Genomic DNA, 230686 nt, shown 5'->3' with positions numbered 1-230686 from the left:
CGAGATGGCGCAATTTCAGTTCGAGGATCGCTTCGGCCTGGGTTTCGCTGATGCCAAAGCGCGACATCAGGGCAGGCTTAGGTTCGTCCTCGGTACGAATGATCTCGATCACTTCGTCGATGTTGAGGAACGCCACCAGCAAACCTTCGAGGATATGCAGGCGCTTAAGCACTTTTTCCAGGCGATGGTTCAGACGACGGCGCACCGTATCGCGGCGGAAGGCCAGCCATTCGGTAAGGATCTCCAGCAGGTTTTTCACCGCCGGACGACCGTCCAGACCAATCATGTTCAGGTTGATGCGGTAGCTTTTTTCCAGATCGGTAGTGGCGAACAGGTGGTTCATCACCTGCTCCATGTCCACGCGGTTAGAACGCGGCACAATCACCAGACGGGTCGGGTTTTCGTGGTCCGATTCGTCGCGCAGGTCGTCCACCATCGGCAGCTTTTTATTGCGCATCTGGGAGGCGATCTGCTCCAGCACCTTCGCACCGGACACCTGGTGCGGCAGCGCGGTGATCACCACGGCACCATCCTCTTTATTCCACACCGCGCGCATGCGCACGGAGCCGCGACCGTTCTGGTAGATTTTGCGGATTTCCGCACGCGAGGTGATGATCTCGGCTTCGGTCGGATAGTCCGGCCCCTGCACGATATCCAGCAGATCGTCCAGCGAGGTTTTTGGCTGCTCAATCAGGGTGATGGCCGCTTTTGCCACTTCACGCAGGTTGTGCGGCGGAATGTCCGTCGCCATGCCCACGGCGATACCGGTCGTGCCGTTTAGCAGGATGTTCGGCAGACGCGCAGGCAGCATTTTCGGCTCCTGCATCGTACCGTCGAAGTTTGGCACCCAGTCGACCGTGCCCTGCCCCAGCTCGCCCAACAGCACTTCGGCATATTTAGACAAGCGAGATTCGGTATAACGCATTGCCGCGAAGGATTTCGGATCGTCCGGCGCCCCCCAGTTCCCCTGGCCATCCACCAGCGGATAGCGATAAGAGAACGGCTGGGCCATCAGCACCATCGCTTCATAGCAGGCGATGTCGCCGTGCGGATGGTATTTACCCAGCACGTCGCCGACGGTACGGGCGGATTTCTTGAACTTGGCGGTAGCGTTCAGCCCCAGTTCGGACATCGCATAGACGATGCGGCGCTGAACGGGCTTCAGGCCATCCCCGATAAACGGCAACGCCCTGTCCATGATGACGTACATGGAGTAGTTCAGGTAGGCATTTTCCGTGAATTCATGTAGCGCGAGGCGCTCTGCCATATCGCTCATTACGTGTGATTCCTCAACTCAGAAACCGATGGGTTTCAGGCAATATTGCCGCAGATACTACCTCATCTGGCGAGTTGAGTCACAAAGAAAAAGGGCCGCTCATGCGGCCCTTTCCGGGTTATTTGTTCAGCTTGATAACCTGCTTCACGTCGATTTCAAACTCGTTCCAGTCTTTATCGATTTTACCCTGGAGTTCGACTTTATCCTGGGGCGTCACCGTCACGCCGTTCCAGCGCTTGTGGTCGATCTCCACCACCACCGTGCCGCTTTCATCGCGGAAGGTGTAACGGTCATCGGACAGGCGCTCGGTAATGTTCCCGCGCAGCTTCACCCAGGCATCGTCCTTCAGGTCTTTCACTTTAGCCGCGGTGGTGAGGTTGGCGTTATTATCGACAAAGCCACCCTGCTGGGTTTGCGTCTGATTCTGTGTCGCAGATGGGCCAGAGAAGCCACCCTGTGCAGCAAAGACAGGGGCCGTGGTCATCATCATGATGGCAGCAATTGCAGCGAATTTTTTCATCTTTATCTCTCCCTTTAATGTCGTTTCACAATCCATTAAACAGGGTAAACCTTAACAACTTCTTAAGGGGAAAATTTATTTATTTTTACTGTACAGCAGGCGCTTGCAGAAGGTTTACTGACGGCATCAAGGAGGAAATATGCGCATTTTACTGGTAGAAGACGACAAGCTCATTGGCGACGGCATCAAAACGGGCTTAAGCAAAATGGGCTTTAACGTGGACTGGTTTACCGACGGGAAAACCGGGCAGGCGGCCCTGTACACCGCGCCGTATGATGCCGTGGTGCTTGATCTGACGCTGCCGGAAATCGACGGGCTTGAGATCCTGCGCGCCTGGCGCGAAAGCGGAAAGAGCGAACCGGTGCTGATCCTGACCGCGCGGGATGCGCTGAATCAGCGCGTCGAAGGGTTACGCCTGGGGGCGGATGATTACCTGTGTAAGCCGTTCGCGCTAATTGAAGTGGCGGCCCGCCTCGAAGCGCTGGTACGCCGCAGCCACGGTCAGGCGCGCAGCGAGTTGCGTCACGGCAAGGTCACGCTCGATCCGACAAGCCTTGTCGCCACGCTGGAGGGCGAACCGCTGGTGCTCAAACCCAAAGAGTTCGCCCTGCTGGAACTGCTGATGCGCAACGCGGGCCGCGTGCTGCCGCGCAAGGCCATCGAGGAGAAGCTCTACAACTGGGATGATGACGTCTCCAGCAACGCTGTCGAAGTCCACGTTCATCATTTACGCCGCAAGCTCGGCAGCGACTTTATCCGCACCGTGCACGGCATCGGTTATACCCTGGGTGACGCATGAAACTGACCCAACGCCTGAGCCTGAAGCTGCGCCTGACGCTCCTCTTTTTGCTGCTTTCCCTGGCGGCCTGGTTTGCCGCAAGCGTGGTGGCCTGGCACCAGACGACCGACAAGCTCGATAAACTGTTCGATACCCAGCAGATGCTGTTTGCCAAACGGCTGCTGACGATGGACGTGGACGAACTCCGCGCGCCGGAACGCATGCGCGAGGTGCCGAAAAAAGCCAAACACGGCCATCTTGACGACGATGCGCTGGCCTTCGCAATCTTAACCGCCGACGGCAGCATGGTGCTTAACGACGGCGAAAACGGGCGCGACATACCTTACCTCTACCGCCGGGACGGGTTTGATGACGGTCGGTTGCAGGATGACAACGACGAATGGCGTTTCCTGTGGCTGACTTCTCCGGACGGGAAATACCGCGTGGTGGTTGGCCAGGAGTGGGAGTACCGACAGGATATGGCGCTGGACGTGGTCAGCTCGCAGCTGACGCCGTGGCTGGTGGCGCTGCCCATAATGCTGCTGTTGCTGATTGTCCTGCTGAGCCGGGAACTGAAACCGCTGAAAAACCTGGCGCAGACCCTGCGCTCGCGCTCCCCGGATGCGACCGATACGCTGCCCACCCACGGCGTGCCGACGGAGGTTCGCCCCCTGCTTGATGCGCTTAACCATCTTTTCGCCCGTACGCAGGAGATGATGGCCCGCGAGCGTCGCTTCACCTCGGATGCCGCCCATGAGTTGCGCAGCCCGCTGGCCGCGCTGAAGGTGCAAACCGATGTGGCGCAGCTTTCCCTTGACGATCCCGGGGCGCAGTCTAAAGCGCTGGGGCAATTGCATGCAGGCATCGACCGCGCCTCCCGGCTGGTGGATCAGCTTCTCACCCTGTCGCGCCTGGATTCACTGGATAATCTTGATGACGTCGAACCCGTGATGATGGCTGATTTGCTGCAATCCGCGGTGCTGGATATCTGGCATCCGGCGCAGCAGGCGGGCATTGATGTTCGGCTCAACGTTAATGCGCCCGAGGTGATGCGTCACGGACAGCCGCTACTGCTGAGTCTGCTGGCGCGAAACCTGCTGGACAACGCCGTTCGTTACAGCCCGCGCGGCAGCGTGGTGGACGTGACGCTGAACACCCAAAGCTTTACCGTGCGCGACAACGGCCCGGGCATTTCAACCGATGCGCTGACGCGTCTCGGCGAGCGCTTTTATCGTCCACCGGGCCAGGACGCCACTGGCAGCGGTCTGGGGTTGTCTATCGTCATGCGTATCGCGGCGTTGCACGGGATGCGCGTCTCGCTGGGCAATGCGCCGGAAGGGGGCTTTGCAGTGACCGTCAGCTGGTAAGATTATTGCGCTGAGCGCAAAAGACTTTGCACATTTTGCTTATTTTTCCGCTCCGTCCTCGCGCGTAGAATACCCGGCATACTCTCATCATCGAGGACAAATAATGAGCAACATTCTGATTATCAACGGCGCGAAAGAATTTGCGCACTCTAAAGGCCAGCTCAATGACACCCTGACCGAGGTCGCGGATGGTTTCCTGCGCGACGCCGGACATGATGTTAAGGTCGTGCGCGCGGACAGCGATTACGACGTGAAGGCCGAAGTGCAGAACTTCCTGTGGGCCGACGTGGTGATCTGGCAGATGCCGGGCTGGTGGATGGGCGCACCGTGGACCGTGAAAAAATACATGGACGATGTGTTTACCGAAGGTCACGGTTCGCTGTATGCCAGCGACGGTCGTACCCGTTCAGATGCGTCTAAAAAATACGGTTCCGGCGGTCTGATTCAGGGCAAAAAATATATGCTCTCCCTGACCTGGAACGCGCCGCTGGAAGCCTTCACCGAGAACGATCAGTTCTTCGAAGGCGTGGGCGTAGACGGCGCGTATCTGCCGTTCCACAAGGCGAATCAGTTCCTGGGAATGGAGCCGCTGCCGACCTTTATCGTCAACGACGTAATTAAAATGCCGGACGTCCCACGCTATATCGCAGAATATCGCAAGCATCTCGCGGAAATTTTTGCTTAACTGGTAGCCTGGAATTAGAAGGAGTTAATTATGCTTACCGTTATTGCTGAAATCCGTACGCGTCCTGGCCAACATCACCGCCAGGCAGTACTGGATGAGTTCGCGAAGATCATCCCGACCGTACTGAAAGAAGAAGGCTGCCACGGCTACGCGCCGATGGTAGACGCCGCCACCAGCGCAAGCTTCCAGGCGACCGCGCCAGACTCCATCATCATGGTGGAGCAGTGGGAAACCGTCGCACACCTTGAAGCCCATTTGCAGACCGCGCATATGAAAGCGTGGAGCGACGCGGTGAAAGGGGACGTTCTGGAAACCCACATCCGTATTCTGGAGCAAGGGGTTTAAGTTCTGTGAAATTTGCCGGGTGGCACTACGTTTACCCGGCCTACAACTTTCCCCCGCAGGCCCGGTAAGCGTTAACGCCACCGGGCTTTTTTTATCACCTTACCGCTCAACTGCTATGCTTATTCTGACTTCATGTTTAACAGGAGGATGGAATGGGTCTTTTTAACTTCGTGAAAGAAGCAGGCGAAAAGCTTTGGGACAACCTGACCGATCATAAGGGTCAGAGCGACAAAATCACCGAGCACCTCAAGAAACTCAACATTCCCGGTTCCGATAAAGTTCAGGTTAACGTCACCGACGGCAAAGCCAGCGTAACGGGCGACGGGCTAACGCAGGAGCAGAAAGAAAAAATCCAGGTCGCCGTCGGCAACATCGCGGGCGTCAGCGAGGTGGAGAACAATATCACCGCGACAGACGCCAAAGATGAAGCAACCTACTATACGGTGAAATCCGGCGATACCCTGAGCGCCATCTCTAAAACCGTGTACGGCGATGCCAATCAGTACAACAAGATCTTTGAGGCGAACCGCCCGATGCTCTCCAGCCCGGATAAAATTTATCCCGGCCAGACGCTGCGTATTCCTAAGGCATAACGTCTGAGGCTATTGGTTCACGTCGCGCAGAGGAACAGCATGAAAATCGCTTGTCTTGGCTGGGGCTCGTTAATCTGGAAAAGCGGCGCGCTACCGGTAGCCGGTGAGTGGCAAACCGACGGGCCTTCTTTGCCCGTCGAGTTCTGCCGCGTCAGCGATGGCGGCGAACTGGCGACCGCCATCTGCATGAACGCGCCCGCCCTGCCTGTGCTTTGGGTATGGCTGAATGCCACTTCGCTGAGCGTGGCCACTCAGGCCCTGCGCGAGCGGGAGGCCATTCCTGACGATCGTTGCGATGGTATCGGCTCGCTGCTGATAGCCGGACGCAACGCGGGAGCGATCTCGACATGGGCGAGGGAGAGAGGAATTGAGGCGTTCATCTGGACCGGGCTTCCGCCGAGAAGCGCGTCGCAGGAAGGCAGGGTTCCTGCCGTGGACGAGGCCATCGCTTATCTCGACAGCCTCAGCGGACAGACCCGCAGCCATGCGCGGGACTATATTTGCCGCGTGCCTGCGCAGCTTGATACGCCCTACCGGCGCGCCATTAAAGAGGTGCTTGGGTGGTGATACCGCTGCCCGTTACCAGTACAGCTTCCAGCTCTGGGTGAAGCGCACCAGCGCCTCGACGTAGAAGTAATCGCCCCAGCTCGCGCACTCATCCACGCCTTTATTGCTCGCCAGGTGATACACCGAGTGCTTAAGCAGCCCGTTGCCCTTCTCTTCTTTGCCCATCAGATAGTGCTTTGTCAGCGTGGACATAATCCCTTTCGCCCATTCGAGGTAACGTTCGCGATCCGGATCTGTGACCGGCAGTTGTTTCACCAGCTCCAGCAGTCCACACACCGCAATTGCCGCCGAGGAAGAGTCACGCAGTGCGTCGGTGCCCACCAGCGCCAGATCCCAGTGGCAGACGTAGTCTTCCGGCAGGCGATTGAGGAAGTAGTTCGCCAGCCGTTTTGACAGGGCGATCATCGTTTCGTCGCCGGTATAGATATAGCTCAGCAGGAAACCGTAAATGCCCCACGCCTGCCCGCGCGACCAGCAGGAGTCGTCGGCGTAGCCCTGCTGGGTGTTGCCGTAGCGCGGTGCGCCGGTTGCCACATCCATATAGTAGGTGTGGAAGGTGGAGGCATCGTCACGAATGAGATACGTCGCCGCCTGCATGACGTGCGCTTTTGCGGCGTCGGCAAAGCGCGGATCGCCCGTCTGCTCCGTTGCCCAGTAGAGCAGCGGCAGGTTCATGTTGCAGTCGATGATCATTCGCCCGGCCTGCTCCGGATCGGAGAGATCGCCCCACGCCTGGATGATCTTCGCCTTCTCGTGGAAGCGTTCCAGCAGGGCTTCCGCCGCCAGCAGCGAGAAGCCGCGCGCCTCGCGGTTTCCGGTCAGCCGCCACGCGGCTACGCAGGAGAGCGTGTAAAGGAAGCCTAAATCGTGGGTGTTGGTGTCGTTGCGCCCGGCGATGCGCAGGCCAAACGAGCGCACGTGTTTTTCCGCCATCGCACGGAATTTTTCCTCGCCGCTCATCTCCCACGCCAGCCACAGCTGCCCGGTCCAGAAGCTGGTGGTCCACTCCACGTTGTCAGTCAGCGGATAAAAACCGTTCTGGCAGGTTTCCGCCGGGAATTTGTCGCCGAACTCCGTTAAATGACGGCTAATCAGGTCCAGAACGTGGCTGCGCGCCGAATTCAGTTCATCGCTGAATGCGCGGGAGTCAACGGGCGCAGCGATAACAGGCAGACGTTCTTCTTTGATACGACTTAACATATTTCGGTTCCTTCTTTGACGGCGTAATTTATCGTGTTGACGTTTCTGCTACGTTCAGCGCACGAGCCCCGCGCCATTTGCTCTGACAGGCGGATAACGTAAAAGCAGAAATAAGGGTAAAGGTCAGCGCCGTTGCGCCCATGATGATATAGGTGTGCTCAAAGCCAATACGGTCATACATATAGCCGGCAGGGGAAGAGACCACCACGTTGCCAACGTAGAGCATCGCCTGGTAGCCGAGTAAATACATGGTGGCATTGACGCGCTTGTCGAAATGCTCGGCGATATATTTAAATACCGACACCAGCAGGAGACAAATTTCCAGACCGTACAGCGGCTTAAGCACTGAAATTAACAGGTGTGAATCACACATGCCGGAAATAATCAGACGCGCCCCAACCACCAGCCCGACAATTAATAGCCCGCGTTTGGCGTCAATAAAGTTCACAAACAGCGGGATCACCATATACATGACGAACTCCATGCCCGACTGCACGGTCCCGAGATAACCGAATACCGCGTTGCCCTGGTGAATATCGTCGAAGAAGGTGACGAAATAGCGCGAGAACTGCTGCTCGGCGATAAACATCATCCACGCCACGCCCGCCACGTACAGGCAGAAGGCCCAGAATTTGCGGTTTCGCAGCAGGGCGTAAACGTCTGACGGGGCGATTTTCTCTTTCGTCAGCACCTCGCCTGCGTGAGCGGAGTTAGTGTTCACTTTCAGGCTCAGCAGGACAATCAGCATCACCACTGACGCCACGCTGCCGAGAATAAAGTTATACGCCGGTGAGAGGTTAAACAGCAGGCCGGAGAAGGATGACGCCACCGCCCAGCCGAGCGATCCCCACATACGGATCTGCCCGAACTCCATGCCGTTTAAGCGGCTAAAGCGGTCAGAATACGATTCGCACGCCGCCACACCCGCGTACCAGGCAAAGCTTAAATAGAGCGCGCCGATAATAATCCCCAGCAGGGTATTAGACATTAACAGCGGCTGGTAAACATAAATAAAGAATGGCGCCATCAGGGCCGACATGATCACCACAAAATAGAGCAGATATTTGCTCATGCCGATCTTATCGAGAATATAGCCGTAGATCGGCTTGAGAATAACGGAGAATATCCCGTTCACCGCAAAGACGGTTCCAATCACCGATCCGCTCAGGTTGGCTTTCTGACCGAGCCAGATCGCCAGCAGACCAATACTGGCAGACCAGGTAAAGAAATAGAGAAAGATAAAGCTGCTGATTTTGTAATATTCAGTTCTGTTGGTTGTCGATGTGCTTTTCATATCATCCTCGCCGGGGTGTAGGGCCAGATTTTTATAATGTGAACGACAGCTTACGTTCGCTTCCGGGTTCGCTAATGACGACCCGGCTATGGGTTATATTCAGCTGCGGCGTCGCCGCAGCGAGCTGTCTTCCGCCAGCCAGAACGGCGCAACAGAGCCAGCTTTCCCCTTGCGGGAGGTCAGCTTTTAACAGCGGAATGGAGGCGCACTCCGCAAACATAATGCTGCTGTTCGGCGGCGTGACGATGCTGTCTGGCTGGCGCTGAATGATCGGCGAAAGATCGACAATGACGCTGCTGCCGTTTTCAGCCAACAGATAACAACCGCGTTCGCGCACCCGGTGGGCGGTTTTCATCACCGCAAAGCCGCCCTCGACGGTTTGCAGAGTGCGCGTGCTGTTGATACGGTGCAGGCGCAGGTGCCACTCCCCGAACGGGATCTGCCAGGTCGCAATCTGCACGTCGCGCCACGGCGACCAGCGCGAGAAAATGTAATTTTCATCCACCCGAACCTCTTCGCACTCGCGACGACCGCGGAAATAGTCATCTCCGTCCGCCAGCAGCAGCATGGAATCGCAGGCGGCATGCTTCAGGCCAAAACGCCCGCGCTCAAGGGTGAATCCGAAGCGGCTGGAGTAGGCAAATTTGGTGTATTTCGCTTCGGTGTTGACGTAGTTGTTCAGCTCCAGCTGACCGGCGGTGAGCATGACGACGTGCTGCGAATCTTTCGAATGCATCAGGATCTGCTGCGCATGCGGAATCACATGTTTTTCAGCAAGCGCGGGCAGCGGCTGCTCGTCGGCCTGCCAGAACGGATGCGCCTCCGGCAGCGCCAGGATCAGATAGGTTTTCAGCGCCCAGTACGGTGAACCGGGGGAGTTGTAATCCTCGCACATCGCCAGGTTCGGATACGCAAACCCCAGGGTGAGAATGCCGTCGCGATCGACAATCGACTGCTGCTGCCACCAGCGCAGATGCCGCAGCACAATGCCTTTCACGATGCCCGGGGTGAAGACGTCCAGCTGGGAAAAAGCCACCGCGCTCCAGAAGGCAACCATGGCAAAGCGGTAGGTCAGGCTGCGGCCAAACGGCACCGAGGCGCCATCGGCGGCGGACCAGTAGATAAAGTCTTCCGCGAAGAGGCGCGAGCGCTCGCGCAGCACATTCGCCCTCGCCTCGTCGTCACTCAGGGTGGCGTAAATCAGGCCGTAGAAATGGAAAGCCATGGAGATGTAGTAATCTTTCGGGCGGCCGGGACCGTCGGAATACCAGCCGTCGCCGAGGTAGTAGGCGTCCATCAGCGCAAAGCGGTGGTCAATGGCGGCCTGATCGTACGGCAGGCCAGCGCGCTTAAAGCCTAGCTGAACCATAATGGCAAAATAGTTCCAGTTGCTGTCCGGCATCTGCGCGTCGGTGATTTGGTTGAGCCACGCGTGCAGGTTCATCACCTCGCGACCGGTAAAGTGCGCGGTGAGTTTATCTCCCAGCAGAGCGAGCCCCAGACCGTAGGCCGCCATCTCCACCAGACGCTGATCGTACGGGCCGGTTTCACCCCAGTAGCCGCTGCTTTGCGGGTCGGTACCAAGCTTAATGGCAGTAAGGTACTTCTCGCTGAACGGCGTGCTTTCGCCGGACGCCATCAGCGGAAACAGCCCCCACAGCGCGCGGGAAAGTCCCTCCATCTGCGCAATATCTGCTGTGTAATGGGCGCAGGTGTCGCCCAGCGGGAATCGTGAACGGTTCGCCGGAAATTGCGTGTCCAGCGCCTGTAAAAGTGCATTCAACGACGCCACTACCTCCTGGCGTGAAGACAACGGATTTGATTTTTCTTTGTTTGCCGCCCACATCGGTTCGCCCTCGTAATCAACTGCGGCAAAGCATAGTGAATCCGCAAGGTGCAGAAATGTTAGCCGTGTCACAGGCATGAACGATGAATAAACCTCCAGTTGAGAAAATTTAAAAAGGTGGTTTATAAAGACGATCAGACGGGAAAAAGTTGAGTTTTATTGCACTATGCACGACACGCCGACAACCGACCTTCTGGAACTGATCGCCCTGAACGATACCGTGGCCTCGTTCAGCCGCCTGTTTGCCAATACGGTGCGCTACCATCACTGGCATCAGTGTCTGGAGATCCTCTATGTGGAAGAGGGCTTTGGCGTGGCGATTGTCGATAATCGTCACTACACCATGCGCCCCGGACGACTGTTTTTCTTCCCGCCTTTTACGCTGCACAAGGTCATGGTGGACGAACAGGCGGAGGCAATTTACCGCCGCACCATTATTCATCTCGACCAGCACGCGGTGCTGAAGATCCTGCGGGATTTTCCCCAGACCCGGCAGCGCCTGGAGCGGCTGTCACGCCGTGGCGGCGAAGCGTGGGTCGCCGATTTAGCCCACTATCACCACCATATCGACCATCTGTTTAGCTGCTATAAACCGCCGATGAACGGCGAGAGCATCGCCAGCCTGCTGATCGGCCTGTTCGCGATGCTGCCCGACGATCGCGACGGCGAGCCGGGCAACAGCCAGGGGATCGCCAGCCAGGTCATGTTCTGGCTCGACGAGCATTATCAGGAGAAATTTCGTCTGGATGCGCTGGCCGCAGAGCTGGGTAAATCGCGTAGTTACGTATCGCGAAGATTCCATGCGGAAACAGGCGAAAAAATTCACGACTACCTGAACACGCTAAGGTTGCGTAAGGCGTGCGAGTGTTTACTCCACACTGATTCGAGCGTGCGTGACATTGCCGCACAGGCGGGATTTTCCGACGTGACGTGGTTTATCAGCGCGTTTAAAAAGGGGATTGGCGAGACGCCGTTGCAGTACCGGAAAAACCATTCATCGTGATGAGCTGCATTTCTTGTCCGGCGGCGCTACGCTTGCACGGGCCTACGGGTTAAGTAGGCCGGGTAAGGCGCAGCCGCCACCCGGCAAAAAGACAGCGTGTATCAGGCCTCTATATCCGCCATGTCGCCTTTCTCCTGTAGCCAGTTACGTCGATCTTCAGAACGTTTCTTGGCCAGCAGCATGTCCATCACGGCGTTAGTTTGCTGTTCATCTTCATCGCTGATGGTCAGCTGCACCAGACGGCGGGTATTCGGATCCAGCGTGGTTTCACGCAGCTGCATCGGGTTCATCTCACCCAGCCCCTTAAAGCGCTGAACGTTCGGTTTGCCCTTCTTGCGCTTAAGCTGTTCCAGCACGCCCGCTTTCTCTTCTTCCGTCAGTGCATAGTAAACTTCTTTGCCGAGGTCGATTCGGTACAGCGGCGGCAGCGCCACATGGACGTGACCGTTTTTCACCAGCGCGCGGAAATGCTTCACAAACAGCGCACAGAGCAGCGTGGCGATGTGCAGGCCATCGGAGTCCGCATCCGCGAGAATGCAGATCTTGCCGTAGCGCAGCTGGCTTAGATCGTCGCTGTCCGGATCGATGCCGATTGCAACCGAGATATCGTGTACTTCCTGCGAGGCCAGCACTTCATCAGACGAGACCTCCCAGGTGTTGAGGATCTTACCCTTGAGCGGCATGATCGCCTGATATTCACGATCGCGCGCCTGCTTGGCCGATCCGCCTGCCGAGTCTCCTTCCACCAGGAACAGCTCGGTGCGGTTGAGATCCTGCGCGGTACAGTCCGCCAGCTTGCCCGGCAGCGCGGGGCCGCTGGTCAGCTTTTTACGCACCACTTTCTTCGCCGCGCGCAGACGACGCTGGGCGCTGGAGATCGCCATTTCAGCCAGCATTTCTGCGGCCTGAACGTTCTGGTTCAGCCACAGGGTAAATGCATCTTTCACCACGCCGGAGACGAACGCCGCACACTGGCGTGACGACAGGCGCTCTTTAGTCTGACCGGCAAACTGTGGATCCTGCATCTTCACGGAGAGCACGTAGGCGCAGCGGTCCCAGATATCTTCCGCCGACAGCTTCACGCCGCGCGGCAGAATGTTGCGGTATTCGCAGAACTCGCGCATCGCATCCAGCAGCCCCTGACGCAGGCCGTTGACGTGGGTCCCGCCGAGCATAGTGGGGATCAGGTTAACGTAGCTTTCGGTCAGCAGCTCGCCGCCTTCCGGCAGCCATAGCAGCGCCCAGTCCACCGCTTCAGTATCGCCTTCGAAATTCCCGACGAACGGTTTTTCCGGCAGGGTTGGCAGGCCGTTAACCGCTTCGCACAGGTAGTCGTTCAGACCATCGGCGTAGCACCAGGTTTGTTCGGTATTATTAACGTGGTCTTTAAAGGTGATTTCCACGCCCGGGCACAGCACCGCTTTGGCTTTCAGCAGGTGCGTCAGGCGGGAAACAGAAAAGCGTGGGCTGTCGAAGAAGCTTTCGTCAGGCCAGAAGTGGACGCTGGTGCCGGTGTTGCGTTTACCGCACGTCCCGACGACCTGCAAATCCTGCACTTTTTCGCCGTTTTCAAACGCGATGTTATACACCTGGCCGTCGCGACGGACGTTCACTTCCACGCGCTTTGACAGGGCGTTAACCACGGAGATCCCCACGCCGTGCAAGCCGCCGGAGAACTGGTAGTTTTTGTTGGAGAACTTACCGCCCGCGTGCAGACGACAGAGGATCAGCTCAACGGCGGGAACACCCTCTTCCGGGTGGATATCTACCGGCATGCCGCGGCCGTCGTCGATGACTTCCAGCGACTGATCGGCGTGCAGGATAACGTCCACGCGTTTGGCATGGCCTGCCAGCGCTTCGTCCACACTGTTATCAATTACTTCCTGGCCCAGGTGGTTTGGGCGCGTCGTATCGGTGTACATCCCCGGGCGGCGGCGAACCGGCTCAAGCCCGGTGAGTACCTCAATGGCATCAGCGTTATAGGTTTGCGTCATGATTTAAGCTAGCAATTCGCATTGATTGTCAGTGGCTGTGCAGTCCAAGAAAATCGACAATCTGGGTGAAATGATCTTCAAAGCCCGTGAAAGCATGGTTACCGCCCTCTTCTACAGTCTGGCGGCAGGATGCGTAATACGCCACTGCCTGGCGGTAATCCAGCACTTCATCTCCCGTCTGTTGCAGCAGCCAGATAAGATCGGGCGCTTCAAGCGGGTCGACCTGCATAACTTTGAGATCGTAAATATGGCGTGACTCTAGCACATATTGTTGGCCGGTGTAGGGGTTCTCGTTTTCGCCAAGAAAGTCCCTTAACAGCTCAAATGGCCGGACCGCCGGGTTGACGACGACAGCGGGCAACATAAAGCACTGCGACAGCCAGGTGGCGTAGTAGCCGCCGAGCGACGACCCGACAACGCCAAACGATTCGCCGCCGTGTTCCAGCACGATCGATTCCAGCATCTCTGCCGCATCCGCCGGATAAGGGGGCAACTGCGGAATAATCATCTCCACGTGGGGATGATGCGCGCTCAGCCACTGGCGAAGCTGCGTCGCTTTCGCCGATCGCGGTGAGCTGTTAAACCCATGCAGATAGAGAAGCGTCGACATCAATAGCCTTCCGAAGCGGTATCCGGGCGGAATTGAGCCCCGGCCAGACGGCAAACTTCGGTGGTCAGCGTGCCATCGGCATGCAGCTCCAGCCAGCGCCAGCCCGGTGCGATGGTATCCAGCGTAAAGTTGGCGCAGTGCGGCTTAAACTGCACGCAGGTAGAGGGCGTCGCGAGCAGGCGGCGACCGTTCCAGTCGAGATCCTGTTCCTGGTGAATGTGCCCGCACAGCAAATTTTTCACGCGCGGGAATTTCGCCAGCACGCCGTCCAGCGCCGCAGAGTTGCGTAAGCTGTGCTGATCGAGCCAGCTACAGCCCGCCGGCAGCGGGTGATGATGCAGTAACAGCAACGTATTGCGATTCGGTTCGGCGGCCAGTTTTGTCTCCAGCCAGTCAAGCTGATAGTCGCTCAACTCACCGTGCGGAACGCCAAACACCTGACTGTCGAGGAGCAGAATTTGCCACTGGTCCCCCGCAAAGACACATTTTGCCGGTGAAATCCCCGCATCCTGAAGCGAACTGTACATCGCGGGCTGAAAATCGTGATTGCCCGGCAGCCAGACGCAAGGCACGCTAAAGCTCGCAATCCCTTCAGCAAAATGCTGATAGGCTGCGGAGGATTGATCCTGCGCCAGATCGCCCGTCGCGACGATCAGATCGCATGGCCGCTTTTCAGCATGGATCGCGTCAAGAACCGCCTGATAACTCTCCCAGGTGTTCACGCCCAGAAGCGTCTCATGCTTTTCGGCAAAAAGGTGGGTGTCGGTGATTTGTAATATCCTGACTGGCGCCCCACCAGCAACAGTCAGGTTCAACAGGCTTTCCAAATGGTGTCCTTAGGTAGGTTTATGACGCTAACAAACCGGAATCGCCATTGCTCCATGTGCTAAACAATATCTTAGCCAGTCGGCTAAAAACTGGTTAATTTGATGCTTTTCGTCGCGTTGATGCAACTTTTTATTCGGATAATCATACCGCGCTTTAAAGCGAAAGATCTGCTGGCTTGAACACACTTCAGCGACCATCGCGTCATGATAAAGACGTACCGTCATCGACGGCAGGCTCCAGTAGCTGATGCTCGGCGCCGTTTGCTCAATCTCCACCAGCGTAGTGTAGCGCGTTGATTCTGTTATCGTTAACCGATACTGCGCGTTGCTCACCTGATAGCTCACCGTTTCGCCGGGCGCGTCGTTTCGCGGCAGCAGGCGGCGCAGCTGGGCGAAATTGGTTTCGCACAGGCGCATCATTTCTGGGAAGTCAGGTGTATAACGCTTCATTTTTTCCACTCGTGTCGTAATGTCTGATAATGCAGCTGTAGCCATTGCAGAGCGATGACAGACGCTGCGTTGTCGATTTTCCCCTCTTCTACCCACTGGTAAGCCAGCTCCCGACTCACCACATGAACCCGAATATCTTCGTTTTCATCTGCCAGACCATGGATCCCTTCCGCTGTCGTGGCGTCCACTTCGCCCACCATAATAGATGAGCGTTCCGTTGTCCCACCCGGGCTTGCCAGGTAGCTCAACACCGGCTTCGTCCGGCCAACCACCAGGCCCGCCTCTTCCAGCGCCTCGCGGCGAGCGACGTCTTCGACCGACTCACCTTCTTCGATCATCCCGGCCACCATCTCCAGCAACCACGGCGTTTCGCTGGTATCATAAGCCGCAATACGCACCTGCTCGACCAGCACAACTTCGTCACGCACTGGGTCATAGGGTAGCAACACAGCCGCATGCCCGCGCTCAAAAATTTCGCGTTTGATTTCACCGCTCATCTCACCGTTAAACAGACGATGCCTGAAACGGTAAAGTTCCATTGAAAAAAAACCGCTATAAAGCGTTTCTCGTGCAATAATTTCTACATCGTTTTTGGCGAAGGTGACAGGCACGTTTTCTGGTTTTTGCATCGGTCGAGTCCTGGTAGCAATGGTGATGAAATTGTGAATTTCAAGGCTGTTTGGCTGCCGTTTGTATGGCTATATGGTAGATTGGAGCAAATTACCGCCAGATGGCACGTTACGCCAACCTTTTGGTGTGGATGATTCTGTTAGAATCGGCAATTATTTTTAATTAGATCAGCGCTAATACTGCTTCACAACAAGGAATGCAAATGAAGAAATTGCTCCCCATCCTTATCGGCCTGAGCCTGACGGGCTTCAGTGCAATGAGCCAGGCAGAGAACCTGTTACAGGTCTACCAGCAGGCACGTCTGGGCAACCCTGATTTACGTAAATCAGCGGCCGATCGTGATGCTGCGTTTGAAAAGATTAACGAAGCACGTAGTCCACTGCTGCCGCAGTTAGGCTTAGGTGCAGATTATACCTACACTAACGGTTTTCGCGATAATAACGGCATCGACTCGAATGCCACCAGCGCCTCTTTACAGCTTACACAGACCCTGTTCGACATGTCCAAATGGCGTGAACTGAGTTTGCAGGAAAAGAGCGCCGGCATTCAGGATGTCACCTATCAGACCGATCAGCAAACGCTGATCCTGAATACCGCGACCGCCTACTTCAACGTACTGAGCGCGATTGACGCCCTCTCCTACACCGAAGCGCAGAAACAGGCGATTTATCGTCAGTTAGATCAAACCACCCAGCGCTTCAACGTGGGCCTGGTCGCCATCACTGACGTACAGAACGCCCGTTCACAGTACGACACCGTACTGGCAAACGAAGTGACCGCACGTAACAACCTCGACAACGCGCTGGAAGCACTGCGTCAGGTCACCGGTAACTACTATCCTGAGCTGGCCTCTCTGAACGTGGACAGTTTCAAAACGGACAAACCGCAGGCGGTTAATGCTCTGCTGAAAGAAGCGGAAAATCGTAACCTGACCTTATTGCAGGCGCGCCTCAGCCAGGATCTGGCACGCGAGCAGATCCGCCTTGCACAGGATGGTCACCTGCCAACCCTGAGCCTGAGCGCCTCTACCGGCGTATCGGATACCAGCTACAGCGGGTCTAAAACGACGTCTCAGGCCTATGACGACAGCAACGTTGGCCAGAACAAAGTGGGCCTCAGCTTCTCTCTGCCGCTGTACCAGGGCGGGATGGTTAACTCTCAGGTTAAGCAGGCGCAGTACAACTTCGTAGGCGCGAGCGAGCAGCTTGAAAGCGCGCACCGCAACGTGGTCCAGACCGTGCGTTCTTCCTTCAACAACGTGAACGCGTCCATCAGCAGCATCAACGCCTATAAACAGGCCGTTGTCTCTGCGCAAAGCTCTCTGGACGCGATGGAAGCGGGTTACTCCGTCGGTACGCGTACTATCGTTGATGTGTTAGACGCAACGACCACGCTGTACAACGCGAAACAGCAGCTCTCCAGTGCGCGTTACCAGTACCTGATCAACCAGCTGAACATCAAGCAGGCACTGGGTACGCTGAACGAGCAGGATCTGCAAATGCTGAACAGCACGCTGGGCAAACCGGTTTCCACTTCGCCTGACAGCGTCGCGCCGGAAAATCCACAGCAGGATGCCGCCGTGGATAATTTCACCGCTAACAGCAGCACCCCGGTTGCACAGCCAGCGGCAGCGCGTAGCACCTCACCTGCCAGCAGCGGCACGAATCCGTTCCGCAATTAAGCGTGTCATCAGGCCCACTGCGGCCTGATGCCCTCACCTCAGCCCTCTCCCACAGGGAGAGGGAGCACATTAATCCCCCCCGAACGTAAGCCAACGTAAAGATCCCCCGGATTTCGCCCCTCTTCGCTTCATTTTCAACCACTCATCCTCTATCCTGAGCGTTATTACCACTGGGTCCTGGAAGACAAATATGAAACGGACAAAAACGATGAATCACGCGTCGTTCCGCAAAAGCTGGAACGCACGCCACCTGACACCTGTCGCGCTGGCGGTCACCGCCGTCTTTATGCTGGCAGGCTGTGAGCAAAACGACGAAACGGTTTCGCTGTATCAAAACGCCGACGACTGCGCGAGCGCAACCGGTAAAGCCGCTGAGTGTACGACGGCGTATAACAACGCCCTGAAAGAAGCGGAACGTACCGCGCCGAAATATGCCTCACGCGAAGACTGTGTAGCCGAATTCGGTGAAGGCCAGTGCCAGCAGGCACCTGCTCAGGCGGGTATGGCACCGGAAAACCAGGCGCAGGCACAGTCCAGCGGCAGCTTCTGGATGCCGCTGATGGCGGGTTATATGATGGGCCGTTTGATGAGCGGCGGTGCGGGCTACCAGCAGCAGCCGCTGTTTAGCTCCAAAAATCCGAACAGCCCGGCCTATGGGAAATACACCGATGCCACCGGCAAGGGTTACGGTGCTGCAACGCCTGGCCGTACGATGACCGTACCGAAAACCGCAATGGCGCCGAAACCAGCCACCACCAGCACCATTACCCGTGGCGGCTTCGGTGAGTCTGTTGCCAAACAAACCACCATGCAGCGTAGTGCGACCGGCTCCTCAACTCGCTCAATGGGCGGCTGATCATGGAACGAGTCAGTATTGCCGAGCGCCCGGACTGGCGCGAAAAAGCCATCGAATACGGTTTCAACTTTCACACCATGTACGGCGAGCCGTACTGGTGTGAAGATGCTTACTATAAGCTCACGCTTGCTCAGGTCGAAAAGCTTGAAGAAGTGACCGCAGAGCTGCACCAGATGTGCCTGAAGGTGGTTGAGAAAGTCATCGACAGCGATGAGCTGATGACCAAATTCCGCATTCCGAAGCACACCTGGAGCTTTGTTCGTCAGTCCTGGAAAACGAACCAGCCTTCGCTCTACTCTCGCCTCGATCTGGCATGGGATGGCGTGGGTGAACCGAAGCTTTTAGAAAATAACGCAGATACGCCAACCTCCCTGTACGAAGCCGCGTTCTTCCAGTGGATCTGGCTGGAAGATCAGGCGAATGCCGGAAACTTGCCGGAAGGCAGCGATCAGTTCAACAGCCTTCAGGAAAAGCTGATTGAACGTTTCGTCGAATTGCGTGAACAGCACGGTTTCAACCTGTTGCACCTCGCCTGCTGCCGCGATACCGAAGAAGACCGCGGTACGGTTCAGTATTTGCAGGACTGCGCAGCCGAAGCGGAAGTGGCGACGGAATTTCTCTATATCGAAGATATCGGTTTAGGTGAAAAAGGTCAGTTTACGGACATGCAGGATCAGGTGATCAGCAACCTGTTCAAGCTCTATCCGTGGGAATACATGCTGCGGGAAATGTTCTCTACCAAACTGGAAGACGCTGGCGTGCGCTGGCTGGAACCAGCCTGGAAGAGCATTATCTCCAATAAAGCCCTGCTGCCGATGCTGTGGGAGATGTTCCCGAATCACCCGAACCTGCTGCCTGCTTATTTTGCCGAAGATGATTTCCCACCGATGGAGAAATACGTCGTTAAGCCAATCTTCTCTCGTGAAGGGGCAAACGTCTCGATTATCGAAAACGGTAAAACGCTGGAAGCAGTTGAAGGGCCGTACGGTGAAGAAGGGATGATCGTCCAGGCGTTTTATCAACTGCCGAAGTTTGGCGACAGCTATACGCTGATCGGCAGTTGGCTTATTAACGATCAGCCTGCCGGGATTGGCATTCGCGAAGATCGCGCGCTGATTACGCAGGATCTGTCACGTTTCTACCCGCATATTTTCGTCGAGTAAGACTTGCCGGGTGGCGGCTTCACCTTACCCGGCCTACATGTCGAGCGTAGGCCCGGTAAGCGCAGCGTCACCGGGCATGTGTTTACCCCACCTGCACCGACAGCATACTCAAACTCCCCATCTCAATGCCGTCGACCGGGGTTGTAATAACCTCCTGACCGTCCCATGCGCCTAATACATACAGCAATGGCAAGAAGTGTTCCGGCGTCGGGTTAGAGAGCGAACCGCCATCGTGCTCCAGATAGTTCACCAAAGGGTGCCGTTCGACCGGCCCTTGCCAGGCCAGGTTGTCTTTTACATAGTCATTAAAGGCTGTTGCCCAGGGGTACGGCGTATTTTCACCGTGCCAGCGTACCGTACGCAGATTGTGTACCACGTTGCCACTGGCAATCAGCATGATGCCCTCATCACGAAGCGAAGCCAGCTTACGCCCCATCTCCATGTGCCAGGCAGCTGGTTTGGTGCTGTCGATACTCAGTTGTACCATCGGAATATCGGCATTCGGATACATTTTGATCAACACCCCCCATGAGCCATGGTCAAAGCCCCAGGCTTCTTTGTCCAGCGCAACCGGAACAGGGGCAAGCAGATCAACCAGCCGCTGCGCCAGCTCAGGGGAGCCCGGCGCAGGATAATGCGTGTCATACAGCGCCTGCGGAAAGCCGCCAAAATCATGAATCGTTTTTGGCGTTTCCATGGCCGTCACGCCGGTACCCCGGGTAAACCAGTGCGCAGAGACCACCACAATTGCCTTCGGACGCGGTAACGTCTCACCCAACTGACGCCAGGCGCGGGTATAGACGTTATCTTCCAGGACGTTCATTGGGCTGCCATGGCCTAAAAACAGTGCTGGCATACGAGAAGAAGACATGGTGATATCCTTAGAGGAGGTGTCAATGTGATAGGCCTACATTACGCGCATTCAGGTGAAGATGAACGCAGATAACCGTGAAGATCATCATCAGGAAATTTGAATGCCAGATATCGCTTAAGGAGAATGCATGTCAGTACCGTTGATTTTGACCATACTTGCGGGCGCCGCAACCTTTATCGGTGCGTTCCTCGGGGTACTCGGGCAAAAACCCTCTAATCGCCTGCTGGCCTTCTCGCTGGGTTTCGCCGCCGGGATCATGCTGCTTATCTCGCTGATGGAGATGCTGCCCGCCGCGCTTCACACCGAAGGGATGTCGCCTGTTCTGGGCTATGGCATGTTTATCATTGGCCTGCTGGGTTATTTTGCACTCGACCGTATTCTTCCTCACGCGCACCCGCAGGATTTAATGCAAAAAAGCGTTACCCCCGTTCCGGGAAATATCAAACGCACGGCCATTCTGCTGACGCTGGGTATCAGCCTGCATAACTTTCCGGAAGGTATCGCCACCTATGTCACGGCCAGCAGCAACCTGGAAATAGGTTTTGGTGTGGCGCTGGCCGTGGCTTTGCACAATATTCCTGAAGGACTTGCCGTTGCCGGGCCCGTTTATGCCGCCACGGGTTCAAAACGTACAGCTGTCTTTTGGGCAGGTATCTCCGGCATGGCTGAAATTCTCGGCGGCGTGCTGGCGTGGCTGATCCTCGGTAGCCTCGTATCCCCGGTTGTAATGGCTGCAATTATGGCTGCCGTGGCCGGGATTATGGTCGCGCTCTCTGTCGATGAGCTGATGCCGCTGGCAAAAGAGATCGATCCCAACAATAACCCAAGCTACGGCGTGCTGTGTGGAATGTCAGTGATGGGGATGAGCCTGGTTCTGCTGCAAACGGCAGGTATTGGCTAAGAATTAATGCCTCCGTTTTTATACGGAGGCTTTATATTATTCAAAAAAACAATTCTATATATTTTACCTATAATAACCCACAAAATATAAATATATTAAAAACCCGAAAAAAGAAGCCTCTTCAGATAGTCTGGAAATATTAATTAAAACCATCTAAAAATATATTTAAGTCACGTTAATCGCGTCTCCCCGCCCCAATCCGTATACTTTTCGAGTATTCTGAAATTAACATTCACATTACGAATCAATCTGAAAAAGGATATTTTCATGTATATGGGTAAAAAATTGCTGTTAGCGGCAGCTATGGCTGCCATTGTATCGGGTTCTGCGTTTGCTGATGATCAAGGCTCAGGCAAAATCAAATTCAAAGGCGTGGTTATTGACGCACCATGCAGCATCGCTCCAGACAGCGTTGATAAAGAAGTCGACCTGGGTGAAGTGACTACGGCCGTTATCAACGCCAACAAAAAATCCACGCCGGTTCCGGTCGATATCAATCTGGAAAACTGCCAGCTTGACGATCCGGCAGACGAAACCGACACGCCAATTACTAAAGTGGAAGTGACCTTTACCAGCGCAGCGACAGATGCGACGGATACCAGCCTGATGAGCAACACCTTTGCAAACGGTGCGCAGAACGTGGGCGTCCGTCTGCTGGATAACGCGGAAGGCAACATCACGCTTGGTCAGCCAAACGTGCTTGATCTGCTGGCGGGTTCAACCACCCAGACGCTGCATTTCAAAGCGGTTATGGAAGTCCCAACAGGTAAAACTGCGACGGCAGGCCAGGTTGAAGCCACGGCTAACTACGTCCTGATGTACAAATAATTCCGTTACGTCACGGTATCAGCCGACTGGCAATCCATGCCGGTCGGCACTCTTTATTTATTCGAGTAACAGGATGATGACATACAAAGTACAATGGATAATCATCATTGCGTCCCTGTTAATGACGATAGTTGCCTCTGCCACTGAATTTAATATAAACGCCATCGATAAAGATCAGCGCGGCAGCGTCGATTTATCACGTTTTAAAGATCAAATATCGGTTACTCCGGGAAGCTATTTCGTTACGGTTTCAGTTAATGATATTCCGCTGGCAAATGGCTGGCAGCTTCGCTGGCGAGAAATAAATAATGCAGTTCAGGTCTGTATTCCCCCCGCGCTGGCCGATACATTCGCATTGCAGGATGACGTTCGTCACGCTTTGCCGGAAAAAGAGGGATGCGTTGATTTCGCCGCCAGACCAGACATCAAATTTACTTTTGAGCAAGGCAGCCAGACCCTGAAAGTAACGATCCCCCAGGCGTGGCTGCAATACCGTGCGGTTGACTGGATGCCGCCATCCACCTGGGACAACGGCGTGCCAGGCGTACTGCTGGATTACAATCTTTTTGCCAGCCATTATCAGCCCAATAGCAGCGGCAGCAATGACAACGCCAATACCTATGGTACCGCCGGTGCGAACATGGGCGCGTGGCGCCTGCGAAGCGATTACCAGTACACGCGAAGCGATACTGAAGCAGGCTCAGAGCAGAATGGCGGTTTTTCACGCGTGTATATGTTCCGCCCTCTGCCCTCGATCGGTGCGAAACTGACGCTGGGTGAAACGGATTTCCAGTCCTCCATTTTTGACGCCTTCACCTACACCGGCGCATCGCTAATCAGCGATGAACGCATGCTGCCATGGTCGCTGCGCGGCTATGCCCCACAGATTACCGGAATAGCACAAACCAACGCCACCGTGACCGTAAGCCTTGCCGATCGCGTGATTTACCAGAGTAAAGTGCCACCAGGACCCTTTGTTATTCAGGATCTTAACCAGTCGGTTCAGGGCACGCTGGACGTCAAAGTCACGGAAGAAGACGGAAGCGTCAACACCTTTCAGGTCTCGGCTGAATCCGTGCCGTTTTTAACGCGCAAGGGCCAGGTGCGCTATAAGCTCGCGGCGGGTAAAGCGCGCCAGGGCGCCTCCCATGATGTTGAAGATAACGCCTTCATGAGCGGCGAATTTTCCTGGGGCATGCTGTCGCACACCTCTCTGTATGGCGGCACGCTGGCCGATGGCGACCGTTATCGTTCCGTCGCTGCCGGGATCGGCCAGAATATGGCCTGGCTGGGGGCGCTCTCTTTTGACGTCACGCAGGCTACCAGCCAGCTGCCACACCAGCGCAGCCAGACGGGTTACAGCTATCGCATTAACTACAGCAAGCGTTTCGATACCACCGGCAGTCAGCTTACGCTCGCCAGCTACCGCTACTCAGACCCACAGTTTTTGAGCTACGCCCGCTACCTGGATTATGACAACGGTGACCGCCAGTCGGAAAAACAAACCCTGAGCGTGACGGCAAGCCAGTACATTTCAGCGTTATCCCTTAACCTGTACGTCAATATGCTGCGTCAGACATGGTGGAATGATTCACCCTCCACGACCGGCAGCATCACGGCGGGCTACAACTTTGATATAGGTCGCTGGAAGAACCTTGGCGTAACCCTGTCCTGGAGTAAAACGCATTACGAGGAGGAAGACGAAAATGACGATACTCAGTTTTATCTCTCGCTCAGCGTACCGCTCGATCCCGATCATCGACTTAACTATGACCTGCGTAACAGCGACACGCTGAGCCATAACGTGTCGTGGTATGACACGTCGGATCGCAATAATACCTGGGGCGTTTCCGCAGGTACGGAGAGCGGGAAGCCAGATTCCGGCGCGCAGGTCAGCGGGAATTATCAGCATTATTCTGCGTACGGCGATCTCAATCTCTCCGGCAGCTATAAAGCTAACGAATATAACTCCCTCAGCGCGAGCTGGAGCGGTTCCTTCACCTCAACGGCGAAAGGCGCCGCGCTGCACCGGCGCAGTTACGGTAATGAACCCCGCGTAATGGTCAGCACCGACGGGGTAGGCCATATCCCGCTGAACATGTCGCGCGATGAAACTAACCGTTTTGGCATCGGCGTTTTACCGTCATTCTCCAGCTATTCCCCCTCTAGCGTGCAGGTCAATATGAACAACCTTCCGGATGGCGTAGACGTGGACAACCGCGTCGTGACCTCAACCTGGACTGAGGGGGCCATTGGTTATCGTCAGATTGCCACGCGCGCAGGTCAGGACGTAACAGGCGTTTTGCGGATGTCGTCAGGAACACCACCACTCGGGGCGATTGTTCGCCTGGATGAAAGCAATTTACAGGTTGGGATGGTGGCCGATGAAGGCCGCGTCTGGCTCGGCGCCGTTGAGCCAGAACAGCAGTTTCGCGTGACATGGGGCGACAACCAACAGTGTCGCTTCTCGTTACCTTCTCACTTAGAAAACAGTATGCAGTTGATACTGCCGTGCCAGTAAGAAATCATCATGAAATTAACGCCGATTAAAAGCCTGTGCCTGATGCTGATCAGCACAACATTTACCGCCCACGCGGCCATTAACCTGGACCGCACGCGCATTGTTTTTCCAGAAAGCGACAAGGCCAGCAGCCTGAAAGTGGACAACCAGAGCAAGGCGCTGCCTTATCTGGCGCTCTCCTGGATTGAAGATGAAAAGGGGCAAAAAGAAGATGTGCACTTTATGGCGCTTCCCCCCATTCAACGTATCGAAGCGGGCGCCTCGTCGCAGGTAAGAATTGTTAAACAAGCCGCTACCCGCCAGTTGCCAAAAGACAGGGAATCGCTGTTTTATTTCAACCTGCGTGAAGTACCGCCTAAAAGCACCAGCGCCAGCGAGGAGCGCAGCGTGATGCAGGTTGCCATGCAGAGCCGAATTAAGCTCTTCTGGCGTCCGGAAGCGATTCGCAAAAAATCTGGCGAACTGACTGAAATGCGTATGGAAATTACCGCCAACGCGAAAGGGCTCACGGTCCACAACCCTACGCCGTACTACATCACGCTGGCGTGGCTGAGCAAAAATGCCAAAACCATGCTGCCGGGTTTTGACAGTCTGATGATTGCGCCTTTCGCCACGGCAACCGCCTCTACCGGCGATTACCACGGTAGTTATTACAGCATCGGCTACATCGACGATTACGGCGCACTGAAAAAAGTCGACGTACAGTGCACCGGAACGGTGCTATGTAAGCTTAACGAACGGAAAATCGATAAAGATGCGAAAGCTCACTAGTTTCCTGCTTACATTGCTGCTTACAACGCTGCCTTTGAAAGAAGCGCTGGCGCTCAACTGCTATCTGGGTGGATCTGGCGGCCCCGTCGAGGAGACAAAAACGATCTCCCCTTTTGCCATACCCAGCAACGCTCAGGTTGGCCAAAAAATATGGGAGTCTGATGACATTAAAATTCCGGTGACGTGTGACAATAACGTCACAAGCGGTTTCAAGCCGGAAGATGTTTTTGCCTGGGTAAACCCTTATCCTGCCGCAACCGATCCCTATTATGAACTGGGCGTCACCTATGAAGGCATAGATTACGATGCCACAGGCCAGCCCAACGGCGTGGATACCCGCCAGTGCCTGGACAACGATAACATCACCATTTACACCCCGGATCAAATCCGCCAGATGGGTTGGGAGAATCGCATCTGCTCTGGCAATCCGGATGATATCCACATTACGCGCACGTTCGTCGCCCGTTTACGACTTTTCGTGAGAATTAAGGCTATGCCGCCACATGGCTATGTCAGCTCGCTCAGCGATTACATCGTTGTGCAGTTTGACGGTAAGGGCGGCGTTAATCAGATGGCCGATGCGAAGAACCTTAAGTATCACATCAACGGACTGCAAAACATTACGGTGCTTGATTGCGGGGCGACGTTTACCATTTACCCTGAGAATCAGGAGATCGACTTTGGCACCTTCAGCGCGCGCGACATCGTGAATCAGCAGACGCGTTTGCGCACGTTTTCAATACGAACCACCAAAGTGCAGGATGCCCAGTGCTCGGATGGATTTAAGATGGACTCGTCGTTTTACACAACCGAAACGCTCAGCGCAGACGACACGGCGGTACTGATAGGGAATGGGTTAAAACTGCGTATTCTTAACGGAACGGCCCCTTACACCTTCAACCAGTACAAGGAGTACGCCGATTTTACGGGCGATAAGATGAATGTTGAGCAAAACTACACAGCTGAACTTTCACGGGAAGAAGGAAAAGCGATTCAGTCCGGGCCGTTCGAAACCGTGGTACTGTTCAAAATTAACTACCACTAGAAACAAAAAAACCGGGTTTCCCCGGCTTTTTTACATCAGCATGTTCAGCTGGCTTTGCGCTCGTGCGCGCGGCGGTACTCAACCAGATCTTCAATCGTCACCACTGGCATATTGTGCAGACGCGCAAAGGTGATGCACTCCGGCGCACGCGCCATGGTGCCATCATCGTTGGTCAGTTCGCACAGCACGCCTGCGGGTTTGAAGCCAGCCAGCGTCACCAGATCGATGGTCGCTTCGGTATGACCACCACGGGTCAGCACGCCGCCCGGCTGCGCGCGCAGCGGGAAGACGTGACCAGGACGGTGCAGATCGGAAGGTTTCGCACCATCAGCAATCGCTGCACGCACGGTGGTCAGACGGTCAGCCGCCGACACACCGGTGGTTACGCCATGCGCTGCTTCAATGGTCACGGTGAAGCCAGTACCAAAGGCGCTGGTGTTGTTTTCAACCATCATCGGCAGATCAAGCTGCTGGCGACGGTCTTCGGTGATGCACAGGCATACGATGCCGCTACCGTGACGGATGGTCAGCGCCATCTGCTCAACGGTCATGTTCTCGGCGGCAAAAATCATGTCGCCTTCGTTTTCACGGTTTTCATCGTCAAGCACCATCACACCGCGGCCTTCGCGCAGGGCATCCAGTGCATGTTCAACACGTTGAGTTGAAGTGCCAAAAGAGGAAAGTAGCGTCTGATTCATGGTAAAAAAACCTCATTAACTTTATGGTTACCAGAATCAGGGCAGTCTTAGGAGCGCCGTGCAAGCGGCAAAAAAATAACGTGAGCGGGCTTTGCCCGACTGGATCGTTACTCTCTCCCATCCGGACTCTAACCGTCGGCCCCGGAATTACACCGGATCTGCTGACCTTTGAGAATTCACCCAAAGCGCTCGCGGGCTTTCAGCGTTAAGCTGATTTACCGCCGGTGGGGAATTTCGCCCCGCCCTGAGAATAAGCGAGATAACTATAACGCTATTGATTACCCTGGGCAATGCATAAGCTTCAAACAATTTTGTTTAACCCGCGGCATGACACGCTACAATAGGCACTAACACCTTTTCATCAAGGGAAACGACAATGATTGACCCAAAGAAAATTGAGCAGATCGCGCGTCAGGTTCATGAGTCCATGCCGAAAGGTATTCGTGAGTTTGGTGATGACGTTGAGAAGAAAATCCGCCAGACGTTGCAGGCACAGTTGGTTCGCCTTGATTTAGTCAGCCGCGAAGAGTTTGACGTGCAGACGCAGGTGCTGCTGCGCACCCGCGAGAAGCTGGCGCTGCTGGAACAACGTTTGACCGAGCTGGAAAACCGCAATGCGCCGGAAGAAGTGAAGCCAGCGCCAGCTATTCCACCGGTGGATGACCAGGCATAAGTGCGGCCTGATGCCCTCACCCCAGCCCTCTCCCACAGGGAGAGGGTGAAAAACGAACGGGCCAACAGGCCCGTTTTTTACTGACTGTCTTTCTGGATCTTCTTAATGATGTTGGTGGTTGAACACCCGTCCTCAAAGTTGAGCACCATTACTTCACCACCATTCGCCCAGACCTCTTCGCTACCTGCGATTTGCTCTGGTTTGTAATCACCGCCCTTCACCAGCAGGTCAGGCAAAATTCCGGCAATCAGGCGCTGCGGGGTGTCTTCTTCAAATGAGACCACCCAGTCCACCGCTTCCAGCGCGCCGAGCACTATCATGCGCTGCTCCAGCGGGTTAACCGGACGCGTTTCACCCTTCAGACGTTTGGTTGAGGCATCGCTGTTGACCGCCACAATCAGGCGGTCGCCCAGCTTGCGCGCATTCGCCAGATACGACACGTGGCCCGCATGCAGGATGTCGAACACGCCGTTCGTCATCACCACTTTTTCACCGCGTTTGCGCGCGGCGGCAACGGCCACTTTCAGCTCGTCTTCGGTCATGACGCCAAAGCCGGTATCCGCACGCCCACGCACCGCGTTTTCCAGCTCAATTGGCGAAACGGTGGAGGTCCCGAGTTTACCGACGACCACGCCCGCCGCGGCGTTCGCGAAGTAGCATGCTTCTTCCAGGGAGTTACCCGCCGCCAGCGTCGCCGCCAGCACGCCAATCACCGTATCACCGGCACCGGTCACGTCGTACACTTCCTGCGCCTGGGTTGGCATATGCAGCGGCGCCTTGCCCGGTTGCAGCAGCGTCATGCCCTGCTCGGAACGGGTCACCAGCAGCGCAGACAGCTCGAAATCAGCGATGATTTTCATGCCGCGCTCAACCAGCTCTTCTTCAGTTTTGCACTTGCCCGCCACCGCTTCGAACTCAGAGAGGTTGGGCGTCAGCAGGGTTGCGCCGCGATAGCGCTCGAAATCGGTGCCTTTCGGGTCGATCAGCACCGGAACGCTGGCTTTGCGCGCCAGCTGGATCATGGTCTGCACGCTCGCCAGCGCGCCTTTGGCATAATCAGACAGCACCAGCGCGCCAATATTGCCCAACGCCTGGTTAATGCGCTCGTGCAGCGGCTCGGGATCAACGCCTTCGAACCCTTCTTCAAAGTCGAGGCGGATTAGCTGCTGGTTACGCGACAGCACGCGAAGCTTGGTGATGGTTGGGTGGGTCGGAACAGAAACGAAGTCACACTTCACATTCACGTCCGCCAGCGACTTGCTCAGCGCACGCGCCGCATCGTCAATGCCGGTCAGGCCAACCAGACGCGAATGTGCGCCCAGAGAGGCTATGTTCATCGCCACGTTTGCCGCGCCACCGGGACGCTCTTCAATGGTGTCGACCTTTACCACCGGTACCGGTGCTTCCGGAGAGATGCGGCTGGTCGGCCCATACCAGTAGCGATCCAGCATCACATCACCGACTACCATAACTCCAGCACGTTCAAACTCTGGCAGTGTTACTTTCATTCCTGACTCCAGAAAGATTCACAATTTGCGCGCGATAATATCACACTTGTTTTGTTACGCACGGTTCCACTAGCCACTTCTGCCAGCTTGTAGTCACCTGCGCGCGTTCGTCGGCGAAACAGTCCAGCGCCACATGGCCCGGCTGTTCCTGTAATGCCAGATGGTGCAACTCATCACGCAGTGTGGTGTAGGCGCGGGTTAAGGCCTGCGCCTCCTGCTCATCCATAATGTCGTTCTGCGCCAGCAGTTCCAGTATGCGCACGTTATCCGACCAGCGGGTCAGCTTCGGTTTATCGTGCGCGTGCAGCAGCACCAGGTACTGAGTGATAAACTCAATATCGGTAATCCCGCCTTCATCGGCTTTGATATCAAAGCGATCGCGATGTTTGTTGCCAAGGTGCGCGCGCATCTTCTCCCGCATTTCCCGCACTTCGGTTTGCAGCGTACTGCCCTCGCGCGGGGTCGTCATGACCGCCTTGCGGATCGCATCGAACTGCGTTTTGAGCTGCGGATCGCCATACACCACGCGGGCGCGCACCAGCGCCTGATGCTCCCACGTCCAGGCTTCGTTCTTCTGATAGTCGGCGAAAGCCTCCGTCGAGGTGACCAGCATGCCTGCCGCGCCGGACGGGCGCAGACGCGCATCCACTTCATACAGAATGCCGGATGAGGTGCGGGTGCTGAACAGGTGCATAATGCGCTGGGCCAGACGCAGGTAGAACTGCCGTCCGTCAATCTCACGTTCGCCGTCGGTCATGACGTCTGCCGGACAGTCGTGGAGGAAAATCAGATCCAGATCGGAGCTGTAGCCCAGTTCCCAGCCGCCCAGCTTGCCGTACCCCACCACCGCAAAACCGCGGCCTTCACGGTCAGCAAGGTGCTTCGGCTGGCCGTAGCGGGCTACCATCTGCACCCACGCCTGATGGACAACCGCGTCGATGATCGCTTCCGCCAGCCAGGTTAAGTGATCGCTCACTTTCATTACCGGCAGGGTACCGGCGATATCTGCCGCCGCCACGCGCAGCATCTGTGCCTGCTTAAACTGACGCAGCGCCTCAAGCTGTTGCTCTTCGTCCTCTTCAGGTACGCGCAGCAGATACTGACGCAGCTCGTCGCGGTAGGCATCCGTCGCCGTCGGCTGATAGAGGGTATTCGGGTCGAGCAGTTCGTCCAGCAGCAGCGGATAACGCGCCAGCTTGTTCGCCACCATCGGCGAGGCGGCGCAGAGGGAAATCAGGTGCTTCAGCGCACCGGGAAACTCGCTTAACAGCTCAAGGTAAGTGGTACGCGTGACGATCCCACTCAGCAGCGGCATCATGCGCGACAGCGGCACCGGCGCATCGTCGCGGGAGCAGACATCGCTCAGCAGATGCGGCATCAGATGATCCAGCACCTGACGACCGCGTGGGCCAATGGCGCGTTTGTTTAGTTCGAGACGGAAATCAGCAATCAACGCCACCACGCGATGGCGGGCATCGTCGCTTAAGTGCGCCAGCACCGGCGTGGTGTCATCTTCCTGAAGCGCGTCCTGCCACAGTTCGCGCCAGTGCTCGGAGAGCGCATCGTCCTGCGATTCAGTTTCTTCGTCGCCGATCAGATCGTTAAAGATGCGGCGCACGCCCGCCATATGCGCTTCCAGCCGTTGCGTCAGCGCCGCCCAGTCATCCACCCGCATCCCCCAGGCCAGACGCGCCCGGTTCAGCTCATCGCCCGGCAACGTCTGGGTCTGTTCGTCGTTGATACTTTGCAGCAAATTTTCCAGACGACGCAGGAAGAGATAAGAGTCACGCAGCGTTTGCGCGTCGCCTTCCGGCAGCAGATGCAGCTGATCGATAGCGCTTAGCGTCGGCAGCAGCGAGCGGGATTGCAGAGAAGGTTCACGCCCGCCGCGTATCAGCTGGAAGACCTGGACGATAAATTCGATCTCACGAATACCGCCAGCACCGAGCTTGATGTTGTCTTTCAGGCCACGGCGACGCACCTCGCGGGCAATCATCCCTTTCATATTTCGCAGGGACTGGATCACGCTGAAGTCGATGTAGCGGCGGAACACGAACGGGCGCAGCATGGCGCGCAGCTCGTTGGCGTAGGCATCGTCGCTGTCGCCCATGATCCGCGCTTTGACCATCGCGTAACGCTCCCAGTCGCGACCCTGCTCCTGGTAGTAATCTTCCAGCGCGGCAAAGCTCAGCACCAGTGGCCCGCTGTCGCCAAACGGACGCAGGCGCATGTCCACGCGGTAAACAAAACCATCCTGCGTGGGCTGATCCAGCGCCTTAATCAGCCGCTGCCCCAGACGAGTAAAGAACTGGGCATTGTCCAGCTCGCGACGGCCGCCGCGCGTGGAGCCGTTCTCGGGCCAGGCAAAAATCAGATCGATGTCTGAGGAGAAGTTCAGCTCGCAGCCGCCCAGCTTGCCCATCCCCAGGATCAACAGTGGCTGAGGAACCCCTTCCTCGCTGCACGGCGTGCCCCACTCTTTACAGCAGGCGGCGTAGAGCCAGTCCCGCGCGGCGACGATCAGCGTCTGCGCCAGCTCGCTCAACTGCTGCAAGGTGCTCTCTTCACTCACCAGCTCCAGCGCCTGCGCCCAGGCAATGCGTACCATCACCCGGCGGCGGAACTGACGCAGAACGCGCATCAGCGTGGCTTCGTCTGCCACCTCTGCCAGCGCGGTTTGCAGCCAGCCAGCATAATGCCGCCACTCGTCAGCCTGCGGCGGCGCGCTTTCCAGCTCTGCCAGCCAGTCCGGGTTAGCGCTGACGCTCTCCTGCACAAAATCACTGAACGTGAGCACGCTTTTCGCCTGCTCGCTTAACGATGACGCGGGTAACGACTCAGGCAGGCGTTCGCAAACGGTCTGCCAGTGCTGCTGTAACTGCGAAGAAAGCGGCATATCAGGGGTTCCTTGCCAGAATTAACGTTTTCCGCTGTGCAGCCAGTACGGATCCTGCGAAATGGCCTCGTTGCGGAAATGCTCGATCTCAATCTGCTGACGGGTCTCGATGGCATGCTTAAGCCCCTGCCAGTTCTCCAGCCAGGCCTGCGCCTTCACGCCCTCATACGCACCCGACAGCAGCAACATGCTGTCGATGTTACGCGCCAGGCGGGGAAGCTGATCGCCATACTGGTCGCCCAGCGGATGCGCAAAGGTGGTTCTCAGTTCGGCCGCGTGACGGGAGAGGTGGATATCCGCAAAACGTTTGAAGTTTTCCGCAATTTTGGTCTGCCCTTTCGTATCGAGGAAGGTGCGCCAGCCGCGCGTCACCAGAAACTCGGTCAGCGCCAGTTTCGCGCTGGCGTTTTGCGGGCTGTAGATCGCCGTTTGTGCCGACACGTCGGAAAGCATCAGCGTTTCGGTTTGAGTGAGCAAATCACGTAAGTGAGTGCTGGCTTTACGCGGTACAATGCCGCCAAAGAGCGTCAGGGTATGACGTACCAGCCCCATAGCGGCCAGCACCTGTTTTTTGGCATTTTTCACGTTACGCGCCCACAGCTCCTCGTGGTACTGCCACTGAGAGAGCGCCAGCTCCAGCGCCGCTTCCATGCCCTGCTCAACGGAGGCTTTCGGCACAACGCGCAGAATCGGGGTTTCTCGCAGCACGCGCGGCGCATTCCCGGCGGCCAGGTGATAGCCGCGTGCCGCTTTACTCAGGCTGCCCTGACGCAGTCCAGGCTGGTTCACCAGCTTGCGCGCCAGCTTCAGCACATCGCTCGCGTCGCCTTCAAGCAGTTCGAGTTCCAATTCGCAGATCGGCTCCTGCTCTTCACCAGCCTTAATTTCACCCCGATCAAACGCGATCTCAATGCGGCTCTTGCCTTCCGTCACCAGCCATTTCTCGCGCCAGAAATCGGTGCTGAACAGCGGTTGCGCCTCTGCCGACAGCGTTGCGGGCAGCGTTCCTTCCGGCCACACTTCCGCCGGAAAACGATCCAGCTCAAGTTCTGGCTTACTGATGTCGATATTGTATTCCGGACGCTGGTGTAAACCGCCCACCACGCGACCGGCGATTTTCATCGTCATCTCGTAGCGCCCGTTCGCACCCCGGATGCGCAGGCCCATATCATGGTTGCGCAGCCAGTTGTCCGGCGTTTCGTAATAGATGTTGAGCAGCTGTACGGGTTCATGGTGCTCGCCGGACAGCGTATTCAGATGCTGGCGGAGCGCGTCAGCGCTGTCTTTTTCGACGATAAACTTTAATTCGATCTCTTGTGCCATAGCCTTGTACTTTTGCGTGCGTCACAGACGCGTCGATGAAGGCGAACTTCCTCGCCATTTGTTTGTCAGTACATAGTATTTTGCGCCAAATTGCCACGCAATGAGCAATTTGACGGGCGTAAAAGTTTAAAGCGGTGGAAATCATGACACAGATGATTCCGATTGATGATGAATCCTTTGCGTAGCGACACTGATACCACTACTATCGTTCCACTTTTTATGAAAATAACGACTGATATGCTTAAATTACGCCTGATTGGACTTACTTTACTCGCTTTTAGCGCCGCAACCGCGGTCCACGCTGAAGAGAAACGTTACGTTTCTGATGAACTGAATACCTGGGTACGCAGCGGCCCTGGAGACAATTATCGCCTCGTGGGTACGGTAAATGCCGGCGAGGAAGTGACTCTGCTGCAAACCAATGCAGACACCAATTACGGTCAGGTTCGTGACAGCTCTGGCCGCACCTCATGGATCCCGCTGAAAGAGCTGAGCACGGTGCCAAGCCTGCGCACCCGCGTGCCGGATCTGGAAAATCAGGTGAAAACCCTGACTGACAAGCTGAACAACATCGACGGCACCTGGAACCAGCGCACCGCAGAGATGCAGCAGAAAGTGGCGCAAAGCGACAGCGTGATCGCCGGTCTGAAAGATGAAAATCAGAAGCTGAAAAATGAGCTGATCGTCGCGCAGAAGAAAGTGAACGCCGCGAATCTACAGCTGGATGACAAACAACGCACCATCATCATGCAGTGGTTTATGTATGGCGGCGGAGTGCTGGGCGTCGGTCTGGTGCTGGGTCTGGTGCTTCCTCACCTTATCCCAAGCCGTAAACGTAAAGACCGCTGGATGAACTAACTCGTCTTCTCTGCCACACTTACGTATCATCTTGCGAAAAGAGAAAACGGGAGTGTTGGCGTGAAGAGTTATCTGGTCGGTGGTGCGGTACGTGATGCGTTATTAGGTCTGCCGGTCAAAGATAAAGACTGGGTCGTGGTCGGTGCCACGCCCGAAGCGATGATTGACGCGGGCTACCAGCAGGTAGGCCGCGATTTTCCTGTGTTCCTCCATCCGAAAAGCCGGGAAGAGTACGCCCTGGCGCGAACCGAACGGAAATCCGGTTCCGGTTATACCGGCTTCACCTGCTATGCCGCGCCGGATGTGACGCTGGAGCAGGACTTACTGCGCCGCGATCTCACCATTAATGCCCTGGCGCAGGACGAAAACGGCCATATTATCGACGTCTACGGCGGCCAGAACGATCTGCGCGACCGTCTTTTACGCCATATTTCCCCCGCCTTTTCTGAAGATCCGTTACGCGTACTGCGCGTGGCGCGTTTTGCCGCCCGTTATGCCCATCTCAGCTTCCGCATCGCCGACGAGACGATGGCGCTGATGACGGCCATGACCGACGCGGGCGAGCTGGAACACCTGACGCCAGAACGCGTCTGGAAAGAGACCGAAAACGCCCTGACTACCCGTAATCCGCAGATCTTTTTCCAGGTTCTGCGCGACTGCGGGGCGCTGAAAGTGCTGTTCCCGGAAATAGATGCGCTGTTTGGCGTGCCCGCCCCGGCGAAATGGCACCCTGAAATTGATACCGGCATTCACACCCTGATGACGCTGAGCATGGCCGCTATGCTCAGTCCTGAAGTGGACGTGCGCTTTTCCACTCTCTGCCATGACCTCGGCAAAGGGTTAACGCCAAAGGAATTGTGGCCACGCCATCACGGGCACGGTCCGGCTGGCGTAAAGCTGGTTGAAGGGCTTTGCCAGCGCCTGCGCGTGCCGAATGACATTCGCGATCTGGCAAAGCTGGTCGCCGAGTTCCACGACCTGATCCACACCTTCCCGATCCTGAAACCCGCCACCATCGTCAGGCTGTTCGATAACATCGACGCCTGGCGCAAGCCGCAGCGCGTGGAGCAAATTGCGCTGACCAGCGAAGCCGACGTGCGCGGCCGCACCGGGTTTGAAGCGTCCGATTATCCGCAGGGTCGTTTGCTGCGTGAGGCGTGGGACGTAGCGAAAGCGGTGCCAACGAAAGAGGTGGTGGAGGCAGGGTTTAAAGGCCCGGAGATCCGCGAAGAGCTGACGAAGCGGCGGATTGATGCGGTTGCGGCGTGGAAGGAAAAACGTTGCCCTCAGCCGAAAGACTGAGGGCGGTCGGTCATCAGAAGAAGACCACGTACACGGCAGCCGCGACGATAAAGCGGTAGATCGCGAACGGAATAAACGAAATACGCTTAATCAGTTGCAGGAAGGTTTTGATGGCGATCAGCGCCACAATGAAGGCGGTGATAAAGCCCACGGCGAACATCGGAATGTCACCCACGGTCAGGAAGCCGATGCTTTTGTAGAGATCCAGCGCGGTGGCGCCCATCATCATCGGCACCGCCAGCAGGAACGAGAACTCAGACGCCGCGTAACGGCTCACGCCCATCAGCATCCCGCCGGAAATGGTTGCCCCTGAACGGGAGAAGCCCGGCCACAGCGCCAGACACTGGAAGCAGCCAATCATAAACGCCTGACGATACGTCATATCGTCCAGACCTTCCGCACGCGGGGTTTTTGGCTTCAGCACTTCGGCGGCAATCAGCAGGAAGCCGCCGACAACCAGCGCGTACATCACGTTAATCGGGTTGAAGAGCGATTTAATGGTGTCGTGGAACACCAGCCCCAGCACCACTGCCGGGATCATCCCGAGCAGAATATGAATCAGCGTCAGACGCCCCTTGCCCTCTCCTTCACGCTGCGGCAAACGCCCGAAGTGGATGCCGATCAGACCAAACAGACGACGCCAGAACATCACAACCACCGCCAGGATAGAGCCCAGCTGAATCACCACCTCAAACGTCTTTGCGGTATCGCCTTCAAAGCCCAACAGATGGCCAACGATAATCATATGGCCCGTACTGGACACCGGCAAAAACTCCGTCAATCCTTCGACCACACCCAGTATTGCCGCCACCAGCAGCGAGTGCATATCGCTCATCTATAAACCCCTAAAAAGATATAAAAAAACGGTTGCCACAACGGCTACCGTGAAACATACAGCTCTAAGACCGATATAACCTAAAATGGTTTAGCTATTATGACGTTAAATCTTTCCTTTCAGATTTGTGCCACGCTCGATAATCACGCCCACGTTGGCGGCGCGCGCCACCGCGCCCGGCTTGCTTAGCTTAATGCGCACCCACGGGGAGTTAAATTTGCTCAGCAGCAGGTCTGCCACCTCTTCCGCCACGCGTTCTACCAGCGCAAATCGTTGCCCTTCCACATGGCCGATGACCGTTTCACTGATGTCGGCGTAGCTCAGACAATCATTCACATCATCGCTTTTCGCTGACTTGCGGTTATCCCAGCCCATTTCGATATCGAACACCAGTTTCTGCTCGATGGTCTGTTCCCAGTCGTAAACACCAATTGTGGTGATTACCGAAAGTTGCTCTATAAATACAATATCCATCACGACCTGCCTGCTTTTTGGCTAAACCGGATACCACTTCCGGCGAATTATGCGTATTATCCACAGATGCTGAGAATACAGATACATTTTCAAAACGGAACAGCGTTATGAGTGCAATCGCGCCTGGAATGATTATCCTCGCCTACCTTTGCGGCTCAATCTCCAGCGCCATTCTGGTCTGCCGCATCGCCGGGTTGCCTGACCCGCGTGAAAGTGGTTCCGGGAATCCGGGGGCGACCAATGTACTACGAATTGGCGGCAAGGGAGCAGCCGTAGCGGTTTTGATTTTTGACGTTCTGAAAGGAATGCTTCCCGTCTGGGGCGCGTATGCGCTCGGCGTCACACCCTTCTGGCTGGGGCTGATAGCCATCGCCGCCTGCGTCGGCCACATCTGGCCTGTTTTCTTTGGTTTTAAAGGCGGTAAAGGCGTGGCCACTGCGTTTGGCGCGATTGCGCCGATCGGCTGGGATCTCACCGGCGTGATGGCGGGCACCTGGCTGCTGACCATCCTGCTGAGCGGTTATTCGTCGCTGGGCGCCATCGTCAGCGCACTGATCGCCCCGTTCTATGTCTGGTGGTTTAAACCGCAGTTTACCTTCCCGGTGTCGATGCTCTCGTGTCTGATCCTGTTGCGCCATCACGACAACATTCAACGCCTGTGGCGTCGTCAGGAAACGAAGATCTGGACGAAGCTCAGACGTAAAAAGAAAGACGCTCAGTAAACCGTTCGTTATGCCTTATAACCAAATGTGATTTTTGTCACCTTCTGCCTGTGGTAACTGTTAGAGACACAACACAACCACACAAAAAGAAAATGGCAGAAATCACAGATTCAACTCCCCTTCCAGCGGCAGCAAACACCCCGGATGGCGATATCAAGTGGGTACGCAGCGCATCGGACGTTTCACGTCTCGTTAATGACGGCTCTCAGGGCCGGGCCAATGCCCGCATCGTGGTCGGTATCGCGCTCGGGGGAATTTTTCTCGATGCCTACGATCTCGGCGCGCTGGCATTCGGCATCAAAGACATCACCCGCGAATTTAACCTGACGCCCGCCGGTACCGGCATGGTGGCTTCAGCCATTACGTTTGGCGCGATTGTCGGGGCGCTGCTCGGCGGCTATCTTACGGATAAAATCGGGCGCTACCGCGTCTTTATGGCCGACATGGTGTTCTTTGTCGTTGCCGCTATCGCCTGTGCGCTGGCCCCGAACGAATATGTGCTGGCGGGCGCGCGCTTTGTGATGGGTCTAGGCGTTGGGATCGACCTTCCCGTCGCGATGGCGTTTCTCAGCGAGTTCGCCAGACTGAAAGGCCCGGGGAATAAAGCCTCCAGCGTCGCGATGTGGTGTCCCACCTGGTATGCGGCCATCAGCATCTCTTATCTTCTGGTGCTCTTCTTTTACGCCGTGCTGCCGGAAAGCCACAGCGACTGGCTCTGGCGTCTGATCCTTGGCTTTGGCGCGGTGCCCGCGCTGGTGATTATCGCCATCCGCAGCCGCTATATGAGCGAATCCCCGGTCTGGGCGGCGAATCAGGGCAATCTGAAGGAGGCGGCGTCTATCCTGCGGCAGTCTTACAACATTAATGCCCACGTACCGCAGGATGCGCTCGACCAGCCCGCGCCTGTTGTGAACAAGGCAAAATGGTCGAACTACCTGAACCTGTTCCGCGGTATCTATCTGCGGCGTACCACGCTCGCCACGCTGCTGTCGGTCGTCTCCTCGTTCGCCTATAACGCCGTAGCCTTTGGCCTGCCGGTGATCATCTCCAGCTTCTTTGTGCAGTCGATGCTGACCACCATTCTGATCTCGCTGGCGCTTAATCTGCTGTTCGCGTTTGTCGGCGGGCTGCTGGCGGTGCGCTATGTTCCGCGCTTCGGCGCATGGCGGATGTCACTGGCGGGTTATGCGTGCCAGCTGGCGGCGCTGCTCGGCCTGGCGCTGATTGGCCGCCCTGACGGGTCCACGGAAGGCGTGGTCGCCGTCGCGATGCTGGCGCTGTTCCTGTTTGGCCAGGGTTTTGGTCCGGGTGCGCACACCATGACGTTTGCCTCTCTGAGCTACCCGACCTCGCTGCGCGGCGTGGGTGTGGGGCTTAACCAGACGCTGATGCGCAGCAGTTCAACGCTATCACTGTTTCTGTTCCCGCTGCTGGTCGCCTCGCTGGATACCGCCGTGTTCTGGGTGATTGCGCTGGCGCCGTTTATCGGCCTGGCCTCGCTGCTGGCGATCCGCTGGGAGCCGTCGGGGTATGATGTGGATGCAGAGGATTATCGCTAGCCTTTCTTGCCGGGTGGCGCTGCGCTTACCCGGCCTACATTACTGAAACCGGCTCACATGAGCCGGTTTTTTTATCCATAAGCGACTCATATGACAGCCTTCATTTCCGCCAGGGCATACTGAAACGTATCCCGATAGTGCGGAAGTGGAAGCACCATGTTAGCAACTCAGGTCACTGATAATTCATACAAAGGCTGGCAGGCCTCGCTTGCCCTCCAGTTTTGTCATACCCCTGAGAAAACCCTCCTCCATTCCGCGCGTCACACCGGGCCACTTACCGTTCAGCGTCCGTTTTATCCCGAAGGGGAAACCTGCCACCTTTACCTGCTGCACCCGCCAGGTGGAATTGTGGGCGGGGATACGCTGGATATTTCCGTGCGGCTCGACGCCAAAAGCCATGCCCTCATCACCATGCCCGGCGCCAGCAAGTTCTATCGCAGCAGCGGCCCGCTGGCCTGCCTCAGTCAGCATTTTTACCTCGACGAAGAGGCCACGCTGGAGTGGCTGCCGCAGGACACCATTATTTTCCCCGGCGCTAACGCCGCGCTGCGTTCCGTCTTTCACCTGCACGCCACCAGCACGCTGCTGGCGTGGGAGCTGTACTGTCTGGGCCGTCCGGTGATAAACGAAACCTTCAGCCAAGGCACGCTGGAGAGCCGCCTTGAGGTGTGGGTGGATGGCGAGCCGCGTCTGATTGAGCGACTGCATCTCAGCGGTGGCGATCTGACGCCCGTCGCGGACCATCCGTGGGTCGGCACGCTGCTGTTCTATCCGGCCCGGGAAGCACATCTCGACACGGTGCGCGAGCGGCTCGCCCCGCTGGAAAACTTTGGCGGGGCGACGCTCACCGACGATCTGCTGTCGGTGCGTTTTCTCTCGCACGACAACCTGATTTGTCAGCGGGTGATGCGCGATATCTGGCAGTCGCTTCGCCCGCTTTTAACCCCCAAAACCGCCTGTTCGCCGCGCATCTGGCAGACATAAGAGAAACGCTATGGAACTGACTCCCAGAGAAAAAGACAAGCTGTTGCTGTTCACCGCCGCGCTGGTTGCCGAACGCCGCCTCGCGCGCGGGGTAAAGCTCAACTATCCGGAATCGGTCGCGCTGATCAGCGCCTTTATTATGGAAGGCGCGCGCGATGGCGAAACCGTCGCCTCGCTGATGGAAGCCGGCCGCCACGTCCTGACGCGCGATCAGGTGATGGAGGGCGTACCGGAGATGATCCCGGATATTCAGGTGGAAGCCACCTTCCCGGACGGATCCAAGCTCGTCACCGTCCACAACCCGATCGTGTAAGGAGCGCGTGATGATCCCAGGTGAATACCGGATCCAGTCCGGCAACATCGCTCTCAACGTCGGGCGCGAAACCCGAAGTGTGATAGTGGAAAACCACGGCGACAGGCCGATCCAGGTCGGATCGCACTACCACTTTTACGAGGTCAACCCGGCGCTGAAGTTCGATCGCGAGGCCACCCGAGGCTACCGGCTGAACATCCCGGCGGGCACCGCTGTGCGCTTCGAGCCCGGCCAGAAGCGGGAAGTGACGCTGGTGCAGGTGACGGGCGCACAGCGCATTTTCGGTTTTCGCGGCGAGATCATGGGCGAGGTGAAACATGGCTGAGATTTCACGCCAGGCGTATGCCGATATGTTCGGCCCCACGACCGGGGATAAAGTGCGGCTGGCCGACAGCGAACTGTGGATCGAAGTAGAAGACGATCTCACGATCTACGGAGAAGAGGTTAAATTCGGCGGCGGAAAAGTGATCCGCGACGGCATGGGACAGGGGCAGATGACCGCCGACGACTGCGTGGATCTGGTGCTCACCAACGCGCTGATCGTCGATCACTGGGGGATCGTGAAAGCGGATATCGGCGTAAAAAATGGGCGGATCTTCGCCGTCGGCAAAGCCGGAAACCCGGACATTCAGCCCGGCGTGACGATCCCGATTGGCGCAGCAACGGAAGTGATCGCCGCCGAAGGCAAGATTGTCACCGCTGGCGGGATCGACACCCATATCCACTGGATCTGTCCGCAGCAAGCGGAAGAGGCGCTGGTCTCCGGCGTCACCACCATGATCGGCGGCGGCACCGGGCCCGCGGCAGGCACAAACGCCACCACCTGCACGCCGGGGCCGTGGTATATCGCCCGCATGTTGCAGGCTGCCGATACGCTGCCGGTGAATATTGGCCTGCTGGGCAAAGGGAACGGTTCAAACCCGGACGCGCTGCGCGAGCAGATCGCGGCAGGTGCCATCGGGCTTAAGATCCACGAAGACTGGGGTGCGACGCCTGCGGCCATCAACTGCTCGCTGGAGGTCGCTGAAGAGATGGATATCCAGGTGGCGCTGCACAGCGACACGCTGAACGAGTCCGGTTTTGTCGAAGATACGCTGGCCGCCATCGCCGGGCGCACCATCCACACCTTCCACACCGAAGGGGCGGGCGGCGGCCATGCGCCAGATATCATCACCGCCTGCGCGCACCCGAATATTCTGCCCTCCTCCACCAACCCGACGCTGCCCTATACGGTCAACACCATCGACGAGCACCTGGACATGCTGATGGTTTGCCATCACCTCGACCCGGATATCGCCGAGGACGTGGCGTTTGCCGAATCCCGCATTCGCCGGGAGACCATCGCCGCCGAAGACGTGCTGCACGATATCGGCGCGTTCTCACTCACCTCGTCAGATTCACAGGCAATGGGCCGCGTGGGGGAAGTGATTATCCGCACCTGGCAGGTCGCGCACCGCATGAAGGTTCAGCGCGGCGCGCTGCCGGAAGAGACCGGCGATAACGACAACTTCCGGGTGAAGCGCTATGTCGCCAAATACACCATTAACCCGGCGCTGACCCACGGCATCGCCCATGAAGTGGGCTCGATTGAGGCGGGCAAGCTGGCGGACCTGGTGGTCTGGTCCCCGGCGTTCTTCGGCGTCAAGCCCGCCACCATCGTCAAAGGTGGGATGATCGCCTGCGCACCGATGGGCGATATCAACGCCTCGATCCCCACGCCGCAGCCGGTGCATTACCGCCCGATGTTTGGATCGCTGGGCGCCGCGCGCCACGCCACGCGGCTGACGTTTATCTCGCAGGCCGCCAGTGCGAACGGCATCCCGCAGCAGCTCAACTTGCAGAGCGCCACGGCGGTGGTGAAAGGCTGCCGGACGGTGAAAAAGGCGGACATGATCCACAACGCTCTGCAACCGAACATCACCGTCGACTCGCAAACCTACGAGGTGCGCGTCGACGGCGAACTGATTACCAGCGAACCGGCTGACGTTCTGCCGATGGCGCAACGCTATTTCCTGTTTTGAGGAGTGATGATGATTTATCTGACCCAACGCCTGGACCACGCACACCCGACTACCGCCAGCGTCACGCTGCCGATTGACGTGCGGGTGAAAAGCCGCGCCCGCGTGGCCCTGAACGACGGTCGCGAAGCCGGGCTGATGCTGCCGCGCGGTTTGCTGCTGCGCGGCGGCGATCTGCTGACCACCGACGACGGCAGCGAGGTGATCGAAGTGATCGCGGCCCCGGAGTCGGTTTCCGTGGTGCGCTGCGCCGATCCGTTCCTGCTCGCCCGCGCCTGTTACCACCTGGGCAACCGTCACGTGCCGCTGCAAATTATGCCCGGCGAGCTGCGCTACCACCACGACCACGTTCTTGACGACATGCTGCGTCAGTTCGGGCTGGAGGTGACCTTCGCCAGCCTGCCGTTTGAACCGGAAGCGGGGGCTTACACCAGCGATGCCCACAGCCATGGCCACTCCCACGCTCATTCACATTAAGGACTCATCATGCGCAAGTATTTACCGCTGTTTCTGCTGGCCTTTTCCGTTCCGGCGCTTGCCCATCCGGGCCACGGGACCGACAGCTTCCAGGCCGGATTTCTCCATCCGCTGACCGGGCTGGATCACCTGCTGATGCTGACGGGGGCTGGCGTGCTGTCCGCCCTGAGCGGCCGCAAGCTGCTGCTGCCGTTAGCAACGCTCGGCATGATGCTTGCTGGCGCCGTTGCGGGCAGCCTGCTCGGCGGTTTTAGCGGCATGGAGATGCTGATTATCGCCTCGCTGGCGGTCTGCGGCGTAATGATGTTTAAGACTGAAAATCGCCTGCTGCTGGCGGTGCCAGCCCTGGCGATGTTCCACGGCTGGGCGCACGGCGTGGAGATGTCCGGCCACAGCTTCTGGCTCTTCACCAGCGGGTTTATGTTAGCCAGCGCCACGGTGCTGTGCGCCAGCTTCGCGGCAGGGCTGCTGCTGCGCCGTCACGACGGCCTGCGTAAAACCTTCGGTGGCGGGCTGATCGTCTCTGCCCTGCTGGCGCTGATGAGCTGATGGAGCACGCCCGCCAGCGGCTGCGCCTGATGCAGCTCTCCAGCAGTAGCCTGCCGGTCGGATCGTTTACCTGGTCGCAGGGGCTGGAGTGGGCCGTTGAGGCCGGGTGGGTCACGGACGCTGAGGCCTTCAGGCGCTGGCAGATCCAGCAGATGGAGCAGAGCTTTTTCTGCGTCGACCTGCCGCTGTTTATCCGCCTTTATCGTGCCTGCGAGAAGCAGGACGTCGCGACAGCAAAACGCTGGACGGCATACCTGCTCGCCTGCCGGGAAACGCGCGAGCTGCGCGATGAAGAACGCAACCGTGGCGCGGCCTTTACGCGCCTGATTAAAAGCTGGGAACCCGCCTGCCCGGCAGAATGGCTGCCGCTGTTGACGCAGAGCCAGCTCTGCGGCATGGCGTGGCTCGGCGTGCGCTGGAGCATTAGCACGCGTGAGCTGGCGCTGAGCCTGGGCTACAGCTGGATTGAGAGCGCGGTGATGGCGGGCGTCAAGCTGGTGCCGTTTGGGCAGCAGGCCGCACAACAGCTGATTATCGACCTGAGCGACCATTTTGCCGCCGGGTTTGAACAGGCATTTTTACGTGGCGACGACGCGCTGGGGGCCGCTACGCCGCTGTCCGCCATCGCCTCCGCGCGCCACGAAACCCAATATTCACGACTATTCCGTTCCTGAGGAGTCAATATGGCTGATTACAAACATCCCCTGCGCGTGGGCGTGGGCGGCCCGGTAGGGTCGGGCAAAACCGCCCTGCTGGAAGCGCTCTGCAAGGCGATGCGCGATACCTATCACCTGGCGGTGGTGACTAACGATATCTACACCAAAGAGGATCAGCGCATCCTGACCGAGGCGGGTGCGCTGGAGCCAGAGCGCATCGTGGGCGTGGAAACGGGCGGCTGTCCGCACACCGCCATCCGCGAAGATGCTTCAATGAACCTGGCGGCGGTGGAAGCACTCAGCGAGAAGTTCGGCAATCTGGATCTGATCTTCGTCGAAAGCGGCGGGGATAACCTGAGCGCGACCTTTAGCCCGGAGCTGGCGGACCTCACCATCTACGTCATCGACGTGGCCGAAGGGGAAAAAATCCCGCGCAAGGGCGGGCCGGGGATCACCAAATCCGATTTTCTGGTGATTAACAAAACCGATCTCGCGCCGTACGTCGGCGCCTCGCTGGAGGTGATGGAGCGCGACACCAACCGCATGCGCGGCGAGCGTCCGTGGACCTTTACTAACCTGAAAGCGGGAGACGGTCTGGGAACGATCATTGCGTTTCTGGAAGAGAAAGGGATGCTGCGGGTGTAGTGCGGGTTATTGCCGGGTGGCGGCTTCGCCTGACCCGGCCTACGGTTTTGTAGGCCCGGTAAGCGCAGCGCCACCGGGCAAAAAAACTCACGCCTCCGGCAGCTCCGCCAGCGGCCAGCGCGGACGCACGGACACGCTCAGGTCAGCCGTGGCGCCAGCGTTCAGGCGCACCATCCCGGCGTAGGCGATCATCGCCCCGTTATCGGTACAAAATTCAGGACGCGCGTAGAACACTTCCCCACGACGCTTTTGCATCATCTCTGCAAGCTTCGCGCGCAGCGTACGGTTGGCGCTCACGCCGCCTGCCATCACCAGGCGCTTAAAGCCGGTCTGATCCAGCGCGCGTTTGCACTTGATCATCAGCGTATCCACCACCGCATCTTCGAACGCACGAGCGATGTCGGCACGCGTCTGCTCGCTGTCGTCGTTATTGCGGATGGTGTTCGCCGCGAAGGTTTTCAGACCGGAGAAGCTGAAATCCAGCCCCGGACGATCAGTCATCGGCCGTGGGAAGACAAAGCGCCCTTCCGTGCCCTGTGCGGCCATTTTCGAGAGCATCGGGCCGCCCGGGTAATCCAGCCCCAGCAGCTTGGCGGTTTTGTCGAAGGCTTCACCGGCTGCATCGTCAATTGACTCGCCCAGCAGTTCATACTTGCCAATACCCGTTACGCTGATCAGTTGGGTATGACCACCGGAAACCAGCAGCGCCACAAACGGGAACGCTGGCGGATTGTCTTCCAGCATCGGCGCCAGAAGGTGCCCTTCCATATGGTGAACCGGAATGGCCGGAACATCCCACGCGAAGGCCAGTGAACGCCCTACCGTTGCGCCGACCAGCAGCGCGCCGACCAGGCCCGGTCCTGCGGTATAGGCCACGGCATCAATATCTTTTGCACTCAACCCGGCCTCTTTCAGCGCCGCCTGGATCAGGGGAACCGTTTTACGCACGTGGTCACGAGAGGCCAGTTCAGGCACGACGCCGCCGTAGTCAGCGTGCAATTTCACCTGACTATACAGTTGGTTGGCCAGAAGCCCTTTTTCGTCGTCGTAAATCGCGATGCCGGTTTCATCGCAGGATGTTTCAATACCCAGTACACGCATGACTTGTTTTACCTCGTTTCAATACCGCGCAGTGTAGAGCCTGGGCGGATTGTTGTAAAACTTTGTTCGCCCCAGGAAGAAGCCTCGTGTATACTCCTCACCCTTATTAAAGTCCCTTTCAAAATCGCATCGGTGCTTTACAAAGCAGCAGCATTTGCAGTAAAATTCCGCACCATTTTGAAATAAGCTGGCGTTGATGCCAGCGGCAAACCGAATTTATTAAAGGTGAGAGTTACATGCCGGTAATTAAAGTACGTGAAAACGAGCCGTTCGACGTAGCACTGCGTCGCTTCAAACGTTCATGCGAGAAAGCAGGTGTTCTGGCTGAAGTTCGTCGTCGTGAGTTTTATGAAAAACCAACGACCGAACGTAAGCGCGCTAAAGCTTCCGCTGTGAAACGTCACGCGAAGAAACTGGCTCGCGAAAACGCACGCCGTACTCGTCTGTACTAATCTGTTGAGGGCCACAGCCCTCAATTGACAGACAGAGTTGTAGTCGTAAGGCCGTGCTTCCGGAAGGAATGCGCGGCTTGTTTTCGTTTATAAGTCGCTTAAATTTTTGGGGCATATGGCCGGAAGAATCCCACGCGTTTTCATCAATGACCTGCTTGCCAGAACCGACATCGTCGATCTCATCGACGCGCGGGTGAAGCTAAAAAAGCAGGGCAAGAACTACCATGCGTGCTGTCCGTTCCATAACGAAAAAACCCCCTCTTTCACCGTAAACGGTGAAAAGCAGTTCTACCATTGCTTCGGCTGTGGCGCACACGGTAATGCCGTTGATTTTTTGATGAACTACGACAAGCTCGAGTTCGTTGAAACCGTCGAAGAGCTGGCGGCGATGCATAACCTTGAAGTGCCGTATGAAGCGGGCAGTGGGCCAAGTCAGATCGAGCGCCATCAGCGGCAAACGCTGTACCAACTGATGGATGGCCTGAATTCGTTTTACCAACAGTCTCTTAAGCACTCTGCGGCTGAGCCTGCGCGTCAGTATCTGAACAAGCGCGGACTGAGCGACGATGTGATTGCGCGTTTCGCTATTGGTTACGCCCCGCCCGGCTGGGACAACGTGTTAAAGCGTTTTGGCGGCAATAGCGAAGATCGTAAATCCCTCATCGACGCAGGCATGCTGGTCACCAACGACCAGGGACGAAGCTACGACCGCTTCCGTGAACGGGTGATGTTCCCGATCCGCGACAAGCGTGGCCGGGTGATAGGTTTTGGTGGTCGCGTGCTGGGTGATGCCCTGCCGAAATACCTTAACTCCCCGGAAACCGATATTTTCCATAAGGGCCGCCAGCTTTACGGTCTTTATGAGGCACAGCAGGATAATGCGGAACCTCCGCGTCTTCTGGTCGTCGAAGGCTATATGGATGTTGTTGCGCTGGCGCAGTACGACATTAACTATGCCGTTGCGTCGCTGGGAACGTCCACCACGGCGGACCATATCCAGCTGCTGTTCCGCGTCACCAACAACGTGATTTGCTGTTACGACGGTGACCGCGCAGGACGCGACGCCGCCTGGCGAGCGCTGGAAACCGCGTTGCCGTATATGACCGACGGGCGTCAGTTACGCTTTATGTTCCTGCCCGACGGTGAAGACCCGGATACGCTGGTGCGTAAAGAGGGCAAAGCGGCGTTTGAAGCGCGGATGGAGCAGGCTCAGCCGCTCTCCACGTTTCTGTTTAACAGCCTGATGCCGCAGGTTGATTTGAGTACCCCTGACGGGCGCGCGCAGCTCAGCACGCTGGCGCTGCCGTTAATCAGCCAGGTGCCCGGCGAAACGCTGCGCATCTATCTGCGTCAGGAGTTAGGCAACAAGCTCGGCATTCTGGATGACAGCCAGCTTGAACGTTTAATGCCGAAACAGGCTGAAAACGGCACGGTACGCCCCGCGCCTCAGCTAAAACGCACAACCATGCGTATACTGATAGGGTTGCTGGTACAAAACCCCGAACTTGCTCCGCAAGTGCCGTCGCTGGCGGGTTTGAACCACGAAAAATTGCCCGGGCTTGGCTTATTTTCAGAATTGGTCAACACTTGTTTGTCTCAGCCAGGTCTGACCACCGGACAACTTTTAGAGCATTATCGCGGCACAAAAGAGGCCGCTACCCTTGAAAAACTGTCGATGTGGGACGATATAGCAGATAAGGATATCGCAGAAAAAACGTTCACCGACTCACTCAACCATATGTTTGATTCGATGCTTGAGTTGCGCCAGGAAGAGTTGATAGCTCGCGAGCGCACCCATGGCCTAAGCAGCGAAGAACGCCGGGAGCTCTGGATGATTAACCAGGAACTGGCGAAGAAATAAAAAATTTAACGGCTTAAGTGCCGAATATCGATCGGGAAGCCCCCGGCAGCCGCACTGAGAGGCAGCGGCAAAAATATAAGTACGCCCTCGCTTTAAAGGTTGGCAGCCCATCGCCGACACCAATCAAACGAATTAAGTGTGGATACCGTCTTATGGAGCAAAACCCGCAGTCACAGCTGAAACTTCTTGTCCAACGCGGTAAGGAGCAAGGCTATCTGACCTATGCCGAGGTCAATGACCATCTGCCGGAAGATATCGTCGATTCAGATCAGATCGAAGATATCATCCAAATGATCAATGACATGGGCATTCAGGTGATGGAAGAAGCACCGGATGCCGATGATCTGTTGCTGGCTGAAACCTCCAACAACACTGACGAAGATGCGGAAGAAGCTGCTGCACAGGTACTGTCCAGCGTGGAATCTGAAATCGGGCGTACCACTGACCCGGTCCGCATGTACATGCGCGAAATGGGTACCGTTGAACTGTTGACCCGCGAAGGCGAAATTGACATCGCAAAACGCATCGAAGACGGGATCAACCAGGTTCAGTGCTCTGTTGCCGAATACCCGGAAGCGATCACCTATCTGCTGGAGCAGTACGATCGCGTTGAAGCAGAAGAAGCGCGTCTGTCCGATCTGATCACTGGCTTTGTCGACCCGAACGCTGAAGAAGATATGGCGCCAACCGCCACTCACGTCGGTTCTGAGCTGTCTCAGGAAGAGATGGATGACGACGAAGACGAAGATGAAGAAGAAGACGACGACAGCAGCGATGACGACAACAGCATCGACCCTGAACTGGCGCGTGAGAAATTTGCCGAGCTGCGTACCCAGTACGAAGTGACGCGTGACACCATCAAAGCGAAAGGCCGCAGCCATGCCGCCGCTCAGGAAGAGATCCTGAAGCTGTCTGAAGTGTTCAAACAGTTCCGCCTGGTGCCAAAACAGTTCGACTACCTGGTGAACAGCATGCGCGTGATGATGGATCGCGTACGTACCCAGGAACGTATCATCATGAAGCTGTGCGTTGAACAGTGCAAAATGCCGAAGAAGAACTTCATCACCCTCTTCACCGGCAACGAAACCAGCGAAACCTGGTTCAACGCCGCTATCGCGATGAACAAGCCGTGGTCTGAAAAGCTGCACGACGTGAAAGAAGACGTACAGCGCGGCCTGCAAAAACTGCATCAGATTGAAGAAGAGACCGGCCTGACCATCGAGCAGGTGAAAGACATCAACCGTCGTATGTCCATCGGTGAAGCGAAAGCCCGCCGTGCGAAGAAAGAGATGGTTGAAGCGAACTTACGTCTGGTTATCTCTATCGCCAAGAAATACACCAACCGTGGCCTGCAATTCCTGGATCTGATTCAGGAAGGCAACATCGGTCTGATGAAAGCGGTAGATAAGTTTGAATACCGTCGTGGTTACAAGTTCTCAACCTATGCTACCTGGTGGATCCGTCAGGCGATCACCCGCTCTATCGCAGACCAGGCGCGCACCATCCGTATTCCGGTGCATATGATTGAGACCATCAACAAACTCAACCGTATCTCTCGCCAGATGTTGCAGGAGATGGGCCGCGAGCCGACGCCGGAAGAGCTGGCTGAACGCATGCTGATGCCGGAAGACAAGATCCGTAAAGTGCTGAAAATCGCTAAAGAGCCAATCTCCATGGAAACGCCAATCGGTGATGATGAAGATTCGCATCTGGGTGATTTCATCGAGGATACCACCCTCGAGCTGCCGCTGGACTCTGCCACCACCGAGAGCCTGCGTGCCGCTACGCACGACGTGCTGGCTGGCCTGACCGCCCGTGAAGCCAAAGTGCTGCGTATGCGTTTCGGTATCGACATGAACACCGACCACACGCTGGAAGAAGTGGGTAAACAGTTTGACGTGACCCGCGAACGTATCCGTCAGATCGAAGCGAAGGCGCTGCGTAAACTGCGCCATCCGAGCCGCTCTGAAGTGCTGCGTAGCTTCCTGGACGATTAATCGGTCCTGAAATGAAAAAGCTCCCAATCGGGAGCTTTTTTTTGTTTATTCCCTCTCCCTGTGGGAGAGGGTCAGGGTGAGGGCATCAGGCCGCAGAGGAGCTAAAGCCCCCTCACCACAAGCGCCTCATCAAGTTCCCGATACGCCTCCACCAGCTTGTCCAGCGTCGCCCTGTTCAGCCCACTCGGGTTCGGCAACACCCAAATCTGCGTTACGCCAATGGTAATGTTCTGCTTACCCCACTTCACACCGCGCTGGCTGAACGCCTGCTCGTAGGCCTGCTTGCCGAGGATCGCCAGCGCCGCGGGCTGATAGTCTTCAATTTTCGCGATCAGCTCACGCCCGCCAGCGCGCAGCTCATGCAGATTCACTTCGCTCGCCTGCACCGTGGGTCGCTCGACCAGCATGGTGATGCCACAGCGCGTATCCAGCAGCTGCTGCTCTTCTTCCGGCTTAAGCTGTTTGTCGGTAAATCCGGCCTGGTGGATCACCTTCCAGAAGCGATTTCCCGGATGAGCAAAGTGAAAACCGGTGTGCGCCGATGACTTGCCCGGATTAATACCGCAGAACACCACCCGCAGGCCAGGGGCCAGAATATCGTTGATCATCTCTACTCCTGTCTATGCATCTTAAGAGAAGTATAAAGGATTGATTATGCGTTGTTTATAAAAACAGCAGGCAGGTGTGAATGGCTGGATTGCTGAGGGGAGTTACTTTATAATTCACCGCCACGGCCCCTTAGCTCAGTGGTTAGAGCAGGCGACTCATAATCGCTTGGTCGCTGGTTCAAGTCCAGCAGGGGCCACCAAATTTTAGCTTTAGAATCATCCAGTTAAGCCACTCGATTGAGTGGCTTTTTTGTAAGTAATCCACCACACGTAGCCCGGCCTGCCGCTTCCCCTCACAAACCCTAAAAACTAAAGAAATCCCCCATCGCGCCGATCATCATCCGTGTGTATTATTTCCTGTAGCTTTTACAACAACTAACTTTAACTCAAATACTTAAGCGCCAGAGCGAAAGGCATCATGAGCACACCGATCAAACGGCTAGAAATCATTAAAAATGCCATTGAGCTGGAAGATGACGACATCATCCGGAGCCAGTTGAAACGTCTCAAAGAGGAAGCCTTTGACGATGAACTCCTGTCCATCGTCGCGGCGCTTGAGCAGAAAAACTATACCGCAGCCCTTCGCGCTATCACCGCCTGGCTGCAAAGCCAGCGCGCCGTTACCCCGTGGCGTGACCCGCAACTGGCGGCCAGCAAGCTGGAGCTAAAAGCCCTGGAAGAGCGTCTGCGCGATCTGATTGATCGTCGTAACGCCCGGGTACAGCAGCTTGATGAGTTCAACGATCTCTATTTCTCCCGCCTCGGGCCGTTGATGCAGCAGATCCTCGCCCTGCGTAAAACGCTGGCGGAGCTTAACCTGCGTCGTCAGCAGGCGGAGACGCGTCGTCGGGAAGAGGATTACCGCCGCTGCCAGAGCTATATGGCGCAGGCCGTAGAGGTTCTGACAACGCTCACCCGGCGCTGGCGAGATCTGCCTGCGGATTCCGTTCAGGCGGCAGAGGCGCGCAAGCATCTTCAGCAGCAAAGTAATCTGATTGCCAACCTGCTGGCCGAAGCGATGGAGCTGGAGACCGGTTTAACGCGCGAAGAAGAGCCGGCACGTCAGGCGCGCGATGAGGCCAACGAAGAGTACAAGAAGTATCGCGAACAGCATCATGATGCCGAAGTTCGCCTGCGTAAAGGCAAGGATCTCTCTGAAGAGGATCGGAACGAGCTGAAGCGGCTCTGGCGTCAGGCGAGCAAGTTATGCCACCCGGATCTGGTTGCCGATGATTTAAAAGAAGAAGCCAACAGGATGATGGTGCAACTCAACCAGGCCAAACAGCGCGGCGACGTGAAGGCCATTCGCTTGCTGGTCGCCCGTCTGCAACAAGGGTTTGAACCGATGATGGCGAGCGACAGGCTGAACGACCTGGAACGTATTCGTAAAAAGATGGCGCAGGTGCGTGAGCAAATCGACACCCTGGTGAACGAGCTGGCAGAGCTGGAGAAAGAAGAGTCCTGGCTGCTCGTCTCGTCGCTCAGCAATATGGAAGCCTACTTTGCCCAGCAGGAGAAAGCGCTGAAAGAGGTATGCGCCTCGCTCGAACATCAGGTGAGCGAAGCGCAGCTGGATCCCGCTGCCTGATTATTTGGCGTGCCAGTACGCGCTGGCACGCACCAGCTGCGGGTCAATTGCGTCGGTTTCAAACTGACGGCTCAGGCGTTTCACCACCTTCCCCTCCCCGGTGAGCCAGATAAAGTAATCCTCTTCCGGCACGTCCAGCGCGGCAAGATGGTCGGCCACCGCCTGCTCGTTGTGGCCGATAACCCAGGTGATGTTGAACCCGCTCAGGTGCGCCAGATAGTCCTGGTACGCCGCATCGCCCACGGTGACGATGGCGTGGATCGCCGGGCGAACAGGCAGTTTTGCGATGCCTTCTAAACGGCGGCGCAGCGCGGGCATGCCCGACTCGTCGCACACGTACAGCTGCCAGGCGTAATCTTCCGGCACCACCAGCGAACCACGCGGACCACCGATGGTCAGCTTGTCGCCCACCTTCGCCTCTACCGCCCAGTTGCTGGCAATGCCACCATCATGAACGAAGAAATCGAGCGCCAGCTCATGTTTTTCGTCATCGTACAGCGGGGTATAGTCACGCGCCTGCGGACGCACGCCGTCGCCCCAGTCGATGCCTTCATCAGTCACCACAGGCGGCACGAAAGTGGTGCCCGGTGCCGGGAAAAAGACTTTGGTATGGTCGTCAAAGCCGCGAGAGCTAAAGCCCTCCAGCGCCTCGCCGCCTAGCACAATGCGCTGAAATCCTGCACTGACTCGCTCAGTGCGCATCACGTTCAGCTCACGAAAACGCAGGTCATTGCGGACACGTTGAGGGTAACGGGTAGATGCCATGTTGATGCCCTTCTCAGGTGAATACGATATATCGGAATGAATTTTTAATGATAATGATTGCTATTAACTCAGAAATCAAGATTTTTTAGATTGCATCTGAATATATCTTAGATATAGTTTAGATATATCAAATTGAGGAAGAAACATGCGACACGAACACGACGGCGGCGGACGCCGGCCACGATTTTTTGGTCATGGCGATCTGCGGCTGGTGATCCTGGATATCCTGACCCGCAACGCGAGCCATGGTTATGAGCTGATCAAAGAGATCGAGAACCTGACACAGGGACATTACACGCCAAGCCCTGGCGTGATCTATCCGACTCTGGATTACTTGCAGGATCAGTCGCTTATCATCATTACCGAAGAAGAGAACGGCCGTAAGCGGATTGCGATTAACGCCGCCGGAGAACAGTGGCTGGAAGATAACCGGGAACAGCTGGAGCAGATCCAGACGCGTATCAAGGCGCGCTCCGTCGGTTTCCAGCTGCGCAAAAACCCGCAGATGAAGCGGGCGCTGGATAACTTCAAAGCGGTTCTGGATCTGAAGGTTAATCAGGGAGAGCTCAGCGACGCGCAGTTAAAACAGATTATCGGCGTGATTGACCGCGCGGCACTGGAGATCTCCCAGCTGGATTAAGCCAGCACGCCGTCGCTCACGCGGAACACGCGGACCAGCTCTTTCAGGTGCATGGCCTGTTCGTTAAGGGATGCCGCCGCCGCAACGGACTCCTCCACCAGCGCGGAGTTCTGCTGGGTGGTGGCGTCTATCAGGCCAATCGCGCTGTTGATCTGCGAGATGCCTTCCGTCTGTTCGTGGCTGGCCTGGCGAATCTCACGCAGGATGACGTCCATCTCTTCCACGTTGCCGACCATGCCGTTGATAAGCCCGCTGGCCTTCTCCACAAGGTTCATGCCGTCCTGCGTCTGGCTTGTGGAGCTTTCAATCAGCTGGCGGATCTCACTCGCGGATGTTGCACTTTTCTGCGCGAGCTGACGTACCTCGCCCGCCACCACCGCAAAGCCGCGACCATGCTCACCCGCGCGCGCCGCTTCGACCGCCGCGTTCAGCGCCAGAATATTAGTCTGGAAGGCAATGGCGTCGATCAGGTCGATAATGTCGGACATCCTGTTCGATGTTTCGTTGATCAGGCGCATCTTGCTGGTGACCTGCTTCATCATCTCGCCGTTGTTTTTGACCACGGCAGCCGCATCGGCAGACAGGTTCGTCGCTTCTCCGGTGTGGGACGCGGTGTTCTTCACCGTAGCGGTGATCTGCTCCATCGACGCGGCCGTCTGTTCAACGGAACTGGCCTGCTCCTCCGTGCGGGCAGCCAGATCCTGGTTGCCCGCGACAATCTGCGCGGCGGCGCTGGAGATGTTTTCCGATCCGGTTTGCACCTGCTGCACAATCTCCAGCAGGCGCGTTTTCATCTCCATCAGTGCGGTGAGTAGCAGTCCGGTTTCATCTTTACCGTGCGAGGTAATGCTGCCGGTGAGATCGCCATCGGCAATGGCCTCCGCAAAATTCACCGCGTCGTTCAGCGGGCGGGTAATGGATCGCACAATGAACCAGCCAGTCAGGCTGGCTGCCGCGACGCTAAAAAGCGTAATCAGGATCAGCAGGAGACGATTGGTGCGGAAATCACCTTCCACCTGCTCGCCCGCACTCTGCATTTCATGGTCCTGGATCGCAATCAACGCCTGCACTTTCGCTTTATAGGACTGTTGCAGGTTCAGGGTGTTGGTCATCATTTCGTTTATCGCGCCCGCACGGTCGTTATTCTGCACGGCCTGCAAAATGCGGTAGCGCGAGTCAAGATATTGCTGGCGCACGCCGTGGATATCGGCCAGCACCTGTTGGGATTTTTTATCCTTGAGAGCGTTGTCCAGCTCGCTCAGGATTGCGGCGATGCGCTCGCTGATCGCCTTCAGACGCTGCTCTGATTGCGCCGTGTACGTCCCCTGTTCGTCCAGCAGCATGAGCTGCTGCGTGCTGATAAATTCCTGGAAGTTGTCGATTAACTGGTTCGCTTTTACCGTCGTTGGATAATCGCTGGTAAGGATGGTTTGCATTCCATTGTTTGCCCGATTCAGGCTCATCAGAGACAAGCTTGCGCTGACGACCATCAGGACAATAAATAATCCAAACGCCAGAAATAATTTCGTGCCGATCTTTACGTCATGTATGAACATATTTACCCCATCGATGTGATTATTTCTCAGACGATCGCTGTTATCGACAGGAAACTCTCTAACTTTATGACTTTGATCGTTTTTTTATTTCACACTTTCAATAAATCCGGGGCGTAGCAATTAAAAATCGGGTGCTTTTTTTAGTTACTTAATATTTCATTAACAACATAACTTATTCTGAAAAACAAAAAAACCGTTTACCCCGGAGGAATAAACGGCTTTATCGAAGCATGCATTTCTTAATGCAGCACGGTAACCGCATCTTCAAGACGTCCGGCCCGGTGCTTAACCATCGCGGAAATCTGCGCGCTCTCTTCGACCAGGTCAGCATTTTTCTGCGTAATGCTGTCCAGTTCTGCCACGGCACGGGTCAGCTCTGTCAGGCCTGTCGCCTGCTCGGAGGTGGAGTGGCTGATCTGCGCGATAAGCTGCGTGACGTTTTTCACCTGCTCGACAATATCATCCATGGTACGTCCCGCGGCGTGGACCTGATCGGCGCCCGACTGCACTTTGCTGGCGCTGGCGTCGATCAGCTTACGAATATCGTTAGCTGCATTCGCGCTGCGGCTGGCAAGATGACGCACTTCGCCCGCCACCACCGCAAAGCCTTTCCCCTGCTCGCCCGCGCGTGCCGCCTCAACCGCGGCGTTCAGCGCCAGAATATTGGTCTGGAAGGCAATGTCATTGATAAGCGAGGTAATAGAGCCAATGCGCTGGGTACTGTCGGCTATGTCATCCATGGTTTTCACCACGGTCTGCATCACGGTGCCCCCCTGCGTGGCCGCGCTGCTGGCGGCCATCGACAGCTTGTCGACTTCGGCTGCGGTCTCAGAGTTACTCTGCACCGACGCCGCCATCTGGTTCATTGTTGCCACGGTCTGCTGCACGTTAGCCACGGTCTGGCGCGTGCGATCGTTGAGATCTTCATTGCCCTGCGCCAGCCTGTCGCTGCCGTCGCGCACGCTCACCACCTGGCTGGAGACGTCGTTGATCAGCCAGCGGCACATCAGCCCCAGCTGTCCGACGGCCCGCAGCGTCAGCCCCAGTTCATCGCTGCGGCTAAGATGCTGCACGCTGTTACGCTCTCCGGTAGCGACCCTGAGCGCCTGCCGTGCGACGTTTTCCACCGGGCGGACAATCTGTTGTTCAAACACCAGGGTGCCAAGCAGCATCACCACGGCTGCCGCCACCAGCGAAGCCCAGCCCGCAGCACTGGCAACCAGCGTTGCGGCCATCACCGCAAAAAGTACCGCCATTACGCTGCGCACGCGCCAGCGCAGCGGCATCGCCGGTAATTTGCCGAGCCAGCCTTTGCGCACCACCAGCCCTTTATGAATGCGTTTTTTGCTACGTCCTTCGTTGAGCGCCTTATAAAGCGGCTCCACTGCGGCGACCTCGTCCTCGGTGGCGCGGGTACGAATGGACATATAGCCCGTCATCTGGCCGTTACGCACCATCGGTACCGCATTGGCGCGTACCCAATAGTGATCGCCATTTTTACGTCGGTTTTTGACAATCCCGCTCCAGGGTTCGCCCTTTTGCAGCGTGTACCACATGTCGGCAAAAGCCGCTTTCGGCATATCCGGATGGCGCACAATGTTGTGCGGTTGCCCGAGCAGCTCCTGGAGCGTAAAGCCGCTCACTTGCACAAAGGTGTCGTTAGTGTGGGTCATGTAGCTGTGGAGGTCGGTGGTCGACATAAGCGTGGTGTCATCGTCCAGCGGATATTCATTCTGGGTGACATAGTCAGGAGAGGACATAGTGAGCATCCCTTGCAGGTTATTTGAATGTTAATTTTGTGGCTTATGTTTTTTCGGCGATAAAAAATTTATCTTTAGTTGTTAAATATGATTGAGATCGCAAATCTCGGTTAAACCGCACTTTTCGTGCGTTTTTCTAATTAATTGATTTAAAATACTTTCGAGACGAAACTACCTACAAAGCATGATCCCCCGGCGCACACTTAAGGCGCATTTCTGCCCTGGAGTAGTGCAATTGACGACACCCCATCCCCGGCTCGTTATCCCTTATCCCGTGCGGCGCGCAATGGCATGATTAAATATTGTGCAAATTTGATTTCACCTGGCGTTTATCCCGATTTTTGTTAAGGCATCTGAGGTGGCGTAATCCCTGCAATAATTAACTCAGTATCATGTGATACGCGATCCCCGGGAGCATATTTTGAACAGGTTACCTTCCAGCGCCTCGGCTCTTGCCTGTACCGCGCACGCACTGAATCTCATTGAAAAGCGAACGCTTGATCATGAGGAGATGAAACAACTTAACCGTGAGGTCATTGATTACTTTAAAGAGCATGTGAATCCTGGTTTTCTGGAGTATCGCAAATCTGTTACCGCCGGCGGGGATTACGGAGCCGTAGAGTGGCAAGCGGGCAGTCTGAATACGCTTGTCGACACCCAGGGACAGGAGTTTATCGATTGCCTGGGTGGTTTTGGTATTTTCAACGTGGGGCACCGTAATCCAGTTGTGGTTTCCGCCGTACAGAATCAACTTGCGAAACAACCTCTCCATAGCCAGGAACTGCTCGATCCGCTTCGCGCCATGCTCGCGAAAACGCTGGCAGCCTTAACGCCCGGCAAACTGAAATACAGCTTCTTCAGCAACAGCGGCACCGAATCGGTCGAAGCGGCGATTAAACTCGCCAAAGCGTACCAGTCGCCACGCGGGAAATTTACCTTTATCGCCACCAGCGGCGCGTTCCACGGGAAATCCCTGGGCGCGCTGTCGGCGACCGCTAAATCCACTTTCCGTAAACCGTTTATGCCGCTGCTGCCGGGCTTCCGCCACGTACCGTTCGGCGACATCAACGCCATGCGCACCATGCTCGGCGAATGCCGTAAAACCGGCGACGACGTGGCGGCGGTGATCCTGGAGCCGATTCAGGGTGAAGGCGGCGTGATCCTCCCGCCGCAGGGCTATCTGCCCGCCGTGCGTCAGCTGTGCGATGAGTTTGGCGCGCTGCTGATCCTCGACGAAGTGCAGACCGGGATGGGGCGCACCGGCAAGATGTTCGCCTGTGAGCATGAGAACGTTCAGCCGGATATTCTGTGCCTGGCAAAAGCGCTCGGCGGCGGCGTGATGCCGATTGGCGCAACGGTCGCCACTGAAGAGGTGTTCTCGGTGCTGTTCGACAATCCATTCCTGCATACCACCACCTTTGGCGGTAACCCGCTGGCCTGCGCGGCCGCGCTGGCGACCATCAACGTGCTGCTGGAGCAAAACCTGCCTGCGCAGGCGGAGCAGAAAGGCGACATGCTGCTGGACGGCTTCCGCCAGCTGGGCCGGGAATACCCGGATCTGGTACAGGATGCGCGCGGGAAAGGGATGCTGATGGCGATTGAGTTCGTTGATAACGAAACCGGTTATAGCTTCGCAAGCGAGATGTTCCGCCAGCGGGTACTGGTGGCGGGAACGCTTAACAACTCGAAAACCATCCGCATTGAACCACCGTTGACGCTCACCATTGAGCAGTGTGAGCAGGTGCTGAAGGCGGCGCGTAAGGCGCTGGCGGCGCTGCGGGTGAGTGTGGAAGAGGCGTAAAAAAAGCCGGGTGGCGCTACGCTTTCCCGGCCTACAACATACTGCATATGCAAGCCCGGTAAGCGTAGCGCCACCGGGCTGCTTTTTATCGGTGAAACTCTGCCACCGTCATGGTGAAGCGAAGCACGGTATCGCTTTCATTGGCATAGCCGTGCGCCGCTTCCGTTTTCGCCACCGCCGACGCGCCAGCATTAACCTGTGCCACCGTCTCGTCCACCGTCAGGGTTAATACGCCTTCGTTCACATGCAGCAGCTCAAACGTTCCCGCCGGATGTCCCGGAGAAGTGAACGTTTCTCCCGGATGCATCTCCCACTGCCACAGCTCAATCATATCCGGGCCTGCGGTGCCTGCCAGCAATCTGGCGTAACCGCCCTGTGCGCCCTGCCACAGAACCGGGATCGCCTCTTCCTGAATAATGTGTATCTGCGGCTCGCTGGAGACGTTAACGATATCTGCCACCGAGACGCCAAGCGCGGCGGCCAGTTTACACAGAATGGCAATGCTGGGGTTGGCAGCCCCTTTTTCGATCTCCACCAGCATGCCTTTGCTGACGCTGGCGCGGCGAGAAAGCTCGTCCAGCGACAGTTTTTTCTCTTTCCGCCAGCTGCGGATACGGTTCGCGACGGCCAGGCTTACCTGGGCAACATCGGCACCCGCATCGGTCATTATATTGACTTTATCAGTCATTGGTCACTACCATGGTATAAAACAGTCAATACAGGATTATTTATGTCTCTTGTAACACCGTCAATAGATTCGCGACTTGTCGGGATCGCGCCCGGCTTTCGGGCGCTGAGCATTCTGGTTGAAGCTGCCCCGATTACCCAACCGGAGGTTGCGCCCGCTGCGCTGGCGCAGGCCTGCCAGCAGATGCTCAATGATGATGTGCCCTGGGCAGAAAATCATCTCGCCGCCTGGGATGAGGTGTTTAAAGCCTTTGGTGCAAAACCCAAACGTACGCCCTGCTCGGCCTCGGCCCTGCGCAAGCGCGTGATGAGAGACGGTTCGCTGCCGCCGCTCGACCCGGTGGTGGATATCTATAATGCCATCAGTATCCGCTACGCTATTCCGGTAGGGGGAGAAAATCTGGCGGCTTACTCGGGAGCGCCGCGCCTGACGCTGGCCGACGGCAGTGAGCCGTTTGATACCGTCAAAGAGGGTGAGCCGGTAGTCGAAAATCCGGAGCCAGGCGAAGTTATCTGGCGTGACGATCTTGGCATCACCTGCCGCCGCTGGAACTGGCGACAGGGGATACGCACGCGTCTGGACAGCCAGGCGCAGTCCATGTGGTTTATTCTCGAAAGCCTGCCGTCGATGCCGCTGGCGGCATTACAGGAAGCTGGCGATGAGCTGGTGAGCAATCTGCAAAAGCTGATGCCGGGCGCGACGGCGCGTATTCAGTTGCTGGAGCTGGCGTGAACAACGCCTGGTGGCGCTGCGCTTACCCGGCCTACAAAATCAACACCCCCCGTACCCGTAGGCCCGGTAAGCGCAGCGCCACCAGGCAAAACCGCTACTCCGGCAACAATCCGACAAAGCTGCGTTTTTTGCGCGGCTCCGACATCAGCTCCTCCAGCTTATCCACGCACGCGAGATAGTGCGGGGTTTGCTTATGCGCCAGCACCGCCTCTTCGTCTTTATAGGCTTCGTAGATAAAGAACCGGGTTTTCACCCGCGGGTCCTGCAATACGTCGAAGCGCAGGTTGCCCGGCTCCTTGATCGCCCCCTCGTGGTTGGCGCGAAATACCTCCAGAAACTCGTCCACCCGCTCGGGCTTAATGTTGATCTCCACCAGCGTCACGTTCATTTTGCTTCTCCCTGTTTCTCTTCCTGCCAGAACTGGAACGCATCGCGGGCATTCCAGTTCTCGTGAACCACTTTCTTCACCGCCTTCAGCATGGCGAGCGGCGCGCTGGACTGGAAGATGTTGCGCCCCATGTCCACGCCGGACGCGCCCTGCTCAATCGCCCGCCAGCACATCTCCAGCGCCTCGTGCTCCGGCAGCTTTTTGCCCCCCGCGATAACGATCGGCACCGGGCAGCTGGCGGTCACTTTTTCAAAGCCCTCGTCCACATAGTAGGTTTTGACGAACTGCGCCCCCATTTCGGCGGCGATGCGGCTTGCCAGCGAAAAATACCGAGCGTCACGCGCCATCTCTTTCCCCACGCCCGTCACCGCCAGCGTCGGCATGCCGTAGCGCGCCCCTGCATCGACCAGCTTGATGATATTGTTGATCGACTGATGCTCAAACTCGCTTCCGATGTACACCTGCGCCGCCACCGCGCAGACGTTCAGGCGCAGCGCGTCTTCCATCGCCACCGCCACGCACTCGTTCGACAGTTCGCCCAGAATCGAGTTACCGCCGGAGGCGCGCAGCACCACCGGTTTGTTCGTCGCGGCAGGTACCTGGCTCCTGAGGATGCCGCGGGTACACATCAGCACGTCGGTTTCGCCAAACAGCGGCGCGATGGAGAGATCGATACGCTCAAGGCCGGTGGTCGGTCCCTGAAAGTAACCGTGGTCAAAGGCCAGCATCACCGTGCGGTTGCTCTGCGGGTTGAAAATGCGCGAAAGCCTCGACTGCATACCCCAGTCCAGCGAGCCGCAGCCCTTCAGGGTGTACGGCACATTCTGCTGCGGCGTACCGATGCCAAAATCCTTGCCGTCTTTGATGTCGTCTAAATCAGCCATTTGCTCCCCCGTCAGAAATCGTATTTGCTGATGTTCTCTTTGGTGAACACCACGCGCTCCGGCAGCAGCACGATGCCGTTGCCCTTCGCCTCATACTGGTAGCCCTGCACGCTGTTCGGCTCGACCTTCAGCGTCCCGATATTTTTCACGTCTACGCTGTCGCCGACGTTAAGATCGCCTTTTTTCAGCAAACGATCGGCGACATTGACCGCAATTTTGCCCTGTTGCACCACGTCCCACAGGCCGAAGGCCTTCACCGTGCCGCGCTCAACGTACGGGCGCATCACATTCGGCGTGCTGAAGCCGACAATCGCCACCCCTTCCCGCTTCAGGTTTTCTGCCGCCTGTGCCGCCGCCGGCAGGGCGTTGGCGTCCGGGGCGATGATCGCATCCAGATCCGGATAAGCCTTTAAGATCCCTTCGGCGGTTTGCAACGATTTGGTGGCGTCGTTATAGCCAAACTGGGTGGTGACGACCTGCCACTGAGGATGATCTTTCTCGATTTTGGCCTTCGCCTCTTTCACCCACTGGTTCTGGTCGGTGACGGTCGGGCTGGAGTAGAAGAACGCCACTTTCGCGTTCGGTTTGGTGACCTGCTTGCCCGCCATCTCCACCAGCAGGCCGCCCAGCTGTTCCGGCGTCCCCTGATTGATGTAGATGCTGCGGCACTCCGGTTTGGTGTCGGAATCCCAGGTCAGGACCTTGACGCCGCGCTGCATCGCGCGCTTCAGCGCCGGGCAGAGACCGTCCGGTGACACGGCAGAGACGATGATGGCGTTATAGCCCTGGTTAACGAAGTTATTGATGAGCTGCACCTGACCGGAGACGCTCGGCTCGGTCGGGCCGTCGTAGGTCACGTCCACGCCAAGATCTTTCCCCGCCTCTTTCGCGCCGTTGCCGCCGCTGGTGAAGAATCCCACGCCTACCAGTTTCGGGATAAAGGCAATGCGGTCCGCCGCCTGCGCCGAAGCGAAGCTGAGGGCCATTGCCAGGACGAGCAGTTTTGTTTTCATCTTACGCTCCGGATAGTTTTCTGAAGAGAGATCGCACCCATTCGCGGTGCAGACTCAGCGAACGCCCCATCACCACCACAACCAGCAGCGCCCCCGACAGCGCGCTCGACACCTGGTTGGGGATGCCGACCATCTGTAAACCCTGTTGCAGATACCCCACCAGCAGCGCCGCCAGCGCCGTACCGACAACAGAACCTGACCCGCCGTAGATATTGGCTCCGCCGAGCACGGCGGCGGTGAGCGCGGGCATCAGCAAATCGCGCCCCAGATCCGAACGCGCAGAGCCGAAATAGGAGACCATCACCAGCGCGGCAATCGCCGAGGCCACGCCCACCAGGCCGTACAGCGCGTAGGGCATGCCGTTCACCGGCAGCGCCGCATAGCGCGCCGCGCGCGGGTTCTGCCCAATCAAAAACAGGTGCCGACCAAAGCGCCCACGGTGGGTAATCAGCCAGAAGAAGGCGGTAATCACCGCGAACAGCACCAGCGGGATCGGCAGCCCCAGCACCGTGAGGTTAGCGAAGGCGGTAAAGCTGTCCGGGAAGCCGCCGATGCCCTCGTAGCCCGTCGCCCCCGCCATGCCGGAGAGCAGCAGCGCGCCGCCGCCGTAGAGGTAGAGCGTGCCGAGGGTAATGACCAACGGGCTGATGCCGGTGTAGTGGATCAGCGCCGCATTCACCAGCCCGCACAGCAGACCCAGCAGCAGCGTAAGCGGAACGGCGACCGCCATCGGCCACCCGGCCTGCATCATCACCCCCAGCGCAATCGCGCACAGGCCGATGGTCGAGCCGAGGGAGATGTCGATCCCGCCGCTGATGATCACCAGCGTAAGCGGCAGCGCCACGATGCCAATACAGATGAAATCGCTGGTGCTGAACAGCAGCATGTTGATATCAAGCATGCGCGGGTTGATGGCGCCGAAGAGCAGGATCTCCAGCACCAGTAAAATCAGCAGCGCGCTTTCCCAGTTAAGCCTCATTTACGCCACCTCTTTTTTGCGTTTGGGAAACGGGGTAACGTGCTTTCCCCCTTTGTTACCGGGCTGGAAACGGCTGTATTTCAGCGCCCGCTGATGCCGCGCCAGTGCCTGACGCAGACGCCCGTCGAGCACCAGCACGCCCAGCAGCACCAGCCCGGCGATAAAGTCGTTCCACCACGCCGGGAGCCTGAACAGCACCAGCACGGTATCGATTTGGGTGAGGAAGAACGCGCCGAGGAACGCACCGACCAGCGTGCCGGTGCCGCCCAGCAGCGAGATGCCCCCCAGCACGCAGGCAGCGATGGCTTTCATCTCCAGCCCGCTGCCGGTCTGGTTGGGCACAAAGCCTATCTGCGCGGCAAACACAATCCCGGCGCAGGCCGCCAGCATGCCGTTGAGGGTAAAGGCGATCATGCGGGTGCGGTTCACCGCCACGCCCAGCTGGCGCGCGGCGGCGAGGTTATCCCCCACGGCGTAAAAATCCCGCCCAAAGGCGGTGCGCGACAGCGTCCACGCGCCGGTGGCCGCGATAATCAACACCAGCATGCCGAGCGGCGAAATGCCGACGGCGGCAGGCTCAGAGAGGGATTTCAGCCCCGGCGGCAGCCCTTCTATCCACTTCCCGCCGGTCCAGAGCAGCATCGCCCCGCGATAAAGCCCCAGCGTGCCGAGGGTGGCGACAATCGCCGGAATGCGCAGGCCCACAACCAGAAAACCGTTGAACGCCCCGGCCAGCGCGCCGATCGACAGCGCGAAGAGAATGGAAACGGGCAGGCTGTAGCCGCTGTTAAGCGCCACGCCGACGGCAATGGCGGACAACCCGACCGTGGAGCCGACGGAGACGTCAATATTGCGGGTCAGCATCACCAGCGCCGCGCCGATAGCCAGCAGGATCAGGATCTGCGAGCTGGCGAAGATCATCCCCAGCGTCTGTAAGCTCAGGTACGACGGGTTCAGCGCCACCAGCACGGCGAACAGCGCCAGAATGGCGAGAAACGCGCTCAGCTCGCGGTTTTTCAGTAAGATCTTCATGATTGCCCTCCAAACGCCAGCGCCATCATCCGGTCGAGGCTGACGGCGTGGCGCGGCAGCTCGCCGCTGAGCACGCCCTGATGCATTACCAGCACCCGATCCGCGAGGCCGGGAAACTCATCGAGATCGCTTGAGATCATCAGCACCGCCACGTTCTGCGCCGCCACGCTTTTCAGCAGCTGATAAATATCGGCGCGCGCCGAGACGTCCACGCCGCGCGTCGGTTCATCGACGATCAGCAGCAGCGGGTTGGCCTCCAGACAGCGCGCCAGCAGCACCTTCTGCTGATTACCACCGGAGAGCGTGCGCACGGTTTGATCCGCATGGTTGAGCTTGATCCCCAGCGCCCGGTGATAGCGTTCCACTACCGCAGACTCCCGCTTTCGCTGCTGCCAGAGCGACGGCTCGTTCAGCGCCACGGTGTTCCAGCGGATCGGCGCGTCGAGAAACAGGCCGGACACCTGCCTGTCTTCCGGCAGATAGACCAGCCCTTTTTCCAGACGTGAACCCACCGGTTCGGTGGTGATCTCCTGGTTCTCCAGCCAGACGCGCCCCCCGCGAACCGGACGCAGGCCGTAGAGCGTTTCGGCAAACTCGGTGCGCCCGGAGCCTACCAGCCCGGCCAGGCCGACGATCTCCCCGGCGTAGATCTCAAGGCTGAGATCGATAAACCCTTCCCCGGTAAGATCCTCCACCCGCAGCACGGGAAAATCCTGCGCCTGGGTGCGGCGGTTGCCCGGCAGCGCCAGCCACAGCTTTTGCGTATCGCTCAGGGAGGTCTCCCGGCTTACCGGCGTCATGGCGGCGATCAGGGCGTTATCGTCAAACTGCGCGGTTTCGCCGCTGAGCACCACGGCGCCGTCGCGCATCACCGAGACGTGACTCGCCAGCTGCCGAATCTCCGGCAGCTTATGCGAGATAAAAACAATCCCGACGCCAAGATCCTGCAAGGCGCGGATCTGGCGAAACAGCCGTTCGGTTTCACCTGGCGTCAGCGAGGCCGTGGGTTCATCGAGGATCAGAATTCTGGCGTTGCGCATCAGCCCGCGCAGGATCTCCACCATCTGCTGGTCAGCCACCTCGAGGGTGCTGGCGGTGGCGTCGAGGTTAAGCTGGCATTGCAATTGCCGGAGTTTTTCCGCCAGACGTTTTTCCCGATCGCGCTCTCGCGGCAGACGAAACAGGATGTTTTCCCGCACCGTCAGGTTGGGAAACAGCAGCGGCTCCTGCGGCACCAGATAAATGCCTAACCTGTGCGCCTGAGCCGGGGTAAGCCGTGTAAAAGACTCACCCGCCACCGAAAGTTCACCGCTATCCGGGGTTTCTACCCCGGCGATGATCTTCATCAGCGTCGATTTTCCCGCGCCGTTACCGCCCATCAGCGCATGCACCTGCCCCGCAAGCAGCGTGAAATCAATGCCTTTTAAGACCGGTACGCCTGAAAACTGCTTGCTGATATCACGCGCGTCGAGAAGTGGTGTCATCATCGCTCCGCTATTGAACAAATGATTTTTAGATTTAATAATGTTCAAAAGCGTAGACGGTGAACTATATTTACAACCGTGCAGGGATCACAATTTTATCGATTGAGATTTAGATAAACCGGAATCGATCGAAATGATCTGTTTTGTCGCGTGGCTCACATTTTCACGTCGCGCCATCACGAACATATGATCTAAATTTTTATAAGAGTTCAATTATGAGCGATAAACGCACTGCGGAAGAAGGACGGTTTGCCGGGCTGGCACTGGCGGAAGAGGAGCTGGTGGCGCGCGTGGCCTGGTGCTACTACCACGACGGGCTGACCCAGAACGACATCGGCGAACGGCTCGGGCTGCCGCGATTAAAAATCTCCCGCCTGCTGGAGAAAGGCCGTCAGTCCGGGGTGATCCGCGTGCAGATCAACTCCCGCTACGAGGGCTGCCTGGCGCTGGAAACCGAGCTACAGCAGCGCTTTGGTCTGAAGCTGGTGCGCGTGATGCCTGCCCTGAATACCCCGCCGATGAACGTGCGGCTGGGCATTGGCGCGGCGCAGTCGCTGATGGGCGTGCTGGAGCCCGGCCAGCTGTTAGCGGTGGGGTTCGGTGAAACCACCATGAGCAGTCTGCAACACTTAAGCGGCTTTATCAGCTCGCAGCAGATCCGCCTGGTGACGCTTTCCGGCGGCGTCGGGCCGTATATGACCGGTATCGGCCAGCTGGATGCGGCCTGTAGCGTCAGCATGATCCCCGCCCCGCTTCGCGTGTCATCCGCTGAAGTCGCCGGGATCTTAAAGCGCGAAACCAGCGTGCGGGACGTGATCCTCGCCGCCACCGCGGCTGACGTGGCGGTGGTCGGGATTGGCTCGGTAAACCAGCGCCGCGACGCAACGATCCTGCGCTCCGGCTATATCAGCGAAGGTGAACAGCTGATGTACGCCCGCAAAGGCGCGGTCGGCGACATTCTCGGCTATTTCCTCAATGCCGAAGGGGAATGCGTCGAGGAGCTGGAGATCCACAAAGAATTACTGGGCGTCACGCTCGATGAACTGGCGCAGCTGCCCACCATTGTCGGCGTGGCCGGAGGGGAAGAGAAAGCCGATGCGATTTATGCCGCACTGAAAGGTCGCCGTATTAATGGCCTGGTGACGGAAGAGACGACAGCCCGCGCGGTGCTGGCTCTGGCCGGATAAGAGCAGCCCTGCGCTAACAGCGAGGCAAGCTCATGAGTTACCTTTTAGCGTTAGATGCAGGGACAGGCAGCGTTCGCGCCGTGATTTTCGATTTACAGGGCAACCAGATTGCCGTTGGCCAGGCCGAGTGGAAGCACCTGAGCGTGGAGAACGTGCCGGGGTCGATGGAGTTCGATCTCGACACCAACTGGCGGCTGGCCTGCCGGTGTATTCAGCAGGCGCTGGAGCGCGCACGGCTTAGCGCGGCGGATATTCAGTCCGTCGCCTGCTGTTCGATGCGCGAAGGGATTGTGCTGTACGACCGCAACGGCGAGGCTATCTGGGCCTGCGCCAACGTCGACGCCCGCGCCAGCCGCGAGGTGGCTGAACTCAAAGAGATCCACGACTACCGGTTTGAATCCGAAGTGTATGAGGTCTCCGGCCAGACGCTGGCGCTGAGCGCCATGCCGCGCCTGCTGTGGCTGGCGCACCACCGTCCGGATATTTACCGCAAGGCTGCGACTATCACCATGATCAGCGACTGGCTGGCGGCGAAGCTTTCCGGCGAGCTGGCGGTGGACCCGTCCAATGCGGGCACCACCGGTATGCTGGATCTCTTCTCCCGCGACTGGCGTCCGGCGCTGCTCGACATGGCCGGGCTGCGCGCCGATATCCTTTCCCCGGTGAAAGAGACCGGCACCGTGCTGGGGGCCGTCACGAAAGAAGCCGCGCAGCAGTGCGGCCTGCGTGAAGGCACGCCGGTGGTGATGGGCGGCGGCGACGTGCAGCTGGGCTGTCTGGGGCTGGGCGTGGTCCGCGCCGGACAAACGGCGGTGCTGGGCGGCACCTTCTGGCAGCAGGTGGTTAACCTGCCGCAGGTGCGCACCGATCCTGAGATGAACATCCGCGTAAACCCGCACGTCATCCCCGGCATGGCACAGGCGGAGTCGATCAGCTTCTTTACCGGGCTAACCATGCGCTGGTTCCGCGACGCCTTTTGCGCCGAGGAAAAGCTGATTGCCGAGCGGATGGGGATGGACACCTATTCCCTGCTGGAAGAGATGGCGAGCCGCGTCCCGGCGGGCTCCCACGGCGTGATGCCAATCTTCTCCGACGCGATGCATTTTAAGCAGTGGTATCACGCCGCGCCGTCGTTTATTAACCTCTCCATCGACCCGGAAAAGTGCAACAAAGCGACGCTGTTCCGCGCTCTGGAGGAGAACGCGGCGATCGTCTCGGCCTGCAACCTGGCGCAGATTTCGCGCTTCTCCGGCGTGACGTTTGAGAGTCTGGTGTTTGCGGGCGGCGGGGCCAAAGGCGCCCTGTGGAGTCAGATTTTAAGCGACGTTACCGGCCTGCCGGTGCGCGTGCCGGAAGTTAAAGAGGCAACGGCGCTCGGCTGTGCCATTGCCGCAGGAGCTGGCGCGGGGCTGTTTGCGGATATGGCTTCGACGGGCGAGCGGCTGGTGAAGTGGAGCCGCGAGTTCACGCCAAACCCGCAGCACCGGGAACTGTACGACGGCATGATGCAGAAATGGCAGGCGGTGTACGCCGACCAGCTCGGGCTGGTGGACAGCGGGCTGACCACGTCGATGTGGCAGGCGCCGGGGCTGGTGCGGGCATCCCCCTCACCCCGGCCCTCTCCCTAAGGGAGAGGGAGATTAAGTCCCCTCTCCCTTAGGGAGAGGGCATCAGGCCACACCAATATTTGAATCCCATCACATTCACCGCATTCCCCTTTTCCCTTTTACTCCCCGCTGGCTAAATTAGTAACTCATCCGACCACATAACAATAATTTTACACTGGAAGAGACTATGAGCCGCTACCCGTCGTTATTCGCCCCTCTCGATCTGGGGTTCACCACCCTCAAAAACCGCGTGCTGATGGGCTCAATGCACACCGGGCTGGAGGAGCGTCCGGACGGGGCTGAACGTCTGGCAGCCTTCTATGCCGAACGCGCGCGCCACGGAGTGGCGCTGATTGTCACCGGCGGCGTAGCCCCTGCCCCTTCCGGGGTGACGATGGAGGGCGGCGCGGTGTTGAATGATGCGTCACAACTGTCGCACCACCGCATTGTGACCGACGCGGTCCACCGCGAGGGCGGCAAAATCGCCCTGCAAATTCTGCATACCGGGCGCTACAGCTATCAACCGAACCTGGTTGCCCCCTCGGCTATTCAGGCGCCGATTAACCGCTTTACTCCTCACGCCCTTAGCCACGACGAGATCCTGGCGCTGATCGACGATTTTGCCCGCTGCGCCGCGCTGGCAAGGGAAGCAGGCTACGACGGCGTGGAGGTGATGGGCTCTGAAGGCTATCTGATTAACGAATTTCTCGCCGCACGCACCAACCAGCGCGACGACGAATGGGGTGGCGACTATGCCCGCCGCATGCGTTTTGCCGTGGAGGTGGTGCGCGCGGTGCGTGAACGTGCGGGTGCGGATTTTATTATCATCTTCCGCCTGTCGATGCTCGACCTGGTGGAAGGCGGCGGCACCTTCGACGAAACCGTGCAGCTGGCGCAGGCAATTGAAGCCGCCGGTGCCACCATTATCAACACCGGGATTGGCTGGCACGAAGCGCGCATCCCCACCATCGCCACGCCGGTGCCGCGTGCGGCGTTCAGCTGGGTAACGCGCAAGCTGAAAGGCAAAGTCTCCGTTCCGCTGGTAACAACGAACCGCATTAACGACCCGCAGGTGGCGGACGATGTGATCTCCCGCGGCGACGCCGATATGGTCTCGATGGCGCGTCCGTTCCTCGCGGATGCCGAACTGCTCTCCAAAGCGCAAAGCGGTCGTGCGGATGAGATCAACACCTGCATCGGCTGTAACCAGGCGTGTCTGGACCAGATCTTCGTCGGCAAAGTCACCTCCTGCCTCGTTAACCCCCGCGCCTGCCATGAAACCAAAATGCCGATCGTTCCGGCGGTCAATAAAAAACGCCTGGCCGTGGTGGGCGCAGGCCCGGCGGGCCTGGCGTTTGCGGTCAATGCCGCCTCGCGCGGGCACAGCGTGACGCTGTTTGATGCGCTGGCGGAGATCGGCGGGCAATTTACTATCGCCAGACAGATCCCCGGCAAAGAGGAGTTCTACGAAACGCTGCGCTATTACCGCCGGATGATCGAGGTGACGGGTGTCGATCTGCGGCTTAACAAGTTTGTCAGCGCGGCGGATCTGATCGGTTTCGACGAGGTGATCCTCGCGAGTGGGATCGCCCCGCGCACCCCTGCGATCGAGGGTATCGATCATCCGAAGGTATTGAGCTATCTGGACGTGCTACGCGACAAAGCACCGGTTGGCGAGAAGGTGGCGATTATCGGCTGCGGCGGGATCGGTTTTGATACCGCGATGTATTTAAGCCAGCCGGGCGAGGCCACCAGCCAGAACATCGCCGAGTTTTGCGTAGAATGGGGCATTGATACCAGCCTGAGCCAGTCAGGCGGATTACGGCCGGAAGGGCCGCAGCTGCCAAAAAGCCCGCGCCAGATCGTGATGCTCCAGCGTAAGGCCAGCAAGCCGGGTGAAGGGCTGGGCAAAACTACTGGCTGGATCCACCGCGCCACCCTCCTCTCGCGCGGGGTGAAGATGATCCCGGCGGTGAGCTACCAGAAGATCGACGACGACGGGCTGCATGTGCTGATCGGTGGTGAACCGCAGCTGCTGCGCGTGGATCATGTGATTTTGTGCGCCGGACAGGAGCCAAAGCGCGATCTGGCCGATCCGCTGCGCGAAGCGGGTAAAACGGTGCATTTGATCGGCGGGTGCGACGTGGCGATGGAGCTGGATGCGCGGCGGGCGATTGCGCAGGGCACCCAGCTTGCACTGGTTATTTAGCGACGACGCCCCAGCTTCACCGATTTCAGCACCACGAATTTGTTATTGGTGGCAATGGTGACGCAGTTGCCGAAAATCTTCTTCAGCTTGTGGAAGTAGTCCAGGTGGCGGTTCGCCACGATATACAGCTCGCCGTTGATTTTCAGGCAGCGGCGCGCGTGGTGGAACATCTCCCACGCGACGTTATCCGTCAGGGCGTGCTTCTGGTGGAACGGCGGGTTACAGAATACCGCGTTGAAGCGGAAAGGCTCTACGCCCGACAGCGCGTTATTGATCATAAACTCGCAGCGATCCAGCGCTTCAGGCAGGTTAGTTTCCACGTTCAGACGGCTGGAGGCCACCGCCATTGGCGATTCGTCGCTGAACACCACGCTGGCCTCCGGGTTCTTCGCCAGCAGCGTCAGGCCAATCACGCCATTGCCGCAGCCCAGGTCGACAATCTCACCCTCAAGATTTTCCGGCAGATGTTCCATAAAGAAACGCGCCCCGATATCCAGACCGGTACGGGAAAAGACGTTCGCGTGGTTGTGGATGGTCCAGTCGGTACCTTCCAGTTTCCAGCTCAGCGTTTCTGGCGCGTCGGCCAGCGCCGGTGCGCTGAAGGTGCAGTTGATCAGGCGTGCTTTTTTCCAGGCAAGCGTCGTGGTGGTCGGGCCGAGGACCTTCTCGAACAGCTCCAGCGTCGAGGTGTGAATATCACGCGCTTTGGCACCCGCGATAATGCGGGTTTCTGGCGTGACGACTTTACGCAGCGCGCGCAGTTGCTGCTCCAGCAGCGCCATGGTTTTTGGCACCTTAATCAGCACCACGCCCGGCGCCTGCGGGTAGTCCGCGGTGCTGTCGAGGAACTTCACGCTGGACTCTTCGATGTCGTTATGGCGCAGGTTTTCACGCGTCGCCAGTTCGCTTAAGTAAGAATCGCCGATACTGTAAGGCGCATGTTCCGCCAGCGCGCAGGCCAGCGCGCCAAACGCGTCATTCAGGATCAGAACCGGGCCGCTGATTTCAGTCTCATCCAACTGTTGCAGCAGATATTCATCCGCCGCTTCCCACGCCTGAAGCGGGTTCACGTCGTCCGTTTCCGGGAAACGTTTAAGGTTGAGTGAACGGAAACCGTTGTCTAAGTGGCTCATCGGCCCTCCTGAATGGTAAAATTTGGCGTATCCCTGAAAAGGGTGCGTGAGTATACCCGTTTTCACACTATTTTGGGGTTTTGATGAACCAGCTGACTTATCTCCAGGGCTATCCGGAGCATTTACTTTCCCAGGTTCGTGACCTGATTGCCGCGGGAAAGCTCGGTGCGGTGCTGGAAAAACGCTACCCGGGCACGCATGATTTCGCGACTGACAAAGCCCTCTGGCAGTATACGCAGGATCTGAAAAACCAGTATCTTAAGAGCGCCCCGCCGATCAACAAGGTGATGTACGACAATAAGATCCATGTGCTGAAAAACGCGCTCGGCCTGCATACCGCCATCTCCCGCGTGCAGGGCGGCAAGCTGAAGGCTAAAGCGGAGATCCGCGTCGCGACCGTTTTCCGTAACGCGCCGGAAGCCTTTCTGCGGATGATCGTGGTGCACGAGCTGGCGCACCTGAAAGAGAAAGAGCACGACAAAGCCTTCTATTCCCTGTGCTGCCACATGGAGCCACAGTACCACCAGCTGGAGTTTGATACCCGGCTGTGGCTGACGCATTTATCGTTAAAGAGTAATGCGCAGTAGCGCACGCGAAATGTCATGATGACGTGCTACAGTGGTTTTAAGTTCCCTGCTACGGAGTACGTAAACGTTTATGATACGTTTCGCAGTCATCGGTACGAACTGGATCACGCGCCAGTTCGTCGACGCCGCCCACGAAACCGGCAAATATAAGCTCACCGCAGTCTATTCCCGCAGCCTTGAGCAGGCGCAGAGTTTTGCGAATGACTACCTGGTTGAACATCTGTTCACCTCGCTCGATGAGATGGCGCAAAGCGACGCCATTGACGCGGTCTATATTGCCAGCCCGAATTCTCTGCATTTCCCGCAAACGAAGCTGTTCCTCAGCCACAAAAAACACGTGATTTGCGAGAAGCCGCTGGCCTCGAATATTGAGGAAGTGGAAGCCGCCATTGCGCTTGCCCGCGAAAACCAGGTGGTGCTGTTTGAAGCGTTCAAAACCGCCAGCCTGCCGAACTTCCTGCTCTTGCAGCAGTCCCTGCCGAAAATTGGCAAAGTGCGTAAAGCCTTTATCAACTACTGCCAGTATTCCTCGCGCTACCAGCGCTACCTGGACGGCGAAAACCCGAACACCTTTAACCCGGCCTTCTCGAATGGCTCGATTATGGATATCGGTTTTTACTGCCTGGCCTCTGCGGTCGCCCTGTGGGGTGAACCGCACGGCGTAACGGCCACCGCCAGCCTGCTGGAGAGCGGCGTGGATGCACATGGCGTTGTGGTGCTGGACTACGGTGATTTCAGCGTGACGTTGCAGCACTCGAAGGTCAGTGACTCCGTACTGCCAAGCGAAATTCAGGGCGAAGACGGCTCGCTGGTGATCGAAAAAATCTCCGAATGCCAGAAGCTAAGCATCGTTCCCCGCGGCGGCAAAGCGCAGGAGCTGACGCAGCCTCAGCATATTAACACTATGCTCTATGAGGCAGAGGTCTTCGCCCGTCTGGTAGAAGACAACGAAGTGAACCACCCGGGGCTGGCAATCAGCCGCACCACGGCGAAGCTGCAAACGGAGATCCGCCGACAGACTGGCGTGATTTTCCCCGCAGACGGCGTGAATGTGGAAGCCGTCGCGTAAAGCTGTGTAATGAAATCGTGCAGACCATTGACGAAACCGATGGTCTGACATAATTTGTTACCTGCAAAGGGGAGTAACTTCTTCGCCGGTGGATCGTCATTACGATGCGTGCAAAACCGCATCCGGTCGCCGGGCAACCTTCGAGGTTGTAAGTGAGACCTTGCCGGAAGGCGAGGTCTATGCATAAAAAGCTAACGGCTATCGTCTTCTGACCATAGCCGTTTTTGTTTTTTATGTGTAAGGAAAATAGTATGCATTCTGTCGGCACTCCAATGCTGTGGGGCGGATTCGCGGTTGTCGTGCTCATCATGCTGGCGATCGACCTCTTTTTGCAGGGTCGTCGCGGCGAACACGGCATGAGCGTCAAGCAAGCCGCCGTCTGGTCGCTGGTATGGGTTACCCTCTCACTTCTTTTCTGCGCCGCCTTCTGGTGGTATCTGGCCTCAACCGAAGGCCGCGCGGTGGCCGATCCTCAGGCACTCGCCTTCCTCACCGGCTATCTGATTGAAAAAGCACTGGCGGTTGATAACGTCTTCGTCTGGCTGATGCTGTTCAGTTACTTCGCCGTGCCTGCGGCTCTGCAACGCCGCGTGCTGGTGTACGGCGTTCTGGGCGCTATTGTCCTGCGTACCATCATGATCTTCGCCGGTAGCTGGCTGATTACCCAGTTCGAATGGCTGTTGTATGTATTTGGTGCGTTCCTGCTGTTCACCGGGGTCAAAATGGCGCTGGCGAAAGAAGACGATACCGGTATCGGTGATAAGCCGTTGGTGAAGTGGTTCCGGGGTCATCTGCGCATGACGGACAAGATCGAGAGCGAGCATTTCTTCGTGCGTAAGAACGGCCTGCTGTTCGCCACCCCGCTGCTGCTGGTGCTGATTCTGGTCGAGCTGAGCGACGTGATTTTCGCGGTGGACAGTATCCCGGCTATCTTCGCAGTTACCACCGACCCGTTCATCGTTCTGACCTCGAATCTGTTCGCCATCCTCGGCCTGCGTGCGATGTACTTCCTGCTGGCAGGCGCGGCAGAGCGCTTCTCAATGCTGAAGTACGGCCTGTCGGTGATTCTGGTGTTTATCGGTATCAAGATGCTGATCGTCGATTTCTACCATATCCCGATCGCCATTTCGCTCGGCGTGGTGTTTGGCATTCTGCTGGTGACGCTGATTATCAATACCTGGGTTAACCGCCAGCACGATAAGAAGCAGCAGGTTTAGTGCAACGTTCGGTGCGGGCTGATGCCCTCACCCCACCCCTCTCCCACAGGGAGAGGGGGAAATGCAATGCAGGCCGGGTAAGCGTAGCGCTACCCGGCGCTTTCGTTAACCAATAGTTAAAAAACATGACGCAACACGTAAAATCCAGCATTTTACGCTTCCCTCCTTTCACGTATTCCCTATACTCGACCAGGCAAACATTTACTTACATCCGGAAATAAATGTGACTTAGAGCACATCCAGGATGGAACGCAATTTCACTCAGGAATAACGTATGAGCACACAATCACGCGGTCTGTTCGCGCGCCTGGCGCAGGGCAGTCTTGTAAAACAAATTCTGGTCGGGTTGGTACTGGGTATTCTGCTGGCCATGGTGTCGAAACCTGCCGCGGAGGCCACGGGACTGCTCGGGACGCTGTTTGTGGGCGCCCTGAAGGCCGTCGCCCCGGTACTGGTGCTGATGCTGGTGATGGCGTCGATTGCCAACCACCAGCACGGACAAAAAACCAACATTCGCCCTATTCTGTTCCTGTATCTGCTGGGAACCTTCTCTGCTGCCTTAACGGCCGTTGTGTTTAGCTTCCTGTTCCCGTCTACGCTGCACCTGACCAGCGCGGCCGGTGATATCACCCCGCCGTCCGGGATTGTGGAAGTCCTTCGCGGCCTGCTGATGAGCATGGTCTCTAACCCCATCACCGCACTGATGAGCGGAAACTACATTGGCATCCTGGTCTGGGCGATTGGTCTGGGCTTCGCGCTGCGTCATGGCAACGAGACCACGAAAAACCTGGTCAACGATTTGTCCAATGCCGTGACTTTCATGGTGAAGCTGGTGATTCGCTTTGCACCAGTCGGTATCTTTGGTCTGGTTTCTTCGACGCTGGCCACTACCGGTTTCGACGCACTGTGGGGCTACGCGCAGCTGCTGGTCGTCCTGGTCGGCTGTATGCTGCTGGTGGCGCTGGTGATCAACCCGCTGCTGGTGTTCTGGCAGATCCGCCGCAACCCGTATCCGCTGGTGCTGACTTGCCTGCGCGAGAGCGGCGTGTATGCCTTCTTTACCCGCAGCTCGGCGGCGAACATTCCGGTCAACATGGCGCTGGCGGAGAAGCTGAACCTGGATCGCGATACCTATTCCGTGTCGATCCCGCTGGGTGCGACCGTGAACATGGCGGGTGCGGCGATCACCATCACCGTGCTGACGCTGGCGGCGGTGCATACGCTGGGTATTCCGGTGGATCTGCCAACCGCGCTGCTGCTGAGCGTCGTTGCATCACTGTGTGCCTGTGGCGCATCCGGCGTGGCGGGCGGATCGCTGCTGCTGATCCCGCTGGCCTGTAACATGTTCGGTATCCCGAACGAGATTGCCATGCAGGTTGTCGCGGTCGGCTTCATTATCGGCGTATTGCAGGATTCCTGCGAGACTGCGCTGAACTCCTCTACCGACGTGCTGTTTACCGCCGCAGCCTGTCAGGCGGAAGATGCGCGTTTAGCGAAGAACGCCCTGCGCAGTTAAAAAGAAAAGCCCGGTGGCGGCTACGCCTTACCGGGCCTACAAGGTAAATGCAAAACGGCAACATGTGTTGCCGTTTTTAGTGTTTGCACCCTCTCCCTGTGGGGAGGGTTGGGGTGAGGGCACCAGCCCGCACCCAGCTTACAGCGTCACACCACTCTTAAAAATCGCCAGCTCGCGGAAGTCGTTCTTCTCGTTACAGGTCTGCCTGCCGCTGGCGAACTCTGCGATAGCGTCCACGAACTCGCTCAGCAGCTGCGGCATCGCTTTGCCGTGGATCAGCTGCCCTGCGTCGAAATCGATCCAGTGCTTTTTCTTTGCCGCCAGCTCGCTGTTGGTGGCAATTTTAACCGTCGGCACAAACCCGCCGTACGGCGTACCGCGGCCGGTACTGAACAGCACCATATGGCAGCCCGCCCCCGCCAGCGCGCTGGTGGCGACCGCATCGTTACCCGGTGCGCTCAGCAGGTTCAGGCCGTGGGTTTTCAGGCGTTCGCCGTAGCGCAGAACGTCCACCACCTGGCTGGCCCCCGCTTTCTGGGTGCAGCCGAGGGATTTCTCCTCCAGCGTGGTGATTCCGCCCGCCTTGTTCCCCGGCGACGGGTTCTCGTAAATCGGCTGATTGTGGGCAATGAAGTACTGTTTGAAGTCGTTCACCATGGTGACGGTCTTCTCAAACGTCTCTTCGTCGCGACAGTGGCTCATCAGAATGCGCTCTGCGCCGAACATCTCCGGCACTTCGGTCAGCACCGTGGTGCCGCCGTTGGCAATCACGTAATCCGAGAAGCGGCCCAGCATCGGGTTAGCGGTAATGCCGGAAAGCCCGTCAGACCCGCCGCACTCCAGGCCAAACTTCAGTTCGCTCAGCTTGCCCGGCTCGCGCTTGTCGTGACGCATCACCTCGTACAGCTGGTGCAGTTGTTCAACGCCCGCTTCCACTTCGTCGTCCTGGTGCTGACACACCATAAAGTGCACGCGCTCAGGATCGAACTCGCCCAGCGTATCGCGGAAGGCGTCAACCTGATTGTTTTCACAGCCGAGGCCAATCACCAGCACCGCCCCCGCGTTCGGGTGGCGCACCATATTTTGCAGCATGGTGCGGGTATTGATGTGGTCGTCGCCCAGCTGGGAACAACCATAGGTGTGGCTGAACAGATGCACGCCGTCGGTGCCTTCAGCATTGTTAGTCTCTTTCAGGAAACGCGTCTGAATTTGACGCGCGATCCCGTTCACGCAGCCGACGGTCGGGAGGATCCACAGTTCATTGCGGATCCCCACCTCGCCGCTGGCGCGGCGGTAGATCTGCACCTCACGATCGGCCGCCTGTCCTTCTTCTGCCTGGAAGTCAGGTTGATAGCTGTACTCGTCCAGATCGCTGAGATTGGTGCGGGTATTGTGGGAATGAATGTATTCACCCGGCGCAATATCCGCCAGCGCATGACCGATGGGCAAACCGTACTTCACCACGTTCTCCCCTTTCGCGATGGGGATCAGGGCAAACTTATGTCCACGTCCAATGGCCTGGCGTAACGTCACCGACTGGTTGTCGAAGGTCACTTCCGTCCCTTCGGCTAAATCGGCCAGCGCGACGGCAACGTTATCCAGCGAATGGATTTTGATGTATTGCATATCAACCTCAAACGGCCTTAGTTCAGTTCAATGGCGAAGTAGTCACGCGCATTGTTAAAGCAGATGTTTCTCACCATTTCGCCCAGCAGCTGGATATCCGCTGGCGCTTCGCCCGCGTGCACCCAGCGGCCAATCATCTGGCACAGAATGCGGCGGAAATATTCATGGCGGGTATAGGAGAGGAAACTGCGGCTGTCGGTCAGCATGCCAACGAAGCGGCTCAACAGGCCGAGCTGCGCCAGCTGCGTCATCTGACGCTCCATGCCGTCTTTCTGATCGTTAAACCACCAGCCGGAACCGAACTGCATCTTGCCCGGCATCCCTTCGCCCTGGAAGTTGCCGATCATGGTGCCCAGCACTTCGTTATCGCGTGGGTTCAGGCAGTAAAGGATGGTTTTTGGCAGCAGGTTTTGCTCGTTCTGTTTGCTCAGCAGTTTTGACAGCTCTTCCGCCATCGGACGGTCGTTGATGGAGTCAAAGCCCACGTCCGCGCCCAGCAGTTTGAACTGACGCTGGTTGTTATTACGCAGCGCGCCGATGTGATACTGCTGAACCCAGCCGCGGCGGGCATATTCCGCACCGAGGAATACCAGTACCGCCGTTTTAAACTGCGCCACTTCGTGCTCACTCAGGGCTTCGCCGGAGAGACGACGCGCCAGAATGCTGTCCAGCTCAGCTTCGCTGGATTCCGCGAACAGCACTACGTCCAGCGCGTGGTCAGACACTTTACAGCCGTGTGCGGCAAAGTGATCCAGACGTTTGGTCAGCGCGGTTTGCAGATCGCCAAAGCGACGGATATCGGTGTCAGACACTTCCGCCAGCTTCGCCATATAGTCGTTAAAGGTCGGCAGCTCGATGTTGAAGGCTTTATCCGGGCGCCAGCTTGGCAGCACTTTGATGTCAAACGTGCTGTCCTTCGCGACAACCGCGTGGTGCTCCAGAGTGTCGACCGGATCGTCGGTGGTGCCCACCATCTTCACGTTCATCTGCTTCATGATGCCGCGCGCCGAGAAGCTATCCTGCGCCAGCAGGTCGTTGCACTGATCCCAGATTTCATCCGCCGTGGCGGGAGAGAGCAGCTTGCCGGTGATACCAAACGGACGACGCAGTTCAAGGTGCGTCCAGTGGTATAACGGGTTACCGATGGTGTGGGGAACAGTAGCGGCCCAGGCGTCAAACTTCTCGCGATCGGTCGCGTCGCCGGTACACAGGCGCTCGGCCACGCCGTTGGTGCGCATTGCGCGCCACTTATAGTGGTCACCCTTCAGCCAGATATCATACAGGTTTTTGAAACGGTAATTTTCGGCAACCTGCTGCGGCGGTAAATGGCAGTGGTAGTCGAAAATCGGCTGGTCTTTTGCGTAGTCGTGGTACAGGCGGCGAGCAAATTCGGTATCTAACAGAAAATCGTCGGTCATAAACGGTGTCATTATCGTCTTCCTCATTACGGGAGCGTCAGAAAGCTTATGTTCAGATGCTGCAAAGTTATCACACCAATTTCCAGAGTCCGACGTTTTTTTCGTGAGTTAGATCAATAAACGTCGACAAATAAATTACCCTCAAAGGGGTAAACCCTCTCTCAGGCCGCGCCAGTTCTGGCTTTGCTCGTGCCGCATAATGTCCCTACAAAGATTCACACTTTTGTGATGTCACTCACCTTTTAAAGTTGTATGACAAGTTATCTTTTCGCCGTCGCAAACTATAAGCCGACGGAATGCATTACCGGTGTTTGATACATCGGATTTAACGGTACGGAAGCCGACTTAGCACGATTACTAATGGCAAGGTTCGGGCCGTTCCGGGACAGGTTCCCGGTTACGCCCCTCCCGTTACAGAACAGCTCCCGGCAACGGTTGAGTTGTTGCCGTGTCCCGACACGGAAATAACATAACGATGAGGTTTTACATGCGTAAAATTAAAGGGTTACGTTGGTACATGATCGCACTGGTGACGCTCGGCACCGTGCTGGGCTACCTGACACGTAACACCGTGGCAGCAGCGGCGCCAACGTTGATGGAAGAGTTACATATCTCCACGCAGCAATACTCTTACATCATTGCGGCTTACTCTGCCGCTTACACCGTAATGCAGCCTGTTGCAGGTTATGTTCTTGATATTCTGGGTACAAAAATTGGTTATGCCTTCTTCGCTGTAGCCTGGGCCGTCTTCTGTGGGGCGACCGCGCTGGCCGGCAGCTGGGGCGGACTGGCGCTGGCGCGTGGTGCGGTAGGTGCTGCCGAAGCGGCGATGATCCCCGCGGGTCTGAAAGCCAGCTCTGAATGGTTCCCGGCAAAAGAGCGTTCTATCGCTGTCGGTTACTTCAACGTGGGCTCCTCCATCGGGGCGATGATTGCTCCGCCACTGGTGGTGTGGGCGATTGTGATGCACAGCTGGCAGATGGCGTTCATCATCTCCGGTGTGCTGAGCTTTGCCTGGGCCATGGCGTGGCTGATTTTCTATAAACACCCGCGCGACCAGAAAAAGCTGTCTGACGAAGAACGTGACTACATTATTAATGGTCAGGAATCCCAGCATCAGACCGACAACGGCAAAAAGATGTCCGTCTGGCAGATCCTGGGCACCCGTCAGTTCTGGGGTATCGCCCTGCCACGCTTCCTGGCAGAACCGGCCTGGGGTACGTTTAACGCCTGGATCCCACTGTTCATGTTTAAAGTTTACGGCTTTAACCTGAAAGAGATCGCGATGTTCGCCTGGATGCCAATGCTGTTCGCAGACCTGGGCTGTATCGTCGGCGGCTACCTGCCACCGCTGTTCCAGCGCTGGTTTGGCGTGAACCTGATTGTGTCCCGTAAGATGGTGGTCACCATGGGCGCCCTGCTGATGATCGGCCCGGGTATGATCGGCCTGTTCACCAGCCCTTACGTGGCTATCGCCCTGCTGTGTATCGGGGGCTTTGCTCACCAGTCTCTGTCCGGTGCGCTGATTACGCTCTCGTCCGACGTGTTTGGTCGTAACGAAGTCGCCACCGCCAACGGCCTGACCGGGATGGCCGCCTGGACCGCAAGTACCCTGTTTGCGCTGGTGGTCGGCGCGTTGGCGGATACGATTGGTTTCAGCCCACTGTTCGCGGTACTGGCTGTCTTCGACCTGTTGGGTGCGGTGGTTATCTGGACGGTGCTGAAAAGCAAATCCGCAGATGAACTTGCGAAAGAGTCCCTCGGGGGACCGGCGACGCAGAGTTAGCGTTGTTGTGCCGGGTGGCGGCTCCGCCTTACCCGGCCTACAAAATCCAATAAAATAGTAGGTCGGGTAAGCGTAGCGCCACCCGGCAAGAACGACGCAAAAGCCGCCTCCGGGCGGCTTTTTTGATGGCGAAATCTGGAGACTGGCACGCAAAAGTGGTATAACAAATCATTCGCCGTACCCTGCCTGGAGCGCATATGGAAATCACCGAATCACGTCGTTTATATCAACAACTTGCCGCCGAGCTGAAAGATCGCATCGAGCAAGGGGTCTATCTTGTCGGTGATAAACTTCCCGCTGAGCGTTTCATTGCGGATGAAAAAAGCGTCAGCCGCACGGTGGTCCGCGAAGCCATCATCATGCTGGAAGTGGAAGGGTATGTTGAGGTACGCAAAGGTTCCGGCATTCATGTGATTTCCAGCCAGGCGAAACACTCCCCCACCCCGGACGAAAGTCTGGAGTTTGCCAGCTACGGTCCGTTTGAGCTTCTCCAGGCTCGCCAGCTGATTGAAAGCAACATTGCGGAATTTGCTGCCACGCAGGTGACCAAGCAGGACATCATGAAGCTGATGGAAATCCAGGATCACGCGCGTAAAGAAAAATGTTTCCGCGATTCTGAATGGGACCTGCAATTCCACGTCCAGGTCGCCCTTGCGACTCAGAACACGGCGCTGGCGGCAATCGTTGAAAAAATGTGGACTCAGCGCGTTCACAACCCGTACTGGAAGAAATTGCACGATCACATTGATTCCCGCACGGTAGATAACTGGTGTGACGATCACGACCAGATTCTTAAGGCCCTGATTCGTAAAGATCCGCATGCGGCGAAACTGGCAATGTGGCAGCATCTGGAGAACACCAAACAGATGCTGTTTAATGAAACAAGTGATGACTTTGAATTTAACGCTGACCGCTATCTTTTTGCCGATAATCCGGTCGTTCACCTCGATACCGCGACCAATCTCGCAAAATAACGCCCCGAACTGCTGGCAGGCGCACCGCCGCGCCTTCCGGCCAGACAGGGTAAGAAAACCTCTATAGTGTCAGCCTTTGTAAAATTTCTCGCTCCCCTCCGTGGCTTACGCCAAAATCGTGTTTCCCCTCAAATTCTGTGACGCAGAACGTCGGGCTTTGTTACAATTGGATTCACTTCGTTATTTTGTAAGTTAGTGCTTGCTAACCAGCCAATTAACAGGGAACAGTGTTGGCCACACATCAATGTGTCCGCGAGCGACCATAATGAAATCATAACAATGTCGCCGTGCTGTATTTCCCGAATTACAGGCGTGACGTTAACCGATTTCCAGGAACACTGAATGGAACTTTTGACCCAACTACTGAACGCCCTCTGGGCTCAGGATTTCGAAACGCTGGCCAACCCGTCCATGATTGGCATGCTCTACTTTGTATTATTTATGATCCTGTTCCTTGAGAACGGTCTGCTGCCTGCTGCCTTTTTACCGGGCGACAGCCTGCTGGTGCTGGTCGGGGTGCTTTGTGCAAAAGGGGCGATGGCTTTCCCGCAAACGGTCCTGCTTTTAACCATTGCCGCCAGCCTGGGCTGCTGGGTGAGTTACATTCAGGGGCGATGGCTGGGTAACACGCGAATCGTTCAGAACTGGCTTTCGCACCTTCCGGCCCATTACCACCAGCGAGCGCACCACCTTTTCCATAAGCATGGGCTTTCCGCCTTGCTGATTGGCCGCTTTATCGCATTCGTACGCACCCTACTGCCCACCATTGCGGGCCTGTCCGGCCTGAGCAGCACGCGCTTCCAGTTCTTTAACTGGATGAGCGGCTTGCTGTGGGTGCTGATCCTGACCACGCTCGGCTACGCGCTGGGTAAAACGCCGGTCTTTATGAAATACGAAGACCAACTGATGTCTTGCCTGATGCTGCTGCCCGTCGTTCTGCTGGTGTTTGGCCTGGTCGGGTCCCTGGTCGTACTGTGGAAGAAGAAATACGGGGCCAGGGGTTAACGATGGTTATCTCCCCGCTCGCGCTGCGCCGCTTCTCTTACGCCATCGTCGCGCTGATGATGTTCAGCGCTCTTATCCTGCTGTGGTCTGCGCTACAGCATCAGGAGTCGACGCTGGCTATCCGTCCTGTGAGCCAGGGAACCAGCGTGCCGGATGGTTTTTCCATCTGGCATCATCTCGACGCAAACGGGATTCGCTTTAAGAGCATCACGCCGCAAGACGATGTGCTGCTGATAAAATTTGACTCCAGTGCGCAAAGCGCCGCGGCGAAAGCCGTGCTGGACCGCACGCTGCCGCAGGGTTACATCATTGCGCAACAGGATGATGACAGCCACGTCGCCTCCTGGATGTCACGGTTACGCGACACGTCGCATCGATTTGGTTAACGACTAATATTCCGAATATTTTCACCTACTTTGGTGAAACTCCCGTTTACTTACTATGCTTAAGTACGCGGAGCACCCCTCAGATGTTCTCCGCTTAGTTCTGGAACACGGCTTACGCCGTAACACAATGGAAGGTTTCTATAATGAAATACCGCATCACCCTGGCTCTGGCCCTTTTTTCTTTAAGCACAGCTTCCTTCGCTATGTCTCTTTGTCAGGAGAAAGAACAGGATATCCAACGCGAAATCAGTTATGCCGAAAAGCATAACAATCAGCACCGGATCGACGGACTGAAAAAAGCGTTGCGCGAAGTGAAAGACAACTGTACGGACAGCAAGCTGCGTGCCGATCATCAGGAAAAAATCGCTGAACAGAAGGACGAGATAGCCGAGCGCCGTCAAGACCTGCAAGAAGCGAAAGAGAAAGGTGATGCGGAAAAAATTGCCAAGCGCGAGAGGAAGTTGCAAGAGGCGCAGGACGAACTGAAAGCGCTGGAAGCTCGCGATTATTGAGTTAACGGAAATCTCAACAGGAGAGAATCATGTCAAAAGATACAACTTCAGAAAATCTGCGCGCTGAACTGAAATCCCTGGCGGACACCCTGGAAGAGGTGCTGAACTCTTCTGCCGATAAATCGAAAGAAGAAGTCAGCAAACTGCGCAGCAAAGCGGAGCAGGCACTGAAAGAGAGCCGTTACCGTCTGGGTGAAACCGGTGATGCACTGGCGAAACAGACCCGCGAAGCGGCTGCGCGCGCAGACGAATATGTACGTGATAATCCATGGACGGGTGTGGGTATTGGCGCCGCAGTGGGTGTGGTGCTGGGTGTCCTGCTGACGCGTCGTTGATTATGGAAGATCCACGTCACGCACAAGGGCCTGCTAAAAACGTCCTCGGCATTGGCCAGCGTATTCTTACGACGCTGGTCGGTATTGCCGAAACGCGCGTCCGGCTTGCGGTAGTGGAGCTGGAAGAGGAGAAAGCCAACCTCTTCCAGATGCTGCTCATGCTTGGGCTTACGATGCTCTTTGCCGCGTTTGGTCTGATGAGCCTGATGGTGTTAATCATCTGGGCTATCGATCCACAGTATCGTCTGAACGCGATGATTGCGACTACCGTGGTTCTGCTGGTGGCGGCGCTGATAGGCGGTATCTGGACCCTGCATAAAGCGCGCACGTCGACCTTCCTGCGTCATACGCGCCAGGAGCTGGCCAACGACCGCGCCCTGCTGGAGGATGATAAGTCGTGAGCGACAAAGCCGAACGTCAAAAGCGGAAAGCGTATCTGTTGAGCCAAATCCAGCAGCAGCGACTGGATCTGTCTGCCAGCCGTCGCGACTGGGTTGAAGCCACGCATCGGTTTGACCGCGGCTGGAACACGGTCCTGAGACTGCGTTCATGGGCGCTGGTCGGCAGCAGCGTGATGGCGATCTGGTCGGTTCGGCATCCTAACATGCTGATCCGCTGGGCACGTCGCGGCTTTGGCGCCTGGAGCGCCTGGCGTCTGGTGAAAACCACGCTGCGACAGCAGCAGTTGCGGTGAAAAAAGCAAAACGGTAACCCTGGTTACCGTTTTTTGTTTTTGACCCCTCTCCCTGTGGGAGAGGGATGGGGTGAGGGCACCAGCCCGCACGCTCCCTTACTCAATATCTTTGAAGAAGATTAACAGTTTTCCTTGCTAACAATTGCCATCCGCCCCGTTTACACTCCTCTCCATCGACAGCAAAGACGCGGTATCTACCCGAATTTGCACGCAAATAACGTTTAGCCGCTGATGTGGTTTCCTGGAGAGTAAAATGAAAAAATTAGAAGATGTTGGTGTACTGGTAGCGCGTATTCTGATGCCAATTCTGTTCATCACCGCAGGCTGGGGCAAAATTACCGGCTATGCGGGCACTCAGCAGTATATGGAAGCGATGGGCGTGCCGGGGTTCCTGCTGCCACTGACCATTCTGCTTGAGTTCGGCGGCGGCCTGGCAGTGCTGTTCGGTTTCCTGACACGCACCACGGCGCTGTTCACCGCAGGCTTTACCCTGCTGACCGCGTTCATCTTCCACAGCAACTTTGCGGAAGGCGTGAACTCCCTAATGTTCATGAAAAACCTGACCATCGCGGGTGGCTTCCTGCTGCTGGCTATCACGGGCCCGGGCGCCTACAGCATCGACCGTCTTCTGAATAAGAAGTGGTAAGCACGCTATACTGATTACATTCAAAGCGAGGAGACATCTCCTCGCTTTTGCTATCTGACGGAGGAGAAAAAAATGGGACAACTCGTAGACGGCGTCTGGCAGGATGTCTGGTATGACACCAAATCCACCGGTGGACGCTTTAAGCGCTCTGTTTCGGCCTTCCGTAACTGGCTGACCGCCGACGGCGCACCCGGCCCGAGCGGCGAAGGCGGCTTCGCGGCGGAGAAAGATCGTTATCATCTGTACGTTTCTCTCGCCTGTCCGTGGGCGCACCGCACGCTGATTGTGCGCAAGCTTAAAGGCCTCGAATCGTTAATTCCGGTTTCGGTGGTCAACCCGCTGATGCTGGAAAACGGCTGGACGTTCGACAGTGACTTCCCTGCCGCGACGGGTGATGAGCTTTATCATCACGATTTCCTGTATCAGCTCTATCTGCGCGCCGATCCGCACTACACCGGACGCGTAACGGTGCCGGTGCTGTGGGACAAGAAAAACCAGACGATCGTCAGCAATGAATCCGCTGAAATCATTCGCATGTTCAATACCGCGTTTGACGCGCACGGCGCCCGCGCCGGGGATTACTACCCGGTTGAGCTGCGCGAGAAAATTGACGAGCTGAACGGCTGGATCTACGACAACGTCAACAACGGCGTCTATAAAGCGGGCTTTGCCACCAGTCAGGAAGCGTACGACGAAGCGGTCGGCAACGTGTTTGGATCCCTGGAGCGCCTGGAGCAGATCCTCGGCCAGCATCGTTATTTAACGGGCGATCGCCTCACCGAAGCAGACATCCGCCTGTGGACGACGCTGATCCGCTTCGATCCGGTGTATGTCACCCACTTCAAGTGCGACAAGCATCGCATCAGCGATTACCTGAACCTGCACGGTTTCCTGCGCGACATCTATCAGATGCCGGGGATTGCAGAGACGGTCAATTTTGACCATATTCGCACCCATTATTTCCGCAGTCATAAGACCATCAACCCAACGGGCATTATCTCCATTGGCCCGTGGCAGGACCTGGATGAACCGCACGGGCGCGACGTGCGTTTCGGATAATTATTTAGGGAATCAATTGATTCCCTTTTTTAATTCACAGCATACATCTATCCTTACCTCGATCGCTTAGAAAACAAGTGATTGACTGATTAAGAGGCAAGGAAAAATGGACTGGTATTTAAAGGTACTGCGCAACTATTTTGGTTTTGGTGGCCGTGCCCGCCGTAAAGAGTACTGGATGTTCGTTCTGGTGAACTTCGTCCTGATTATGGTGCTGGGCATTGTGGACAAGATCCTCGGCTGGGAACGCGAGGGGGGTGAAGGCATTCTCACCACCATTTATGGTGTGTTAGTTCTGCTGCCTTCATGGGCCGTACTGTTTCGTCGTCTCCACGACACCGATCGTTCGGCGTGGTGGCTGCTGTTGCTGTTGATCCCGCTTATCGGCTGGATCGTGATTTTGATTTTCAACTGTCAGAGCGGAACGCCGGGCGAAAACCGCTTTGGTCCGGATCCTAAGGCAAGCGCGTAAATTCTGCCCGGTGGCGCTTACGCTTACCGGGCCTACGCTTATTTGTTGTGGTGGGCAAAGAGCTTGGGAATTTCACGCAAACACCACGATTTGGCTTCGCCCATGCTATCGCGACGCCACGCCATAATAATATCCACTTCGCTGGTGTATTCCGGGCTGACGACGCGCAGCCGCCCTTCTGCAATGTCCTTTTCGACAAACGGGTACGGCATAGTCGCCACGCCCAGCCCCGCCAGGAGCGCCTGACGCTTATCTTCCAGCGACGTTACCGTCAGTCGCGGCTGTTTATCCAGCAACTGTACCGTTAACACCGGGCGCTCTCGGGCGGTATCCGCGACCGCCACGCCGCGGTATTTCACGCGCGTGACCTCAGAGAGCGGCTCCGGCTCCTGATGGATAGGGTGATCCGGCGCGGCGACGTAGACGTTCATCACGCTGTAGAGCTTGCGCGAATTGATTTCTGACGATGAGCGGAAATGCATGTCTGGCGCAATCACGATATCCGCCCTGCCCGTCTCAAGACGCTCCCATGCCCCGGCCAGCACCTCGGTGATGATCGACAGCTGGGTATTGGCTTTCGCGGCCAGTCTGTCCACCAGCGGAAACAGCGCTTCGGTGGGCACCAGCGCTTCGGTCACTAACGTCAGATGGGTTTCCCAGCCGCGGGCCAGCGCTTCGGCATCGGTCGTCAGCTTATCCGCCGCTTCCAGCAATACGCGGCCGCGCTCCAGCAGCATCCGCCCAACGTTGGTGAATTTTGTTCGATGACCGGAGCGATCGAAGAGCACAACATCCAGCTCCTCTTCCAGCTTTTGCATGGTGTAGCTCAGCGCAGACGGAACGCGCCCCAGTTCATCTGCCGCCGCGGCAAAACTGCCGCGCCTGTCAATCGCGTCCATGACGCGAAGCGCCTCAAGCGTCAATGCTCTCTCTTTAGCCATCTCGTTCTCATTCAGGAAATTTGAACATACCAGGCAGAATATCTGGCTAACAATGCAGCGTCCATACCTTTACCATTGATTTAGTGTAAAGAGAGGTCAAGTTTATGATTACGACAAGAACAGCGAAACAGTGCGGACAAGCCGATTTCGGTTGGTTGCAGGCCCGCTACACCTTTTCCTTTGGACACTACTTTGACCCTAAACTCCTCGGTTACGCTTCACTGCGTGTATTGAATCAGGAAGTGCTCGCCCCGGGCGCGTCCTTCCAGCCGCGCACGTACCCGAAAGTCGATATCCTGAACCTGATCCTGGAAGGCGAGGCAGAATACCGCGATAGCGAGGGCAATCATGTCCAGGCGAAGGCTGGCGAGGCGCTGTTAATTTCCACGCAGCCAGGTATTAGCTACAGCGAGCATAACCTCAGCAAAGATAAAACGCTGACCCGCATGCAGCTGTGGCTGGATGCCTGTCCGGAGCGGGAAAATCCGCTGGTGCAAAAGATCGATCTGAAGGGCGATCAACAGCAGCTGATTGCCTCGCCAGACGGCAGCAAAGGCAGCTTGCAGTTACGCCAGCAGGTGTGGCTGCACCATATCGAACTGAAAAAAGGTGAACAGGCGAGCTTCCAGCTTCATGGCCCGCGAGCCTATTTGCAGTCCATTCACGGAACGGTGCATGCGGTCACGCATACGGAAGAGAAAGAAGCGCTCACCTGCGGTGACGGGGCGTTTATTCGTGACGAAGCGAATATCACTCTGGTTGCCGATACGCCGCTGCGCGCGCTGTTGATTGATTTGCCGGTTTAAGATCAACACGCCCCTCGCTCGATCGGTTCCCTCTCCCTATGGAAGAGGGTTAGGGTGAGGGGTAACGGATTGGATTAGATCACAACACCTTACTCGCCATAATCTCAATGATCTGCCGGTCCGTCGCCTGCATTGAGCGGCACGCCAGGGCGCACAGGTTAGAGATCGACTGTTCCACGTCGTGCGCCACAATCCCCTCGTTACCCGTCACCGCAGTATCATCCAGCGCCATCATCACGGCTTTCCAGGCGCTGGTGACGCTGGTCGAGACCTTCATTGCACAGCTGTTAGAAGCCCCATCGCAGATCATCCCGCTCACGTCGCCGATCATACTGCCGATCGCCATGGCAATGGTCTGGTAAGATCCGCCCATCAGCCACGCCATCCCCGCCGCTGCCCCCATTCCGGCGGTTGTCGCCGCGCACAACGCGGACAAGCGCGGAAGCTGGTAATGGATATAGATAGCCGACAGATGCGAGAGCATCAGCGCCCGCGCCAGCCGTTCGTCATCAGCCTGAACGTGCTCAGCCACCACCACTACCGGCATGGTGGCGGTGATGCCCTGATTCCCGGAACCCGAGTTGCTCATCGCTGGCAGCGTCGCGCCTCCCATGCGGGCATCCGAGGCTGCGCTGGTGCGGATAATAATGTCTGAACCCAGATCCTGCGCCATCCAGCCGCGTGCGCGCTGTTTATTGAGCGTCGCGCCAATATGCAGCCCCCAGTTGCCACGCAAACCTTCGCGGGAGAGCGCATCGTTCAGCCGCCCCGCATCGAGGATAAAGCGGATCGCGTCGAACGGCACCTGCTCCACAAACTCAAGGATCTGCGACAGCGTGGTGGTCGAGAGCACCGCCAGCGGATCGTCGTTGTTCTGGCTCTGACGATCGTCAAGCCTGAAGCACGTTTCGCCCTGACAAACTACCTCCACCACGCGAGTGTGCCCGCCAGCGATGGTCACCATCGCCGAGGATTCACCGGCGTAAACGCAGGCGCGTGAATAAAGGATCTCATCGCACGGCTCCTGCAATTTTACCTGCACCAGACCCGCGTTCAGCAGTGCTTTGGCGCGCGTTAGCGCCTCGGCCGACGCGTCTTTCAACACCTCCAGCCCGGCGTGTGCATTACCGCCTGTCGCCCCCAGCGCGGCCGCGATGGGTAAACCGACCATACCGGTGCCGGGCACCGTTACGCCAAGCCCGTTTTTCATCAGGTTCGGCGATACCCACGCCTCGATACGCGTTACCTCACCGGAAAGCTGTCCGGCAGCCATCGCACACGCCAGCGCCAGCGAGACGGGTTCGGTACAGCCCAGCGCAGGCTTTACCTCTTCCTGCACGGCGCGAATAAAATGGTTCCATAAAGGATTAATTTGCTCAGACATCGTTACGACCTTATTTAACCTCATGAGAAGGCGAGGAAAGGAGAAACACAAAGCAGCAGCCCGGTAATTACGATAATTACCAGCGATACGCCTTTATATTTATGAAGTGCGGGCACTTTGTAGACCAGCCACGCCGGAATTAAGCAGCCCACCATCCCGAAAATAGGGCTACAGATGGAGGTGAAGCTCAGCACCGGCGCGTTTAATACAATCGCGCTCCAGGCCAGCAGGATGGCGAACAGCATAATTCCGCGCTGGACGGCATTTTCATTGATTTTTTTCGCCGGCATTTTGCGGCGCAGGATGTTCATCACGATGCCCTGCGTCGCCTCACGAAAGCCGAGATAGACGCCAAAGAACGCGGTCATCACGGCGAAAATGTTGAGGATCACGCTGACGATTTTGACCCAGCCCGCACCGTCACCGCTGATGAACTGTGCTGCGATTGCCAGGGCGGAAATATTCTGCTCGTAGGCTTTTACCGCCTCGTCGTGCCCCATCGCCAGCGTGAAGGAGACCGCGTAGAAAAAGACCGTCACAAACAGCACGCCAAAGGCGATATTCATTGCCCGCAGCGCTTTATGACGCGCCACCTCTACGGATTTTTCCCGTGAACGATAGGAAATCACCATCGGGCTTAAAGTCTGAATAAACAGAATGGAGGTTAAGGTGAAAGGCAGCGTAATAATGGCGTTTTTAATCAGCAGCCCCATCGGCGGCAGCATACCGACGTTGGCTAAATGCCAGAGGCCAATCATCGAAAGACCCAGCGCCGCCACTACAAATAATTTGGTCAGCACCATCAGGCTGGAGACTTTAAACAGCAGTTTTTCTCCGCGCGACGAGATGGCGACCAGAATGCAGATCAGGAATAAGCCGTAGAACGGATTTTCCGACAGCAAACCGTCGGTTACGCCGAAGGTGTGCAAATAGGAGGCGCTGTCGTTGGTGATAGCCGTGGAATAGACAAACATCCAGATCACCAGCATCACGAAATAAAGCGCACCCAATAAGATGCCCCAGTTTTTACCTAAATAACCGCTAATGACGCTCGGGTAATCTTTGCATTCCGGTGATTCCGCCAGCGTATTAATAAACAGGCGCTGGAACAGGTACATAGCCGGATAACCAATTATCGACGAGAGTAAAAACACCCACAGCCCCATTAACCCGACCTGCACCGGAAGAAAAACGATGCCCGCGCCGATAGCCATCCCGATACTCATGATGACCCAGCCCGTATCGGTGCTGTCAAATTTGATCGCCTCTCGCCATTCGCTTTCGCTCATTCCCGCCCGCCTTGCCGCAGGGGAATCACTCACAATCACACTGCTGTTTGTTGCCATATTCATTGGGCACTCGCTTATTTTGTAGGGTAACTGGTTGTTTTTATAAGATTCCGATCGCCAGCGATTGCGAGTCAGAAGGTGCAGGTGTGAGTTATTGATATGGGGAGATCATATCCGGAGAGCGGGAGAAAAAAGTCACAAGTTTAATGAGGCTTTTCTGCGTTTGGAGGAAAGTTTTCTTATGTCGGAGTTATTTGGGCATCATTTTTCTAAAAGTGACGGCGATCAACCTACAAATATCTCGCATCTGATCCTGAAGAAAATCGCTCTACATTCGCATTAACTATATAGTTACTGCTTTGCTTATATTGTCAACTTAGTCAGTACATCCATATATCCAATCAAGCGCGGATAGAGAGATGCCAGTTTGAATATTCTCAACTTCAAATATTCATATGGTGAATTGTTCCTTCTTATTTGCGCAGCAAAAAGGTCCCCCTTTTAAAAAATTACGTTATTTACAACAAATTTGCGTTATGTAACTATCGCGTCGTTTATTATCCACAGTAAGATAAAGGTCTTTGTTATGGATAACTGGCTGGCGCTCTTCGACGGACAGACCCGTTACACCCTGGACATTACGGACTCCCGCGTCACGCCCGACGTGCTGCGGTTTAAGGGCCGCGAGGCGCTCAGCGAGCCCTTCCGATGGACCATCGACTTCACCACACCGCAGGATAACCTCACCCCCGAAGAGGTACTGATGAAGTACGCCACCCTGCGCATGCGCAGCGGGAAGGCAGTGCACGGCATCATCACCCGTCTGGAGTGGCTTTCCACCACTGCCGACCAGTCGCATTACCGGGTGGAGCTGAGTTCCCGTCTGGCGCTGCTTAGCCGCACCCGCCAGTACCGCATTTTCCAGCACCAGGCAGTACCGGAGGTGGTGGAGCAGGTTCTGCGTCAGCACGGGCTGGAAGGGCCGGACTTTGAGTTTCGTCTGGATCGCAGCTATCCGGCGCGTGAACTTATCACCCAGTGGCGGGAGACGGATTTACAGTTTATCCAGCGCATTCTGTCAGAGGTGGGGATTTACTGGCGCACGGAGATGGATGATGTGCGCGGTCTGGATACGTACATATTTGCCGACAGCCAGCTTAACTACCGGTTTGACGTGCGCCTGCCATACCGCGAGCCATCGGGCCTGTTTGACGGCGCGGCGGAATCGGTCTGGGATGTGCGGACCTGGCACAGGGTTGCCACCGGCACCGTCGCCACGCGGGATTACAACTACCGGACAGCGGCCACACCGATGGATGCGACGGTCAGCGTGCGTCATGATGGGGTCACCACCGGGGAACATTACCGCTACGCAGCGCCTTACCGTGACGCAGGTGACGACACCAGCCCTGAGCCGGAAACCGAATCCGGGGCCTTTTATGCCCGCATCCACCACGAGCGGGAACTCAACAAATCAGCCCGCATTCACCTGTTCAGCAACGCTTCACATCTCGCGCCCGGGCAGGTGCTGGAGCCGCAGGGCGATGTCATTGATGCCCTGAAAGAGGGGGTCATCCTCACGCTGGTGACCTTCCGGGGAGCGCGGGATTCCCGCCTGCACGTGTCGCTATGGGGCATGCCTTACACCGAACGGTACTGTTTCCGCCCTGCGGACATCCCGCGTCCGGAAATCCACGGCACGCTTCCGGCCCGGGTCGAGAGCCGGGAGAAAAATGATATTTACGCTCACCTTGACGAGCAGGGCCGCTATCGGGTGAAGCTCGACTTCGACCGGGAGGGGACGGAAGCCGGTTACAGCTACCTGTGGCTGCGGATGGCGAAACCGTATGCCGGTGACACGCTGGGCTGGCACACGCCGCTCACCGACGGGACCGAAGTGGCGATAGCATACAGCAACGGTGATATTGACCTGCCGTATATCGCATATGCCCTGCACGATTCTGAACATCCGGACCCTGTCTCCCGCGACAACCACACCCGCAACGTGCTGCGCACGCCCGCCAACAACAAGCTGCGGATGGAGGATAAGCGCGGGGAGGAGCACATCAAGCTCGCCACGGAGTACGGCAAAACGCAGCTGAACAGCGGGCATCTGGTGGACGCGCAGGAGCAGCCCCGGGGCAAAGGCTTTGAACTCCGGACCGATGAGCACGGCGTTATTCGCGTCGCAAAGGGGCTGTTTGTCACCGCGGACGGGCAGCAGAAGGCCGCAGGCGGGGTGCTGGAGATGAGCACGGCACTCAGGGAGATCGACGTCTGCCTGAAACAGCTTCAACAGCTGGAGATGGCGGCAGAGCAGGCGCAGGCGCTGAAGGCGGATATCGACAGCCAGATACAGATGTTTGAGCAGCGCCTGAAGCCCCTTAACGAAACCCTGCTGTTCTCTGCCCCGGAAGGCGTTGCCGTGACCAGCGGGGAGCACATGCAGATGACAGCCACAAAAAACGTCGCCGTTAACGCCGGAGGGGATATCAGTGCCGGTGTCATGGGCAACATGACGGCGCTGGCGGGTGAAGAACTCGGGCTGTTTGCCAGAACGGGCCAGCTGAGCCTGAAAGCCAGTGAAGGCCCGGTGGAGATGCAGGCGCAGAACGGGAGAATGCAGCTGTTCGCGGAGAAGAAGCTCACCCTGTCGTCTGCGAGTGACATCACGTTTGCGGGCAAGAAGCGCATCACGCTCATCGGGGGCGGGAGCTACCTGCGGCTGGAGGCCGGGAAGGTGGAGTATGGTACGACAGCGACCTACCTGCGCCGGGTGAGAAGAACGATGAAAACCGGACCAGCTTCATTGCCATTAAATTTGCCTTTAATGCCCCTGGTCGACCTGTTTACCTCCCGGCTTGCAAACCCGCCAGCGGGAGCTTCGCAGGAACAGGACAAGCCACAAGAACAGGATAAGACAAAGCTGAAACCTGTGCTCCGTATTTCAGACGCTCCAGGAATCAATGGGGTAGTTCAGCCTGGCTGTAAATGGCAGATTGTTCTGGCAGATTCTTATATGCAGGCCGTTACAACGGATGAGGTACTGATGAATGGACAATCTGATTCGGAGGGGCAAGTATTACAGTCAGAAGACCAGCAATATCAACTAACTGAACTGGCGAAACAATATGCAAACCAGTTATGGCTGGTTGTCGGTCATCGGGCCCACCGTCTCTATTTCAATGTGATTCCTGCTGCCACTGATGAGGATGTAAAAGATTTTTGTGCGCAGGATACGATGGGATTCCATCGTATCTTTAACCGTATTTCCGGAAATATACTTCCGGGCGAAAAACTGAAACAGTGTATAAAGACCGAGCAGCAGGTGAGCGGAGTAATGCTAGAGTCACTCAGGGAGAGTAAATAAAATGGTGTCGCTTAAACTTGACGACGGTATGAACCGGTGCAGTGTTTATTTTGATGACAAAAGTGAAGAAAGCTACACCGCAACGGCTACTCATAATCATTGGGTACATTACACCAGTGGTCCGGAAAGGCAGTCAGAGAATTTTGCTGAGTATACAGAGGGCAATGTCGTGCAGGCTTTCCTTGGTGGAAAGGAGTATTTTTCTGCGCTTCTGGCAGCTTTTAAGCAGGCAAAAAAGTGCATTTTTATTACTGGCTGGCAGGTGAACTGGGACGCCCAACTGGCGGAGGGGATACGGCTGGTTGATACCCTGCTGGAGTCTGTACAGACAACTTCGGGTTTACAGGTTTATATTATGCCGTGGGAGAACCCGGCGCAGGTTGAGACGTATGCTGCGGCAACGGAACGGGTATTTGCTGCGATGAATACCCATCTCGGACGACAGGCTTTTTATGTTCAGCGTGCGGGATCTAAATCCGGAGTGATGTTTTCGCATCATCAGAAATGCGTGATTGTCGATGAAAAACTGGCATTTGTCGGCGGAATTGACCTGGCCTATGGACGCTATGATGACCATTATGGTCTGCAGGCAAACGCAGACGGACGACAGGGCATAAATATGTACAATTCCTGTATTCCACCCATTGTTCATCGTCCAGGTTATGACCCGATGAACGAATATGTTATTCCAGTAGGGAAATATTCGCAGGAACAGCTACAGGGTGAGATTAAACGAGCGGAAAAACGACAGACGGACAGCGTTCAGCACATTATTGATACAGTTTTAAAACATGAACTCTGGCAGTCTCAAGGGAGTTCGAAGGACAGCGTTTATCTGGATCCGACAATACAACCCCGGATGCCCTGGCAGGATTATCAGGTACAAATTGAGGGGCCTGCGGTGGATGATCTGGTCAGAAACTTTGTACTGCGCTGGAACAGTTATTCACACCGCTGGCCTGACAATCCTCTACAGACCCGTGTACCTGAACTTGATATCCCTGCAGTACCATCCATAAAAAAGGGAAGCTGTCAGATACAGCTATTGCGCAGTGCCTCATTGAGTATGCGACTTGATGAACATAAAAATATGCCGGAAATTGCGCCGAAAGCGCGACTGAAACAGGATGATATCCTGCGCAGTCTCCATCTGCTCATCAGTAAGGCGGAGCATTATATTTATATAGAGAATCAGTTTTTTGTGTCGGCATTTGAGAAATCATCTATTGGTGAAAATGAACCCTTGAGTCCAGTGGCAAAAAGTATTACCCCTACCCTGAGTGCTTGGGCAACCCGGCTATTGCCGGACGATGAAATGCCGCAAAACCCGGTAGCGGAATGGCTGGGGGACAGAATTAAGCGTGCGATTTTTAGTCATGTTGCGCAACCGTTTCATGTCTATATCGTACTGCCTGTATATCCGGAAGGGCGGCTTGATGACCCGGCTATCGTGGCGCAAATTCATCTGACCCGGCAGTCACTGGTATTTGGTTCTCACAGTCTGCTGAACCGCATCCGCCGTAGTTTGTGGGTGAAGCAACAACTTGAAGTGCAGGCGGTACCCCGCAAAGAATGGAGCAGGAAAATAGAGAAACTAGAAGAGCTATGTGGAACGGAATATACCAGTATTCCACTTGAAGTATGCGATCAATACGTGACGTTATTAAATCTGCGTGACCATGATGAACTAAACGGAATGGCGGTGACAGAGCAGATTTATGTACACAGTAAACTGACGATTGTGGACGACCGCTATGTGCTGGTGGGGAGCGCGAATATTAATGACAGAAGTCTGTTGGGTGACAGGGACTCTGAGCTGGCGGTACTGATATCGGATACTGAACATGGCTATACCGATCTGGATGGCAGTGGAACTACAGTTCCCTACCGTAATTTTGCTCGTAAGTTGCGGCAAAAGGCGTGGCGTAAATGGCTGGGGAGTGCGGCTGGGGAATGTGCAGAAGCGCTGGATAAGCCAGCACTAAAAGCCAGTTGAGAGAAGATTCAGGCTCTGGCGAGGGAAAACGCAATAATTTATGAGAGTGTATTTAATTTTATCCCACGAAATGATTTCATAAAAGATGAATCTGATGATGGCAATTACAGGAAAGAAAATAGCGAGCAGGGAGTAAAGATGAGGGCATCGTTATGGCCTGTAGCAGCAGCTAATTCACGAGACGTCCTTTCTAACGAAGGTAGTATGCCGTTTTCTTTTTCGTTTTGGAAAGAATATTCATTATATAATTACAATTTAAATAATATAAAAGGCTTTATAACTGCACTTCCTATTTACTGGTCGGAAGGTGAAAACAACTTAATTCCTTATAATACGCGGTTGATTGCCAGTAATTCTATACAGGCAGATGATGAAGTTCAAATTGCAAATAACGATAATATAAGGGATTCACTGGAAAGCTAGTTATGAAAAAATTTCCATTGTTAATTTTATGGGGTGGTTTTCTTGTTTCACCTGTGACATTTTCCCAGAAATGGAATAGCGAGTGTGTAAGTTATTATCAGATGCAACTACCTGATGGATTGGATGTGGGATTATATCCTATAGAAGGATTTACTAATCCGGAGGAACAACCAGAAGGTAATGGCTTTTTTATTACCAGTCGATATGCACGTAATGGTATAACATTTGGTGATAAATATAACAGAGCAAAAGCAGATTCTATTCAAGCGCAATTTTCTTCGCTTTATTACGGTAATTATGAGTTGGATGTTTCCTCTGAAGAGAAAACTCCGGTTGATTTCTCTGCGTATAAAGAAAGAGTTGCTGATAGTATAAATTTCGGTATTGAAGTTGCCAGGAAATATGAAGAGCGTGATTTAAAGTTACTTAATAAGCCAATGGAAACAAAGGCGGAGTTTAACAGGAAGCATGAATACATCTTAAAAGATTATCCTAATGCTTTCGTGAATTATGACTACAGAGGATATACGGTTTACATAAATAGCGGAAAGCGCCTGTATCATTTTTGGGGGAGGAATGCCAAAGATTCAGGAGAAAAATCCCAGACTACTGAGATGCAGGTGCGGAAATCCGAACCTGAAGTTCTTTCTCTTCTAAATCGTTTCAGACCACGTAAGTTATACGAAGTCCCAACAGAGCAAGGGTTTTGCCTTCCCTACGGCTTTATCGCGGGTGATTCCGGTCATGAGCCTCGTAATATTGGGATAACATACCGGCTTCAAAATCACCCGGATGTGACCATATTTTTTCAGGATCTGGGGATGAAGCCAAAGGCGGGAAAAGAAGATGACCTGAATGAAAAAGATTATGTAATCTGGCTCTGGAACTGGCAATACCAGTGGTCAGCAGTTTCAAAAGAGCTGATAAAACCAAAGTGGCGTTCAATAGAAATGGATGGACGTAAGGGGGTTGGTACATTTGTGAAATCTGTCTACAAAGACGGTGGACTCAATTACGGCTATGTTGCTTATGTACAGGGAGATCGACAAGCCAGAAATCTGAAGCCAGATTTATTACTCTACGTGATGCAGGACAGTCGACAGGCGAGAGGTAACCCGCCAATGGACAAGGATGAGTTGGAAAAACTGGCAGAACATATTGTCAGTTCTATTAAGAGGCGGTAATTCATTTTTTACTGCCTCCACAATTATTTATCCCTTTATTTTCGCCCGCATTACTATTAATGCCGCTGGCGACGATGGTGAGAGTCTTGCAGCTCAGGGGGCGTAAAGTGGTTGATGCCGCCAATTACCAGACACTTCTGCGCTAGGCCGATACGGTCCTAAAGGACGAGGTGCTGGCGTCAAAAGAACTGCCGGTGATGCCCGGTGGCAGCGTGACGCTCAATATGCTCATGGATGAAGATGCTCAGTTCCAGCCTGGCGCTGCTGGGATACACCCGGCAGTGCGCCGTATTTCAGAACCAGTCCGTGCCGGAGGTGGTGGAGCAGGTTCTGCGCAGACACGGGCTGGAGGGACCTGATTTTGAATTCCGGCTGGAGCGCAGCTATCCGGCGCGGGAGCTGATAACCCAGTGGCGGGAGACGGATTTACAGTTTATCCAGCGCATTCTGTCAGAGGTGGGGATTTACTGGCGTACGGAGATGGATGATGTGCGCGGTCTAGATACATACTTTTTTGCCGACAGCCAGCTTAACTACCGGTTTGATGTGTGCCTGCCGTACCGCGAGCCGTCGGGTCTATTTGACGGGGCGGCAGAATCGGTCTGGGATGTGCGGACCTGGCACAGGATTGTCACCGGCACCGTCGCCACACGGGATTACAACTACCGGACTGCCACCACGCCGATGGATGCGACGGTCAGCGTGCGCAGTGATGCGGTGACGACGGGCGAACACTACCGCTACAAATGCGCACCGCCTGGCGGGAGATCCAGCAGGCGACGGATATGACGCTGGAGATGTTAAACCGGGTGGACTGGGTACAGGTGCTGACCGATGCGGCAACCGCCATAGCGGTTATTCTGGTGGCGGTCGGCGTGGGGCGCTGGGCATTCCTGAAGCCATTATCGGCGCGTTTTTACTGATTGTACGCCTGGCGATAAGCGCCTGGGGGACGCTGGCGGCGATCCTCGGCGCAGGAACCACCGTGGCGGTAGCCCCGTAATAAGGAGTGATGATGTTAAAGGATCTGGTCGAAAAGTGGCTTCCTGAAGCATCGGTAAAATACAAGTACGGCAGCCCGGCGGTGAACCTCGGGTTGATAATCACCGTGTTCGTTAAAAACGGCCATACGCCGGAGGTTCGCCGAAAAATGGTGGAGTGTGTCGATCGTTATTACGGGGAATTTAAGCCGTATCTCAGGAAAACGCTGCCGGTAAAGAAATGGACCAGAATCACCGAAAACAATTATGCCAGACAGAAGCAGGCTATTCTAAACTCCACGCCTGAGGAAATTTTTGACTGGGTACTGAGTTCTGCAACTGAGTCATATCTGGCACCGGCTTACGAAATTCTTATCATGGGGAAACGAATATTCCATAACGAAAATGATCGCTCAGTCATAAAACTCGCTTTCCCCCTTTCCCTGCTGAAAGAGCCGGACGGTAAGGAACGGTATGAAAACTGGCTGCTTTGGCTGTGCGACACCTTCGAAGTGGAAAGCGGCTGTGCTGAGCTGTCGTTCGTTCTGCCCTACGCCTTTGAACAGATGTTCCCTTATGAATATGCCCTGGCTCAGCGTTTTTCCGGCGTGATGGTGGATTCGCTGGGTACCCCTGCGGGGAAGCGGTCGAAGGCCTCAAAGGTGCCTGCTGGTAAACCATTCTGGGCACGCCATGGCTGGAAAAGCTCGGAGGGGAAGACGCCGTCGCGCGGCGTCTGGTGAAAACACCGGAAATCGGCCTGCTCTCTTATAACAACGGGGTAATTCTGAAAGCCGGTGAGCTTCCTCCGGGTCTGGGTGAGATGAGAACCAAAGGCTTACCCCCTTACTGGTAAAGGTGAACCAGATTATTCGTCCGGTTCGTTATGACGGCCATAAAGGGCTCCATTTCTATTCCGGATACGCAAACCAACAGTTTGATGAAGAATCCTCCATGAAGTGATTTGCCCGCTTCGATGAGGCCAGCGCCCTGCTGGAATGAAAAAAGCCCCCTTTTAACAAAGGGGGCTGTCAACCCTATTTCTTATTTACATCGCCTGCGTAAACGTCCTCGAAATCACATCCTGCTGCTGCTCGCGCGTCAGAGCATTAAACCGCACCGCATAGCCTGAAACGCGGATCGTCAGGTTCGGATAATTCTCCGGATGGGCGATGGCATCCAGCAGCATCTCCCTGTTCATCACGTTGACGTTCAGGTGCTGACCGCCCTCAATGGTCGCTTCGTGGTGGAAGTATCCGTCCAGCAGCCCGACAAGGTTGGTTTTGCGCACCGGCTCGTCCTTGCCCAGTGCCTGCGGCACGATGGAGAAGGTGTAGGAAATCCCGTCTTTGGCATAGGTGAACGGCAGCTTGGCGACCGAGGTTAACGACGCCACCGCCCCTTTTCTGTCGCGCCCGTGCATCGGGTTGGCGCCAGGCGCAAACGGCGTGCCGCCGCGACGTCCGTCCGGCGTGTTGCCGGTCTTCTGGCCGTAAACCACATTGGAGGTGATGGTCAGGATCGACTGCGTCGGTACCGCGTTGCGGTACGTCGGCAGCGCCTGGATTTTCTTCATAAAGCGCTCAACCAGATCGCAGGCGATACTGTCCACGCGATCGTCGTTGTTGCCGTACTGCGGATAGTCGCCTTCGATGATGAAATCGACCGCCAGACCAGTGTGGTCGCGTACCGGTTTTACCGTGGCGTATTTGATGGCCGACAGGGAATCCGCCGCCACCGACAGCCCGGCAATGCCGCAGGCCATGGTGCGGTAGACGTCCCGGTCGTGCAGCGCCATCAGCGAGGCTTCGTAGCTGTATTTATCATGCATATAGTGAATGAGATTCAGCGCGCTGATGTACTGTACCGCCAGCCAGTCCATGAAGTGATCGAGGCTCGCCATTACGGTGTCGTAATCCAGTACCTCATCCAGCAGCGGCTCGGTTTTCGGACCGACCTGGATCTTCAGCTTCTCATCCACCCCGCCGTTGATTGCGTACAGCAGCGTTTTCGCCAGGTTGGCGCGTGCGCCGAAGAACTGCATCTGCTTGCCGATCACCATCGGGCTGACGCAGCAGGCAATGGCGTAGTCGTCGCTGTTGAAGTCGGTGCGCATCAGATCGTCGTTCTCGTATTGCAGCGAGGAGGTGACGATCGACACCTGCGCGGCGTATTTCTTGAACGCGATCGGCAGTTTTTCGGACCAGAGGATCGTCAGGTTTGGCTCCGGCGCAGGCCCCATGGTGTGCAGGCTATGCAGGTAGCGGAAGCTGTTTTTAGTCACCAGCGTGCGCCCGTCCAGCCCCATGCCGCCAATCACTTCCGTGGCCCAGATCGGATCGCCGGAGAAGAGCGTGTCGAACTCCGGCGTGCGCAGGAAGCGCACCATGCGGATCTTCATGATGAAGTGGTCGATCAGCTCCTGGGCCTGCACCTCATTCAGCCGCCCAGCCTGCATGTCGCGTTCGATGTAGATATCGAGGAACGAGGCCGTGCGCCCCAGCGACATGGCTCCGCCGTTCTGGGATTTCACCGCCGCCAGGTAGGCAAAATAGAGCCACTGCACCGCTTCCTGGGCGTTCATCGCCGGACGTGATATATCAAACCCATAGTTCGCCGCCATCTGCTGGATCTGCAGCAGCGCGCGCTTGTGTTCCGCCAGCTCTTCGCGCAGGCGGATCGTCGCCTCCAGATCTTCGCCGCGCTCCAGTTTCCCCTGGAGATCGGCGAACTGAAGTTCACGCTCGCGCACCAGATAGCTGATGCCGTACAGCGCCACGCGGCGGTAGTCGCCGATGATGCGTCCGCGCCCGTAGCCGTCCGGCAGACCGGTCAGCACCCCCGATTTGCGGCAGCGCATCATCTCCGGGGAGTAAACGTCAAACACGCCCTGGTTGTGGGTTTTGCGCAGGTCGGTAAAGAGATATTCAAACTGCGGATCCATCTCGCGACCGTAGGCTTCGAACGAGCTGCGGATCATGTTGATCCCGCCGTACGGATGCAGGGCGCGCTTGAGCGGCTTGTCGGTTTGCAGGCCGACGATCGTCTCCAGCTCCTGATCAATATAGCCCGGCCCGTGCGCGGTAATGGTAGTGGCGATGTTGGTGTCGAAATCCACCGGAGCGTGGGTGGCATTCTCCTGACGAATGCCGACCATCACCTTCTGCCACAGCGCCGTCGTTGCTGGCGTCGCCTGCGCGAGGAAAGCTTCATCGCCTTCATAAGGGGTGTAGTTATGCTGAATAAAATCGCGCACGTTGATGGCGTTTTTCCATTCTTCACCACGAAACCCGGCCCATGCGTCGCTGTAAGGCGCGACGCCCGTATCGATTGTTACTTTCATCAGATTCTCGCTTTATCAGGCGTAAGCCGCAGCCGGAGTAACCTTCCCAAGACGGAGGGCGTCCAGCGCGATCATTTTTTCTTCATTGGTAGGGATCACCGCGCAGGCCGCGCGGGACGACTCGGTGGAGATCACGCGCTCGCCCGCGCTGCCCGGCAGGGCATTTTTGGACTCGTCGAGGATGATGCCAAACACCTTCAGATGCTCCGCCACCAGCGCGCGGATAAGCACGGAGTTCTCACCGATCCCGCCGGTAAACACCACGCCATCCAGACGGTGCAGGGACGCGGCATGACCGGCGATATGCCGCGCAATCCGGTGGACAAAGGTCTTTATTGCCAGCCGCGCCCGCTCGTTGCCGTCATGCCAGGCTTTCTCCAGCGCGCGCAAATCGGAGGAGATACCGGAGATCCCCAGCAGCCCGGACTCTTTGTTGACCACGCGCTCCAGATCCTCGAACGACTGGCCGGTCTGCCGGGCAATCCACGCCATCGCGCCAAAATCCACGTCTCCGCAGCGCGTGCCCATCACTAGTCCTTCAAGCGGCGTCATCCCCATGGACGTGTCCACGCTTACGCCGTTACGCACCGCGCAGATGGACGCCCCGTTGCCGAGATGGGCAATCACCAGGCCGCTGTCATCGGGAGAGAGCCCGAAAAGCGCGTGCGCCTGCGCCGACACATAGCGGTGAGAGGTGCCATGGAAACCGTAGCGGCGCACGCCCAGCTCTTCAAAATAGCGGTACGGCAAGCCGTACAGATACGCCTGCGGCGGCATGGTCTGGTGGAAGCTGGTATCAAATACCGCCACCTGCTGCACGCCGGGGAACAGGCGCTCGGCGGCTTCCACGCCGCTCAGGTTGGCGTAGTTATGCAGCGGCGCCAGCGGGGAGACCTGGCGGATCTGCGCCATCACCTCTTCCGTGATCAGGGTCGACTCGCTGAAGAGGTCACCGCCGTGGGCAATGCGATGGCCAATCAAAGCCACGCTGCCCATCAGGTTGCGTTTCTCCAGCTCCAGGGCGATGGCAGCCAGCGCCCCTTCGTAGTCCTGGTGAGCCAGTCTGACCGGCTCACCCCCATTCACGGAAATAAAGGCTTTTTCTGTGTTGATGCCGTCCGCAATGCCCGTCATCAGGGCATCGCAGCTTGCGGCGTCCAGCACCGAGAACTTAACAGAGGACGATCCGCAGTTAATGACCAGTACTACCGGAAACTCAATCATGGTATGGCTCCGCTCTTCCTGAGCTTTGGTTTAAAACAGTTTGTACACGATGTTCAGAATGGTCAGCAGGCCGACCACGGTTACGAAGATGTTCTCGGTCCGGCCTTTGTATTTCGCCAGCGCCGGTGCCTTGCGGATGGCGTACATCGGCAGCAGGCACAGCAGAGAGGCGATAATTGGCGCGCCCATGGCTTCAATGAGGTCCAGAATGTTCGGGTTGGCGTAGGCCACAATCCAGGTGGAGCCCATGATGAAGACCATGCTGATGGTGTTCAGCTTGCCGACGGAGACGTTCTTCTTGTCGCCCTTGTAGCCGAACTTGATGATCAGGCCGTTCAGCCCCTCCAGCGTGCCCAGATAGTGGCCGAAGAAGGATTTAAAGATAGCGACCAGCGCGATGATGGACGCGCCGTACTCCAGCACGGTGGCGAACGTGGATTTACTGCCTGACATCGACGCGAAGTGGTTCGCCAGGTAAGAGAGCACCGGAATGTTCTGCGCTTTGGCGTCCGCCATGTTCTGCGGAGAGAGTGTAAACAGGCAGCTAAAGGCGAAGAACATCACCACCGCCACCATCAGCAGGCTGGCGCGACCGATGATTTTGGAACATTTCTGCTCGGTAAACTCTTTCCCGAACTCCGGTTCGTACTCTTCGCGCTTGGAGACCACAAACGAGGAGACGATAGGCGAGAAGTTGAAGGAGAAGACCATGATGGAGATCCCCAGCCACACCGTGACCAGAATGCCGTCATGACCGGTGAAGGCGATATCGCTCAGGTTAACCTGGTCGATCACCGCCGAGTTCCAGTACGGGATCAGCGAGAGAGAAATCAACACCAGGCTGGCGATGAACGGGAACACCAGGTAGCTCATCACTTTCACCATCAGGTCTTTACCGAACCAGATAACAAAGGCCATCAGCAGCAGCAGGAACAGCGCCACCACGCCGCGGTTCAGGGCGGGCATCTGGAGCTGGTTTTCCCAGAAGGTCATAAAGGTGTTGGTAATGGTGACGCCGTAAATCCACAGCAGCGGGCAAATGGCAAAGAAGTAGAGGAAGGTGATTACCACCCCGCCGGTCTTACCAAAATGCTCCTCCACCGTTTCGGTGATGTTGCCGGAGACGTTACTGCCGGACAAACACAGACGCGCCAGCGCGCGGTGGCAGTAAAAGGCAATCGGGAACGCGAGTACCAGCATCAGCAGGATGGGGATCAAGCCGCCAAAGCCTGCACGGATAGGGAAGAACAGCACGCCTGCGCCAATGGCGGTACCAAACAGGCCGAGCGTCCAGGTGGTATCAGATTTACGCCAGGAGGACGTTTTTGTCTGGCCAACGATAATGCTTTCTGTGTTGCTCATAAGTCATCCTTTATGCGTCAACGAAGCCGGTAATTTGGGAAACACGGGAGAGATCGATATTGCCGCCGGAAATAATGCAGACGGTTTTACGGCCCTGGATATAGTGGTCCAGCTTGCCGCTTAATAACGCCGCGCACGCCAGTGCGCCAGCACCTTCCGTGACCACTTTATTTCGCTGAATAAGCGCGATCATGCTGTTGCGAATCTCGTCTTCGCTGACCAGCACAATGTCATCGACTAATTCACGAACAATTTCGAAGGTTAAATTACCCGGGCGAGACACATCGCAACCGTCTGCTAATGTGCCGGTAATGCGGTGGTTCGTTATTTCACCGGCCTGATACGATGCCGCCATTCCATGCACGTTTTCAGACTGCACGCCGATAATATTGATAGTTGGGTTGATGGATTTAATTGCTGTCGCAATACCGGCAATTAAACCGCCGCCGCCGATGGGGACAATCACGTTATCCACGTCATATAAATCTTCGAGGATCTCCAGGCCGATGGTGCCCTGACCGGCGATCACTTTCGGATCGTCGTAAGGCGGGATAAAAATGCGCCCTTCCATCTCGACTATTTCGCTCACTTTGGCGATGGTGTCGTTAAAGTTCTCGCCGTGTAGCACCACTTCGGCAGAGTAGTCGCGCGTGGCGGCAACCTTGGATTTCGGCGCGCCCATCGGCATCACTACTTTGCCGTCGATGCCGAGCATGGCGCAGGAGAGAGAGACCCCCTGCGCGTGGTTCCCTGCGGAACAGGCCACCACGCCCTTGCGTTTTTCCGCATCGGTCAGCGAGCTTAATTTATTAAACGCCCCACGTATTTTAAACGAACCGGTACGCTGCATATTTTCAAATTTCAGGAATATCTCACCCTTACACCGTTCGCTCAGATAATTTGAGCGCGGCATACCGGTTTTATAGATCTTTCCCGCCAGTCTTTTTCTGGCGTCCTGAATATCTTCAATGGTCACCGGGAGATCGTAAGTAATGTGCATAATATCCTCGTTATAATAATTCATTGTTTTCAGGCAAAGTCAGGGTAACAGAGCGTTAAAAAGCGTCGCTCCGGGTGTTTTAAATCATCATTATTTCTATCGTCGTTTTTCGGTATTCATCGACGAATATTGTTTTGCCAGTTCCACTAATACTGACGCCGATTTTTTAATACTGTAATTTTTTGACCACACGGCGGCATAACGCGCCACGGGTAATTCATCTTCCACCGGCAGGACAATGAACTGGTCCGAGCCGAATGGCGCAATCATGTCACGGGGGATCACCGTCAGGTAATCGGCATTGAGGACAAGGTTATAGATGGTGACGACGGAATCGGTCTGGACGATGTTTTCAATGCTGATGTGGTTGTCTTGCAGGGTGGTCAGAAGTTCGTTGTAGTAGCCCATATCGGTTTGCGGCATCACCCACTGCTCGTGCGTGAGCGATGCCAGTCTGGTCGGGCCGGTGCACGTTCGTGATTTACTCGCCACCAGCACAAACTCGGATTCAAACAGTGGCTCAACGTGAAGATCCTGAAGCTGCATCCCGTCGCTCAGCGTACCGATGGCGAAATCCAGCCGGCCATCGCGAATGGCGGGCAGGAATGAAGAGAGCTGCGCTTCATACATTGAGACGCGTGCCTTCGGGAACACTTCCTTGAATTTTTTGATCATCCCGGACAGGAAGGTGAAGCCAATCAGCGAGGGATAGCCGAAGGAGACGTCCATGACGGTACTGAAACTGAGGCTGTTGATCTCGCTCACCATGTTTTTCATTTCGCGGGTGATCGACTCAGCGTAGGACAGCAGCACCTGACCGGCAGCAGTGAGTTTTACGCCGGTGTTTTTACGCACCATCACTTCCACCCCAAAGTAAGATTCGATGTCGCTGATGATTTTGCTGACGGCAGGTTGCGTCAGCCCCAGTTGTCTTGCAGCAGAACCTATGGAGCCACTTTTGATGACTTCCTGAAATACCACGAGGTGCTGAGTTTTCGGTAGAATAATAGTATTCATAATATTCTGCGCTTATTTCCCTATGACGCAGCGGATTCTACCCAATATTGTTTCAGGGGGTATGTGCTGTTACTCACAATTTGCCAGGACGCTCTGTTTTCAGCCGCACCAGAAAACTATTTATATCTTTATAAATCAAAGATTTATCACAATAAAAATACACATTTACGCTGACATTGATCAATAAAAAACGCGGTAATAAATTTATTTTATGGCAATAACCAGCGTGAATTTTTTTGCCTTAAAAATATTAATAAAGGCTATCTTTCAGGCAATTAAAGGTTAATAAAACACCATTATTCCTTTAAAACATTTTTGTGGTTTATCAACTTTACCAGGAGTATTTATTCACTTTCCGGTTAAAGAGTGGGATATATCACACATTCACCAGAAGAATGTTTTTAGATTCAATATTAAATTATCAAATGAATAACATTCGGCATCACTGACTAAACATTTACAACATCTGCTCAACACTAAATTTTTCTAATTTTATAGCGTTAAATTTTGTGATTACGATCATGCGCAGCAGATGAGAGGAACACGCAACCGAACAAATAGTGAAACGTGCTTAGCGTCGCAAAATTGGGAATTGATGTCGTTTGGCGCTTCGCTTACCCGACCTGCAACCTTCAGAAAGCAAAAACCCCGCCGAAGCGGGGTTTCGTAAGAAGTTGAAGCTGACCGATAAGCCGGGTTCTGTCGTGGACAGTCATTCATCTAGGCCAGCAATCGCTCACTGGCTCAAGCAGCCTACCCGGGTTCAGTACGGGCCGTACCATGTGAACCCCTATTTGGCCTTGCTCCGGGTGGAGTTTACCGTGCCACGGACTGTTACCAGCCGCGCGGTGCGCTCTTACCGCACCCTTTCACCCTTACCTGATCCCGCTTGCGCGGGCCATCGGCGGTTTGCTCTCTGTTGCACTGGTCGTGGGTTTCCCCCCCAGGCGTTACCTGGCACCCTGCCCTGTGGAGCCCGGACTTTCCTCCCCTCCGCCCGTCTCCCCCGAAAGGGACGACGACGAAGCGGCGACTGTCTGGTCAGCTTCGGCGCGCAGTATAGAGGGTTTGCGCGTCGCTGTCACCCCTGGCTACGCATGCCTACCTGCAATGTGGCCGCGATATTCCGCGAGGCGCGGTAAATGTTGTCATACGCGCCCTGGAACGCCTCTTCCAGTGAGCCGATGCGGGTCAGTACGCTGTACACCGCATCGATGCCGTACTGATGCACCACACCCACATCCTGCGTCAGACTTCCGGCAATCCCTATCACTGGCTTATGGTATTTTTTGGCGACGCTCGCCACGCCGACGGGCACTTTGCCATTTATGCTCTGGCTGTCGATGCGCCCTTCCCCCGTCAGCACCCACGTGCAGTCGTGAATATGTTCTTCAAGATTGAGCGCCTGAGTGACAATCTCAATGCCGCTTTTCAGCTCTGCGCCCAGGAAGGCCATCAGCGCCGCGCCCATGCCGCCCGCGGCGCCAGCCCCCGGAACCCGGTTGACGTCAATGCGCAGCGTTTTTTTGATCACTTCGGCATAGTGGCTAAGACTGGCGTCGAGTTCGAGGATCATCTCCTTCGTGGCGCCTTTTTGCGGTCCAAAGATACGCGACGCGCCGCTTTCACCGACCAGCGGATTCGTCACGTCACAGGCGACACGGATTGCGCACCCCTGAAGACGCGGATCGAGATCCGAAATATCAATCCGGTTAAGCGCCATCAGGCTGCCGCCGCCGTAGCCGATCTCCGTCCCGTTCGCATCCGTAAACTTCGCGCCCAGCGCCTGCATCATGCCTGCGCCCCCATCGTTGGTTGCGCTCCCGCCGATACCGATAATGATGTTGCGCGCGCCTTTATCCAGCGCGCGGAGGATCAGCTCCCCCGTCCCGCGCGACGTCGTGACCAGCGGGTTACGCTGCGCGGGAGGAACAAGCACCAGGCCGCTGGCGGCGGCCATCTCGATAAACGCGGTGGTACCGTCGCCCGAGATCCCCCAGCTGGCCTTCACCTTTTCCCCTAACGGGCCGGTGACGACAGCCTGCTGCCAGGTGCCCTGCGTAGCGGCGATCATCGCTTCAACCGTACCTTCTCCGCCGTCAGCAACGGGAACAGACACGTAATGAGCGTAGGGGAAAATTTCCCGAAATCCTTTTTCTATCGCCTGCGCCACCTCAGTGGCAGACAGGCTTTCTTTATAAGAGTCTGGCGCGATTACGATTTTCATAGTTGTATGCCTGAGCCGTAGGCCCGGTAAGCGTAACGCCACCGGGCGGGACGTCATTAGCGAGCAATTTCAACCTTCGCCAGCTTTTCGTAATAGCACGCTAACGCGCTGTGATCGGCGGTGCCCAGACCATCCGCACGCAGCGCCTGCATCATCTCCATGACGGCGGCAGTCAGCGGCAGCTGCGCCCCCACGCCGTGGGAGGTATCCAGCGCATTCGCCAGATCCTTAATGTGCAGATCGATGCGGAAGCCCGGCCTGAAGTTACGATCCATCACCATCGGCGCCTTGGCATCCAGCACGGTGCTGCCCGCAAGACCACCGCGAATGGCCTGATAGACCAGCTCCGGATTAACGCCCGCTTTGGTGGCCAGCGTTAGCGCCTCCGACATAGCCGCGATGTTCAACGCCACAATCACCTGGTTTGCCAGCTTGGTGACGTTGCCTGCGCCAATTTCACCGGTGTGCACCACGGAGCCGGCCATGGCTTTCATCAGGTCGTAATATTTGTCAAACACGGCTTTATCGCCCCCCACCATCACCGACAGGGTGCCGTCGATGGCTTTCGGTTCGCCGCCGCTGACCGGCGCATCCAGCATCTCCACGCCCTTCGCTTTCAGCGCCTCGCTGATTTCGCGGCTTGCCAGCGGTGCGATAGAACTCATGTCGATCACCACCAGACCCGGCTTCGCGCCATCGATAATGCCGTTCTCACCCAGCGCCACCTCTTTCACGTGCGGTGAGTTTGGCAGCATGGTGATAATCACGTCGCACTGCTCAGCAATTGCTTTTGCGGTTGTCGCCGTTTCTGCGCCAGCCGCAATCACCTCTGCCACTGCGTCTGAATTACGATCTAAAACCACCAGTGAGTAACCTGCTTTGATGAGGTTTTTGCTCATTGGTTTGCCCATGATACCCAGGCCAATAAAACCCACTTTCAGCGTCATAATCTGTTTCCTCAATGATGGTTATTTTTTAAAAGCGTCCGCTAATTTCTGCGTGGCGGCGCGGAATACGCCGAGGTCGCTGCCGACGGCAACAAACGTTGCGCCCCATTCCAGGTAACGGCGGGCATCGGCTTCCACTGGCGCCAGAATGCCGCACGGTTTACCGTGCGCTTTGGCACGGGCAAAAATGTGCTGAATTGCGCGCTGCACATCCGGATGGCTGGCGTTACCCAGATGACCAAAGGCGGCCGCCAGATCGCTCGGGCCGACGAAAATGCCGTCTACCCCCTCCGTCGCGGCAATAGCGTCGACGTTATCGACCCCCTGCTGGCTCTCGATCTGAACCAGAATGGTGATGTTCTTGTTGGACTGGGCGAAATAGTCCGGCACGGTGCCAAACATGTTGGCGCGGTGCGAGACGGACACGCCGCGGATCCCTTCCGGTGGATAGCGGGTCGCCGCCACGGCCAGCACCGCTTCTTCTTCCGTTTCAACAAACGGGATCAGGAAGTTGTAGAAGCCGATATCCAGCAGACGCTTGATGATCACCGGCTCGTTGGTGGGCACACGCACCACCGGCGCGCTGTGGCTGCCTTTCAGCGCCATCAGCTGCGGAATAAACGTGTTGATATCGTTTGGCGCATGTTCGCCGTCCAGCACCAGCCAGTCGAACCCGGCCAGGCCCAGCACTTCGGTGCTGATGGGGTTGGCCAGCGCAGACCAGCAGCCAATCTGAATCTGGTGCGCCGCGAGGGCCGCTTTAAATTTATTCGGGAAGATGTCGTTACTCATTACTTATACCTTTTTTAATTCCGCAGTTTTAGCCAGTAACTTTTCTTATTTATTCCGACTCAGCGTCAGCGTTATATTTATTTTCCTGACTGAATTTTGGCGTTATAAAATCGTCATTCAGTATAATCGTCACCACCCGGCAGCACATTGTCTCAATGCTCAATTATCCAGCGGGAGTAACACGCTATTTTGAGCATTTGCCCAATGCAGTGGGCGCTGATGCACAGAATCAACGATTAGTGTTTCGGGAGCGATCGCGATCACATTCTCACTTTTCCTCTCCTGACATTCTTTATTTCCTCAATAAGAAACGATTAACCATCTGGCTATATTTAGTATCAGATATTTTGCTGGAGAAGAGTGAACAATGGCCGATATTGAAATTCGACAGGCGTCGCCGACGGCGTTCTATATAAAAGTGCACGATACTGATAACGTGGCGATTATTGTCAACGACAATGGCTTAAAAGCTGGCACCCGCTTTCCGGATGGCCTGGAGCTGATTGAGCACATTCCGCAGGGGCATAAAGTCGCACTGGTCGATATCCCGGCTCACGGTGAAATCGTGCGCTACGGCGAAGTCATCGGCTATGCGGTGCGCGCTATCCCGCAGGGTAGCTGGATTGAGGAGTCGCTGGTTGAGCTGCCCACCGCCCCGCCGCTGGAGACGTTGCCGCTGGCTACCCGCGTCCCTGAGCCGTTGCCTCCGCTGGAGGGTTATACCTTCGAAGGTTACCGCAATGCGGATGGCAGCGTGGGAACCAAAAACCTGCTTGGCATCACCACCAGCGTGCATTGCGTGGCGGGCGTAGTGGATTACGTTGTGAAAATTATTGAGCGCGATCTGTTGCCGAAATACCCCAACGTTGACGGCGTGGTGGGTCTTAACCACCTGTACGGCTGCGGCGTGGCGATCAACGCGCCGGCAGCGGTCGTGCCGATCCGTACGATTCACAATATCGCCCTTAACCCAAACTTTGGCGGTGAGGTAATGGTGATTGGTCTCGGCTGTGAAAAATTGCAGCCAGAACGCCTGTTGCAGGGTACTGAGGATGTGAAAGCCATTCCGGTTGACGATGCCAGTGTTGTGCGTCTTCAGGATGAACACCATGTCGGCTTCAGATCGATGGTCGACGACATTTTACAGGTGGCAGAGCGCCATCTGGAGAAGTTGAACAAACGCCAGCGTGAAACCTGCCCGGCCTCTGAACTGGTCGTTGGGACACAGTGTGGCGGCAGCGATGCGTTTTCCGGCGTCACCGCTAACCCGGCGGTAGGTTATGCCTCCGATCTGTTCGTGCGCTGCGGCGCCACGGTGATGTTCTCCGAAGTCACCGAAGTACGTGATGCTATCCACCTGCTCACGCCGCGCGCCGTCAACGAAGAGGTGGGCAAACGCCTGCTGGAGGAAATGGCCTGGTACGATAACTATCTCGACATGGGCAAAACTGACCGCAGCGCCAACCCGTCTCCGGGTAACAAGAAAGGCGGCCTCGCGAACGTGGTGGAAAAGGCCCTCGGGTCGATTGCCAAATCCGGCCAGAGCGCGATTGTGGAAGTGCTCTCCCCTGGCCAGCGACCAACCAAACGCGGCCTGATTTACGCGGCAACGCCTGCCAGTGATTTCGTTTGCGGCACCCAGCAGGTGGCTTCCGGCATTACGGTACAGGTCTTTACCACCGGGCGCGGCACGCCGTACGGCCTGATGGCGGTACCGGTGATCAAAATGGCGACCCGCACCGAGCTGGCAAACCGCTGGTATGACTTAATGGATATCAACGCGGGCACCATCGCCACCGGGGAAGAGAGTATTGAAGAGGTGGGCTGGAAGCTGTTCCACTTCATTCTGGATGTGGCAAGCGGGCGGAAGAAAACCTTCTCCGATCAATGGGGATTGCATAACTCGCTGGCGGTGTTTAACCCGGCGCCGGTGACGTGATTGTCCCTCACCCTGCCCTCTCCCCACCGGGGAGAGGGTAAAAAACCGCACCGAGCAGTCCCCTCTCCCCTATGGGGCTGAGGGTTCCCCACAAAATAATGCCTGCACAGACGGCCCCCTCTCCCTTGAGGGAGAGGGCTGGGGTGAGGGGAAACATACGGCTCTGGTGGTCATTCCGTTCACTTTATGTTCCTTGCTACTCTGTCACGACATGACCGGTGAACGTGCCAGGGTGGCTCAGTCGCCACCACCCTGGCGACCCGGGCTTCCGGCGGAAAATCGCCGCTTCGCGGTGCCTTCGGCTTATTCCTTCCGGCTTATCGGGGACGGGCGGAGGTAACATCCCTGTAAAGCCCGCCCTCTCGGCGCATCCCTGCGCCTCGCCCCGGCCTACAGGAAACGCCTCAGCGATTTACAGCCGGACCGAGGCATCGCTGAAAGCCCTCAGTTATTCTGAGGCAACGTTATAGTTTTTGCTTTCAAATTACTGGGGAACCCTCTCCCCTATGGGGAGAGGGTTAGGGTGAGGGGAAAAGCCTCTTTAGACCAGCACCACATCGATCCCGCTTTTGCGTAACCCTTCCAGGCTTTCCGCCGGAATGCCTTCATCAACAATAATCATGTCGATTCGCTGAGTATCAATGATTTTATGCAGGCTTGAACGGTTAAACTTGCTGGAGTCAGTGACAACGATAATACGCTCCGCCACCTCGCACATTTTGCGGTTCAGACGGGCTTCATCCTCGTTGTGCGTACTCACCCCCCGGTCGAGATCGATGGCATCGACGCCCAGGAACAGCAGGTCAAAATGGTAATTCTGTAAGGACTGCTCCGCCTGGTCGCCGTAGAAGGACTGTGACTGACGGCGCAAATGCCCGCCGGTCATCAGCAGCTCTACGCCTTCCGCTTCCAGTAGCGCGTTTGCCACGTTCATCCCGTTGGTCATGGCAATGACATCGGTGTGCTGGCGCAGCATGCGGGCAATTTCAAAGGTTGTGGTGCCGGAGTCCAGAATAATGCGGTGACCCGGCTTCACCAGTTCAACCGCCGCCTGCGCGATACTGCGCTTCACTGCCGTATTAAGGGAACTTTTGTCCTCAACGGATGGCTCCACGCCGGGGGCATTGCCTTCGCAAATCAGCGCGCCGCCGTAAGCGCGAACGGCAATCCCCTGCTTTTCCAGAAAGGCCAGATCGTTACGGATCGTCACCGTCGACACACCGAATAAAAGAGAAAGATCGTTAACCTGCACGCTTCCCTGCGCCCGCAACCGCTGAATGATCTGCTCTCGCCTTTCACTGGTGCCGGTGATGCGCTTCTCTGCGGATGAATCGGTGCTGCTCATACGAGCTCCTTAGTAAATAAACTTTCGTTTCATTTCGTTTTTCTTATTAACGCCTTTCTTTTGAGGGAATGCAAGCCCTGTATGGGAGGCGGACGCAAGCTTAATCGCCGCTGAAACCTTTCATTATGTTTCTTTTGTGAAACAGATCGGAAAACTATTATCTTTCGTTTTATTTTTACATCACCATAATGCAGTATCAAATGAAACAAAACGAAAGATGAATGCCAACACCATCCGAAATGGAGAGGAAAGTGAAACATCTGACAGAAATGGTGGAACAACATAAACGGGGGAATACAAACGGGATTTATGCCGTCTGTTCCGCACATCCACTGGTACTTGAAGCTGCAATACGTTACGCCCATTCACAACAGACGCCTCTGCTGATTGAAGCCACCTCAAACCAGGTGGATCAGTTTGGCGGCTATACCGGTATGACGCCCGCCGATTTTTATGGGTTTGTCTGCAAGCTGGCGGGATCCCTCGGTTTCCCCACCTCACAGCTGATCCTTGGCGGCGATCATTTAGGTCCAAACCGCTGGCAAAACCTGCCAGCTTTGCAGGCGATGGCGAACGCCGACGATCTGATCAGAAGCTACGTGGCGGCCGGATTTAAAAAAATTCACCTCGATTGCAGCATGTCCTGCGAAGACGACCCGGTTCCTTTAACCGATGCAATCGTTGCCGGGCGTGCCGCTCGGCTGGCTAAAATTGCCGAAACCACCTGTCTCGAGCAATTTGGCGTAGCCGATCTGGTCTACGTTATCGGCACGGAAGTTCCGGTTCCCGGTGGGGCACACGAGACGCTGACCGAGCTTGAGGTCACCACGCCAGAGGCGGCACGCGCCACGCTTGAGGCACACCGCCACGCATTCGAGAAGGAAGGGTTAAGCGACATCTGGCCGCGCATTATTGGCCTGGTCGTTCAGCCTGGCGTTGAGTTCGACCATGCGCACGTTTGTGACTATCAACCGCATAAAGCCGTCGCGCTGAGCAAGATGGTTGAAGCCTACGACACGCTGGTATTTGAAGCACACTCTACCGATTACCAGACGCCGCAGGCGCTGCGCCAGTTGGTGAAAGATCACTTCGCCATTCTGAAAGTCGGCCCTGCGCTAACCTTCGCGCTGCGCGAAGCGCTGTTCTCACTGGCAGCAATTGAAGAAGAGCTGCTGCCGGCAAAAGCCTGCTCAGGGCTGCGTCACGTCCTGGAAAACGTGATGCTCGATCGCCCGGAATACTGGCAAAGCCACTATCACGGCGACGGCAATGCCCGTCGCCTGGCCCGCGGTTACAGCTATTCCGACCGCGTGCGCTATTACTGGCCAGACAGCCAGATTGACGACGCCTTTGAGCGGCTGGTACGCAACCTGGCGGATGAACCGATCCCGCTGCCGCTGATCAGCCAGTATCTGCCGTTGCAGTACAGCAAAGTTCGCGATGGCGCTCTCAGCTCCACACCACGGGAACTCATCCTCGACCACATTCAGGACATACTCCATCAGTACCATGCCGCCTGCGAAGGCGTAACGACTCAACACGCATAATTAAAAAGAGGAAAACGCTATGCCAAACATTGTCTTATGCCGCATTGATGAACGCCTGATCCACGGTCAGGTGGGCGTACAGTGGGTGGGGTTTGCGGGGGCGAACCTGGTGCTGGTGGCAAATGACGAGGTTGCAGACGATCCGGTTCAGCAAAACCTGATGGAGATGGTGCTTGCGGAAGGCATCGCCGTGCGTTTCTGGTCTCTGCAAAAAGTGATCGACAACATTCATCGCGCCGCCGACCGGCAGAAAATTCTGCTGGTCTGTAAAACACCGGCTGATTTTTTAACGCTGGTCGAGGGCGGCGTGCCCATCACCCGTATTAACGTCGGAAATATGCATTACGCCAGTGGCAAACAGCAAATTGCCAAAACGGTATCTGTAGACGCGAACGATATCGCCGCGTTTAACGGCCTGAAGGCGGCCGGAGTGGAATGCTTCGTTCAGGGCGTTCCAACAGAGACTGCTTTGGATCTCTTTAAACTGCTCTGAGGGATTCACAATGGAAATCAGTCTGTTGCAGGCTTTCGCGCTGGGGCTTCTCGCCTTTATAGCGGGCCTGGATATGTTTAACGGCTTAACACACATGCACCGTCCAGTGGTGCTCGGGCCACTGGTTGGCCTGATTCTGGGCGATTTGCACACCGGAATTCTGACCGGCGGTACGTTAGAACTGGTCTGGATGGGACTCGCGCCGCTGGCGGGCGCGCAGCCGCCAAACGTGATTATCGGCACCATCGTTGGCACCACATTTGCCATTACTACAGGCGTGAAGCCGGATGTCGCCGTTGGGGTCGCCGTGCCGTTTGCCGTGGCGGTTCAGATGGGGATCACCTTCCTCTTCTCGGTGATGTCCGGCGTGATGTCCCGCTGCGATCGCATGGCGGCTAACGCAGACACCCGTGGTATTGAACGGGTCAACTATCTTGCACTGCTGGCGCTCGGCGTCTTCTACTTCCTGTGCGCATTTCTGCCCATCTACTTCGGCGCTGAACATGCGAAAACCGCCATTGACGTGCTGCCGGAACGTCTGATCGACGGTCTCGGCGTCGCGGGCGGCATCATGCCAGCGATCGGCTTCGCCGTGCTACTGAAGATCATGATGAAAAACGTTTACATCCCTTACTTCATTATCGGCTTTGTCGCCGCGGCCTGGCTGAAACTCCCGGTGCTGGCGATTGCCGCGGCTGCACTGGCGATGGCGCTGATCGACCTGCTGCGCAAATCGCCTGAACCCACGGCGCCTGCGGCCCAGAAAGAGGAATTTGAAGATGGCATCTAATCACACCACCCTGCCGGGCGTGTCTGAAAGTGAAGAGACACTGCTGACCGGCGTGAATGAAAACGTCTACGAAGATCAGAGTATTGGCGCTGAGCTAACGAAAAAGGATATTAACCGTGTCGCCTGGCGTTCCATGCTGCTACAGGCCTCGTTTAACTACGAGCGTATGCAGGCCTCCGGCTGGCTGTATGGGCTACTGCCCGCGCTGAAAAAGATCCACACCAATAAGCGGGACCTGGCGCGCGCCATGAAAGGCCATATGGGCTTCTTTAACACCCACCCGTTTCTGGTGACCTTCGTCATCGGCATTATTCTGGCAATGGAGCGTTCCAAGCAGGATGTGAACAGCATCCAGAGCACTAAAATTGCCGTTGGCGCACCGCTCGGTGGCATTGGTGACGCCATGTTCTGGCTGACCCTGCTGCCCATTTGCGGGGGGATTGGCGCCAGCCTGGCGCTACAGGGATCCATTCTTGGCGCCGTTGTCTTTATCGTTCTGTTTAACGTGGTGCATCTCGGCCTGCGTTTTGGTCTGGCGCACTATGCCTACCGAATGGGTGTCGCCGCGATCCCGCTGATCAAGGCCAACACCAAAAAGGTTGGTCATGCTGCGTCCATTGTCGGAATGACAGTGATTGGCGCGCTGGTGGCAACCTATGTGCGCCTGAATACCACACTCGAGATTAAAGCCGGGGACGCGGTCGTCAAACTGCAAACCGATGTGATCGACAAACTGATGCCCGCCTTTCTGCCACTGGTCTACACCCTGATCATGTTCTGGCTGGTACGCCGTGGCTGGAGCCCACTGCGCCTGATTGGTATCACCGTGGTGCTGGGCGTTGTCGGTAAATTCTGTCACTTCCTGTAAAAAGCAAAGAGGTTGCGATGTTAGGCATTATTTTGACGGGTCACGGCGGTTTTGCCAGCGGCCTGCAACAGGCGATGAAGCAAATCCTCGGCGAACAGCCGCAGTTTATCGCCATCGATTTTCCGGAAAGCTCCACCACTGCGCGGCTGACCGCGCAGCTTGAGCAGGCAGTGAATGAACTGGATGCAGAGCACGATATCGTGTTTCTCACCGATCTTCTCGGCGGTACGCCGTTTCGTGTGGCCTCTACCCTCGCGATGCAGCGCCCCGGCAGCGAAGTGATTACCGGCACCAATCTCCAGCTTTTGCTGGAGATGGTTCTGGAGCGCGACGGATTAAGCAGTGAAGCCTTTCGTTTGCAGGCGCTGGAGTGCGGCCATCGCGGCCTGACCAGCCTGGTGGATGAACTTGCACGCTGTCGCGAGGAAGCGCCCGCCGAGGAAGGGATATGAGCCAGCTGCTGCGCGCGCGTCGTCTGCTTACCGGGCAAGGCTGGCTGGATGACCATCAGCTGCGTATGGATAGAGGCGTCATCACCGCCATCGAGCCGATTCCGGCAGGGGTTAACACCCGCGAGGCAGACCTGCTTTGCCCGGCATACATTGATATCCACGTCCACGGCGGCGCGGGTGTGGATGTGATGGATGATGCCCCCGACGTGCTGGACCGGTTAGCCTTACATAAAGCGCGTGAAGGCGTAGGGGCGTTTCTGCCTACCACCGTCACCGCTTCGCTGGAGGCGATCCATGGCGCGTTACGGCGCATTGCCCGGCGCTGTCATGCCGGTGGCCCCGGCGCGCAGCTCCTGGGCAGCTATCTGGAAGGCCCGTACTTTACACCGCAGAACAAAGGGGCGCACCCGCCAGAACTGTTTCGCGAGCTGGATCTCGCGGAACTTGATGAGCTGATTGCGGTTTCGCAGAACACGCTGCGGGTGGTGGCGCTTGCTCCGGAAAAAGTGGATGCCCTGAAGGCGATCCATCACCTCAAGCAAAAAGGGATACGCGTCATGCTGGGCCACAGCGCCGCTACATACGCGCAAACCCTGGCCGCATTTGATGCAGGCGCAGACGGGCTGGTGCACTGCTACAACGGCATGACGGGATTACACCACCGGGAGCCGGGCATGGTTGGCGCCGGGCTTACGGACCCACGCGCGTGGCTGGAGCTTATTGCCGACGGGCATCACGTTCATCCTGGAGCCATGCGGCTATGTTGTTGCTGCGCGAAGGATCGTACGGTGCTGATTACCGATGCCATGCAGGCGGCGGGTATGCCTGATGGGGGCTATACGTTGTGTGGTGAAAGTGTCGAGATGCAGGGCGGCGTTGTTCGCACGGCCTCGGGCGGGCTGGCGGGCAGCACGCTCGCGCTGGATGCCGCCGTGCGGAATATGGTGGAGCATACGGGGGTCGCCCCAGAAAACGCTATCCATATGGCCTCGCTGCATCCCGCCCGTCTGCTCGGTATGGATCACCTGCTGGGATCGTTAGCACCAGGCAAACGCGCCAATATTATTGCGCTCGATGCGGGTTTACACCTCCGGCAGATCTGGATCCAGGGTCAGGCTCTTTCCCTGTAGCCCCTTCACAGTGTGCTCTGTTGGCCTTACGGAAGACGATCGTAAGGCCTTTCTTTTCCTTTCCTTGATCTTCGCCTTTCCTTTCGCGATCACACTTTTCGTTTTATTTCTTTTTTGCCATTGAACTTTCGATTTCTTTTCTATAGATTTTCTTTAACTGCTAAAGTGAACAAGTGAAACGAAACGAAAGATAGCGACACATTTGCCAGCGTCTGATGTGGAATTCACACGACTAAGGACTGAGTTATGCCACAAACCACTACCACCACCGGCACCTGGACCGAAAAAGAGATCCGCCAGCAGCCAGCCAGCTGGCTTCGCTCGCTCAACAATATTGATAATCTGCGCGCGTCGATCGACAGTTTTCTGACGCCACTGTTGCGCAAGCCCGATCTGCGGATCGTTCTGACCGGCGCGGGTACGTCTGCTTTTATCGGCGACATCATTGCGCCATGGCTTGCCAGCCACACGAGAAAAAATATCACCGCGATACCTACGACCGATCTGGTCACCAACCCGATGGATTACTTCAGCCCTGCGCACCCGCTGCTGCTGGTCTCTTTCGCCCGTTCTGGCAATAGCCCGGAGAGCGTCGCTGCCGTTGAGCTGGCGAATCAGTTTGTTCCGGAGTGCTACCACCTGTCGATCACCTGTAATGAAGCGGGCAGCCTGTATCAGAATGCCGTCGACAGCGATAACGCCTGCGCTCTGCTCATGCCAGCCGAAACGCACGATCGCGGGTTCGCGATGACAAGCAGCATCACCACCATGATGGCGAGCTGCCTGGCGGTATTCGCACCGGAAACGATCAACAGCAAAACGTTCCGCGACGTGTCCGATCGCTGTCAGGCGATCCTCACGTCGCTTGGCGATTTCAGCCCCGGCGTCTTTGGTAACGAACCGTGGAAACGCATTGTTTATCTGGGCAGCGGTGGATTACAGGGCGCCGCACGGGAGTCAGCGTTGAAGGTGCTGGAGCTGACCGCCGGCAAGCTGGCGGCATTCTACGATTCGCCAACGGGTTTCCGTCACGGGCCTAAGTCGCTGGTGGACAACGAAACGCTGGTCGTCGTGTTTGTCTCCAGCCATCCGTACACGCGTCAGTACGATCTGGATCTGCTCGCCGAGCTGCGACGCGATCGTCAGGCTATGCGCGTGGTAGCCATTGCAGCCGAAACGGATCCGGTCATTGAAGCTGGCCCGCATATCCTGCTGCCGCCTTCCCGTTCATTTAACGATATGGAGCAGGCGTTCTGCTTCCTGATGTACGCCCAGGTCTTCGCACTGACCCAGTCTCTGCACGTTGGCAATACGCCGGATACGCCATCCGCCAGCGGTACGGTTAACCGTGTGGTCCAGGGCGTCGTTATTCATCCGTGGCAGGCTTAAGAGGACAGGCTCATGAGTATTATTTCTACCAAATATCTTTTGCAGGACGCACAGGCGAAGGGCTATGCCGTTCCGGCCTTTAACATCCATAACGCCGAGACGATCCAGGCGATCCTCGAAGTCTGTAGCGAAATGCGATCGCCGGTGATCCTCGCGGGTACGCCGGGGACGTTTAAACATATTGCGCTGGAAGAGATTTACGCCTTGTGCAGCGCGTATTCCCTTACTTATGACATGCCGCTGGCGCTACACCTCGATCACCACGAATCGCTGGACGACATTCGCCGCAAAGTCCATGCCGGCGTACGTAGCGCAATGATCGACGGTAGCCATTACCCCTTCGAACAAAACGTCAAGCTGGTGAAATCGGTCGTCGATTTCTGCCACCTCAACGACTGTAGCGTCGAGGCCGAACTGGGCCGACTGGGTGGGGTGGAAGATGACATGAGCGTCGACGCCGAAAGCGCGTTCCTGACCGACCCGCAGGAAGCAAAACGCTTTGTCGAACTGACAGGCGTGGACAGCCTCGCCGTCGCCATCGGTACCGCGCACGGTCTCTATACCAAACGCCCAAAAATCGACTTCCAGCGGCTGGCCGAGATCCGCGAGGTAGTGACAGTGCCGCTGGTGCTGCATGGTGCAAGCGATGTGCCGGATGAGGATGTGCGCCGCACCATTGAGCTGGGCGTCTGCAAAGTTAACGTCGCAACAGAGCTGAAAATCGCCTTCTCTGACGCAGTCAAAGCCTGGTTTGCCAAGAACCCACAGGGCAACGATCCGCGCTTCTACATGCGCGTCGGCATGGATGCCATGAAAGAGGTGGTCAGAAGCAAAATCACCGTTTGCGGCTCGGCGAACCGGCTGCTGCTTCCGGCTGAAGCCTGAACCCATCGCGCATAACGCTAGTACCTAAAAAAATAACTATAAGCCTCGCAAATATGAAGGCGCGTCCTTAAGCCGGACAGCGCCTTCCATTATCCTAAAAATCCGAGGAGTCCCTACATGACACAGGAAAAGTCGTTTAAATCGAAAGCGTGGGAGTTTTTCCAGAGCCTGGGAAAGACGTTTATGTTCCCGGTCTCGCTGTTGGCCTTTATGGGGTTGTTGTTAGGTATCGGTAGTTCTGTCACCAGCCCTTCCACCATCAAAAGTTTTCCCTTTCTGGGCGGCGAGTTAACGCAGCTCACCTTTGGTTTTATCGCCATGGTCGGCGGCTTTGCTTTTACCTATCTGCCGCTGATGTTTGCCATGGCGATCCCGATGGGCCTTGCCAGACGTAATAAAGCGGTGGGCGCTTTTGCCGGATTCGTTGGCTACATGCTGATGAACATGAGCATCAACTACTACCTGACCGCCACCCACCAGCTTGCGGATGCCGCCACCATGAGACAGGTGGGACAATCCATCGTGCTTGGTATTCAAACGCTGGAGATGGGCGTGCTCGGCGGCATTGTGGTAGGGGTGATCACCTACTTCCTGCACGAACGCTTCCAGGACACGGTGCTGCACGACGCGTTTGCCTTCTTTAGCGGCATTCGTTTTGTACCGATTGTTACCGCCCTCACCCTGTCGCTGGTCGGCTTGTTCATCCCCCTGCTGTGGGAATATGTGGCAATGGGCATTGCCGGGATTGGTCATATCATCCAGAGCACCAGCGTCTTTGGGCCGTTCCTGTATGGCGTGGGCGTACTGCTGCTCAAACCTTTTGGCCTGCACCACATCCTGCTGGCGATGGTGCGCTTCACCCCGGCGGGCGGCATTGAGATGGTTAACGGCCAGGAAGTGGCCGGTGCGCTGAACATTTTCTACGCCGAGCTGAAAGCCGGCCTGCCGTTTAGCCCGCACGTTACGGCATTTTTATCGCAAGGGTTTATGCCGACCTTTATCTTCGGCCTGCCTGCTGTGGCTTACGCTATCTACCGCACCGCGCGTCCGGAAAACCGTCCGGTGATTAAAGGGCTGCTGCTTTCTGGCGTGCTGGTTTCAGTTGTCACGGGTATTTCAGAGCCGATTGAGTTCCTGTTCCTGTTTATTGCCCCTGTGCTTTACGCGTTTCATATCGTTATGTCTGGCCTGGCGCTGATGGTGATGGCGCTTCTCGGCGTCACTATCGGCAACACCGACGGCGGCATTCTGGATCTGCTGATCTTCGGCGTCATGCAGGGGATGTCGACCAAATGGTATCTGCTGTTCCCGGTGGGTATGGCCTGGTTTGCTATCTACTTCTTCGTCTTCCGCTGGTACATCCTCAGGCACGATATTAAAACGCCGGGCCGTGAGGTTGACGCGCAGGGTGCGCTCCAGGCGGTGGAAGCCAATACCCGGGCACGTGGAAAATCAAAATACGATCATGGGCTTATTCTTCGCGCGCTTGGCGGTAAAGAGAATATTGAGTCGCTCGACAACTGCATCACCCGCTTACGTCTGGTGGTGAAAGATATGGGGCTTATCGACCAGCAGGCGCTGAAGGCCGCGGGCGCCTTGTCAGTCGTGGTGCTTGATGCCCACAGCGTTCAGGTGATCATCGGCCCGCAGGTGCAGAGCGTCAAATCCGGCATTGAAGCCTTAATTTAACAGGGGGACGTTGTGTTTGATTTCGACAGAATCATTGAGCGTAAAAGCGATAAATGCCGTAAATGGGATCATGCGTTTGTGTGCTCGCGTTTCGGTGATGTCCCGGAGGGATTTATCCCGCTGTGGATAGCAGACATGGATTTCACCTCGCCACCCGCCGTGATTGAAGGCTTCCAGCGCATCGTGGAGCATGGCACCTTCGGTTACACCTGGTGCTTCGACGAATTCTACGATGCGGTCATCGCCTTCCAGCGCACCCGTCATCAGGTTGAGGTGCATAAGTCATGGATCACCCTGACCTACGGCACCGTTTCCACGCTGCACTATACGGTTCAGGCGTTCTGCAAACCCGGCGACTGCGTGATGATGAACACCCCGGTGTATGACCCATTTGCGATGGCGACACAGCGACAGGGCGTGCGGGTGCTTGCAAATCCGCTGAGCGTGAAGGAAAACCGCTATCACCTGGATTTTAATCTGATTGAAGTTCATCTCAAAACTCACCGTCCAAAACTGTGGTTCTTCTGCTCGCCGCATAACCCTTCGGGCCGAATCTGGCGCGCGGATGAGATACGCCAGGTGTCCGATCTCTGTAAGCGCTACGGCACGATTCTGGTCGTTGATGAGGTTCACGCCGAGCACATTCTGGACGGTACATTCGTCAGCTGTCTGACTTCGGGCTGTGCCGCCCAGGACAACCTGATTGTGCTGACCTCCCCCAATAAAGCGTTCAACCTTGGCGGGCTAAAAACATCCTACTCGATAATTCCAGACGATTCGCTGCGCCAGCGTTTCCGCCAGCAGCTGGAGAAGAACTCCATTACCTCGCCCAATATCTTCGCCGTGTGGGGAATTATTCTGGCCTATCAGCAGGGTCTGCCATGGCTCGACGCGCTGAATGGTTATCTGCGCGGCAATGCCCGCTACCTTGCGGATGCCATCCAGACCCACTTCCCTGCATGGAAGATGATGAACCCGGAGTCGTCATATCTCGCCTGGATAGACGTCAGTGCGGACGATCGCAGTGCGACGGCGCTAACCCAACATTTCGCCAAACAGGCTGGCGTGGTCATCGAAGATGGCAGCCACTACGTACAAAACGGCGAAAACTACCTGCGTATTAACTTCGGCACCCAGCGCTACTGGCTGGAACAGTCCATCAACCGAATGCTGAAGCATTACTGATAAGGATCTTACCCCGATGAAAAAAATGCTCACTCTCTCGCTGCTGGCTCTCTGCGTTTCTCATGGCGCGGCGGCAGCAAACTACGCGCTCAGTAACGACAATATTGCCCTTTCGTTTGATGATGCAAATGCAACGGTAGTAGTAACGGACAGCAAATCTAACCATCCGCTCACGCCCCAGGAGCTGTTCTTTCTGACGCTGCCGGATGAAACAAAAATCCACACCGCTGATTTCAAAATCAAGCACGTCGAAAAGCAGGACAATGCGATAGTCATCGACTTTACGCATCCGGATTTTAACGTAACGGTGAAACTGAACCTGGTGAAGGGAAAATACGCCAGCATCGGCTACACCATCGCCGCCGTCGGGCAGCCGCGGGACGTAGCGAAAATTACCTTCTTCCCGACGAAGAAGCAGTCTCAGGCACCTTACGTTGACGGGGCGATTAACAGCTCGCCAATCGTGGCCGACTCGTTCTTCATCCTGCCAGACAAACCGATTGTGAATACTTACGCTTATGAAGCCACCACGAACCTCAACGTGGAGCTGAAAACGCCAATTCTGCCTGAGACACCGGTTAGTTTTACCACCTGGTTCGGCACTTTCCCGGAAACTAATCAGCTGCGCCGCAGCGTAAACCAGTTTATCGATGCCGTGCGTCCGCGGCCTTATAAGCCTTATCTGCACTACAACAGCTGGATGGACATCGGTTTCTTTACCCCTTACTCCGAGCAGGATGTCATTGGGCGGATGGACGAATGGAATAAAGAATTTATTGCCGGACGCGGGGTGGCGCTGGACGCGTTCCTGCTGGACGATGGCTGGGACGATCGCACCGGACGCTGGCTTTTTGGCCCGGCATTCAGCAACGGTTTTGGCAAAGTCAGGGAAAAAGCCGACAGCCTGCACAGCTCGGTTGGGCTGTGGCTTTCTCCGTGGGGCGGATACAACAAGCCGCGCGATATTCGCGTCTCGCATGCAAAAGAGTATGGTTTTGAAACCGTAGACGGCAAGCTGGCGCTGTCGGGGCCGAACTATTTTAAAAACTTTAACGATCAGATCATTAAGCTGATCAAAAACGAGCACATTACCTCGTTCAAGCTCGACGGAATGGGTAACGCCAATTCGCATATCAAGGGCAGCCCATTTGCATCGGATTTTGACGCATCCATTGCCCTGCTGCACAACATGCGCAGCGCAAACCCGAACCTGTTTATCAACCTGACCACCGGCACCGACGCCAGCCCGTCCTGGCTGTTCTATGCTGATTCAATCTGGCGTCAGGGCGATGATATCAACCTGTACGGCCCCGGCACGCCAGTGCAGCAGTGGATGACCTACCGCGATGCCGAAACCTGGCGATCCATCGTGCGCAAAGGTCCTCTGTTCCCGCTGAACTCACTGATGTACCACGGGATCGTCAGCGCAGAGAACGCTTACTATGGACTCGAGAAAGTGCAAACAGACAGCGATTTTGCCGATCAGGTCTGGAGCTACTTCGCAACCGGAACTCAGCTTCAGGAGCTGTACATCACGCCGTCCATGCTGAATAAGGCGAAGTGGGATACCCTGGCGCAGGCGGCGAAATGGTCGCGTGAGAATGCCAGCGTGCTGGTGGATACTCACTGGATTGGCGGTGACCCAACTTCGCTTCAGGTTTACGGCTGGGCCTCATGGAGTAAAGACAAAGCGATTTTTGGCCTACGCAACCCGTCGGATAAGCCGCAACGTTACTACCTGGATTTAACCAAAGATTTTGAGATCCCGGCAGGAGAGCGTTCGCAGTTTACCCTGAAAGCCGTGTACGGCAGTAATTCGACCGTACCAGAGGAGTATAAAAACGCTGTGGTAATTACGCTGCAACCGCTGGAAACGCTGGTATTTGAGGCGATGCCGGGGAAATAGTGAGGCTCTGACACGGTGTAGGCCGGGTAAGGCGAAGCCGCCACCCGGCAAAACAGGCGGCAGGGGCTTACTCCCCCTGCTGCTCCAGCGCATATTTATACAGTGCATTTTTCTTCACGCCGTGGATCTCCGCCGCCAGCGCCGCCGCTTTTTTCAGGGGGAGTTCAGCCTGTAGCAGAGCCAGCGTACGCAGCGCATCGGCAGGCAGAGCGTCTTCCTGCGCTTTGTGCCCTTCAACAATCAGCACCATTTCGCCCTTGCGGCGGTTTTCATCCTCTTTCACCCACGCCAGCAGTTCGCCAACCGGCGCACCGTGAATGGTTTCCCACGTTTTGGTCAACTCGCGCGCCAGCACCACGTAGCGCCCTTCGCCCCAGACGGTCACCATATCTTCCAGGCTTTCCAGCAGACGGTGAGTTGATTCGTAGAAGATCAACGTACGCGGTTCAGCTTCCAGATCCTTTAATACATCGCGACGGCCTTTGGATTTAGCAGGCAGGAAGCCTTCGTAGCAGAAACGATCGGACGGCAGGCCCGCAGCGCTTAACGCCGCAATGGCCGCGCACGGCCCGGGCAGCGGCACAACGCGGATGCCTGCTTCACGGCAGGTGCGTACCAGATGGTAGCCCGGATCGTTGATCAGCGGCGTTCCCGCATCGGAGACCAGCGCGATGTTCTGCCCTTCTTTAAGCTTCGCCACCAGCGTTTCGGCTTTTTGTTGCTCATTGTGATCGTGCAGGGCAAACAAACGGGCGTTAATGGCAAAGTGTTGTAGCAGTAAACCGGTATGACGGGTGTCTTCAGCAGCAATTAAATCAACAGCTTGCAATACGGTGAGCGCACGTTGGGTAATATCAGACAAATTCCCGATAGGAGTAGGTACAATATAAAGCTGGCCTTGAGAATTATCTGCCGTTTCGTGTTGTTTCATTGTTTCGTCCGTATTGCCGATTTAATATTGAGCATTGCGTAAAAAAATCACTGGATACAGTATGGTACCGTTAACGTTTCTTCGAAAAAAAGCCGCGCACAGCGTGCCCCTCCTGCTGGCAGCCCTGATCTTTACCGGCTGCGGCACCCAGGCACCTGACCAGAGCACTGCTCATATGCAGGGATCCGCTCAGGCTGATTCTGGCTTTTATCTGCAACAAATGTCGCAGAGTACAAATGATACCAGGATCAACTGGCAATTACTCGCCATTCGTGCACTGCTGAAAGAAGGGAAAACCCAGCAGGCCGCCGAGCTGTTCAGCCAGCTGCCGCAGGATCTTAACGACACTCAGCGCCATGAGCAGACGCTGCTGTCGGCAGAACTGAAGGTCGCGCAAAAAGATTACGACGGCGCGAAGAAGATCCTCGGCACCATCGATCTCAGCACGCTGGATAAAAACCAGCAGGCCCGTTTCTGGCAGGCCGGTATCACCGCTGAGCAGGGTCGCCCTTCCCTGACGCTACTCCGCGCGCTGATTGCCCAGGAGCCTCTGCTCGCGGGTGCAGACAAGCAAAAAAATATTGACGCAACCTGGCAGGCGCTCGCCTCCATGACCCAGGATCAGGCCAAGGCGCTGGTAATCAACGCCGATGAAAATGTCCTGCAAGGCTGGCTGGATCTGCAACAGATGTGGTTCAACAACCGCAGCGATCCGAACATGCTGAAAGCCGGCATTACCGACTGGCAAAAGCGTTACCCGCAAAACCCGGGAGCGAAAATGCTGCCAACGCAGCTGGTGAACGTGCAAAACTTTAAGCCCGCCTCCACCAGCAAAATCGCCCTGCTGCTGCCGTTAAACGGTCAGGCTGCGGTGTTTGGTCGCGCCATTCAGCAAGGTTTTGAAGCCGCGAAAAACGGCACCACCGCCGTCAGCGGCAGCGCGGTTCCGGCGCAGGCTGCACAGGCGGCGAATGTGAATGACGTTGTCAGCCCGTCCGCCGCCGAAACCAGCGACCTGACCACCGCGCAAACCCCTGCGCAGGGCACCATGCAGAATCCGGTTACCGCCCCAACGACGCAGCCTGCTACCCCAGCGCCTGCGGCAACACAGGCCCCGGCTGAAACACCGGCGCCCGCGACGGCAGAACAACCTCAGCCGCAAACCGCGCAGCCGGAACAGCAGCCAGCAACCCAGCCGCAGGCTGTGGCCACCACCAGCGCTTATCCTGGTGCAGAGTTGAAAATCTACGACACCAGCGCCCAGCCGCTTGACCAGGTGCTGGCGCAGGTTCAGCAGGACGGGGCCAGCATCGTTGTCGGCCCGCTGTTGAAAAACAACGTGGAAGCGCTGATGAAGAGCAACACCACGCTGAACGTGCTGGCGCTTAACCAGCCTGAGCAGGTTCAGAACCGCGCCAATATCTGTTACTTCGCCCTCTCTCCGGAGGATGAAGCCCGCGATGCGGCCCGCCATATTCACGAGCAGGGCAAGCAGGCGCCGCTGCTGCTGATCCCACGCAGCACGCTGGGCGATCGCGTTGCCAACGCGTTTGCGCAAGAGTGGCAGACCCTTGGCGGTGGCGTGGTGTTGCAGCAGAAATTTGGCTCAGCTTCCGAACTGAGAGCGGGCGTGAACGGCGGGGCAGGTATTGCCCTCAACGGTAGCCCGGTATCCGCCAGCCTTCCGCAGCAGCAGAGCGTCACCATCGGCGGTCTGACGATCCCAGCGCCCCCTACCGACGCGCAAATCAGCGGCGGCGGTAAAGTGGATTCGGCGTACATCGTCGCTACGCCGGAAGAGATCGCCTTTATCAAACCGATGATCGCCATGCGTAACGGCAGCCAGAGCGGCGCAACGCTCTACGCCAGCTCACGCAGCGCACAGGGTACCGCAGGCCCGGATTTCCGTCTGGAAATGGAAGGACTGCAATACAGCGAGATCCCGATGCTGGCAGGCAGCAACCCGCAGTTGATGCAGCAGGCGCTGGGCGCGGTGCGCAATGACTATTCCCTGGCGCGTCTGTACGCGATGGGCGTCGATGCCTGGGCGCTGGCAAACCACTTCACCCAGATGCGCCAGGTACCGGGCTTCGAGCTTAACGGGAATACCGGCGATCTGACCGCCGATCAGGATTGTGTGATTAACAGGAAGTTATCATGGCTCAAATACCAGCAGGGGCAGATTGTCCCGGCCAGTTAAGCCGTAAACAGACCGGCGACGCGTGGGAGTTAAAGGCGCGTCGCTGGCTTGAAGGCAAAGGACTGCGCTTTGTCGCCGCCAACGTTCGCGGGCGCGGCGGCGAGATTGACCTGATCATGAAAGACGGTCAGACCATCGTGTTTGTTGAAGTTCGCTACCGACAGTCGTCCCGTTTTGGCGGTGCTGCCGCCAGCGTGACGCTCGCCAAACAACAAAAATTATTACAGACTGCCCACTTGTGGCTTGCCCGCCATAATGGGAGTTTTGATACTGTGGATTGCCGTTTCGATGTGGTAGCCTTCACCGGAAATGCGATCGACTGGCTTAAAAACGCGTTTGGCGAAGACGCATAAATAAGATTTTAAAGGGATACCGTGCTCGAACGAATTAAAGTGTGCTTCACAGAAAGCATTCAAACGCAGATTGCCGCGGCGGAAGCCCTTCCGGACGCGATCTCGCGTGCAGCGATGACACTGGTTCAGTCGCTGCTCAACGGCAACAAAATCCTCTGTTGTGGCAATGGCACGTCCGCCGCCAACGCACAGCATTTTGCTGCCAGCATGATTAATCGCTTCGAAACCGAGCGCCCGAGTTTACCTGCCATTGCACTAAACACCGATAACGTGGTCTTAACTGCGATTGCCAACGATCGTCTGCATGACGAAATCTACGCCAAGCAGGTGCGTGCCTTAGGCCATGCCGGAGACGTGCTGCTGGCGATCTCCACGCGCGGTAACAGCCGGGATATCGTTAAAGCGGTTGAAGCGGCAGTGACCCGGGATATGACGATTGTCGCCCTGACCGGTTACGACGGCGGTGAGCTGGCTGGCCTGCTGGGGCCGCAGGATGTGGAGATCCGCATTCCTTCGCACCGTAGCGCCCGCATCCAGGAGATGCATATGCTCACGGTGAACTGCTTATGCGATCTGATCGATAACACGCTTTTCCCTCACCAGGATGATTAAGGAGTTCTCATGAAGGTTTTATCGGCCCTTGCAGTCGTGATGTCTGCATTACTGCTTCAGGGATGCATCGCTGCCGCTGTAGTCGGTACCGCAGCGGTCGGCACCAAAGCAGCGACCGATCCGCGTACCGTTGGGACGCAGGTGGATGACGGTACGCTTGAGCTGCGCGTAAACAGTGCGCTGTCGAAAGACGAGCAGATCAAGAAGGAAGCACGCATCAACGTGACGGCTTATCAGGGCAAAGTGCTGCTGGCAGGCCAGGCGCCAAATCCTGAACTCGCCTCGCGCGCCAAACAGATCGCGATGGGTGTGGAAGGCACGGCGGAAGTGTATAACGAGATCCGCCAGGGCCAGCCGATTGGTCTCGGCACCGCGTCATCTGATACCTGGATCACCACCAAAGTGCGTTCCCAGCTGCTGGGTACCGACCAGGTGAAATCCTCAAACGTGAAAGTGACCACGGAGAACGGCGAAGTGTTCCTGCTGGGTCTGGTGACGGAACGTGAAGGGAAAGCGGCAGCGGATATCGCCAGCCGGGTGAGCGGCGTGAAGCACGTCACCACCGCGTTTACTTATATTAAGTAATTCACACCTGACTGTAAGCCCGGTAAGCGCAAGCGCCACCGGGCTTTTTTTCACACAAGCGCCATACTCCCCACAATCACTCCACTCAACGCCACCAGCCCCGCAGTCAGCCACAGCGCTTTCGCCGGGAATGATTTACGCAGCATGATAAGCGACGGCAGGCTCACCGCCGGCAGCGTGATGAGCAGCGCCAGCGCCGGTGCGGTCCCCATACCGGCCATCATCATGGTCTGAATAATCGGGATCTCCGCCGCGGTTGGGATCACGAACAGGCAACCGGCCACCGCCATCGCAATCACCCACATCAGCGTGTTGTCGATAGCGCCATCCGCATGCGGGAACAGCCAGACGCGCGCGGCCCCCAGCACCAGTACGGCCAGGATATAGACCGGAATGGTGCTCCAGAAAAGCTGCCACAGCGCTTTGCCCCAGCGAGCAAAGAAACTGCCCTGCGGCTCGCTGACGTCCAGCTCAACGGAAGCAGACCCGGCCTCGTTGTCTTTCACCAGGTGCTGCACCAGCGTAGCGACAAGCACCACCGTCAGCAGGCCAGCCGCCAGACGGATAAACGCGAAATGCCAGCCGAGAACGAAGCCCATAAACACCAGCGTTGCCGGATTCAGCAGTGGGTTACCCATCCAGAAGGCAAGCGCGCCGCCCATCGACACGCGCTGTCGGCGCATACCCGCCGCCACCGGTGCGGCGCAGCAGGAACACATCATGCCCGGCAGGGAGAAAATCGTCCCCAGCAGCGTGCCCTGCAAGCGCGGCTGTCCCAGGGTTTTCACCAGCCAGTTACGCGGGATAAGTACCTGAATCAGCGAGCCCAGCAATACGCCCAATACCGCCGCTTTCCAGACGGCAAGAAAATAGACCATTGCGTAATCCCACGCCGCGCGTAGCGGGCTGGAATCGGCCTGCGCGAGAATCGATTTACCGATGCTGTGGGTGTCGGCGGCGGTGAAGGCTTTACCGTAGTACGGCTGCCATTTCACATACCAGAGGCCAATGATGACCACGAGAAAGAAGAGTGCGGGCTTCCACCACTGAACAGGTGTTGCCGCCTGAGATGAAGACTGACCAGTCATACCATTCCCCGGAAGGTGTTATTTAATAAGCCGGGGAAGTTTACGCCTCGCCCTGCGCGATTTCACCCAGTTTTGCCGAAGGGATAATATTAACCCCCTCCTGCGACGGAGCCAGCGCCTCTTTTAGCATCGCCAGCGCGACATCCCGCGCCTCGATGGACTTCCAGTTACCCGGCAGAATGCGAAACAGCGGAGCGAAAAAAGACTCGTTAAAACGATGTTCGTCACGGTGCCCCATCAGCATGGAAGGCCGCGCGATGGTCAGGCGCTCCCATTTCTGCGCGATTAACGCCTCTTCCATTTTGCCCTTCACCTGGTTGTAAAAAAACGGCGAGCCTGCGTTCGCGCCGTGCGCGCTGACCACCAGGAAATGTTTTGCGCCCAGCTTTTTCGCCGTCAGGGCGGTATCCACCACCAGGGTGTAATCCGCATGGACAAAAGCTTCTTTACTGCCCGCTTCCCGTCGGGTGGTGCCAAGGCAGCAAAAGGCGATATCAATGGGATCCTGCACCTGCGCCAGCGCGTCGGTGAGCTGTGGATCGTGCGGGTTATAGACGCCGGTGATATCCAACAGCGGGCGACGCGTCGGGGCGGCGATATAGTTGATATGCCGATCCTGGATCAGCAGCCGCAGCAGATGTCCACCCACCAGCCCGGTTGCGCCGGTAATCAGTACCTGACTCATCTTATCCCCTTTACAGAATTGTCCGTTTGCGTTCTGGGCCTGCTCTACCACACTTAAAAGTCTGTTACAGGTAAGTATTTACCACAAACGGGAAAAAAACAGTCTGAAGCGAAAACAACGGAGGAAGCATGGGTAAAAAAATCGCAGTCTTGATTACCGACGAGTTTGAAGATTCAGAATTTACGTCGCCAGCAGAGGCATTCCGGAAGGCGGGCCACGAGGTGGTCACCATCGAGAAAGAAGCGGGTAAAACCGTGAAGGGCCATAAGGGCGAAGCCAGCGTGACCATTGACGAATCCATTGATAACGTCAGCCCGTCGGATTTCGACGCCCTGCTGTTACCGGGCGGCCATTCACCGGATTCCCTGCGCGGGGACGAGCGTTTCGTCACCTTTACCCGTGACTTCGTCGGCACCGGTAAACCGGTGTTTGCCATTTGCCACGGTCCGCAGCTGCTGATCAGCGCCGAGGTGGTACGCGGGCGTAAGCTCACCGCGGTGAAGCCGATCGTTATCGATCTGAAAAACGCGGGAGCCGAGTTCTACGATCAGGAAGTGGTGAACGATAACGATCAGCTGATCACCAGCCGTACGCCGGACGATCTTCCAGCGTTTAACCGCGAAGCGCTACGCCTGCTCGGCGCGTAACCAGTGCAGCTTTTTACCAAAGCCCAGGGTGTTGTCGGTAAATTTCAGCTCATCAAGGCGGATTTCCCACACCGGGGCTTTTAGCGCCGCAGCCACCGGGAAGCGGCGCGTATAGCGTTTACGTTGCGCGTCGCTCTCCTCCCCTTCCAGGCGACGAATTTCACCTTTGAACTGGACCCCGCGGATCAGCGCAACGGTTTTAGGCTGACCGTTTACCGTACCTGCCACTTTTGCCTGTTGGCCCGTCATCTGCGCATGCCGCGTTTTGTCTTCGCTCATTACGTAAAAGGCCACGCGCTCGGGATCGTAGTAATAAAAGGCATTTGCGCACCACATCTCCTCGTCTTTACAGACGCACCAGGTCACGACATGCTGCTTTGCCAGCCAGCGGTTAATGGCGGCCAGTGTTTCCATTTTCGCTCTCTCTCATGCTATGGTGCGTTCACCTTAACATACTGAATCTGTTTACTGTGTGCTGGTTTCTCTATCTTGTCCGAACCGCTGATAATGCACTCTACACCGGGATCACTACCGATGTGGCACGGCGTTTTTTACAACATCAAACGGGGAAAGGGGCGAAAGCACTACGGGGGAAAGGTGAACTTCAGTTAGCGTTTTCAGCCGCCGTGGGCGACAGATCCCTGGCGCTCAGGCTGGAATACCGCATCAAGCAGCTGACAAAGCGCCAGAAAGAGCGTCTCGTCAACGGGGACGGCTCTTTCGAGGCGCTACGCGAAAGCCTGCTTAAAAACGATTGAAATGATCGTGGTACTCCACCAGACCGGTAACGCCGTCGAGCGCATCATCTGCCAGAGGATGCACCTGGAAAGATGTTTCCGTGCCCGGCCAGTGGCAGCGCAGATCGTATCTGGACGCTGGCTCAAAACCTAAACGTTCGTAGAACGCCGGATCGCCCAGAACGACGACAGCGGCATAGCCAAATTCATTCAGTGAATCCAGTCCTTCATAGACCAGCTGGCGCGCCAGGCCCTGGCCACGGTAGTTTTCATCCACCGCCAACGGCGCCATGCCGACCCACTGCAACTCTTCACCCTGCACAATCACCGGGCTGAAGGCCACGTAGCCGACCACCTGCCCTTCATCGTCAGTGGCAACCAGGCCCAGCGTAATCAGGCCATCTTCGCGAAGATCGTGAACCAGTTGGGCTTCGGCGTCGCCTGCAAAAGAGCGGCGTAACAACGCATCGATACCCGGCGCATCAATCCCAATTTCGACTCGAATCAGCATGGTTCACCTACTGAAGTGTGTTTACTGTCCGGCGGGGTTTTTAGCCCGGCCTCAACGAAATCTGCCATTTGCATCAACATCATACGCAGCGCTTTCGGCATCTGCTCCAGTTCAATGGCATCCATTAAATTTTTGACGTACAGACCGAGCTCCGTGTCGCCTTCAATCACCAGACGACGCTGGAAGAAGAGGGTGTCCGGATCCTGTTTGCGCGCGGCGATCATCAGCAGATCGCTGGCATCCGCGCTAAAGCTGACATCCGCCTCGGCGGTTTCACGGACGATAAGCCGATCGTTCTCAACGGAAGTAAACCAGCGCAACCCGATATCGCGCACTTCAATCTTTAACCAGCGGCCTTCCAGAAACTCCAGCTCACCGTCCTGTAGCGCCTGGCGGAACTGCCAGCTCAGTACCTGTTCCAGCACCTGGCGTTTAAGCGCGAACGGCGCCAGTTTTACCGGCACGCTCAGCATTGATGGACCAAATTGTACGAGACGTGAACGCAGTTTATCCAGCACGAGCTTTACTCCCTGATAGCTATAGTCCTGCTATTTTGCCATATCCCGACAAGAAGATAGCGGCGTAAATCAACAAACCGTTGTCCGGTGTACCTCATTATTGGTGCCATCAATACGCCATTAGCTGCCTTAAATCAAAAATTGTCGCGTATGGGTTAATTAAAATCCCAGCTCGTTAACATTTTTTACGATCCCTGCGATCGACAACATCGGGATAAATTATGGAGCTGCTCTGCCCTGCCGGAAACCTTCCGGCGCTTAAGGCGGCCATCGAAAATGGGGCCGATGCGGTCTATATCGGGCTGAAAGATGATACCAACGCCCGCCATTTTGCGGGTCTTAACTTTACGGAGAAAAAGCTTCAGGAAGCCGTTAACTTCGTCCACCAGCACCGGCGCAAACTGCACATCGCCATCAATACCTTTGCCCATCCTGATGGCTATGCCCGCTGGCAGCGCGCCGTGGATATGGCGGCCCAGCTGGGCGCCGATGCGCTGATCCTGGCCGATCTCGCCATGCTTGAGTATGCGGCAGAACGTTATCCGCATATTGAGCGCCATGTCTCTGTTCAGGCATCGGCCACCAATGAAGAGGCCGTCCGTTTTTATCATCGACACTTTGACGTGGCTCGCGTGGTGCTGCCGCGCGTACTCTCTATTCATCAGGTTAAGCAACTGGCGCGCGTCACGCCAGTGCCGCTGGAGGTTTTTGCCTTCGGCAGCCTGTGCATCATGGCCGAAGGCCGCTGCTATCTTTCCTCGTATTTGACCGGCGAATCGCCAAATACCGTCGGCGCCTGCTCGCCTGCCCGCTTCGTTCGCTGGCAGCAAACGCCGCAGGGACTGGAGTCACGCCTGAATGATGTGTTAATTGACCGCTATCAGGACGGTGAAAACGCGGGCTACCCGACGCTGTGCAAAGGCCGATATCTGGTGGACGGCGAGCGCTACCACGCGCTGGAGGAGCCCACCAGCCTCAACACGCTGGAACTGCTGCCAGAGCTGCTGGCCGCCAATATTGCCTCGGTGAAAATCGAAGGCCGCCAGCGCAGCCCGGCCTACGTGAGCCAGGTGGCAAAGGTGTGGCGTCAGGCCATCGACCGCTGCATGGCGGACCCGCAAAACTACGCTCCGCAGGCGGCATGGATGGAGACGCTCGGCGCGATGTCCGAAGGCACCCAAACCACGCTCGGCGCGTATCACCGTAAATGGCAGTGAGATAATCATGAAATATTCATTAGGGCCGGTGCTTTACTACTGGCCAAAAGAGACGCTGGAAGATTTTTACCAGCAGGCGGCTAACAGCAGCGCCGATGTGATTTACCTCGGCGAAGCGGTGTGCAGCAAGCGCCGCGCCACCAAAGTGGGCGACTGGCTGGATATGGCGAAAAGCCTGGCCGGCAGCGGCAAGCAGGTGGTGCTCTCGACGCTGGCGCTGGTGCAGGCGTCCTCTGAACTGGGCGAGCTGAAGCGCTACGTCGAAAACGGTGAGTTCCTGCTGGAGGCGAGCGACCTGGGCGTGGTGAACATGTGCGCCGAACGTAAGCTGCCGTTTGTCGCCGGACATGCCCTGAACTGCTATAACGCCGTGACCCTGCGCCTGCTGCTCAAACAGGGGATGACCCGCTGGTGCATGCCGGTTGAACTCTCCCGCGACTGGCTGGCCAACCTGCTTACACAGTGCGAAGAGCTGGGCATTCGCAACAAGTTTGAAGTGGAAGTTCTGAGCTATGGGCATCTGCCGCTGGCCTACTCTGCCCGCTGCTTCACCGCACGTTCCGAAGATCGTCCGAAAGACGAGTGCGAAACCTGCTGCATTAAGTACCCGAACGGACGCAGCATGCTGTCGCAGGAGAATCAGCAGGTGTTTGTTCTTAACGGCATTCAGACCATGAGCGGTTACGTCTATAACCTCGGCAACGAACTGGCGTCAATGCACGGGCTGGTGGATATGGTGCGTCTTTCGCCGCTGGATACCGGCGTATTCGCCATGCTGGACGCCTTCCGCGCCAACGAAAATGGCGCTGCTCCACTGCCTCTGACGGCAAACAGCGACTGCAACGGTTACTGGCGACGTCTCGCCGGGCTGGAATTGCAGGCATAAAAAAGGCTCACTTTGTTAACAACGGTTATCATTTTTTAATGCAGTATTAAAGATTGACCGTCGACAAAGTGAGCTGTTATGACTGACAAAACCATTCCGTTTTCGGTGCTGGATCTGGCGCCGATCCCACAAGGCTCCTCGGCCAGAGAAGCCTTCACGCACTCTCTCGATCTTGCTCAGCTTGCCGAAAAGCGCGGCTATCACCGCTACTGGCTGGCGGAGCACCACAATATGGTGGGCATCGCCAGCGCCGCCACCTCGGTGCTGATTGGCTATCTGGCGGCGAATACCACCACACTGCACCTGGGCTCCGGCGGCGTGATGCTGCCGAACCACGCCCCGCTGGTGATCGCCGAGCAGTTCGGCACGCTGAATACCCTCTATCCGGGCCGTATTGATTTAGGGCTTGGCCGCGCGCCGGGCAGCGACCAGCCGACCATGCGCGCCCTGCGCCGCCATATGAGCGGCGATATCGATAACTTCCCGCGCGATGTGGCGGAGCTGGTGGACTGGTTTGACGCGCGTGACCCGAACCCGCACGTGCGTCCTGTGCCGGGGTACGGGGAAAAGATCCCGGTATGGCTGTTAGGCTCAAGTCTGTACAGCGCGCAGCTCGCCGCCCAGTTGGGGCTGCCGTTTGCGTTTGCCTCGCATTTCGCACCGGATATGCTGCATCAGGCGCTGCATCTCTACCGCACGCACTTCAAACCGTCCGAGCGTCTGGAGAAACCGTACGCGATGGTGTGTATCAATATCATTGCCGCCGACAGCAACCGCGACGCGGAATTCCTGTTCACCTCCATGCAGCAGGCGTTTGTGAAGCTGCGTCGCGGTGAGACGGGCCAGCTGCCGCCGCCGGTAGAGAATATGCATCAGCTATGGTCGGCCTCCGAGCAGTATGGCGTGCAGCAGGCTCTGAGTATGTCGCTGGTAGGTGATAAGGCGAAAGTGCGTCACGGGCTGGAGTCGGTGCTGCGTGAAACCCAGGCGGATGAGATTATGGTTAACGGCCAGATTTTCGATCACCAGGCGCGTCTGCATTCGTTTGATTTGGCAATGCAGGTGAAAGAGGAGTTGGTGGGGTAGTTTTTTGCTTTGCCCGGTGGCGCTTCGCTTACCGGGCCTACATTCTTTTCTCCCTCTCCCTGCGGCAGAGGGCCGGGGTGAGGGGTTCAGACCGCACGTTTTACTGATACACAGGCAACAGATTAAAACTCGACAGCACGTGGACCACCGCGTTGCCGATACCAAATACCAGAATCAGCGCAATCATCGGCTTTCCGCCCCAGACGCGGAATTTCGGGCTGCCGAAGCGCTTACGTGATTTGCGCGCCAGCAGCGCCGGTACAATCGCCGCCCAGATGGTGGCCGCCAGTCCCGCATAGCCGATGGCGTACAGGAAACCGTTCGGCCACAGCAGGCCGCCCACAATCGGCGGCAGGAAGGTCAACAGCGCCGTTTTGAAGCGCCCCGTCGCAGAGTCATCAAAACCAAACAGATCCGCCAGGTAGTCAAACAGGCCCAGCGTCACGCCGAGGAATGAACTCGCCACCGCAAAGTTCGAGAAGACCACCAGAAGCAGATCCAGGCTGCGGCTGTTCAGCACGCCGCCCAGCGCCTGTACCAGCACATCAATGTTACCGCCCTTCTGCGCAATGCCGATAAATTCCGGACGCGGGATGTTACCCATCGTCCCCAGCAGCCAGATCACATACAGCGCCAGCGCCAGCAGCGTGCCGTAAACCAGGCATTTCACGATGGTGCGCGGATCCTTGCCGTAGTACTTCATCAGGCTCGGTACGTTACCGTGGTAGCCAAACGACGCCAGACAGAACGGCAGGGTCATCAGCAGGTACGGCGTATAAGAGGTGTTCGTTTCGGCAACGTTAAACAGCGTGGCCGGCGTGACGTGCCCCAGCAGGCTGCCGAAGGTAAGAAAGAAGGTGATGACCTTTGCGCCCAGCACGATTGCCGTCATGCGGCTGACCGCTTTGGTGCTCATCCAGACGATAAACGCCACGCCCAGCGCGAAGCAGAGACCCGCCAGACGCGCCGGAACGTTCAGCGACATCTCTGAGAAGGTGTGATGCAGAATCGACCCGCTCGCTGAAATGTACGCGTAGGTCAGGATATAGAGTACAAACGCGATGGACAGCCCGTTCACCAGGTTCCAGCCTTTGCCCAACAGATCCCGGGTGAGGGTGTCGAAGCTGGAGCCAATGCGATAGTTCAGGTTTGCTTCAAGGATCATCAGCCCGGAATGGAGCATGCAGAACCAGGTGAAAACCAGCGCCGCCAGCGACCAGAAGAACCACGCACCGGACATGACCACAGGCAGGGAAAACATCCCGGCACCAATGATGGTTCCGCCGATGATCACCACGCCGCCAAGCAGCGAAGGTGACGTTTGGGTGGTGGTTAGTGTTGCCATGCGGCCTTATCTCCAGTGAAAAATGTGGTTCTGCATTTTAATGTGCTGCACTGTACCAGTACAAGAGTACAAAAGGAATAAAAAAAGCCCCGATAGCGACTATCGGGGCTGTATATTTTACTTTACGTCAGAAGCGAAAGGCTTACGCGTCACCGAAACGACGACGGCTGGCACCTTCTTCACGGCGTGGACCACGGTTTTCGCGGCGCTCGCCGGAGAAACGACGGCCTTCACCACCGCGACCTTCGCTGCGACCGCCTTCACGACGCTCGCCACCGAAACCGCGACCACCGCCACGACGTTCGCCGCCACGGTCAGGACGTGGCTGTGCATCGCCCAGCAGCTGCATGTTCATCGGCTTGTTCAGGATGCGGGTGCGAGTAAAGTGTTGCAGTACTTCGCCCGGCATGCCTTTTGGCAGCTCGATGGTGGAGTGGGAACCGAACAGCTTGATGTTACCAATGTAACGGCTGCTGATGTCGCCTTCGTTAGCGATCGCGCCAACGATGTGACGAACTTCAACACCATCATCACGGCCCACTTCAATGCGATACAGTTCCATTTCGCCAGCGTCACGACGCTCGCGACGTGGACGGTCTTCACCACCACGCTCTGGACGGTCACCGCGTGGACCACGGTCGTTACGGTCGCCACGACGTTCGAAACGATCGTCACGGTCACGGAACTCACGCTTAGGACGCATCGGCGCATCAGGTGGCACGATCAGGCTACGTTCGCCCTGCGCCATTTTCAGCAGTGCTGCGGCCAGGGTTTCCATGTCCAGCTCTTCGCCTTCAGCGACAGGCTGGATCTGGGACAGCAGTGCACGGTACTGATCCAGATCGCTGCTTTCCAGCTGCTGCTGTACTTTCGCGGCGAATTTTTCCAGACGGCGTTTGCCCAGCAGTTCTGCGTTTGGCAGCTCAGCTTCTGGAATGGTCAGCTTCATGGTGCGTTCAATGTTACGCAGCAGACGACGCTCGCGGTTCTCAACGAACAGCAGCGCACGGCCCGCACGCCCCGCACGACCGGTACGGCCGATACGGTGAACGTAAGACTCGGAGTCCATTGGGATATCGTAGTTTACAACCAGGCTGATACGCTCAACGTCCAGGCCACGTGCTGCCACGTCGGTTGCAATCAGGATATCCAGACGACCGTCTTTCAGACGCTCCAGAGTCTGCTCACGCAGGGCCTGGTTCATGTCGCCGTTCAGCGCTGCGCTGTTGTAGCCGCTACGCTCCAGGGCTTCAGCCACTTCCAGGGTCGCGTTTTTGGTACGAACGAAGATAATCGCCGCATCAAAATCTTCCGCTTCCAGGAAACGCACCAGCGCTTCGTTTTTGCGCATGCCGTATACAGACCAGTAGCTCTGGCTGATGTCCGGGCGAGTGGTCACGCTGGACTGAATGCGCACTTCCTGCGGCTCTTTCATGAAGCGGCGGGTAATGCGACGGATCGCTTCTGGCATAGTTGCAGAGAACAGAGCGGTCTGATGACCTTCCGGGATCTGCGCCATGATGGTTTCTACGTCTTCGATGAAGCCCATACGCAGCATTTCATCGGCTTCGTCCAGTACCAGGCCGCTCAGTTTAGAGAGATCCAGGGTACCGCGCTTCAGGTGATCCAGCAGACGGCCCGGCGTACCGACAACAATCTGTGGACCCTGGCGCAGGGCGCGTAACTGCACGTCATAACGCTGGCCGCCGTACAGGGCTACCACGTTTACGCCGCGCATATGTTTAGAGAATTCCGTCATGGCTTCAGCAACCTGAACAGCCAGTTCACGGGTTGGAGCCAGGACGAGGATCTGCGGCGCGCGCAGGTCCGGATCAATGTTGTTCAGCAGCGGCAGCGAGAATGCTGCGGTTTTACCGCTACCAGTCTGGGCCATGCCCAGCACGTCACGACCAGAAAGCAGGTGTGGGATACACTCAGCCTGGATCGGAGATGGTTTTTCGTAACCCAGATCGTTAAGGGCTTCAAGGATAGGAGCCTTCAGGCCCAGATCTGCAAAAGTGGTTTCGAATTCAGCCATGTAGTACAAGTGCCTCGATATTAATGGCGGCCAGTCTACTTAGCTCATCGTGAAAATGATTAGCAATTTTCATTGAAAAGTGTGAACCGGCTCAAATTAGGTGTATTGACGAACAACAACGCCCTCACCAGTGAAGGTGATGGCAATCAAAAGATTACGGGCTGATGTTTATGTCGTCAGCTATTGCTGGTCCGATTCTGCCAGGTCGTCTTGCTCCTGGCCCAAGAGCGATAATTCCAACAATGCATAACGGTGCTCAACGAAGTTATGTACGTTGTTAGCAACCGCTAATTTGAACAGTGCCGTAGCGCTGTCCATATCCCCCAGACTTAGGTAGTACTTACCTAAATAGAAGTTGGTTTCACTGAGATGCTCAGCGAGCGAGGTGTTATCCGTTGCGTCCGCCTTGAGGCGTTCCATCAGCGTTGCTTCGCTAATGTTGCCCAGGTAGAACTCGACAATGTTCCATCCCCACTGTTCCTTGTCCGATTTCTCGAAGCGCTGTTTCAGTGCTTCTTTGGCCTGCTTCTCATCAAGCTTCTGCTCAACGATGTAAAGCCACAGGCTGCGGAAAGGATCATTAGGATCGTCTTGATAAAACGCCAGCAGATCATCTTGCGCTAACTTATCACGTCCGCCGTAATACAATGCGATACCGCGATTCAAGTGCGCGTAGTTGTAAGTTGGATCAAGCTCAAGTACAGAATCAAACGCTTCATAGGCAGCATCAAAATTGCCTGCCTGCGTTAAATAAATGCCTAAGTAATTGAATACTTCAGGCATATCAGGTCGAATCGCCAGCGCTTGTGAAAAATCATTTCGCGCCAGTGCCCTCAGACCGAGACTATCATACAACACTCCGCGCTCATATAAAAGCTGTGCGCGTTCGTCATCGGTTAAAGCCCGACTGGCAAGTATTTGTTCCATGCGTGCCAGAATGACTTCCTGCTGCAAAGTCGGTTGCAATGGCACTGCGAGGACTTCGCTCTTACGCCAGGCAGAGTTGCTGCATCCTGCCAGCGTTAAAGCTGTCGCAACGAAACACCAGCGCAAAAAAGGCTTCATTTCCCACTCCCGAAGACAACTATTGGATGAACGTCCTGTCCCCCGGCGGCTTAACAAGGCGTCCTGCCTGATAATAAGCCCTCCGCCTGCGCGGAGGGCAAATGGCAACCTTACTCGCCTTGCTGTTCAGCAGCCGGAGCTTCCGGCGCCGCAGCAGGCTGAGACTGCTCGGTTGCTTCTTTAATGCTCAGACGGATACGGCCCTGGCGGTCAACTTCCAGAACTTTCACCGGTACTTCCTGACCCATTTGCAGGTAATCGGTCACTTTCTCAACGCGCTTGTCAGCGATCTGAGAGATGTGTACCAGACCTTCTTTACCGCCACCGATGGCAACGAATGCGCCAAAGTCAACGATACGGGTCACTTTACCATTGTAGATACGGCCCACTTCGATTTCTGCCGTGATCTCTTCGATACGACGGATAGCGTATTTCGCTTTCTCGCCGTCGGTTGCTGCGATCTTCACAGTACCGTCATCTTCGATTTCGATGGTGGTGCCCGTTTCTTCGGTCAGTGCACGGATAACGGAACCGCCCTTACCGATAACATCTTTGATCTTGTCTGGATTGATCTTGATGGTGTGAATACGCGGAGCGAATTCAGAGATATCACCGCGTGGCGCGTTGATAGCCTGTTCCATCACGCCCAGGATGTGCAGACGCGCACCTTTAGCCTGGTTCAGAGCAACCTGCATGATCTCTTTGGTGATACCTTCAATTTTGATATCCATCTGCAAAGCAGAGATACCGTCGCGGGAACCCGCCACTTTGAAGTCCATATCACCCAGGTGGTCTTCATCACCCAGAATGTCAGACAGAACAACGTAGTTGTCGCCTTCTTTCACCAGACCCATTGCGATACCCGCAACGGCGGCTTTAATTGGCACGCCTGCATCCATCAGCGCCAGAGAAGCACCACACACGGAAGCCATGGAAGAAGAACCGTTGGATTCAGTGATTTCAGACACCACACGTACGGTGTACGGGAATTTGTCTGCTTCTGGCATCACTGCCAGCACGCCGCGCTTCGCCAGACGACCGTGACCAATTTCACGACGCTTCGGTGAGCCAACCATACCGGTTTCGCCCACAGAGTACGGAGGGAAGTTGTAGTGGAACAGGAAGCTGTCAGTGCGCTCGCCCATCAGTTCGTCGATGATCTGTGCGTCACGTGCAGTACCCAGAGTCGCGGTTACCAGCGCCTGCGTTTCACCACGGGTGAACAGCGCAGAACCGTGAGTACGTGGCAGTACGCCAGTACGCACGTCCAGACCACGGATCATGTCTTTTTCACGGCCATCAATACGCGGCTCGCCTGCCAGTACGCGGCTACGAACAACGTTTTTCTCGATGGCATGCAGGATTTCGCCAATTTCGTTAGCGTCCAGCGTTTCGTCTTCGGCAACCAGGGTCGCGGTCACTTCAGATTTGATCACATCAACCTGAGCATAGCGCTCCTGTTTGTCGGTGATGCGGTATGCGTCGCTCAGACGAGATTCTGCCAGTGCAGCAACGCGTGCGTTCAGCGCGTCGTTTGCCGCTTCTGGCTGCCAGTCCCAGCGTGGTTTACCGGCTTCTTTCACCAGGTCGTTGATGTTCTGGATAACAACCTGCTGCTGGTCGTGGCCGAAGACCACAGCGCCCAGCATCTGGTCTTCGCTCAGCAGTTCAGCTTCGGATTCAACCATCAGCACCGCGGCTTCAGTACCGGCGACAACCAGGTCCAGCTTACTCTCTTTCAGCTCTTCCTGAGTTGGGTTCAGCACGTACTGATCATTGATGTAACCCACGCGCGCAGCACCGATTGGACCATTGAATGGAATACCAGACAGTGACAGGGCAGCAGACGCACCGATCATCGCAACGATGTCCGGGTTAACCTGCGGGTTAACGGAAACAACGGTTGCGATAACCTGCACTTCGTTCACGAAGCCTTCCGGGAACAGCGGACGAACCGGGCGGTCAATCAGACGCGCGATCAGGGTTTCGCCTTCGCTTGGACGGCCTTCACGACGGAAGAAGCCACCTGGGATTTTACCGGCAGCGTAGGTACGCTCCTGGTAGTTAACGGTCAGCGGGAAGAAGTCCTGACCTGGTTTAGCTTTTTTCTGGCCAACTACGGTAACGAATACAGCAGTGTCATCCATGCTTACCATAACGGCAGCAGTAGCCTGACGCGCCATCATGCCGGTTTCCAGCGTGACGGTATGCTGACCATACTGGAATTTACGAACGATCGGATTCAGCAAAGTTCTGTCCTTTCTTAAATGTTTGAAAGCACACCTCAGGTGTGCTGACGATTTAACCCGACCTTCTTCGCATCCTCGCGACTAATGACAACCGACACCCCCATGGGTGAAGCCTCTCATTAGCCGCGCGAACCTCTGCAATGAAGATCATTTATAGCAACAATACAATAGTTTCCATTGAATTGCTGCCGTCTGGTTGAAAAAAGGGGCCATCAGGCCCCCTTTTCTGAAACTCGCAAGAATTAGCGACGCAGACCCAGACGCTCGATCAGCGCGGTGTAGCGTGCAACATCTTTACGCTTCAGGTAGTCGAGCAGTTTACGACGCTGAGAAACCATACGCAGCAGACCACGACGGCTGTGGTGATCTTTTTTGTGCTCTGCAAAGTGACCTTGCAGGTGGTTAATCTGTGCAGTCAGCAGTGCAACCTGAACTTCGGTAGAACCGCTGTCGTTAGTACCACGACCAAACTCAGAAACGATTTTAGCTTTAGCTTCAACGCTTAGAGACATTTTCAAACTCCAAAGTATAAAGAATGTAAGGATGCCGATCTCTAATTCAGCTATCCCATGTACGCCCCGCAGATTGTTAAACAATTTACCAGGCGTTAAGCGGCGATATTCTACTCGTCTCCCCTGCTTATCGCAAGGTAAGGTGTTATCACCGTCACGCTTCAACCGGATATTCGACGACCAGACGACGCGGCGCCACACGCCCTTCGCCGTCCATTTCGCCCATACCGATGAATTTCCCTTCGTCACCTTCCGTCACGCGTACCAGGCCCTCAAGCGGTGCCCCCGTTGTGCGAACCGGGTTTCCATTCTTAAAGTAAACGGACGATGTTAAAGGAAGATTAACAACCGGGAAGTCCACTGCCGGACTGTCCATTGGCATCAGCAGCGGGTCCAGCAGATCGGCCGGCGCAACGCCCTGCGCTTGCGCCTGCTCAATCAGGGCGTGCAGATGCTCAAGCGTCACCATGCGTTCGACCGGATATTTGCTGACAGCCAGACGACGCAGATAAATCACATGCGCGCCGCAGCCCAGCTTTTCACCGAGGTCATCAATGATGGTGCGGATATAGGTCCCTTTCGAACAGTGTACTTCCAGCTCGAGTTCATCACCTTCGTGACGAATGAACAGCAGCTCATACACGGTAATCGGACGAGCTTCGCGCGGAACCTCAATGCCCTGACGTGCATATTCGTAGAGCTTTTTGCCCTGATATTTCAGCGCCGAATACATCGACGGCACCTGTAGCGTATCACCACGGAAGCTGTCCAGCGCCGCATCAAGTTGCTCTGCGCTGAAGGTCACCGGGCGCTCTTCCACCACCTGGCCATCTGCATCGGAGGTATCCGTGCGCTGGCCCAGTTTGGCAATCACGCGGTAGCGCTTATCGGAATCCAGCAGGTACTGGGAAAACTTTGTCGCTTCCCCCAGGCAGATCGGCAGCATGCCGGTTGCCAGCGGATCCAGCGCGCCAGTGTGCCCTGCTCGGTTGGCGTTATAAATACGCTTCACTTTTTGCAGCACGTCGTTGCTGGATGCGCCCTGTGGTTTATCCAGCAAGAGCACGCCATGCACGTCACGACCGCGACGACGAGGACGACTCATCAGTCCTCCTTGCTGTCGTCCGCCGGGTTAACACGACGCTCATCGTCATGTTTCACCACGCTGGTCACCAGGTTGGACATACGCATACCTTCAACCAGCGAGTTGTCGTAGAAGAAGGTCAGCTCTGGCACGATACGCAGGCGCATCGCTTTGCCAAGCAGAGAGCGAATGAAACCAGAGGCTTCCTGCAACGCTTTAATGCCGTTCTTCACAGCGTCTTCATCCTGGTCATTCAGGAAAGTTACAAACACTTTGGCGTACGCCAGGTCGCGGGACATTTCCACGCCAGACACGGTGGTCATCATACCCACGCGTGGATCTTTGATTTCACGTTGCAGAATGAGAGCGATCTCTTTCTGCATCTCCTGCGCGACGCGCTGTGGGCGACCAAATTCTTTCGCCATAATAAATTCTCCAGACAAAAAAGGGGCTTAAGCCCCTTTTTAAAATTACTGCCGGGTGGCGCTTCGCTTACCCGGCCTACGCTCATTAATCTTCTGTTGAAGAAGATTACGCGATGGTACGCTGAATTTCGATGATCTCGAACACTTCGATCATATCGCCAACGCGAACGTCGTTGTAGTTCTTCACGCCGATACCACATTCCATGCCGTTACGGACTTCGTTAACGTCATCTTTAAAGCGGCGCAGGGATTCCAGCTCGCCTTCGTAGATAACCACGTTGTCACGCAGTACGCGGATTGGGTTGTGACGCTTGATGGTCCCTTCGGTAACCATACAGCCCGCGATCGCACCGAATTTCGGTGATTTGAACACGTCACGTACTTCAGCCAGACCGATGATCTGCTGTTTCAGCTCAGGAGACAGCATGCCGCTCATCGCTGCTTTCACTTCGTCAATCAGGTTATAGATGACGGAGTAGTAACGCAGATCCAGGCTTTCAGCATCAATCACTTTACGCGCAGATGCGTCAGCACGAACGTTGAAGCCAACCAGGATCGCGTTGGAAGCTGCTGCCAGAGTTGCGTCGGTTTCGGTGATACCACCTACGCCAGAACCGATGATCTTCACTTTCACTTCGTCGGTAGACAGTTTCAGCAAGGAGTCGGAGATCGCTTCCACAGAACCCTGAACGTCCGCTTTCAGAACAACGTTCACTTCGTGAACTTCGCCTTCGGTCATGTTGGCGAACATATTCTCGAGTTTAGATTTCTGCTGACGAGCCAGCTTCACTTCACGGAATTTACCCTGACGATACAGAGCGACTTCACGCGCTTTCTTCTCGTCACGTACGACGGTTACTTCGTCACCGGCAGCCGGAACACCGGACAGCCCCAGGATTTCCACTGGAATGGACGGACCCGCTTCCAGCACTTCCTGACCCAGTTCGTTACGCATCGCGCGAACGCGACCGTATTCGAAACCACACAGAACGATGTCGCCCTTGTGCAGAGTACCTTCGCGAACCAGAACGGTTGCAACCGGACCACGACCTTTATCCAGGAAGGATTCGATTACCGCGCCGCTCGCCATACCTTTACGAACCGCTTTCAGCTCCAGAACTTCAGCCTGAAGCAGGATGGCGTTCAGCAGGTCGTCGATACCGGTACCCGCTTTTGCAGATACAGGGATGAACTGTGCTTCACCGCCCCACTCTTCCGGCATAACGCCGTACTGGGACAGTTCGTTCTTCACGCGATCCATATCGGCTTCTGGCTTATCGATTTTGTTGACTGCAACAACCAGAGGCACCTGCGCCGCTTTCGCGTGCTGGATAGCTTCAATGGTCTGCGGCATCACGCCATCGTCGGCAGCAACAACCAGAACAACGATATCCGTTGCCTGAGCACCACGAGCACGCATTGAGGTAAACGCTGCGTGGCCTGGGGTATCCAGGAAGGTGATCATGCCGTTTTCGGTTTCTACGTGGTAAGCACCGATGTGCTGGGTAATACCACCCGCTTCGCCGGAGGCAACCTTAGTAGAACGAATGTAGTCAAGCAGAGAGGTTTTACCGTGGTCAACGTGACCCATGATGGTCACAACCGGTGCGCGCGGTTCAGCCGCTGCGCCCGTATCACGGTCGCTCATTACTGCTTCTTCCAGCTCGTTTTCACGACGCAGGATAACTTTGTGGCCCATCTCTTCGGCAACCAGCTGTGCGGTTTCCTGGTCGATGACCTGGTTAATGGTGGCCATTGCGCCCAGTTTCATCATCGCTTTGATGACCTGAGAGCCTTTCACCGCCATTTTGTTAGCCAGTTCGCCAACGGTGATAGTTTCGCCGATCACAACGTCACGGTTAACGGCCTGAGCAGGCTTCTGGAAGCCCTGCTGGAGAGCGGAACCTTTACGCTTGCCGCCTTTACCGCCGCGAACCGCTGCACGCGCTTCTTCACGGTCAGCTTTTGATTCAGCGTGTTTGTTACCTTTTTTCGCAGGACGCGCAGCTTTTGCACTGCGAGTACGACCACGACCACCTTCTACTTCGCGGTCGTTGTCGTCTTCTGCCTGACGCGCATGCTGAGACGTGGTGACGTGATAATCGCTGGTATCTTCAGTTGGTTCAGCAGTATTCACACCATTCTTCTCGTTTTCTTCTGCCATGCGACGCGCTTCTTCGGCGACGCGGCGAGCTTCTTCTTCAAGCTTGCGGCGGGCTTCTTCTTCCGCTTTACGCTTCAGCTCGGCAGCTTCATTTTCACGGCGGGCTTTTTCAGCCTGGGCAGTTTTGGTCATTTCGTCGGTCTGTTGATTGCTCACTTTGTCTTTTTCCGCAGCGTCACGCTTCGCTTTTTCACCGGCGTCGCGTTTCGCTTTTTCTGCGGCCTCACGTTCAGCTTTTAATTCTGCTTCACGTTTGGCAGTGGCTTCTGCCTCACGCTGAGCTTGTTCTTCCGCTTCACGCTGTGCCTGCTCTTCCGCGGCAAGGCGTTCTGCCTCTTGCGGATCACGTTTTACAAAGGTGCGCGTCTTGCGGACTTCAATTTGTACCGACTTGCTTTTGCCACCGGTACCAGGGATGTTCAACGTGCTACGCGTTTTACGCTGTAGCGTTAACTTGTCAGGCGTAGAGCCGTGTTCACGGTTCAGGTGCGCTAACAAGGTTTGTTTTTCTTGCGCGGTCACCGAGTCATCAGCGGACTTCGGGATCCCTGCATCAGCAAATTGCTGTACCAGGCGGTCCACGGAGGTCTGAATCTCAGCAGCCAGCGATTTTACAGTTACATCAGTCATGCTGTTCCTTCCTGCTACAGTTTATTACGCTTCGTCGCCGAACCAGCAAATATTACGTGCGGCCATGATGAGTTCGCCGGCTTTCTCGTCGGTTAAACCTTCGATATCGGCCAGGTCATCAACGCCTTGCTCAGCGAGATCTTCCAGCGTACAAACACCACGGGCAGCCAGCTTGAACGCAATCGCACGATCAAGACCTTCCAGATTCAGCAGGTCATCAGCCGGCTTCTTATCGCCAAGGCTTTCTTCCTGAGCCAGCGCCAGGGTGGTCAGTGCGTTTTTAGCGCGTTCACGCAGGGCTTCAACGGTTGGTTCATCCAGACCGTCAATTTCCAGCAGCTCTTTCATTGGCACGTAGGCCAGTTCTTCCAGCGTAGAGAAACCTTCTTCAACCAGCACAGTGGCGAAGTCTTCGTCAATGTCCAGGTATTTGGTGAAGGTATCGATCGCCGCGTGGGCTTCAGCCTGATGCTTGGCCTGAAGGTCATCAACGGTCATCACGTTGAGTTCCCAGCCGCTCAGCTGTGACGCCAGACGTACGTTCTGACCGTTACGGCCAATCGCCTGCGCCAGATTGCCCGCTTCTACAGCGATATCCATGGTGTGTTTGTCTTCGTCAACAACGATAGACGCCACATCAGCCGGTGCCATTGCGTTGATCACGAACTGCGCCGGGTTGTCGTCCCACAGAACGATATCAATGCGCTCGCCGCCCAGTTCGGTAGAAACCGCCTGAACACGTGCGCCACGCATACCGACGCAAGCACCGACCGGGTCGATACGCTTGTCGTTGGTTTTCACCGCAATTTTCGCACGGGAACCCGGATCGCGGGCCGCCGCTTTGATTTCGATAACTTCTTCGCCGATTTCCGGCACTTCGATACGGAACAGTTCAACCAGCATTTCTGGTTTAGAACGCGTCACGAACAGCTGTGCACCACGCGCTTCAGGACGTACGGCATACAGCACACCACGAATACGGTCGCCTGGGCGGAAGTTTTCACGCGGCAGCATGTCTTCGCGCAGGATGACGGCTTCAGCGTTACCCGGCAGTCCTTCGGATTTGATCTCCAGAGAGATGTTGTCGCGGTTCACTTTCTTCACCACGCCAGTGATGATTTCGCCTTCCTGATCGCGGAACTGATCGACAACCAGCGCGCGCTCGGCTTCGCGAACTTTCTGCACGATAACCTGCTTCGCGGTCTGGGTGGTGATACGGTCGAAGGTAACAGATTCAATCTGATCTTCAACGTAGTCACCCACGTTCAGACTTTCGTCTTCAAAACGTGCCGCTTCCAGGGTGATCTCTTTGGTCGGTTGGGTCACTTCTTCAACGATTACCCAACGACGGAATGTATCGAAGTCACCGCTTTTACGATCGATTTCTACGCGAACATCGATCTCTTGTTCGTATTTTTTCTTGGTTGCTGTAGCCAGTGCACTTTCCAGCGCTTCGAAAATCTTCTCACGCGGCAGTGATTTCTCGTTGGAGACGGCTTCAACAACAGCCAAAATTTCTTTGTTCATCGCGGGCTTTTCACCTCAATCCAGACTGTTAAAAGTGGGGAACCAGGTTCGCCTTCTGGATATTACTCAGCGCGAACACTTCATCTTTGCCTTCGACTGTCACCGTGATCATTTCACCATCAACGGCTTTGATAATTCCCTGCCATTTACGGCGGTTCTGTACGGCCATACGCAGAACGAGAGCCACTTCTTCACCGGTAAAGCGCACGTAGTGCTCGGCCGTGAACATCGGACGATCGAGGCCAGGTGAGGAAACTTCCAGGTTGTACGCAACGGTAATCGGATCTTCAACATCAAGAACCGCACTCACCTGGTGGCTGACATCAGCACAATCATCAACATTGATGCCATCTTCACTATCAATATAGATGCGCAGTGTGGATGTACGGCCGCGAACGAATTCGATGCCGACCAGTTCGTAGCCCAGTGCTTCGACCGGCGCAGTAATCATCTCTGTTAATTTTTGCTCTAATGTGGACAAGCCCACCCCCAAGACATAAAAAAAGGGCGTAAAGCCCAGTTATTCTGTAGTCAGATAACAAAAAACCCCGATAAATCGGGGCTTTAGATAACTGAACCCTATAGCCACAACTGTGGCCTGGAGCACTCTCCGAAAGCATTTTTTCAAATCCAGCTACGAAGGCTCTAAGTCTTCACAGTATATTTGAAAAAGAACTTTATGGGAAAGTGGTTGCGGGGGCCGGATTTGAACCGACGACCTTCGGGTTATGAGCCCGACGAGCTACCAGGCTGCTCCACCCCGCGCCTGAAACGTGGCAAATTCTACGCGTTTTGGACAGAATTTGCAAATAATGCTGGGATTTGGTACCGAAGACGGGACGTAAAATCGGCATTCAGTATATTGATAGTTGACCCCACCTGTCAACCCAACTTCGGCCAGGGCAATAAAAGGGAAATTTTTACAAAAAAACGCACACGTCTCTTTCGGTCGTCGATAAAAGATGATTAAATGAATACTCACTTATTTTGCATAAACATGCATCGAGAGCGAAAGCGGTCTCTAATCAGTCAATCAAGCAGGGTTTTATTATATGACGACGATTCTCAAGCATCTCCCGGTAGGACAACGTATTGGCATCGCTTTTTCAGGCGGCCTGGATACCAGCGCTGCACTGCTGTGGATGCGCCAGAAGGGAGCGGTTCCTTATGCATATACTGCGAACCTGGGTCAGCCGGACGAGGAAGATTATGACGCGATCCCTCGTCGTGCCATGGAATATGGCGCAGAGAACGCACGTCTGATCGACTGCCGTAAGCAGCTGGTCGCCGAAGGGATTGCCGCGATCCAGTGCGGTGCTTTCCATAACACTACCGGCGGCCTGACCTATTTCAATACCACCCCGCTGGGTCGTGCCGTCACCGGCACTATGCTGGTCGCCGCCATGAAAGAAGATGGCGTGAACATCTGGGGGGACGGTAGCACCTATAAAGGCAACGATATTGAACGTTTCTATCGTTATGGCCTGCTGACCAACGCCGAGTTGCAGATCTACAAACCGTGGCTGGATACCGACTTCATCGACGAGCTGGGTGGCCGTCATGAAATGTCTGAGTTTATGATTGCCTGCGGCTTTGACTACAAGATGTCGGTTGAGAAAGCCTACTCAACCGACTCCAACATGCTGGGTGCGACGCATGAAGCGAAAGACCTGGAATTCCTGAATTCCAGCGTAAAAATTGTTAACCCGATCATGGGCGTGAAGTTCTGGGATGAGAACGTTAAGATCCCGGCGGAAGAAGTGGCCGTGCGTTTCGAACGTGGTCATCCGGTTGCCCTGAACGGTAAAACGTTCTCCGACGATGTTGAACTGATGCTGGAAGCAAACCGCATCGGCGGTCGTCACGGGCTGGGTATGAGCGATCAGATCGAAAACCGTATCATCGAAGCAAAAAGCCGCGGCATTTACGAAGCTCCAGGGATGGCGCTGCTGCACATCGCTTATGAGCGTCTGCTGACCGGTATTCACAACGAAGACACCATTGAGCAGTATCACGCTCATGGCCGTCAGCTGGGCAAACTGCTGTATCAGGGTCGCTGGTTTGATCCACAGGCGCTGATGCTGCGTGACGCCCTGCAACGTTGGGTGGCAAGCGCCATCACCGGCGAAGTGACCCTGGAACTGCGTCGCGGTAACGACTACTCCATCCTGAACACCGTGTCTGACAACCTGACCTATAAAGCAGAGCGTCTGACCATGGAGAAAGGTGAGTCAGTATTCTCTCCGGACGATCGTATTGGCCAGCTGACCATGCGTAACCTGGACATCACCGATACCCGTGAGAAGCTGTTCAACTATGTTGAGAATGGCCTGCTCTCCGCGAATTCCGGTAATGGTCTGCCGCAGGTTGAGAACCTGGAACACAGCGATAAGAAGTAATCGACAGCAAGACATGCAAAAGGCGCCCAATGGGCGCCTTTTTTGTGGTCTTCGTAGGCCCGGTAAGCGCAGCGCCACCGGGCAAAACGGCGGGTGGCGCTGCGCTTACCCGCCCTACAATAGATCGGAAACACAGAATATAGAGACGAAAAAAAAAGACGTCTTGCGACGTCTTTCTTCTGGAATATTGGTACCGAGGATGGGACTCGAACCCACAAGCCCGTTAGGGCACTACCACCTCAAGGTAGCGTGTCTACCAATTCCACCACCTCGGTACGGAATACTTACTGCGGGATATCGCTGGTTGGCTTAGCCGGTGCAGCTGGCTGAGTTTGCTCAGTTTTTGCTGGCGCGCTCAGATTTTCCCACTCGCTTCCTTTACTGGTCTTGTTGCTGTTGATATTGCCCAGCACCAGACTGATAATGAAGAACAGCGTAGCCAGAATCGCCGTCGTGCGGGTCATGAAGTTCGCAGAACCACTTGAACCGAACAGCGTACCGGAAGCGCCTGCTCCGAAGGAGGCTCCCATATCAGCGCCTTTACCTTGCTGTAGCATAATCAGCGCTACGAGAGCGATGGCTACAATAAGGAAAATAACTAAAAGAGCTTCGTACATAATCAACCTGTTCCTTGCGGATTTGCCGCATACCAATGCTTCGACCAATTAGCAGGATTTTGTTTCCCACTGAAGCGGGTGTGAATACTAACCAAAGCGAATCACCTTCGCAAGGGCATTTTCGAGGCATTGTATCAACTGCGGAAAAAAACAGCAAAAAGCCATTAATTGTTTAAAACAAAGGCGGCAAACGCCGCCTTTTTAAACACTTATTCTGAAAGATTATGCAGCTTTGACTGCATCCGCAATGCGGTGCGCAAATTCAGTCACCTGCGCTTCGTCTTCGCCTTCCACCATCACGCGGATCAGCGGCTCGGTACCCGACTTACGCAGCAGGACGCGCCCACGGCTGCCAAGCGTCGCTTCCACCTCTGCCATCACCGCTTTCACGTTATCATTTTCCAGCGGGTCACCTTTACCCGCGGTGAAACGCACGTTGACCAGGATCTGCGGGAACATTTTCATGCCGCTGCACAGATCGTGCAGGCTCATATGGTTACGCGCCATCGCGGCAACAACCTGAAGCGCCGCCACAATGCCGTCACCGGTGGTGGTTTTATCGAGCAGGATCACGTGGCCGGAGTTTTCCGCGCCAATACGCCAGCCTTTCTCCTGGAGTTTTTCCAGCACGTAGCGGTCACCCACCTTCGCACGAACAAACGGGATGCCCAGCTGTTTCAGCGCCAGCTCCAGACCCATATTGCTCATCAAAGTGCCCACCGCGCCACCGCGCAGTTGCCCCTGACGCAGGCCTTCACGCGCAATGATGTAGAGGATCTGATCGCCATCGACCTTGTTACCTTCGTGATCAACCATGATCACACGGTCACCATCGCCATCCAGGGCAATACCCAGATCGGCCTTTTCAGCCAGGACACGCGCTTGCAAGGCACGCACGTCTGTCGCGCCAACTTCTTCGTTGATGTTCAGACCGTCCGGCTCGCAGCCGATAGTGATCACTTTCGCACCCAGCTCGCGGAACACATTCGGCGCAATGTGGTAAGTCGCACCGTTTGCACAGTCCACCACAATTTTGAGGTGTGCCAGGCTCAGTTCATTCGGGAAAGTGCCTTTGCAGAATTCAATGTAGCGGCCTGCGGCATCGACAATACGGTTGGCTTTACCCAGCTCAGCGGAGTCAACACAGGTGATCTCTTTTTCCATTTCCGCTTCAATCGCCTCTTCCACGTCATCCGGCAGTTTGGTGCCGTCGATGGAGAAGAATTTGATACCGTTGTCATAGAACGGGTTATGGGAAGCGGAAATGACGATGCCCGCTTCCGCACGGAAGGTGCGGGTCAGATAGGCAACAGCAGGAGTCGGCATTGGCCCCGTAAAGGAAGCTGAAAGCCCCGCCGCCGCCAGCCCGGCTTCCAGCGCGGATTCCAGCATATAACCCGAAATACGGGTATCTTTACCAATAATGATCTTACGGGAGCCATGACGCGCCAGCACTTTCCCCGCTGCCCAGCCCAGCTTCAGGACAAAGTCAGGGGTAATTGGCGCATCGCCTACGCGCCCACGGATGCCATCGGTACCAAAATATTTACGATTACTCATAGCGTTTGTTTTCCTTCGCTGCCAGTGTGGCTTCCACCACACGCATGGCTTCTACTGTTTCTTTTACGTCATGGACGCGAATGATGTGTGCACCTTGCATCGCGGCAATCACCGCGCAGGCCAGACTGCCGCTCAGACGTTCGCTCGGCCCGACATTCAACAACTGACCAATCATCGATTTTCTCGACATTCCCACCAGCAGTGGCAGGCCGAACTGATGAAACTCTGATAAGCGCGCAAGCAACGCGTAATTGTGTGAGAGATTTTTACCGAAACCGAAGCCCGGGTCGAGCAGCAATTTCTCTTTTGCGATACCCGCACGTTCACAGCGTTCGATATGCTCAATAAAGAAGCGGGTGACGTCGGCAAACACGTCTTCATATTTTGGCGCCTCCTGCATTGTCTTAGGCTGGCCCTGCATATGCATCAGACACACCGGTAGCCCGGTTTCTGCGGCGGCTTCAATCGCGCCCGGCTCGGTCAGCGAGCGGATATCATTGATAATGTGAGCGCCCACTCTCGCCACTTCACGGATCACTTCGGGTTTGGAGGTATCAACAGAGATCCACACTTCAAAGCGCCGTGCGATAGCCTCCACCACCGGCACCACGCGCGCCAGCTCTTCTTCCACCGAAACCTCCGCCGCGCCAGGCCGCGTTGACTCCCCTCCAACGTCAATGATGGTGGCACCCGCGTTAATCATTAAATTCGCGTGTTTAACCGCGTCGATAAGCGAATTATGCGTGCCGCCGTCAGAGAAGGAATCAGGCGTGACATTCAGGATCCCCATCACATGGGGATGTGAAAGGTCGAGATGCGAGTCCTGGGCGAATAGTTTCATGGTGAAGTCCCTGGGATTAATGTGGTTAAACAGATAAGAAAAACCCCGGAGCAAGCTCCAGGGTTTGAGATACAGACAAACGCTTCAACAGCAGTGACTTACTTGTCGCCTAACTGCTCTGACATGGTGTTGCCCGGGTTTGGCGTACGCGGTTCATCGACCGGACGCGGCGCACGCGGGGTGCCATTGTTGTCAGAATTGTTAGACGCGCCTGGGTCTTCCCAGCCTGCCGGCGGACGCACTTCGCGGCGCGCCATCAGGTCGTCAATCTGTGGTGCATCGATGGTCTCATATTTCATGAGCGCATCTTTCATCGAATGCAGGATGTCCATATTGTCGTTCAGGATCTGACGGGCGCGAGCGTAGTTACGTTCAATCAGCGCTTTCACTTCCTGGTCGATGATACGTGCCGTTTCATCGGACATATGTTTCGCTTTTGCCACGGAGCGGCCCAGGAACACCTCGCCCTCTTCCTCTGCATACAGCAGCGGACCGAGTTTGTCGGAGAAGCCCCACTGAGTCACCATGTTACGCGCCAGGTTTGTCGCCACTTTAATATCGTTCGACGCACCGGTGGAAACATGTTCCGCACCGTAGATAATCTCTTCAGCCAGACGACCGCCGTACAGGGTTGAAATCTGGCTTTCCAGCTTCTGACGGCTGGCGCTGATCGCGTCGCCTTCAGGCAGGAAGAAGGTCACACCCAGCGCACGACCGCGTGGAATGATCGTCACCTTGTGTACCGGATCGTGTTCCGGCACCAGACGACCGATAATCGCGTGGCCCGCTTCGTGATATGCCGTGGACTCTTTCTGCGCTTCCGTCATCACCATGGAGCGACGTTCCGCACCCATCATGATTTTGTCTTTCGCTTTCTCAAATTCCACCATGGACACCACGCGCTTGTTACCGCGAGCGGCAAACAGGGCTGCTTCGTTGACCAGGTTAGCCAGATCCGCACCGGAGAAGCCTGGAGTACCACGCGCGATGATTGCCGCGTCGATATCTGGCGCCAGCGGTACGCGACGCATATGCACTTTCAGAATCTGTTCACGACCGCGAACATCCGGCAGACCGACCACAACCTGGCGGTCGAAACGGCCTGGACGCAGCAGCGCAGGGTCAAGTACGTCCGGACGGTTAGTTGCCGCGATAACGATGATACCTTCGTTACCTTCGAAGCCGTCCATCTCAACCAGCATCTGGTTCAGCGTCTGCTCACGTTCATCGTGACCACCACCCAGGCCTGCGCCACGCTGGCGGCCTACGGCATCGATTTCATCGATGAAGATGATGCACGGTGCTGCCTTCTTAGCCTGCTCGAACATGTCACGCACACGAGATGCACCGACACCCACGAACATTTCAACGAAGTCAGAACCTGAAATAGTAAAGAACGGCACCTTCGCTTCACCCGCGATGGCTTTTGCCAGCAGGGTTTTACCCGTACCCGGAGGGCCGACCATCAGGACGCCTTTCGGGATCTTACCGCCCAGTTTCTGGAAACGGCTCGGCTCGCGTAGGTATTCAACCAGTTCACCCACCTCTTCTTTTGCTTCGTCACAACCTGCTACGTCAGCAAACGTGGTCTTGATCTGGTCTTCCGTCAGCATACGCGCCTTGCTCTTACCGAACGACATGGCACCTTTGCCACCACCGCCCTGCATCTGGCGCATAAAGAAGATCCAGACGCCGATAAGAAGCAGCATCGGGAACCAGGAAATGAAGATAGAAGCCAGCAGGCTTGGTTCTTCCGGCGGCTCGCCTACCACTTTGACGTTTTTGGTCAGAAGGTTATCAAGCAGCTTAGGATCGTTCACCGGGATGTAAGTCGTGTAACGGTTACTATCTTTCTTGGTAACGTTGATCTCACGTCCGTTGATACGCGCTTCGCGAACCTGGTCCTGATTGACCTCTTGCAGGAAGGTAGAATAATCCACCTTGCGGCCATTCGACTCGCTGGGCCCAAAGCTCTGGAATACTGACATCAGCACAACGGCAATGACCAGCCAGAGTATTAGGTTTTTCGCCATGTCACTCAAGGGATTAACCTCATATTACAACTGTGTTAAAAACAGCGTCAGGATACTCTATATCCAGTTTCATTCAAACTTTCGCCTGAAATCTACCGGTTATCATTTTCGCCCGGTCGCTACAATATACACTTCACGGGAACGGGCCCGGGAAGAGTCCGGCTTACGAACTTTGACCTTCGCAAACAGGGAGCGAATTTCCTTAAGATACTCCTCGAAACCTTCGCCCTGAAACACCTTCACAACAAAACTACCACCAGGCGCTAGTACATCACGACACATTTCTAACGCTAGTTCCACCAGATACATGGCGCGGGGGATATCCACCGCCGGTGTTCCACACATATTTGGCGCCATATCCGACATGACAACCTGGACCTTACTGTCACCTACACGATCAAGTAATGCTTTCAGCACTAATTCATCACGAAAGTCGCCCTGAAGGAAGTCGACACCGACGATGGGATCCATTGGTAAAAGATCGCATGCGATGATTCGGCCCGTTCCGCCGATCTGCGTAACCGCATACTGGGACCATCCGCCAGGTGCCGCACCGAGGTCGACCACCGTCATTCCCGGTTTAAAAAGTTTGTCACTTTGCTGTATTTCATCAAGTTTAAACCAGGCGCGGGAACGCAACCCCTTTTTCTGCGCCTGTTGAACATATTTATCGCTAAAGTGTTCCTGAAGCCAGCGGCTGGAGCTGGCAGAACGCTTTTTACCTGTCATTTAACATTTCCGTCCTGGTTCATCGTTGCTTGCCTGTGACGTAAATTTCTACGCAGCTATTTGGCGATATTAGGGAGATGGCGGTAGAATGAACCGTTTTCAATCCCAACGTAAGCAAAAATATACGATGAATCTGAGTACTAAACAAAAACAGCACCTTAAAGGTCTGGCACATCCGCTCAAGCCTGTAGTGATGCTTGGCAACAATGGTTTGACCGAAGGGGTGCTTGCCGAGATTGAACAAGCGCTGGAACACCACGAGCTGATCAAGGTGAAAATCGCCTCTGAAGACAGAGACACAAAAAACCTGATCGTGGAAGCCATCGTGCGCGAAACCGGCGCCTGTAATGTACAGGTCATCGGTAAAACGCTGGTGCTCTATCGCCCATCTAAAGAGCGCAAAATCTCGCTGCCACGTTAAGGATATCCTGAATCGAACACATTTTCTGTGTGAAACGAGGGATTTCTTTCAGCAGGCGAGCAAAATGCCATGCTCCGTGAGTTGATAAAAGGCCGCTATGCGGCCTTTTTCTTTTCTTTACAATGTATCAACATCTTAGTAGAGAAGCGAATTACAGATATTCAACCTTAATAATTTCGTATTCCACTTCACCACCAGGGGTGCGGATGGTGACCACATCGTCCTGCTCTTTGCCAATCAGGCCACGAGCAATTGGCGAGTTCACCGAAATCAGGTTCTGTTTGAAGTCAGCTTCATCATCACCCACGATGCGATAGGTCTGCTCTTCGTCGTTGTCCAGGTTCAGCACGGTAACGGTTGAACCAAAAATCACACGGCCATTATTCGGCATTTTGGTGATATCGATAACCTGTGCATTGGACAATTTTGCTTCGATATCTTTAATACGCCCTTCACAGAAACCCTGCTGCTCACGCGCCGCGTGGTATTCAGCATTCTCTTTCAGGTCGCCATGCTCACGCGCTTCCGCGATAGCGGCGATGATTTCAGGGCGACGCACGGATTTCAGAAAATCCAGCTCTTCGCGCAGTTTTTCGGCACCACGTAAGGTCATCGGAATAGCTTGCATTTGTTATACCTCTTAAACATTCCTGTTGGGAGCAGTGTTCCCTGCTCCAGCCCACCTGAACAGGCCAGAAGCAAAAAGAAAACCGACCCGGGAGCAACGCCCCAGGTCAGCAGCAATTTTTCAATTTGATACGCATTTTACCGCGAAGTTCACTATGGGTCATCGTTTACTTTACAGTGCCATGCACCGTAGTATGACGGTTTGTTTTCGGGTTGTTAGCGCGAGATTATGCGATTTTCCAGTTTTATCATCGGATTGACTACCAGTATAACGTTCACCGTTCAGGCCGCGAATGTTGATGAGTACATTAATCAACTGCCCGCCGGCGCGAACCTTGCCCTGATGGTGCAGAAGGTTGGCGCGCAGGCTCCCGAGATTGACTATCACAGTCAACAGATGGCGCTGCCTGCCAGTACCCAGAAGGTGATCACCGCCCTCGCCGCTCTGCTCCAGCTCGGGCCTGACTTCCGTTTTACTACCACCCTTGAAACCAGAGGTAACGTTGAGGGTGGCGAACTGAAAGGCGATCTTATCGCCCGTTTTGGTGGCGATCCCACCTTTAAGCGCCAGGATGTCCGCAACATGGTGGCGGTACTGAAAAAATCCGGCGTAACAAAAATTGATGGCAACGTGCTGATCGACACCTCCATTTTCGCCAGCCACGATAAAGCGCCTGGCTGGCCATGGAACGACATGACGCAGTGTTTTAGCGCCCCGCCAGCCGCCGCCATCGTTGACCGTAACTGCTTCTCCGTATCGCTTTACAGCGCGCCAAAACCAAATGACTTAGCGTTTATCCGCGTGGCGTCTTACTACCCGGTCACGATGTTCAGCCAGGTGCGGACGCTGGCGAAAGGCTCCCCGGAGGCACAGTATTGCGAGCTGGACGTGGTACCGGGCGATCTCAACCGCTATACGCTCACCGGCTGCCTGACCCAGCGGGCCGATCCACTCCCGCTGGCCTTTGCCATTCAGGATGGCGCAGGTTATGCCGGTGCCATTTTTAAAGATGAACTGAAGCAGGCGGGCATAACCTACACCGGAACGCTGCTGCGCCAGACGCAGGTGAATGAGCCAGGCACGGTGATTGCCAGCAAACAGTCCGCGCCACTGCATGATTTGCTTAAGATTATGCTGAAAAAGTCGGATAACATGATTGCCGACACGGTATTCCGCATGATCGGGCACGCGCGCTTTGGTGTGCCGGGCACCTGGCGGGCCGGTTCTGATGCCGTACGTCAGATCCTGCGCCAGCAGGCGGGTATCGATCTGGGCAATACGATCGCCGTTGATGGTTCCGGTTTATCGCGTCATAACCTGATCTCGCCGGCCACCATGATGCAGGTGTTGCAGTACATTGCTCAGCATGACGCTGAGCTAAACTTTATTACGATGCTGCCGCTTGCCGGACACGACGGCTCTCTTCAGTACCGCGCGGGCCTTCACGCTGCGGGCGTGGATGGCAAAGTTTCAGCCAAAACGGGTTCCCTGCAAGGCGTTTACAACCTTGCCGGTTTCATCACGACCGCCAGCGGACAACGCATGGCATTTGTGCAGTATCTTTCCGGCTATGCCGTCGAACCGGCTGACCAGCGCAATCGCCGTATTCCACTGGTGCGTTTCGAAAGCAGGCTCTATAAGGACATCTACCAGAATAACTAGCGATGAAACTACTGATAGTTGAAGACGATCTGTTATTGCAGGAAGGGTTAGCGCTGGCGCTGGGGAATGAAGGCTACGCCCTGGATTGTGCCGCCACGGCCGCTGAAGCAGATGCCCTGATCCAGAGCGGTGAATACAGCCTGGTGATCCTGGATTTGGGGCTGCCGGATAAAGACGGCGCGACGCTGCTCTGCCAGTGGCGTCGTCGCGGGGTGGAGAATCCCGTATTGATTCTCACTGCTCGCGATGCCATTGAAGACAGAATTAACGGGCTGGATTCTGGCGCTGACGATTATCTGGTAAAACCCTTCGCCCTTGCCGAGCTACAGGCTCGCGTGCGGGCGTTGATCCGCCGCTATCAGGGCCACAGCGACAACCTGCTGACGGACGGAGATATCACCCTCAATCTGCAAACTCAGCAGGTGCTGCGCCAGTCTCAGCCTGTGGAAGTGACGCCAAAAGAGTTCGCTCTGCTGACGCGCCTGATCATGCGCAGCGGGCAGACCGTGCACCGCGAAACGCTGCAACAGGACATCTACTCCTGGCAGGACGATCCAGGATCAAACACGCTTGAAGTTCACATTCATAATCTGCGCCGCAAGCTCGGTAAAGATCGCATCAAAACCGTACGCGGCGTGGGTTACCGTCTGGAGAGTCAGAAATGAACAGTATGCGCCGGCGATTAATGGTGTTGCTGGCGGTTATTCTGCTATTTTTTCAACTCATTAGCGTAGTCTGGCTATGGCATGAGAGCCGCGAGCAAATCGGTTTTCTGGTGAACGAAACGCTGTCCGCCAAAGCACGCAACAACCATGTCGAAAAAGAGATCCGCGAAGCCATTGCCTCCCTGCTGGTCCCTTCACTGGTGATGGTCGGTTTTACCCTGCTCTTCTCATTCTGGGCAGTCACATGGATCACCCGACCACTCAACAAACTTCGCGCCAGCCTTGCGAACCGTTCGGCGGATAATCTGACTCCCCTGCCGATGTATTCTGATATGGAAGAGATAGGCGCAGTAACCACGTCCCTCAACCAACTCCTCGCCCGGCTGGACCACACTATTCAACAGGAACGCCTGTTTACCGCCGATGCGGCACACGAGTTACGTACGCCGCTGGCGGGGATTAGGCTCCATCTGGAACTGATGGCTCAGTCCGGTTCCCCGCAGGCCACGCCACTGATAAACCGGATCGATCAGCTGATGCACACGGTGGAACAGCTGCTGATGCTGGCGCGTGCCGGACAGGCGATGGCCAGCGGCCATTACGATACCGTGAACTGGACTGAGTCGATCATTGCTCCGCTTAGCCTGGAGCATGAAGCCAAAGAGCATACGGTATTATGGCCGGCCCACAGCACGCTGACGGTACAGGGGGACGCCGTCCTGTTACGTCTGATGCTAAGGAACCTTCTGGAGAATGCCGCCCGTTACAGCCCGGCAGGCACAACCATTGAAGTGGCATTAACAGCGACGGAGGGGGGTACCCGGGTGAGCGTTACCGATCAGGGGCCGGGTATTGATGAGGCGCACCGCCAGTCGAACACCGAACCTTTCCGACGTCTCGACCAGCGCTACGGCGGCAGCGGCCTTGGGCTGAGCATCGTACAGCGTATCGTACAGCTCCATCATGGTCATTTAACGCTGGAGAACGGCGCTGAGGGCGGCCTCATCGCCAGCTGTTGGTTACCGACGAAAATAGGATAAAAAAAAGCCCCGTTAAGGGGCTTTATACAGGGGTTAGTGCTTGTAGATGAACTCGACGCCTTCTTCGTCGTCTTCATCCCAGTCATCGTCCCAGTCTTCATCATCTTCTTCCGCTTCCAGCTCTTCGAGCTGCTGGCGGTGGTAGTCATCCCACATGAATTCGACTTTTTCAGGCTGTTTCGCCTCTTCTGCCTGAACAACCGGATTCTCGATGATAAAGGTCATCACATCCCAGCAGAGATCTTTCACGCCAACCTGGCTGGCGGCAGAGATCAGATAGTACTTATCTTCCCAACCCATCGCTTCGGCAATCGCTTTAGCTTTCGCTTCAGCTTCCGCTTTGTCCATCAGGTCGATCTTGTTGAATACCAGCCAGCGCGGTTTTTGCGCCAGTTTTTCACTGTATTTCTCCAGCTCGCCGATAATGATACGAGCGTTTTCAACCGGATCGGAACCGTCGATTGGATCGATGTCGATGAGGTGCAACAGTACGCGGCAACGCTCAAGGTGCTTCAGGAAGCGAATACCCAGACCGGCGCCTTCTGCAGCCCCTTCAATCAGACCCGGAATGTCAGCGACCACGAAGCTCTTCTCGTTATCCATACGGACAACGCCCAGGCTCGGTACCAGCGTCGTAAACGGATAATCTGCCACTTTTGGTTTCGCCGCAGAGACCGCACGGATAAACGTCGATTTACCGGCGTTTGGCATGCCCAGCATCCCCACATCCGCCAGCAGCATCAGTTCCAGTTGCAGGTCGCGCTTATCACCCGGGGTACCCATGGTTTTCTGACGCGGGGTACGGTTAACGGAAGATTTGAAACGGCTGTTACCCAGACCGTGCCAGCCGCCTTTCGCCACCATCAGGCGCTGACCGTGTTTGGTCATATCACCCATGGTTTCGCCCGTACCCTGATCGATGACACGCGTACCCACCGGCACTTTGATCGTCACGTCTTTACCGCGTTTACCGGTACAGTCGCGGCTCTGGCCGTTCTGGCCACGCTCGGCGCGGAAAGATTTTTCGAAACGGTAGTCGATCAGCGTGTTGAGGTTTTCATCCGCCTCCAGCCACACGTCGCCACCGTCCCCACCGTCACCGCCGTCAGGACCGCCACGAGGAATATATTTTTCACGGCGGAAGCTTACACAACCGTTACCGCCATCACCTGCCACGACCAGGATCGTCGCTTCATCAACAAACTTCATTTTACTCTCCGTAACTCATTCGCCTGAGCGGGGGACTATTACAACCGCTTCATTTTTGCGCCAACGCCCCCAGAGACGATGACCAATGGCGGAATACATCGCGCCCGCAACCACGACAAACGCACCGAGATAACCCAACAGGTTGAGCATCGGCTTGACGAAGACATCGGGCCAGGCCATTGATAACAAATCTGAAAATAACAGCGTAAACAGCGGGGTAAGCGTGATTAAGGCGCTCACCTGTGCTGCCTGCCAGCGCGCCATGGCTTCAGCCAGCGCGCCATAACCGACCAGCGTATTCAGCCCACAAAAAATGAGGCACGCCAGTTGCCAGTCGCTGAGCTGGGTAATTACACCCGGCTTCGCTAAAGGCAATAATGCCAGTGTACACAAAGTGTACAGCAAAAAGAGGATCTGCTGTGAGGCAAGACGGCGCAATAACACCTTTTGCGCGACGCCATAACTCACCCAGACCGTTGCTGCGCCCACCCCAAAAATGACACCCCAGGTGTAATCCGTCAGGCGGGTAAAAATCTCAATCAGGCTGGTGTTAAAGAACATCACCAGCCCGCAAAGCAGCATACTTGCCCCGATGATCTGCGTGCCGCGCATCTTCTCCTTGAGGATGAATACGCTGGCGACCATCATGCCGACCGGTGAAAGCTGACCAATCACCTGCGACGCTGTAGGGCTAAGATATTGCAGGGAAGAGCTGAACAGAATGAAGTTACCGAACAGACCGCCCGTCGCGATAGCCAGTAACACCAGCCAACGCGGTTTTCGAAAGATGCGCAGCGGTGGCAGCTTACCTTTGACGGCCAGAATGGCGCCCAGGCCTATGCTTGCCATCAGGAAGCGATAAAACACCACCGTCGGTGGCTCCATGACTTCCAGTACCTGCTTCATTGCAATTGGCAGCGCACCCCAGCACATTGCGGTAGTGAGCGCCAAAAGAATACCAATGCCGGCCTGCTGCTTCATGCCCGTTTTCCCTACAGAAAATTTTCCGGGTTTCCAATGTAAAAAGCCCCGCAACACGTTGCGGGGCTTTAATCCGTTACCGGACCGAGAAAACCTTACTCAGCAACGATGCTGATGTATTTACGGTTGTTCGGGCCTTTAACTTCAAATTTCACTTTACCGTCTGCTTTAGCAAACAGAGTGTGGTCACGACCGCAACCTACGTTGGTACCCGCGTGGAACTTGGTGCCACGCTGACGAACGATGATGCTACCCGCCAGAACGGATTCGCCACCGAAACGCTTAACGCCCAGGCGTTTAGCTTCTGAATCGCGACCGTTACGTGTGGAGCCGCCAGCCTTTTTATGTGCCATTTAAATCTCTCCTCAGGTCTTAGGCGCTGATGCCAGTAATTTTCACATCAGTGAACCACTGACGGTGGCCCTGCTGCTTACGATAGTGTTTACGACGACGAAACTTAACGATTTTAACTTTCTCGCCACGACCGTGAGCAACAACTTCAGCTTTGATAACGCCGCCATCAACGAAAGGAACGCCGATTTTGACTTCTTCACCGTTTGCGATCATCAGAACTTCAGCGAACTCAACAGATTCGCCAGTTGCGATGTCCAGCTTTTCCAGGCGAACGGTCTGACCTTCGCTTACTCGGTGTTGTTTACCACCACTTTGGAAAACCGCGTACATATAAACTCCGCTTCCGCGCACATCCTCGTATGATTCAGAGTGCGCTATAAATATTCACAATAGGGCGCGAATATTACGCAAAATGCGAGCCTTTGACAAGTGCTACCATCAATACATGAAGAAAAAAAACACAACACGTACGGTAACGTTTATCTGAGCCGTTTTTTCAGTACAATCAGCAATACTATTTATAAACCGAAACCCTTTGTGTACCCATCTCGTGTGGGATAAACAGGATAAAAAGCCCGGCTTTTGCGATGAATTTAGAAAAAATCAATGAGTTAACCGCGCAAGATATGGCGGGTGTGAATGCAGCAATCCTGGAGCAACTCAACTCTGACGTTCAGCTGATCAATCAGTTGGGCTATTACATCGTCAGCGGCGGTGGTAAACGTATTCGTCCGATGATTGCCATTCTGGCCGCACGCGCGGTTGGCTATCAGGGAAATGCCCATGTCACGATCGCGGCGCTGATCGAATTTATCCACACCGCCACCCTGCTTCACGACGATGTTGTGGATGAATCAGACATGCGTCGTGGCAAAGCCACCGCCAACGCCGCGTTTGGTAATGCGGCAAGCGTTCTGGTAGGCGATTTTATCTATACCCGAGCCTTCCAGATGATGACCAGCCTTGGCTCGCTGAAGGTGCTGGAAGTGATGTCAGAAGCCGTGAACGTTATCGCTGAAGGTGAAGTCCTACAGCTGATGAACGTCAACGACCCGGACATCACCGAAGAAAACTATATGCGGGTGATTTACAGCAAGACCGCACGTCTGTTCGAAGCCGCCGCGCAGTGCTCTGGCATTCTGGCTGGCTGTAGCGAAGCGGAGGAAAAAGGCCTTCAGGACTATGGCCGTTACCTCGGCACCGCGTTCCAGTTGATTGATGATTTGCTGGACTACAGCGCGGATGGCGAAACGCTCGGTAAAAACGTCGGCGATGACCTGAACGAAGGCAAGCCAACGCTGCCGCTGCTCCACGCGATGCGCAATGGTACACCAGAGCAGGCGAAAATGATCCGGGAGGCTATCGAGCAGGGAAATGGACGCCATCTTCTGGAACCGGTACTGGAAACAATGGCAATCTGCGGCTCCCTGGAATGGACGCGTCAGCGCGCTGAAGAAGAAGCGGACAAAGCCATCGCCGCTATTCAGGTCATTCCCGACAGCCCATGGCGTGATGCGCTAATCGGCCTCGCGCACATCGCCGTCCAGCGCGACCGTTAATCCCTCATCATCTCCCTGCCCCTACGCAGGGAGACTCCAGTACGCTCCAGTAAATTACATTTACGCGTAAGCCCATCGGGTTACAGGCCGTATGTATAAAGCCGTGCCTTATTCTGAATATTGCTTCTCGTAACATGAACTTTTTAGAACAGATGTTCGAAGTGAGTATAGTAATGCTGTCTTTTCACACGAAACGACGTGGACGATAACGAACACAAGGACAGCATTATGGATACAAAATTCATCGACTGGCATTCTGCTGACATTATTGCGGCACTGCGTAAAAAAGGAACTTCGCTGGCTGCCGAATCACGTCGTCATGGGCTGAGCTCGTCGACGCTGGCAAACGCCCTGACCCGCCCATGGCCGAAGGGGGAACTGATTATCGCGACGGCGCTGGATACGCATCCGTGGGTGATATGGCCGTCACGCTACCACGATCCCATCACCCATGAATTTATCGACAGAACGCGCATGATGCGCCAGAGCAAAACGAAGAAAGCGCATCAGGACTGATGCACCAGAATTGACAAGAACAGCAATCCCCCGGCCTGTTCTGGCAGGGGGGTGCCGGAATGATTACTCGCCCTTCACACGCTCGATATTTGCACCCAGCGCGCGCAGTTTATCCTCAATACGCTCGTAACCACGATCGATGTGGTAGATACGATCGACAACGGTAGTCCCTTCCGCAATACAACCTGCCAGTACGAGGCTCGCAGATGCGCGCAGATCGGTCGCCATCACCTGCGCACCGGACAGTTTTTCAACGCCGTGGCAAATTACCGTGTTGCTTTCAATCTCAGCATGCGCACCCATACGGATCAGTTCCGGTACGTGCATGAAACGGTTTTCGAAGATGGTTTCCGTGATGAAGCCCGTGCCTTCGGCCACCAGGTTCAACAGCGTGAACTGTGCCTGCATATCCGTCGGGAATGCCGGATGTGGCGCAGTACGCACGTTAACGGCTTTAGGACGCTGCCCGTGCATATCCAGGCTGATCCAGTCTTCACCGATTTCAATGTCCGCACCCGCATCGCGCAGCTTCGCCAGCACCGCATCCAGGGTATCCGGCTGGGCGTTACGGCAGACAATCTTACCGCCAGAAATGGCCGCGGCCACCAGGAAAGTGCCGGTTTCGATACGGTCTGGCAGTACGCGATACACACCGCCACCCAGACGTTCAACGCCTTCGATGGTGATACGGTCTGTGCCCTGCCCGCTGATCTTCGCTCCCAGCGCGACCAGGAAGTTCGCGGTATCCACGATCTCCGGCTCACGGGCGGCGTTTTCGATGATGGTAGTGCCTTCTGCCAGCGTAGCAGCCGACATGATGGTGACCGTTGCGCCCACGCTCACTTTGTCCATGACAATGTGCGCGCCTTTCAGACGACCATTGACGGATGCTTTAACGTAACCCTCTTCCAGCTTGATCTCCGCGCCGAGTTTTTCCAGCCCGAAGATATGCAGGTCAACGGGACGCGCGCCGATAGCGCATCCGCCCGGCAGTGAAACCTGTCCCTGACCGAAGCGCGCCACCAGCGGACCAAGCGCCCAGATGGACGCACGCATGGTTTTCACCAGCTCATACGGCGCTGAGAAGTTGTTCACGTTGCTGGCATCGATCCAGACGGAACCGTTACGCTCCACTTTGGTGCCCAACTGGCCGAGCAACTTCATGGTCGTGTCGATATCTTTCAGCTTCGGTACGTTCTGGATCTCTACCGGCTCTTCTGCGAGCAGCGCAGCGAAAAGAATGGGCAGCGCGGCGTTTTTAGCGCCAGAAATTGTGACTTCGCCCTGGAGACGCGTAGGTCCCTGTACACGAAATTTATCCATCGTTTGCTCTCTTATAAATTCAACCGTGCTGCGGGCGTTTCGCCCTCAGCTCAAAAACCGTTTAGTTTGCGATCGCGTGCCCACTCCTGTGGGGTGAACGCTTTAATCGACAGGGCGTGGATGCGGTTATCCGCAATGTATTCCATCAGCGGCGCGTACACAGCCTGCTGTTTCTTCACGCGACTCATTCCGTCGAACATCTCACCCACAGCAATAACCTGGAAGTGACTGCCATCGCCAGAGACGTGGGCTTCCTGAAGGGAGAGTGCATTCATCAGCACAGTCTGGATTTCATTATTTTCCATGGGGTCTACATCATCTGATAGTGAAAACAAGCTCAACATCTTAGAGCAAAGTGGCGCGGTCTTAAACAAGCAAAAAGCCCCGACGCGTAAACTGTCGGGGCTTTCAGAAGTAACGTACTGAAAAAATTAGCGAGGTAATACGTCTTCGGGCAAATTGTAAAGCTGTGCAAGGGTAATCACGTTATCGCTTACCCCCGTCAGGGTGACGCTACTCCCCTGCTTTTTGCCCGTGGCCACCAGGTGCGCCAGCAGGGCGATACCGGCGGTATCTACCCGCGTGACGCCATGGAGATCAATCAGCGTCACGCCCTGCATCGCGTTATGGCGAGCGTCCCACAGCGGGTTAAGCAGATCCTGATCCAGCTCTCCCGTCAGCGTCAACGTCTCGCCGTCACGCGCCCAGCTAAGCTGCTGTGACATTACTTCTTCTCGTCCAGGGTAATTTTCTGACGAGAGATGGACTGAAGCTGAGCCGTCAGGCCATCAATGCCTTTAGTGCGCAGCAGATCGCTCCACTCGTTCTGTTTAGTGGTGATCATGCTGACGCCTTCAGCGATCATGTCGTACGCCTGCCAGTTTCCGGTCTGACTGTTTTTACGCCACTGGAAGTCCAGACGAACCGGTGGACGACCGTTTGGATCGATAATCGTCACGCGAATAGGAATGATAGTGGCATCGCCCAGCGGTTGTTCAGGGGCAATCTGATAGGTCTGCCCGTGATACATCGCCAGCGCCTGGCCGTAAGCCTGTTTCAGGTATTCACGGAACGCCGCAAAGTAAGCCTCGCGCTGCGCCGGGGTCGCGTCTTTGTAGTAACGGCCCAGCACCAGTGCGCCCGCGTACTTGATCTGCACATACGGCAGCAGCTCCTGATCCACCACATCACGTAGATAATCAGGGTTAGAACGGATTTTTGGCTGTTCGTTTTTAAGACGGTCGAAGGTTTTCTTCGCGGCCTCATTCATCAGTTTGTACGGGTTACTCTGATCCGCAGCGTGCGCCGCGGTAAGAGGGGCAATGACCAGCATGGCAACCATTAACAGTCGTTTAAACATGAATAACTTCTCCTGAAATTAATTCGTCGCGCCTGGCGTCGGTTCGACGTTGGTGTGGTCTTCACTCTGCGCAGGGGCATCGTCAGACTTTTTATCATCCCCTTTACTGTTGTAAAGGAACTGACCAATCATATCTTCCAGCACCATCGCTGACTTGGTATCCTGGATTACGCTACCGTCTTTAAGGATAGTCGTTCCCAGCTCAGGATCTTCAAAACCAACGTTAAGGGCCAGATATTGCTCCCCCAGCAGGCCAGAGGTGCGGATAGAAAGCGAGCTGGTGTCCGGAATGTGGTTATAGCGCTCTTCGATATCCATCGCGACGCGCGGCAGATAGGTTTTCTCATCAAGCGTAATGTCGGCGACACGTCCGATAACGACGCCACCAATACGCACCGGTGAGCGCGCTTTCAGGCCGCCGATGTTATCGAAAGTCGCGTAGATACGGTACGTCGGCTCGGCGCGAACAGAGGTGATGTCCGCCGCTCGCAGGCAGATGAACAGCGCGGCCAGCAGCGCCAGAAGCAGAAACACGCCAACCCAAATTTCATTTTTTCTCGTTTGCATGAACTCAATTCCCAAACATCAGTGCGGTGAGCACAAAATCCAGACCTAAAACGGCCAGCGACGAATGTACGACAGTACGCGTCGTTGCACGGCTAATGCCCGCCGACGTCGGAATGGCATCGTAACCATTAAACAACGCAATCCAGGTAACCGTCACAGCGAAAACCACGCTCTTGATCAGACAGTTCACCAGATCCATCCGCAGATCGATGGCGTCCTGCATGGCAGACCAGAAGAATCCGGCATCAATGCCTTTCCAGTTAACGCCAACCAGCGCGCCTCCCCAGATACCTACCGCCACAAAGAGGATAGTCAGTAACGGCAAGGAGATAACCCCGGCCCAGAAGCGCGGCGAGATCACCCGGCGCAGCGGATCGACTGCCATCATCTCCATACTGGAGAGCTGCTCGGTGGCGCGCATCAGGCCAATTTCCGCAGTCAACGCTGACCCGGCACGCCCGGCGAACAGCAGCGCGGCAACCACCGGCCCGAGTTCACGCAGCAGCGAGAGCGCCACCAGCATGCCAAGGCTGGTTTCCGCGCTGTAGGTTGTCAGTACCAGATACCCCTGCAACCCCAGCACCATGCCAATAAACAGACCCGACACGATGATGATAAGCATCGACAGCACGCCGACGTTATAAAGCTGCCGCACCAGTAACGGCGCATGCTTGCGGAACTCCGGTTTGCCGACCAGCGCGTTGAACAACATTAATCCGGCACGCCCGAACGTACTGATGGTTTTTAGGCCACGGTGTCCAAGACCCGCCAACGCATTTAACAGCATGAGTGGCTTAACTCCCTATTCCCAGTAAATCGTCATGATAGTCGCCCGCCGGATAGCGGAAAGGCACCGGCCCATCTGCGATACCGTCCAGGAACTGCCGCACGCGCGGATCGCCATTCTCCTGCAACGCCTGCGCGCTGCCGTGGGCGACGATCTTTTTGTCAGCCACAATATAGGCGTAATCAGCGATACTCAGCACTTCCGGCACGTCGTGGGAAACCACCACGCAGGTGACGCCAAGGGCGCTGTTCAGCTCCGAAATTAACTTCACCAGCACGCCCATGGTGATGGGGTCCTGCCCGACGAACGGTTCATCGAACATGATTAAATCGGGTTCCAGGGCAATAGCACGCGCCAGCGCGGCGCGGCGCGCCATCCCACCCGAGAGTTCGGACGGCATGAGTTTCGCAGCCCCCCGCAGCCCCACGGCTTCAAGCTTCATCATCACCGTGCTGTGCAACAGCGCAGGAGGAAGATGGGTGTGCTCACGCAGCGGATAGGCCACGTTGTCAAAAACGTTCATATCGGTGAATAGCGCCCCCGACTGAAAGAGCATGCTCATCCGTTTGCGAACCGTGTAGAGGCGCGAGCGAGACATCGCCGGGACGTTTTCGCCGTCGAAGAGAATTTCGCCGCTGTCAGGGGGGATTTGCCCGCCGATAAGACGCAGCAACGTGGTTTTACCGATCCCTGACGGCCCCATGATGGCGGTGATTTTACCGCGCGGCACGGTCAGCGAAATATCATCAAATATTAACCGGTTGCCACGAGAAAAACTGACGCCCCGGACATCGACTATATTCGCCATCGTTTGGCTCATTTATGGTTCCTTACTTACCTTGCTTCACGGCTGGCATGAAGCGTAAATCAGCCCTAAACCCCGCATTTTTACAGAATATTCACTATTGGGGTTAGCGAAAGCTGGCATTTGTTTTACTTTTCCGGCGCATAAAGTCAAAATTAGGAATTCGTCACGTCTCAGACTTCATCTGGCGCTAAAATTCGTGCGCAGTGGACCAGCGAGTATACCTGAAGAAAGGACTTTTGATGCTTTTAGCAACAGCACTGTTAATAATTGGTTTACTGTTGGTGGTCTACAGTGCTGACCGTTTGGTCTTTGCCGCATCCATTCTCTGTCGACTCATTGGCATGCCGCCCATCATTATCGGCATGACGGTGGTCAGTGTAGGCACATCGCTTCCTGAAATCATCGTTTCTGTTTCAGCCTCGTTGCATGGCCAGGTTGACCTCGCTATCGGCACCGCGATTGGCTCTAACATCGTCAATATCTTGCTGATTTTAGGCTTAGCCGCATTACTGCATCCATTTCGCGTACATTCCGATGTTTTGCGTCGTGAATTGCCGCTAATGTTAGTCGTCAGTCTGCTGGCGGGCTATGTGCTTTATGACGGGGTGCTGAGCGTCGGTGACGGTATATTCCTGCTCGCCCTGGCCGTGATCTGGTTGCTTTACAGCGTGAAGATCGCACGTCTGGCGGAAAAACAGGGTAACGATAGCCTCACGCGTGAGCACCTCGCCGAGCTGCCCCGGGAAGGGACCTTACCCGTCGCCCTGCTGTGGCTGGGCGTCGCGCTGATTATCATGCCAATGGCCACGCGGATGGTGGTCGATAACGCGACGGTGCTGGCGAACGCGTTTGCGATGAGCGAACTGACAATCGGTCTGACGGTCATCGCTATCGGCACCAGCCTGCCAGAGCTGGCTACCGCCATCGCCGGGGCGCGTAAAGGGGAAGATGATATCGCCATCGGCAATATCATTGGCTCGAATATTTTCAATATCGTGATCGTGACGGGGCTGCCGGCGTTAATTTCGCCGGGACCGTTTAACCCTATGGTTTTCACGCGCGATTACGGTGTGATGCTGCTGGTCAGCGTGATTTTCGCCCTGCTCTGCTGGCGGCGAAAAGAGCAGATCGGCAAAGGCGCGGGCGCGCTGCTGACGGGTGGATTTATCGTATGGCTGGCGATGCTGTACTGGCTCTCGCCACTTCTCTCTGGGTAAACGGAAACGCATTATGTCGCAAATAGAATTGCAGCCGGGTTTTGACTTTCAGAAAGCAGGCAAAGACGTTCTGGAGATTGAACGTGAAGGTCTGGCGCAGTTAGATCAGTACATTAATCAGGATTTTAGTCTGGCCTGTGAGAAGATGTTCTACTGCGCCGGTAAAGTCGTGGTGATGGGGATGGGCAAATCCGGCCATATCGGGCGCAAAATGGCGGCGACCTTTGCCAGTACCGGCACGTCGTCATTCTTCGTTCATCCCGGTGAAGCCGCGCACGGTGACCTCGGCATGGTTACGCCGCAGGACGTGGTTATTGCGCTGTCCAACTCCGGGGAATCGAATGAAATCCTGGCGTTGATCCCGGTGCTGAAGCGTCTGCACGTACCGCTGATTTGCATGACCAGCCGCCCGGAAAGCAGCATGGCGCGCGCGGCGGATATTCACCTGTGCGTGAAGGTGCCTAAAGAAGCCTGCCCGCTGGGGCTGGCGCCGACCTCCAGCACAACCGCCGCGCTGGTGATGGGCGATGCCCTTGCCGTTGCGCTGCTGGAAGCCCGCGGTTTTACGCCAGAAGATTTCGCCCTGTCTCACCCCGGCGGCGCGCTCGGGCGCAAACTGCTGCTGCGGGTTAACGATATTATGCACACCGGGGATGAGATCCCGCACGTCAGCAAAGAGGCCTCTTTGCGCGACGCGTTACTGGAGATCACCCGTAAAAACCTGGGCATGACGGTTATCTGCGACGATCTGATGAAGATTCAGGGCATTTTCACCGACGGCGACCTGCGCCGGGTATTCGATATGGGTGTGGATGTCCGAACGCTGGGCATCGCTGATGTAATGACACCAGGAGGGATCCGCGTCCGTCCGGGTACGCTGGCGGTAGATGTACTGAACCTGATGCAGTCCCGTCATATTACCTCAGTGATGGTTGCCGATGGCGACCAACTGCTGGGTGTGGTACATATGCATGATCTGCTGCGCGCTGGCGTAGTGTAATGAAGGATAAGACAATGAGTAATGCGGGTGCATCCCTTGCAACCTGTTATGGCCCGGTGAGCGCCCACATGATGTCAAAGGCGGAAAATATCCGCCTGCTGATCCTCGATGTGGATGGTGTGCTCTCCGACGGTCTGATTTATATGGGCAATAACGGCGAAGAGCTGAAAGCCTTTAACGTTCGCGACGGTTACGGTATCCGCTGTGCGCTCACGTCCGGTATTGAAGTTGCAATCATCACCGGGCGGAAAGCTAAACTGGTAGAAGATCGGTGTGAAACGCTGGGCATTACGCATCTCTATCAGGGACAGTCTGATAAGATGGTAGCCTTCCGGGATTTGCTGGGAAAACTGGCCATTGCGCCAGAGAATGTGGCATACGTCGGGGATGATTTGATCGACTGGCCAGTCATGGCGGAGGTGGGTCTGAGCATCGCCGTGGCTGACGCGCACCCGCTGCTGATCCCGCGTGCTGATTACGTTACCCATATTCACGGTGGCCGTGGCGCCGTCCGTGAAGTCTGCGATCTGCTTCTGCTGGCGCAGGGCAAGCTTGATGAGGCGAAAGGGCAATCGATATGAGTAAAACCAGACGTTGGGTTATCATTCTGCTTGCGCTTGTCGCCCTGATACTGATTGGCGTAAATCTCGCTGACCGCGATGATACGCAAGCGGAAGTGGTTAACACGAGCGACCCGACCTATAAAAGCGATCACAGCGACACCGTGGTCTATAGCCCGGAAGGTGCGCTGAACTATCGCCTCGTTGCTCAGCATGTAGAATATTTTTCAGATGACGGCACCTCGTGGTTTACCCAGCCGGTCCTGACCACCTTTGATACGGACAAAGTGCCGACGTGGTCAATCAAGTCTGACCGGGCAAAACTGACAAATGACCGTATGCTTTACCTGTATGGTCACGTTGAAGTCAACGCCCTGACCGCTGACGCGCAACTGCGAAAAATTACGACGGATAACGCCCAGATCAACCTGGTCACCCAGGATGTCACGTCGCAGGATTTAGTCACCCTGTATGGCACAACATTTAATTCCAGCGGTTTAAGAATGCGCGGGAACTTACGCAGCAAAAACGCCGAGCTGATTGAAAAGGTTAGAACCTCCTATGAAATTCAAAACAAACAAACTCAGCCTTAAAGTTGTTATCGCCAGCGCGCTGCTGGCGGCCAGTCTTCCCGCGCTTGCTGTGACTGGCGACACCGAACAGCCGATTCATATTGAATCCGATACCCAGTCTCTGGATATGCAGGGTAACGTCGTCACCTTTACCGGCAACGTCGTTGTGACCCAGGGCACCATCAAAATCAACGCCGACAAAGTGGTCGTTACCCGTCCGGGCGGCGAGCAGGGGAAAGAGATTATCGATGGTTATGGCAACCCGGCCACCTTCTACCAGATGCAGGACAACGGCAAGCCGGTGAAAGGCCATGCCTCGCATATGCACTATGAACTGGCGAAGGATCTGGTCATCCTGACCGGTAATGCTTACCTGGAACAGCTGGACAGCAATATCAAAGGCGACAAGATCACTTATCTGGTGAAAGAGCAGAAAATGCAGGCCTCCAGCGAAAAAGGCAAACGCGTCACGACCGTGCTTGTGCCTTCGCAGTTGCAGGACAAGAACAACGGTCAGGCTCCGGCAAAGAAAAAGAGTAACTAATTCGTTATGGCAACTTTAACTGCAAAAAACCTCGCGAAAGCGTATAAGGGCCGCCGCGTCGTCGAAGATGTCAGTCTGACCGTCAACTCCGGCGAAATCGTGGGTTTGCTTGGCCCTAACGGCGCGGGTAAAACTACGACCTTCTACATGGTAGTGGGCATCGTCCCGCGTGACGCCGGCAACATCATTATCGATGATGAAGATATCAGCCTGCTGCCGCTGCATGCCCGCGCGCGTCGTGGCATCGGCTATCTGCCGCAGGAAGCGTCTATCTTCCGCCGCTTAAGCGTGTTCGACAACCTGATGGCCGTGCTCCAGATCCGTGACGATCTGACCAGCGAGCAGCGCACTGACCGTGCGAACGAGCTGATGGAAGAGTTTCATATTGAACACCTTCGCGACAGCCTCGGTCAGGCGCTGTCCGGTGGTGAACGCCGCCGCGTTGAGATTGCGCGCGCGCTGGCAGCAAACCCGAAATTTATCCTGCTGGATGAACCGTTTGCGGGCGTTGACCCCATCTCCGTTATCGATATCAAACGTATCATTGAACACCTGCGCGACAGCGGGCTTGGCGTACTGATCACGGACCACAACGTTCGTGAAACGCTGGCGGTGTGTGAGCGCGCCTACATAGTGAGCCAGGGCCATCTGATTGCCCACGGTACGCCGCAGCAAATCCTCGAGGATGAGCATGTTAAGCGCGTGTACCTTGGGGAAGACTTCAGACTCTGATAGGGTAGAGGTTAAGTCACGCCGAACCGGAGAAAAACGCTCTGAACATGAAGCAAGGTTTGCAATTACGGCTCAGCCAGCAACTGGCCATGACGCCGCAGCTCCAGCAGGCAATCCGTCTGTTGCAGCTGTCCACGTTAGAACTCCAGCAGGAGCTCCAGCAGGCGCTGGACAGCAATCCGCTGCTGGAGCAGACCGATCTTCATGACGAGGTAGACGCCCAGCAGACGCAGGACACAGAAACGCTCGACTCCGTAGATGCACTCGAACAGAAAGAGATGCCGGACGAACTGCCGCTGGATGCCAGCTGGGATGAAATCTACACCGCGGGTACCCCTTCCGGGACGCGTGCAGACTACCAGGACGATGAACTCCCGGTCTACCAGGGCGAAACTACCCAATCGCTTCAGGACTACCTGATGTGGCAGGTGGAGCTGACGCCTTTCTCCGATACCGATCGCGCCATTGCCACCTCGATTGTCGATGCCGTTGACGACACGGGCTATTTGACCGTGACGCTGGACGAGATTCTTGAAAGCATCGGCGATGACGAGATTGAACTGGAAGAGATCGAAGCCGTCCTGAAACGCGTTCAGCGTTTCGACCCGATTGGCGTCGCCGCGAAAGATCTGCGTGACTGCCTTCTGATCCAGCTTTCGCAGTTTGCTAAAGAGACACCGTGGATTGACGAAGCCCGGCTCATCATCAGCGATCATCTGGATCTGCTGGCGAACCACGACTTCCGCACCCTGATGCGCGTCACGCGCCTGAAAGAAGAGGTGCTGAAGGAAGCGGTGAATCTGATCCAGTCGCTCGATCCGCGTCCGGGGCAGTCGATTCAGACCAGCGAACCGGAATATGTCATTCCCGATGTGCTGGTGAGAAAACACAATGGCCGCTGGGTCGTTGAACTGAACGCCGACAGCATTCCTCGCCTGCAAATCAACCAGCAATACGCCTCCATGTGCACCAGCGCCCGTAACGACGCTGATAATCAATACATTCGCAGCAACCTTCAGGAAGCACGCTGGTTGATTAAGAGTCTGGAGAGCCGTAATGACACGCTGCTGCGCGTCAGCCGCTGTATTGTCGAACAGCAGCAGGCATTCTTTGAGCAGGGCGAAGAGTTTATGAAACCGATGGTGCTGGCGGACATAGCCCAGGCCGTCGAGATGCATGAATCAACCATTTCCCGCGTGACCACGCAGAAGTATCTGCACAGCCCACGCGGTATTTTTGAGCTTAAGTATTTCTTCTCCAGCCACGTGAACACCGAAGGCGGCGGCGAAGCCTCGTCGACGGCCATTCGCGCACTGGTGAAGAAGTTGATCGCCGCGGAGAACCCCGCGAAGCCACTCAGTGACAGTAAGTTAACCACCATGCTGTCCGATCAGGGTATTATGGTGGCACGTCGTACTGTCGCGAAGTATCGAGAGTCTTTATCCATTCCGCCGTCTAACCAGCGTAAACAACTGGTTTGACACAACCGATAAGGAAGACACTATGCAGCTCAATATCACCGGACATAACGTCGAGATTACTGAGGCTTTACGCGATTTTGTAAACACTAAGTTTGCGAAACTCGAGCAGTATTTCGAGAGGATCAACCAGGTCTATGTTGTGTTGAAAGTGGAGAAAGTGACGCATATCTCGGATGCGACCCTGCACGTCAACGGAGGGGAACTCCATGCCAGTGCGGAAGGGCAAGACATGTACGCGGCTATCGACGGCTTGATTGATAAGCTTGCGAGACAGCTCAATAAACATAAAGATAAACTGAAACAACACTAATTGTCCGGGCAGTTAACGGGTGCAGGACGGCCTGTTGTGAAACACAACAGGCCATTTGTACAGTTAGCGCTTAGGTGAAATTATGATAAACAACGATTCCGCTCTTCAACTGAGCAATGTCCTTAACCAGGATTGTACCCGCAGTGGCGTTCACTGCCAGAGCAAAAAACGTGCGCTGGAAATCATCAGTGAGCTGGCCGCAAAACAGCTGGGTCTGCCGCCGCAGATCGTGTTTGAAGCCATTCTGACTCGTGAAAAAATGGGCAGTACCGGCATCGGCAATGGCATTGCGATCCCGCATGGCAAGCTGGAAGAAGATACGCTGCGTGCCGTGGGGGTGTTTGTGCAACTGGAAACGCCTATCGCTTTTGACGCCATTGATAACCAGCCTGTGGATCTGCTCTTCGCGCTGCTGGTTCCTGCCGATCAGACCAAGACCCACCTGCACACGCTGTCGCTGGTTGCCAAACGTCTGGCGGATAAAACCATTTGTCGTCGACTGCGCTCAGCCCAAAGTGATGAAGAGCTTTATCAAATTATCACTGAAGCAGAAGGCAATCAGGATGAGGCATAATCGGGAAAGGGCCTTCAGAACGGCTACCCTGAGGAGAAACGGAACATGGTGCTGATGATCGTCAGCGGTCGTTCGGGGTCCGGGAAGTCCGTGGCCCTGCGCGCGCTGGAAGACATGGGATTTTACTGTGTAGATAACCTGCCGGTAGTGTTGTTACCCGATCTGGCGCGGACGCTGGCGGACAGGCAAATCTCTGCCGCCGTCAGTATTGACGTGCGTAACATGCCGGAATCGCCGGAAATCTTCGAGCAGGCAATGAACAGCCTGCCGGAATGCTTCTCGCCTCAGCTCTTGTTCCTGGACGCTGACCGCAACACGCTGATCCGCCGTTACAGCGATACACGTCGTTTGCATCCGCTCTCCAGTAAAAATCTTTCGCTGGAAAGCGCCATCGATAAAGAGAGCGATCTGCTTGAGCCGCTGCGCTCGCGGGCCGACCTGATTGTCGACACCTCTGAAATGTCCGTCCACGAGCTGGCGGAAATGCTGCGTACGCGCTTACTCGGCAAGCGCGAGCGTGAACTGACGATGGTGTTTGAATCCTTCGGCTTTAAGCACGGCATACCTATCGATGCGGATTACGTTTTTGATGTGCGTTTCCTGCCGAACCCGCACTGGGATCCGAAACTGCGTCCGATGACCGGTCTGGATAAGCCGGTGGCGGCGTTCCTCGACCGACACACAGAAGTACACAATTTTATCTACCAGACGCGAAGCTACCTTGAGCTATGGTTACCTATGCTGGAAACAAACAATCGCAGCTACCTGACGGTGGCGATTGGCTGTACCGGCGGTAAACATCGTTCGGTCTACATTGCCGAACAGCTGGCCGATTACTTCCGCTCACGCGGAAAGAACGTTCAGTCCCGTCATCGCACGCTGGAAAAACGCAAAACATGACCGTAAAACAGACCGTCGAAATCACCAATAAGCTGGGTATGCATGCGCGCCCGGCGATGAAGCTGTTTGAGCTGATGCAGGGTTTTGATGCTGAGGTGCTGCTGCGCAACGACGAGGGAACCGAGGCAGAAGCCAATAGCGTGATCGCCCTGCTGATGCTGGATTCTGCCAAAGGCCGCCAGATTGAAGTTGAAGCCACCGGCCCGCAGGAAGAAGAAGCGCTGGCGGCAGTGATTGCCCTGTTTAACGCCGGGTTTGACGAAGACTAACGTTCGCCATGTCGGCGGGTAGCGCTGCGCTTACCCGCCCTACATAAGATTATTTCGCTCCATAAACCCTTCCCCACCCAACTGACGCATCTGGCGCATAATCCACGCCTGGCGGCTTCGCACGTAGCCTGACGGGGTGCTGGCCTTAAAACGCAGCGGGTTCGGCAGCACGGCGGCAAGGAGTGCCGCTTCGGACATAGTCAACCTGCTGGCGGGCTTGCCAAAATAGCGCTGCGATGCCGCTTCGACGCCAAACACGCCGTCACCAAACTCCGCGATATTCAGGTAGACGGTCAAAATGCGTTTTTTGCTCCACACCGTCTCGACCCCCAGCGTCAGCCCGGCCTCCAGCCCTTTTCTTACCCAGCTGCGACCGTCCCATAAGAACAGATTTTTTACCGTCTGCTGAGAAAGCGTTGACGCGCCGCGGACGCGGTTTTCATGACGTTCATTATGATCCAGCGCCTTCTCAATAGCCGCCACGTCAAAACCCCAGTGCTCCGGGAATTTCTGATCTTCTGCCGCAATGACCGCCAGCCCCATCCACGGGGAGATTTCATCCATGCCGACCCAGTCTGAGTGGGCAACATAGCCAAAATCACCCGAGAGCCAGGCGCTAATCTGCCGCTCTGCCATCACGGCGGAGAACGGGACGGGCAGGATGCTGAACAGCGCAATGCCTCCGCCCCAAAAAACGGCCAGGACCAGCACAATACGCAGCAGGATCCGTTTTAACCACCCGCCAGGGGATAATTTACGACTCATTCGGTAAGAACCAGCACTCTGTCCACCAGCTTTTCAATGCCTGCGGCAGCCTCAGCGATATTCTGCGCCAGCATATACGCCGGCGTGGTGATGATTTTGTTGTCCTCATCCACCACAATGTCGTCGACCGGGCATGGCACGTGCTCGCCGCCCATATCCTCAATAATTTCAGCGGTATCAATGTCGGTTCCGATCGTGAGCCGCAGCGGGAAATCAAAAATTTTCGGCAGCATGGCTGGCGCAATGCAGATAAAGCCCTGCGGCTTACCTGCTGCATGCATCGCCAGCGATAGCGCTTTCAAATCGGGATCGACATGGCACGCCGCGCCTTCTGTTGCAAACGTGCTCAGGTTTTTTGCCGCGCCAAAGCCGCCCGGCACGATGAGCGCATCAAGTTCAGCGGCATCGGCCTGTGCCAGCGGATGAATATCTCCACGCACAATACGTGCTGCTTCAATCAGCACGTTACGGCTTTCCGCCATTGGCTCGCCGGTAAGATGATTCATTACGTCTGCTTGAGTTTTATCCGGCGCGAAGCAGAGAACGTCTGCCCCCTGCCGCGATAATGCCAGCAGCGTTAATACGGTTTCGTGTATCTCTGAACCATCGTAAACGCCACATCCGCTCAGCACGACACCCACTTTCTTCATTCTGACGATCCTTCTAAGCAACTCGCTGAAGCACATTAAAAATTCTGATTAAAACGCTATGCTTCACACATTTCACTGATTCATGTAACAAACTGTTTAAGATTTGCTATCTTATCTGCGTGCGGCCTCAATTTTCAGGCGGCGTCCATGCGAAAACAACCCACAAAAATCAGGCGCAGCCACGATTTCCCTGGTGTTGGCGCAGTATTCGCGCACCCCGGTATAGCCGGGGTCATTTTTTTCTAGCATCTACCCAGGCTTTCAGCACTGCCACATCGTTTTGCCACTCCTGTTTCATCTCTTCGACCCAATCACCTACATTATCTTCCCAGGCAGGTAAATCAGGCGACTGAATCTGTTGGCCCAGTTGCTGGAGATGACGTAACCCGACCGATCCTGCCGCGCCTTTGATTTTATGTCCCTCTTCGACGATGCCCTTCTGGTCACGCGCCGTCAGGTTGGATTCGAGCACGTTCAGATAGCCCGGCATCATTTTTTCGAACACGGCCAGGCCATCGGTGATCAGTTTTGGTCCTACCAGATCGATATACTGCTCCAGCATGGCGGTATCCAGTATCGTTTGGGCTTTGGCGCTATCAACAGACGTCATGGTGCTCTCCTCTTCATCACAGGTATCCCAGAACTTCTTGATCATCGCCGTCAGGGCAGGTACCGCCAGCGGCTTGCTGAGCACATCGTCCATTCCGGCCTCGAGGTACTCTTTTTTATCTTTCAGCACGTTTGCGGTCAACGCCACCAGCGGCGGCAGCTCGTCAGGAGCATATTTGCGCGTCAGCTCGCGGGAGATATCCAGTCCGGTCATGTCCGGTAGCTGAATATCGAGCAGCACCAGGTCGTACTCGCCCGGCGTGAACATCTCCAGCGCGGCTTTGCCGGTCATCGCCACATCCACGCTGTTACCGAGTTTTTCCAGTACCGACCGGGCGACAATGACGTTCAGCTCAATATCTTCCACCAGCAGGACGTGCAGGGCTGGCAGCGGCATATCGTCGTTCTCAAACGTATCTTCCACCTCTTCCGCCACGGCAGGCGCGTGGACGGTAAGCGTAAAGGTGGAGCCTTTACCCGGCTGGCTGGCAACGGTGATATCCCCGCCCATACTTTTCGCCAGACGTTTCGACACCGCCAGGCCAATGCCCGTACCGGTCGCCGGTTTACCGCCGTGGCTGTCTTTAACCTGATAATACATGGCGAAGATCTTATCCTGCTCTTCCTGAGGAATGCCGATACCCGAGTCCTCAACTTCAAAGTGCAGCATGTCGCCTTCGTCATAGCGAATGCGCACCGCAACCTGCCCCTTCTGGGTAAACTTCACGGCATTGCTGATGAGGTTCCACAGGATCTGACGCAGCCGCGTGCCGTCCGTCACCACTTTATGCGGCAGCGGCAGCGTCGGCTCCATCACAAAGCTCAACCCTTTTTGCTGGGCCTGCAAACCTGACAGGTTCTCCAGGTCCGCAAGGAAGCCGGTAAAATCAACCGGCTGGTTGTCGAGCTGAACTTTACGGCGCTCCATCTTATCCATGTCGATAATATCATTGAAGATATTGCCCAGCGTGACCGCCGAGACGTGGATCGTTTTGAGGTATTTTTCCTGCTCGCTGGTCAGCTCGGTATCCAGCAGAATGCGGCTCAGCCCCACAATGCCATTCAGCGGGGTGCGCAGTTCATGGCTGATGGTGGAGATGAAAGTTGTTTTATCCCGGCTGGCGCGCTCCAGCGCATCCTGATAGCGCTTACGCTCGGTGATATCACGGCCAAAGCCCATCAGACCATGACGTTTACCCACCCGGTCGTAATAAGGTACTTTGCGGATCTCAAAGCAGGCTTTGCGCCCGTCGGGGTAGTCCAGCCACTGCTCATAGGTCAGCGAAACGTTATGGCGGAAGACCTTTTCATCCGTCTCCATCACTTTTGCTGCCGCCTCTTCGGAATAGACATCCTGAGGTTTCAGGTGTATCAGCTGTTTTTCGCTTTTCCCGGTCAACAGTTCCATGGCCCGGTTACAGCCGGAGAACTCTTTATCTTCATTACGGTAGAACACCAGATCCGGCGACGCATCGAGGAACGAGCGCAGGAAAGAGGATTGCTGTTCAAGCTGGATCTGCGTGACTTCGCGCTCTTTCATCTCAATTTTCAGCTGCTCAAGCGTGGTCTGACGCTCGGCTTCCGCCTTCTCACGGTCTGAAATTTCCTGATTCAGCTGGGCAATGTTGTCCTTGAGCTGAACGTTGAGTTTAAGATCGCGCTCGCGCATCTCTTCCAGCTTATCCACCAGTTTCGATAAACGCTGTCGGGACTCTTCCAGCTGCTCAACCACCACGGAGAGGAAATAGACCGCCCATGGGGTGATCAGCAGGCCAAAGAAAATAGAGCGGATCACGTCGATGCTCTCGACCTGACCATGCAGAACCATGGTCACGGCCATTTGCACGACAATGGCCAGAACGACCAGCGCCAGCGCCAGCAGCATGGAAAAACGCACCAGCCCGAGCTTCATCATCAGGTCGACGTAGTACTGGGCCAGCATTCGAATTTGCTTCATAGAGGATCCCTTCACGACTTTATCGCTCAATAATACTCAAATTCACGGCGAGGCGTTGAAGGTTGTGAGAAAAAGTGCGGGGTGAAACAGGAGATTAGCCTCGCCCCCGGGCTAGCGGGAGCGAGGAAGACGTTTTATCAGGAGCGTTTTAGCAGCATCCAGAGGCTGATCAGGAAGAAACTGGCGCTCGGCAACAGCGCGCCGATAATTGGCGGAATGCCATACACCAGTGTCAGCGGACCGAAAATCTGATCGAGGACGTAGAACACGAAACCAAAGCTGATACCAGTTACCACGCGGACCCCCATCGGCACGCTACGCAGCGGTCCAAAGATGAACGACAGCGCCATTAGCATCATCACCGCCACGGACAGTGGCTGGAAGATTTTGCTCCACATGTTGAGCTGGTAACGCCCCGCATCCTGTCCGCTCGATTTCAGATACTTCACGTAGTTATGCAGACCGCTGATGGAGAGCGCATCGGGATCGAGCGCTACCACGCCAAGCTTGTCCGGCGTCAGGTTGGTTTTCCAGGTACCGCTTACGGTCTGCGAACCGGTGATCTGTTTCGGGTTCGTCAGGTCAGATTCATCAACCTGGGATAACCGCCACAGCTTGTTGTTCGCATCAAATTTAGCGGAGGCGGCATAACGCACCGACTGCAAACGACGATCGTTGTTGAAGGCGTAGATGCTCACGCCGCCCAGTTCATCGTCCCCTTTCACGCGTTCGATATAGACGAAGTTCTGACCATCTTTCGCCCATAACCCCTGCTGCGTGGAGAGCAGCGAACCACCGTACATAGCCTGAGCACGGTAGTTACGCGCCATCTGTTCGCCCTGCGGCGCGACCCATTCGCCAATCGCCATGGTCAACAGCACCAGCGGGATCGCGGTTTTCATTACCGACAGCGCAACCTGCATACGGGTAAAGCCAGATGCCTGCATCACCACCAGCTCGCTACGCTGAGCCAGCATCCCCAGGCCCAGCAACGCCCCCAGCAGGGCCGCCATCGGGAAGAAGATCTGCACATCTTTTGGTACGCTGAGCAGGGTGTACATCCCGGCACCCAACGCATCGTAACTCCCCTGCCCGGCTTTTTTCAGCTGGTCGACAAATTTGATAATGCCCGAGAGCGACACCAGCATGAACAGGGTCATCATGATGGTGGTGAAAATCGTTTTACCGATATAGCGGTCAAGTACGCCAAACGCCTGCATTAGATGGCTCCTTTACGCGTAAACCGGGCACGAAGACGACGCACAGGCACCGTGTCCCACAAGTTGAGTCCGACTGCCAGCAGCAGATACAAACCATTCACGACCCAGGTCCAGATCATCGGGTCAATTTTTCCTTTCCCGCCGTTAGACTTGATTGAGGTTTGCAGCAGGAAGAACACCAGATACAGCAGCATCGCTGGCAGCATCGACAGCACGCGGCCCTGGCGCGGGTTCACCACACTCAGCGGAACCACCATCAGCGCCATCATAAATACGGTGAATACCAGCGTGATACGCCAGTGCAGTTCAGCACGCGCACGATCGGTATCGGTATTCATTAAGGTGCGCATATCCATCTGCTCAGTATCCGTTGGATCGAGCGCGACGGCCTGATGACCAATGATGGCCTGGTAGTTCTGGAAATCGGTAATACGGAAGTCGCGCAGCATAGCCGTGCCTTCGAAACGCGTTCCTTTGTTCAGCGTGACAACCTGAGAGCCGTCTTTACGCTGAGACAGCTGACCGGAGTCCGCCACCACCACAGAAGGCCGAGCGTTACCTTTCGGGCGCAGTTGAGCAAGAAACACGTCATTGAAGCGGTTGCCATCGACGCTTTCGATAAACAGCACGGAGTTACCGTCGGTCGCCTGCTGGAACTGCCCCTGCGCCAGCGCCGCCAGCCCCGGGTTAGCTTTTGCTTCCGCCAGCACCTCATCCTGATGACGAGAGGAGGTCGGCCCCGCCCACATGACGTTAACCGCGGCAACAATGCCCGTAAACAGTGCCAGCACCATGGCTGCTTTTACCAGTACGGCTTTACTGAGGCCGCAGGCATGCATCACGGTGATTTCACTTTCGGTATAGAGCTTACCCAGGGTCATCAGCAGACCAAGGAACAGGCTTAACGGCAGGATAAGCTGCGCCATTTCCGGCACGCCAAGCCCGAGCAGGGAAAGCACCAGATTCGTTGGGATTTCGCCATCAACCGCCGCGCCGAGGATCCTGACCAGCTTCTGACAGAAAAAGATCAGAAGGAGGATAAAGAGGATCGCCAGTTGGCTCTTCAGCGTCTCCCGAACCAGATATCTTATGATTATCACTTTAAATACGCCCGTTAAAACTCGTCTTATGCAGGAATTTAGCTTGTTTCATGGCTTAAACGTCATTTATTCTCTTGAGTCGTCGAAATCATCGCTAAGATTAAAAAACCCGGCGGATTCGCGCTTCATGACATTTATTGACGTGTCGAAACCGTAGTAACGTAAGATTAACACGAAGTCACCACAACGGCGGACATGAGTTACGAAAGGTTTCAATTCTATCCGTAGCCGCCGCCGTTGTCTTTAAGATTCAGGAGCGTAGTGCATGGAGTTCAGTGTAAAAAGCGGTAGCCCGGAGAAACAGCGGAGTGCCTGCATCGTTGTGGGCGTCTTTGAACCACGCCGACTCTCCCCGATCGCCGAGCAACTCGATAAAATCAGCGACGGCTATATCAGCGCCCTGCTGCGCCGTGGCGAACTGGAAGGCAAACCAGGGCAGACCTTGTTGCTGCACCATGTTCCGAACGTCCTGTCCGAGCGTATTCTGCTGATTGGCTGTGGTAAAGAACGTGAGCTTGATGAGCGCCAGTACAAGCAGGTTATTCAGAAAACCATTAATACACTGAATGATACTGGTTCGATGGAAGCCGTCTGCTTCCTGACGGAGCTGCACGTTAAGGGCCGCAACACGTACTGGAAGGTGCGCCAGGCCGTCGAAACCGCAAAAGAGAGCCTCTACAGCTTTGATCAGCTGAAGACCACCAAAAGCGAGCCGCGTCGCCCGCTGCGTAAAATGGTCTTTAACGTGCCAACCCGTCGCGAGCTGACCAGCGGCGAGCGCGCCATTCAGCACGGTCTGGCCATTGCCGCCGGTATCAAAGCGGCAAAAGATCTTGGCAATATGCCGCCAAACATCTGTAACGCCGCGTACCTGGCGTCTCAGGCGCGCCAGCTGGCTGACGCCTACAGCAAGAACGTTATCACCCGCGTTATCGGCGAACAGCAGATGAAAGAGCTGGGGATGCACTCTTATCTGGCGGTCGGTAACGGCTCCCAGAACGAATCCCTGATGTCAGTCATTGAGTACAAGGGCAATCCGTCTGAAGATGCGCGTCCGATCGTGCTCGTCGGTAAAGGGCTGACCTTCGACTCAGGCGGTATCTCCATCAAGCCTTCAGAAGGCATGGATGAGATGAAGTACGACATGTGCGGCGCGGCGGCGGTTTACGGCGTTATGCGCATGGTCGCGGAACTTCAGTTGCCCATCAACGTGATCGGCGTGCTGGCGGGCTGCGAAAACATGCCTGGCGGCCGCGCTTATCGTCCTGGTGATGTGCTGACCACCATGTCCGGCCAGACCGTTGAGGTGCTGAACACCGACGCCGAAGGTCGTCTGGTACTGTGCGACGTGCTGACCTACGTTGAGCGTTTCGAACCTGAAGCGGTGATTGACGTGGCTACACTGACCGGCGCCTGCGTGATTGCGCTGGGGCATCACATCACCGGCCTGATGTCGAACCACAACCCGCTGGCGCATGAACTGATCGGCGCGTCCGAACAGGCCGGCGACCGCGCGTGGCGTCTGCCGCTGGGGGACGAGTTCCAGGAACAACTGGAGTCTAACTTCGCAGACATGGCAAACATCGGCGGTCGTCCTGGCGGGGCGATTACCGCGGGCTGCTTCCTGGCGCGCTTTACCCGCAAGTACAACTGGGCGCACCTGGACATCGCGGGGACCGCATGGCGCTCCGGAAAAGCCAAAGGCGCGACCGGACGTCCGGTGGCGCTGCTGTCGCAGTTCCTGCTCAATCGTGCGGGTTTTAACGGCGACGAGTAATGATAAACGCCGGGTGGCGCTACGCTTACCCGGCTTTGCATTTAAATCCACGACAAGAAACCCCATATATGAAGAATGCAACGTTCTACCTTCTGGACAATGACACCCATCAGGATGGCCTCAGCGCCGTTGAACAACTGGTGTGTGAAATTGCCGCAGAACGTTGGCGCGCAGGTAAACGCGTCCTGATTGCCTGTGAAGATGAGCAGCAAGCGATTCGCCTGGATGAAGCGCTATGGGCGCGCCCGCCGGAGAGTTTTGTTCCGCATAACCTGTCGGGCGAAGGTCCACGCGGTGGGGCACCGGTGGAGATTGCCTGGCCGCAAAAACGCAACAGCAGCGCGCGCGACATTCTCATTAGCCTGCGGACAGACTTTGCAGATTTTGCCACCGCTTTCACAGAAGTGGTAGACTTTGTCCCTTACGAAGAATCTTTGAAACAACTGGCGCGCGAACGCTACAAAGCGTACCGCCTGGCCGGTTTTAACCTGAATACGGCAACCTGGAAATAATGGAAAAGACATATAACCCACGCGATATCGAACAGCCGCTTTACGAGCACTGGGAACAGCAGGGCTATTTCAAGCCTAACGGCGACGAAAGCAAAGAGTCCTTCTGCATCATGATCCCGCCGCCGAACGTCACCGGCAGTTTGCATATGGGGCATGCTTTCCAGCAGACCATCATGGACACCATGATCCGCTACCAGCGCATGCAGGGCAAAAACACCCTGTGGCAGGCGGGGACTGACCACGCGGGTATCGCGACCCAGATGGTGGTTGAGCGTAAAATTGCCGCTGAAGAGGGTAAAACCCGCCACGACTACGGTCGCGACGCGTTCATCGACAAAATCTGGCAGTGGAAGGCAGAATCCGGCGGCACCATTACCCGTCAGATGCGCCGCCTCGGCAACTCCGTGGACTGGGAGCGCGAGCGCTTCACCATGGACGAAGGCCTGTCCAACGCCGTGAAAGAAGTCTTCGTCCGTCTGTACAAAGAAGACCTGATTTACCGCGGCAAACGCCTGGTCAACTGGGACCCGAAACTGCGTACCGCCATCTCTGACCTGGAAGTGGAAAACCGCGAGTCTAAAGGCTCCATGTGGCACATCCGCTATCCGCTGGCAGACGGTGCAAAAACCGCAGACGGCAAAGATTATCTGGTGGTGGCGACCACCCGTCCGGAAACCCTGCTGGGCGATACCGGCGTGGCCGTTAACCCGGAAGATCCGCGTTATAAAGATTTGATCGGCAAATTCGTGGTGCTGCCGCTGGTGAACCGCCGTATTCCGATTGTGGGCGACGAACACGCCGACATGGAAAAAGGCACCGGCTGCGTGAAAATCACCCCAGCGCATGACTTCAACGACTATGAAGTCGGTCGTCGTCATCAACTTCCGATGATCAACATTCTGACCTTCGACGGCGATATCCGCGAAAGCGCAGAAGTGTATGACACCAAAGGCAACGAGTCCGACGTTTATTCCAGCGACATCCCGGCTGAGTTCCAGAAGCTGGAGCGCTTTGCCGCGCGTAAAGCCATCGTAGCCGCCGTTGACGCGCTCGGCCTGCTGGAAGAGATTAAGCCTCACGATCTGACCGTGCCGTACGGTGACCGTGGCGGCGTAGTTATCGAACCAATGCTGACCGACCAGTGGTACGTGCGTGCCGACGTGCTGGCGAAACCGGCTGTGGAAGCGGTTGAGAACGGCAGCATTCAGTTCGTGCCGAAGCAGTACGAAAACATGTACTTCTCCTGGATGCGCGATATTCAGGACTGGTGTATTTCCCGTCAGCTGTGGTGGGGTCACCGTATCCCGGCGTGGTACGACAACGAAGGCAATGTCTACGTTGGCCGCACCGAAGAGGAAGTGCGTCAGGAAAACAACCTGGGCGCTGACGTTGCCCTGCGCCAGGACGAAGACGTGCTGGATACCTGGTTCTCCTCCGCGCTGTGGACCTTCTCTACCCTCGGCTGGCCGGAAAACACCGACGCGCTGCGTCAGTTCCACCCAACCAGCGTGATGGTCTCCGGCTTCGACATCATCTTCTTCTGGATCGCCCGCATGATCATGATGACCATGCACTTCATCAAAGACGAAGACGGCAAGCCGCAGGTTCCGTTCCATACCGTTTACATGACCGGCCTGATCCGCGACGACGAAGGCCAGAAGATGTCTAAATCCAAGGGTAACGTTATCGACCCGCTGGATATGGTGGACGGTATCTCTCTGGAAGAGCTGCTGGAAAAACGTACCGGCAATATGATGCAGCCGCAGCTGGCGGAGAAAATCCGCAAGCGTACCGAGAAGCAGTTCCCGAACGGGATCGAATCTCACGGTACCGACGCCCTGCGCTTCACCCTGGCGGCGCTGGCCTCCACCGGCCGTGACATCAACTGGGATATGAAGCGTCTGGAAGGTTACCGTAACTTCTGTAACAAGCTGTGGAACGCCAGCCGCTTCGTGCTGATGAACACCGAAGATCAGGATTGCGGCTTCAATGGCGGCGAGATGACCCTGTCTCTGGCAGACCGCTGGATCCTGGCGGAATTTAACCAGACGGTGAAAGCGTTCCGCGACGCGCTGGACAGCTACCGCTTCGACATCGCGGCAGGCATTCTATACGAATTCACCTGGAACCAGTTCTGCGACTGGTACCTGGAGCTGGCGAAGCCGGTCATGAACGGTGGTTCTGAAGCGGAACTGCGCGGCACGCGTAATACGCTGATTACCGTTCTGGAAGGTCTGCTGCGCCTTGCGCACCCGATCATTCCATTCATCACCGAAACCATCTGGCAGCGCGTGAAGGTGATTGCCGGTATTAATGCCGATACCATCATGCTCCAGCCGTTCCCGGCATTCGATGCCGCGAAAGTGGATGAAGCCGCGTCTGCGGATACCGAGTGGCTGAAACAGGCGATCGTTGCGGTACGTAACATCCGCGCGGAAATGAACATCTCTCCGGGTAAACCACTGGAGCTGCTGCTGCGCGGTTGCAGCGAAGCTGCCGTTCGTCGCGTCACCGAGAACAACACATTCCTGAAAACCATGGCGCGTCTGGAAAGCATCACCGTGCTGCCTGCCGATGACAAAGGTCCGGTTTCCGTGACCAAAATCATCGACGGCGCGGAGCTGCTGATCCCGATGGCGGGCCTGATCGACAAAGACGCGGAGCTGGCGCGTCTGGCGAAAGAAGTGGCGAAAGTCGACGTGGAAATTGGCAAAATCGAAAGCAAACTGGCGAACGAGGGCTTTGTGGCCCGCGCGCCGGAAGCGGTCATCGCCAAAGAGCGTGAGCGTCTGGTTGCCTTCGCCGATGCGAAGACCAAACTGATCGAGCAGCAGGCGGTTATCGCAGCCCTGTAATGCTTTTACCCCTTACGCTTCAGGGCGTAAGGGGTATCCTTCCTGAAAACTCCTCGCTTGCACTCCCCTTTCTGCGGTGCTATTAACAGCAGTTGTGTGTCAATTTTTGTCATGAGTAATGCTATGAGCGTGATTACCCCCGTCGCGACGACAATGCGTCGGATCACTGAGCAGGACAACCCGGCTATCGCCGCCGTTATCCGCACGGTTTCTGCCGAATATGGCCTGACCGCCGACAAAGGCTACACCGTGGCCGACCCCAATCTGGACGAACTTTTTCAGCTGTACAGCCAGCCGGGTCATGCCTACTGGGTCATTGAACAGGACGGCCAGGTCGTGGGCGGCGGCGGCATTGCCCCACTGCTTTGCAGCGAGCCGGATATCTGTGAACTTCAGAAAATGTATTTCCTGCCAACGATACGCGGACAAGGCCTGGCGAAAAAGCTGGCGCTGGTCGCCCTGGAACATGCACGCTCACAGGGCTTTAAACGTTGCTACCTCGAAACCACCGCTTTCCTTAAAGAGGCCATTGGCCTGTATGAGCATCTGGGCTTTGAGCATATCGATGCGCCACTGGGCTGCACGGGCCACGTGGACTGCGAAGTCAGGATGCTGAAAAGTCTGTAAGTTTCGTTCCTGCCGTCTTCTGTTAAGCGTCTGTAAACTGAATGCTCTACACTCACAGTTCACACCAAAACAGGGGAAACGCGATGTCGAAGATAAAAAGCTACGCCGCACCGCAGGCGGGTGCAGAACTTGAGCTGTACGAGTACGATGCGGGCGAACTAAAAGCGGAAGACGTCGAAGTACAGGTTGATTACTGCGGGATCTGCCACTCGGATCTCTCGATGATCGACAATGAATGGGGCTTTTCCAGCTATCCGCTGGTTGCCGGGCACGAAGTCATTGGCCGCGTCGTGGCGCTCGGCAGCGCCGCGCAGGACAAAGGGCTGAAAGTGGGCCAGCGCGTGGGTATCGGCTGGACGGCACGCAGCTGCGGTCACTGCGATGCCTGTATCAGCGGCAACCAGATCAACTGCCTTGAGGGCGCAACGCCGACCATCCTTAACAAGGGCGGTTTCGCCGATAAGCTGCGCGCCGACTGGCAATGGGTTATCCCGCTGCCGGACAGCATTGATATCGAATCCGCCGGTCCGCTGCTGTGTGGCGGCATCACCGTCTTTAAGCCCCTGCTGATGCATCACATCACCGCCACCAGCCGCGTGGGCGTGATCGGTATTGGCGGGCTGGGGCATATTGCCATCAAGCTGCTGCACGCGATGGGCTGTGAAGTCACGGCGTTCAGCTCTAACCCGGCGAAAGAGCAGGAAGTGCTGGCGATGGGTGCGGATAAAGTGGTGAACAGTCGCGACCCGCAGGCGCTCACCGCCCTGGCAGGCCAGTTTGACCTGATCATCAACACGGTAAACGTCGATCTCGACTGGCAGCCGTACTTTGAAGCGCTGGCCTACGGCGGTAACTTCCACACCGTGGGTGCGGTGATGAAGCCGCTGCCGGTTCCGGCGTTTACCCTGATCGGCGGGGATCGCAGCGTGTCAGGCTCCGCGACCGGTACACCGTACGAGCTGCGCAAGCTGATGAAGTTTGCCGGACGCACAAAAGTGGCACCCACCACCGAGCTGTATCCGATGTCAAAAATCAACGAAGCAATCCAGCACGTGCGCGACGGCAAAGCCCGCTACCGCGTGGTGTTGAAAGCGGATTTTTGATGTGACATTGCCGGGGAATGTGCGGCCTGATGCCCTCACCCCAACCCTCTCCCTCAAGGGAGAGGGGGCCGTCTGTGCAGGCATTATTTTGTGGGGATCCCTCAGCTCACAGGGAGAGGGCGCAAACACTAAAAACGGTAACGGTTGTTACCGTTTTGCATCTACCATGGTCTTAAACACTTCCGCCACCGCGACTGCCCCCGGATCCATCACCCCGTCCAGATTCTCTTTATTCACATACGACGAGCGTCCCGCGCCGGCTTTCGCCATTTTTGCCGTTGCTTCGGCGCCCTGCTGCGCGGCCTGCGCTGCCGCCTGAATATTGCCTTTCTGTAACGCCTCCAGCGCCGGTTGCAGCGCATCGATCAGCGTACGATCGCCGAGATCCGCGCCGCCATACTGCTTCATCTGCGCAAGTCCGCTCAGCAAGGCTTCAGGTAGCGGCTGTCCATCGTGAAGCTTTTGTCCTGCCGCCGTGAAGAAGATCGACATCAACACCCCACTCGATCCGCCCATCACCGTTGCCAGCCGCTCGCCTACCAGCAGGAGTAATGTCGGCACGTCGTTAAGGGGCAGGTTGTTCTCCTCAAGTCGCTGCGCAATATCCCGCGCCCCTTGCGCAAAAGTGGAGCCCGTGTCGCCATCGCCTACTTTGGCATCCAGCGCGTTAAGGCGGTTTTCCAGCTGAATCAATGTTTTCGTTACCGAGGCGACGGCCTCGCTCACCTCCGTATTGTCCGACGGGGCATATTCCACGCGATCATGAAGGGCGCTATGTGGGACGGTACGCAGGGGCGCGAACGCCACGGGCTTCTGCCAGCCCAGCGTCTCGACCTCGGCGTGAATCGCCTTCTCGAAGAAATCGTTGAGCTTTAGCAGCGTTAACGAAAAGCCTTTCATATCCAGCGCACTCACCAGCGGCGCCGGGCCAATCAGATACGCAATGTTCTCTTTCAGCGCCGAGTGCGCCAGCTCTTTGGTCAGCAGCGCCATCTCCAACGCCGATACGCCACCAAGATTGTTAATCAGCACCGCAAAACGCCCTTCCCCCGCCTGCGCGCGTAACGGCGTCACCAGCGTGTCGATAATGGCTTTGCTGTTTTGCGTATCCACCACGGAAGCCCCAGGCTCGCCGTGAATGCCCAGGCCCAGCTCGACATGGCCTTGTTTAATGCGCCCCCCTTCATCATCGCTGCCCGGCAGGTTGCACGTTTGCATCGCCACGCCCAGGCTCCAGAGGTTATCGCAGGCCTGTTGCGCAATATCCCGCACGTCGTTTAGCGATTTCCCCTGCTCTGCCGCATATCCCGCAATTTTATGCACCAGCGCCGTTCCCGCGATACCACGCGGCTGCTTGTTATCCGGCAGGGCGATATCATCCGCCACGATAACCATCTCGACCTTCAGGCCGTAGCGTTTGGCTTTTTCCGCCGCCAGGCCAAAGTTAAGCCGGTCGCCGGTGTAGTTTTTCACAATCAGCAGGCAGCCACGGTCGCCCGTCACCGCCACAATGGCATTGAGGACCGCATCCACGCTTGGGGAGGCGAACAGATCGCCACACACCGCTGCGGTAAGCATGCCTTTGCCGACGAACCCGGCATGTGCCGGTTCATGGCCGGAGCCGCCACCGGAGATCACCGCCACGCGGCTTTTATCCCAGTCGCCGCGAGCCACCACGCGGATGGCCGGATCGATATCCAGTTTGACGAGATTACCGTGCGGCGCGGAGAGAAGTATGCCTTCAATGGCATCGTTGACAAGCTGTTTGCGGTCGTTAAAAAAGAATCTGGACATAGTTTCCCAAAATTTTGTTTACCGTATGCAAAAGCATAGTCCGCACTGGATAATGCGCCGCAAAGTGAGGAATTTACGCAGACATTTTGCCGTCAGGTTGCCTATACTCCACCCAGGACTACGAGAGGACGTGCATCATGAGTACACCATTGCTAATCGCCAGGACGCTGGAAAAAGAGCTGTTTTTACTGCCCGCGATGGCGAACCGTCATGGCCTGATCACCGGCGCGACCGGGACGGGAAAAACCGTTACCCTGCAAAAGCTGGCTGAGTCGTTGTCAGAGACTGGCGTGCCGGTTTTTATGGCTGACGTGAAGGGCGATTTAACTGGGGTGGCTCAGGAAGGTGCAGCGTCAGAAAAACTGCTTGAGCGCCTGAAAAATATCGGTATCACGGACTGGACGCCGCACGGTAATCCGGTGGTGGTCTGGGATATCTTCGGCGAAAAAGGGCATCCGGTGCGTGCCACCGTCTCCGACCTCGGCCCGCTGCTGCTGGCTCGTCTGCTTAACCTCAACGACGTGCAGTCCGGGGTACTGAACATTATCTTCCGTATCGCCGACGATCAGGGGCTACTGCTGCTCGACTTCAAAGATCTGCGCGCCATCACCCAGTACATTGGCGATAACGCCAAATCCTTCCAGAACCAGTACGGCAATATTAGCAGCGCCTCAGTGGGCGCCATTCAGCGCGGGCTCCTGACGCTGGAGCAACAGGGCGCCGAACACTTCTTCGGCGAGCCAATGCTGGATATCAAAGACTGGATGCGTACCGACAGCAGCGGCAAAGGCATCATCAACATTCTGAGCGCAGAGAAGCTCTACCAGATGCCGAAGCTTTACGCCGCCAGCCTGCTGTGGATGCTCTCTGAACTGTACGAACAACTGCCGGAAGCAGGCGATCTGGAAAAACCCAAACTGGTGTTCTTCTTTGACGAAGCGCACCTGTTGTTTAACGACGCGCCGCAGGTGCTGCTGGATAAAATTGAACAGGTTATCCGCCTGATCCGCTCCAAAGGCGTCGGGGTCTGGTTTGTGTCGCAAAACCCGTCGGATATTCCGGACAACGTACTGGGGCAGTTGGGTAACCGCGTGCAGCACGCCCTGCGCGCCTTTACGCCGAAAGATCAGAAAGCGGTGAAAGCCGCGGCGCAAACCATGCGTGTCAATCCGGCCTTTGATACCGAAACCGCCATTCAGGCGCTGGGCACCGGTGAAGCGCTGATTTCGTTCCTCGATGCAAAAGGCAGCCCGACAGTTGTCGAGCGCGCGATGGTGATTGCGCCCTGCTCGCGCATGGGTCCGGTAACGGACGATGAACGCAACGGCCTGATTAACCACTCCCCGGTGTACGGAAAGTATGAAGACGAGGTGGATCGCGAATCGGCGTTCGAGATGCTGCAAAAAGGGGTGCAGGCGACTGCCGAATCGCAGGATGCGCCTGCCGCAAAAGGGCAATCTGTTGCCGTGGACGACGGCATTCTCGGCGGGCTGAAAGATATTCTGTTCGGCAGCACCGGGCCACGCGGCGGCAAACGCGATGGCGTGGTTCAGACCATGGCAAAAAGCGCGACGCGTCAGATTACCAACCAGATAGTACGCGGCATGCTGGGAAGTCTGCTAGGCGGCCGTCGCCGGTAGCGGGGGAACCCACGGGCGGCCAAGCGCCGACCCCTGTACGCCGTTCTCCTGTAGATAGCGGTTGATTTCCAGCATCCCCGTCCAGCGGTTCTCACACCATAGCGGTGCCAGAAGCGTTGGACGGCGGGCGCTTGCCGAGATGCGGTGGTAAACAATCTCCGGCGGCGTATGGCGAATCATTTCCCCCGCAGTCACCGTATAGTCGTCGAGTTCGATACCACATAACCGCCCCGCTTCCCAGGCTTTCGCCATTATGCTGCCCTTCACGATATGCAGCGGATGCAGCTTAATGCCATCCACGCCGGTCTCAACGACTTTTTCCAGCGTTTCCAGCCCGTGCTGCCGCCCTTCTCCCGGCAAGCCGACAATCAGATGCGAGCAGACTTTTAATCCACGCTGGCGGGCGAGACGCGTGGTGCGCTGATAGCAGGCGAAATCATGCCCGCGATTGATACGGTGCAGGGTTTTGTCATGCGCGGTCTGCAAGCCCAGCTCCAGCCAGATCTCGTAGCCCTTCTCTTTGTACTCGCTAAGTAAATCCAGCACGGCGTCCGGCACGCAGTCCGGACGCGTCCCCACGCACAGCCCGACAATGTTCGCTTGAGCAACCGCCTGCTGATACATCGAGCGCAGCACCTGCACCTCCGCCCACGTGCTGGTATAGGCCTGGAAATAGGCCAGATACTGCTTCGCGCGGTTCACCAGACTCGCCTGATGGGCGAGCTGTTCAGCGATAGATTTATGCTGCTGGGCCTCGTCAGCAAACGAGGCCACGTTACAGAAGGTGCAGCCACCACGCCCGATGGTGCCATCGCGGTTCGGGCAGCTAAAGCCGCCGTGCAGCGTCAGTTTGTGAACCTTTTGTCCGTAGCGCTGCAAAAGATCCCCACCAAACATATTGACTAATTTCTGTAACTGCATAATCTGATAGACCGTCCCGAAGAAAGGGGACAAGCCTGCCATTTTTAGCCTCTGTCGGCGATGACCTGGATCAATCGCCCTGGACGGCTTTTATCTATTTGAATAAATAATCACGATTACCGACATTTCATTCACCCTGAACGTAATTACTTTTCCTTATGTTCTGATGGTTTTTTTCATTTATAGCGCCAGGACTGAAAAACAGTGATTTTATGCGGCATTGAATGCAACACCAGATTAATATTCTGCTATAAATCTGCATTTCAGCACGCTGCATCGATAATACCGCTTTCGTATAGTGAGTCAGATCACACTCCCCTGCACCTGCCCGGTGCTTTAAGCGGTTGTAAAAATAGTTAAATACACAATAAAAACAACTAGATAAGCACTCTTTAGCACATTTTTGTATAAATAAGATTGCCATTTGACCTGTGTACCAATTCCCGATAAGTTGGAAATCCGCTGGAAGCTTTCTGGATGAGCGGCCTGCTCATCATATTTATGCAGTAATTGAGATTCCCTCTGAAGCAAGTCCTCAAACTTGTTTACCTGCGCAAAAGGATGAAAAAGAGGGCGAATGCGAGGTCCGCGTATGAAACGCTAACCCCGTCGCCATGCTCTTTCTGCGCCTGTGCGCCACGGTAAAGTTCAGTGGGAAGCCCGACGAGCCTGGGGAGGTTCACTGATATGTTGTACGATAAATCCCTTGAGAAGGATAACTGTGGTTTCGGCCTGATCGCCCACATAGAAGGCGAACCTAGCCACAAGGTAGTGCGTACTGCTATTCACGCACTGGCCCGTATGCAGCACCGTGGCGCCATCCTTGCCGATGGTAAAACCGGCGACGGTTGCGGTCTGCTGCTGCAAAAACCGGATCGTTTCTTCCGCATCGTGGCGGAAGAGCGCGGCTGGCGTTTAGCCAAAAACTACGCTGTCGGTATGCTGTTCCTGAATCAGGATCCAGAAAAAGCTGCCGCGTCACGCCGCATCGTTGAAGAAGAACTTCAGCGTGAAACCCTGTCGATTGTCGGCTGGCGCGATGTGCCAACCAACGAAGGGGTGCTCGGTGAAATCGCCCTCTCCTCGCTGCCTCGTATTGAACAGATTTTCGTCAACGCGCCTGCGGGCTGGCGTCCGCGTGATATGGAACGCCGTCTGTTTATCGCACGCCGCCGCATTGAAAAACGTCTTCAGGACGATAAAGAGTTCTACGTCTGTAGCCTCTCTAACCTGGTGAACATCTATAAAGGTCTGTGTATGCCGGCTGACCTGCCGCGCTTCTATCTGGACCTGGCGGATCTGCGTCTGGAATCGGCCATTTGCCTGTTCCACCAGCGCTTCTCCACCAACACCGTTCCACGCTGGCCGCTGGCTCAGCCGTTCCGCTACCTGGCGCACAACGGTGAGATCAACACCATTACCGGCAACCGCCAGTGGGCCCGCGCCCGTACCTATAAGTTCCAGACCCCGCTGATCCCGGACCTGCACGATGCCGCACCGTTCGTCAACGAAACCGGCTCGGACTCCAGCTCCATGGATAATATGCTGGAGCTGCTGCTGGCGGGCGGGATGGATATCGTGCGCGCCATGCGTCTGCTCGTGCCACCGGCCTGGCAGAACAACCCGGATATGGACCCTGAGCTGCGCGCGTTCTTCGACTTTAACTCCATGCACATGGAGCCGTGGGACGGCCCGGCGGGCATCGTGATGTCCGACGGTCGTTTTGCCGCCTGTAACCTGGACCGTAACGGTCTGCGTCCGGCGCGCTACGTTATCACCAAAGACAAGCTCATCACCTGCGCCTCTGAAGTCGGCATCTGGGATTACCAGCCTGACGAAGTGGTCGAAAAAGGCCGCGTCGGTCCGGGCGAGCTGATGGTGATCGACACCCGCGGTGGGCGTATTCTGCATTCCGCCGAAACCGACAACGATCTGAAGAGCCGCCATCCGTACAAAGAGTGGATGGAGAAAAACGTGCGTCGTCTGGTGCCGTTTGAAGATCTGTCGGACGAAGAAGTGGGCAGCCGCGAGCTGGACGATGACACCCTCGCGAGCTTCCAGAAGCAGTTTAACTACAGCGCGGAAGAACTGGACTCGGTTATTCGCGTTCTCGGCGAAAACGGCCAGGAAGCGGTCGGCTCAATGGGTGACGATACCCCGTTTGCCGTGCTTTCCAGCCAGCCACGCATTATTTACGACTATTTCCGTCAGCAGTTTGCGCAGGTCACTAACCCGCCAATAGACCCGCTGCGCGAAGCCCACGTCATGTCGCTGGCCACCAGCATCGGCCGTGAGATGAACGTATTCTGTGAAGCCGAAGGCCAGGCGCACCGTCTGACCTTTAAATCACCGATCCTGTTGTACTCCGATTTCAAACAGCTCACCACCATGACCGAGGAGCACTATCGCGCCGACACGCTCGATATCACCTTCGACGTGACCGAAACGAGCCTCGAAGAGACGGTGAACGCGCTGTGCGACAAAGCCGAGCAGATGGTACGTAACGGCACCGTTCTGCTGGTGCTGTCTGACCGCAACATCGCGAAAAACCGTCTGCCGGTGCCTGCCCCCATGGCGGTGGGGGCTATCCAGACGCGTCTGGTGGACAAGAGCCTGCGCTGTGATGCCAACATCATCGTTGAAACCGCGAGCGCGCGCGACCCGCACCACTTTGCGGTGCTGTTAGGCTTTGGCGCCACGGCGATTTATCCGTACCTGGCCTACGAAACGCTGGCACGCCTGGTAGATACCCGCGCGATCGATAAAGACTACCGTGCTGTGATGCTGAACTACCGTAACGGCATCAACAAAGGTCTGTACAAGATCATGTCCAAAATGGGCATCTCGACCATCGCCTCTTACCGCTGCTCGAAGCTATTTGAAGCGGTCGGCCTGCATAACGAGGTCGCCAACCTCTGCTTCCAGGGCGTGGTCAGCCGTATCGGTGGCGCCGGTTTTGCTGACTTCCAGCAGGATCTGGTGAACCTGTCGAAACGCGCCTGGCTGGCACGTAAGCCGCTGGAACAGGGCGGCCTGCTGAAATATGTCCACGGGGGTGAGTATCACGCTTATAACCCGGACGTAGTGCGCACGCTGCAACAGGCGGTGCAGAGCGGCGAGTACAGCGATTATCAGCAGTATGCTGAGCTGGTGAACAACCGTCCCGCGGCGACGCTGCGCGATCTCATTGCCCTCAATCCGGGTGAGGAAGCGGTCAGCATTGACGAGGTTGAACCCGCGTCTGAGCTGTTCAAACGCTTCGATACTGCGGCGATGTCCATCGGCGCGCTGAGCCCGGAAGCCCACGAAGCGCTGGCGGAAGCCATGAACAGCATCGGCGGCAACTCCAACTCCGGCGAAGGCGGTGAAGATCCGGCCCGCTACGGCACCAACAAAGTGTCCCGTATCAAGCAGGTGGCGTCCGGTCGCTTTGGCGTAACGCCTGCGTACCTGGTTAACGCCGACGTGATCCAGATTAAGGTCGCTCAGGGGGCAAAACCGGGTGAAGGCGGTCAACTGCCGGGTGATAAAGTCACCCCGTACATCGCTAAGCTTCGCTACTCGGTACCAGGCGTGACGCTGATCTCCCCGCCGCCGCACCACGATATTTACTCTATCGAGGATCTGGCGCAGCTGATTTTCGACCTGAAACAGGTCAACCCGAAAGCGATGATCTCCGTGAAGCTGGTTTCCGAACCGGGCGTTGGCACCATTGCCACCGGCGTGGCGAAAGCCTATGCGGATCTGATCACCATCGCCGGTTACGACGGCGGCACCGGCGCAAGCCCGCTCTCCTCCGTGAAATATGCGGGCTGTCCGTGGGAGCTCGGCCTGGTGGAAACCCAGCAGGCGCTGGTCGCTAACGGCCTGCGTCACAAGATCCGTTTGCAGGTGGACGGTGGGCTGAAAACCGGCCTCGACATCATCAAGGCGGCGATTCTGGGAGCGGAAAGCTTCGGCTTTGGTACCGGCCCAATGGTTGCGCTCGGCTGTAAATACCTGCGTATTTGCCACCTGAACAACTGTGCAACGGGTGTTGCTACCCAGGACGAAAAGCTGCGTAAGAACCACTATCACGGCCTGCCGTTCAAAGTGACTAACTACTTTGACTTCATCGCCCGTGAAACCCGCGAGCTGATGGCGCAGCTGGGCGTGAAGCGTCTGGTGGATCTGATTGGCCGTACCGACCTGCTGAAAGAGCTTGAGGGCTTCACGGCCAAGCAGCAGAAGCTGGAGCTGTCCAAGCTGCTGGAAACCGCTCAGCCGCATCCTGGCAAAGCGGTTTACTGTACCGAGAACAACCCGCCGTTCGACAACGGCGTGCTGAACGCGCAGCTGCTGCAACAGGCGAAGCCGTACGTGGACGAGAAGCAGAGCAAAACGTTCTGGTTTGATATCCGCAACACCGACCGTTCCGTGGGTGCGTCTCTCTCCGGTTACATCGCGCAAACGCACGGTGATCAGGGTCTGGCGTCGGATCCCATTACCGCGCATTTCAGCGGTACCGCGGGTCAGAGCTTCGGCGTGTGGAACGCGGGTGGCGTTGAGTTATACCTGACCGGTGATGCCAACGACTACGTCGGAAAGGGCATGGCGGGCGGTCTGCTGGCGGTGCGTCCTCCGGTTGGTTCAGCCTTCCGCAGCCATGAAGCAAGCATCATCGGCAATACCTGTCTGTACGGTGCAACCGGCGGTCGTCTGTTTGCCGCGGGCCGTGCGGGCGAGCGTTTTGCGGTGCGTAACTCCGGCGCCATCACCGTGGTGGAAGGCATCGGCGATAACGGCTGTGAATACATGACGGGCGGAATTGTGTGCGTCCTGGGTAAAACCGGCGTGAACTTTGGCGCGGGCATGACGGGCGGTTTTGCCTACGTCCTGGATGAAGACGGTGAGTTCCGCAAACGCGTGAACCCTGAGCTGGTGGAAGTGCTGGACGTTGATACTCTGGCCATCCACGAAGAACACCTGCGCGGCTTAATTACCGAACACGTGCAGCATACCGGTTCTTCGCGCGGCGAAGAGATCCTGGCCAACTGGCCGGCGTTCTCTGCGAAATTCGCGCTGGTTAAGCCGAAGTCCAGCGATGTTAAAGCCCTGTTGGGTCACCGTAGTCGTAGCGCAGCAGAGCTGCGCGTGCAGGCGCAGTAAGGAATTCAGATGAGCCAGAACGTTTACCAGTTTATCGATCTTCAGCGTGTTGATCCGCCAAAGAAACCGCTGAAGATCCGTAAAATTGAATTTGTTGAAATCTATGAGCCGTTTTCAGAAGGCCAGGCCAAAGCACAGGCAGACCGCTGCCTGTCCTGCGGTAACCCTTACTGCGAATGGAAGTGTCCGGTCCATAACTACATCCCGAACTGGCTGAAGCTGGCCAACGAAGGGCGTATTTTTGAAGCCGCCGAGCTGTCTCATCAGACCAACACCCTGCCGGAAGTGTGCGGCCGCGTGTGCCCTCAGGATCGTCTGTGTGAAGGCTCCTGTACGCTGAATGACGAGTTTGGCGCAGTGACCATCGGCAACATCGAACGCTATATCAACGATAAAGCGTTCGAGATGGGCTGGCGTCCGGATATGACCGGTGTGCGTCAAACCGACAAGCGCGTGGCGATTATCGGTGCGGGCCCGGCAGGCCTGGCCTGTGCGGACGTGCTGACCCGTAACGGCGTGAAGGCGGTGGTCTTCGATCGCCACCCAGAGATTGGCGGCCTGCTGACCTTCGGTATCCCGGCCTTCAAGCTGGAGAAAGAGGTCATGACCCGCCGCCGCGAAATCTTCACCGGCATGGGCATTGAGTTCAAACTCAACACCGAAGTGGGCCGCGACGTACAGCTCGACGACCTGCTGAAGGATTACGACGCCGTGTTCCTGGGCGTGGGAACCTATCAGTCCATGCGCGGTGGTCTGGAGAACGAAGATGCGCCAGGCGTGTACGACGCGCTGCCGTTCCTGATTGCGAATACCAAACAGCTAATGGGCTACGGCGAGACCGCCGATGAGCCGTTCGTCAGTATGGAAGGCAAACGCGTGGTGGTGCTGGGCGGCGGTGATACCGCGATGGACTGCGTGCGTACCTCCATTCGTCAGAATGCGGCGCATGTCATCTGTGCCTACCGTCGTGACGAAGAGAACATGCCGGGTTCTAAACGCGAAGTGAAAAACGCGCGTGAAGAGGGCGTCGAGTTCCAGTTCAACATCCAGCCTCTGGGTATTGAAGTGAATGCCAACGGTAAAGTGAGCGGCGTGAAGATGGCGCGCACGGAGATGGGTGCGCCAGATGCGAAAGGCCGTCGTCGCGCGGAGATCGTGGCCGGTTCTGAACACGTGATCCCGGCTGACGCCGTGGTGATGGCGTTTGGTTTCCGTCCTCACAGCATGGAGTGGCTGGCGAAGCACAGCGTAGAGCTGGACTCTCAGGGTCGCATAATTGCGCCAGAAGGCAGCGATAACGCGTTCCAGACCAGCAACCCGAAAATCTTCGCCGGTGGCGACATCGTTCGCGGCTCTGACCTGGTGGTCACGGCGATTGCCGAAGGCCGTAAAGCGGCTGACGGGATCATGAACTTCCTGGAAGTGTAAGAGACAAGCCGGATGGACATCCCATCCGGCTTTTTTATGCGGTTAACAGGCTGGCCCGGACTTTTACCACGGCTTTTTTAATTTCCCCCTCCGATTCAACAAGACATCCCGGCTTATGCGGCTCACCCGGCATAAAGACCACGAACATACCAGGCTTTAATACAATGGATTGTTCATCATTGATGTGGCGGCAAAGCTGATAATCTTCTGCGCTATGCATTTCTTCACACGCCCGCGCGGACCCCATAACCCCAAAAAAGATGCGTTCTTCTCCAGCGAGCAGAAGCTGAATATCAATATACTGTGTGTGCAGTTCCGCCTTTTTCTGCTTCGGCTCTTGCGTGGCAAACTGCATCACGTTCATAAAGATATCCGTGCCCTGGAGTTCATAATGACCAGGGCGTTTCTCTTCTGGCCGTGCCGCCACGGCCAGCGTGAGGGCATTGATCAGAACCCCGGTCAGGCCAGATGTCGCCAGCGACTGCAACTCTCCCAGCATCATAACGCGTCTCCATGTGCTAACAACGCCGCACCTAACAGCCCGGCATCGTGGCGATAGTGTGCAGGCCGAAGTGCGGCCTGATAGACGGCGGGCTCCCGCGACAGATACGCCTCCACGAGCCCCAGATACCCCTCTGCCAGCCCCACGCTGCCTCCAATAACTACAATCTGGCAATCAGTCACGGCTTTGACATCGGCAATAAGACGCGCCAGCGTCTGCGCTGAACGCGCAATCAGCGCCTGTGCCTGTGGATTACCTTGCGCTGCAAGGCTGAATATCGCTTTCGAATCCAGCCCGGACAATACGCCTTCTGCCTGAGCAGCGATGCCGCGCCCCGAGGCGATAGCCTCAACGCACCCTCTTCGCCCGCAGCCACAACGCGGACCGGCGGGATCGGCCAGCGTGTGACCCAGATGTCCAGCCAGACCGCCGCTGCCCGTTTGCAGTGTTCGATTGAGGACCACGCCACCACCGACACCGGTTGAGACGGTCAGAAAGACCATATCGTCATCATCCGGCAAGGCGCAGAACTCAGCCCAGGCGGCGGCCTGCGCGTCGTTGATCGCCATCACCGGCAGATCGGTTATTCCCGAGAGAAATTCCACCAGTGGAAATTCCGCCAGCCCGCCCAGATTAGACGGATTAATGGAGGTCAAAATACCGTTGTGAATGATCCCGGTTGATGCCACCGCGACCCGCGTTGCCTGCGCCGTAAAGGGTGCAATCAGCGTTTGTAGCGCAGCCTGCAACGCCTCCGGCGTCTGGCTGGCAGGCGTCTGACACTCGCGACGGGCAGTAATGGTCTGCCCCTCCACGCACGCAGCCGCGAGTTTGGTGCCGCCAATATCAATAGCCAGGGTTGTCATTTCACCGCCTCGCGCTGCTGTCTTCTGGTTTAGCAATGACATCAGCTTATCCTTTGTGTTTGATCAGACCGCTTTTACTGGCACCAAAAGGGAGTGCGCCACTCAGCGGTTTACCGTCAATAGCATCATGCGTACGCAGGGCTTCTGGCCTGATCCAGCGCTGAACGCGGGAGGGCATATCCAGACCAATAAGCAAGATCACCACAAACGTCAGGCCAAAGGAGAGCGACCCCAGGGCCGTGCCCAGCGCCATATCCTGCGACAGCAGCGCGCCAATCACCGGGGCAATCGCGCCGCCCAACGCGCCAACGTTGTAGGTAAAACCCAGACCCGCCGCACGCTGGTCGGTATCGAAATAGCCGCCGATGAGTTTGGGTAAGATCCCGGAGATCCCCTGCCCCAGCATCTGCTGGAAAAAGAGTAACAAGCCCAACACCCAGACATTGGCGCCGCCAATCGCAAAGACGGGAACAATCAGGAGCTGTGAGGCCAACAGGCTACAGACATAGGCCTTGCGGGTGCCAAGCCAGTCACCGAGAAAACCACCCACGCAGCAGCCTACCGCCGCGCCGAAGCCGCTAAAGAACAGCACCTTCGCCACCGTTGACGGATCATAGGCCAGGTCGGTTTTCAGATAAGTGGGTAATAGCGCCTGAATCGGCCAGGAGTAGAGAAAGGCGAAGAGCACGACAACCATCAACGTGACGCCCGTCGGCCAGCGTTTGCCGCTGCTTTGCACCATAAAGCTGATAAAGACGATGGCGCACAGCAGGCCGAGAATAACGACCAGCCCCGCGTTGTTGAGTTCGCCTGCAAAACAGAACCACAGCGCCGTACCGGCAAACAGCGTCATCGCCATATTGATGACGCGGTATTTGCCGCGATACAGAATATCAACCATGGTGCGCACCGGGGCTTTGCCTTCGTGCTTCGCTTTCCAGTCCTCAGCTTCCGGAATATTTTTCCGCAGCCACAGGGCAAAGACGATGGGCAGAATGCCGATAAAGAACAGCGCCCGCCAGCCCCAGACGGGCACGACAAGGCTGTAGACCTGGGCCGCAACCACGGCGCCGACGGAGAAACCGGAAATCAGAAAACCACTCGCCTTGTTGCGCAGGTGCTTTGGCCAGCTTTCAATCACATAGGTTGCGCTGGAGCCATATTCCCCCGCCATCCCCATGCCTATCACCATGCGGGCGATAAACAGGGTGACGTAACCCGGCGCAAAACCGCAGGCCAGCGTACCGCAGGAAAAGAGCACGATGCTGGTGATCATCGCCAGCTTGCGGCCATAGCGGTCGCCCATGGCGCCCAGCAGCAGGCCGCCGAACCAGCGCGATATAAAGGCCGCCGAAATCAGGCTCGCCGCTTCCACTGTTGTCAGGGCAAACTCGCTTTTTATTTCTGTCAGGACTAAGGCTATCAATACAAAATCGAAGCCATCAAGCAGATATCCCAGCCAGGCGGCGGAGAAGGCGCGCCACTGAGGACGGGTAAGATGGCGGTACCACGGGATGCTTTGGGTAGACTTACTCATTTCACTCTCCCGACGATTTCTCTGTCGTTTTGCCGGATGGCGGCTGCGCCTTATCCGGCCTACGTAGCATGTTTTTGTAGGCCGGATAAGGCGAAGCGCCCCCGGCTATGCGTTAGCGTTTTTCCGCCATTAGCTGCTCCGCCAGCGCTTTCAGCTCAGGCACGAATTTTTCATCCACAGGGGCAAACGGCTTACGGCACAGCGGCACGGATACCACGTCCATATAGTGCAGAACCGTTTTCAGACCACGGAACACCCCGGCTTTAATAAGCAGATCGATCACCTTGTTGCATTCGCTTTGCAGGCGCTGTGCGGTGGCGTTATCCCCTTCACGAACCGCTTTAGCGATCGCCTGGTAACGCCAGCCCATAATGTTGTAGGTGCTGCCGATCCCCCCGTCCGCGCCGGCCAGCAGGCCGGAGGCGAAGATCTCGTCATAACCGTTGTAGAGCACCAGATCCGGGTGCGCGCGACGGATCTGCTCCATCTGGAAGAGATCGCCGGAGGTTTGCTTCAGCGCGCCGACGCCAGGCAGCGTCACCAGCGTGTTGATCTGATCCAGCGTTAACTTAACGCCGCTCAGCGCCGGGATGTTGTAAACCACCATCGGTAAACCGTCAGCGGAGTCAATAATTGCACGGTAGTGGTCACAATGTTCTTCAAAGCTAAAGGGATAGTAAAACGGTGTGACGGCGGATACAGCGTCAAAACCCACGCGGGCGGCGGCCATGGCTAACTGCTGGCTTTCCGCCGTGCTGACGCAGCCAACATGGGCGATGAGCGTGATTTTCCCTTTCGCCTCTTCCGCCACAATCTCCATCACCTGCTCTCGTTCCGAAAGGCTCTGTACAAAGGCCTCTCCCGTTGAACCGCCGACGTACAGCCCATCGATACCTTGTTCAATATTGAACTGCACCAGACGGCGCAGGCTTTCTTTATCCAGCATCTGCTCAGAGTTAAACGGGGTCAGGAGTGCGGCCATTACGCCGCGTAATTGCGTTGCCATAGTTACCTCAATCGATCGTGTGTTTTTTATAACGACATACCTTTATACCTGTTATACCATATCAATTAAGCAGCAGTGGAATACAGAACGCTTATATTGCGATCTGCTTCACTAAAGGATCGTTATTTTTTGGCTTTTGAATGCTGGCCGAAAGCGTGCCAGGTGGCGGAGACGCTGTTAAGGTGAGTTTGCAACGCCCGATCCGCTTCATCGGGATCGCGGCGGCGGATCGCATCCACAATTGCGATATGCTGGCGATAGCTGACTTCATTATGCTGATAAAGCTCTGCGTCCGGCACTTTAGGACGCGCCGCAATTAACCAGTCAAGCAGCGCAACGTGGATCGCATTGAAGATCGGATTGCCGGGGATCTCCGCCAGCACGCGGTGAAAATCGACATCGGAACGAATAAATAGCGTGTTGTCATCCAGGGACTGGCTGTTGATCTCCAGGGCTTTTGTGAGCTGCGCAATCTGATCGTCAGTGGCATATTCTGCGGCATAACGAACAAGGCTGGATTCAAAGAACAGGCGAAGCTGCTCGAAATGGGCAATACCGCTGGGCTGGGTCAGAAAGTCTTTCGCCATTCCCGACAATTCACTGATGATGGTATCGGCAGACGGCATGGTTACGCGGGCACGTTCACCGTTGTTAATCTGCACCAGCCCTTTACGCTTTAGCGCCGCCAGCGCTTCGCGCACCGAGGGGCGACCCACGTTGAAGAACTCCATCAGTTCGCGCTCGGAGGGTAACTGCTCTCCCTGGGCAAATTCCTTCCGACGGATCATCTGCTCCAGCTCTTCTTCCACCATATCAGACAGTTTTTTGCGCGCCAGCGGCCGACGGCGCAGGCTGCGGCCAATGGTTTCATCAGAGTTTTCAGCTTTAAGATCAGTCGGTTTCATTGCAGTCCGGTGCCATTGAAGGAAAACAGTTCATCATAACACAGGAAATTAGAGGGGGCGAAAAGGGACGGAAAGCAAAACAGGCCCGTCGGGCCTGTTTGTTTATTTCACAACGCGCAGTGCGGGACGACCACCGCGTGGTGGTGGCTCGTCATCCGGATCGGTGTCGTCATTATGATCGGGTTTATCGCCATCGATGACAGACATTACCGTGTCGCTTTCGCGTTCATCGGATGCCTCATCATCATTCAGGCTGGCAACCTCTTCATCATAAGCCGCTTCCGGCTCAAACATGGTGCCCGCACCGTTTTCACGGGCGTAGATAGCCAGCACAGCTGCCAGCGGCACGGAAACCTGACGCGGCACGCCGCCGAAGCGCGCATTAAAGCGCACTTCGTCGTTCGCCAGCTCCAGGTTACCGACTGCGCGTGGCGCAATATTCAGTACAATCTGTCCGTCGCGCGCGTATTCCATTGGAACCAGCACGCCCGGCAACGTCACATCCACAACCAGGTGCGGCGTGAGCTGGTTATCCAGCAGCCATTCATAGAAGGCGCGCAGCAGATACGGACGGCGTGGTGAAAGTTGTGACATTTCCACAGTCATTAGCCTCGGCCGAGACGCATTTCACGTTCCGGTTCAGTTAAGGATGCCAGGAAAGAGTCGCGTTCAAAGACGCGAGTCATGTAGCCTTTCAGCTCTTTCGCGCCAGGACCGCTGAACTCTACGCCCAGGGTTGGCAGACGCCACAGCAGCGGAGCCAGGTAGCAATCTACCAGGCTGAACTCGTCGCTCAGGAAGAAAGGCTTTTGACCAAATACCGGCGCAATCGCCAGCAGCTCTTCACGCAGCTGTTTACGTGCAGCATCCGCTTCAGAAGAGGAACCGTTGACAATAACGTTCATCAGCGAGTACCAGTCTTTCTCGATACGCTGCATGTACAGGCGGCTTTCACCACGCGCAACAGGATAAACAGGCATCAGCGGCGGATGCGGGAAACGCTCATCCAGGTATTCCATAATGATACGGGATTCCCACAGGGTCAGCTCGCGATCCACCAGCGTCGGTACGCTTTGGCTCGGGTTGAGATCGATCAGATCCTGAGGCGGGTTATCCTTTTCCACATGCTCGATCTCAAAACTGACACCCTTCTCGGCCAGCACGATACGAACCTGATGGCTATAAATGTCAGTAGGACCAGAAAACAGCGTCATTACCGAACGTTTGTTGGCAGCGACAGCCATGAAAACCTCCAGGTATATTCAGAATTTTTACTGCTACCAGCCCAACGGGGCCAGCCAGATGATGTATCGCCCATCCCAGAGAAGACACATTGTTCAAGAATCGAACAAAAATCGAGTATTCACCGATATTTGGGCAGAAAATTGGATGATAGTTTACCAGATTTTGATGGCTTTGTGGTGAGGGGATTCCGGAAATGTGGAAAAAGAGAAGATATATGAAATGTTACTGTGGATAACCTGCGTATTATCCATAAAAAAACCCGCCGAAGCGGGTTTTTCGCCAATCGTTCTGCGTAAGCAGAATGGATTAACGTTTGGAGAACTGTGGACGACGACGTGCTTTACGCAGACCCACTTTCTTACGTTCAACCTGACGCGCGTCACGAGTAACGAAGCCAGCTTTACGCAGTTCAGAACGCAGGGATTCGTCGTACTCCATCAGAGCGCGGGTGATACCGTGACGGATCGCACCTGCCTGACCGGAGATACCACCACCTTTAACGGTGATGTACAGATCCAGTTTTTCTACCATATCAACCAGTTCCAGCGGCTGGCGAACTACCATGCGGGCAGTTTCGCGACCGAAGTATTGTTCCAGAGAACGCTGGTTGATTACGATTTTACCACTGCCCGGTTTGATGAAAACGCGAGCTGCGGAACTTTTGCGGCGACCAGTGCCGTAGTATTGATTTTCAGCCATTGCCTATAATCCCGATTAGATGTCAAGAACTTGCGGTTGCTGTGCCGCGTGGTTGTGCTCGTTGCCTGCGTAAACTTTCAGTTTACGGAACATAGCACGACCCAGCGGGCCTTTTGGCAGCATGCCTTTAACCGCGATTTCAATCACACGCTCAGGACGGCGGGCAATCATCTCTTCAAAGGTCGCTTCTTTGATACCACCGATGTGGCCGGTGTGGTGGTAGTACATTTTGTCAGTACGCTTGTTGCCGGTAACAGCAACTTTGTCAGCGTTCAGAACGATGATGTAATCACCGGTATCAACGTGCGGAGTGTATTCCGCTTTATGCTTACCGCGCAGGCGACGAGCCAGTTCAGTAGCCAGACGGCCCAGAGTTTTACCGGTCGCGTCAACAACATACCAGTCGCGCTGTACGGTTTCTGGTTTAGCTGTAAAAGTTTTCATTAAAAGCTTACCCAAATAATAAGTTACACGTTGGTGAACACCCAAACGTTTAGTCAGTTGAGGTTCACACGACAAAGTCCGGCAAACCTACCCCTTCGAATAGCACATGCCGACACATAGAAAGTTTCGGGAAAAAAACCTTCTCGTAACGTGGGGTCGCAAGATTATAGAGAAGTTGAGGTCAAAGATCGACCCTTAAATGTGATTTGGAATGGGTTTTTCGGGGTTGCGTACTGTGCGGTCTGGTGCCCTCACCCCCAGCCCCTCTCCCACGGGGAGAGGGGAGCATTTATTACGGCATATGCTCACGCTTGAGGTACTCTTCGCTCTGCATCTCTTGCAGGCGCGACAGGCAGCGCTGGAACTCAAACTTCAGGCGCTCGCCCTGATAGATCTCATATAAAGGCACCTCGGCGCTGACCACCAGCTTAACGTGGCGCTCGTAAAACTCATCTACCAGCGCGATGAAGCGGCGCGCTTCGCTCTCCATGAGTGGGGTCATAACGGGTACATCCCACAACATAACGGTATGGAACAGACGTGAAAGCGCAATGTAGTCATGCTGGCTGCGGGCGTCCACGCAGAGCGTTGCAAACGAGACGGCCAGCGTCTGGTTCTCTACGCCAAGCGTCGACAACGGGCGATGATTAATCTCCAGCGCTGGCGCCTTATCCCGCGGCGCCCCTGCCAGCGCCAGCCACAGTTTATCCATCTCGCTGGCTGTGTCGGCGTTCAGCGGTGAAAGCCACAGGTGCGCCTGCGTTAATGTGCGCAGACGATAATCGACGCCGGCATCGACATTCATGATGTCGCAGTGCTGTTTAATGGCATCTATGGCTGGCAGGAAACGCGCCCGCTGAAGACCATTGCGATAAAGCTCATCCGGCGGGATATTTGAGGTCGCCACCAGGGTGATCCCACGCGCAAACAGCGCTTTCATGAGGCCCCCCAGCAGCATGGCATCCGTAATATCGGAAACAAAGAACTCGTCGAAGCAGAGCACGTCCGTTTCCGCCTTGAAGCGATCGGCCACAATCTCCAGCGGGTCGGTTTCGCCCTGGAGCGCAGTCAGCTCTTCATGGACCCGCAGCATAAAACGGTGAAAGTGCAGACGCTGCTTACGCGTGCCGGGCAGGCTCTGGTAGAACATGTCCATCAGCCAGGTCTTACCCCGCCCAACGCCACCCCACATATATAATCCACGAACCGGTGCGTTTACCGTGGGCTCTTTTTTGCCCAGTAAACGGCCGAATGCCGCCTTCAGCCCACTGCTCTGCACCGCATCGGCGGGTTTCGCCAGAATTTCCTGATAAATCGTGTCCAGGCGGTTAACCGCTTCACGCTGGACATCATCCGGCTGGTGTGTGCCCTCGCTCAGGGCCAGTTGGTAACGCGATGAAGGGGACAGGTTTTGCATGATGTTGTTGTTATTCCTTTAGTTAAACCTCACCAGCGCGCGTGGCTGATGAAAAAAAGGCCGTTCTACACTACGCGATGATACGTCAGGATTCCACTTCTGCGGAAATAGCGGTTATAGTGGCATAATCAGGCACAGGCAGGAGCCGAGCCAACACCCTACGGAACAACAAGACAACGGGAGAAGTTCATGACCTGGGAATATGCGCTAATCGGTTTAGTCGTCGGCATCATCATTGGTGCTGTGGCCATGCGTTTCGGTAACCGCAAATTGCGTCAGCAGCAGTCACTGCAATACGAACTGGAAAAGAACAAAGCCGAACTGGAAGAATATCGCGAAGAGCTGGTCAGCCACTTTGCCCGTAGCGCTGAGCTGCTGGACAACATGGCGACAGATTATCGCCAGCTCTACCAGCACATGGCGAAAAGCTCCAGCAGCCTGCTGCCGGAAATGACCGCGGAGACCAACCCCTTCCGCAATCGTCTGGCTGATTCTGAAGCCGGTAACGATCAGGCTCCGGTTCAGATGCCACGCGACTATTCAGACGGCGCGTCCGGCCTGCTGCGCGGTGGCGTAAAACGCGATTAATCGCACAACCTGAATAAATTTTACGGGCGCACCTTATGCGCCCGTCCTTTCTTCCCGTCCCCAGCTATTATTTAGTCAAACACCTCATTGTTCAGCGGTTGAAAATTCAATAACATCAAGATGTTTTTGGGGCCGTTCTTTTTCATTCCAGGATACGAGAGTCAGCATCGATGAAGAAAAAAAACCAGCTGTTGAGCGCCTTAGCGTTAAGTGTCGGGTTATCTCTCTCGGCGTCCTTCCCCGCCAGTGCGGCACTGCCTTCGCAGGTGCCTGGACAAGAAGCCATTCCCAGCCTTGCGCCGATGCTTGAAAAAGTCCTGCCTGCGGTAGTCAGCGTTCAGGTGGAAGGGACGGCACGCCAAAGCCAGCGTATTCCCGAAGAGCTGAAGAAATATTTTGGCGAAGACGCGCCGGATCAGCAGGCTCAGCCGTTTGAAGGTCTGGGCTCAGGGGTGATTATCGACGCGGCTAAGGGCTATATCCTGACCAATAACCACGTGATCAGCCAGGCCGATAAAATCAGCGTTCAGCTGAACGATGGCCGGGAGTTTGACGCCAAACTGATCGGCGGTGACGATCAGAGTGATATCGCCCTGCTACAGGTACAAAACCCCAGCAACCTGACCCAGATCGCCATTGCTGATTCCGATAAGCTGCGCGTCGGTGATTTTGCTGTCGCGGTCGGTAACCCGTTCGGCTTAGGCCAGACCGCCACCTCCGGAATTGTCTCCGCCCTGGGGCGCAGCGGCCTGAATCTCGAAGGGCTGGAAAATTTCATCCAGACCGATGCCTCCATCAACCGGGGCAACTCCGGCGGTGCGCTGCTTAATCTGAACGGTGAGCTGATCGGCATCAACACCGCTATCCTCGCGCCAGGCGGCGGCAGCATCGGGATTGGTTTTGCCATTCCGAGCAACATGGCGAAAACTCTGTCTCAACAGCTGATTCAGTTTGGCGAGGTTAAGCGCGGTCTGCTGGGCATCAAAGGCATGGAGATGAGCGCCGATATCGCCAAAGCCTTTAAGCTCAACGTCCAGCGCGGGGCGTTTGTCAGCGAAGTGCTGCCCAACTCAGGCTCTGCGAAAGCGGGCGTGAAATCCGGTGACGTTATTGTCAGCCTGAACGATAAACCGCTGAGCAGCTTCGCTGAATTACGTTCGCGTATTGCCACCACGGAGCCTGGCGCTAAAGTGAAGCTGGGCCTGATCCGCGAGGGCAAACCGCTGACCGTGGAAGTGACGCTGGACAAGAGCACCTCCTCTTCCGCCAGCGCAGAACAGATCTCCCCGACTCTACAGGGCGCTACGCTGAGCGACGGTCAGCTTAAAAACGGCACGAAAGGCATTTCTGTCACTACCGTTGAGAAGAGCAGCCCGGCCGCGCAGGCAGGTTTGCATCAGGACGACGTGATCGTGGGCGTGAACCGTACTCGCGTGCAGTCTATTGCCGAAATGCGTAAGGTGCTGGAGAGTAAACCGGCAGTCATTGCCCTGCAAATTATCCGTGGCAACGATACCCTCTACATTTTACTGCGTTAACCATTTGCAACTCCGGGCATCGCCGCTGCGTGTGATGTCCGGATAACTCATGTTATGCTGCAAACCGTTCCTTTTTTAACGACACACGCATCATGCTTTTAAAGCTCTTTCGTTCAATTGTCATTGGTTTGATCGTTGCCGGTCTGCTGCTGGTGGCTATGCCATCTTTACGCCAGTTCAACAAACTGTCGGCTCCTCAGTTCGACAGCACGGATGAAACGCCTGCGACGTACAATCAGGCGGTACGCCGTGCCGCCCCCGCCGTGGTTAACGTCTATAACCGCGGGCTTAACAGTTCTGCTCATAACCAGCTGGAGATCCGCACGCTCGGTTCCGGTGTGATCATGGATGACCGGGGCTACATCATCACCAATAAACACGTCATTAACGATGCCGACCAGATTATCGTCGCCTTGCAGGATGGCCGCGTGTTTGAAGCCCTGCTGGTGGGGTCGGACAGCCTGACCGATCTGGCGGTGCTGAAGATCAACGCCACCGGCGGTCTGCCGACTATCCCGATTAATCGCAAACGAACGCCGCATATCGGCGATGTGGTACTGGCGATCGGTAACCCGTATAACCTGGGCCAGACCATCACTCAGGGGATCATCAGCGCGACCGGTCGAATCGGCCTGAACCCGTCAGGGCGGCAGAACTTCCTGCAAACCGATGCCTCGATCAACCACGGTAACTCCGGCGGTGCGCTGGTGAACTCTCTGGGCGAACTGATGGGCATTAACACCCTCTCCTTCGACAAGAGCAACGACGGCGAAACGCCGGAAGGGATTGGCTTTGCCATTCCATTCCAGCTGGCGACCAAGATCATGGACAAGCTGATCCGCGATGGCCGCGTGATCCGTGGCTACATCGGTATTGGTGGGCGTGAAATCGCACCGATGCATACGCAGGGCGGTGGTATCGATCAGATCCAGGGGATTGTGGTCAACGAAGTGGCGCCTGGCGGCCCGGCGGCCAATGCAGGTATCCAGGTGAACGACGTTATCCTTTCCGTCAACGGTACGCCAGCGGTCTCTGCGCTGGAAACCATGGACCAGGTGGCTGAGATTCGCCCGGGCTCCATCATCCCTGTTGAAGTCATGCGTAATGACAAGAAGCTGACGATCCAGGTCACCATCCAGGAATACCCGGCCACTAACTGACGGGCATAAAAAAACGGAGCTTAGCGCTCCGTTTTTTTTACCGGGACAAGATCACTTGTTAACGAACTCTTCGCCCAGCGTGATGTCTTTCTTCAGCGTATCCAGCATGCCTTCCATCGCGTTTTGCTCAAACGCGCTCAGCGTGCCGATAGACTTACGCTCTTCAACACCGTTTTTACCCAGCAGCAGCGGCTGAGAGAAGAAGCGCGCGTGTTCACCGTCGCCTTCAACATAGGCGCATTCAACAACGCCTTTTTCGCCCTGCAACGCGCGAACCAGAGACAGGCCGAAACGTGCCGCCGCCTGCCCCATAGACAGGGTTGCAGAACCGCCACCCGCCTTCGCTTCCACCACTTCGGTGCCTGCGTTCTGAATGCGTTTAGTCAGGTCAGCCACTTCCTGCTCGGTGAAGCTCACGCCCGGGATCTGCGACAGCAGAGGCAGGATGGTCACGCCAGAGTGACCGCCGATAACCGGCACTTCCACTTCCGTTGGCTGCTTGCCTTTCAGCTCAGCCACGAAGGTGTTGGAGCGGATGATATCCAGCGTAGTTACGCCGAACAGTTTGTTCTTGTCGTAAACGCCTGCTTTCTTCAGTACTTCTGCTGCGATGGCAACGGTGGTGTTCACCGGGTTGGTGATGATACCGATGCACGCTTTCGGGCAGGTTTCAGCGATCTGCTGAACCAGGTTTTTCACGATGCCCGCGTTGACGTTGAACAGGTCTGAACGATCCATACCCGGTTTACGTGCAACACCCGCGGAGATCAGCACCACGTCGGCACCCTGCAACGCAGGACGCGCATCTTCACCGGAGAAGCCTTTGATTTTCACAGCTGTCGGGATGTGGCTCAGGTCAACCGCCACACCTGGGGTTACCGGAGCAATATCGTACAGGGAGAGTTCTGAGCCTGAAGGCAGTTGGGTTTTCAGTAGTAGGGCAAGCGCCTGGCCGATACCACCAGCAGCGCCGAGGACTGCGACTTTCATCCTAAACTCCTTATTATGGTTAACTTAAGTATCTGTAACTCCGTTGCGGCGACCATAATTCAGCACGTCATTAATTACAATTTTCATCGCTAAAGAATTTGAGGTCGCACGTCTTTCACCTTCACCTGAATACTATCGGGCTGTAGGCAACAACGAATTAAGAGGGGGTTACAATACACCCTGCCACGCCACCAAAACAACATCATTTTGATAACATTTAATTTACTTTTAAGGTTATTTGCGCGGCGTGACCCAGGCATGTTTTCCGATAACGAAATCTGATAAAATCTCTCCCTTTCATAACATTATTTCAGCCTGGCGTCAGGTAGATAATTTGCATAAAAATTCATCCACATGCATAATAATGTTGTTTCTATCGTCATATTCCGGGTGACTTATGCGAAGCTCGTCTAAGCAAGAAGAATTAGTGAAGGCGTTTAAAGCGCTACTCAAAGAAGAGAAATTCAGTTCTCAGGGAGAAATTGTTCAGGCGTTGCAGGAACAAGGCTTCGACAACATCAACCAGTCGAAGGTCTCTCGCATGTTAACCAAGTTTGGAGCGGTGCGTACGCGCAACGCCAAAATGGAAATGGTTTATTGCCTGCCTGCTGAACTTGGCGTGCCAACGACCTCCAGCCCGCTGAAAAACCTGGTTCTGGACATCGACTATAACGATGCCGTGGTCGTGATCCACACCAGCCCGGGCGCAGCCCAGCTGATTGCCCGCCTGCTGGACTCGCTGGGTAAAGCAGAGGGGATCCTCGGAACCATCGCCGGTGATGACACCATTTTTACCACCCCGGCAAATGGTTTCTCGGTGAAAGACCTCTACGAAGCGATTCTGGTCCTGTTCGAACAGGAGCTGTAATTGTCTGCCCCGTAGCGCCTGACTGCGGGGATCATTCTGCTGCTTCCGCGTTTTACCCTGCTTTTCTCTGCCTGCTGTTTTTGCAAATAGTGCTTTTTACCACCTGTTAACATTCATTCAGTGAATGATCTGCCGCAAAATCGCACAAAAAATCAAATTGATCTATCGCTTTGATTTAGACAAGAAAAAACCATAAACCTCGCATTGTGGCGCTCCTTTTTATGCATTCGCGTTATAAAAAATGATTTTTTTAACACGTAATAACAGGCGAAACCATTAGTCTGGTATTAATTTTTTGCGTGATTAGTGTATACTTGATTTTGTGATGAGGGTCACAGAACAAAGACCCCAGTAAAATAATTGACGAGGTAAATAATCATGAAAATTAAAACCACTGTAGCTACCCTGAGCGTACTGTCAGTCCTGTCATTCGGTGCGTTTGCAGCCGACACCATTAATGCCGAACAGGCACAATCCCGTCAGGCTATCGGGACTGTTTCTGTTGGTGCCATCGGTACGTCTCCGATGGACATGCACGAAATGCTGAACAAAAAAGCGGAAGAACAGGGTGCGTCATCTTATCGCATCATCGAAGCGCGCAGTGGCGACCACTGGCACGCTACCGCAGAACTGTACAAATAAACCCTCGTCGTATCTCATCATACGACTTGCCCCTGACCTCCCGGTCAGGGGCTTTTTTATCACTGGCGCACGTTGAAACGCAGTTGCCCTTCCAGCTCCTCCTCCGCTTCATCAAACAATAAAATCAATGCGCCAAAGCGTCTGCGCAGTTTTTCAGGCAGATGGGTAAATTCGATTTCCAGCGGTAACGGCAGCCTGTCGCCGGTAACCACATCCCACAGCATATCAAGATTGCTTACGCTGCCCCGCGCCAGGTCGAACGCCCGAATAAACTCGCGATAGAAGTCTTCCTGACTCTCAATTTCGTCAAAATCAAAGGTATAAATTTTCATTGCCAGCCACCCGGTACAGGCGGGCGGCAAATGCCGCCCTGTCTATTATAATCCCCCGATATGCAGGGTTTTAACTTCCAGAAACTCCTCCAGCCCCAGCACGGACCCCTCGCGGCCCAGCCCGGACTCTTTTACGCCCCCAAACGGACCCAGTTCGGTCGAGACCGCACATTCATTAATTCCGATCATGCCGCTCTCAATGGCCTGTGAGACGCGGAACACGCGCGAAAGATTCTGGGTATAAAAGTAGGCCGCCAGCCCGTAAGGCGTATTGTTAGCGCGCATAACCACTTCGTCTTCCGACGTGAAGCGGAAGCAGGCGGCTACGGGACCAAAGGTCTCCTCTTCTGCCAGCTTCATGCCTTCATGGCAGTCACCGAGTACGGTTGGCATCCAGAAGTTGCCGCCAAGTTCGTGCGGTTTACCCCCAGCCAGCACCGTGGCGCCCTTCGCTACCGCATCTTCGACGTGCTCACGCACTTTCTCGACAGCCGAAGGCTCAATCAGCGGGCCGACAACGACGCCGTCGTCCAGACCGTTACCCACCTTCAGCGCCTTCACCGCATCGGCAAGTTGATTGACGAACTTGTCATAGACCGTCTCCTGAATATAGAAACGGTTTACGCTGACGCAGACCTGCCCGGCGTTACGGAACTTATTGGCGATCGCGCCTTTGACGGCGGCATCAATATCCGCGTCCTCGAAAACGATATACGGCGCATTACCGCCCAGCTCCATCGATACCTTTTTCATGGTCTCTGCGGAATTGCGAACCAGCGTTTTCCCGACGGCGGTTGAACCCGTAAACGAGATTTTGCGCACGTCATGGCTGGCCATAATGGCGTCGCTAATTTCTGAGGTGCTCCCCGCGACCGCATTCAGCACACCATCCGGCACACCGGCCTGCTTCGCCAGCGTCAGCAGCGCAAAGGCGCTCAGCGGCGTGTTGTTTGCAGGTTTGATCACGCCGGTACATCCTGCTGCCAGCGCCGGGCCGAGCTTACGGGTGAGCATAGCCATCGGGAAATTCCATGGCGTGATAGCAGCAACCACCCCGACAGGTTCACGAGTGGCCAGAATACGGGAGCCAGGTTTAACCGGAGGAATGATTTCACCGTTGGCGCGCTTGGCCTGCTCGGCAAACCACTGAATGAAGCTGGCAGCGTAGTCCACCTCACCTTCAGCCTCTTTCAGCGGCTTGCCCTGCTCGGTAGTCATCAGCCGCCCGAGCCAGCTTTTGTTCTCGATAATCAGTTCATACCAGCGATAGAGGATCGCGGAACGCTCTTTTGCCGTTTTTGCGCGCCATGCGGGAAAGGCCTTCGTCGCGGCCGCAATGGCCTCTTCGGTTTCGGCTTTTCCTGCTTTCGCCACTTTCGCAATGACCTCGCCCGTGGCCGGGTTTAGCACATCAAACGTGGTGTCGAGTGTTTTCCAGATACCGTTGACCAGATACCCGGTCTGAAAAAGAATACTGTCCTGAAGAGCCTGGGTTGTCATGTGTCCTCCCTTCCTGAATGTTTGAACCTGCAAGAATAAGTATAGCCACAAAAAAACCGACGCTTTTGGCGTCGGTTTTCTCTTCGTTAGCTGTCTGTCAGCGCATTCTGGTAGCGGTGCAGCATAAACACCAGCCGCTCTACCGGCTCGGTAACCTGCGGCGGCGCTTCCCAGATCCGCAGTTTCTCCTGGTAGATATCCAGCTCTTCCAGCAGTTGCTTAAAGTAGCGGCGACGTTTGTCATCACTGGATGCCGATATCACATGGTCCGCCGTGCGCCGTAGCTGGCGGTGGAAGGCGGACAAATCGTCGTTGATCGGCACTGGCGCGTTCCGCAGACGCTGGTGCGCGATAATCATGGTTAACGCCAGGCGGAAGCGGGCGACATCGCCCGGGAATTTATTCAGCAACAGGAACAGCTGCTGATAGAGCGCCGGCAGGTGGTTCTCCTTGCGCCGCGCGGTGTTGGTGGTCAAGGACGATACGGCGGCCGATACAAACTGATTCAGCAGCACGCGCCCTGTCCGCGCCTGAGAGTTATCCCGCACCAGCAGGATCACCATCATTGCCAGGAAACAGCCCACCAGCTGACCTAGTGCGCTATCCAGGAACTGACTGAAATGGAAGGTCATCGGGTTATCCAGCACGATGATGTTAATCGTACTCGCCAGTGCGCCTAACGATCCCAGACGGCGTTTTTGTACCTCAATCCCGATAAAGAACGCCATCACCGCCAGGCTGATGCAGAGCAAAAGCATGCTTTGCTGCGTCGAGGGAATAATCACCAGGAAGTAGAGCGCGCCAATGGGTAACGCCGCAATGGTGCCGTACAGAAAATCGATCGCGACCATGCGCGGGTTGGGCAGACGCATCGCCAGCGCGGTGACGACGGCAATCATCACCATCGCGCCGCTGCCAGACGTCCAGCCGGTCCACAGCCAGAACAGCGTGCCGAGTATACAGGCCAGGGTGGTACGCCAGAAGTTAACCATCGCATGATGGCGCTCGGCGGATTCAGGTTTGATCACCACTTCGCCCTGTAACACCTCTTCTTCCGCCGCACTGATTTTGGTGTTGCTAATCACGCCGCGTTTCAGGAGCAGGTAGCGCGTTGCGGCGCCTACCCAGGTATAAATGGTGACTGGCGTATCCCGTTCTCCTGTCCACGCAATCACACGACGCATGCGTTTAAGCTGTCGATGCACGTCCTGCACCGTCTCCACAGGCTCATCAAACAGTTCGCGGAAAGTATCCGTTACCACTTCGGGGCGGGTGTTCTGAATCAGGTAGGTTTCACACGCCTGGGTGATCAGCGTTAACGAGACGGTATTGATCGCTTTCAGACGACGGTTGGCCCGCTCCCAGCGGGAAGACTCCATATTGAGGTTACTGCGCATCCCTTCCAGCGCCTGCGTGCGGCGCACCAGCGCACTCCAGGCCTTGTCGACCTCTTCGCTGTCGCCGTGCTTAATGCACAGCTGCATGAGCTGGTACTGAGCAACAATCAGCGCGTCCAGCTCACGATCGACTTCCTGCTTGATGGATCGCGGAGAGAAGAGCAGGTCTGCGACAATCGCGCAGACGATACCAATGACAATCTCGCTGCAACGTTCCACGGCGAACTGCGGAGCAAGCAGCGGTTCACTCTGAATGGTGATGATAATAATCAGCGCGGTATATCCCGCCAGACCCCAGGCGTACGAGTTCTCCACCTTCACCAGCGAAGAGACCCAGGTGCAAAAACCCGCCCAGATACAGCATACAATCAGCATCAGCAGCGGCGTGCGGATCATCAGGATGATAATGGTCAGGGCGGCGATACAGCCGATAAAGGTGCCGATAATACGCAGCATCCCGCGATAGCGAATTGCCCCGGAGTAAGGTTCGCCACCCGCCGCGAAGGCAGGACCGGCGGCGACGATCGCGGCGGTCAGAACGGCCCAGCGCGGCGTTTCAAGCTGGAAATGGAAGCCAACAAACAGCGCCAGCACAATGGCGCATGCCAGCTTCACGGCGAAGCGGATGTGCTGGCTGGCGATGGAAAAAATGCCCATAGCGATCAACCAAACTCGCGCAGGCGATGGGCGATTTGACGGAAGATAGAATCCTGGCTGGCATCACGGTCTTTTTCACCCGTGATCACCACCGTCGCCGTGGTGCCTGCGGGCCAGAGGTTGCTCTGCTGCTCATCCAGACGAATGCGTACCGGTACGCGCTGCGCCAGACGAACCCACTCGAGGTTAGAATCGACGGTCGCCATCCCTTTTGAATCATTGGTACTGCTGGAGTTGGTCACACCCGCGGCCACGCTGTCCACGGTTCCCTTCAGGACCCGGTTGCTGCCGAGCGGCGTGATTTCGGCGCGATAGCCCGGACGCACGCCTTCCAGCTTGGTCTCTTCCATATAGGCGAGGACGTAGAAAGAGTTCTGTTTCACCAGCGCCACGGCCGTAGAGCCGCGCGTGATAAACTCGCCCGCATAGACATTGAGGTTGGTCACCCAGCCATCGGACGGGGCGCGGATAACGGTACGTTCCAGATCGAGCTTCGCCAGATCGCGCGTCGCCTGCGCTTTTGCCAGCTGATGCAGCACGGTTTGCAGCACGTTATTGGACTGGTCAATCTCTTCCCGGGACATGGCCTGGATGCCCAGCTTGTTACGGCGTCCTGCTTCACGGCGTTTTTCAGAGGCCAGCGCGTTGTAATACGCCACGTCGGCTTCCGCTTCTTCCAGTGCTTTTTGATAGCGCGGCTGGTCGATGGTGAACAGCACCTGATCTTTTTTCACCAGTTGGTTATCGTGGACGTTGACTGCCGTAATGAGACCGGCGACATCGGGCGCTATCGCGACCACCTCCGCGCTGAAACGCGCATCGCGCGTCCACGGGGATTCGGTGTAATAAACCCAGGCGCGAAAAATAGCGATGAACGCCAGGATGACCAGCGCCATAGTGATGGCAGTGCGGGAGATTTTTCTTGTTAGCGTTTTCACATCAACCTCAGACAAACATGCGCGATATTAAATAGAACAGGCAGCAATACAGCGCGGTATTGAACAATGCAGGATGCCAGACGAAATCATAAATCCCGGTAGGGACCAGCACCTTGCGCACCAGCCAGAAGATCGCCAGTGATAAAAGAAGCTCGAAAAATATCGGTGGGAACGACAAACCGAACACCACGATAACGGGAAACAGACTCATGTTGACCTTGATTAAAGAGAGTGCAGGTTACTGGATTTTTAAGCTCGCGCCGCCGCAGGAGAGCAAGAATTGCCGGGCGAGAGTGGCGCAGCCGTTATGTAATTAATAATATATTAACGTAACTGTTATGCTGTTATCTATCATATGTGATCTAAATCACTTTTAAGCCAGAGTGAATAATGGAACGTCTAAAACGCATGTCCGTCTTTGCGAAAGTGGTTGAGCAAGGCTCTTTTACCGCCGCAGCACGTCAGCTACAAATGAGCGTCTCATCCATTAGCCAGACAGTGTCAAAACTGGAAGATGAGCTTCAGGTGAAGCTGCTCAACCGCAGCACCCGCAGCATCGGGCTGACGGAAGCGGGTAAAATTTACTATCAGGGCTGCCGTCGAATGCTGCATGAAGTGCAGGACGTTCACGAGCAGCTCTATGCCTTTAACAACACGCCTATCGGCACGCTGCGTATCGGGTGTTCTTCAACTATGGCACAAAATGTTCTCGCTGCCATGACGGCGGAAATGCTGAAAGAGTATCCCGGTTTAACCGTTAATCTGGTTACGGGCATTCCGGCACCGGACCTGATTGCCGATGGGTTAGACGTGGTGATCCGCGTTGGCGCGTTGCAGGACTCTAGCCTGTTCTCGCGTCGACTGGGCAGCATGCCGATGGTGGTCTGCGCTTCGAAAAGCTACCTGGCACAGTATGGCGTGCCGGAGAAACCTGCCGATCTGAGCAACCACTCGTGGCTGGAATACAGCGTTCGGCCAGATAACGAATTTGAACTGATCGCGCCGGAAGGGCTTTCCACTAAACTGCTGCCTGAAGGCCGCTTCGTCACCAACGATCCGATGACCATCTCACGCTGGCTGGTGGCCGGGGCCGGGATCGCCTACGTACCGCTGATGTGGGTGATCAACGAGATCAACAGCGGCGTGCTGGAGATCCTCTTCCCGCGCTACCAGTCCGATCCGCGTCCGGTGTACGCGCTCTATACGGAAAAGGACAAGCTGCCGCTGAAGGTGCAGGTCTGTATTAACTATCTGACGGACTATTTTGTGGAAGTGGCGGAGCTGTTTCAGGGCATGCGGGGCAGAAGGAAAGAGTAGGCTTTTCCCCTCTCCCCGTTGGGGAGAGGGTTAGGGTGCGGGGGAAAATTTACGCCGTGCCGCCCACCGTCAGATTATCTACTTTCAGCGTAGGCTGACCGACGCCCACAGGCAGGCTCTGGCCCTCTTTGCCGCAAACGCCCACGCCGTTATCCAGCTTCAGATCGTTACCGACCATGGAAATCTGCTGCATGGCCTCAATGCCGGAGCCAATCAGGGTTGCACCCTTCACCGCTTTGGTCACTTTGCCCTTCTCAATCAGATACGCCTCTGAGGTAGAGAAGACAAATTTGCCGGAGGTGATATCCACCTGACCGCCACCAAAGTTTGGCGCGAAGATCCCGTAATCAACGGATTCGATAATCTCCTGCGGCGTGGATTTGCCCGGCAACATGTAGGTGTTGGTCATGCGCGGCATCGGCAGGTGCGCGTAGGATTCACGACGGCCGTTACCCGTTGGCGCTACGCCCATCAGGCGCGCGTTAAGCTTGTCCTGCATGTAGCCTTTCAGTACGCCGTTTTCGATCAGCACGTTGTACTGGCCCGGCGTGCCTTCATCGTCGATAGAAATCGAGCCGCGACGGTCGAGCATGGTGCCATCATCCACCACGGTACACAGTTCGGAGGAGACAAGCTGCCCCATCTGACCGCTGAATACGGACGTCCCGCGACGGTTGAAATCACCCTCAAGGCCGTGACCGACCGCTTCGTGCAGCAGCACGCCAGGCCAGCCTGCGCCCAGAACCACCGGCAGCGTACCGGCAGGAGCCGCCACGGCAGACAGGTTGACCAGCGCCATGCGCACGGCTTCTTTTGCCCACGCATCCGCGCGCGCTTCGCCGTCAACGTCGCCGAGGAACCAGTCGTAGCCAAAACGACCGCCGCCACCGCTTGAGCCGCGCTCGCGCTTGCCGTCGTCTTCAACCTGCACGCTGATAGAGAGACGCACCAGCGGGCGAACATCCGCCGCCAGGGTACCGTCCGTCGCCGCCACCAGGATCAGTTCATAAACACCGGTCAGGCTGGCAGAGACTTCCTGCACGCGTTTATCCGCCGCGCGAGCCACTTTGTCCACGCGACGCAGGATGTCGAGCTTCTCTTCGCGGCTCATGCTTTGCAGCGGGTCGATGCTGGTATAGAGCGCAGCGTGCTGCACTTCACCCAGCGTTTTCACGCGACCATCTCCGGTATCACGCACAATGGTGCGCGCGGCCTGCGCGCTCTGCTCAAGTGCGGCGAGGCTAATCTGATCGGCATAAGCAAAACCGGTTTTCTCCCCGCTGACGGCGCGCACGCCGACGCCCTGGTCGATGTTGTAAGAGCCATCTTTAATGATGCTGTCTTCTAAAACCCAGGATTCGTGATAGCTCGACTGGAAATAGAGATCGCCGTAGTCGAGGCGGCGTTCGGTCAGTTGACCAAGAATGGAGAACAGGTCCTGATGGCTCAGGCCGTTCGCTGCGAGCAAATGTTCACTTACCAGGTTCAGACTCATCTATTGCTACTCGTTCGTTGCCGCCCGTGGCGGTATAAAGATCGTATTTATTGAGAGTGAGGCAATTACCTGCCCACGTCAAATCATTGCGGTGCTTCTTTGCGCGGCTGGCGCAGCACCTCGTTAATCTGCGGTTTATCGACCGGACCGGTAATGCGATAGCGCAGAATAGAGACCTTGCTCCACAGCGGCCCCAGCACTTTACTGGCGGCAAACACCGCCGCACCGACAATCGGGTTCACCACAAAGGCCGCCGCAACGCCCACGCTTGCGGATATTTCCGGCGCCACCACGGCTTCCATATCCAGTTCGCGACGCACGAGGTTGACCGAGCCTTTCATGGCGATATCCGCTTCCAGGCCATCCACCAGCGTATCGTCCGTATGCAGAACGCCGTCTTTGATCCACGCCGTACTGCGAATGGAATCGTAGTAGAAACCTTCGCTGAAGGTGTCGCTGAAATCGAAGCGCAGCTTGCGCAGCAGCGCATCAAAACTCAGCAGGCGCAGGATCTGCCCGGCGCGCCCCGTGCTCACGTCGGCAATCTCACCCTTACCGAAGTTGGTTTTCAGGATGCCGTTAAGCGAAGCTTCATCGGGTGTCCACGGCGCAGCGCGCCAGTGCAGATCGTAATTCACATCGAAGGACGATCCGCGAAGCGGCGTGCTAATGCCGAAGAAGTTAGCCGCGGCGTCCAGCTTATTGCCTTTAATATCGCCTTTCAGCGAGGTGCGTTGTTCACCCGGTTTGTTCACCCATTCGCCCGCGGCAGTCATGCGGCCAAAGCCGGTATCCACCAGCCCACCAGAGAGGCTCAGCGTATTTCCCTGAATGGCAAAATCACCGTCGATACGGCCATATTTCTGTCCCCACAGCCAGCACTCCGCGCAGCGCAGCTGGAGATCGGGCCAGCCGCTGAAATCCACGCGCGACGTCCCATTGCCACTGACAGGAGAAGTGCTTGTCGACTCTGCTTTAGACGCCGTAAAGGTCGGATTGTAATAGAGATAACGGATAGCCGCCTGCCATGGCGCGTGATCGCGCATGATCAACGAACCGTTGATCTCACGCCCCTGCGCCTCGACCTTTGAGCCGTTTACCGTCGGCCGGGAGACAATACTCAGGTTGTTCCACTGCTGCCCGCCCAGCGTCAGCGCAGGCGTGCGCAAGGTAATGGACTGCGGGAACTGCGCCGTTTGGTCGACGTTTTGCCCGACACCTTTCTGGAACAGTGCCAGCCACTCTGCGCCATCCATCGGCGGGAGATTCAGTTCAACGCCCGCCTGCTCCGGCAGCGGCGGCGTGGTACGGCTGTCCGTCGTCCAGATCGCCCTGTCCAGCGTCAGCTTGCGGTTAAGCAGCCAGCGGCTGTTGAAGTGGTTTGTTCCGCCCGCGTTTCCGGTTAAATCGAAGCTGTTAAGGTTGCCCGCAACCTTAAC

At 56.1% G+C, this 230686-nt stretch carries 214 protein-coding genes, 3 tRNA genes, 1 other RNA gene, 4 pseudogenes and 1 riboswitch (2 of these 223 running past the window's edge); of the genes and pseudogenes, 116 read left to right on the top strand and 106 right to left on the bottom strand.

Annotated elements, in window-relative coordinates; genetic code table 11:
• Both parC and CU081_RS07635 read right to left on the bottom strand, forming a co-directional pair.
• Positions 1 to 1276, bottom strand: partial view of a DNA topoisomerase IV subunit A gene (gene parC, locus CU081_RS07640; RefSeq protein ID WP_022651867.1) — the 5' portion only. The gene continues 983 nt to the left of window position 1, outside the view; 1276 of the gene's 2259 nt are visible here — the first part of the coding sequence; its start codon is at positions 1274 to 1276; its stop codon lies beyond the left edge, outside the window.
• A 118-nt stretch (positions 1277 to 1394) separates the two neighbouring features.
• Positions 1395 to 1796 (bottom strand): YgiW/YdeI family stress tolerance OB fold protein, encoded by a 402-nt coding sequence (locus CU081_RS07635; RefSeq protein WP_003862501.1) that lies wholly within the window; start codon positions 1794 to 1796, stop codon positions 1395 to 1397.
• A 139-nt stretch (positions 1797 to 1935) separates the two neighbouring features.
• On the opposite strand from CU081_RS07635, the gene qseB reads away from it, so the two are divergent.
• The 6 genes from qseB (at position 1936) to CU081_RS07605 (ending at position 6131) form a co-directional block, all read left to right on the top strand.
• Complete coding sequence (gene qseB / locus CU081_RS07630; protein ID WP_003862503.1) at positions 1936 to 2595, top strand: quorum sensing response regulator transcription factor QseB; 660 nt, start codon at positions 1936 to 1938, stop codon at positions 2593 to 2595.
• The gene (qseC, locus tag CU081_RS07625) at positions 2592 to 3941 is read left to right on the top strand and encodes a quorum sensing histidine kinase QseC (RefSeq protein ID WP_058647454.1); all 1350 of its coding nucleotides are present in this window, start codon (positions 2592 to 2594) and stop codon (positions 3939 to 3941) included. The genes qseB and qseC overlap by 4 nt, the downstream gene beginning before the upstream one ends.
• 103 nt (positions 3942 to 4044) lie before the next feature.
• Positions 4045 to 4626 (top strand): NAD(P)H-dependent oxidoreductase, encoded by a 582-nt coding sequence (locus CU081_RS07620; RefSeq protein ID WP_003862505.1) that lies wholly within the window; start codon positions 4045 to 4047, stop codon positions 4624 to 4626.
• Positions 4627 to 4656: 30 nt separating this feature from the next.
• Complete coding sequence (locus CU081_RS07615) at positions 4657 to 4971, top strand: putative quinol monooxygenase (RefSeq protein WP_003862506.1); 315 nt, start codon at positions 4657 to 4659, stop codon at positions 4969 to 4971.
• Between the two features lie 152 nt (positions 4972 to 5123).
• On the top strand, positions 5124 to 5564 hold the full coding sequence (gene lysM, locus CU081_RS07610; RefSeq protein WP_003862507.1) for a peptidoglycan-binding protein LysM: 441 nt from the start codon (positions 5124 to 5126) through the stop codon (positions 5562 to 5564).
• Positions 5565 to 5603: 39 nt separating this feature from the next.
• Positions 5604 to 6131 (top strand): hypothetical protein, encoded by a 528-nt coding sequence (locus tag CU081_RS07605; protein WP_022651869.1) that lies wholly within the window; start codon positions 5604 to 5606, stop codon positions 6129 to 6131.
• 12 nt (positions 6132 to 6143) lie between these two features.
• Here the strand turns inward: CU081_RS07605 and CU081_RS07600 are convergent, their stop codons facing one another.
• From CU081_RS07600 to CU081_RS07590, 3 genes are read right to left on the bottom strand one after another with little or no spacing between them, the layout of a single operon-like run.
• A complete protein-coding gene (locus tag CU081_RS07600; RefSeq protein WP_003862509.1) occupies positions 6144 to 7331 on the bottom strand; it encodes a glycoside hydrolase family 88 protein in 1188 nt (395 codons plus the stop codon).
• Between the two features lie 28 nt (positions 7332 to 7359).
• Positions 7360 to 8625: an oligosaccharide MFS transporter gene (locus CU081_RS07595; RefSeq protein ID WP_058647453.1), complete on the bottom strand. Its 1266-nt coding sequence runs from the start codon at positions 8623 to 8625 to the stop codon at positions 7360 to 7362.
• Between the two features lie 31 nt (positions 8626 to 8656).
• The gene (locus CU081_RS07590) at positions 8657 to 10471 is read right to left on the bottom strand and encodes a DUF2264 domain-containing protein (protein ID WP_003862511.1); all 1815 of its coding nucleotides are present in this window, start codon (positions 10469 to 10471) and stop codon (positions 8657 to 8659) included.
• Between the two features lie 166 nt (positions 10472 to 10637).
• Between CU081_RS07590 and CU081_RS07585 the strand changes: the two genes are divergently transcribed.
• A complete protein-coding gene (locus tag CU081_RS07585; protein ID WP_003862512.1) occupies positions 10638 to 11474 on the top strand; it encodes an AraC family transcriptional regulator in 837 nt (278 codons plus the stop codon).
• Positions 11475 to 11575: 101 nt separating this feature from the next.
• Here the strand turns inward: CU081_RS07585 and parE are convergent, their stop codons facing one another.
• From parE to nudF, 5 genes are read right to left on the bottom strand one after another with little or no spacing between them, the layout of a single operon-like run.
• Positions 11576 to 13468, bottom strand: a complete 1893-nt coding sequence (parE, locus tag CU081_RS07580; RefSeq protein WP_003862513.1) for a DNA topoisomerase IV subunit B — start codon at positions 13466 to 13468, stop codon at positions 11576 to 11578.
• 28 nt (positions 13469 to 13496) lie between these two features.
• Positions 13497 to 14078 (bottom strand): esterase YqiA, encoded by a 582-nt coding sequence (gene yqiA, locus CU081_RS07575; protein ID WP_003862514.1) that lies wholly within the window; start codon positions 14076 to 14078, stop codon positions 13497 to 13499.
• Positions 14078 to 14905 (bottom strand): 3',5'-cyclic-AMP phosphodiesterase, encoded by an 828-nt coding sequence (gene cpdA / locus CU081_RS07570; RefSeq protein ID WP_003862515.1) that lies wholly within the window; start codon positions 14903 to 14905, stop codon positions 14078 to 14080. Before cpdA ends, yqiA begins: the two co-directional genes overlap by 1 nt.
• A gap of 27 nt (positions 14906 to 14932) precedes the next feature.
• The gene (locus CU081_RS07565) at positions 14933 to 15355 is read right to left on the bottom strand and encodes a DUF1249 family protein (protein ID WP_003862516.1); all 423 of its coding nucleotides are present in this window, start codon (positions 15353 to 15355) and stop codon (positions 14933 to 14935) included.
• Positions 15352 to 15984 (bottom strand): ADP-ribose diphosphatase, encoded by a 633-nt coding sequence (gene nudF, locus CU081_RS07560; protein WP_003862517.1) that lies wholly within the window; start codon positions 15982 to 15984, stop codon positions 15352 to 15354. Before nudF ends, CU081_RS07565 begins: the two co-directional genes overlap by 4 nt.
• A gap of 203 nt (positions 15985 to 16187) precedes the next feature.
• Between nudF and tolC the strand changes: the two genes are divergently transcribed.
• The 3 genes from tolC to CU081_RS07545 all read left to right on the top strand — a co-directional run bounded on the left by tolC (position 16188) and on the right by CU081_RS07545 (position 19685).
• Positions 16188 to 17666 (top strand): outer membrane channel protein TolC, encoded by a 1479-nt coding sequence (gene tolC, locus CU081_RS07555; protein WP_003862520.1) that lies wholly within the window; start codon positions 16188 to 16190, stop codon positions 17664 to 17666.
• A 190-nt stretch (positions 17667 to 17856) separates the two neighbouring features.
• Positions 17857 to 18522, top strand: coding sequence for a DUF1190 family protein (locus CU081_RS07550; protein ID WP_003862522.1), 666 nt, complete (start codon positions 17857 to 17859; stop codon positions 18520 to 18522).
• A gap of 2 nt (positions 18523 to 18524) precedes the next feature.
• Positions 18525 to 19685 carry a glutathionylspermidine synthase family protein gene (locus CU081_RS07545; RefSeq protein ID WP_003862524.1) on the top strand — a complete coding sequence of 387 codons (1161 nt, stop codon included), beginning with the start codon at positions 18525 to 18527 and terminating at the stop codon, positions 19683 to 19685.
• Positions 19686 to 19767: 82 nt separating this feature from the next.
• Here the strand turns inward: CU081_RS07545 and ygiD are convergent, their stop codons facing one another.
• Entirely contained in the window at positions 19768 to 20556 is a 789-nt protein-coding gene (ygiD, locus tag CU081_RS07540; RefSeq protein WP_003862526.1) for a 4,5-DOPA dioxygenase extradiol, read from the bottom strand.
• Positions 20557 to 20686: 130 nt separating this feature from the next.
• On the opposite strand from ygiD, the gene zupT reads away from it, so the two are divergent.
• The 5 genes from zupT to CU081_RS07515 all read left to right on the top strand — a co-directional run bounded on the left by zupT (position 20687) and on the right by CU081_RS07515 (position 26625).
• Positions 20687 to 21460 (top strand): zinc transporter ZupT, encoded by a 774-nt coding sequence (gene zupT, locus CU081_RS07535; protein WP_003862527.1) that lies wholly within the window; start codon positions 20687 to 20689, stop codon positions 21458 to 21460.
• Between the two features lie 267 nt (positions 21461 to 21727).
• The gene (locus tag CU081_RS07530; RefSeq protein ID WP_003862529.1) at positions 21728 to 22288 is read left to right on the top strand and encodes a fimbrial protein; all 561 of its coding nucleotides are present in this window, start codon (positions 21728 to 21730) and stop codon (positions 22286 to 22288) included.
• A gap of 76 nt (positions 22289 to 22364) precedes the next feature.
• Complete coding sequence (locus CU081_RS07525; protein WP_003862531.1) at positions 22365 to 24809, top strand: fimbria/pilus outer membrane usher protein; 2445 nt, start codon at positions 22365 to 22367, stop codon at positions 24807 to 24809.
• Between the two features lie 9 nt (positions 24810 to 24818).
• Entirely contained in the window at positions 24819 to 25580 is a 762-nt protein-coding gene (locus CU081_RS07520) for a fimbrial biogenesis chaperone (protein ID WP_022651871.1), read from the top strand.
• Entirely contained in the window at positions 25564 to 26625 is a 1062-nt protein-coding gene (locus CU081_RS07515; protein ID WP_003862536.1) for a fimbrial protein, read from the top strand. The genes CU081_RS07520 and CU081_RS07515 overlap by 17 nt, the downstream gene beginning before the upstream one ends.
• Before the next feature lie 44 nt (positions 26626 to 26669).
• On the opposite strand, the gene ribB is transcribed toward CU081_RS07515, so the two are convergent.
• Positions 26670 to 27323, bottom strand: coding sequence for a 3,4-dihydroxy-2-butanone-4-phosphate synthase (gene ribB, locus CU081_RS07510; protein WP_003862538.1), 654 nt, complete (start codon positions 27321 to 27323; stop codon positions 26670 to 26672).
• Between the two features lie 105 nt (positions 27324 to 27428).
• A riboswitch (FMN riboswitch) is annotated at positions 27429 to 27579 on the bottom strand.
• Positions 27580 to 27699: 120 nt separating this feature from the next.
• Between ribB and ubiK the strand changes: the two genes are divergently transcribed.
• Positions 27700 to 27996, top strand: coding sequence for a ubiquinone biosynthesis accessory factor UbiK (gene ubiK, locus CU081_RS07505; RefSeq protein WP_003862539.1), 297 nt, complete (start codon positions 27700 to 27702; stop codon positions 27994 to 27996).
• 77 nt (positions 27997 to 28073) lie between these two features.
• Here ubiK and hldE read toward each other — a convergent pair whose 3' ends face one another.
• From hldE to CU081_RS07490, 3 genes are read right to left on the bottom strand one after another with little or no spacing between them, the layout of a single operon-like run.
• Positions 28074 to 29504 (bottom strand): bifunctional D-glycero-beta-D-manno-heptose-7-phosphate kinase/D-glycero-beta-D-manno-heptose 1-phosphate adenylyltransferase HldE, encoded by a 1431-nt coding sequence (gene hldE / locus CU081_RS07500; RefSeq protein WP_003862540.1) that lies wholly within the window; start codon positions 29502 to 29504, stop codon positions 28074 to 28076.
• Between the two features lie 40 nt (positions 29505 to 29544).
• Complete coding sequence (glnE, locus tag CU081_RS07495; RefSeq protein WP_022651872.1) at positions 29545 to 32400, bottom strand: bifunctional [glutamate--ammonia ligase]-adenylyl-L-tyrosine phosphorylase/[glutamate--ammonia-ligase] adenylyltransferase; 2856 nt, start codon at positions 32398 to 32400, stop codon at positions 29545 to 29547.
• Between the two features lie 21 nt (positions 32401 to 32421).
• A complete protein-coding gene (locus CU081_RS07490; RefSeq protein ID WP_022651873.1) occupies positions 32422 to 33723 on the bottom strand; it encodes a CYTH domain-containing protein in 1302 nt (433 codons plus the stop codon).
• Positions 33724 to 33960: 237 nt separating this feature from the next.
• On the opposite strand from CU081_RS07490, the gene CU081_RS07480 reads away from it, so the two are divergent.
• Both CU081_RS07480 and CU081_RS07475 read left to right on the top strand, forming a co-directional pair.
• Positions 33961 to 34581: a TIGR04211 family SH3 domain-containing protein gene (locus tag CU081_RS07480; protein WP_001303390.1), complete on the top strand. Its 621-nt coding sequence runs from the start codon at positions 33961 to 33963 to the stop codon at positions 34579 to 34581.
• A 60-nt stretch (positions 34582 to 34641) separates the two neighbouring features.
• Positions 34642 to 35883, top strand: a complete 1242-nt coding sequence (locus CU081_RS07475; RefSeq protein ID WP_003862543.1) for a multifunctional CCA addition/repair protein — start codon at positions 34642 to 34644, stop codon at positions 35881 to 35883.
• A gap of 13 nt (positions 35884 to 35896) precedes the next feature.
• On the opposite strand, the gene bacA is transcribed toward CU081_RS07475, so the two are convergent.
• Both bacA and folB read right to left on the bottom strand, forming a co-directional pair.
• Positions 35897 to 36718, bottom strand: coding sequence for an undecaprenyl-diphosphate phosphatase (gene bacA, locus CU081_RS07470; protein ID WP_003862545.1), 822 nt, complete (start codon positions 36716 to 36718; stop codon positions 35897 to 35899).
• Between the two features lie 105 nt (positions 36719 to 36823).
• Positions 36824 to 37192 (bottom strand): bifunctional dihydroneopterin aldolase/7,8-dihydroneopterin epimerase, encoded by a 369-nt coding sequence (folB, locus tag CU081_RS07465; protein WP_003862547.1) that lies wholly within the window; start codon positions 37190 to 37192, stop codon positions 36824 to 36826.
• Between the two features lie 107 nt (positions 37193 to 37299).
• Between folB and plsY the strand changes: the two genes are divergently transcribed.
• The 10 genes from plsY to ureG all read left to right on the top strand — a co-directional run bounded on the left by plsY (position 37300) and on the right by ureG (position 45115).
• Entirely contained in the window at positions 37300 to 37914 is a 615-nt protein-coding gene (plsY, locus tag CU081_RS07460) for a glycerol-3-phosphate 1-O-acyltransferase PlsY (protein ID WP_003862548.1), read from the top strand.
• A 92-nt stretch (positions 37915 to 38006) separates the two neighbouring features.
• Positions 38007 to 39473, top strand: coding sequence for an MFS transporter (locus CU081_RS07455; RefSeq protein ID WP_003862552.1), 1467 nt, complete (start codon positions 38007 to 38009; stop codon positions 39471 to 39473).
• Between the two features lie 156 nt (positions 39474 to 39629).
• A complete protein-coding gene (locus tag CU081_RS07450) occupies positions 39630 to 40457 on the top strand; it encodes an urease accessory protein UreD (RefSeq protein ID WP_003862554.1) in 828 nt (275 codons plus the stop codon).
• A gap of 10 nt (positions 40458 to 40467) precedes the next feature.
• A complete protein-coding gene (locus CU081_RS07445) occupies positions 40468 to 40770 on the top strand; it encodes an urease subunit gamma (RefSeq protein ID WP_003862556.1) in 303 nt (100 codons plus the stop codon).
• Positions 40771 to 40780: 10 nt separating this feature from the next.
• Positions 40781 to 41095, top strand: a complete 315-nt coding sequence (locus CU081_RS07440; RefSeq protein ID WP_003862557.1) for an urease subunit beta — start codon at positions 40781 to 40783, stop codon at positions 41093 to 41095.
• Positions 41088 to 42791, top strand: a complete 1704-nt coding sequence (gene ureC / locus CU081_RS07435; protein ID WP_003862558.1) for an urease subunit alpha — start codon at positions 41088 to 41090, stop codon at positions 42789 to 42791. The genes CU081_RS07440 and ureC overlap by 8 nt, the downstream gene beginning before the upstream one ends.
• Before the next feature lie 9 nt (positions 42792 to 42800).
• Positions 42801 to 43265, top strand: a complete 465-nt coding sequence (gene ureE / locus CU081_RS07430) for an urease accessory protein UreE (protein ID WP_003862559.1) — start codon at positions 42801 to 42803, stop codon at positions 43263 to 43265.
• Between the two features lie 9 nt (positions 43266 to 43274).
• The gene (locus CU081_RS07425; protein ID WP_003862561.1) at positions 43275 to 43814 is read left to right on the top strand and encodes a HupE/UreJ family protein; all 540 of its coding nucleotides are present in this window, start codon (positions 43275 to 43277) and stop codon (positions 43812 to 43814) included.
• Positions 43814 to 44488 carry an urease accessory protein UreF gene (locus tag CU081_RS07420; protein ID WP_022651875.1) on the top strand — a complete coding sequence of 225 codons (675 nt, stop codon included), beginning with the start codon at positions 43814 to 43816 and terminating at the stop codon, positions 44486 to 44488. Before CU081_RS07425 ends, CU081_RS07420 begins: the two co-directional genes overlap by 1 nt.
• A 9-nt stretch (positions 44489 to 44497) precedes the next feature.
• The gene (gene ureG / locus CU081_RS07415; RefSeq protein ID WP_022651876.1) at positions 44498 to 45115 is read left to right on the top strand and encodes an urease accessory protein UreG; all 618 of its coding nucleotides are present in this window, start codon (positions 44498 to 44500) and stop codon (positions 45113 to 45115) included.
• Between the two features lie 87 nt (positions 45116 to 45202).
• Here the strand turns inward: ureG and tsaD are convergent, their stop codons facing one another.
• A complete protein-coding gene (gene tsaD / locus CU081_RS07410) occupies positions 45203 to 46216 on the bottom strand; it encodes a tRNA (adenosine(37)-N6)-threonylcarbamoyltransferase complex transferase subunit TsaD (RefSeq protein WP_022651877.1) in 1014 nt (337 codons plus the stop codon).
• Between the two features lie 236 nt (positions 46217 to 46452).
• On the opposite strand from tsaD, the gene rpsU reads away from it, so the two are divergent.
• The 3 genes from rpsU to rpoD all read left to right on the top strand — a co-directional run bounded on the left by rpsU (position 46453) and on the right by rpoD (position 50526).
• Positions 46453 to 46668, top strand: a complete 216-nt coding sequence (gene rpsU, locus CU081_RS07405; RefSeq protein ID WP_001144069.1) for a 30S ribosomal protein S21 — start codon at positions 46453 to 46455, stop codon at positions 46666 to 46668.
• 115 nt (positions 46669 to 46783) lie between these two features.
• Complete coding sequence (dnaG, locus tag CU081_RS07400) at positions 46784 to 48529, top strand: DNA primase (protein ID WP_003862574.1); 1746 nt, start codon at positions 46784 to 46786, stop codon at positions 48527 to 48529.
• Positions 48530 to 48681: 152 nt separating this feature from the next.
• Positions 48682 to 50526 (top strand): RNA polymerase sigma factor RpoD, encoded by a 1845-nt coding sequence (gene rpoD / locus CU081_RS07395; RefSeq protein ID WP_006812010.1) that lies wholly within the window; start codon positions 48682 to 48684, stop codon positions 50524 to 50526.
• Positions 50527 to 50627: 101 nt separating this feature from the next.
• Here rpoD and mug read toward each other — a convergent pair whose 3' ends face one another.
• The gene (mug, locus tag CU081_RS07390) at positions 50628 to 51134 is read right to left on the bottom strand and encodes a G/U mismatch-specific DNA glycosylase (protein ID WP_022651878.1); all 507 of its coding nucleotides are present in this window, start codon (positions 51132 to 51134) and stop codon (positions 50628 to 50630) included.
• Between the two features lie 124 nt (positions 51135 to 51258).
• Between mug and CU081_RS07385 the strand changes: the two genes are divergently transcribed.
• Positions 51259 to 51334, top strand: a tRNA-Ile gene (locus CU081_RS07385).
• A 218-nt stretch (positions 51335 to 51552) separates the two neighbouring features.
• Entirely contained in the window at positions 51553 to 52722 is a 1170-nt protein-coding gene (locus tag CU081_RS07380) for a molecular chaperone DnaJ (RefSeq protein ID WP_022651879.1), read from the top strand.
• On the opposite strand, the gene CU081_RS07375 is transcribed toward CU081_RS07380, so the two are convergent.
• The gene (locus CU081_RS07375; RefSeq protein ID WP_022651880.1) at positions 52723 to 53487 is read right to left on the bottom strand and encodes a siderophore-interacting protein; all 765 of its coding nucleotides are present in this window, start codon (positions 53485 to 53487) and stop codon (positions 52723 to 52725) included.
• Positions 53488 to 53632: 145 nt separating this feature from the next.
• On the opposite strand from CU081_RS07375, the gene CU081_RS07370 reads away from it, so the two are divergent.
• Positions 53633 to 54127, top strand: coding sequence for a PadR family transcriptional regulator (locus CU081_RS07370; protein ID WP_022651881.1), 495 nt, complete (start codon positions 53633 to 53635; stop codon positions 54125 to 54127).
• On the opposite strand, the gene CU081_RS07365 is transcribed toward CU081_RS07370, so the two are convergent.
• The gene (locus tag CU081_RS07365; RefSeq protein ID WP_022651882.1) at positions 54124 to 55683 is read right to left on the bottom strand and encodes a methyl-accepting chemotaxis protein; all 1560 of its coding nucleotides are present in this window, start codon (positions 55681 to 55683) and stop codon (positions 54124 to 54126) included. The two genes, CU081_RS07370 and CU081_RS07365, sit on opposite strands and share 4 nt — an antisense overlap.
• A gap of 239 nt (positions 55684 to 55922) precedes the next feature.
• Positions 55923 to 57443 (bottom strand): methyl-accepting chemotaxis protein, encoded by a 1521-nt coding sequence (locus CU081_RS07360; protein WP_022651883.1) that lies wholly within the window; start codon positions 57441 to 57443, stop codon positions 55923 to 55925.
• A gap of 421 nt (positions 57444 to 57864) precedes the next feature.
• On the opposite strand from CU081_RS07360, the gene ygjG reads away from it, so the two are divergent.
• Positions 57865 to 59244, top strand: a complete 1380-nt coding sequence (ygjG, locus tag CU081_RS07350) for a putrescine aminotransferase (RefSeq protein ID WP_022651884.1) — start codon at positions 57865 to 57867, stop codon at positions 59242 to 59244.
• A gap of 85 nt (positions 59245 to 59329) precedes the next feature.
• Here the strand turns inward: ygjG and CU081_RS07345 are convergent, their stop codons facing one another.
• Positions 59330 to 59932, bottom strand: a complete 603-nt coding sequence (locus CU081_RS07345; protein WP_003862602.1) for a helix-turn-helix domain-containing protein — start codon at positions 59930 to 59932, stop codon at positions 59330 to 59332.
• Positions 59933 to 59974: 42 nt separating this feature from the next.
• On the opposite strand from CU081_RS07345, the gene CU081_RS07340 reads away from it, so the two are divergent.
• Positions 59975 to 60664 carry a B3/B4 domain-containing protein gene (locus CU081_RS07340; protein WP_003862604.1) on the top strand — a complete coding sequence of 230 codons (690 nt, stop codon included), beginning with the start codon at positions 59975 to 59977 and terminating at the stop codon, positions 60662 to 60664.
• 94 nt (positions 60665 to 60758) lie between these two features.
• On the opposite strand, the gene lsrG is transcribed toward CU081_RS07340, so the two are convergent.
• Genes lsrG through lsrA form a run of 6 tightly spaced genes read right to left on the bottom strand, consistent with a single transcriptional unit; the run spans position 60759 to position 66444 of the window.
• Positions 60759 to 61052, bottom strand: a complete 294-nt coding sequence (gene lsrG / locus CU081_RS07335) for a (4S)-4-hydroxy-5-phosphonooxypentane-2,3-dione isomerase (RefSeq protein ID WP_003862606.1) — start codon at positions 61050 to 61052, stop codon at positions 60759 to 60761.
• Positions 61049 to 61936, bottom strand: coding sequence for a 3-hydroxy-5-phosphonooxypentane-2,4-dione thiolase (lsrF, locus tag CU081_RS07330; protein ID WP_003862608.1), 888 nt, complete (start codon positions 61934 to 61936; stop codon positions 61049 to 61051). Before lsrF ends, lsrG begins: the two co-directional genes overlap by 4 nt.
• 11 nt (positions 61937 to 61947) lie before the next feature.
• Entirely contained in the window at positions 61948 to 62949 is a 1002-nt protein-coding gene (lsrB, locus tag CU081_RS07325) for an autoinducer 2 ABC transporter substrate-binding protein LsrB (protein ID WP_003862610.1), read from the bottom strand.
• 1 nt (position 62950) lies between these two features.
• Positions 62951 to 63928: an autoinducer 2 ABC transporter permease LsrD gene (gene lsrD, locus CU081_RS07320; RefSeq protein WP_003862612.1), complete on the bottom strand. Its 978-nt coding sequence runs from the start codon at positions 63926 to 63928 to the stop codon at positions 62951 to 62953.
• Positions 63929 to 64960 carry an autoinducer 2 ABC transporter permease LsrC gene (lsrC, locus tag CU081_RS07315; RefSeq protein ID WP_003862614.1) on the bottom strand — a complete coding sequence of 344 codons (1032 nt, stop codon included), beginning with the start codon at positions 64958 to 64960 and terminating at the stop codon, positions 63929 to 63931.
• A complete protein-coding gene (gene lsrA, locus CU081_RS07310) occupies positions 64957 to 66444 on the bottom strand; it encodes an autoinducer 2 ABC transporter ATP-binding protein LsrA (RefSeq protein WP_022651885.1) in 1488 nt (495 codons plus the stop codon). Before lsrA ends, lsrC begins: the two co-directional genes overlap by 4 nt.
• 215 nt (positions 66445 to 66659) lie before the next feature.
• On the opposite strand from lsrA, the gene lsrR reads away from it, so the two are divergent.
• The 3 genes from lsrR (at position 66660) to CU081_RS07295 (ending at position 71447) form a co-directional block, all read left to right on the top strand.
• Positions 66660 to 67631, top strand: coding sequence for a transcriptional regulator LsrR (gene lsrR / locus CU081_RS07305; protein ID WP_023295481.1), 972 nt, complete (start codon positions 66660 to 66662; stop codon positions 67629 to 67631).
• A 32-nt stretch (positions 67632 to 67663) separates the two neighbouring features.
• Positions 67664 to 69259: an autoinducer-2 kinase gene (lsrK, locus tag CU081_RS07300; protein ID WP_022651887.1), complete on the top strand. Its 1596-nt coding sequence runs from the start codon at positions 67664 to 67666 to the stop codon at positions 69257 to 69259.
• A gap of 166 nt (positions 69260 to 69425) precedes the next feature.
• The gene (locus CU081_RS07295) at positions 69426 to 71447 is read left to right on the top strand and encodes an NADPH-dependent 2,4-dienoyl-CoA reductase (RefSeq protein WP_003862619.1); all 2022 of its coding nucleotides are present in this window, start codon (positions 69426 to 69428) and stop codon (positions 71445 to 71447) included.
• Here CU081_RS07295 and rlmG read toward each other — a convergent pair.
• Positions 71444 to 72580: a 23S rRNA (guanine(1835)-N(2))-methyltransferase RlmG gene (rlmG, locus tag CU081_RS07290; RefSeq protein ID WP_003862620.1), complete on the bottom strand. Its 1137-nt coding sequence runs from the start codon at positions 72578 to 72580 to the stop codon at positions 71444 to 71446. The two genes, CU081_RS07295 and rlmG, sit on opposite strands and share 4 nt — an antisense overlap.
• Positions 72581 to 72663: 83 nt before the next feature.
• Here rlmG and CU081_RS07285 point away from each other — a divergent pair, with 83 nt between their 5' ends.
• The 4 genes from CU081_RS07285 (at position 72664) to sstT (ending at position 76969) form a co-directional block, all read left to right on the top strand.
• On the top strand, positions 72664 to 73167 hold the full coding sequence (locus CU081_RS07285; RefSeq protein WP_003862622.1) for a YgjP-like metallopeptidase domain-containing protein: 504 nt from the start codon (positions 72664 to 72666) through the stop codon (positions 73165 to 73167).
• Positions 73168 to 73237: 70 nt separating this feature from the next.
• A complete protein-coding gene (locus tag CU081_RS07280) occupies positions 73238 to 74236 on the top strand; it encodes a Gfo/Idh/MocA family protein (protein WP_003862623.1) in 999 nt (332 codons plus the stop codon).
• A gap of 251 nt (positions 74237 to 74487) precedes the next feature.
• Positions 74488 to 75453 carry a TerC family protein gene (locus tag CU081_RS07275; RefSeq protein ID WP_003862625.1) on the top strand — a complete coding sequence of 322 codons (966 nt, stop codon included), beginning with the start codon at positions 74488 to 74490 and terminating at the stop codon, positions 75451 to 75453.
• Positions 75454 to 75727: 274 nt separating this feature from the next.
• Entirely contained in the window at positions 75728 to 76969 is a 1242-nt protein-coding gene (gene sstT / locus CU081_RS07270) for a serine/threonine transporter SstT (RefSeq protein WP_003862628.1), read from the top strand.
• A 138-nt stretch (positions 76970 to 77107) separates the two neighbouring features.
• Here the strand turns inward: sstT and CU081_RS07265 are convergent, their stop codons facing one another.
• Positions 77108 to 78595, bottom strand: a complete 1488-nt coding sequence (locus CU081_RS07265) for a UxaA family hydrolase (protein ID WP_003862630.1) — start codon at positions 78593 to 78595, stop codon at positions 77108 to 77110.
• Between the two features lie 17 nt (positions 78596 to 78612).
• Complete coding sequence (gene uxaC, locus CU081_RS07260) at positions 78613 to 80025, bottom strand: glucuronate isomerase (protein WP_003862632.1); 1413 nt, start codon at positions 80023 to 80025, stop codon at positions 78613 to 78615.
• A gap of 475 nt (positions 80026 to 80500) precedes the next feature.
• Here uxaC and CU081_RS07255 point away from each other — a divergent pair, with 475 nt between their 5' ends.
• From CU081_RS07255 to CU081_RS07200, 11 genes are all read left to right on the top strand, one after another.
• Positions 80501 to 81799 carry an MFS transporter gene (locus CU081_RS07255; protein WP_003862634.1) on the top strand — a complete coding sequence of 433 codons (1299 nt, stop codon included), beginning with the start codon at positions 80501 to 80503 and terminating at the stop codon, positions 81797 to 81799.
• A 197-nt stretch (positions 81800 to 81996) separates the two neighbouring features.
• Positions 81997 to 82773: a transcriptional regulator ExuR gene (exuR, locus tag CU081_RS07245; protein ID WP_003862635.1), complete on the top strand. Its 777-nt coding sequence runs from the start codon at positions 81997 to 81999 to the stop codon at positions 82771 to 82773.
• Positions 82774 to 83115: 342 nt separating this feature from the next.
• A complete protein-coding gene (yqjA, locus tag CU081_RS07240; RefSeq protein WP_003862638.1) occupies positions 83116 to 83778 on the top strand; it encodes a DedA family general envelope maintenance protein YqjA in 663 nt (220 codons plus the stop codon).
• A gap of 2 nt (positions 83779 to 83780) precedes the next feature.
• Positions 83781 to 84164, top strand: coding sequence for an EnvZ/OmpR regulon moderator MzrA (gene mzrA / locus CU081_RS07235; protein ID WP_003862640.1), 384 nt, complete (start codon positions 83781 to 83783; stop codon positions 84162 to 84164).
• Between the two features lie 143 nt (positions 84165 to 84307).
• Positions 84308 to 84676: a DUF1090 domain-containing protein gene (locus tag CU081_RS07230; RefSeq protein ID WP_003862642.1), complete on the top strand. Its 369-nt coding sequence runs from the start codon at positions 84308 to 84310 to the stop codon at positions 84674 to 84676.
• Between the two features lie 29 nt (positions 84677 to 84705).
• On the top strand, positions 84706 to 85011 hold the full coding sequence (locus tag CU081_RS07225; RefSeq protein WP_003862645.1) for a DUF883 family protein: 306 nt from the start codon (positions 84706 to 84708) through the stop codon (positions 85009 to 85011).
• A gap of 2 nt (positions 85012 to 85013) precedes the next feature.
• Complete coding sequence (locus CU081_RS07220; protein WP_003862647.1) at positions 85014 to 85412, top strand: phage holin family protein; 399 nt, start codon at positions 85014 to 85016, stop codon at positions 85410 to 85412.
• Complete coding sequence (locus CU081_RS07215; protein WP_058647452.1) at positions 85409 to 85705, top strand: YqjK-like family protein; 297 nt, start codon at positions 85409 to 85411, stop codon at positions 85703 to 85705. The genes CU081_RS07220 and CU081_RS07215 overlap by 4 nt, the downstream gene beginning before the upstream one ends.
• 253 nt (positions 85706 to 85958) lie before the next feature.
• Entirely contained in the window at positions 85959 to 86351 is a 393-nt protein-coding gene (locus CU081_RS07210) for a DoxX family protein (RefSeq protein ID WP_003862651.1), read from the top strand.
• 72 nt (positions 86352 to 86423) lie between these two features.
• On the top strand, positions 86424 to 87410 hold the full coding sequence (locus CU081_RS07205; protein ID WP_003862653.1) for a glutathione S-transferase family protein: 987 nt from the start codon (positions 86424 to 86426) through the stop codon (positions 87408 to 87410).
• A gap of 106 nt (positions 87411 to 87516) precedes the next feature.
• Positions 87517 to 87882, top strand: coding sequence for a DUF805 domain-containing protein (locus tag CU081_RS07200; protein ID WP_000384149.1), 366 nt, complete (start codon positions 87517 to 87519; stop codon positions 87880 to 87882).
• Positions 87883 to 87920: 38 nt separating this feature from the next.
• On the opposite strand, the gene yhaJ is transcribed toward CU081_RS07200, so the two are convergent.
• The gene (gene yhaJ, locus CU081_RS07195) at positions 87921 to 88823 is read right to left on the bottom strand and encodes a DNA-binding transcriptional regulator YhaJ (protein WP_003862655.1); all 903 of its coding nucleotides are present in this window, start codon (positions 88821 to 88823) and stop codon (positions 87921 to 87923) included.
• A 104-nt stretch (positions 88824 to 88927) separates the two neighbouring features.
• Between yhaJ and CU081_RS07190 the strand changes: the two genes are divergently transcribed.
• Complete coding sequence (locus CU081_RS07190; RefSeq protein ID WP_003862658.1) at positions 88928 to 89629, top strand: pirin family protein; 702 nt, start codon at positions 88928 to 88930, stop codon at positions 89627 to 89629.
• A 79-nt stretch (positions 89630 to 89708) separates the two neighbouring features.
• Here the strand turns inward: CU081_RS07190 and CU081_RS07185 are convergent, their stop codons facing one another.
• Positions 89709 to 91013 carry an L-cysteine desulfidase family protein gene (locus tag CU081_RS07185; protein ID WP_022651889.1) on the bottom strand — a complete coding sequence of 435 codons (1305 nt, stop codon included), beginning with the start codon at positions 91011 to 91013 and terminating at the stop codon, positions 89709 to 89711.
• Positions 91014 to 91033: 20 nt separating this feature from the next.
• On the bottom strand, positions 91034 to 92365 hold the full coding sequence (locus tag CU081_RS07180; RefSeq protein ID WP_039269105.1) for an amino acid permease: 1332 nt from the start codon (positions 92363 to 92365) through the stop codon (positions 91034 to 91036).
• A gap of 523 nt (positions 92366 to 92888) precedes the next feature.
• Between CU081_RS07180 and CU081_RS07175 the strand changes: the two genes are divergently transcribed.
• The 8 genes and pseudogenes from CU081_RS07175 to CU081_RS26725 form a co-directional block, all read left to right on the top strand.
• Positions 92889 to 95672, top strand: coding sequence for a type VI secretion system Vgr family protein (locus CU081_RS07175; RefSeq protein ID WP_022651892.1), 2784 nt, complete (start codon positions 92889 to 92891; stop codon positions 95670 to 95672).
• Between the two features lies 1 nt (position 95673).
• On the top strand, positions 95674 to 97668 hold the full coding sequence (locus tag CU081_RS07170; RefSeq protein ID WP_022651893.1) for a phospholipase D-like domain-containing protein: 1995 nt from the start codon (positions 95674 to 95676) through the stop codon (positions 97666 to 97668).
• Between the two features lie 138 nt (positions 97669 to 97806).
• A complete protein-coding gene (locus CU081_RS26120) occupies positions 97807 to 98091 on the top strand; it encodes a hypothetical protein (protein ID WP_022651894.1) in 285 nt (94 codons plus the stop codon).
• A 2-nt stretch (positions 98092 to 98093) separates the two neighbouring features.
• Entirely contained in the window at positions 98094 to 99275 is a 1182-nt protein-coding gene (locus CU081_RS07165) for a T6SS immunity protein Tli4 family protein (RefSeq protein ID WP_022651895.1), read from the top strand.
• A gap of 62 nt (positions 99276 to 99337) precedes the next feature.
• Positions 99338 to 99526, top strand: a pseudogene (locus tag CU081_RS26470) (type VI secretion lipoprotein TssJ); the annotation flags it as partial.
• Positions 99519 to 100019 (top strand): annotated as a pseudogene (locus CU081_RS07155) (contractile injection system protein, VgrG/Pvc8 family); the annotation flags it as partial. The pseudogenes CU081_RS26470 and CU081_RS07155, both read left to right, overlap by 8 nt.
• Positions 100019 to 100278, top strand: a pseudogene (locus tag CU081_RS07150) (VRR-NUC domain-containing protein); the annotation flags it as partial. The pseudogenes CU081_RS07155 and CU081_RS07150, both read left to right, overlap by 1 nt.
• Before the next feature lie 9 nt (positions 100279 to 100287).
• Positions 100288 to 101215, top strand: a pseudogene (locus CU081_RS26725) (DUF3396 domain-containing protein); the annotation flags it as partial.
• Between the two features lie 88 nt (positions 101216 to 101303).
• On the opposite strand, the gene pflB reads toward CU081_RS26725, so the two are convergent.
• From pflB to garL, 9 genes are all read right to left on the bottom strand, one after another.
• Positions 101304 to 103598: a formate C-acetyltransferase gene (pflB, locus tag CU081_RS07140; RefSeq protein ID WP_022651899.1), complete on the bottom strand. Its 2295-nt coding sequence runs from the start codon at positions 103596 to 103598 to the stop codon at positions 101304 to 101306.
• Between the two features lie 15 nt (positions 103599 to 103613).
• A complete protein-coding gene (gene tdcD, locus CU081_RS07135) occupies positions 103614 to 104822 on the bottom strand; it encodes a propionate kinase (protein WP_022651900.1) in 1209 nt (402 codons plus the stop codon).
• A gap of 30 nt (positions 104823 to 104852) precedes the next feature.
• A complete protein-coding gene (tdcC, locus tag CU081_RS07130; protein WP_003862666.1) occupies positions 104853 to 106184 on the bottom strand; it encodes a threonine/serine transporter TdcC in 1332 nt (443 codons plus the stop codon).
• Positions 106185 to 106194: 10 nt separating this feature from the next.
• On the bottom strand, positions 106195 to 107184 hold the full coding sequence (gene tdcB / locus CU081_RS07125; RefSeq protein ID WP_022651901.1) for a bifunctional threonine ammonia-lyase/L-serine ammonia-lyase TdcB: 990 nt from the start codon (positions 107182 to 107184) through the stop codon (positions 106195 to 106197).
• 96 nt (positions 107185 to 107280) lie between these two features.
• A complete protein-coding gene (tdcA, locus tag CU081_RS07120; RefSeq protein ID WP_003862670.1) occupies positions 107281 to 108201 on the bottom strand; it encodes a transcriptional regulator TdcA in 921 nt (306 codons plus the stop codon).
• A 672-nt stretch (positions 108202 to 108873) separates the two neighbouring features.
• An RNA gene (rnpB, locus tag CU081_RS07115) (RNase P RNA component class A) lies at positions 108874 to 109250 on the bottom strand.
• Between the two features lie 32 nt (positions 109251 to 109282).
• Positions 109283 to 110428, bottom strand: coding sequence for a glycerate 2-kinase (garK, locus tag CU081_RS07110; protein ID WP_058647451.1), 1146 nt, complete (start codon positions 110426 to 110428; stop codon positions 109283 to 109285).
• Positions 110429 to 110484: 56 nt separating this feature from the next.
• Positions 110485 to 111375 carry a 2-hydroxy-3-oxopropionate reductase gene (gene garR / locus CU081_RS07105; protein ID WP_022651903.1) on the bottom strand — a complete coding sequence of 297 codons (891 nt, stop codon included), beginning with the start codon at positions 111373 to 111375 and terminating at the stop codon, positions 110485 to 110487.
• Between the two features lie 21 nt (positions 111376 to 111396).
• Positions 111397 to 112167 (bottom strand): 2-dehydro-3-deoxyglucarate aldolase, encoded by a 771-nt coding sequence (gene garL, locus CU081_RS07100; protein WP_003862676.1) that lies wholly within the window; start codon positions 112165 to 112167, stop codon positions 111397 to 111399.
• A 367-nt stretch (positions 112168 to 112534) separates the two neighbouring features.
• Between garL and garD the strand changes: the two genes are divergently transcribed.
• Positions 112535 to 114106 carry a galactarate dehydratase gene (gene garD / locus CU081_RS07095; RefSeq protein WP_003862678.1) on the top strand — a complete coding sequence of 524 codons (1572 nt, stop codon included), beginning with the start codon at positions 112535 to 112537 and terminating at the stop codon, positions 114104 to 114106.
• A 541-nt stretch (positions 114107 to 114647) separates the two neighbouring features.
• On the opposite strand, the gene CU081_RS07090 is transcribed toward garD, so the two are convergent.
• Positions 114648 to 115451: a DeoR family transcriptional regulator gene (locus tag CU081_RS07090; RefSeq protein WP_003861724.1), complete on the bottom strand. Its 804-nt coding sequence runs from the start codon at positions 115449 to 115451 to the stop codon at positions 114648 to 114650.
• A 239-nt stretch (positions 115452 to 115690) separates the two neighbouring features.
• On the opposite strand from CU081_RS07090, the gene kbaZ reads away from it, so the two are divergent.
• The 11 genes from kbaZ to CU081_RS07030 all read left to right on the top strand — a co-directional run bounded on the left by kbaZ (position 115691) and on the right by CU081_RS07030 (position 127785).
• A complete protein-coding gene (kbaZ, locus tag CU081_RS07080; RefSeq protein WP_032634278.1) occupies positions 115691 to 116998 on the top strand; it encodes a tagatose-bisphosphate aldolase subunit KbaZ in 1308 nt (435 codons plus the stop codon).
• Positions 116999 to 117017: 19 nt separating this feature from the next.
• A complete protein-coding gene (gene agaV / locus CU081_RS07075) occupies positions 117018 to 117491 on the top strand; it encodes a PTS N-acetylgalactosamine transporter subunit IIB (protein ID WP_003861728.1) in 474 nt (157 codons plus the stop codon).
• Positions 117492 to 117501: 10 nt separating this feature from the next.
• Positions 117502 to 118281 (top strand): PTS N-acetylgalactosamine transporter subunit IIC, encoded by a 780-nt coding sequence (gene agaW, locus CU081_RS07070; RefSeq protein WP_003861730.1) that lies wholly within the window; start codon positions 117502 to 117504, stop codon positions 118279 to 118281.
• Positions 118271 to 119149, top strand: coding sequence for a PTS N-acetylgalactosamine transporter subunit IID (gene agaE, locus CU081_RS07065; protein WP_022651905.1), 879 nt, complete (start codon positions 118271 to 118273; stop codon positions 119147 to 119149). Before agaW ends, agaE begins: the two co-directional genes overlap by 11 nt.
• Before the next feature lie 17 nt (positions 119150 to 119166).
• Positions 119167 to 119601: a PTS galactosamine/N-acetylgalactosamine transporter subunit IIA gene (gene agaF / locus CU081_RS07060; RefSeq protein ID WP_003861734.1), complete on the top strand. Its 435-nt coding sequence runs from the start codon at positions 119167 to 119169 to the stop codon at positions 119599 to 119601.
• The gene (nagA, locus tag CU081_RS07055) at positions 119598 to 120731 is read left to right on the top strand and encodes an N-acetylglucosamine-6-phosphate deacetylase (RefSeq protein ID WP_022651906.1); all 1134 of its coding nucleotides are present in this window, start codon (positions 119598 to 119600) and stop codon (positions 120729 to 120731) included. Before agaF ends, nagA begins: the two co-directional genes overlap by 4 nt.
• Positions 120732 to 120977: 246 nt before the next feature.
• Positions 120978 to 122120, top strand: coding sequence for an SIS domain-containing protein (locus CU081_RS07050; protein ID WP_003861737.1), 1143 nt, complete (start codon positions 120978 to 120980; stop codon positions 122118 to 122120).
• A 12-nt stretch (positions 122121 to 122132) separates the two neighbouring features.
• Positions 122133 to 123005 carry a tagatose-bisphosphate aldolase subunit KbaY gene (gene kbaY, locus CU081_RS07045; protein WP_022651907.1) on the top strand — a complete coding sequence of 291 codons (873 nt, stop codon included), beginning with the start codon at positions 122133 to 122135 and terminating at the stop codon, positions 123003 to 123005.
• A 117-nt stretch (positions 123006 to 123122) separates the two neighbouring features.
• Entirely contained in the window at positions 123123 to 124694 is a 1572-nt protein-coding gene (gene malX / locus CU081_RS07040; RefSeq protein ID WP_003861742.1) for a maltose/glucose-specific PTS transporter subunit IIBC, read from the top strand.
• Positions 124695 to 124706: 12 nt separating this feature from the next.
• Positions 124707 to 125879 carry a MalY/PatB family protein gene (locus CU081_RS07035; protein ID WP_022651908.1) on the top strand — a complete coding sequence of 391 codons (1173 nt, stop codon included), beginning with the start codon at positions 124707 to 124709 and terminating at the stop codon, positions 125877 to 125879.
• 16 nt (positions 125880 to 125895) lie between these two features.
• On the top strand, positions 125896 to 127785 hold the full coding sequence (locus CU081_RS07030; RefSeq protein ID WP_023323780.1) for an enterotoxin: 1890 nt from the start codon (positions 125896 to 125898) through the stop codon (positions 127783 to 127785).
• Positions 127786 to 127852: 67 nt separating this feature from the next.
• On the opposite strand, the gene rsmI is transcribed toward CU081_RS07030, so the two are convergent.
• Positions 127853 to 128716: a 16S rRNA (cytidine(1402)-2'-O)-methyltransferase gene (gene rsmI / locus CU081_RS07025; protein WP_000809144.1), complete on the bottom strand. Its 864-nt coding sequence runs from the start codon at positions 128714 to 128716 to the stop codon at positions 127853 to 127855.
• A 61-nt stretch (positions 128717 to 128777) separates the two neighbouring features.
• Between rsmI and CU081_RS07015 the strand changes: the two genes are divergently transcribed.
• From CU081_RS07015 to dolP, 4 genes are read left to right on the top strand one after another with little or no spacing between them, the layout of a single operon-like run.
• Positions 128778 to 130916, top strand: a complete 2139-nt coding sequence (locus CU081_RS07015; RefSeq protein WP_022651910.1) for a penicillin-binding protein activator — start codon at positions 128778 to 128780, stop codon at positions 130914 to 130916.
• Complete coding sequence (locus CU081_RS07010) at positions 130874 to 131269, top strand: YraN family protein (RefSeq protein WP_003861751.1); 396 nt, start codon at positions 130874 to 130876, stop codon at positions 131267 to 131269. Before CU081_RS07015 ends, CU081_RS07010 begins: the two co-directional genes overlap by 43 nt.
• 21 nt (positions 131270 to 131290) lie before the next feature.
• Positions 131291 to 131881 carry a DnaA initiator-associating protein DiaA gene (gene diaA / locus CU081_RS07005; RefSeq protein ID WP_003861754.1) on the top strand — a complete coding sequence of 197 codons (591 nt, stop codon included), beginning with the start codon at positions 131291 to 131293 and terminating at the stop codon, positions 131879 to 131881.
• Between the two features lie 9 nt (positions 131882 to 131890).
• Entirely contained in the window at positions 131891 to 132466 is a 576-nt protein-coding gene (dolP, locus tag CU081_RS07000) for a division/outer membrane stress-associated lipid-binding lipoprotein (protein WP_003861756.1), read from the top strand.
• A 50-nt stretch (positions 132467 to 132516) separates the two neighbouring features.
• Here dolP and CU081_RS06995 read toward each other — a convergent pair whose 3' ends face one another.
• Both CU081_RS06995 and CU081_RS06990 read right to left on the bottom strand, forming a co-directional pair.
• Complete coding sequence (locus CU081_RS06995) at positions 132517 to 133554, bottom strand: permease (RefSeq protein ID WP_003861758.1); 1038 nt, start codon at positions 133552 to 133554, stop codon at positions 132517 to 132519.
• A 40-nt stretch (positions 133555 to 133594) separates the two neighbouring features.
• Complete coding sequence (locus CU081_RS06990) at positions 133595 to 134239, bottom strand: NAD(P)H-binding protein (protein WP_022651911.1); 645 nt, start codon at positions 134237 to 134239, stop codon at positions 133595 to 133597.
• A 128-nt stretch (positions 134240 to 134367) separates the two neighbouring features.
• Here CU081_RS06990 and CU081_RS06985 point away from each other — a divergent pair, with 128 nt between their 5' ends.
• The gene (locus tag CU081_RS06985) at positions 134368 to 134886 is read left to right on the top strand and encodes a type 1 glutamine amidotransferase domain-containing protein (RefSeq protein ID WP_015571965.1); all 519 of its coding nucleotides are present in this window, start codon (positions 134368 to 134370) and stop codon (positions 134884 to 134886) included.
• Here the strand turns inward: CU081_RS06985 and CU081_RS06980 are convergent.
• Entirely contained in the window at positions 134866 to 135300 is a 435-nt protein-coding gene (locus CU081_RS06980; protein WP_003861766.1) for a YhbP family protein, read from the bottom strand. The two genes, CU081_RS06985 and CU081_RS06980, sit on opposite strands and share 21 nt — an antisense overlap.
• Before the next feature lie 14 nt (positions 135301 to 135314).
• On the opposite strand from CU081_RS06980, the gene CU081_RS06975 reads away from it, so the two are divergent.
• Positions 135315 to 135644 (top strand): GIY-YIG nuclease family protein, encoded by a 330-nt coding sequence (locus CU081_RS06975; RefSeq protein ID WP_003861768.1) that lies wholly within the window; start codon positions 135315 to 135317, stop codon positions 135642 to 135644.
• On the opposite strand, the gene CU081_RS06970 is transcribed toward CU081_RS06975, so the two are convergent.
• Together CU081_RS06970 and ubiT are read right to left on the bottom strand one after the other, a co-directional pair.
• On the bottom strand, positions 135631 to 136134 hold the full coding sequence (locus CU081_RS06970; protein WP_003861769.1) for a GNAT family N-acetyltransferase: 504 nt from the start codon (positions 136132 to 136134) through the stop codon (positions 135631 to 135633). The genes CU081_RS06975 and CU081_RS06970 overlap by 14 nt on opposite strands.
• Positions 136128 to 136652, bottom strand: coding sequence for a ubiquinone anaerobic biosynthesis accessory factor UbiT (gene ubiT, locus CU081_RS06965; protein ID WP_003861771.1), 525 nt, complete (start codon positions 136650 to 136652; stop codon positions 136128 to 136130). The genes CU081_RS06970 and ubiT overlap by 7 nt, the downstream gene beginning before the upstream one ends.
• A gap of 221 nt (positions 136653 to 136873) precedes the next feature.
• On the opposite strand from ubiT, the gene ubiU reads away from it, so the two are divergent.
• From ubiU to CU081_RS06950, 3 genes are all read left to right on the top strand, one after another.
• Positions 136874 to 137869 (top strand): ubiquinone anaerobic biosynthesis protein UbiU, encoded by a 996-nt coding sequence (gene ubiU, locus CU081_RS06960; protein WP_003861773.1) that lies wholly within the window; start codon positions 136874 to 136876, stop codon positions 137867 to 137869.
• A 7-nt stretch (positions 137870 to 137876) separates the two neighbouring features.
• Entirely contained in the window at positions 137877 to 138755 is an 879-nt protein-coding gene (locus tag CU081_RS06955) for a U32 family peptidase (RefSeq protein WP_003861775.1), read from the top strand.
• 78 nt (positions 138756 to 138833) lie between these two features.
• Complete coding sequence (locus CU081_RS06950) at positions 138834 to 139841, top strand: luciferase-like monooxygenase (RefSeq protein ID WP_003861777.1); 1008 nt, start codon at positions 138834 to 138836, stop codon at positions 139839 to 139841.
• Positions 139842 to 139941: 100 nt separating this feature from the next.
• On the opposite strand, the gene mtr is transcribed toward CU081_RS06950, so the two are convergent.
• The 12 genes from mtr to CU081_RS06890 all read right to left on the bottom strand — a co-directional run bounded on the left by mtr (position 139942) and on the right by CU081_RS06890 (position 153645).
• Complete coding sequence (mtr, locus tag CU081_RS06945; RefSeq protein ID WP_003861779.1) at positions 139942 to 141186, bottom strand: tryptophan permease; 1245 nt, start codon at positions 141184 to 141186, stop codon at positions 139942 to 139944.
• A 142-nt stretch (positions 141187 to 141328) separates the two neighbouring features.
• Positions 141329 to 143224: a DEAD/DEAH family ATP-dependent RNA helicase gene (locus CU081_RS06940; RefSeq protein WP_003861780.1), complete on the bottom strand. Its 1896-nt coding sequence runs from the start codon at positions 143222 to 143224 to the stop codon at positions 141329 to 141331.
• A complete protein-coding gene (yrbN, locus tag CU081_RS06935) occupies positions 143217 to 143297 on the bottom strand; it encodes a protein YrbN (RefSeq protein WP_097397692.1) in 81 nt (26 codons plus the stop codon). Before yrbN ends, CU081_RS06940 begins: the two co-directional genes overlap by 8 nt.
• Before the next feature lie 107 nt (positions 143298 to 143404).
• On the bottom strand, positions 143405 to 144289 hold the full coding sequence (nlpI, locus tag CU081_RS06930; RefSeq protein WP_003861782.1) for a lipoprotein NlpI: 885 nt from the start codon (positions 144287 to 144289) through the stop codon (positions 143405 to 143407).
• A gap of 110 nt (positions 144290 to 144399) precedes the next feature.
• Complete coding sequence (pnp, locus tag CU081_RS06925; RefSeq protein ID WP_003861786.1) at positions 144400 to 146538, bottom strand: polyribonucleotide nucleotidyltransferase; 2139 nt, start codon at positions 146536 to 146538, stop codon at positions 144400 to 144402.
• Between the two features lie 242 nt (positions 146539 to 146780).
• Positions 146781 to 147050, bottom strand: coding sequence for a 30S ribosomal protein S15 (rpsO, locus tag CU081_RS06920; protein ID WP_003861789.1), 270 nt, complete (start codon positions 147048 to 147050; stop codon positions 146781 to 146783).
• Positions 147051 to 147204: 154 nt separating this feature from the next.
• Positions 147205 to 148155: a tRNA pseudouridine(55) synthase TruB gene (gene truB / locus CU081_RS06915; RefSeq protein WP_003861791.1), complete on the bottom strand. Its 951-nt coding sequence runs from the start codon at positions 148153 to 148155 to the stop codon at positions 147205 to 147207.
• Positions 148155 to 148559, bottom strand: coding sequence for a 30S ribosome-binding factor RbfA (gene rbfA / locus CU081_RS06910; protein WP_003861793.1), 405 nt, complete (start codon positions 148557 to 148559; stop codon positions 148155 to 148157). Before rbfA ends, truB begins: the two co-directional genes overlap by 1 nt.
• Before the next feature lie 106 nt (positions 148560 to 148665).
• Positions 148666 to 151353: a translation initiation factor IF-2 gene (infB, locus tag CU081_RS06905; protein ID WP_003861796.1), complete on the bottom strand. Its 2688-nt coding sequence runs from the start codon at positions 151351 to 151353 to the stop codon at positions 148666 to 148668.
• Between the two features lie 24 nt (positions 151354 to 151377).
• Positions 151378 to 152880 carry a transcription termination factor NusA gene (gene nusA, locus CU081_RS06900; protein ID WP_003861798.1) on the bottom strand — a complete coding sequence of 501 codons (1503 nt, stop codon included), beginning with the start codon at positions 152878 to 152880 and terminating at the stop codon, positions 151378 to 151380.
• Between the two features lie 28 nt (positions 152881 to 152908).
• Positions 152909 to 153361: a ribosome maturation factor RimP gene (gene rimP / locus CU081_RS06895; RefSeq protein ID WP_014833432.1), complete on the bottom strand. Its 453-nt coding sequence runs from the start codon at positions 153359 to 153361 to the stop codon at positions 152909 to 152911.
• 207 nt (positions 153362 to 153568) lie between these two features.
• Positions 153569 to 153645: transfer RNA gene (locus tag CU081_RS06890), tRNA-Met, on the bottom strand.
• A gap of 287 nt (positions 153646 to 153932) precedes the next feature.
• Between CU081_RS06890 and argG the strand changes: the two genes are divergently transcribed.
• Positions 153933 to 155279 carry an argininosuccinate synthase gene (gene argG / locus CU081_RS06885; RefSeq protein ID WP_003861801.1) on the top strand — a complete coding sequence of 449 codons (1347 nt, stop codon included), beginning with the start codon at positions 153933 to 153935 and terminating at the stop codon, positions 155277 to 155279.
• Positions 155280 to 155467: 188 nt separating this feature from the next.
• Here argG and CU081_RS06880 read toward each other — a convergent pair.
• The 6 genes from CU081_RS06880 to rlmE form a co-directional block, all read right to left on the bottom strand.
• A tRNA-Leu gene (locus CU081_RS06880) sits at positions 155468 to 155554 on the bottom strand.
• Positions 155555 to 155563: 9 nt separating this feature from the next.
• A complete protein-coding gene (gene secG / locus CU081_RS06875; protein ID WP_003861803.1) occupies positions 155564 to 155896 on the bottom strand; it encodes a preprotein translocase subunit SecG in 333 nt (110 codons plus the stop codon).
• Between the two features lie 222 nt (positions 155897 to 156118).
• Positions 156119 to 157456 carry a phosphoglucosamine mutase gene (glmM, locus tag CU081_RS06870; RefSeq protein ID WP_003861804.1) on the bottom strand — a complete coding sequence of 446 codons (1338 nt, stop codon included), beginning with the start codon at positions 157454 to 157456 and terminating at the stop codon, positions 156119 to 156121.
• A complete protein-coding gene (gene folP / locus CU081_RS06865; protein ID WP_003861807.1) occupies positions 157449 to 158297 on the bottom strand; it encodes a dihydropteroate synthase in 849 nt (282 codons plus the stop codon). Before folP ends, glmM begins: the two co-directional genes overlap by 8 nt.
• Positions 158298 to 158395: 98 nt before the next feature.
• The gene (gene ftsH, locus CU081_RS06860) at positions 158396 to 160330 is read right to left on the bottom strand and encodes an ATP-dependent zinc metalloprotease FtsH (RefSeq protein ID WP_003861810.1); all 1935 of its coding nucleotides are present in this window, start codon (positions 160328 to 160330) and stop codon (positions 158396 to 158398) included.
• Positions 160331 to 160432: 102 nt separating this feature from the next.
• Entirely contained in the window at positions 160433 to 161059 is a 627-nt protein-coding gene (gene rlmE / locus CU081_RS06855) for a 23S rRNA (uridine(2552)-2'-O)-methyltransferase RlmE (RefSeq protein WP_003861812.1), read from the bottom strand.
• A 127-nt stretch (positions 161060 to 161186) separates the two neighbouring features.
• Between rlmE and yhbY the strand changes: the two genes are divergently transcribed.
• Positions 161187 to 161480, top strand: a complete 294-nt coding sequence (gene yhbY, locus CU081_RS06850; protein ID WP_003861814.1) for a ribosome assembly RNA-binding protein YhbY — start codon at positions 161187 to 161189, stop codon at positions 161478 to 161480.
• A gap of 151 nt (positions 161481 to 161631) precedes the next feature.
• On the opposite strand, the gene greA is transcribed toward yhbY, so the two are convergent.
• The gene (gene greA, locus CU081_RS06845; protein WP_003861815.1) at positions 161632 to 162108 is read right to left on the bottom strand and encodes a transcription elongation factor GreA; all 477 of its coding nucleotides are present in this window, start codon (positions 162106 to 162108) and stop codon (positions 161632 to 161634) included.
• A gap of 228 nt (positions 162109 to 162336) precedes the next feature.
• On the opposite strand from greA, the gene dacB reads away from it, so the two are divergent.
• From dacB to pmrB, 3 genes are read left to right on the top strand one after another with little or no spacing between them, the layout of a single operon-like run.
• The gene (dacB, locus tag CU081_RS06840) at positions 162337 to 163770 is read left to right on the top strand and encodes a serine-type D-Ala-D-Ala carboxypeptidase (protein WP_003861817.1); all 1434 of its coding nucleotides are present in this window, start codon (positions 162337 to 162339) and stop codon (positions 163768 to 163770) included.
• A 2-nt stretch (positions 163771 to 163772) separates the two neighbouring features.
• A complete protein-coding gene (gene pmrA / locus CU081_RS06835; RefSeq protein ID WP_003861819.1) occupies positions 163773 to 164435 on the top strand; it encodes a two-component system response regulator PmrA in 663 nt (220 codons plus the stop codon).
• A complete protein-coding gene (pmrB, locus tag CU081_RS06830; RefSeq protein WP_100185459.1) occupies positions 164432 to 165475 on the top strand; it encodes a two-component system sensor histidine kinase PmrB in 1044 nt (347 codons plus the stop codon). The genes pmrA and pmrB overlap by 4 nt, the downstream gene beginning before the upstream one ends.
• A gap of 33 nt (positions 165476 to 165508) precedes the next feature.
• Here pmrB and cgtA read toward each other — a convergent pair whose 3' ends face one another.
• The 4 genes from cgtA to rplU form a co-directional block, all read right to left on the bottom strand.
• The gene (cgtA, locus tag CU081_RS06825; RefSeq protein ID WP_003861823.1) at positions 165509 to 166684 is read right to left on the bottom strand and encodes an Obg family GTPase CgtA; all 1176 of its coding nucleotides are present in this window, start codon (positions 166682 to 166684) and stop codon (positions 165509 to 165511) included.
• A 15-nt stretch (positions 166685 to 166699) separates the two neighbouring features.
• Positions 166700 to 167665 (bottom strand): DMT family transporter, encoded by a 966-nt coding sequence (locus tag CU081_RS06820; protein ID WP_003861826.1) that lies wholly within the window; start codon positions 167663 to 167665, stop codon positions 166700 to 166702.
• 95 nt (positions 167666 to 167760) lie between these two features.
• A complete protein-coding gene (gene rpmA, locus CU081_RS06815) occupies positions 167761 to 168018 on the bottom strand; it encodes a 50S ribosomal protein L27 (protein WP_003861831.1) in 258 nt (85 codons plus the stop codon).
• A 19-nt stretch (positions 168019 to 168037) separates the two neighbouring features.
• Positions 168038 to 168349, bottom strand: coding sequence for a 50S ribosomal protein L21 (gene rplU / locus CU081_RS06810; protein WP_003025032.1), 312 nt, complete (start codon positions 168347 to 168349; stop codon positions 168038 to 168040).
• A gap of 257 nt (positions 168350 to 168606) precedes the next feature.
• Here rplU and ispB point away from each other — a divergent pair, with 257 nt between their 5' ends.
• Together ispB and sfsB are read left to right on the top strand one after the other, a co-directional pair.
• On the top strand, positions 168607 to 169578 hold the full coding sequence (ispB, locus tag CU081_RS06805; RefSeq protein ID WP_003861833.1) for an octaprenyl diphosphate synthase: 972 nt from the start codon (positions 168607 to 168609) through the stop codon (positions 169576 to 169578).
• Positions 169579 to 169806: 228 nt separating this feature from the next.
• Positions 169807 to 170094, top strand: coding sequence for a DNA-binding transcriptional regulator SfsB (gene sfsB, locus CU081_RS06800; protein WP_017382732.1), 288 nt, complete (start codon positions 169807 to 169809; stop codon positions 170092 to 170094).
• 63 nt (positions 170095 to 170157) lie between these two features.
• Here the strand turns inward: sfsB and murA are convergent, their stop codons facing one another.
• The 7 genes from murA to mlaF form a co-directional block, all read right to left on the bottom strand.
• A complete protein-coding gene (gene murA / locus CU081_RS06795) occupies positions 170158 to 171417 on the bottom strand; it encodes a UDP-N-acetylglucosamine 1-carboxyvinyltransferase (protein WP_006812128.1) in 1260 nt (419 codons plus the stop codon).
• 50 nt (positions 171418 to 171467) lie between these two features.
• Positions 171468 to 171722 carry a BolA family iron metabolism protein IbaG gene (gene ibaG / locus CU081_RS06790; RefSeq protein ID WP_003861840.1) on the bottom strand — a complete coding sequence of 85 codons (255 nt, stop codon included), beginning with the start codon at positions 171720 to 171722 and terminating at the stop codon, positions 171468 to 171470.
• A 126-nt stretch (positions 171723 to 171848) separates the two neighbouring features.
• Complete coding sequence (gene mlaB / locus CU081_RS06785) at positions 171849 to 172142, bottom strand: lipid asymmetry maintenance protein MlaB (protein ID WP_003861843.1); 294 nt, start codon at positions 172140 to 172142, stop codon at positions 171849 to 171851.
• A complete protein-coding gene (gene mlaC, locus CU081_RS06780; RefSeq protein WP_003861845.1) occupies positions 172142 to 172777 on the bottom strand; it encodes a phospholipid-binding protein MlaC in 636 nt (211 codons plus the stop codon). Before mlaC ends, mlaB begins: the two co-directional genes overlap by 1 nt.
• Before the next feature lie 18 nt (positions 172778 to 172795).
• On the bottom strand, positions 172796 to 173344 hold the full coding sequence (gene mlaD / locus CU081_RS06775) for an outer membrane lipid asymmetry maintenance protein MlaD (protein ID WP_003861847.1): 549 nt from the start codon (positions 173342 to 173344) through the stop codon (positions 172796 to 172798).
• 4 nt (positions 173345 to 173348) lie between these two features.
• Positions 173349 to 174131 carry a lipid asymmetry maintenance ABC transporter permease subunit MlaE gene (mlaE, locus tag CU081_RS06770; protein ID WP_003861848.1) on the bottom strand — a complete coding sequence of 261 codons (783 nt, stop codon included), beginning with the start codon at positions 174129 to 174131 and terminating at the stop codon, positions 173349 to 173351.
• A 7-nt stretch (positions 174132 to 174138) separates the two neighbouring features.
• Positions 174139 to 174951 carry a phospholipid ABC transporter ATP-binding protein MlaF gene (gene mlaF, locus CU081_RS06765; protein ID WP_003861850.1) on the bottom strand — a complete coding sequence of 271 codons (813 nt, stop codon included), beginning with the start codon at positions 174949 to 174951 and terminating at the stop codon, positions 174139 to 174141.
• A 227-nt stretch (positions 174952 to 175178) separates the two neighbouring features.
• On the opposite strand from mlaF, the gene CU081_RS06755 reads away from it, so the two are divergent.
• The 11 genes from CU081_RS06755 (at position 175179) to npr (ending at position 183098) form a co-directional block, all read left to right on the top strand.
• Positions 175179 to 176156: a calcium/sodium antiporter gene (locus CU081_RS06755; protein WP_022651914.1), complete on the top strand. Its 978-nt coding sequence runs from the start codon at positions 175179 to 175181 to the stop codon at positions 176154 to 176156.
• Between the two features lie 13 nt (positions 176157 to 176169).
• Positions 176170 to 177156 carry an arabinose-5-phosphate isomerase KdsD gene (kdsD, locus tag CU081_RS06750; RefSeq protein ID WP_003861853.1) on the top strand — a complete coding sequence of 329 codons (987 nt, stop codon included), beginning with the start codon at positions 176170 to 176172 and terminating at the stop codon, positions 177154 to 177156.
• Positions 177157 to 177170: 14 nt separating this feature from the next.
• Positions 177171 to 177737 (top strand): 3-deoxy-manno-octulosonate-8-phosphatase KdsC, encoded by a 567-nt coding sequence (kdsC, locus tag CU081_RS06745; RefSeq protein WP_003861856.1) that lies wholly within the window; start codon positions 177171 to 177173, stop codon positions 177735 to 177737.
• Positions 177734 to 178309 (top strand): LPS export ABC transporter periplasmic protein LptC, encoded by a 576-nt coding sequence (gene lptC / locus CU081_RS06740; protein ID WP_003861858.1) that lies wholly within the window; start codon positions 177734 to 177736, stop codon positions 178307 to 178309. The genes kdsC and lptC overlap by 4 nt, the downstream gene beginning before the upstream one ends.
• Positions 178278 to 178832, top strand: a complete 555-nt coding sequence (gene lptA, locus CU081_RS06735) for a lipopolysaccharide ABC transporter substrate-binding protein LptA (protein ID WP_003861860.1) — start codon at positions 178278 to 178280, stop codon at positions 178830 to 178832. The genes lptC and lptA overlap by 32 nt, the downstream gene beginning before the upstream one ends.
• Positions 178833 to 178838: 6 nt before the next feature.
• Positions 178839 to 179564: an LPS export ABC transporter ATP-binding protein gene (lptB, locus tag CU081_RS06730; RefSeq protein WP_003861862.1), complete on the top strand. Its 726-nt coding sequence runs from the start codon at positions 178839 to 178841 to the stop codon at positions 179562 to 179564.
• A 47-nt stretch (positions 179565 to 179611) separates the two neighbouring features.
• Complete coding sequence (gene rpoN / locus CU081_RS06725; RefSeq protein ID WP_003861864.1) at positions 179612 to 181045, top strand: RNA polymerase factor sigma-54; 1434 nt, start codon at positions 179612 to 179614, stop codon at positions 181043 to 181045.
• Positions 181046 to 181067: 22 nt separating this feature from the next.
• Entirely contained in the window at positions 181068 to 181355 is a 288-nt protein-coding gene (gene hpf, locus CU081_RS06720; protein ID WP_003861866.1) for a ribosome hibernation promoting factor, read from the top strand.
• Between the two features lie 82 nt (positions 181356 to 181437).
• Positions 181438 to 181929 carry a PTS IIA-like nitrogen regulatory protein PtsN gene (gene ptsN / locus CU081_RS06715; RefSeq protein WP_003861869.1) on the top strand — a complete coding sequence of 164 codons (492 nt, stop codon included), beginning with the start codon at positions 181438 to 181440 and terminating at the stop codon, positions 181927 to 181929.
• 45 nt (positions 181930 to 181974) lie between these two features.
• A complete protein-coding gene (gene rapZ / locus CU081_RS06710; RefSeq protein WP_003861870.1) occupies positions 181975 to 182829 on the top strand; it encodes an RNase adapter RapZ in 855 nt (284 codons plus the stop codon).
• On the top strand, positions 182826 to 183098 hold the full coding sequence (gene npr / locus CU081_RS06705) for a PTS phosphocarrier protein NPr (RefSeq protein WP_003861872.1): 273 nt from the start codon (positions 182826 to 182828) through the stop codon (positions 183096 to 183098). The genes rapZ and npr overlap by 4 nt, the downstream gene beginning before the upstream one ends.
• A gap of 39 nt (positions 183099 to 183137) precedes the next feature.
• Here npr and mtgA read toward each other — a convergent pair whose 3' ends face one another.
• From mtgA to lptF, 5 genes are all read right to left on the bottom strand, one after another.
• The gene (mtgA, locus tag CU081_RS06700; protein WP_003861874.1) at positions 183138 to 183863 is read right to left on the bottom strand and encodes a monofunctional biosynthetic peptidoglycan transglycosylase; all 726 of its coding nucleotides are present in this window, start codon (positions 183861 to 183863) and stop codon (positions 183138 to 183140) included.
• Positions 183860 to 184513, bottom strand: a complete 654-nt coding sequence (elbB, locus tag CU081_RS06695; RefSeq protein WP_003861876.1) for an isoprenoid biosynthesis glyoxalase ElbB — start codon at positions 184511 to 184513, stop codon at positions 183860 to 183862. The genes mtgA and elbB overlap by 4 nt, the downstream gene beginning before the upstream one ends.
• A gap of 232 nt (positions 184514 to 184745) precedes the next feature.
• Complete coding sequence (gene arcB / locus CU081_RS06690; protein WP_000809803.1) at positions 184746 to 187079, bottom strand: aerobic respiration two-component sensor histidine kinase ArcB; 2334 nt, start codon at positions 187077 to 187079, stop codon at positions 184746 to 184748.
• Positions 187080 to 187216: 137 nt separating this feature from the next.
• A complete protein-coding gene (lptG, locus tag CU081_RS06685; RefSeq protein ID WP_001147540.1) occupies positions 187217 to 188299 on the bottom strand; it encodes an LPS export ABC transporter permease LptG in 1083 nt (360 codons plus the stop codon).
• Positions 188299 to 189399, bottom strand: a complete 1101-nt coding sequence (lptF, locus tag CU081_RS06680) for an LPS export ABC transporter permease LptF (protein WP_003861881.1) — start codon at positions 189397 to 189399, stop codon at positions 188299 to 188301. Before lptF ends, lptG begins: the two co-directional genes overlap by 1 nt.
• Before the next feature lie 265 nt (positions 189400 to 189664).
• On the opposite strand from lptF, the gene pepA reads away from it, so the two are divergent.
• The 5 genes from pepA to ahr all read left to right on the top strand — a co-directional run bounded on the left by pepA (position 189665) and on the right by ahr (position 196273).
• On the top strand, positions 189665 to 191176 hold the full coding sequence (gene pepA / locus CU081_RS06675) for a leucyl aminopeptidase (RefSeq protein WP_003861882.1): 1512 nt from the start codon (positions 189665 to 189667) through the stop codon (positions 191174 to 191176).
• 68 nt (positions 191177 to 191244) lie between these two features.
• Positions 191245 to 191688: a DNA polymerase III subunit chi gene (gene holC, locus CU081_RS06670; protein ID WP_003861884.1), complete on the top strand. Its 444-nt coding sequence runs from the start codon at positions 191245 to 191247 to the stop codon at positions 191686 to 191688.
• Positions 191688 to 194543: a valine--tRNA ligase gene (locus CU081_RS06665; protein WP_003861885.1), complete on the top strand. Its 2856-nt coding sequence runs from the start codon at positions 191688 to 191690 to the stop codon at positions 194541 to 194543. Before holC ends, CU081_RS06665 begins: the two co-directional genes overlap by 1 nt.
• 123 nt (positions 194544 to 194666) lie before the next feature.
• A complete protein-coding gene (locus CU081_RS06660; RefSeq protein WP_003861887.1) occupies positions 194667 to 195170 on the top strand; it encodes a GNAT family N-acetyltransferase in 504 nt (167 codons plus the stop codon).
• Between the two features lie 83 nt (positions 195171 to 195253).
• Positions 195254 to 196273 (top strand): NADPH-dependent aldehyde reductase Ahr, encoded by a 1020-nt coding sequence (ahr, locus tag CU081_RS06655; RefSeq protein WP_003861889.1) that lies wholly within the window; start codon positions 195254 to 195256, stop codon positions 196271 to 196273.
• A 147-nt stretch (positions 196274 to 196420) separates the two neighbouring features.
• On the opposite strand, the gene CU081_RS06650 is transcribed toward ahr, so the two are convergent.
• Positions 196421 to 198067, bottom strand: coding sequence for a dihydroxyacetone kinase subunit DhaK (locus CU081_RS06650; RefSeq protein WP_022651917.1), 1647 nt, complete (start codon positions 198065 to 198067; stop codon positions 196421 to 196423).
• 137 nt (positions 198068 to 198204) lie between these two features.
• Here CU081_RS06650 and CU081_RS06645 point away from each other — a divergent pair, with 137 nt between their 5' ends.
• On the top strand, positions 198205 to 199707 hold the full coding sequence (locus CU081_RS06645; protein ID WP_022651918.1) for a helicase HerA-like C-terminal domain-containing protein: 1503 nt from the start codon (positions 198205 to 198207) through the stop codon (positions 199705 to 199707).
• Here CU081_RS06645 and CU081_RS06640 read toward each other — a convergent pair.
• Positions 199687 to 200628: a TIGR01212 family radical SAM protein gene (locus tag CU081_RS06640; RefSeq protein WP_096904993.1), complete on the bottom strand. Its 942-nt coding sequence runs from the start codon at positions 200626 to 200628 to the stop codon at positions 199687 to 199689. The genes CU081_RS06645 and CU081_RS06640 overlap by 21 nt on opposite strands.
• A gap of 687 nt (positions 200629 to 201315) precedes the next feature.
• Between CU081_RS06640 and gltB the strand changes: the two genes are divergently transcribed.
• Together gltB and gltD are read left to right on the top strand one after the other, a co-directional pair.
• Positions 201316 to 205776 (top strand): glutamate synthase large subunit, encoded by a 4461-nt coding sequence (gene gltB / locus CU081_RS06630; protein ID WP_003860454.1) that lies wholly within the window; start codon positions 201316 to 201318, stop codon positions 205774 to 205776.
• 9 nt (positions 205777 to 205785) lie between these two features.
• On the top strand, positions 205786 to 207204 hold the full coding sequence (gene gltD / locus CU081_RS06625; protein WP_017382721.1) for a glutamate synthase subunit GltD: 1419 nt from the start codon (positions 205786 to 205788) through the stop codon (positions 207202 to 207204).
• 34 nt (positions 207205 to 207238) lie between these two features.
• On the opposite strand, the gene nanQ is transcribed toward gltD, so the two are convergent.
• The 10 genes from nanQ to zapE all read right to left on the bottom strand — a co-directional run bounded on the left by nanQ (position 207239) and on the right by zapE (position 215825).
• Positions 207239 to 207706: an N-acetylneuraminate anomerase gene (nanQ, locus tag CU081_RS06620; protein ID WP_022651920.1), complete on the bottom strand. Its 468-nt coding sequence runs from the start codon at positions 207704 to 207706 to the stop codon at positions 207239 to 207241.
• The gene (gene nanK / locus CU081_RS06615) at positions 207703 to 208572 is read right to left on the bottom strand and encodes an N-acetylmannosamine kinase (RefSeq protein ID WP_032645685.1); all 870 of its coding nucleotides are present in this window, start codon (positions 208570 to 208572) and stop codon (positions 207703 to 207705) included. Before nanK ends, nanQ begins: the two co-directional genes overlap by 4 nt.
• Before the next feature lie 46 nt (positions 208573 to 208618).
• Positions 208619 to 210109 (bottom strand): MFS transporter, encoded by a 1491-nt coding sequence (locus tag CU081_RS06610; protein WP_022651922.1) that lies wholly within the window; start codon positions 210107 to 210109, stop codon positions 208619 to 208621.
• Between the two features lie 112 nt (positions 210110 to 210221).
• Positions 210222 to 211115 carry an N-acetylneuraminate lyase gene (gene nanA, locus CU081_RS06605; RefSeq protein ID WP_022651923.1) on the bottom strand — a complete coding sequence of 298 codons (894 nt, stop codon included), beginning with the start codon at positions 211113 to 211115 and terminating at the stop codon, positions 210222 to 210224.
• 122 nt (positions 211116 to 211237) lie between these two features.
• Positions 211238 to 212020: a transcriptional regulator NanR gene (nanR, locus tag CU081_RS06600; protein ID WP_022651924.1), complete on the bottom strand. Its 783-nt coding sequence runs from the start codon at positions 212018 to 212020 to the stop codon at positions 211238 to 211240.
• A 102-nt stretch (positions 212021 to 212122) separates the two neighbouring features.
• On the bottom strand, positions 212123 to 212620 hold the full coding sequence (gene sspB / locus CU081_RS06595; protein WP_026080566.1) for a ClpXP protease specificity-enhancing factor: 498 nt from the start codon (positions 212618 to 212620) through the stop codon (positions 212123 to 212125).
• A gap of 5 nt (positions 212621 to 212625) precedes the next feature.
• On the bottom strand, positions 212626 to 213264 hold the full coding sequence (sspA, locus tag CU081_RS06590; protein WP_003860438.1) for a stringent starvation protein SspA: 639 nt from the start codon (positions 213262 to 213264) through the stop codon (positions 212626 to 212628).
• Between the two features lie 307 nt (positions 213265 to 213571).
• Positions 213572 to 213964: a 30S ribosomal protein S9 gene (rpsI, locus tag CU081_RS06580; protein ID WP_003860436.1), complete on the bottom strand. Its 393-nt coding sequence runs from the start codon at positions 213962 to 213964 to the stop codon at positions 213572 to 213574.
• Positions 213965 to 213979: 15 nt separating this feature from the next.
• Positions 213980 to 214408, bottom strand: a complete 429-nt coding sequence (gene rplM, locus CU081_RS06575; protein WP_003860434.1) for a 50S ribosomal protein L13 — start codon at positions 214406 to 214408, stop codon at positions 213980 to 213982.
• 292 nt (positions 214409 to 214700) lie between these two features.
• A complete protein-coding gene (zapE, locus tag CU081_RS06570; protein ID WP_022651925.1) occupies positions 214701 to 215825 on the bottom strand; it encodes a cell division protein ZapE in 1125 nt (374 codons plus the stop codon).
• 189 nt (positions 215826 to 216014) lie between these two features.
• On the opposite strand from zapE, the gene zapG reads away from it, so the two are divergent.
• From zapG to degS, 3 genes are all read left to right on the top strand, one after another.
• Positions 216015 to 216413, top strand: a complete 399-nt coding sequence (gene zapG, locus CU081_RS06565; RefSeq protein ID WP_003860432.1) for a Z-ring associated protein ZapG — start codon at positions 216015 to 216017, stop codon at positions 216411 to 216413.
• A 170-nt stretch (positions 216414 to 216583) separates the two neighbouring features.
• Positions 216584 to 217951 (top strand): serine endoprotease DegQ, encoded by a 1368-nt coding sequence (gene degQ / locus CU081_RS06560; protein ID WP_022651926.1) that lies wholly within the window; start codon positions 216584 to 216586, stop codon positions 217949 to 217951.
• 92 nt (positions 217952 to 218043) lie between these two features.
• Entirely contained in the window at positions 218044 to 219111 is a 1068-nt protein-coding gene (degS, locus tag CU081_RS06555; protein ID WP_003860430.1) for an outer membrane-stress sensor serine endopeptidase DegS, read from the top strand.
• A gap of 51 nt (positions 219112 to 219162) precedes the next feature.
• Here degS and mdh read toward each other — a convergent pair whose 3' ends face one another.
• The gene (mdh, locus tag CU081_RS06550) at positions 219163 to 220101 is read right to left on the bottom strand and encodes a malate dehydrogenase (protein ID WP_003860429.1); all 939 of its coding nucleotides are present in this window, start codon (positions 220099 to 220101) and stop codon (positions 219163 to 219165) included.
• Positions 220102 to 220498: 397 nt separating this feature from the next.
• On the opposite strand from mdh, the gene argR reads away from it, so the two are divergent.
• Entirely contained in the window at positions 220499 to 220969 is a 471-nt protein-coding gene (gene argR, locus CU081_RS06545; protein ID WP_003860428.1) for a transcriptional regulator ArgR, read from the top strand.
• A gap of 378 nt (positions 220970 to 221347) precedes the next feature.
• Positions 221348 to 221611 carry a peroxide/acid stress response protein YhcN gene (gene yhcN / locus CU081_RS06540; protein ID WP_003860426.1) on the top strand — a complete coding sequence of 88 codons (264 nt, stop codon included), beginning with the start codon at positions 221348 to 221350 and terminating at the stop codon, positions 221609 to 221611.
• Positions 221612 to 221670: 59 nt separating this feature from the next.
• Here yhcN and CU081_RS06535 read toward each other — a convergent pair whose 3' ends face one another.
• The 5 genes from CU081_RS06535 to aaeX form a co-directional block, all read right to left on the bottom strand.
• Positions 221671 to 221943, bottom strand: a complete 273-nt coding sequence (locus CU081_RS06535) for a barstar family protein (protein ID WP_032645688.1) — start codon at positions 221941 to 221943, stop codon at positions 221671 to 221673.
• Between the two features lie 45 nt (positions 221944 to 221988).
• Positions 221989 to 223443 (bottom strand): NAD-dependent succinate-semialdehyde dehydrogenase, encoded by a 1455-nt coding sequence (locus CU081_RS06530; RefSeq protein ID WP_022651928.1) that lies wholly within the window; start codon positions 223441 to 223443, stop codon positions 221989 to 221991.
• Positions 223444 to 223529: 86 nt separating this feature from the next.
• Entirely contained in the window at positions 223530 to 225497 is a 1968-nt protein-coding gene (aaeB, locus tag CU081_RS06525; protein WP_003860418.1) for a p-hydroxybenzoic acid efflux pump subunit AaeB, read from the bottom strand.
• A 5-nt stretch (positions 225498 to 225502) separates the two neighbouring features.
• A complete protein-coding gene (gene aaeA / locus CU081_RS06520) occupies positions 225503 to 226435 on the bottom strand; it encodes a p-hydroxybenzoic acid efflux pump subunit AaeA (protein WP_003860417.1) in 933 nt (310 codons plus the stop codon).
• Positions 226436 to 226442: 7 nt separating this feature from the next.
• Positions 226443 to 226646 carry a p-hydroxybenzoic acid efflux pump operon protein AaeX gene (gene aaeX / locus CU081_RS06515; RefSeq protein ID WP_003860416.1) on the bottom strand — a complete coding sequence of 68 codons (204 nt, stop codon included), beginning with the start codon at positions 226644 to 226646 and terminating at the stop codon, positions 226443 to 226445.
• A gap of 179 nt (positions 226647 to 226825) precedes the next feature.
• Between aaeX and aaeR the strand changes: the two genes are divergently transcribed.
• The gene (aaeR, locus tag CU081_RS06510) at positions 226826 to 227752 is read left to right on the top strand and encodes an HTH-type transcriptional activator AaeR (RefSeq protein ID WP_003860415.1); all 927 of its coding nucleotides are present in this window, start codon (positions 226826 to 226828) and stop codon (positions 227750 to 227752) included.
• A gap of 49 nt (positions 227753 to 227801) precedes the next feature.
• Here aaeR and tldD read toward each other — a convergent pair whose 3' ends face one another.
• Positions 227802 to 229247: a metalloprotease TldD gene (gene tldD, locus CU081_RS06505; RefSeq protein ID WP_003860414.1), complete on the bottom strand. Its 1446-nt coding sequence runs from the start codon at positions 229245 to 229247 to the stop codon at positions 227802 to 227804.
• Positions 229248 to 229330: 83 nt separating this feature from the next.
• On the bottom strand, positions 229331 to 230686 hold the end of the coding sequence (yhdP, locus tag CU081_RS06500) for an AsmA2 domain-containing protein YhdP (RefSeq protein WP_022651930.1). Its footprint extends 2451 nt past the window's final position; 1356 of the gene's 3807 nt are visible here — the last part of the coding sequence; its start codon lies off the right edge, out of view — the gene reads right to left on this strand; it ends in the stop codon at positions 229331 to 229333.

It is taken from the genome of Enterobacter sp. CRENT-193 (assembly GCF_002787395.1).
GTDB classification, from domain to species: Bacteria; Pseudomonadota; Gammaproteobacteria; order Enterobacterales; family Enterobacteriaceae; genus Enterobacter; species Enterobacter hormaechei_C.
The sequence above is the reverse complement of the archived record's forward strand: the minus strand, read 5'-3'. Positions and strand labels throughout refer to the sequence as shown.

Bases quoted from the DNA above. Each gene is read 5' to 3' on its own strand.
- CU081_RS07635 (WP_003862501.1), bottom strand. From the start codon at position 1,796: ATGAAAAAATTCGCTGCAATTGCTGCCATCATGATGATGACCACGGCC.
- qseB (WP_003862503.1), top strand. From the start codon at position 1,936: ATGCGCATTTTACTGGTAGAAGACGACAAGCTCATTGGCGACGGCATC.
- qseC (WP_058647454.1), top strand. From the start codon at position 2,592: ATGAAACTGACCCAACGCCTGAGCCTGAAGCTGCGCCTGACGCTCCTC.
- CU081_RS07620 (WP_003862505.1), top strand. From the start codon at position 4,045: ATGAGCAACATTCTGATTATCAACGGCGCGAAAGAATTTGCGCACTCT.
- CU081_RS07615 (WP_003862506.1), top strand. From the start codon at position 4,657: ATGCTTACCGTTATTGCTGAAATCCGTACGCGTCCTGGCCAACATCAC.
- lysM (WP_003862507.1), top strand. From the start codon at position 5,124: ATGGGTCTTTTTAACTTCGTGAAAGAAGCAGGCGAAAAGCTTTGGGAC.
- CU081_RS07605 (WP_022651869.1), top strand. From the start codon at position 5,604: ATGAAAATCGCTTGTCTTGGCTGGGGCTCGTTAATCTGGAAAAGCGGC.
- CU081_RS07600 (WP_003862509.1), bottom strand. From the start codon at position 7,331: ATGTTAAGTCGTATCAAAGAAGAACGTCTGCCTGTTATCGCTGCGCCC.
- CU081_RS07595 (WP_058647453.1), bottom strand. From the start codon at position 8,625: ATGAAAAGCACATCGACAACCAACAGAACTGAATATTACAAAATCAGC.
- CU081_RS07590 (WP_003862511.1), bottom strand. From the start codon at position 10,471: ATGTGGGCGGCAAACAAAGAAAAATCAAATCCGTTGTCTTCACGCCAG.
- CU081_RS07585 (WP_003862512.1), top strand. From the start codon at position 10,638: ATGCACGACACGCCGACAACCGACCTTCTGGAACTGATCGCCCTGAAC.
- parE (WP_003862513.1), bottom strand. From the start codon at position 13,468: ATGACGCAAACCTATAACGCTGATGCCATTGAGGTACTCACCGGGCTT.
- yqiA (WP_003862514.1), bottom strand. From the start codon at position 14,078: ATGTCGACGCTTCTCTATCTGCATGGGTTTAACAGCTCACCGCGATCG.
- CU081_RS07565 (WP_003862516.1), bottom strand. From the start codon at position 15,355: ATGAAGCGTTATACACCTGACTTCCCAGAAATGATGCGCCTGTGCGAA.
- nudF (WP_003862517.1), bottom strand. From the start codon at position 15,984: ATGCAAAAACCAGAAAACGTGCCTGTCACCTTCGCCAAAAACGATGTA.
- tolC (WP_003862520.1), top strand. From the start codon at position 16,188: ATGAAGAAATTGCTCCCCATCCTTATCGGCCTGAGCCTGACGGGCTTC.
- CU081_RS07550 (WP_003862522.1), top strand. From the start codon at position 17,857: ATGAAACGGACAAAAACGATGAATCACGCGTCGTTCCGCAAAAGCTGG.
- CU081_RS07545 (WP_003862524.1), top strand. From the start codon at position 18,525: ATGGAACGAGTCAGTATTGCCGAGCGCCCGGACTGGCGCGAAAAAGCC.
- ygiD (WP_003862526.1), bottom strand. From the start codon at position 20,556: ATGTCTTCTTCTCGTATGCCAGCACTGTTTTTAGGCCATGGCAGCCCA.
- zupT (WP_003862527.1), top strand. From the start codon at position 20,687: ATGTCAGTACCGTTGATTTTGACCATACTTGCGGGCGCCGCAACCTTT.
- CU081_RS07530 (WP_003862529.1), top strand. From the start codon at position 21,728: ATGTATATGGGTAAAAAATTGCTGTTAGCGGCAGCTATGGCTGCCATT.
- CU081_RS07525 (WP_003862531.1), top strand. From the start codon at position 22,365: ATGACATACAAAGTACAATGGATAATCATCATTGCGTCCCTGTTAATG.
- CU081_RS07520 (WP_022651871.1), top strand. From the start codon at position 24,819: ATGAAATTAACGCCGATTAAAAGCCTGTGCCTGATGCTGATCAGCACA.
- CU081_RS07515 (WP_003862536.1), top strand. From the start codon at position 25,564: ATGCGAAAGCTCACTAGTTTCCTGCTTACATTGCTGCTTACAACGCTG.
- ribB (WP_003862538.1), bottom strand. From the start codon at position 27,323: ATGAATCAGACGCTACTTTCCTCTTTTGGCACTTCAACTCAACGTGTT.
- ubiK (WP_003862539.1), top strand. From the start codon at position 27,700: ATGATTGACCCAAAGAAAATTGAGCAGATCGCGCGTCAGGTTCATGAG.
- hldE (WP_003862540.1), bottom strand. From the start codon at position 29,504: ATGAAAGTAACACTGCCAGAGTTTGAACGTGCTGGAGTTATGGTAGTC.
- glnE (WP_022651872.1), bottom strand. From the start codon at position 32,400: ATGCCGCTTTCTTCGCAGTTACAGCAGCACTGGCAGACCGTTTGCGAA.
- CU081_RS07490 (WP_022651873.1), bottom strand. From the start codon at position 33,723: ATGGCACAAGAGATCGAATTAAAGTTTATCGTCGAAAAAGACAGCGCT.
- CU081_RS07480 (WP_001303390.1), top strand. From the start codon at position 33,961: ATGCTTAAATTACGCCTGATTGGACTTACTTTACTCGCTTTTAGCGCC.
- bacA (WP_003862545.1), bottom strand. From the start codon at position 36,718: ATGAGCGATATGCACTCGCTGCTGGTGGCGGCAATACTGGGTGTGGTC.
- folB (WP_003862547.1), bottom strand. From the start codon at position 37,192: ATGGATATTGTATTTATAGAGCAACTTTCGGTAATCACCACAATTGGT.
- plsY (WP_003862548.1), top strand. From the start codon at position 37,300: ATGAGTGCAATCGCGCCTGGAATGATTATCCTCGCCTACCTTTGCGGC.
- CU081_RS07455 (WP_003862552.1), top strand. From the start codon at position 38,007: ATGGCAGAAATCACAGATTCAACTCCCCTTCCAGCGGCAGCAAACACC.
- CU081_RS07450 (WP_003862554.1), top strand. From the start codon at position 39,630: ATGTTAGCAACTCAGGTCACTGATAATTCATACAAAGGCTGGCAGGCC.
- CU081_RS07445 (WP_003862556.1), top strand. From the start codon at position 40,468: ATGGAACTGACTCCCAGAGAAAAAGACAAGCTGTTGCTGTTCACCGCC.
- CU081_RS07440 (WP_003862557.1), top strand. From the start codon at position 40,781: ATGATCCCAGGTGAATACCGGATCCAGTCCGGCAACATCGCTCTCAAC.
- ureC (WP_003862558.1), top strand. From the start codon at position 41,088: ATGGCTGAGATTTCACGCCAGGCGTATGCCGATATGTTCGGCCCCACG.
- ureE (WP_003862559.1), top strand. From the start codon at position 42,801: ATGATTTATCTGACCCAACGCCTGGACCACGCACACCCGACTACCGCC.
- CU081_RS07425 (WP_003862561.1), top strand. From the start codon at position 43,275: ATGCGCAAGTATTTACCGCTGTTTCTGCTGGCCTTTTCCGTTCCGGCG.
- CU081_RS07420 (WP_022651875.1), top strand. From the start codon at position 43,814: ATGGAGCACGCCCGCCAGCGGCTGCGCCTGATGCAGCTCTCCAGCAGT.
- ureG (WP_022651876.1), top strand. From the start codon at position 44,498: ATGGCTGATTACAAACATCCCCTGCGCGTGGGCGTGGGCGGCCCGGTA.
- tsaD (WP_022651877.1), bottom strand. From the start codon at position 46,216: ATGCGTGTACTGGGTATTGAAACATCCTGCGATGAAACCGGCATCGCG.
- rpsU (WP_001144069.1), top strand. From the start codon at position 46,453: ATGCCGGTAATTAAAGTACGTGAAAACGAGCCGTTCGACGTAGCACTG.
- dnaG (WP_003862574.1), top strand. From the start codon at position 46,784: ATGGCCGGAAGAATCCCACGCGTTTTCATCAATGACCTGCTTGCCAGA.
- rpoD (WP_006812010.1), top strand. From the start codon at position 48,682: ATGGAGCAAAACCCGCAGTCACAGCTGAAACTTCTTGTCCAACGCGGT.
- mug (WP_022651878.1), bottom strand. From the start codon at position 51,134: ATGATCAACGATATTCTGGCCCCTGGCCTGCGGGTGGTGTTCTGCGGT.
- CU081_RS07380 (WP_022651879.1), top strand. From the start codon at position 51,553: ATGAGCACACCGATCAAACGGCTAGAAATCATTAAAAATGCCATTGAG.
- CU081_RS07375 (WP_022651880.1), bottom strand. From the start codon at position 53,487: ATGGCATCTACCCGTTACCCTCAACGTGTCCGCAATGACCTGCGTTTT.
- CU081_RS07370 (WP_022651881.1), top strand. From the start codon at position 53,633: ATGCGACACGAACACGACGGCGGCGGACGCCGGCCACGATTTTTTGGT.
- CU081_RS07365 (WP_022651882.1), bottom strand. From the start codon at position 55,683: ATGTTCATACATGACGTAAAGATCGGCACGAAATTATTTCTGGCGTTT.
- CU081_RS07360 (WP_022651883.1), bottom strand. From the start codon at position 57,443: ATGTCCTCTCCTGACTATGTCACCCAGAATGAATATCCGCTGGACGAT.
- CU081_RS07345 (WP_003862602.1), bottom strand. From the start codon at position 59,932: ATGACTGATAAAGTCAATATAATGACCGATGCGGGTGCCGATGTTGCC.
- CU081_RS07340 (WP_003862604.1), top strand. From the start codon at position 59,975: ATGTCTCTTGTAACACCGTCAATAGATTCGCGACTTGTCGGGATCGCG.
- lsrG (WP_003862606.1), bottom strand. From the start codon at position 61,052: ATGAACGTGACGCTGGTGGAGATCAACATTAAGCCCGAGCGGGTGGAC.
- lsrF (WP_003862608.1), bottom strand. From the start codon at position 61,936: ATGGCTGATTTAGACGACATCAAAGACGGCAAGGATTTTGGCATCGGT.
- lsrB (WP_003862610.1), bottom strand. From the start codon at position 62,949: ATGAAAACAAAACTGCTCGTCCTGGCAATGGCCCTCAGCTTCGCTTCG.
- lsrD (WP_003862612.1), bottom strand. From the start codon at position 63,928: ATGAGGCTTAACTGGGAAAGCGCGCTGCTGATTTTACTGGTGCTGGAG.
- lsrC (WP_003862614.1), bottom strand. From the start codon at position 64,960: ATGAAGATCTTACTGAAAAACCGCGAGCTGAGCGCGTTTCTCGCCATT.
- lsrA (WP_022651885.1), bottom strand. From the start codon at position 66,444: ATGACACCACTTCTCGACGCGCGTGATATCAGCAAGCAGTTTTCAGGC.
- lsrR (WP_023295481.1), top strand. From the start codon at position 66,660: ATGAGCGATAAACGCACTGCGGAAGAAGGACGGTTTGCCGGGCTGGCA.
- lsrK (WP_022651887.1), top strand. From the start codon at position 67,664: ATGAGTTACCTTTTAGCGTTAGATGCAGGGACAGGCAGCGTTCGCGCC.
- CU081_RS07295 (WP_003862619.1), top strand. From the start codon at position 69,426: ATGAGCCGCTACCCGTCGTTATTCGCCCCTCTCGATCTGGGGTTCACC.
- rlmG (WP_003862620.1), bottom strand. From the start codon at position 72,580: ATGAGCCACTTAGACAACGGTTTCCGTTCACTCAACCTTAAACGTTTC.
- CU081_RS07285 (WP_003862622.1), top strand. From the start codon at position 72,664: ATGAACCAGCTGACTTATCTCCAGGGCTATCCGGAGCATTTACTTTCC.
- CU081_RS07280 (WP_003862623.1), top strand. From the start codon at position 73,238: ATGATACGTTTCGCAGTCATCGGTACGAACTGGATCACGCGCCAGTTC.
- CU081_RS07275 (WP_003862625.1), top strand. From the start codon at position 74,488: ATGCATTCTGTCGGCACTCCAATGCTGTGGGGCGGATTCGCGGTTGTC.
- sstT (WP_003862628.1), top strand. From the start codon at position 75,728: ATGAGCACACAATCACGCGGTCTGTTCGCGCGCCTGGCGCAGGGCAGT.
- CU081_RS07265 (WP_003862630.1), bottom strand. From the start codon at position 78,595: ATGCAATACATCAAAATCCATTCGCTGGATAACGTTGCCGTCGCGCTG.
- uxaC (WP_003862632.1), bottom strand. From the start codon at position 80,025: ATGACACCGTTTATGACCGACGATTTTCTGTTAGATACCGAATTTGCT.
- CU081_RS07255 (WP_003862634.1), top strand. From the start codon at position 80,501: ATGCGTAAAATTAAAGGGTTACGTTGGTACATGATCGCACTGGTGACG.
- exuR (WP_003862635.1), top strand. From the start codon at position 81,997: ATGGAAATCACCGAATCACGTCGTTTATATCAACAACTTGCCGCCGAG.
- yqjA (WP_003862638.1), top strand. From the start codon at position 83,116: ATGGAACTTTTGACCCAACTACTGAACGCCCTCTGGGCTCAGGATTTC.
- mzrA (WP_003862640.1), top strand. From the start codon at position 83,781: ATGGTTATCTCCCCGCTCGCGCTGCGCCGCTTCTCTTACGCCATCGTC.
- CU081_RS07230 (WP_003862642.1), top strand. From the start codon at position 84,308: ATGAAATACCGCATCACCCTGGCTCTGGCCCTTTTTTCTTTAAGCACA.
- CU081_RS07225 (WP_003862645.1), top strand. From the start codon at position 84,706: ATGTCAAAAGATACAACTTCAGAAAATCTGCGCGCTGAACTGAAATCC.
- CU081_RS07220 (WP_003862647.1), top strand. From the start codon at position 85,014: ATGGAAGATCCACGTCACGCACAAGGGCCTGCTAAAAACGTCCTCGGC.
- CU081_RS07210 (WP_003862651.1), top strand. From the start codon at position 85,959: ATGAAAAAATTAGAAGATGTTGGTGTACTGGTAGCGCGTATTCTGATG.
- CU081_RS07205 (WP_003862653.1), top strand. From the start codon at position 86,424: ATGGGACAACTCGTAGACGGCGTCTGGCAGGATGTCTGGTATGACACC.
- CU081_RS07200 (WP_000384149.1), top strand. From the start codon at position 87,517: ATGGACTGGTATTTAAAGGTACTGCGCAACTATTTTGGTTTTGGTGGC.
- yhaJ (WP_003862655.1), bottom strand. From the start codon at position 88,823: ATGGCTAAAGAGAGAGCATTGACGCTTGAGGCGCTTCGCGTCATGGAC.
- CU081_RS07190 (WP_003862658.1), top strand. From the start codon at position 88,928: ATGATTACGACAAGAACAGCGAAACAGTGCGGACAAGCCGATTTCGGT.
- CU081_RS07185 (WP_022651889.1), bottom strand. From the start codon at position 91,013: ATGTCTGAGCAAATTAATCCTTTATGGAACCATTTTATTCGCGCCGTG.
- CU081_RS07180 (WP_039269105.1), bottom strand. From the start codon at position 92,365: ATGAATATGGCAACAAACAGCAGTGTGATTGTGAGTGATTCCCCTGCG.
- CU081_RS07175 (WP_022651892.1), top strand. From the start codon at position 92,889: ATGGATAACTGGCTGGCGCTCTTCGACGGACAGACCCGTTACACCCTG.
- CU081_RS07170 (WP_022651893.1), top strand. From the start codon at position 95,674: ATGGTGTCGCTTAAACTTGACGACGGTATGAACCGGTGCAGTGTTTAT.
- CU081_RS26120 (WP_022651894.1), top strand. From the start codon at position 97,807: ATGAGGGCATCGTTATGGCCTGTAGCAGCAGCTAATTCACGAGACGTC.
- CU081_RS07165 (WP_022651895.1), top strand. From the start codon at position 98,094: ATGAAAAAATTTCCATTGTTAATTTTATGGGGTGGTTTTCTTGTTTCA.
- pflB (WP_022651899.1), bottom strand. From the start codon at position 103,598: ATGAAAGTAACAATCGATACGGGCGTCGCGCCTTACAGCGACGCATGG.
- tdcD (WP_022651900.1), bottom strand. From the start codon at position 104,822: ATGATTGAGTTTCCGGTAGTACTGGTCATTAACTGCGGATCGTCCTCT.
- tdcC (WP_003862666.1), bottom strand. From the start codon at position 106,184: ATGAGCAACACAGAAAGCATTATCGTTGGCCAGACAAAAACGTCCTCC.
- tdcB (WP_022651901.1), bottom strand. From the start codon at position 107,184: ATGCACATTACTTACGATCTCCCGGTGACCATTGAAGATATTCAGGAC.
- tdcA (WP_003862670.1), bottom strand. From the start codon at position 108,201: ATGAATACTATTATTCTACCGAAAACTCAGCACCTCGTGGTATTTCAG.
- garK (WP_058647451.1), bottom strand. From the start codon at position 110,428: ATGAAAATCGTAATCGCGCCAGACTCTTATAAAGAAAGCCTGTCTGCC.
- garR (WP_022651903.1), bottom strand. From the start codon at position 111,375: ATGACGCTGAAAGTGGGTTTTATTGGCCTGGGTATCATGGGCAAACCA.
- garL (WP_003862676.1), bottom strand. From the start codon at position 112,167: ATGAGTAACGACATCTTCCCGAATAAATTTAAAGCGGCCCTCGCGGCG.
- garD (WP_003862678.1), top strand. From the start codon at position 112,535: ATGGCCGATATTGAAATTCGACAGGCGTCGCCGACGGCGTTCTATATA.
- CU081_RS07090 (WP_003861724.1), bottom strand. From the start codon at position 115,451: ATGAGCAGCACCGATTCATCCGCAGAGAAGCGCATCACCGGCACCAGT.
- kbaZ (WP_032634278.1), top strand. From the start codon at position 115,691: ATGGAGAGGAAAGTGAAACATCTGACAGAAATGGTGGAACAACATAAA.
- agaV (WP_003861728.1), top strand. From the start codon at position 117,018: ATGCCAAACATTGTCTTATGCCGCATTGATGAACGCCTGATCCACGGT.
- agaW (WP_003861730.1), top strand. From the start codon at position 117,502: ATGGAAATCAGTCTGTTGCAGGCTTTCGCGCTGGGGCTTCTCGCCTTT.
- agaE (WP_022651905.1), top strand. From the start codon at position 118,271: ATGGCATCTAATCACACCACCCTGCCGGGCGTGTCTGAAAGTGAAGAG.
- agaF (WP_003861734.1), top strand. From the start codon at position 119,167: ATGTTAGGCATTATTTTGACGGGTCACGGCGGTTTTGCCAGCGGCCTG.
- nagA (WP_022651906.1), top strand. From the start codon at position 119,598: ATGAGCCAGCTGCTGCGCGCGCGTCGTCTGCTTACCGGGCAAGGCTGG.
- CU081_RS07050 (WP_003861737.1), top strand. From the start codon at position 120,978: ATGCCACAAACCACTACCACCACCGGCACCTGGACCGAAAAAGAGATC.
- kbaY (WP_022651907.1), top strand. From the start codon at position 122,133: ATGAGTATTATTTCTACCAAATATCTTTTGCAGGACGCACAGGCGAAG.
- malX (WP_003861742.1), top strand. From the start codon at position 123,123: ATGACACAGGAAAAGTCGTTTAAATCGAAAGCGTGGGAGTTTTTCCAG.
- CU081_RS07030 (WP_023323780.1), top strand. From the start codon at position 125,896: ATGAAAAAAATGCTCACTCTCTCGCTGCTGGCTCTCTGCGTTTCTCAT.
- rsmI (WP_000809144.1), bottom strand. From the start codon at position 128,716: ATGAAACAACACGAAACGGCAGATAATTCTCAAGGCCAGCTTTATATT.
- CU081_RS07015 (WP_022651910.1), top strand. From the start codon at position 128,778: ATGGTACCGTTAACGTTTCTTCGAAAAAAAGCCGCGCACAGCGTGCCC.
- CU081_RS07010 (WP_003861751.1), top strand. From the start codon at position 130,874: ATGGCTCAAATACCAGCAGGGGCAGATTGTCCCGGCCAGTTAAGCCGT.
- dolP (WP_003861756.1), top strand. From the start codon at position 131,891: ATGAAGGTTTTATCGGCCCTTGCAGTCGTGATGTCTGCATTACTGCTT.
- CU081_RS06995 (WP_003861758.1), bottom strand. From the start codon at position 133,554: ATGACTGGTCAGTCTTCATCTCAGGCGGCAACACCTGTTCAGTGGTGG.
- CU081_RS06990 (WP_022651911.1), bottom strand. From the start codon at position 134,239: ATGAGTCAGGTACTGATTACCGGCGCAACCGGGCTGGTGGGTGGACAT.
- CU081_RS06985 (WP_015571965.1), top strand. From the start codon at position 134,368: ATGGGTAAAAAAATCGCAGTCTTGATTACCGACGAGTTTGAAGATTCA.
- CU081_RS06980 (WP_003861766.1), bottom strand. From the start codon at position 135,300: ATGGAAACACTGGCCGCCATTAACCGCTGGCTGGCAAAGCAGCATGTC.
- CU081_RS06975 (WP_003861768.1), top strand. From the start codon at position 135,315: ATGCTATGGTGCGTTCACCTTAACATACTGAATCTGTTTACTGTGTGC.
- CU081_RS06970 (WP_003861769.1), bottom strand. From the start codon at position 136,134: ATGCTGATTCGAGTCGAAATTGGGATTGATGCGCCGGGTATCGATGCG.
- ubiU (WP_003861773.1), top strand. From the start codon at position 136,874: ATGGAGCTGCTCTGCCCTGCCGGAAACCTTCCGGCGCTTAAGGCGGCC.
- CU081_RS06955 (WP_003861775.1), top strand. From the start codon at position 137,877: ATGAAATATTCATTAGGGCCGGTGCTTTACTACTGGCCAAAAGAGACG.
- CU081_RS06950 (WP_003861777.1), top strand. From the start codon at position 138,834: ATGACTGACAAAACCATTCCGTTTTCGGTGCTGGATCTGGCGCCGATC.
- mtr (WP_003861779.1), bottom strand. From the start codon at position 141,186: ATGGCAACACTAACCACCACCCAAACGTCACCTTCGCTGCTTGGCGGC.
- CU081_RS06940 (WP_003861780.1), bottom strand. From the start codon at position 143,224: ATGGCTGAATTCGAAACCACTTTTGCAGATCTGGGCCTGAAGGCTCCT.
- yrbN (WP_097397692.1), bottom strand. From the start codon at position 143,297: ATGAAAATTGCTAATCATTTTCACGATGAGCTAAGTAGACTGGCCGCC.
- nlpI (WP_003861782.1), bottom strand. From the start codon at position 144,289: ATGAAGCCTTTTTTGCGCTGGTGTTTCGTTGCGACAGCTTTAACGCTG.
- rpsO (WP_003861789.1), bottom strand. From the start codon at position 147,050: ATGTCTCTAAGCGTTGAAGCTAAAGCTAAAATCGTTTCTGAGTTTGGT.
- truB (WP_003861791.1), bottom strand. From the start codon at position 148,155: ATGAGTCGTCCTCGTCGTCGCGGTCGTGACGTGCATGGCGTGCTCTTG.
- rbfA (WP_003861793.1), bottom strand. From the start codon at position 148,559: ATGGCGAAAGAATTTGGTCGCCCACAGCGCGTCGCGCAGGAGATGCAG.
- infB (WP_003861796.1), bottom strand. From the start codon at position 151,353: ATGACTGATGTAACTGTAAAATCGCTGGCTGCTGAGATTCAGACCTCC.
- nusA (WP_003861798.1), bottom strand. From the start codon at position 152,880: ATGAACAAAGAAATTTTGGCTGTTGTTGAAGCCGTCTCCAACGAGAAA.
- argG (WP_003861801.1), top strand. From the start codon at position 153,933: ATGACGACGATTCTCAAGCATCTCCCGGTAGGACAACGTATTGGCATC.
- secG (WP_003861803.1), bottom strand. From the start codon at position 155,896: ATGTACGAAGCTCTTTTAGTTATTTTCCTTATTGTAGCCATCGCTCTC.
- glmM (WP_003861804.1), bottom strand. From the start codon at position 157,456: ATGAGTAATCGTAAATATTTTGGTACCGATGGCATCCGTGGGCGCGTA.
- folP (WP_003861807.1), bottom strand. From the start codon at position 158,297: ATGAAACTATTCGCCCAGGACTCGCATCTCGACCTTTCACATCCCCAT.
- ftsH (WP_003861810.1), bottom strand. From the start codon at position 160,330: ATGGCGAAAAACCTAATACTCTGGCTGGTCATTGCCGTTGTGCTGATG.
- rlmE (WP_003861812.1), bottom strand. From the start codon at position 161,059: ATGACAGGTAAAAAGCGTTCTGCCAGCTCCAGCCGCTGGCTTCAGGAA.
- yhbY (WP_003861814.1), top strand. From the start codon at position 161,187: ATGAATCTGAGTACTAAACAAAAACAGCACCTTAAAGGTCTGGCACAT.
- greA (WP_003861815.1), bottom strand. From the start codon at position 162,108: ATGCAAGCTATTCCGATGACCTTACGTGGTGCCGAAAAACTGCGCGAA.
- dacB (WP_003861817.1), top strand. From the start codon at position 162,337: ATGCGATTTTCCAGTTTTATCATCGGATTGACTACCAGTATAACGTTC.
- pmrA (WP_003861819.1), top strand. From the start codon at position 163,773: ATGAAACTACTGATAGTTGAAGACGATCTGTTATTGCAGGAAGGGTTA.
- pmrB (WP_100185459.1), top strand. From the start codon at position 164,432: ATGAACAGTATGCGCCGGCGATTAATGGTGTTGCTGGCGGTTATTCTG.
- cgtA (WP_003861823.1), bottom strand. From the start codon at position 166,684: ATGAAGTTTGTTGATGAAGCGACGATCCTGGTCGTGGCAGGTGATGGC.
- CU081_RS06820 (WP_003861826.1), bottom strand. From the start codon at position 167,665: ATGAAGCAGCAGGCCGGCATTGGTATTCTTTTGGCGCTCACTACCGCA.
- rpmA (WP_003861831.1), bottom strand. From the start codon at position 168,018: ATGGCACATAAAAAGGCTGGCGGCTCCACACGTAACGGTCGCGATTCA.
- rplU (WP_003025032.1), bottom strand. From the start codon at position 168,349: ATGTACGCGGTTTTCCAAAGTGGTGGTAAACAACACCGAGTAAGCGAA.
- ispB (WP_003861833.1), top strand. From the start codon at position 168,607: ATGAATTTAGAAAAAATCAATGAGTTAACCGCGCAAGATATGGCGGGT.
- sfsB (WP_017382732.1), top strand. From the start codon at position 169,807: ATGGATACAAAATTCATCGACTGGCATTCTGCTGACATTATTGCGGCA.
- murA (WP_006812128.1), bottom strand. From the start codon at position 171,417: ATGGATAAATTTCGTGTACAGGGACCTACGCGTCTCCAGGGCGAAGTC.
- ibaG (WP_003861840.1), bottom strand. From the start codon at position 171,722: ATGGAAAATAATGAAATCCAGACTGTGCTGATGAATGCACTCTCCCTT.
- mlaB (WP_003861843.1), bottom strand. From the start codon at position 172,142: ATGTCACAGCAGCTTAGCTGGGCGCGTGACGGCGAGACGTTGACGCTG.
- mlaC (WP_003861845.1), bottom strand. From the start codon at position 172,777: ATGTTTAAACGACTGTTAATGGTTGCCATGCTGGTCATTGCCCCTCTT.
- mlaD (WP_003861847.1), bottom strand. From the start codon at position 173,344: ATGCAAACGAGAAAAAATGAAATTTGGGTTGGCGTGTTTCTGCTTCTG.
- mlaE (WP_003861848.1), bottom strand. From the start codon at position 174,131: ATGCTGTTAAATGCGTTGGCGGGTCTTGGACACCGTGGCCTAAAAACC.
- mlaF (WP_003861850.1), bottom strand. From the start codon at position 174,951: ATGAGCCAAACGATGGCGAATATAGTCGATGTCCGGGGCGTCAGTTTT.
- CU081_RS06755 (WP_022651914.1), top strand. From the start codon at position 175,179: ATGCTTTTAGCAACAGCACTGTTAATAATTGGTTTACTGTTGGTGGTC.
- kdsD (WP_003861853.1), top strand. From the start codon at position 176,170: ATGTCGCAAATAGAATTGCAGCCGGGTTTTGACTTTCAGAAAGCAGGC.
- kdsC (WP_003861856.1), top strand. From the start codon at position 177,171: ATGAGTAATGCGGGTGCATCCCTTGCAACCTGTTATGGCCCGGTGAGC.
- lptC (WP_003861858.1), top strand. From the start codon at position 177,734: ATGAGTAAAACCAGACGTTGGGTTATCATTCTGCTTGCGCTTGTCGCC.
- lptA (WP_003861860.1), top strand. From the start codon at position 178,278: ATGAAATTCAAAACAAACAAACTCAGCCTTAAAGTTGTTATCGCCAGC.
- lptB (WP_003861862.1), top strand. From the start codon at position 178,839: ATGGCAACTTTAACTGCAAAAAACCTCGCGAAAGCGTATAAGGGCCGC.
- rpoN (WP_003861864.1), top strand. From the start codon at position 179,612: ATGAAGCAAGGTTTGCAATTACGGCTCAGCCAGCAACTGGCCATGACG.
- hpf (WP_003861866.1), top strand. From the start codon at position 181,068: ATGCAGCTCAATATCACCGGACATAACGTCGAGATTACTGAGGCTTTA.
- ptsN (WP_003861869.1), top strand. From the start codon at position 181,438: ATGATAAACAACGATTCCGCTCTTCAACTGAGCAATGTCCTTAACCAG.
- rapZ (WP_003861870.1), top strand. From the start codon at position 181,975: ATGGTGCTGATGATCGTCAGCGGTCGTTCGGGGTCCGGGAAGTCCGTG.
- npr (WP_003861872.1), top strand. From the start codon at position 182,826: ATGACCGTAAAACAGACCGTCGAAATCACCAATAAGCTGGGTATGCAT.
- mtgA (WP_003861874.1), bottom strand. From the start codon at position 183,863: ATGAGTCGTAAATTATCCCCTGGCGGGTGGTTAAAACGGATCCTGCTG.
- elbB (WP_003861876.1), bottom strand. From the start codon at position 184,513: ATGAAGAAAGTGGGTGTCGTGCTGAGCGGATGTGGCGTTTACGATGGT.
- arcB (WP_000809803.1), bottom strand. From the start codon at position 187,079: ATGAAGCAAATTCGAATGCTGGCCCAGTACTACGTCGACCTGATGATG.
- lptG (WP_001147540.1), bottom strand. From the start codon at position 188,299: ATGCAGGCGTTTGGCGTACTTGACCGCTATATCGGTAAAACGATTTTC.
- pepA (WP_003861882.1), top strand. From the start codon at position 189,665: ATGGAGTTCAGTGTAAAAAGCGGTAGCCCGGAGAAACAGCGGAGTGCC.
- holC (WP_003861884.1), top strand. From the start codon at position 191,245: ATGAAGAATGCAACGTTCTACCTTCTGGACAATGACACCCATCAGGAT.
- CU081_RS06665 (WP_003861885.1), top strand. From the start codon at position 191,688: ATGGAAAAGACATATAACCCACGCGATATCGAACAGCCGCTTTACGAG.
- CU081_RS06660 (WP_003861887.1), top strand. From the start codon at position 194,667: ATGAGCGTGATTACCCCCGTCGCGACGACAATGCGTCGGATCACTGAG.
- ahr (WP_003861889.1), top strand. From the start codon at position 195,254: ATGTCGAAGATAAAAAGCTACGCCGCACCGCAGGCGGGTGCAGAACTT.
- CU081_RS06650 (WP_022651917.1), bottom strand. From the start codon at position 198,067: ATGTCCAGATTCTTTTTTAACGACCGCAAACAGCTTGTCAACGATGCC.
- CU081_RS06645 (WP_022651918.1), top strand. From the start codon at position 198,205: ATGAGTACACCATTGCTAATCGCCAGGACGCTGGAAAAAGAGCTGTTT.
- CU081_RS06640 (WP_096904993.1), bottom strand. From the start codon at position 200,628: ATGCAGTTACAGAAATTAGTCAATATGTTTGGTGGGGATCTTTTGCAG.
- gltB (WP_003860454.1), top strand. From the start codon at position 201,316: ATGTTGTACGATAAATCCCTTGAGAAGGATAACTGTGGTTTCGGCCTG.
- gltD (WP_017382721.1), top strand. From the start codon at position 205,786: ATGAGCCAGAACGTTTACCAGTTTATCGATCTTCAGCGTGTTGATCCG.
- nanQ (WP_022651920.1), bottom strand. From the start codon at position 207,706: ATGATGCTGGGAGAGTTGCAGTCGCTGGCGACATCTGGCCTGACCGGG.
- nanK (WP_032645685.1), bottom strand. From the start codon at position 208,572: ATGACAACCCTGGCTATTGATATTGGCGGCACCAAACTCGCGGCTGCG.
- CU081_RS06610 (WP_022651922.1), bottom strand. From the start codon at position 210,109: ATGAGTAAGTCTACCCAAAGCATCCCGTGGTACCGCCATCTTACCCGT.
- nanA (WP_022651923.1), bottom strand. From the start codon at position 211,115: ATGGCAACGCAATTACGCGGCGTAATGGCCGCACTCCTGACCCCGTTT.
- nanR (WP_022651924.1), bottom strand. From the start codon at position 212,020: ATGAAACCGACTGATCTTAAAGCTGAAAACTCTGATGAAACCATTGGC.
- sspA (WP_003860438.1), bottom strand. From the start codon at position 213,264: ATGGCTGTCGCTGCCAACAAACGTTCGGTAATGACGCTGTTTTCTGGT.
- rpsI (WP_003860436.1), bottom strand. From the start codon at position 213,964: ATGGCTGAAAATCAATACTACGGCACTGGTCGCCGCAAAAGTTCCGCA.
- rplM (WP_003860434.1), bottom strand. From the start codon at position 214,408: ATGAAAACTTTTACAGCTAAACCAGAAACCGTACAGCGCGACTGGTAT.
- zapE (WP_022651925.1), bottom strand. From the start codon at position 215,825: ATGCAAAACCTGTCCCCTTCATCGCGTTACCAACTGGCCCTGAGCGAG.
- zapG (WP_003860432.1), top strand. From the start codon at position 216,015: ATGACCTGGGAATATGCGCTAATCGGTTTAGTCGTCGGCATCATCATT.
- degQ (WP_022651926.1), top strand. From the start codon at position 216,584: ATGAAGAAAAAAAACCAGCTGTTGAGCGCCTTAGCGTTAAGTGTCGGG.
- degS (WP_003860430.1), top strand. From the start codon at position 218,044: ATGCTTTTAAAGCTCTTTCGTTCAATTGTCATTGGTTTGATCGTTGCC.
- mdh (WP_003860429.1), bottom strand. From the start codon at position 220,101: ATGAAAGTCGCAGTCCTCGGCGCTGCTGGTGGTATCGGCCAGGCGCTT.
- argR (WP_003860428.1), top strand. From the start codon at position 220,499: ATGCGAAGCTCGTCTAAGCAAGAAGAATTAGTGAAGGCGTTTAAAGCG.
- yhcN (WP_003860426.1), top strand. From the start codon at position 221,348: ATGAAAATTAAAACCACTGTAGCTACCCTGAGCGTACTGTCAGTCCTG.
- CU081_RS06535 (WP_032645688.1), bottom strand. From the start codon at position 221,943: ATGAAAATTTATACCTTTGATTTTGACGAAATTGAGAGTCAGGAAGAC.
- CU081_RS06530 (WP_022651928.1), bottom strand. From the start codon at position 223,443: ATGACAACCCAGGCTCTTCAGGACAGTATTCTTTTTCAGACCGGGTAT.
- aaeB (WP_003860418.1), bottom strand. From the start codon at position 225,497: ATGGGCATTTTTTCCATCGCCAGCCAGCACATCCGCTTCGCCGTGAAG.
- aaeX (WP_003860416.1), bottom strand. From the start codon at position 226,646: ATGAGTCTGTTTCCCGTTATCGTGGTGTTCGGTTTGTCGTTCCCACCG.
- aaeR (WP_003860415.1), top strand. From the start codon at position 226,826: ATGGAACGTCTAAAACGCATGTCCGTCTTTGCGAAAGTGGTTGAGCAA.
- tldD (WP_003860414.1), bottom strand. From the start codon at position 229,247: ATGAGTCTGAACCTGGTAAGTGAACATTTGCTCGCAGCGAACGGCCTG.